Source organism: Nocardia huaxiensis, assembly GCF_013744875.1.
GTDB lineage: Bacteria > Actinomycetota > Actinomycetes > Mycobacteriales > Mycobacteriaceae > Nocardia > Nocardia huaxiensis.
Genome location: NZ_CP059399.1, coordinates 287,682 through 518,367 on the forward strand (window position 1 = coordinate 287,682; position 230,686 = coordinate 518,367).

The window sequence follows — 230,686 nt, forward strand, 5'->3', positions numbered from 1 at the left end:
CCTACCAGTAGGATGGGGGAGTAACTAGCGGCGATACCTCCCGGCGCGTTTCGCGACAGCTCGCGCGTGGGTCCGTAATTCTCGAGCAGACATGGCTCACATGTCCCCGAGGGCCCCACGTGTGCCGTCCGCGCTGTGCCCGGAGGATCAGCAAGTAAGGAGAGCTACCGACCAGTGGCTGCCATGGACTCCAACGCAGACGGCTCGACCCAGCCCAAGTCAGGCAACGGCTACGGTGCCGACTCCATCACCGTCCTCGAGGGCCTCGAAGCGGTCCGCAAACGTCCCGGTATGTACATCGGCTCCACCGGTGAGCGCGGTCTGCACCACCTCATCTGGGAGGTGGTCGACAACTCCGTCGACGAGGCGATGGCCGGTTACGCCAGCCGCGTCGACGTGAAGCTGCTCGCCGACGGCGGCGTCGAGGTGATCGACGACGGCCGCGGTATCCCCGTCGCCATGCACGCGCAGGGTGTGCCCACCATCGAGGTGGTCATGACCCAGCTGCACGCGGGTGGCAAGTTCGACTCCGACGCGTACGCCGTCTCCGGCGGTCTGCACGGCGTCGGCATCTCGGTGGTGAACGCGCTGTCCACGCGCCTCGAGGCCGAGGTGGACACCGACGGTTTCCACTGGACCCAGGAGTACAAGGACTCTCGTCCCGGCAAGCTCGTGCAGGGTGCGGCGACCAAGCGCACCGGCACCACCATCCGGTTCTGGCCGGACGCGGAGATCTTCGAGACGACCACCTTCAACTTCGAGACGGTCGCGCGGCGTCTGCAGGAGATGGCGTTCCTGAACAAAGGCCTCACCATCACCCTCACCGACGAGCGGGTCTCCGAGGGCGATGTCACCGACGAGGTGGTGTCCGAGACCGCCGAGGCGCCCAAGCACGCCGAAGAGGGTGTGGCGGCCCCGGCCGAGCCGAAGGTGAAGACCCGCACCTACCACTACCCGGGCGGGCTCGAGGACTACGTCAAGCACATCAACCGGACCAAGACGCCGATCCACAATTCGATCGTGTCGTTCACCGGCAAGGGCACCGGGCACGAGCTCGAGGTGGCCATGCAGTGGAACTCGGGTTACTCCGAGTCCGTGCACACCTTCGCCAACACCATCAACACGCACGAGGGCGGCACGCACGAAGAGGGCTTCCGCGCCGCGCTCACCACGGTGGTGAACAAGTACGCGAAGGACAAGAAGCTCCTCAAGGAGAAGGACGGTAACCTCACCGGTGACGACATCCGTGAGGGTCTCGCCGCCATTGTGAGCGTGAAGATCGCCGATCCGCAGTTCGAGGGCCAGACCAAGACCAAGCTCGGCAATACCGAGGTCAAGTCGTTCGTGCAGCGCACCTGCAACGAGCACCTGACGCACTGGTTCGAGGCCAACCCGGCCGACGCGAAGACGATTGTCACCAAGGCGGTTTCGTCCGCGCAGGCCCGTGTCGCCGCGCGTAAGGCGCGAGAACTGGTGCGGCGCAAGAGCGCGACCGATATCGGTGGACTCCCGGGCAAGCTGGCCGACTGCCGTTCCAAGGATCCGAGCAAGTCCGAGATCTACATCGTGGAGGGTGACTCCGCCGGTGGCTCGGCCAAGTCCGGGCGCGACTCGATGTACCAGGCGATCCTGCCGCTGCGCGGCAAGATCATCAATGTCGAGAAGTCGCGTATCGACAAGGTGCTCAAGAACAATGAGGTCCAGTCGATCATCACGGCCTTCGGCACCGGCATCCACGACGAGTTCGATATCGCCAAGCTGCGCTATCACAAGATCGTGCTGATGGCCGACGCCGATGTGGACGGCCAGCACATCTCGACCCTGCTGCTGACCCTGCTGTTCCGCTTCATGCGGCCGCTGGTCGAGCACGGGCACGTGTATCTGGCTCAGCCGCCGCTGTACAAGCTCAAGTGGCAGCGGTCCGAACCGGAGTTCGCCTACTCCGACCGGGAACGCGACGGGCTGCTGGAGCGCGGCCTGGCCGCCGGCAAGAAGATCAACAAGGACGACGGCGTGCAGCGCTACAAGGGTCTCGGCGAGATGAACCCGAAGGAGCTGTGGGAGACCACGATGGACCCGGCCGTCCGGGTTCTGCGTCTGGTCACCCTGGATGACGCCGCCGCGGCGGACGAGCTGTTCTCGGTCCTCATGGGCGAGGACGTGGAGGCCCGCCGCAGCTTCATCACCCGCAACGCCAAGGACGTGCGGTTCCTCGACGTGTAAGTGGCGCGGGGCAGAGGGATTCGAACCCTCGGCCCCTGCGTGCCACCGCCCGAGAACCCCAAATGACCTCTTACGGAGACTGATTCATGACAGAGACCGAGTTGCCCCCCTCCGGCGGCGACCGCATCGAGCCGGTCGACATCCAGCAGGAGATGCAGAACTCCTACATCGACTACGCCATGAGCGTGATCGTCGGCCGTGCGCTGCCGGAGGTCCGTGACGGCCTCAAGCCGGTGCACCGCCGGATCATGTACGCGATGTACGACAACGGGTATCGGCCCGATCGCGGTTATGTGAAGTCCGCGCGCCCGGTCGCCGACACCATGGGTAACTATCACCCGCACGGTGACACGGCCATCTACGACACCCTCGTGCGTATGGCGCAGCCGTGGTCGCTGCGGTATCCGCTGGTCGACGGCCAGGGCAACTTCGGTTCGCGCGGCAACGACGGCGCGGCCGCCATGCGTTACACCGAGTGCCGCCTGACGCCGCTGGCCATGGAGCTGCTGCGCGAAATCGACCACGAGACGGTCGATTTCATCCCCAACTACGACGGTAAGACGCAGGAGCCGGTCGTTCTCCCGGCCCGCGTCCCCGTGCTGTTGATGAACGGCTCCAACGGCATCGCCGTCGGTATGGCCACCAATATTCCGCCGCACAACCTGACGGAACTGGCCGAGGCCATCTACTGGGCGCTCGACAATCACGAGGCGGACGAGGAGTCCACCCTCGCGGCGTGCATGGAGCGCGTGAAGGGCCCGGACTTCCCGACCGCCGGCCTGATCGTCGGCACCCAGGGCATTCACGACGCGTACACGACCGGCCGCGGCTCCATCAAGATGCGCGGTGTGGTCGAGATCGAGGAAGACAATCGTGGCCGCACCACGATCGTCATCACCGAGCTGCCGTACCAGGTGAACACCGACAACTTCATCAACTCGATCGCCGAGCAGGTGAAGGACGCGAAGATCGCGGGCGTCTCCGACATCCACGACGAGTCCTCCGACCGTGTCGGCATGCGCATCGTGGTGACGGTCAAGCGTGACGCGGTCGCCAAGGTCGTGCTGAACAACCTGTACAAGCACACCCAGTTGCAGACCAGCTTCGGCGCGAACATGCTGTCGATCGTCGACGGGGTGCCGCGCACGCTGCGCCTGGATCAGATGATCCGGCTGTACGTGAACCACCAGTTGGACGTCATCATCCGGCGCACGAAGTACTTGCTGCGCAAGGCGGAGGAGCGCGCCCACATCCTGCGTGGTTTGGTGAAGGCGCTCGATCAGCTCGACGCTGTGATCGCCCTGATCCGCCGCTCGGCCGACACCGAGACCGCGCGCACCGGCTTGATGCAGTTGCTGGATATCGACGAGATCCAGGCCACCGCCATTCTCGATATGCAGCTGCGCCGCCTGTCCGCCCTGGAACGGCAGAAGATCCTCGACGAATTGGCCAAGATCGAGGCCGAGATCGCCGACCTCAAGGACATCCTGCTCAAGCCGGAGCGGCAGCGCGCCATCGTGCGCGACGAGCTGGCCGAGATCGTCGACAAGCACGGCGACGACCGCCGCACGAAGATCATCGCCTCGGACGGCGACGTCCAGGACGAGGATCTGATCGCCCGCGAGGACGTGGTCGTCACCATCACCGAGACCGGGTACGCCAAGCGCACCAAGACCGACCTCTACCGTTCGCAGAAGCGCGGCGGCAAGGGCGTGCAGGGCGCGGGTCTCAAGCAGGACGACATCGTCCGGCACTTCTTCATCACCTCCACGCACGACTGGCTGCTGTTCTTCACCAACCTCGGCCGCGTGTACCGGGCCAAGGCGTACGAGCTGCCGGAGGCCAACCGCACCGCGCGCGGCCAGCACGTGGCGAACCTGCTGGCCTTCCAGCCGGACGAGAAGATCGCCCAGGTCATTCAGATCAAGTCGTACGAGGATTCCCCGTACCTGGTGCTGGCGACCCGCAACGGTCTGGTGAAGAAGTCCAAGCTGACCGACTTCGATTCCAACCGCTCCGGCGGCATCGTGGCGGTCAATCTTCGCGATGGTGACGAATTGGTCGGTGCGGCACTGTGTTCCGCCGAGGACGACCTGCTGCTCGTCTCCGCGCACGGCCAGTCGATCCGCTTCTCCGCCAACGACGAGGTGCTGCGTCCCATGGGCCGCGCCACCTCCGGCGTGCAGGGCATGCGCTTCAACACCGACGATGAACTGTTGTCGCTCAATGTCGTTCACGAGGGCGACGAATCGAACTATCTGCTTGTCGCGACGGCGGGCGGGTACTCCAAGCGCACGGCCATCGACGAGTACACGGCGCAGGGCCGAGGCGGCAAGGGCGTCTTGACTATTCAGTACGACGAGAAACGTGGCAGTCTGGTCGGGGCGCTCATCGTCAATGACGACGACGAGCTGTACGCGATTACCTCCGGTGGCGGCGTTATTCGCACCGCGGCGAATCAGGTTCGCAAAGCCGGACGCCAAACCAAGGGCGTCCGGTTGATGAACCTGGGCGGGGACGATACGTTGCTGGCGATCGCTCGGAACGCGGATGAACCCGACCAGGTTGCCGAAGACGACACCAGCGGTTCGGCGAAGCAGTAGTTTCACCACAGCAGCGGCGGCAGAACGAATCGAAGGATTCACCATTGACCACGAATCAGCCGAATGACCAGCGGGGTCACGCCAATGGCGTGACCGAGCGGATCGCCCCGTCCCCGATTCCGCCGCGGCCCATTCCGCGGCCGGGTGCCTCGAACGAATCGGGCGTGCCGATTTCGCCCGAAACACCGGACAACTCCGGCGAATTCGTGGAGAACGCGCACGATTCGGCGGCCGCCGCGGAGCCGTCGGATCAGCAGTCCGCCGGTTCGCCCTTCCAGGAGGGCTGGTCTCAGCTGCCGCAGCGCGAGCCGCAGTCCAACCTGTACCGGCCCGGTCAGTCGCCCACCACGGGGCGGCCGGCCGGCGGTGTGGGTCTGAACGCCGGTGTCTCCAATGCGCGCACCACGGCCGACCTGGCGGCCAAGGCGGCCCGCAAGGAGGCGGCCATGGTGAAGTCCGTCGGCATCGACGGACCGACCCGCAGCATCGCCCGCCCCGAACTCGTGAAGGATCTGCCCGATCTGTCCGAGCTGCGGCACCCGCTGCCGCCGCCGGAGCCGATCGCGCCGACCGGCCCGGTCTCGCCGTCCGCCCCCGCGGCGGTCGCGCAGGCCGCGGCCACCGGTGAGCCGCTGCGCGCCACCGTGCAGCTGCGCCACATCGACCCGTGGTCCACGCTGAAGGTGTCGCTGGTGATCAGCGTCGCCATGTTCTTCGTGTGGATGCTCGCGGTCGGCCTGCTCTACCTCGTGCTCGAGGGCATGGGCGTGTGGGAGCGGCTCAACAGCACCTTCACCGAAATGGTGTCGGACAGTTCGTCTTCCGCGCTCGTGGACGCCGGCACCGTGTTCGGCTACGCGGGCGTCATCGGCCTCATCAACGTGGTCCTGCTGACCGCGCTGTCGACGGTCGGCGTGTTCGTCTACAACCAATGCTGCGACCTCGTCGGCGGCATCCAGGTGACCCTGGCGGACCCGGACTAGACCTTCCAGGTCTGAAAGGGGTGTGGGGACCAAGTCCCCACACCCCTTTTTTGTGGGATCGGGGTGGCGCGGCCCCGCCGTACGGGGGTTCGGGGGCGAAGCCCCCGAGGGGCCCGGGAGCGGGTTTGACCTGCCGTTTTGGAGGTCGGAGGTTCGGTACGGTAATCTTTGGCCTCGGTTCGAGAGACACTCTCGGAACCGAGATGAGGGCCTATAGCTCAGGCGGTTAGAGCGCTTCGCTGATAACGAAGAGGTCGGAGGTTCAAGTCCTCCTAGGCCCACTCCCGAGAATCACAGTAGGGTGGGATTCATGAAATTTCTCCTCACGATCGGCCTGGTGGCCGCGGTGATCTTCGGAATCAGCAAACTGCGTCAGCGCAATGATGCCGACCTCTGGCACGAGGTCACCACTCGCTGATCGAAAACCTCGGGGAGATTCTCCCCGTCCGGGGCCTTAGCTCAATTGGCAGAGCACTGCCTTTGCAAGGCAGGGGTTAGGGGTTCGATTCCCCTAGGCTCCACTTCTTCTTGCTCCTCCGCTGTGACATCTCACCGATGTCGTCTGACACGAGAACTCGCAGCGAATTCCCGCATCATCACCACGTAAGGTGGCGATCATGGCCTCCCCCGAGATCTCGAAACTCGTTCAATCCGTGGTGGAGCCGTATCTGCTGAACGGCGAGCGCAAATACAACCGGCGTGAGGTGGCGGCCAAGAGTGGCGCGCCGACGTCGCTGACCAGACGCTTGTGGATCGCCCTGGGTTTTCCCGCGCATCCCGATGACGACGCCATCGAATACTCCGACGCCGATATCGCGGCCGCCAAAAGCTTCGGCCGGCTGAAAGTGCTGGCGGGCGCGGACATTCACCGCCAGACCACGGCCGCCCGCACGCTGGGGCGGTCCATGGCCCGGCTGGCCGAGTGGCAGGTGGATCTGATCACCGAGGAGATCCTGTACCGCACCGAGGCGCGCATGAAGGCCGATCCGGCCGCGAATCAGGAGGATGTGGCGCGGGTCGTCACCGAAGAGGTGATGAACGAGATCGAGGCGCTCATGACCTACGCGTTCCGCCGGCACCTGGACGCGGCGCTGGCGCGCTCGCTGGACGAGGGCTCGGTCGCGGGGGACACCATGCGGGTGATGGCGGTCGGGTTCGCCGACATGGTCGGGTACACGCGTCTCACGCGGCACCTGGAACCGGACGAATTGTCTTCTCTCCTCGAGGCATTCGAGGCGGCGACGAGCAATGCGATCATCGCCAACGGCGGCTGGGTCATCAAGAACGTGGGCGACGAGGTCATGTTCGCGGCCAATACCGCCGAGGAGGGTGCGCGCATCGCGCTGGCCGTCCAGGAGGCCGCCACGGCCTCGCACGGCGTCACCCAGGAGTTGCGGGTGGGTCTGGCCTACGGCGAGGTGCTGCAGCGCTTCGGGGACCTCTACGGGTCGGTGGTGAACGTGGCCGCGCGCCTCACGGGTGTGGCGCGTCCGGGCACCGTGCTCGTGGACGATGGCGCGGCGGCGGCGATAGCGGGCAACCCGCAGTTCGAATTGACCCATCTGCGTGGTGTGCGAGTGCGCGGCATCAACCGGCTGCGCGGGCATGTGCTGCGCCGCAATGTGATTCGTCCCCTGGTGTAGCCGGGCGGGAAACCTGCTCCGGATATGGGAGCGGGCCTCGGCGAAGGGGGGGAGTTAGCCGAGGCCCGCGTAAGGTCGGCCCGGGGGGGAGGGGCCGACGGGAACGATCCTACGCGAGATATGGCGTTTGTGTGGCCATCGCGGGTCCGCGTTCCAAGATTTTTTGCGGAGAAGATGTCGTACCCGGGTGGGACCATCGGGTCGTGCCGCAAAAAGTGATGCCGGACGGGCGAATTCGAGTAGTGCGCTACTCGCGATTCGGGCATCTTCGCGGGCGGATCATCGAATCGGCCGCATCCCGTACCGGCACCCCCGAGCACCGCCGGACCCCCAACGGGATGCGGCCTTTCCCGTGTCACAGGTCTTTCACTTCCGGAATTTCGGATGACTTCCACGCCCGAAATGGGCAATACTGGCCCGTAGTGTCCGGTCTTGTTCGCAGCGTTTATGCAGATCAGAGCCAACACGGCTCGAAATCTACGAGACATCAGGAGAATCATGCCCGACGCAATAGTCGCCGAGGGGCTGGTGAAGCGGTACGGCAAGTTGACCGCCTTGGACGGCCTCGACCTGTCGGTACCGGAAGGGACGGTCACCGCACTGCTGGGCCCCAACGGCGCCGGTAAGACCACCACCGTCCGCGTCCTCACCACCCTGCTCATCCCCGACTCCGGCAGTGCGACCGTCGCCGGGGTCGATGTCCTGAAGGATCCGCAGCTGCTGCGCTCGCGCATCGGCGCGTCCGGCCAGTACGCCGCGGTCGACGAATACCTCACCGGCTTCGAGAACTTGGAGATGGTGGGCCGGCTGTACCACATGGGCGTGCAGCGCAGTAAGGAGCGCGCCCGGGAGCTGCTGGAGCGTTTCCGCCTCACCGATGCCGCCGACCGCCCGGTCAAGGGCTACTCCGGCGGTATGCGCCGCCGGCTCGACCTGGCCGGCGCGCTGGTCGCGAATCCGCCGGTGCTGTTCCTGGACGAACCGACCACCGGCCTGGATCCCCGTGCACGCCTGGATCTCTGGGATGTCATCGAGGAACTGGTCGCGGGCGGCACCACGCTGCTGCTCACCACGCAGTACATGGAGGAGGCCGACCGGCTGGCCGATTCGATCGCCGTCATCGACCACGGCAATGTGATCGCCGAGGGCACCGCCGACGAATTGAAGGCCCTGGTCGGCGGCGACCGCATCGAACTCGTCGTGGAGCACGCCGATCAGCTCGCGATCGCCCAGCAGGCCCTGGAAGGGCTGGCACAGGGCGAGATCCGGCTGGAGCCGAGCCTGCGCCGCATCGTCGTGCCGGTGAACGACGGGTCCCAGGCGCTGGTGGACGCCATCGGCCAGCTCACCAAACACGAAGTGCGGCTGCACGATGTGGGGCTGCGGCGGCCGTCGCTGGACGATGTGTTCCTCTCGCTCACCGGGCACGAGGCCGAGGAACTGGTCAACGGCGCGAAGGAAGCTCAGGAGACGGTGGGAGGTGGAGCCCGATGAGCGCGACCCTGGCCGTGGCCGAAAAGCCTTCGTCGGCAGAACGATTGACGATGCTGATCAATGACAGCATCACGATCACCAAGCGCAATGTCATCAAGATCAAGCGCGTACCCGATGTGCTGATCTTCTCGACGCTGTCGCCGATCATGTTCGTGCTGCTGTTCGCCTTCGTGTTCGGCAATGCCATCAAGGTGCCGGGCCTGGAGGGCGGTTACCGCGAGTTCCTGATCGCCGGCATCTTCGCCCAGACGGTCGTCTTCGGCGGCACCTTCACCGGTCTGAGCCTCGCCGAGGACATGCAGAAGGGCATCATCGACAGGTTCCGCTCGCTGCCCATGGCGCCGGCCGCGGTGCTCATCGGACGCACCGCCGCCGATGTGGTGATCAACGTGGTCAGCCTCGTGGTCATGTCGCTGACCGGCCTGGTGGTGGGCTGGCGGATTCGCGGATCGTTCTTCGACGCCGTGCTGGCCTACATCCTGCTGCTGCTGTTCGCCTACGCGGTGTCGTGGATCATGGCCGTGATCGGCCTGATCGTGCGCGCGCCCGAGGTGTTCAACAACGCGGTGTTCATGGTGATCTTCCCGCTCACCTTCCTGGCCAACACCTTCGTGCCGCTCAACGACCTACCCGGTGCCTTGAAGGTGTTCGCCGAATGGAACCCGGTGTCGGCGCTCACCGAGGCCACCCGCGTGCTGTTCGGCAATACCAGCGACGCCTTCCCGCCGCCGGACACCTGGTCCATGCGGCATCCGGTGGCGACCACGTTCATCTGGATCGCGGTGATCCTGGCGATCTTCGTGCCGCTGGCGGTGCGGCAGTACAAGCGGTCAGTGAGCCGCTGAGTAATCCGGCGAAGGCGCGGAGCCGTTGCGCGAGTAACCCAGGCGCGGCGGCTCCGCGGCCGGAGCGGCCGGCTGGGGGCGTTTGCTCAGAAAGAACGCGACGACTCCGCCTGCCGCTGCCAGTAGTGCCGCCAGAATGACTTTGTTCCGCAATGGCCCCATGCAAACCACTCTGGCACAGCACCGAATTTCATTCCACTGTCACGCTCTTGGCCAGGTTGCGGGGCTTGTCGATATCGCGGCCCAGTGCGGTGGCGGTGTAGTAGGCGAGCAGCTGCAGCGGGATCGTCAGGATGATGGGGTCCAGTTCCGGGCCGACCGCCGGAACGCGAATGACGGCGTCCGCCAAGCCTTCCGGGAGATCGGTATTGGTGACCGCGATGACCGGGCCGCCGCGCGCCTTGATCTGCTCGATGGTGGTGATGTTCTTGGCGAGGAGTTCGTCATTGGGGACGAGGACGACGCTCGGCATCTCCGAGTCGATGAGCGCCAGCGGGCCGTGCTTGAGTTCGGAGCCCTGATACGCCTCGGCGTGAATGTAGGAGATCTCCTTGAGCTTCTGCGCGCCCTCGCGCGCGACCGGCCAGGCGCGGACGCGGCCGATGAAGAACATGCTGCGCGCCTTGGCATATCGGGCCGCGATATCGGCGATGGCGGCCTCGGCGGCCAGCACCGACTCGATGGCCTCGGGTAGCGCGCGCAGGCCCGACACGACGCGTTCGCCGGCGGCGGTCGACAGGTCGCGGACGCGCCCCAGCAGCAGCGCCAGCATGGCGAAGGAGACGGTCATATTGGTGAGCGCCTTGGTGGAGGCCACCGATACCTCCGGACCGGCGTGCAGGAACACGCCCGCACCGCATTCGCGGGCGATGGCGCTGCCCACCACATTCACCGCACCGATGACCCGGCCGCCCTTGCGCTGCAATTCCTGAACGGCCGCAAGGGTATCCAGGGTTTCGCCGGACTGGCTGATCGCGACGTACAGAGCGTCCGGATCGACCACGGGATTGCGGTAGCGGAATTCCGAGGCCGGTTCGGCCGTGGCGGGAATCCGCGCCAGTTCCTCCACCAGCTGCGCGCCCAGCTGGCCCGCGTAATAGGCGGAGCCGCAACCCAGGAACACCACCTTGCTGATGCCGCGCAGTTCCCGGGCATCCATGTTCAGGCCACCCAGGATCGCGGTCGCGAAACGCTCGTCCAGGCGGCCGCGCAGGGCGCGGCGCACCGCGTCGGGCTGCTCCGACATCTCCTTGCGCATGAAGTCCGGGTAGCCGCCGAGCGCGTAGTCCTCGGCCGCCATATCGATGGTGGTGGGAATCTTGTCGGTGCGGCGCGCCTCGAGTCCCAGTGTGCTGGTGCGGAATTCGCGGGCGCGCACGGTGGCCAGCTCGCCGTCGTCGAGGAACACCACGCGCTGGGTGTGGTGCACGAGCGCGGACACATCGGAGGCCACGAACATCTCGCCGTCGCCGACGCCGAGCACGATCGGGCTGCCGTTGCGGGCCACCACCAGCTCGTCGGGGCGGCGCGAATCCAGCACCAGCAGACCGTAGGTGCCCTCCACCCGATGCAGGGCGGTGCGGACGGCGTCCTCCAGGGTTTCGCTGTCGTCCAGGGCGGCGGCGATGAGGTGCGCGATGGCCTCGGTGTCGGTCTCCGACAGGAACGTCACGCCTTCGGCGGTCAGCGCGGCGCGCAGTTCCTCGGCGTTCTCCACAATGCCGTTGTGCACCACCGCGATCCGGCCGCTGCCGTCGGTGTGCGGGTGCGCGTTCGCGTCACTGGGTTCGCCGTGCGTGGCCCAGCGGGTGTGCGCGATGCCGACCGTGCCGCGCAGTCGCGCCGCGTCACCGTCCACCTTGGTGCGCAGATCCTGCACGCGCCCCTGGGTTTTGGTGATCCGCAGCTTGCCGCGATGCGGCACCGCCAGACCGGCGGAGTCGTAGCCGCGGTACTCCAGCCGGTGCAAACCCTCCAGCAGGACCGGAACGGCTTCGCGGTGGCCGATGTATCCGACGATTCCACACATGCGCGACTGACTCCTCTACCCGTACACGATTCGGCGCAGCTGTCGTTCGGTGAATGCGGGGGCGGCGACCGGGCGCTGTGCGAGCTCTTCCGCGAGCCGCTGCCAGATCTCCGCATTGCGCACCTGCCGCCGCTGCAGTTCGGCATGCCGGCGCCGGATGAACTCCTCCGCGGTCTCGTCGAAATAGCCGACGACATCGGCGACCACGCGGGCCGCCACCGCGGGCGGCAGACCGGTGGATGACGCCACATGGCGCACCAGATCTGCCGGGGTCCCGTCATTCACCCGACTGAGCCTGCCCTGCCGCGCCCGTTTCGACAACTTCTGTGCCCGATTTCGGGCAGGAGATCACAGGTCTTGGGGGCTTCGCCCCCAAACTCCCAGAAGAGGGGAGAGCGGGGTAGGGCCCCTAACCCTCATTGGCGGGGTTGAAGCGTGTGGCGTGTGCCGTGCTCCGGCAGACGGGGTGCAGCACCTATCCTGGGCGGCGTGACCTCACCGAATCAGACTGCCGTAGCCACGGTGCATACCAACCTTGGCGATATCAAGATCTCGCTTTTCGGTAATCACGCTCCCCGGACAGTCCGGAACTTCATCGGCCTGGCTGACGGGTCCGCCGATTACACCACCAAGAACGCCAAGGGCGCCGACTCCGGGCCGTTCTACGACGGATCCACCTTCCATCGCGTCATGGAGGGCTTCATGATCCAGGGTGGCTGCCCGCTCGGCACCGGCCGCGGTGGTCCCGGCTACGAGTTCAAGGACGAGTTCCATCCCGAGCTGCGATTCGATCGCGCCTATCTGCTCGCCATGGCGAACTCCGGACCGAACTCGAACGGGTCGCAGTTCTTCATCACCCTGGGCCCGCAGCCGCATCTGAACCGCAAGCACACCATCTTCGGTGAGGTGCTGGATCCGGATTCGCGCAAGGTCGTGGAAACGATCGGCGGCACCCCCACCGACCGCAATGACCGGCCCAAGGACGAGGTCGTGATCACCGGGATCACCATCTCCTGAATCAGGCCGCAGCCGAAGGACTTTCGCATGAACCCGCACCAGCAGCCCGCCCCGACCTGTTTCCGGCATCCCGATCGCGTCACCGGGCTGGGCTGCACGCGGTGCGGGCGTCCGGCGTGTCCGGAATGTCTCACCCCGGCGGCGGTCGGGCAGCAGTGCGTGGAGTGCGTCCGGCAGGGCCGCAACGAGACTCGGCAGGTGCGCAATGTCGGCGGGGCGGTGGCGTCGAATCATCCACAGCCGTACGTCACCTACGGGCTCATCGCGCTCAACCTGATCGTCTTCGCGATCACCGCGGTGCAGGCGCGCACTGCCATGGACATGAACTCCCGGAATTCGGAGCTGTTCTACGACTGGGTGCTGGTGCCGGTCGCGGTCGGTGAGGGGGAGTGGTGGCGGGTCCTGGGGTCCGGCTTCCTGCACTACGGGCTGATTCACGTGGCGGTCAATATGTTCGCGCTGTACGTGCTCGGCCCCTATGCCGAGATCGCGCTGGGCCGTGGCCGATTCGTGGCGGTGTATTTCGCCTCGCTGCTGGGTGGTTCGGCGGCGATCACCGCGCTATCGGAACCGCTGTCGGCGTCGGCGGGTGCGTCGGGTGCCATATTCGGCCTGTTCGGCGCGGTCGCCGTGATCATGCTGCGGACCAAACAGAACATGACGCAGATCCTGGTGCTGCTGGTGATCAACCTGATCATCACGTTCTCGGTGCCTAACATCTCGATCTGGGCGCACCTGGGCGGACTGCTCGCCGGAACCGTCGCGACCGCCGGGATTCTCTATCTGCCGCGCTGGCTGCATGCCGGCACGCCCAAGGCGGCCGCGCTGATCGGCTGGGGTGCGGTGGCGGCGGTGGTGGTGATCGCACTGGCGGTCACGGTATTCGGCGCGCCATCGCTGCCGACCGTGGTGAACACGCTCTTCAACGTGTGAATCGGCCTGTGCACAACCGGTGGTGAATCAGAGGTGGGCGCGCAAGGTGTCCAGGACATCGTCGGGGCTCGCGCCCAGATCCCAGCGGCCGAAGATCAGCAGTTTCTCTTCCCCGCCGTTGTCCACATCGATTTCGAGCATGGGCATGCGCCGTCCGAGCCGGCGGTAGTTCACCACGCGGGCCCGGGTGATCTGCCGGGAGCTGTAGCGCTGCGGCCCGGTCAGTCCGCGCACGACGAGCTGGGCGGGGTCACCGGGTTCGATGGATAGTCGCGGCCGCTGCCGCAATCCCAGACCCGCCATGGCCAACAGCCCGGCTGCGGCCAGGCCGATGAGCAGACGAGCGGGCGCCTCGTTCGACAGCACCGCCGCCCCGGCCAGCACGAGACCGCCGATTGCGCAGGTCACAAGGGCGGCCGGGGGTGTGGACCAGGAGAGTCGGGATACCGAATCAGTCGTCATGTCCCCAGCCCTTCCTCGAGTTGTCCACAAGGTCATCCACAGGTGTGCATGAATAACATGTCTGTAAGGCGATGCGGGTCACAGACACGCTGTCGATAACCCTTTTCTTGGGGGTTCGGGGGCGAAGCCCCTGCGAGTCCCGAGAGTTGGTTACCTCCAGCGCATGGTCATGATCAGTCCCACGACCATCAGACCGAAGCCGATCAGGAAGTTCCAGGCATTGAGGTCGTTCATCCAGGAGATCTGGTCCCCGGCCAGGTAGTAGACCAGCAGCCACACCAGGCCGGCGAGCATGAAGCCCAGCATGATGGTGACGTACCAGACCGGGGACGGTCCCGCGGACTTCACCTTCACCGGGGTACGGCTGGCCGGGTTGATGCTGTAATCGGTCTTCTTCCGGACCTTCGACTTGGGCATGACGTCCTCAATTAGGGTGTGTGGTCTGTGTTCAAGGTTATCCCAGGTCACCTGTGGACACCGGGTTGCCTCTCGGGCGGAACGACGGTATTGCGTGCGACTCGAGCGGGCGCGCCCACTACTCTCGAATCATGCGTGTTCTGGTCGTCGACAACTACGACAGCTTCGTGTTCAACCTGGTCCAGTATCTCGGACAGTTGGGTGTGGACGCGACCGTCTGGCGCAACGACGACGAAAGACTGTCGGATGTGGACAAAGTCGTGCAGGAGTACGACGGCGTCCTGATCAGCCCCGGACCCGGAACGCCCGAACGCGCCGGCGCGTCCATCGACCTGGTGCACGCCTGCGCCCGGCACGAAACCCCGCTGCTCGGCGTGTGCCTCGGCCATCAGGCCATCGGCTCCGCGTTCGGCGCCACCGTCACTCGCGCCCCGGAGCTGCTACACGGCAAGACCAGCGAGGTCTTCCACATCGGTGCGGGTGTGCTCGCCGGGCTGCCGGATCCCTTCATCGCCACCCGCTACCACTCGCTGACCGTTCTCGAAGAGACCATGCCGCCCGAACTGGAAGTGCTGGGCCGCACCGAATCCGGACTGGTCATGGCCATGCGGCACCGCACCCTGCCGATCCACGGCGTGCAGTTCCATCCCGAATCGGTGCTCACTCAGGGCGGGCATCGCATGCTCGCCAACTGGCTGGGCGTGTGCGGCGAGCGCCCGGCCGAGGGGCTGGTGGCGCAGCTCGAGGCGGAGGTCGCGGCATTGGTATGAGCGGGCCGACGAGACCGCATGTGCTGCTGTCGGTTGCGGTGAGCATCGACGGCTACATCGACGACGCGGGCCCGGACCGGCTGCTGCTGTCCAATGCGGCCGACTTCGATCGCGTCGATGCGCTGCGGGCAGAGTCGGACGCCGTGCTCATCGGGGCGGAAACGCTGCGCCGTGACAATCCGCGTCTGCTGGTCAACAGCGAGGAACGGCGGCTGCACCGGATCGCCGCGGGCAAGCCGGACTACCCCGTGCGCGTGATCGTCACGGCGAGTGGCGAGCTCGATCCGCGCCTGAAGTTCTGGCGTTTCGGTGGTGAAAGACTCGTCTACACAACCGATTCCGGCCGGGATCGGATCGCTGGCAGTCTCGACGGCCTGGCCGAGGTCGTATCCCTGGGCGATGCGGTCGATTTCGAGGCCCTGCTCGACGACATGGGCAAACGCGGGATGGAACGGCTCATGGTGGAGGGCGGCGGGTCCATCCACACCGCGTTCCTCGCGGCCGGGCTGGTCGACGAAATCCGTATGGCGGTAGCGCCTCTCGTGGTCGGTGACCCCGCCGCGCCGCGGTTCCTCGGCCCTGCGGATTTCCCCGGCGGACCGCAGCACCGCATGCAGCTGGCCGAGGTCAGCCGCATCGGCGATATCGCCCTGCTCCGCTATCTGCCGAAGGAGGATTCCGATGTCGGATGAGGCCCGTTCCGATCGTGGCTGGATGCGTCACGCCATCGGGCTGGCGCGTTTGTGCCCGCCGAGCGAAACCGCCTTCTCGGTCGGCGCGGTCATTGTCGGAGAGGACGGTGTGGAGATCATCCACGGCTGGTCCCGGGAAACCGACGACAAGGTGCATGCCGAGGAATCGGCCCTGAACAAGCTCGAACCCGGCGACCCGCGGCTGCCGCACGCCACCATCTACAGCACCCTGGAACCCTGCTCGACCCGCGCGAGCCAGGACCGGACGCCGTGCACCGACCGCATTCTGGCGTCGGGCATCCGCCGCGTGGTCATCGCCTGGCGGGAACCGGGCACGTTCGTGGAGAACTGCGTCGGCGTCGAGCGACTCCGCCAGCACGGCATCGAAGTCGTCGAACTACCGGATCTGGCCGAGGAGGCCATGTCCATGAACCGGCATCTGAAACTCTAGGGCCGCACCGGAAAACACGATCGCCACGCTCCCGAGGGAACGTGGCGATCATTCGTTGCCTATTCGGGCCTCACGGCGGGCCGATGGCGATGACACCGGTCGTGATGGTCACCGTGCCGTCCTTGGCGATCGACGACCCCGCGGTCGGCTGCTGCGAGATGATCCGGCCGATGTCCCCGCTGTTGAGGGTGCTCACCGTGTTCTGGCTGATCTGCCCGTTCCAGCCGCGCTGCCGCAGCAGCGTGACGGCCTCGGCGGGGGTCTTGCCGCGCAGGTCGGGCATGGTGATCTCGTCACCGGCGGACACCTGGACGGTCACCGACGAACCCTTGTCGACCATGGTCCCGGCTTCGGGGTTGGTGGCGAGCACGGTGCCCTTGGGCTGTGCGCTCTGCACCTCCTGCTTCACGATCTGCAGGCCGGCGCTCTTGGTCAGGGTCTGTTCCGCCACGTCGATGGACTGGCCGACCACATACGGGACCGCGACCTGCTCGGGCCCCTTGCCGATGGTGATCTCGACGGTGCTGCCCGAATCGATCCGGCTGCCCTCGCGCGGATCGGACTTGATGACCTTGCCCTTCTCCGCGGCGCTGGACCAATCCTGCTGTACCTGCGGATCCAGTTGCAGCCCAGCATTGATGAGGTTCTTCTCGGCTTCGGCCTGGGTGAGGCCGATCAGCTTCGGCACCGCCACCTGCTCGGGGCCCTTCGACACCAGCATGGTGACGGTGCTGCCCTTGTCGATCCGGGAACCGCCCAGCGGCTGGGTGCGGATCACATTGCCGATCGCGACCTTGCTGTCGGGGGTGTCCTGAATGGCCACATGGAATCCGGCGTCCTCCAGCGCCTGCTGGGCCGACGCCTTCGACTGGCCGGTCAGATCGGGGACCGTCACCTGGGTGAGCCGGGCGCCGGGGCCGATCAGCACCCACAGCAGGGCGGCGACCACCGCGACGGCCGCCGCGGCCGAGGCCGCGATGAGCGCGGTCCGGCGTCCGCCACCGCCACCGGCGGGTTCGACGATCTCCTGTTCGGTGGTGTCGTCGCGGCGTTCGACCGTGCGGTACGAGCGCGGCGGCGGGAGTTCGTCGTCGAGGAAGCTGGTGCGGTCCTCGTCGGTCATGACCATGGGGGCCGTGGGCTTCTGGCCGCCGAGCACGCGGATCAGGTCGGCGCGCATCTCGGCGGCGGTCTGATACCGGTTGGCGGGGTTCTTGCTCATGGCCTTGAGCACGACCGAGTCGAGTTCGCGCGGGACGCCCGCGTACACGTGTGACGGGAGCCGCGGATCCTCCCGGACGTGCTGGTAGGCCACGGCCACGGGCGAGTCGCCGGTGAAAGGCGGTTCGCCGGTGAGGATTTCGTAGAGCACGCAGCCGACCGAGTACACGTCGGAGCGGGCGTCGACCTGCTCACCACGCGCCTGTTCGGGCGAAAGGTATTGGGCGGTACCGATGACGGCCGCCGTCTGGGTCATGGGGTTGGAGCTGTCGGCGATGGCGCGGGCGATGCCGAAGTCCATCACCTTCACCGCGCCCGCCCGGTTGATCATGATGTTGGCGGGCTTCATATCGCGGTGCACGATGCCGTTGCGGTGCGAGAAGTCCAGCGCCGCACACACATCCGCGATCACCTCCATGGCGCGCCGCGGCGGCAGCGGACCCTTGCCGCGCACGATGTCGCGCAGGGTGTCGCCGTCCACGTACTCCATGACGATGTAGGGCAGCGGGCCGCCGTCCACCTCGGCCTCGCCGGTGTCGTACACCGCGACGATGGCCGGATGGTTCAGTGCGGCCGCGTTCTGCGCCTCCCGCTTGAACCGCAGATAGAACGTGGGGTCGCGCGCGAGGTCCGCGCGCAGCACCTTGATCGCGACATCGCGGCCGAGCCGCAGATCCCGGGCCTTGTGCACCTCGGACATGCCGCCGAACCCGATGATCTCGCCCAGCTCATAGCGAGACGAGAGGTTCTTCGGGGTCGTCATGGTTGTCCTTGCTCGGAGAGGTCTGAGGTGTTGGCGCGGACACCTCCGCCAGCACCGGGGATCACTGGAAACGATGGTAGGTCCACACCCGGTTGCGGCTTCTTGGTGGTGGTCGGCGGCACCGTGCTGGGCTCTTCGTCCTTGGTGGTCGTCGGCGGGACGGTGGTGGTCTTCGGCACCGTCGTCGTCACCGGCGGCTTGGTCGTGGTGACCGGGGGTTGCGTGGTCGTCACCGGCGGTTCGTAGGTGGTGACGGGAGGTTCGTAGGTGGTGACCGGCGGTGGCACCGGTCTCTCCTTGGTGGTGGTCAGCGGCGCCGTGGTGGTCGGCGGCGCGGTCACCGGCGGTGCGACGACGGCACTGGTGCGGGTGGGCGGCGTCGGCTCCGGCGGCGATCCGGACAGTAGTACGAAAGCGGCTGCGGCGCCGAGGATCAGCGCGCCCACGCCGAGTCCGGCGAGCGCCTTCTGGCTGTTGGTGAACCTGCCGGTCGGTTCGTCGTCGGCCATGGCCGCGCCAGCGCCCGGGCGCGTCGTCGGCGGCTGCGGACCCGACAGCAGCGCGGTCGCACCCGTCATGGCGGCGGGCTGCTGCGGCGGCGTCGCGTACCGGGTGGTGGGCTGATCGGCCCGCTGCCCGGGAATGATCATGGTCGGTCCGGGCGGCAGCACCCGCGTCGCACCCGTGGGAATGTTCGGGGTGACCGGAATCCCGCCCGGCGGCGTGGGCCGGCGACCGGAACGCACCGCGGCCACCGCGTCGGCGAACTCGCCGCCGGTGGCATACCGCTGCTGCGGATCCTTGGCCATGGTGATCTCGATCAGCTCGCGCACGTTCGGCGGCAGATCGGCCGGCAGCGGCGGCGGGGTGTCCCGCACATGCTTCATGGCGACGGTCAGCGCGCCCTCGCCGGTGAACGGCCGCTGCCCGGCGAGCGCCTCGTACCCGACCACGCCGAGCGAGTACACGTCCGAGGCGGCGGTGGCATCCTCACCGGTGGCCTGCTCCGGCGCGATGTACTGGGCGGTGCCCATCACCATGCCGGTCTTGGTGACCGGCGACGCGTCTACGGCCTTGGCAATGCCGAAGTCGGTGATCTTCACCTGACCGGTCGGCGTCACAAGAATGTTGCCCGGCTTCACATCTCGATGCACCACGCCCGCCGAATGCGCCACCTGCAGTGCGCGGGCGGTCTGCTCCAGCATGTCCAGACCCTGCGCCACCGACAGCCGGCTCATCCGGTTGAGCACCGCGTTCAGCGGTTCGCCCTGCACGAATTCCATGACCAGATAGGCGATCTCGCCACCCGACGGGTCCATGGTCTCGCCGTAGTCGTAGATCCCGGCGATGCCCGGATGATTCAGCTGCGCGGTCGTGCGCGCCTCGGCGCGGAACCGGTGCCGGAAGGTGGGATCGGTGGAGAACTCCGCCTTGAGCACCTTCACCGCGACACGACGGTCCAGCCGCGTGTCGAGAGCTTCCCAGACCTGGCCCATACCGCCGGTGGCGATCAGGCGCTGCAGCCGGTAGCGGTCCGCGATCAACGCACCGTTGTTCAGCATTCCAGACCCCGTCTACCTCGCACCTTCATGTTGTCAGCCCCCCTGCAATCCGGCGTCGAGCACGGCCCGGGCGACCGGCGCGGCGACCGACCCGCCGGTGGCGGCCAGCGCCCGATCGCCACCGTTCTCGACGATCACCGCGATCGCGATCTTCGGGTTCTGCGCCGGCGCGAAGGCGATGTACCAGGCGTGCGGCGGCGTATTGCGAGGATCGTCGCCGTGTTCGGCGGTTCCGGTCTTGGAGGCGATCGTGTACGAGCGCGGCTGCGTCCCGCCCTGCGTGTTCTTCTCCGATTCGATCATCATGGCGGTGATCTGGGAGGCCACCTGTGCGCTGACCGCCTGACCGACCGACATGGCGTTGATGTTCTTGAGCGTGGTCAGGTCGGGGGCCTGCAGCTGGTCCACCAGATGCGGTTGCATGCGCACGCCGCCGTTGGCGATGGTCGCCGCGATGACCGCATTGTCCAGCGGGGTGATCGAGACGTCCCGCTGCCCGATGCTGGACTGGCCCAGAGCCGCCTTGTCCGGAATATCGCCGACCGTGCTCGTTCCCCATTCGAGCGGGATGCCGGAGTGATCGCCGATGCCGAACGCTGCCGCCTCGTCCTTGAGTTTGGCGGCCCCCACCTTGATACCGAGGTCCACGAAGGCCGTGTTACACGAGTACTTGAACGCCTCGGTCAGCGACGCGGTGGCGCCGTCACCGGGACCGCAGTGGCTGCCGTTGTAGTTCTCCAGCGTGGTGTTGGTGTCCGGCAACGTGATTCGCGACGCCGCCGTGAGCTGATCGCTCGGCGTGGCGAGCCCGTTGGCCAGCGCGGCCGCGGTCACCACCACCTTGAAGGTGGAACCCGGCGGGTAGATCATCGACACCGCGCGATTGATGAGCGGCTGGCCGTCGTCCTGCTGCAGTTCGGTCTTCTTCTCCGTCACCTGCGCGCCGTCGTGGACGGTCAGCTCGTTCGGGTCGTAGGACGGCGTCGACACCATGGTGAGGATGCGGCCCGTGCTCGGCTCGATGGCGACCACCGAACCGGTGTACCCCTTCGAGGTCAGCTGGTCGTAGGCGACCTTCTGCATGGCCGGATTCAGCGTGGTGATCACATTGCCGCCGCGCGGATCCCGACCGGAGATCATGTCCACCAGCCGGCGGCCGAACAGGTCGTTGTCGGAGCCGCTGAGGATCGAGTCCTCGGCGTTCTCCAGTCCGTCGCGGCCGTTCTGCATGGTGTAGTAGCCGGTGACGTGCGCGTACGCCCGCGGATCGGTCGGGTAGATGCGCAGGTACTTGTACCGGTCCTCGGTGGCCACCGAACTCGCCAGCACCACGCCCTGTGCGGAGATCTGCCCGCGCTGGCGGGCGTACTCGTCGAGCAGGACGCGGCGGTTGCGGGTGTCGGTGCGCAGGTCGTCGGCCTTCCACCACTGCACGTAGGTGGCATTGGCGAGCAGCGCGACGATCATGACCATGACCGCGAGCGAGACCCGGCGCAGGGGTGTGTTCACGCGGCACCCCCCTTCGGCCGGCGCACCAGTTCGGTGGGCGCGTCGGCGATCGGCTCGGGCGCCCGCTTGCGCGCCGGTGCGGGCGCGCGGGCCGCGTCGGACACCTTGATCAGCAGCGCCAGCAGCGCGTAGTTGGCCAGCAGCGACGAGCCGCCGTAGGAGACGAACGGTGTGGTCAGACCGGTCAGCGGGATCAGCTTGGTGACGCCGCCGACCACCACGAAGATCTGGATGGCGATGGTGAACGCCAGGCCCGCGGCCAGCAGCTTGCCGAAGCTGTCGCGTACGGCCAGCGCGGTGCGCAGACCGCGAATCACGAAGATGCAGAAGAGCATCAGCACCGCGGCCAGGCCGATGAGGCCCAGCTCCTCACCGATGGTGGTGATGATGAAGTCGGTCTTGGCGAACGGCACCTCGGTGGGCCGGCCGCTGCCCAGCCCGGTGCCGGCGAGCCCGCCGGTGGCGAGGCCGAACAGCGACTGCGAGATCTGGTAGCCGGTGTTGGAGTAGTCGTCGAAGGGGTGCAGCCAGGTGTTCACGCGCACCCGCACATGCCCGAAAGCGTTGTACGCGATGACGAATCCGACCGCCAGCAGGGCGCCGCCGATGACCAGCCAGCCCACGCGTTCGGTGGCGATGTAGAGCATCACCAGCACGGTGGCGAAGATGAGCAGCGAGGTGCCGAGGTCCTTCTCCAGCACCAGCACGCCGAGGCAGACCACCCAGACCACCAGGATCGGGCCGAGGTCGCGGGCGCGCGGCAGGTCCATGCCGAAGACGTGCTTGCCCGCGGCCATGAACAGGTCGCGCTTGGCCACCAGGACGCCCGCGAAAAAGATGATGAGCAGGATCTTCGCGAACTCGCCGGGCTGAACGCTGAAGCCGGGTAGGCGAATCCAGATCTTGGCGCCGTTCACCTCGGAGAAGCGGGAGGGCAGCAGCGCGGGGATCGCGAGCGCGACCAGTCCGGCCAGTCCGAGGGTGTAGGCGTAGCGGGCCAGCGTGCGGTAGTCGCGCAGCACGATCAACAGGCCCATGAACACCACCATCCCCAGCCCCGTCCACAGCACCTGCTGGTTGGCGTCGGGGGAGGGGATGGCCTTGGAAGCGAAGGTGGCGTCCTGTGCCTCGGCTAGATCGAGGCGATGGATCAGCACCAGCCCGAGTCCGTTGAGCAGCGCCACGATCGGTAGTAGGAGCGGGTCCGCGAAGGCCGCGAAGCGCCGCACCGCCAGGTGCGCGACTCCGAACAGCGCCAGGTAGGACGCCCCGAGTTTGGCGATGTCCCAGGTGATGGACTGCTCCTGGCTGGCTTCCACCAGGATCAGCGACACCGTCGTGATGACGGCGGCCAGCGCCAGGAGCATGAGTTCCACGTTCCGCCGCGTGGACGGCGGCGGCGCGGGAGCGAATCCGCCCGGCGGACTGGGAAAGGCCCCAGCGGACGGTGGTGCCGGAGCGGACATCAGTCCGCCACCCTGCAGTTCTGCTCCGATGCCTTCGGAGCCGTGGTGGTGGTGACCGGCGGTGTGGTCGTGGGTTGTTCGGAGCCCGGGGTGCGCGGTTCGAGCGTCTGCTCACCGGTGTTGGGCGGTGTGCTGGTGGCGGGCGCCCCGGTGGTGGTCGGCGCGGCTGCGGTGGTGGAGGCGCCGGGCTGGTTGGGGTCGCCGGGCGGCGGAGTGGTGACGGGCGGCGCGGCCGGCTTCTCGCACGGCGGCAGCAGGCCCTTGTCTCCGGAGAGGTTCTGCATCTGCTTGACGGCCTCGTCGCGGGAGACGCCGGGCAGTCCCTTCTGCACGGAATCCTGGACGGTCGACTTGAGATCGGGCAGGGTCAGCTCACGGCATCCGGGCGGGAAAGCCGAACCGGGATCGGCCAATTGGATCTCACCGTTGCGGGTGGCGCAGGCGATCTGGTCCACATCCCGGATGGTGAAACCGAGCACCGATCCGGGCAGGCCCCGCAGGATCACCACCTTCCCGCCCTCGGCTCCCACGTAATAGTTGCTGCGAACCATGTTGTAGCCGATGGTGAGTCCCGCGCCGACCGCCACGAGTAGCGCCGCCGACAGGGCGATCCAGCGCCACTTGTGGCCCTTCTTGGGCGGTTCCGGCTCCGGCATGGCGACCGCTCTGCGCGGTGTCGCGCGCGGTGGCCGCATGGCGGCGGCGCGACCGGCGGCGGTGTTCGGCGGGGGAGTGTCCTCGTCCTCGCCGGAGGCCGCGCCCGCCACGATGGGATGCGACTGGCCGTAATCCAGATCGATCACATCCGCGACGACAACCGTCACATTGTCGGGACCGCCACTGCGCAAAGCCAATTCGATGAGCCGGTCCGCCGACTCGTCGGTGCTGCCCTCGCGCAGGGTGTTGGCGATGGTCTCGTCGCTCACCACATCGGACAGGCCGTCCGAGCAGAGCAGATAGCGATCCCCGGCCCGCGCCTCGCGCACGACCAGGGTCGGCTCGATCTCGTTGCCGGTGAGCGCCCGCATGATCAGCGACCGCTGCGGATGGGTGTGCGCCTGCTCGGGCGTGATCCGCCCCTCGTCGACCAGCGACTGCACGAAGGTGTCGTCGCGGGTGATCTGAGTCAGCTCACCCCCGCGCAACATGTAGGCGCGAGAGTCACCGATATGCGCCAGGCCGAGTTTGGAGCCCGCGAACAGGATGGCGGTGAGCGTGGTGCCCATGCCGTCGAGTTCGGGTTCCTCCTCCACCTGATCGGCGATGGAAGCATTGCCTTCGCGCACCGCGCGATCCAGTTTGCCCAGCAGGTCGGGACCCGGCTCGTCGTCGTCCAGATGCGCCAGCGCGGCGATCATCAACTGCGAGGCGACTTCACCGGCGGCGTGCCCGCCCATGCCGTCCGCGAGCGCGAGCAGGCGCGCTCCTGCGTAGACGGAATCCTCGTTGTTGGCTCGGACGAGACCACGGTCGCTGCGCGCTGCGTAGCGGAGAACAAGTGTCACGATCGCAGCTCGATCACTGTCTTGCCGACACGGACAGGGGTGCCGAGCGGAACCCGCACCGGCGTGGTGACCTTCGAACGGTCGAGGTAGGTCCCATTCGTGGACCCGAGATCCTCGACGTACCAGTCCTCACCGCGTTGCGAAAGTCGCGCATGCCGGGTGGAGGCGTAGTCGTCGGTGAGGACCAGCGTGGAATCGTCCGCGCGCCCGATCAGCACCGGCTGTGAGCCGAGCGAGATGCGGGTGCCGGCGAGAGAACCCTGAGTCACCACGAGATATTTGGCGCCCTTCTGGCCCCGGCGAAAAGAGGGGAGCACCGCGGAACCGCCTGCGGCCCGCGGCGCGACCCGGAGGCCGGATGCCGCGTAGATATCGCTGCGCAAGGTCCGGAGCACCGCCCACACGAACAGCCACAGCAGCAGCAGGAACCCCGCGCGCGTCAATTGCAGGATCAATCCCTGCACGGTGCTCCACCTCCTGTTTCGACCGTGTCGTAGGTACGGATCGTCGACCCCCAACCGGTGTACTGGTCAGCGCGACCCCCGGCTGCTGCCGCATGAGTTGGCAGCATCATAGGGCCGTGGACCGGTTGCGAGCACGATACGACCGGAGAAATCCACGCCATATCGTGACCTGCACCGCGAGCTTACGGGATCAGACGATGCGGATCAGGATCTCGGAATGCCCGGCGCGGATGACATCCCCGTCGGCGAGCTGCCAGTCCTGTACGGGCGAGCCGTTGACCAGCGTGCCATTGGTCGAACCGAGGTCCGAGAGCATCGCGGTCTGACCGTCCCAGCGAACTTCGATGTGCCGCCGCGAGACTCCGGTGTCGGGCAGCCGGAAGTGTGCGTCCTGGCCGCGGCCGATGATGTTGGAACCCTCACGGAGCTGATAGGTGCGACCCGAGCCGTCGTCGAGTTGCAGCGTCGCCGAGTAGCTGGAACCGCCGCGTGCGGGCTGGTAGCCGCCGCCCTGGTCCGCGTAGCCCGGCTCGGCGTAACCGCCGCCCTGCTCGCCGTACTGGTCGTAGCCGCCCTGCTGCTGGCCGTAGCCCTGGTCGTAGCCGGGCTGGGCGTAACCCTGCTGCCCGTAGCCGCCGCCCTGCTGCTGGCCGTAGCCCTGGTCGTATCCGCCGCCCTGCTGGCCGCCGTAACCCTGGTCGTAGCCCTGCTGGCCGTAACCCTGGTCCGCGTAGCCCTGATCGGCGTACCCGCCCTGCTGCCCGTACCCGCCGCCCTGCTGGCCGGCGTAGCCCTGGTCGTAGCCGGGCTGCTGCCCGTACGCCTGGTCGCTGTAGCCGCCCTGCTGACCGTAGGCCTGGTCGTACCCCGCCGGCTGCTGGCCGTACCCGCCGCCCTGCTGCTGGTAGTCGTAGCCGTTCTGGTAGTCCCCGTAGCCCTGCTCGGACTGGCCGTAGGCCTGGTCCTGGCCGTAGCCCGGGTCGGCGTAGCCGCCCTGCTGGCCGTAGCCCTGCTGACCGCGGCCGGCAGGCGGGGGCGCGTACCCGCGGTTCCGCGGATCGGACTCCGCGGGCTCACGGCTGGGGTCGTAGCCTGAGTTCTGCGTCATGGGGCCAGCTCCTGGTTGCGGGTTGGGTCGTGGTGGGCGTTCAGGTCCCGGCGCCGGGCCCGCCCGGCGGACTGATCCGGGGCCGCCCGCATCCGGGTCGACCCGGCCGCGCGTCCTGAACTGTCCGGTGTGCAGCGTAGGGGATGCCTCGAATTCGACGTGCACTTCGCCGTAGGTCTGCCATCCTTGCTCGCGGATGTAGTCCTGGAGATGTTTGGCGAAAGCTCGCACCATGAGGTCGTGGTCCGCTTGTCCGTCACCCTGGATGAGCTGGTTCAGATCCGACTCGTTGATGGTGATGACATAGCTGTTGGAGGCCAGCAGATGGCCTCCGCCCAGGTCCTGCAGGCTGTCGCCGGCTTCGCGCTGCAGCGCCGCCTCGACCTCCTGCGGGACGACGCTGCCGCCGAACACGCGGGCGAAAACATCCCCGACAGCACCTTGGAGTCGGCGTTCGAAGCGGGAGACGATCCCCATAGCCCCCTCCTCTCGTGTCGTGGTGTTGACGCCGTGGCGCGTTCCTTTGGGCGGCACGCGTCAGGGCGTGTCTGCGTAGGGACACGGTGATTGCATGATATCCACGAACGTCCACACCTGTAACTCTTGACGAGGGGCCCGGGTTCCCGCGTCCCTCCACCCTGGATAACCAGGCGATTTCTTTTTGACGCATACCCCGTGATACGTTCTTTCACGTCGCTCAGGGCGAGTGGCGGAATGGCAGACGCGCTGGCTTCAGGTGCCAGTGTCCGTAAGGACGTGGGGGTTCAAGTCCCCCCTCGCCCACCAAGACCGAGGCCCCATCCGGATCCGGATGGGGCCTCGGTCGTTTTCGCGTTTTTCGACCGATTCGCTGGTCAGCCGCCGTTGTGACGAAGATCGCAGGGGCGGTTTCGAACCCCTCCGCCGGAGCGTTGCCGGGTGGCTACGGCGGGGTGTCGGGAGGTTGAAATTCGATTGCCGGGAGATGCCGGTTCGGGTATGCGCCCGATTTTTCTGGAGTTATGCCTGACCGGCGTTTGGTCAAACCCGAGTTAAACAATCTTTGGGTTTGTTTCGGAATGGGCGATCGCGCGGCTATGGCTGCGACCTGGGATGAAACGCCAGCTTAACGCGGGTTGAACCGGCGGTTCGGGGCGTCCGTGCGAGTTTTCGGCAAACCTGTCTCCGGGGGTTTCGTGGCACCGTGTGCGCCGGGTCGAAATACGGGTTGAAACGGTACCGCGTGGAAGGTTTCAAGAGCCTCCGCAGACCCTCGGCAAAGGGGGCGCTGGGAAATAGCGATCATCGCGGGTTGTGTTCCGGGAACGGACATTTCGCCTGGTCGGCTTATACGCTCGGGTGGCAAGTCGGAGGTTGCGTAGCCATAACGATTGTGTAGAGTCATCGGCAACGCTGGCCGCAGCTGAGCAGGACTCGCTGCGGCCAGCGGAAATCAAATCCCGGCGGTTGCCGACACCTTCGAAGTCGCCCCTCCCGCAACCGGTTCCGGATCCCTCCCCGTCGGATAGCCCGGCATGTGCTCGCCGCCCGGCAGCGCCTCGAGCGCCTGCTCCTCCAGCACCACCTGACGGCCGCGAACGAAAACGTAGATCAGGAAACCGAGTTCGACGAGCCCACCCAGGCCGACACGCACCGGGGTCGGCCAGCCGCTCGGGGTCACGAAACCTTCGAGCAGGCCCGCCACCAGCAGAGTCAGCGCCAGGCCGATGGCGATGACGGCGGTCGCGCGGCCCTGGCGGGCCAGCGCCTGCGGGCGGCTCTCGCGGCCCGGGTCGATGAGCGTCCAGCCCAGCTTGAGGCCCGCGCCGCCGGCCACGAAAATCGCGGTGAGCTCGATCATTCCGTGCGGGAGGATGTAGCCGAAGAAGGCGCCGAGCCGGTCGGCGTCGGCCATCAGGCCCGCGCTCACGCCGAGATTGAGGGCGTTCATGACCATGGCGAAGACGGCGGGCAGGATCAGGATGCCGGTGAACAGGGCGACGGCCGCCACACGCGCGTTGTTGGTCCAGACCTGGGCGGCGAACGCGTCGTGCGGGTGCTCGTAGTAGTAGGTCTCGAACTCGCCGCCCGGTCTGGTCAGCGCGTCGGTGTCGGTGTCGAGGCCCAGTTTCTTGCGCGCGGACTCGGATTCGGCGACCCAGGTGGCCAGAGCGGCCGAGGCGAGCAGGAAGAGTGCGGCCACCGACACCCACCACGGCCAGGCGCGATAGACGGCGGCCGGGAAACGGTGGGTGAAGAAGCGACTGATCTCGCTGACCGTATCGACCTGTGCGCCCAGGACTTTCCCGCGGGCACGGGTGAGGACCACGGACAGGCCCGCGATGAGTTCGGGGTCGGCGTCGCGCGCTTGCAGCCGCGCCAGCTGCTGGGAGGTGAGGCGGTACAGGCGCACCAGTTCGTCGGCCTCCACGCCGGAGAGGCGGCGGCCGGGTTTCGAGAGCTGATCGAGCCGATCCCAGGATCGTTTGTGCACGAAGGTGTACGCGTCCAGATCCATGTGAGCCCTCCCCATCGTGATTCATACGGAATGCTAGCCACCGGCACCGACTTCCGCCGGGACCACGACGTCTGCGGCGAAATCCAGGGGTGCGAGAGCGGCGTACCGGTTGCCTGCGCCGTGAATGCTCGGAAGAATCGGTACGACCATGGCTCTCTTCACCACGGGCGAGGCTGTCGCCGTAGAACTGCCGATCGCGCGGATCCCGACGCGGGCGGCGGGGTTCCTGGTCGATCTGCTGGTGCAGATCATCTGCGGGCTGGTTCTCGCCTTCTTCATGGCGCTGGTGCTCGATACGACGAATGCCGACGACGCGTGGGCCGAGGCGGCTTTCGTGGTGCTGATGGTCTCGACGTTCATCGGGTATCCGGTGTTGATGGAGACCTTCACGGGTGGGCGGTCGGTCGGGAAGATGGCGCTGGGGCTGCGCGTGGTGCGCGCGGACGGCGGGCCGATCGATTTCCGCCATGCCGCCACCCGTGGGCTGTCGGGGCTCGTCGACTTCTATTCGTCGGGGCTGGGGCTGGTGGCCGTGGTGACGTCGCTGTGCTCGCCCAATGCGCGGCGGGTCGGTGATGTGCTGGCGGGCACGGTCGTGGTCTACGACCGCAGCCGGCTGCCGTTCCCGTCGTTCGCGGTGCCGCCGCCGTGGCTCATGAACTGGTCGCGGCAGCTGGATCTGTCGGGGCTGCCCGATGATCTGGCACTCGCGGTGCGCCGCTACCTGATTCGGCTGCGCACGCTGACCCCGTCCGTCCAGGATCAGATGGGCCGTGAACTGCTCGCCGCCGTCTGCACCCGGCTGGCGGTGGCCGCGCCCACCGGCTATCCGCCGTACCACATCCTCGGCGCGATTCTGGCCGAGCGGCAGCGCCGGGCACTACCCGCGCTGACCCCGCAGCAGCCGGCCCAGGGTGTCGCGGCGGTCTTCCCCCGCGCGGTCGCCTGATCCGGCCGTTCGCGGCGGATTACAGTGCGCCCGTTTGCTTCAGCTCCAGGTATTCGTCGGCGAGTGCGCCGGGGAGCAGGTCGGGGGAGGTGGCGATGACGCGGACGCCCTTGCGACGCAGGGTTTCCCGGGCCACGGCGTGTTCGGCGATCACGTTCTCGGCGGCCGCCGCGCGGTAGAGGTTCTCGAGGCCGGTGCGGCGTGCGGCCGCGGCGGTCACCTCGGGGTCGGTGACCGAGACGACCAGGACACGGTGGCGTTCGGTGAGGACCGGGAGCACGGGGAGCAGGCCCTCCTGGAGGGTGGCCGCGTCCAGGTGCGTGAACCAGACGACCAGGCTGCGGCGGCGGGCGCGCTGCAGGGTGGCGCGGAGCATGCCCTGATAGTCGGTGTCGACCAGTTCGGGGGTAACGCCCGCGAGGGCGTGCATGAGCTTGACCTGCAGGCGTTTTCCGCCGATGCCGCGCACCTCGGTGCGCACCTTGCGGTCGTGGGCGATGAGATCCACCGAGTCGCCGCCGGACGCGGCCAGCCCGCCGAGTAGCAGGGCCGCTTCGATGGTGGCGTCGAGCCGGGTGCCGTCACCGGCGCGGCCGGCGCTGACCCGTCCGGTGTCGAGCAGCATGACGACGTGCCGGTTGCGTTCCGGCCGCCAGGTGCGGACGAGGACATCCTTGGCGCGTGCGGTGGCCCGCCAGTCGATGGTGCGCACGTCGTCGCCGGGCACGTATTCGTGGAAGGAGTCGAATTCGGTGCCCTGGCCGCGAATGGTGGTGGTGTTGCGCCCCTCGAGGTGTTGCAGCTGTTTGACTTTCGAGGCCAGCAGCTTCTCGCTGCGGAACGGCGGCAGGGCGCGCAGCCGGGCGGGCACGTCGCGGCGTTCCTGGCGTCCGGCCAGTCCGAGCGGTCCGACCGCGCGCACGGTGACCGGGCCGGCGAGGCGGTCGCCGCGGTAGGCCGGGGTGAGTTCGGTGTGCAGCCGGGTCTTGGTGTTGGCCGGGAGGTTCAGGGTGTGCGTGCGATGCCGGGCGTGCGCGCTGGGCGGCCAGTCGTCCCACAGGGTCGCGCGGACGGTGCGCGTGCCGGTGTTGAGCGCGGTGAGTTCCACGTCGATGCTGCGTCCGGTGCGCACGGTGGTGAGCGGTTCGCGCGAGAGTTCCAGGGCGGCGAGCGAACCGAGTAGGACGATGTCCAGGATCACCGCGGCCAGCGTCGTTCCGGTCATCAGTGCGACGCCGGTCCACGACGGCATCAGCAGCGCGACGAAGAGCGTGTCCAGTACCGCCAGGGCCGCGAGCCGGCCGGTGAAGACCACGGCCTAGACCGGGACGGGGACGGACATGAGCAGCGAGGTCATGACGCCCTCGGCGGTGACGCCCTCCACCTCGTGCTCGGGCCGCAGGTGCAGCCGGTGCCGGAGGACCGCCACCGCAACGGCTTTCACATCGTCGGGGGTCACGTAGCCGCGGCCGTTGAGCCACGCGAAGGCGCGGGAGGCGGCCATGAGCGCGGTCGCTCCACGGGTGGACGCGCCGTGCGCGACGGCGGGGGAGGTGCGCGTGGCGCGGCACAGGTCGACCGTGTACGCCAGCACTTCGGGGCTGATGGCGACCTGCGCGATGGCCTGGCGCGCCGCCGTGAGGTGCGCGGGCCCGGCGACCGGTCGCAGTCCGGCGGCGTTCAGGTCGCGCGGGTCGAATCCGGCGGCGTGCCGTTGCAGGATGCGGAATTCGTCGTCGCGGCCGGGCAATTGGATGTCGACCTTGAACAGGAACCGGTCCAGCTGCGCTTCCGGCAGCGGGTAGGTGCCTTCCTGTTCGATGGGGTTCTGGGTGGCGATGACGATGAACGGGTCCGGCAGGGCCTGCGGCACGCCGTCGACCGAAACCTGGCGCTCCTCCATGGATTCCAGCAGCGCGGACTGGGTTTTCGGTGGGGTGCGGTTGATTTCGTCGGCGAGCAGCAGGTTGGTGAAGACGGGCCCGCGGCGGAAGGTGAAGGCGGCCGAGTGCGGGTCGTAGATATTGGAGCCGGTGACGTCGCCGGGCATGAGGTCCGGGGTGAACTGGATACGCGCGTGTTCCAGGTCGAGGGCGGTGGCCAGCGCGCGCACGAGCAGCGTCTTGGCCACGCCGGGAACGCCTTCCAGCAGGACGTGCCCGCGGCAGAGCAGTCCGAGGACCAGGTACAGGACGGCCTGGTCGTTGCCGACGACGGCTTTGCCGATTTCGCCGCGCAGCGCGAGCAGGGCCTGCTGGGCCTGTTCGGCGGTCGGGGCGTCGTGGTTGGTGTCCACTGTGGTCACAAGACCTCCGATTCGATCCATTCGAGTTGTGCGGCCACGGTTTCCAGGGTGGCCTGGTCGGTGACCGGTTCGTACAGGGCGGCGTGCACCAGTGCGGGTGCGGCGCCGGTGCGGGTGGCGACGGCCATGGTGACCATGTCGGGCGAGGTGTCGGCGGTGACGTTCAGCGCGGGTCGCAGCCGGCGCAGGGCGGCGGCCCGGAGTTTGGCCGCGACGTGGTCGTGGTCGCGGGATTTGCGGTACAGCCCGGCCTGCCCGGCGAGCAGTTCGTTGGCGGGTGCTTCCACCGGGCGGGCCTCGCCGACGACGGCGCCGCGGCGGCGGCCGCGCCAGACCAGGACGACGCCCCAGGCGATGAGGAGCTGCAGTCCGCCGAAGGCGGCCCAGCTGCCTTTGCGGAAGATGGAGTCGCTGCCCTCGCCGTAGTCCGGTTCGTCCAGGTCTGGGCGTTCCGGCGCGTCCGGGGCGTCGGGCAGGTCGGTGGTGTCCGGCGGTGTGACGTCGGGCGGGGTGCCGATGTGGGTGAGAATGTAGATCAGCAGGAATGCGCCGAGGATCGCGCCGGCTCCGGCCCAGAATCGCCAATCGCTCAGGAACGGCGGCCATTCCATGCGTTCGCGGGTCCGCTTTTCCCGGGCCTTCTTGGGTGTCCTTGTCCGGCGGCGTTTTTCGGCGATCTCGGCGGGTGCGCGCTTGGGTGCGGGCGCCACCGAGAACCGGTCGGCCTGTTCCAGCCGTCGGTATTCGCCTTCGGTGGCGTGCCGTCCGCCGTACACGATCTCGTCGAAACTGTGTGCCGCCGAAGGCAGTTCGGCGGCCGCGGCGCCCTGTTCCTGTCCGCCGAGTGCGGTGGCGGCGGCCTGCGCGGTTTCCCGTGCGGTGCGCCCGCGCTGTTCTTCGAGTACGCCGTGCTGTTCCAGTCCACGCGTGACGGCGCGATACCGCTCGCGGAGCGCGGTCGCGAAGTCCTGTCGCTGCGCGGCGTATTCCGAGGCGGCGCGATGGTCGGCGGCGGGCCCGAGATCCGGTGTGGGCGGTACGGGCGGCTGGGTCATCGCTGGGCTCCGGTGGCGGGTGGGACGCGAATGTCCATGGCTTCCCGGCGGCAGCGCCGATCCACATAGGTGACGACCTGTGCCGCGGATTCCACCATTTCGGTGAACGCCACCATGAACAGCGCCACGGTGATGAGCAGGACGGTGACGGTCCACCGTCGCGTCCCGGAGAACGTGGTGATGAACATGGGCAGCGCCAGCACCGGCACGAGCAGCACCAGGATCAGCCCGCGCAGATACAGCCAGAGCCCCACGATCTGCCATTCGGTGCCCTGCATGAGCACCTTCGACCGGCCCGCGGCCTGCTTGTACCCGGCGTACTCGTCGAAAATGACGGGCATCGTGGTGAATCGCCGCGCCCGCAGCCAGGCCAACCACAGCACCGCGAACGGCAGCGTGATCATCAGCGGCGCTCCCAGCGCCAGCACCCCCACCCCGATGAGCGTGAACATGCCCGAATACCCCAGCAGCGCACCGGCTTGCGCGGACATCCGCCCGAACGCCGCACGCCAGCTGAGCGGCCGCCGATGAATGGCGGCCAGCCCCATGGGCACGGTCACCCCCCGCACCAGCAGCCGCAGCCCCCAAGCGCACGCGAGCGACCCGAGCACGGCGGCCCACCGAGTCCCGTCCTTGTCATCACCGGTGGCGATCGACCCCAGCACAGTGATCCCCACGGCAACCGCCGAGGCCACCACGACCCCCACCCCGAACACCGTGGCGAACGTCTTGATCCGCGTCTGGATCAGCGCGAACGGCAGATCGAGCAGTTCCCGGAACTGCAGGGGTCGAATCGGGACCGGCGACGGGTCGGTAAGCGGTGTTTCCCCCACCGAGCCGGTCGCCTTGCCGACATTGTCGGCGGCGGCTGGCAACACGCTCGCGAGTGTAGCCCCGACCAGGCCCAACCGCCGCGTACATGCCGCGAGTGATCTTGATGCAGGATGAAGCCGTGACCACTCCGCCCGTTCCGCAGCTGCCGATGATCGATGTCTACGACCTGTTGAACGGCGCGGTCGACATGCGGATGTACACGCGCCGGATTCTGGTGCTGAAGGTGCGATCGCTCGTCGGCGGTTACATCGGGAATCAGGCCAATATCGAGCGGCAACTGTTTCCGCCGATCATCGCTGTGGCAGATGCCGTCGAATGGCTCGAGAGTCAGGGGCAGGGGTGGCGGCTCGTCTCGATCACCGAGCGGCCCATCGAGGGGATTTCGTACTGGTTCGCGTTCCTGCGACGCGATCAGCCCTGATCATTCCCGAGCAGCCGGGCGACGACCTGGCGGTAGAGGGTGGGGTCGATGGGGGGTGCGCCGAGTAGGGCGCGCAGGTACACGCCGTCGCCGACGAGGCGGACGATCTCGGATTGGACCGGGTCGGGGATTTCGTTGTCGAGGGCGGTTTTCCAGGTTTCGAGCACTTCGTCGAGGGCGCGGGCGACTTCGTCGGCGTCGGTGTCCTGGGGGCCGTCGACGCTGCGCATGGCGGCGAGCATGGAGCGGTAGAGCGCGAGTTCCATCGCGTCGGCGGCATTGTCGGGGTGGGGGGTTTGGAGGTACCACTCGGCGACGGATTTGCCTTGGTCCACGGCGGTTTCCAGTTGCTGGTCGGCGCGGTTGCCGAGGCGGCGGACGAGTCCTGCGAGGAGGGCGTCCTTGCTCTTGAAGTGGTAGAGCAGGCCGCCTTTGGAGACGCCGGCGGTGGCGGCGACGTTTTCCAGGGTCACCTGGGACAGCCCTTTGTCGAGGAGGAGGGTTTCGAGGGCGTCGAGGATCCGGTCGCGGGTGCCGGCGGGGTCGCGGGTGGTCACACGGCTCACTGTACCGTCCGGACGGTTAGGCTGGTACTGTACCGTCTGGACGGTTCAACCCCCGGAAGAGAAAGACCATGACCAGCCACTCGATTACGACAACAGCCATCGGACCCAAGGCGCGCCCGCGCGACTGGGCCGGCCTGGGCGTCCTCGCACTGGCCCTGCTGCTGGTATCGGTGGACGCGACCGTGCTCGACCTGGCGGTCCCCTCGATCAGTGCTCATCTCGCGCCCACCACGCCGCAGCTGCTGTGGATCATCGACGTCTATTCGTTCGTGCTCGCCGGTCTGCTGGTGACCATGGGCACTCTCGGCGACCGCATCGGCCGTCGTCGGCTGCTGATCGTCGGCGCGGCCGGTTTCGGCATCGCCTCGGCCATCGCGGCCTGGTCGGTGAGCCCCGAAATGCTCATTGCCGCACGGGTTCTGCAGGGTGTCGCCGGTGCGACGCTCATGCCCGCCACCCTCGGCCTGATCCGCTCCATGTTCCAGAACGCGCGGGAGCGCACCCTCGCCATCTCGGTGTGGGGCGCCATGGCGGGTTCGGGTGCGGCGGTCGGCCCGCTGCTGGGCGGCTGGCTGCTGGAGCACTTCTGGTGGGGCTCCGTGTTTTTGGTGAACCTGCCGGTCATGGCCCTGCTGATCGTGCTCGCGCCGTTCGTGGTTCCGGAGTCGCGTGACCCGAACCCGGGTCGCTTCGACCTGTTCTCGGCCGCGCTGTCCATGCTGGCGCTGATCCCGATCGTCTACGCGGTCAAGGAATTCGCCGCGCACGGCCCGAGCATGACCCTGGTGATCGCCGCCGCGATCGGTGTCCTCGCCGGTGTCGTCTTCGTGCGCCGTCAGCGCACCCTGGCCGCGCCGCTGATCGACCTGGACCTGTTCCGCCTGCCCCCGTTCCGGGCCGCGGTGCTGGCCAACCTGCTGTCGGTGTTCGCTCTGGCCGGTGTGCTGTTCTTCGGTTCGCAGTATCTGCAGCTGGTGCTCGGCAAGGCCCCGCTGGCGGCCGGTCTGCTGCTGATCCCCGGCACCATCGGCTCGATGGCGGGCGCCCTGCTCGCGGCCTGGCTGGTGCGGCAGTGGCGTCCGGTGTCGGTCCTGTCCGGTGCCCTGGTGACCGCCGCGCTCGGCGCGCTGATGTTCTGGATGCTGGGTTCCGCCCCGTCGGCCCCGGTGCTCCCGTTCATCGTGGGCTTCCTGCTGATCGGCCTGGGTGTCGGTGTGGCCCTGACGGTTTCGTCCGACATGATCGTCAGCACCGCCCCCGCCGAACGCGCGGGCAATGCGGCGGCCATTTCGGAGACGGCCCTGGAAACCGGTGTGGCCCTGGGCGTCGCGACCCTCGGCAGCGCCGTGATGGCCACCTACCGCCACGGCCTGGACCCAGCGACCATCCCGTCGGCTCACCTGGACGCGGCCCGCGAGTCCCTGGGCGGCGCGGTCGAAACCGCCCGCGCCCTACCGGAACCCGCGGCCACCACCCTGCTGGACGCGGCGCACACGGCGTTCGTCTCGGGCGTCCACCTGGCGGCGACCGGTACGACGGCGATCCTGCTGATCACGGCGTTCGTGGTCTACCGCGCGGCCACTCGCCGCAAGCCGAACGGTGAAGCGCCCGTGACGGAACCGCATACTGCGACGCCCACGGCGGCCGATTCCTGATCGGAGCCCGCCCGAAACGCCTGTGGCCCGGTGGTTTCCGTGTTCTACGTGAAACAACCGGGCTACTTGCCTTCGTTCAGAGGCGGCAGGACGGGCGGGGCGAAGAGTTCTTCGAGCGGTGTGGCGCCGGTGTAGTTCTTGCACCCGCATCGCGCCCACACGGTGAGCCCCCACCCGGTCTTGCGGGGTGATTCGGCGTGGCACTCACCGGCTTTCCGGTCGTGCAGGGAGAGGTCGTGGCCGCAGCCGCAGACGGTGCTGGGTGGCTGTACCCGTGGGGTGCGACGGCTGTATCGGCCTGCTGCCCAGCCGATCACCACCAATCCGGCGCCCACCACGAGGCTGATCGGATCGAACATACCAACGACTATACGTACTCGTATACGTATAGCTCCAGGGATTCCTGGAACGGCTGCGGCCCGGGTGCTCCTCGCGGAAGCAGCCGGGCCACAGCGGTTGTCGTTCTACTCCGATGTCTTGCCCGGCGGCAGTTCGCGCGGCGCACGGTTTTCCAGCTGCGGGTTCTGCCGCCCGGTCAGTTCGTCCTGGGCGGGAGCGGACGGCAGACCGTACCCGTGGTCGACCACCGGACCCGGCGGCAGCGGCGGGTAGGGCTGCTGGCCCTGGGGGAGCGGCGGGTAGTACTGCGGCGCGTACCCCGGCTGTGCGTAGGGCTGATCCACCACGTGGGAGGCGACGCGCTGCGAGTACACGTGCTGCGGAACACCCTGCGGCAGCTGATAACCCAGCTGCGGCTGCCCGGCGTACACCTGCTGTTGCGGCTGGGCCTGCTGCTGGGCGGAATCCTCGGAGTCGACGGTCACCTTGCGGGTGCGGCGCAGCGTGAAGGTGATCTCCTCGGCCTCCTCGAAGGCCTGACGCACCGTGCGCAGCGGATGGGTCGCCGTATCAATGACATTCGCCACGAACGACGGCACCAGCGGCCGGATCCAGCGGGCGGCGGTGTCGGTGAACGGCACCGTGCCGATAATCGGGAGTTCCAGTCCGCCGCCCTTCTTGTCGGGTGCGGGCTGGGGGGCCGCCGCGGGCACGCCGGCCGGGGCCGGTACGAGGGCTCCGCCGGCGCTCACCGGGGTGGCGACCCCGGGCATGAGCTGGGCGGGCAGGTGCGGCGACTGTGTCACGATCCCCTCCTGAGACACGGAGCTGTCCTTTCCTCCGGCCGAGGCCCCGGCCGGTAGTTCATGCTGTGCGGCGCTGTCGAATTCGGCGACGGCGCGCTGTGCGGGCTCGGTGACGCCGATTTCGAAGTTGCCGATCGAGGCGATGATCCGCCGGCGCTGGCGTTCCCGGTCGATGGCGGTGTCGGCGTGCGCGGCCAGCCGGGCGGCGGTGAGCTCCTGGTCGGCGCGCAACGCCTCGGTTTCGACCCGCACCTCGGCCTGCTTGATGGCGATGGCCGTGGCGGCGGCGTGTTCGATGCGTCCGGCGGCGGTGCGGGTGGCGACCTCGCGGTCGAAGGAGGTTTCGCCGCGCCATCGGCGCAGCAGCAGCGGCAGCAGTGCGAGCACGATCATGAGCAGCGCGGTCGCGAAGCGCAGCACGAACGCGCCGGCATGGTCGGTGGTGTAACCGTTCATGGCGACCCAGCGCGCTCCGAGCCCGCGATCACCTTCGGTGTAGGCGGCGGCGCGAATATCGGTGAGGGCCTTGTCCTTGTCGGTGACGGCCTGGTCGAGTCCGCCGATCTTGGCCTGTTCGGCGCTCAATCGGGTGCGGGCGTCCTCGAGCATCTGGTTGGCGGTGCGTTCTTCGGGTCCGCGTCCGGGCACGCCGGTCATGCGCAGTGGCGAGCATTCTGGCGCCGCGCTGAATTCGCAGCGCGCGACGATCAGGGCCTGGTCGACGTCGTTCTGCGCCTTGGTGATCGCCTGATCCAGTGCGGTCCGATTGTTCTTCGCCTGGTCGAGCTCGGCCTGCGCGGTGACCACGCTGGGCGCGGATTCGATTCCGCGCTGGGCGGTTTCGTCGAGCTTGCGGTCGATGGTGCCGCCGAACAGTACGGTGCAGGCCAATTCGGCGGTGAGGACGCCCGCGGCGACCGCCACGGCGATGCGGCCCGCGAATTCGGCTCGCGCCCGCTGTGATTCGTCGCGTGCGGGTGTGGCGGCCGTCGCGAGTGCGCGAGAAACCGCTCCTACCAACAGTGTTGCGATCACTGCGGTGGCCACGACCGCGAGCAGCGGCCAGTCCGCGGCCCCGGTGGCGAGTGCGGTGACTCCGCCGGAGATGGCCGCGAACAGCGCCACAACGGCTCCGGTGACCGAATAACCGCCGCGTTCGTGCTGATCTACGAGGTGTGGATGGGCGCCGCCGAGCCACGGCAGCAGATCTGCGATTCCACGGGTGGGCATGGTGCTGGTTCCCCCTGCCGAAACCGTCGCTTATTCGTTGTCTCAGCGTGACAGGCGTCCGGCTGTTCCACCGCCTGCGAGCGCTGGTATGTGGCCAGCCTCACAGCGGCGTGTTTCGGGCGTGTGAAGTGCTGTTGATCACGTTGCGACCGGCCGGGATATCACCGAATCGAGTGACTTAACGCATACTCACAATTAGCTGCGTGTGTGCTCGAGTCTGCCACCAGGAAAGATTCCGTACGGTCGGCAGGTTGCTTCCGCGCACTGCCAGTACGCCCGTCCTGTGAGCTTCGCGGGTCCGGAAAGTTAGCCGTCTTTCGCCCGGTTTGCCGGAACCCCTTGCGGGGAAATCTGTTTCATTGCAGGTGAGAGGGCATGTCAGTGTTCGATCGAGGCGGCGTCGAATCGTGACCGTTCGACACGGCCGCAGTGGTGAACTCAACTGAAAAGGCCCCGCACCCCTGCTTTACACTGGAGAACGCGCAGGTAGTGGAGGACCGATGAAGAAGCCCAGCTAGACGCTGAAATTAGTGCAACCTAAGTTGGTTGGGCTCAGGTCCTGACTTATCGTTTGCTCTTAACACCGAACTCGACAAGTTCGGCATATCTCCCCATACGGTCAGAGGCCCACAGGCGCTCAGCCTAGCGGGCGAGAACGGCGCGGTAGGTAGCCAGAACGTAAGGACTGAGTTACCGCCGAGCACCCGACTACGTAACCAGAGCGGGTGGACAACTGGAGAGCGACTGCACGGGAGGACCATCAGCGCAGCTGGTCTCCGAAACGTCCGGGCGCAGTCTAGACGGAGGCGTTCGAGAAGGCCGCAATTCTTCGAAGGCCTGTTTTTTGTGAAGGCAGAGGCATGACGCAACTTCCTGGCCACAGGTCCCCTGGACCCCGCGGGCTGTACGACCCGGCGAATGAACACGACGCCTGTGGTGTCGCATTCGTCGTGGATATGCACGGCCGCCGCAGCCGCGACATCGTCGACAAGGCTATTACGGCGCTGCTCAACCTGGAGCACCGTGGCGCAGCCGGCGCCGAACCCAACTCGGGTGACGGCGCGGGCATTCTGATCCAGCTCCCGGACAAGTTCTTCCGGGCAGTCGTGGACTTCGAACTGCCGGCCGAAGGCTCCTACGCCACCGGTATCGCCTTCCTCCCGCAGGCCCGCCGCGAGGCGGCCCGTGCCGGGTACGGCGTCGAGAAGATCGTGCGCGAGGAGGGCCTCGAGGTCCTCGGCTGGCGTGAGGTCCCGATCGACAGCTCGTCGCTGGGAGCGCTGTCCCGCGACGCCATGCCGACCTTCCGGCAGATCTTCATCGCCTCGCCCAAGGATGGGGCCGAACAGCTTTCGGGCATGGACCTGGAGCGCCGGGCCTACGTCATCCGCAAGCGCATCGAGCACGAGCTCGGCAAGTCGGGCGCCGGTGAGGGTGCGGTCGGCAAGGAGTCGGTGTACTTCCCGAGCCTGTCCGGCGAAACCTTCGTCTACAAGGGCATGTTCACCACGCCGCAGCTGCGCGCGTTCTACCTGGACCTCCAGGACGACCGCGTCGAATCCGCGCTCGGCATCGTGCACTCGCGCTTCTCCACCAACACCTTCCCGTCGTGGCCGCTGGCGCACCCGTTCCGGCGCGTCGCCCACAACGGCGAGATCAACACCGTCTCCGGTAACGAGAACTGGATGCGGGCGCGTGAGGCGCTGCTGAACTCGAACGTGTTCGGCACCGACTCCGAGGGCAACAACCGCCTGGAGAAGATCTTCCCCGTCTGTACCCCCGGGGCCTCGGACACCGCTCGTTTCGACGAGGTGCTCGAGCTCCTGCACCTGGGTGGCCGCAGCCTGCCGCACGCGGTGCTCATGATGATTCCCGAGGCGTGGGAACGCAACGAGTCCATGACTCCGGAGCAGCGCGCCTTCTACCGCTACCACTCGTTCCTGATGGAGCCGTGGGACGGCCCGGCGTCGGTGTGCTTCACCGACGGCACCGTGGTCGGCGCGGTGCTGGACCGCAACGGTCTGCGCCCCGGCCGCATCTGGGTCACCGAGGACGGCCTGTGCGTGCTGGCCTCCGAGGTCGGCGTGCTCGACATCGATCCGGCCAAGGTCGTCTACAAGAAGCGCCTGCAGCCGGGCCACATGTTCCTGGTGGACACCTCGCAGGGCCGCATCATCAGCGACGAAGAGGTGAAACAGTCTCTCGCTGAACAGTTCCCGTACCAGCAGTGGCTGGACAACGGCCCGACCAAGCTGAGCGATCTGCCGGACCGCCCGCACGTGCACATGTCGCACGACCGCGTGCTCATCCGTCAGCAGATCTTCGGGTACACCACCGAGGAGCTGAACCTGCTGGTCTCGCCGATGGCGCAGACCGGTGGCGAGGCGCTCGGCTCGATGGGCACCGACACCCCGATCGCGGTGCTGTCCTCGCGTCCGCGGCTGCTGTTCGACTACTTCTCGCAGCTGTTCGCGCAGGTCACCAACCCGCCGCTGGACGCCATCCGCGAAGAGGTCGTCACCTCGCTGCGCAGCATGGTGGGCCCGGAGGCCGATCTGCTGAACCCGGGACCGGAGTCCTGCGGTCAGATCACCCTGACCCAGCCCATCCTGGACAATGACGAGCTGTCCAAGCTGGTCCACATCAACGACGACGGGTCGCGTCCCGACCTGCGTTCGGTCGTGGTCCACGGTCTGTACCCGGTCAAGAAGGGCGGCAAGGGACTTCGCAAGGCCATCGAGGCCGTGCAGAAGCAGGTGTCGGCGGCCATCGACGGTGGCGCGCGGATCATCATCCTGTCCGACCGCGAGTCCAACGAGAAGCTGGCGCCGATCCCGTCGCTGCTGCTCACCGCCGCCGTGCACCACCACCTGGTCCGGGAACGCACCCGCACCAAGGTCGGTCTGGTCGTGGAGGCCGGTGACGCCCGCGAGGTGCACCACATGGCGCTGCTCGTCGGTTTCGGCGCGGCCGCCATCAACCCGTACATGGCCTTCGAGTCCATCGAGGACATGCTGGAGCGCGGCGCGCTGAAGATGCCGGGCAGCACCGGCGATCTCGCGGCGGACTACAAGAAGGCCGTCTACAACTACAACAAGGCCGCCGGCAAGGGTGTGCTGAAGGTGATGTCCAAGATGGGCATCTCCACCATCGCCTCCTACCGTGGCGCGCAGCTGTTCCAGGTCATCGGCCTGGCGCAGGATCTGGTGGACGAGTACTTCACCGGTCTGCGCTCGCCGCTGGACGGCATCGGCCTGGACGACATCGCGGGCGAGGTCGCGCAGCGGCACAAGGTCGCGTTCCTGGAGAACCGCAACGAGCGCGCGCACCGCGAGCTCGAGGTCGGCGGCGAGTACCAGTGGCGTCGTGAGGGCGAGTACCACCTGTTCAACCCGGACACGGTGTTCAAGCTGCAGCACGCCACCCGCTCGGGCCAGTACTCGATCTTCAAGGAGTACACCAAGCTGGTCGACGATCAGTCCGAGCAGCTGGCTTCGCTGCGTGGCCTGTTCAAGTTCAAGTCCAAGGGCCGCAACCCGATTCCGATCGAGGAAGTGGAGCCCGCGAGCGAGATCGTGAAGCGGTTCTCGACCGGTGCGATGAGCTACGGCTCCATCTCGGCCGAGGCGCACGAGACCCTTGCCATCGCCATGAACCGCCTCGGCGGTCGCTCGAACTCGGGTGAGGGCGGCGAGAACATCGCCCGCTTCGAGGTCGAGGAGAACGGCGACTGGCGCCGGTCGGCGATCAAGCAGGTGGCGTCGGGTCGCTTCGGTGTGACCGCGCACTACCTGACCAACTGCACCGACATCCAGATCAAGATGGCGCAGGGCGCGAAGCCCGGTGAGGGCGGCCAGCTTCCGGCGCACAAGGTGTACCCGTGGGTCGCCGAGGTCCGGCACTCCACGCCCGGCGTGGGCCTGATCTCGCCGCCGCCGCACCACGACATCTACTCGATCGAGGATCTGGCGCAGCTGATCCACGACCTGAAGAACGCGAACCCGCAGGCGCGGATTCACGTGAAACTTGTCGCGGAGCCCGGCGTCGGCACCGTCGCCGCGGGTGTGTCGAAGGCGCACGCGGACGTCGTGCTCATCTCGGGCCACGACGGTGGCACCGGTGCGTCGCCGCTGACCTCGCTCAAGCACGCGGGTGGTCCGTGGGAGCTCGGCCTGGCCGAGACCCAGCAGACCCTGCTGCTGAACGGTCTGCGCGACCGCATCGTGGTGCAGGTGGACGGTCAGATGAAGACCGGCCGCGACGTCATGATCGCCGCGCTGCTGGGTGCCGAGGAGTACGGTTTCGCGACCGCTCCGCTGGTGGTTTCGGGCTGCATCATGATGCGCGTCTGCCACCTGGACACCTGCCCCGTCGGTGTCGCCACGCAGAATCCCGTTCTGCGCGAACGCTTCACGGGCAAGCCGGAGTTCGTCGAGAACTTCATGCTGTTCATCGCCGAAGAGGTGCGTGAGCTGCTGGCGTCGCTGGGTCTGCGCACGCTCGACGAGGCCATCGGCCGCGTCGATCTGCTGGACACCACCGCGGCCAAGGAGCATTGGAAGGCTGCCAAGCTGGATCTGTCGCCCATCCTCGACGATGTCGAGACGGCGTTCATGTTCCAGGACCGCCGCCAGACCAAGACCCAGGACCACGGTCTGGACAAGGCCCTCGACAACGAGCTCATCGCGCAGGCCGCGGACGCGCTCGAGCGGGGCAAGCCGGTCAAGATCGAAACCAAGGTCACCAACGTGAACCGCACGGTCGGCACCATGCTCGGCCACGAGGTCACCAAGCTGTACGGCGGCGTCGGCCTGCCCGACGACACCATCGACATCACGTTCACCGGTTCCGCCGGCAACTCGTTCGGTGCGTTCGTCCCGGCCGGTATCACGCTGCGTGTGATCGGCGACGCCAACGACTATGTGGGCAAGGGTCTTTCGGGTGGCCGCATCACGGTGCGCCCGTCCGGAGACGCCCCCGAGGGCTTCGTGGCGGAGCAGAACATCATCGCGGGCAACGTGATCCTGTTCGGCGCGACCAGCGGCCAGGTCTTCCTGCGCGGTGTGGTCGGCGAGCGCTTCGCCGTCCGCAACTCGGGTGCGACCGCGGTCGTCGAAGGCGTGGGCGACCACGGCTGCGAGTACATGACCGGTGGCCGCGTGGTCATCCTCGGCGAGACCGGCCGCAACTTCGGCGCGGGCATGTCGGGCGGTATCGCCTACATCTACAACCCGAACGGCACCTTCGAGTCCAACCTCAACCCCGAGCTGGTGGACCTGGAGAAGCTGTCCGACGAGGACACCGCGTGGCTGCAGAGCACCATCGCGCAGCACCGTGACGAGACGGGTTCGGCTGTGGCGGAACGTCTGCTGGGCGACTGGGCCAACGAGTCGGCCAAGTTCGTCAAGGTCATGCCGCGCGACTACAAGAAGGTCCTGCTGGCCATCACCGAGGCGGAGAAGAACGGCCGCGATGTGGCCGAGGCGATCATGGAGGCCGCTCGTGCCTAATCATGCTGCCGCTAAGACTGTTTGTTTTGGTCAGGAGATCGTAAATGGGTGACGCACAAGGCTTCCTGAAGCACACTTCCCGGGAACTGCCGAAGCGCCGTCCCGTTCCGCTGCGCCTGATGGACTGGAAAGAGGTGTACGAGGAGAACTTCTCCAAGGACACCCTCAAGACCCAGGCCAGCCGCTGCATGGACTGCGGAATCCCGTTCTGCCACAACGGCTGCCCGCTCGGGAACCTGATTCCCGAGTGGAACGACCTGGTGTACAAGGGCGCGTGGAAGGAAGGCTTCGACCGCCTGCACGCGACCAACAACTTCCCGGAGTTCACCGGCCGCCTGTGCCCGGCTCCGTGCGAGGCGTCCTGCGTCCTGGGCATCAACCAGGATCCGGTGACGATCAAGCAGGTCGAGGTCGAGATCATCGAGAACGGTTTCGACGAGGGCTGGGTGACCCCGGTCTACCCGACCCGCCTGACCGGCAAGCGCATCGCCGTCGTGGGCTCCGGCCCCGCCGGTCTGGCTGCCGCGCAGCAGCTGACCCGGGCCGGCCACACCGTGACCGTGTTCGAGCGTGACGACCGCATCGGCGGCCTGCTGCGCTACGGCATCCCGGAATTCAAGATGGAGAAGCGCTTCATCGACCGTCGGCTGGCGCAGATGGAGGCCGAGGGCACCATCTTCAAGACCGGCGTGAACGTGGGCGTGGACATCACCGCCGAGCAGCTGCGCGAGCAGTTCGACGCGATCGTCCTGGCCGGTGGCGCGACCATCGCGCGTGACCTGCCGGTGCCGGGCCGTGACCTGGACGGCATCCACCAGGCCATGGAGTTCCTGCCGCTGGCCAACCGCGTGCAGCTGGGCGACCAGATCACCGACGAGAACGGCCTGCCGCGCATCAACGCGCGCGGCAAGAAGGTCGTCATCATCGGTGGCGGTGACACCGGCGCGGACTGCCTGGGCACCTCGCACCGTCAGGGTGCGGAGTCGGTCCATCAGTTCGAGATCATGCCGCGGCCGCCGGAGGAGCGCGCGGGTTCCACCCCGTGGCCGACCTACCCGCTCATGTACCGCGTCTCCTCGGCGCACGAAGAGGGCGGCGAGCGCGTCTTCTCCGTGAACACCGAGCGTTTCGTGGGCGAGAACGGCAAGGTCACCGGCCTGCAGGCGCACGAGGTCAAGATGGTGAACGGCCGCTTCGAGAAGGTCGAGGGCACCGACTTCACCCTCGAGGCCGACCTGGTGCTGCTGGCCATGGGCTTCGTCGGACCGCAGAAGAACGGTCTGCTCGAGGGCCTGGGCGTGGGTTACGACCAGCGCGGAAACGTCAAGCGCGACAACGATTGGCAGACCACGGTCCCCGGCGTCTTCGTCGCCGGGGACATGGGCCGCGGCCAGTCGCTGATCGTGTGGGCCATCGCCGAGGGCCGCGCCGCGGCGTCGGCCGTGGACAAGTTCCTCGAGGGCGAGACCGCGCTCCCGTCCCCGATCACCCCCACGATGGTCGCCCAGCGATAGATCGCTGACAGCCGAACGAAGCGCCCACGGACTGCGGTCCGTGGGCGTTTTGTCTGTCCAAAGTTGCCAGCGGATTAACCGTCTGAGACAAATTCTTCCGAGCCGCTGACTTATGGCTATCGAGCAGCTATGTTGTGTGGGTCACCGCGTGATAACGGGGCGCACGAACTATAAAGATCGGAAATCGGACGTACTCCCGAACTCGCTTGGCGGCTTCGGAAAGGCCCCTTTATCCTTATCGGCGGTGTGTCGCCGATCTCGACGAAGTGATCCGATTCGCGCATCTCATAGTGGCTGGTTACGTCGGTTAACCATGCGTGCACCGAGTTGTCATACGGCGACAGCACCATGAGTCGGGTAATAACGGAGCAATCACAGCTCCGGGTAAGCGTGAACTGGAGCAGTATGCGGTTGAAGAGTGTTGTCGCGGCTGCGGGGGCAGCAGCGAGCGTGCTTATGTCGGGAATCGTCCTGGGTGGGGGAGCCGTTACGACGGCCCACGCGGATCCGAGTTGCCCGGCTCTCTACACGGTGGCCATCCCCGGAACCTGGGAGACCGGCCACGAGAAGGATCCCAAGCCGGGCATGCTCGCCGCGGTTACCGATGGGCTACCCGGCCGGGTGGACTACGTGACCTACGCGGCGACCGCCTTCCCCTGGGAGGGTGACGTCTACGGGGCCTCCAAGAAGGAAGCCGTGGACCACGCCCGGCAGTTCGTGAGCGCCATGGGCGCCGCCTGCCCCGGCACCAAGATCGCGATCACCGGCTACAGCCAGGGCGCGGACGCGGCCGGCGAACTCGCCGCCGAGATCGGCACCGGCCTGGGAGTCGTTCCGCCGGACCGGATCTCGGCCGTCGCGCTGATCTCCGACCCGCGCCGCTCGCCGAGCGACGTCCAGGTCGGCCCGATCGCGCCCGGCGCGGGTGCGGGCGGTGCACGCACCGGCGGCTTCGGTTTCGTCAGCGACCGGGTGCGCACCATCTGCGCCATCGGCGACCTGTACTGCTCCACCGAGGATTCCGACTTCGTCACCCGTTTCGCGGGCTTCCTGGCACAGGCGTCGGACCCGAACCCGGTCAACCTGTGGCGCTACCAGCTCGAGGTCGGCACCATCATCAATGATCTGATGGCGCAGGGCGGCATCCCGACACTGCAGGCGCAGCTGTCGGAGGGGGCCAACGAGCAGCGGGCCCGCCAGTTCGAGCAGTTCTTCCGCACCGGTACGCACACCAGCTACGGCAGCTACGGCGTCGGCGGCGGTCAGACCGCGCTGACCTGGATGCACAACTACATCGCGAACTCGATCTAGGGGTTCGACAGCCGAGGCCGCTTCCCGAGGGAGGCGGCCTTCGCCGTGTTCAGAGGTTGCGCGGCAGCAGATCCCAGACGTGCCCGTTCTCGTTGATGGTGGCCGCGGTGCGGCGGCCGGTGCGCGAGTACAGGATTCGGGTGATCGAGCAGTAGTCGATCGGGAAGGTGAGCGGCCGTTCCAGGCCGAGGACGTCCTGTAGGAGCACGTTGATCACACCGCCGTGCGCGAACACCACCACCGTGTCGGCGGGATCGGCGGCCGTCGTGATGGCCGTAATATCGTTCAGCACCCGGGCTTTGAAGGCGTCACCGTCGATCTGCTCGGGCAGGTACCCGGCCTTGATCCGGTCGTAGACGGCCTGGAAGTCCCGCTTGGCATCCTCGATGGGGATGTAGACCGGCAGATCCCGGTCGTACTCTGCGAGGCCGTCGAAGATCTCGATCTCGCGGCCGAGTTTGTCGGCGGTGGGCTTGGCGGTCTCGCGCGCCCGCAGCTGCGGACTGCTCACCACCCGCGCGATGCGGTGCGGCGCGAGCGCGGCCGGTACCCGCCCGGCCTGCTGCACGCCGATCTCGGTGAGCCGCGGATCGGCCGGGCCGGACGAACCGGCGACGCGTTGCGGCTGGGCATGGCGGACGAGGATCAACTGCACATGTCCACAATGCCGCACCGGCCGCCCACCCCGTCGGGCAGGCTCCGCGCTACTGGCTCTTCTTCTTCCGCATCATGTAGACGATGCCGAGGATCAGCACGATGATGCCGATACAGCACACCGCGGCGAAGATCCAGAAACCGCCGCCCTTGCTCTTGGACTTCTTCTTGGCGGCCAGGTCCATGGCCGTGTTCCAGGTGTCGGCGTCGGCCCACACGGTGTGATCGAGCAGGCTGGCCTGGGTGAGCATGTCTAGGTACATCGGAAACCCCAATCGAGAGTAAGCGGTGGCCCTCCTCCCGGGGCCCGGGAAAACAGATTAGCTGGACATTTCGTGCCGCACAGCGTGTTGCGACCGCGCGTGTAATGGCTATTCCCACAGCTCAGACTGTTAACACTGTCGCGCTCAGCGTGAATCTCCTTGCCCGGTGCGGGGTTTCACCAGCGGGAAGGGCAGGGTTTCGCGGATGCTGCGGCCGGTGATCAACATGACCACCCGGTCCACGCCGACGCCGAGGCCGCCGGTGGGCGGCATGGCGTGTTCGAGCGCCTGCAGGAAGTCCTCGTCGAGTTCCATGGCCTCCGGGTCGCCGCCGGCGGCGAGCATGGACTGTTCGGTGAGGCGTTTGCGCTGTTCGACCGGGTCGGTCAACTCGCTGTAGGCGGTGCCCAATTCGACGCCCCAGGCCACCAGGTCCCAGCGTTCGGTCACGCCCTGGATGTGCCGGTGGGCGCGGGTGAGCGGGGAGACGGAGGTGGGGAAGTCGATGTAGAAGGTGGGTTCCTCGGTCTTGGACTCCACCAGGTGCTCGTACATTTCCAGCACGATCTGCCCTGCGTCCCAGCCCAATTGGAACGGAATGCCCTCCTTGTCGCAGAGGATGCGCAGGCGTTCCACCTCGGTGTCGGGGGTGATGGTCTCGCCGATGGCCTGCGAGATCGCCCCGTGCACGGTCTTGACCGGCCATTCGCCGGAGATGTCGACCTCGTCGAGGCCGCCGTCCGAATTCGGCCGCAGCACAACCATCTTGCCGTTGGCCGCGACCGCCGCCTCCTGGATGAGCTGGCGGCAGGTGTGCATCATGCGTTCGTAATCACTGTGCGCCTCATAGGCTTCCAGCACGGTGAACTCGGGATTGTGGCTGAAGTCGACGCCTTCGTTGCGGAAGACCCGGCCGAGTTCGAACACCTTCTCCATGCCGCCCACGCATAGTCGCTTCAGGTACAGCTCGGGCGCGATGCGCAAATACAGGTCCAGGTCGTAGGCATTGATGTGGGTGGTGAACGGGGTGGCGTTGGCCCCGCCGTGCACCTGCTGCAGCACCGGGGTCTCGACCTCCTGGAATCCCCAGCCGTGCAGCGTGTCCCGCAGCGAGCGTACGACGGCGCTGCGCTTGGTCATCATCTCCCGGATGTCGGTGTTGATGGCCATGTCGACATACCGTTGCCGCACCCGGGCTTCCGGATCGGAGAGGCCCTTCCACTTGTCGGGCAGCGGGTGCAGGCATTTGCCGATCATCCGCCAGTCGGCGGCGAGCAGGGACAGTTCGCCGCGGCGGCTGCGCCCGATCTGCCCGCTCACCTCGATGAGGTCGCCGAGGTCGAAGTATTCGTCGAATTCGGCGCTGCGGTCGGCGCCGACGCGGCCGCGGTCGATCATCAGCTGGATGTCGCCGGACCAGTCGCGCAGCAGCGCGAAGGTGACGCCGCCGTAGTCGCGAATCCGCAGGAGCCGTCCGCACACTCGCACCGTGGTGCCCTGCGGGGTGCGTCGCGCCGCGGCGACCGTGTGCGTGGGCGGGTACGCGACCGGGTACGCCTCGACGCCGGATTCCTCGAGCTTGCGCAGTTTGTCCATGCGGACGCGCACCTGCTCGGGGCGGCGTGGCCCGTTGTCCTCCAGCTCTTCCGGCGTGAAGTCGGGCGGGCTGCCGTCGGCGTGCAGACCGGTCATGGTGTCGGGGACCGAGGCGCGCACACCGGTGTGGTGCGAGGTTTCGGGGTCCTTGCCGATGCGCGGCAGGAACCCTTCGGCCAGGGCGCTGGCCAGCGCGACGCGCGCCAGGTGCCGGCGATCCTCGAACATGGAGAAGCGCGGCACCCACTCCGGCTGGTATTTCACATTCGACCGGTAGAGCGCTTCGAGCTGATACCAGCGGGAGAAGAACATGAGGATGCTGCGCCACATGCGCAGCACCGGTCCGGCGCCGATGCGGCTGCCCTCCTCGAAGACCGCGCGGAAGACCGCGAAGTTCAACGAGATTCGGGTGATGCCGTACTGCTCGGAGTTCAGCGCCAGCTTGGAGATCATCAATTCCATGACGCCGTTGGGGCTCTGGCGGTCGCGGCGCATGAGGTCGAGGGAGACGCCGGTGCGGCCCCACGGGACCAGCGACAGCATGCCGAGCACGCGGTCGTTCGCGTCCACGGCTTCCACGAGCAGGCAGTCGCCGTCGAGCGGATCGCCGAGCCGGTCGAGGGCCATGGAGAAGCCGCGTTCGGTTTCGGTGTCGCGCCAGGCGTCGGCGCGGCGCATGACCTCCCGCATCTCCTCCGGGGGGACCTCCTTGTGCCGGCGTACCCGCACGGTGATGCCCTGTTTCGACAGCCGGTTCACGGCTTGGCGCACCTGTTTCATCTCCGCTCCGGCGAGGGAGAAGGTGCGGGTCTCGAGGATCGCTTCGTCGCCGAGCCGCAGCGCGGAGAGTCCGGCGCGTTTGTAGGCGGTGGCGCCTTCCTCGCTCGCACCCATGACCGCGGGCGCCCAGCCGTATTGGTCGCACAGTCGCAGCCAGGCTTCGATGGCGTGCGGCCAGGCTTCCTTCAGGCCGATGGGGTCGCCGGAGGCCAGGCACACCCCGAGTTCCACGCGATAGGTGACGGCCGCCTTGCCGCTGGCCGCGAAAACGACGGCCTTGTCGCGGCGGGTGGCGAAATACCCGAGCGAATCTTCCACATCGGAACGCTCGAGGAGTCCGCGCAGCGCCGATTCGTCCAGTCCGGTGAGCGCGTTGGAGGCGCGCTGCGAGCGGAACAGCACGGCCACCGCGGCCAGCAGGGCGACCGCGCCGAACAGGCCGAGCAGCAGGTTCACGAAATGCTTGGGGTGCCCGTCGAAGTCCTCGTTGCTGACCAGCACCGCGCCCGTGACCCGCGAGATCGCCCACAGTGGACGTTGCCAGCCGCCGACCAGGGTGCCGGGGAACAGTTCCACCAGCCCCCAGCCGACCAGGCAGCCGAGCGCGATGCCACTGGCCAGCCAGCCCAGCGCCCGCCACACCGCGCCGCGCTGCACGTGCGTGTAGAACTCGGGCCAGGCGGCGATCAGCACGCCGATGACGAGCAGGTGCACGATCAGCGCGGTGAGCGCGTTGAGATCGCGCTCGGTGACGAAGTCGAGAATGTTGGACAGCGCGTAGGCGGCCATGTAGCCGACCAGCAGCCACCAGGCGATGCGTTTGCGGGCGGCGGTCGCGCCCGCCAGCAGCCCGACCACGAGCGCCCACACGAGACTGGTGTCGGGGGCGTCGAAGTAGTAGGTGTCGATGAAATGCCGCAGGCCGGCGGTCAGATACCGCAGGCCCGGCGAGATGCTCCACAGCGCGCACAGTGCCGCGAACGTGCCGAGCGCGAGCCCGGCCACGTGCGGCACCTCGCCGAACCGCCCGTGTCCGCGATGCGGAACCTCGGATGACCGAACGTCCGGTCTGGTTTCGGTGTCGTGGTGGTGCCGGTCCCGCGTCGAAGTCACCGCACCAGTGTGAATGCTGCCCATACCCGTCCGCACTCAGAACCATGTCCGTGTCTAATACGGGTTTGCTACCCGCAGGTTGCGGGACCGGATTTTGGACTCCCGGGGGCACGCGCGTAAGGATGTACCCCATGTCGGATCCAGTCGATGTGCCGATCGATGACGAGATCATTCGACTCGGCCAGTTCCTGAAGCTGGCGAACCTCATCGATTCCGGTTCGGAAGCCAAAACGGTGATCGCCGCCGGCCTCGTCCGCGTCAACGACGAGGTCGAACTCCGCCGCGGCCGCCAACTACAGGCGGGCGACGTAGTCGCCCTCGCCGGACACAAAGCCCGCGTCGCCGCGCACTGAGAGCGGGGACGCGGGCTCGCGCTCAGCTCTCGGCGCGGACGACGACGCCGTCGTGGTCGCTGTAGAGCATGTCGCCCGGGACGAAGGTGACGCCGCCGAATTCGACGGGGACGTCCTTGTCGCCCGAGCCGGTCTGGGTGCTCTTGCGCGGGTTGGTGCCGAGCGCCTTCACGCCGATCTTCAGCGTGCGCAGGATCGCGGAGTCGCGCACCGCACCGTTGACGATGACACCGGCCCAGCCGTTGTCGACGCCGCGGCCCGCGATGATGTCGCCCACGAGTGCGGTGTGCACGCTCGCGCCGCCGTCGACGACCAGCACCCGGCCCTCGCCCGGTTCGCTGAGCGTCTGCTTGACCAGGAGATTGTCCTGGAAGCACTTGATCGTCACGATGCGCCCGGCGAACGCTTCGACGCCGCCGAACTGAATGAACTGGGTGTCGCAGCTGCGGATTTCCGGGCCGATCTCGTCGGCCAGGTCCGCGGTGGCGACCACGTTTGCTGATTCGGTCACCCGACTATCTTGTCAGGGTTCGTTTCCGCACGTAGCGGCCGGTCCCGGGGACGCGATATTCCGATGTGCGCATTCGCTCCCGGAGCGCATACTGGAATCGAATGGCTCGCCCGGAGGGAGGACCGGTAGCCATGGTGCATGCGGAGGGCACGAGTGTGGATCCATTGACGGATTCCGACACGGGCGGCGAGACCCGCTCGCTGCTGGCGGCCGTCGCCGCGCGTTTCACCTCGGCCTGGGAAGCTGCCGGTTCGCCGCCTGATATCTCCGAATTTCTGCCTGCCGCACCGGAATTGCGCCGCCTGTGCCTCATCGAGCTGATCAAGGTCGATCTGGAATACCGGTGGATCCGCTACGACTATCCGAAGCGCCTTGCCGAATATCGCACCGAATACGACGAATTACGTTCCGGCCCACTGCCTCCGGATCTCGCCTACGAGGAATTCCACGCCCTGCGCCGCTCCGGCCGCGGCCCCGACCACAGCGGCTACCCGACCGAGGCCGGTTCCACCGCCGCCGCCTGGATGACCCGCGACTACCGCAGCACCCTGATCGCCCGCCCGCAGGCGCGGCAGGCCCTCGACGGCATCGAGGTCGGCGACCGCGTGGACGACTTCGATCTGCTGGTGGAACTCGGCGCGGGCGCGTTCGCCCGCGTCTTCCTGGCCCGGCAGCGCTCCATGCAACGCCTTGTGGCCGTGAAGATCTCGCAGAACCACGGCACCGAATCCGAGACCCTCGCCCAGCTCGATCACGAGCACATCGTGCGCGTTTTCGACCAGCGCCTGCTGGCCGAGCGGGAACTCAAACTGCTGTACATGCAGTACGTTCCGGGCGGCACCCTGTCGAAGGTGCTGCGCCTGGTGCGCGAGCGCCCACCCGATCAGCGGGACGGCGGGCTGCTGCTGGAGGCCGTCGATTCATCCATGCGCGACAAGGGCGGTCTGGTGCCGGGGGAATCCGCCGCGCGGCTGGTCGTGCACGAGCGCACCTGGCCGGAAACCGTTGCGTGGCTGGGCAGTCGGCTGGCCCGCGCCCTCGACTACGCGGCCGCCAACGGCGTGCTGCATCGCGACATCAAGCCCGCGAACATCCTGCTCACCGCCGACGGCCTGCCCAAGCTCGCGGATTTCAACATCAGTTTCAGTTCACACGTGGCGGGCACCAGCCCGCTCGCGTACTTCGGCGGTTCGCTGGCCTACATGTCGCCCGAGCAGCTGGCCGCCTGCCATCCCCAATTACCGGATACGGCAGAGGATCTGGACGGCCGCAGCGATATCTACGCGCTCGGCGTGGTGCTGTGGGAACTGCTCACCGGCAAGCGTCCCTTCGACGACGAGACCCGGGCCGGGGACTCCGAGTCCTCCCTGGAGCGCATGCTGGAACTGCGTCAGCAGGAGGTGGATCCGCGGCATCTGGGCGAACTGCCGCCGGACTGCCCGCCCACCCTGCGCCGGGTGCTGTTGAAATGCCTTGCCCCGCACCGCGAGGACCGCTGGCCGACCGGCGCCGCCCTGGCCCAGCAGCTGGACCTGTGCCTCGATCACCGCGCCCGCGATCTGGTCGATCCCCCGGCGGGGAGCTGGCGGGCCCGGGTGGGCCCGTGGTCGCTGATCCTGCTGATCACCCTGGCCAGCGCGGTCGGCGATTTCGCCGGCACGCTGTACAGCAATCTGCACAACGGCCCGCTGTGGGATCTGTGGTTCACCGAGGCCGAACAGCACACATTGCGCGTGATCGGCACGGCCATGGCGATTTTCAGCACGCCCGCCGCGGTCGGTCTCACGAACTATCTGTGCCGGCGCGGCTTCTTCGTCTGGCGCGGGCTACGCCGAGGCCGCAAATATGATCCGGTGACGCTGGCGCGCGGCAGGCTCGACACCCTGTGGGACGGTGACCGGGTCGCCATCGTGGCCTTCGGCTGGTGGGTGGTGTCGGCGGTGGTGGCCTCGATCGCCATGGTGGCCTTCACCGACCTGGCGCCCGGCCGGCTGGTGAATCTGGCTGCCACCCTGCTGGTTTCGGGTGCGATCGCGGTCGCGTACCCGTTCTTCGTGGTGACGTTCTTCGTGGTGCGCTGCTTCTATCCGCGCCTGCTCTCGCACGGCGAGACGGCCAGCGATCATCACGCGCTGCGCGCGCTGGCCCGTCGCTGCACCATGTATCTGGTTGTGGCGGCGGCGCTTCCGCTGATCGGCGTGGTGATCAGCCTGATCTTCCTGACCCCGCACGAGGTGTCGCTGGTGATCGAGCCGATCAAGTGGCTGTGCCTGGTCGCGGTGCTGGGTTTCGTGCTCGACTACTGGCTGTTCCGGCAGCTGGAGGCGGACCTGCGGGCGTTCGAGCGCGCCTTTTCTGCGCCGCTCACCCTGGGCACGGCGACCCGGATCGGTCCGGGAACACCGGTCCGGCTATCGCCGTCCGCTTAGCGCCGACGGCTCCGGTGCGCTTCAGGCGCGGCCGTGCCGCTGTTCGTAGGCGTCGCGTTCGGCGGCTTCGCGGGCGCGGCGGTCGGCGTCGGCCAGGGCCGGATCGAGGCCGTGCTTGATGAGCCGGTTGCGCCGGAACACGTAGGTGAGGGCGACGGTGAAGTAGATGAGCGGCAGGTACAGCAGCGCCATCATGGCCAGGCCCATCCAGAGTGGGCCGGGGATGAGCAGGAAGAGGCTGAGCACCGGGATCATCGGGATCAGCATGCGCAGCAGGTAGCGGCGGGTGGCCCCGGGGCCGGTCACATCGTTCAGCACCCACTCTCGCATGGAGGGCGGCAGGGTGCGCCCGCAGACGTAGCCGATCCGTTGCGGCAGGGAGGGGGTGGTGCGCTCGGACATGTGCTCAGGATTCCTGGTGCGCGCGGGTGGGACAACTCCGGGGGTCGGCGGCGTTGACGACCCGGCGTCGGTCAGGCGTTGCTGCGGGCGGCGTGGAATTCGGCGACCTGGGTGACCAGGTTGTGGGTGGAGGACTTCACGGCGAGTTTCACGAACGGCTCGATGGTCTTGCCGAGCAGCTTGCCCGCGATGCCGCCGGGCACCCGGTAGTCGACGATGGCGTCGATGGTGGAGGCGTTCTCGCCCTTGGCGTGGAACAGGAAGGTGGATTCGATCTCGAAGCCCTTGATGGATTTCACGGCGATGGCGTAGCCGGGCTCGTGCCGCACGATCTTGATGGTGGAGTGCAGGGTGACCGGGCCCAGGCCGATGGTGCCGTCGAACGTGGCGTCCACGCCTTCGGTCTGCTCGGTGATGGGTTCGAACGCGCTGATCTCATTGATGAAGCGCGGCAGATGGCGGTAGTCGTTGACGTAGGCGAAGGCGGATTCGGCCGGTGCGGCGCATTCCGCGACGATCTTGACTGCTGTCATGCCAAAACAGTAACGGGTTCTAGTTTCTGGCGCTGTTCATGAGGTGGAGCTCACGTTATGCGGAGCTGGAATGGAACACGCTGTGTTCACAAGGCATTACGCCGTGACGGCCAACGTGGCGGCCAGACCGAACACTACCGCCATCACCAGCACTTCGAAAATCGCGCGGCGCAAAGAGGACTCGGCGTCCATTCGGTGATCCGCCGCCACCGGCACCCAGCGGGTGCGCCACCACCAGCCCAGCGCCAGCAGTCCCGCCAGCAGCACCGTCTTCGCCAGCAGGATGCGCCCGTAACCGGTGGTCGCCAATTCCACCACCCCGCCGACCCGCACCAGACCGTTCACGATTCCGGTGAGCGTCACCGTCGCGGCCAGCACCAGCGCCCACCGCGAATACCGGGGGAGCAGCACCGCCCATTCACCACGCGTGCGCACCGTGAGCGCCAGTGCGAGAAGCACTCCGAACCACGCCGACGCGGCCAGCGCGTGCACCGCACCCAGCAGCGAACCGAACGCCTGCTGCGACATGTGCCCGGTGATCGGCCGCAGCGCCAAGGTCACCGCCGTGAACACCAGCACCAGATCCGCCGTCGCCCGATCGGGCCGGCGGAATCCGAAGGCGCTGTAGCCCGCCACCGCCCCCGACCCGATGAGGATGGCGATCCCGATCTGCCCGCCGCTCACCTCGGACAGATAGTCCCCGAACTGGGAGCCGCCCAGCTCACGCGCCGAGGTTCCCACCACCTCGGACGCCTCGAACACCAGCATGGCGAATTCCATTGCCGCCCACAGCCCTGCGACCACCGCGAGCAGCCGCCACGACGGCGACAGCCGCTCGGACAGTCGCGGCAGCGCGGCCAGCCCGAGCACCGTCGCGCCCGCGCAGTCCGCGAGCACCCGGGTCGGCGCTTCCGGCTGCACCGGATCGTTCCCGGCCAGCGCCCAGGCGATTCCCGCGCCGCACAGTCCGATCGGGACGACCAGCAGCAGCCATTTCAGTGAGCTGCTGCCGCCGGTCGCCCCGCGCTCCCGGCGACGATCGGTGCGGTCGAACCGATTCACTTGCGCTGCTTGTTCTTTCCACCCAGCAGGGCGAAGGCCAGGCCGCCGCCGAACAACACCACCGCACCCGCGATGAACACCCACAGCGGGACGCCGCCGTCGTCCGAACCACCGGACGCGGCATTGGCATTCGCCTTCGCGCCCGGAGTTCCATTGCCCGCCTTGGTGAGGGTGAAGCTGCGGGTGCCGCTCACCGGATGACCGTCGGCCGAGGTGACCCGGTACGCGATCTTGTATTCACCGGCCGGTCCGAGTTCGCCGACCTCGATGCTCGCCGTCGCGCCCTCGATGAGCGGCTGGCCCTTGGACCACAGATTGCCGTCGGGGCCGGTGACCGTCATGGACGGGAAGTTCGGCTGCAGGTCCTCGTTGAAGGTGACGCTCACCCGCGCGGGCGAGGCGTCGATCTGCGCGCCGTCCGCCGGTGAGGAGCCGATGGCAGCCGAATGCGCGCCGGCGGTTCCGGCGCCCAGCAGGGCGAAACCGGTCACCAGCAGGCCGGTGAGCACACCGGCGAACAGTTTGCGGGTCATGCGACGGTCCTTCATGCGCGGCGGCTCCGGATCAGGCTGCCCAGGCCGAGGGCGGTGCCCAGCGCGCCCAGCGCCAGGCCGACGCCGCCGAGCCAGCGGGCGGTGTCGTCGGTGTCGTGCGCGGCTGCGGTCTCGCCGCCGTCCACCTTGTGCTCGTCGCCGGAACCATTGGCGGACGCCAGTTTCAGTGACGGCGCGGGGTGCTCCGGTTCGGTGCCGTCCGCGTTCTCCTGCTGATCCCAGGCCACGACCTTGCCGTCGCTGTAGGTCTGGGTGGCGTTGAAGCTGACGGTGTCCTGCTTGGGCAGCGGGCCCAGCGAGAGCACGAAGCGCTGGAACTGGCCCTGCCCGATACCCGCATTGCCCGGATCGGCGGTCCAGGTGACGGCGGTGGCCTCACCCTTCTCGTTCCGGTCGATCTTCGCGGTCCAGCCCGGCAGCGGCTCGGTGCGGACGCTCTTCAGATTCGGCACGGCCACAGTGAGTTTCGTGGTCGACGCGGTGTCCGACTCGTTGGGCACCTTGAAGGTGAGGACGGTGTACTTGCCCTGGGCCGCGCCGGGTGCGTCCACGGTGACGTGCGCGGACGCCACGCCCGCCCCCAGCAGGGTGAGGCTCGCGGCCACGGCGGCCGTGCCGAGCGCACGCGAAAGAGAGATGTGCATGGGTGAGAGACCTTCTCTGGAAAGGTTTACGGGTGAACGGAACTCACACCGTCACCGGTGGCGCGCGTGGTCCCGCCGCCCACGCCCCGAGCAGGCTCTTCGCCCTACCCGCGGCCCGTACCCAGCGAGTGCCGCCCACCCGCACCGGCAACCCCACCGGCCGCGTCGACACCACCCGAATCGCCTGCGAGACAACCCCGTAGAGCCGCTCCGCGACGAGAATCAAGAATGCGAACGCGACGGCCGCGGCGGCATGCGCACCCGCCATCGCCCCGTCCATCGCGAAATCAGCGGTGCCGGAATGCCCTTGATGCGCCAGCCCGCTCAACGCGACATGGCCCACCGGCTGTCCGGCCGCCATGAGCGCGAGCAATGCCGCCGGAGAGCGCGACGCCGACACACCCACCCCGATCGCCGCCGCGGCGAGCAACAGCAAGGTCGAGCCGGTCGAATCCGGATACCCGCCACCCGCCTGCCCGTGTGCCGCCACCGCGAGTGCGGCCATGGCGGTGCCCGCCAGCATTCCGCGCACCGTGTTCGCCCCGATACCTCCGTCATTCCCTCCGTCATTCCCGCGTGCTTTTGGCGGGAATCCATGGAACCCGTTGGTGCGCAGCGTGTGTGGATCCCGGCCAAAAGCACGCCGGGATGACGAGGGGGAGCCGCCGGCCAGTGCCGACGAGGGGGAGCCGCCGGCCAGTGCCGACGAGGGGGAGCCGCCGACCAGTGCCGATACGCCGGGGAACGGTCCCTGGCGGTCGTCTCTTCGTCGGCGGTGCATGGTTGGGGCTCAGTTCACGCCGAGGCGTGCGAGCACGTCGGCTTCGATGCCGGACAGCTCGTTGGAGATCGAGGCGTGCACGGCGCGGCGGCGCTGCGCCGGCATCTGATCGGAGGTGCGGACCGCCGCGGTGAGGCTGTCGAGCCGGTCGCGGGTGGCGGCCACGAACTTCTTGGTGTCGGTGTCGCCGCTCTTGCCCTCGATCTCCTGCAGCGTCGCTTCGATATTCGCGATCCGGGCCTGCAAACGCGCTCCGGGACCGGAGAATTCGCCGAGCTGGTTCACGCCGATGCCGAGCTGCTGCGCGCGCCGCGCGTCCAGCTGCCCGCGCACGAACGTCGCACCCCGGTAGGCGAGCGGCGCCAGCACCGGAACCAGAATCCGCGCCACGCTCAGGTACTTGCGCACCTGCGCGGCACTGAACGGATCCCGCTCCGCCTTGGCGGCCAGCTTCAGCGCGGCCTTCTCCTCGGCCTGCAACTTCGCGACCTCGGCCTTGGCGACCTTCTGCTGCGTCTTGTTCTCGGCCCGGTTCCGTTTGCGCTCGTTGCGCGCCCCGAGCTTGGCCTCCATCGCGGCCTTGTGCTTGAGGGCTTTCGCCTCGGCTCGGCGGCTGACCCGCTTCTTGCGCTTGGTGAACAACCCCATAAATGGCCTCCGTCATGCTGGTTCGCCATGGCAGCACAGGGCCGGGGGATGCCTGTCCGCCCATGTCACACAGTTTGAGCCTCACCCTATCCGGTGGGGAACCTCGCTTGCGAGCACTATGCCCGTTGTACGACCCGCGTCAGCGGGTCCGGGGGCGGGCGGGTCCGGGTGTCGGGGGTTGCCGCCATACTGGCAGGCGTGTATTCGGGCATCGGCGACCATGGCGAGCGGGCTGCGTTTCTGGACGCGCGTGCGCTGATCGGGTGCCGGCACCGGCTGCTTCTGGATGCCACCCACCCGGGCGTGCTGACCGGAGTGGCCGAGGACGCCGGCGTGCAGCAGCGGCGGGAAGCGGCGGCCGCGCACAGAGCGCAGGTGCGCGACACGCTGATCTCCGCGAGTCCGGACAGCTGGGTGGTCATCGAGTCCGGGGTGCCCGCGTCGCAGCGCGCCGAGGCGACCATGCGGGCCATGGAGAACGGGGCCGAACGGATCTGGGGCGGGCTGCTGCCGCAGGAGTCCGACACCGGCCGGCGCGGCGGCTGCGAGATCCTGTGGCGGGATGCGGATCGCGGCGGATACATCCCGGTGATCGTGGTGAACCACAAGATCACCGATCCCCGGCAGCCGGACCCGGCCGACTACCACCCCACCACCAGCGACATGTACGAGTGGATTCCCAAGCCGGACAAGCATGTCCGCACCCGGCCGCAACCACGCGACCAGCAGCGCCTGGCGCACCTGTACCGGATGCTGCAGCGGCACGGCTACGCGAGCCCGGCCCTGGTGGGCGGCGCGATCGGCTACCACTTCGACCGGATTCTGGTGCACGACCTCGGCCCGATCCTCGACGATTACGACCGCCGCTACGCCGACCGCATCGCCGTCGTGCGCGGCGAACTCCCCACGGTCCCGTCCAAGGTGCCCGAGTGCCGGCAGTGCCCGTGGTGGAGCCGCGCCCCCGAGGAGGGCAAGCCCAGCTGTGAACGCTGGCTGTCCGAGCATCGCGATGTGAGCCTGGTGGCCCCCGGCTCGCGCGCCGAGGTGCTGCGCCGGCACGGCGTGGAGACCATCGACGATCTGGCCGCCTGGTCCGGCGACGACCCGGACGACTGGCAGTACGAGCCGTTCACCGAAACCATTGTCACCGCACGGGCTTGGGCCACCGGCGCCCCGCTGGTCCGCCGCGTCGAGCAGGTGCGGGTGCAGCGCGCCGACGTCGAAGTGGATGTGGACCTGGAGAGCTTCCAGGAGCACGGCGCCTACCTCTGGGGCACCCTGCTCGACGGCGTCTACCGCCCGTTCGTCACCTGGGATCCGCTGCCCACCGAGGACGAGGGCCGCTCCTTCGCCGAATTCTGGACCTGGCTCATGCGGATCCGCGCCGACGCCAAGGCGGAGGGCAAAACCTTTGCCGCCTACTGCTATTCGCGCACCGCCGAGGACAAGTGGCTCTACGAGTCGGCCCGCCGCTTCGCCGGCATGCCCGGCATCCCCACCGAACGCGAGGTGCAGCGTTTCGTCGACAGCCCCGACTGGGTCGACATGTTCCAGGCCGTGTCCGAGCAGTTCATCTGCCCGAACGGCAAGGGCCTCAAGAAGATCGCCCCTGTCGCCGGTTTCGCCTGGCGCGATCCGGAGGCCGGGGGAGAGGCGTCCATGAGCTGGTACCGCCTGGCCGTCGGCTACGACGGCGGCGAACCGGACATGTCGCAGCGCACCCGCATTCTCGAATACAACGAGGACGATGTGCTGGCCACGAAGACGTTGCGGGACTGGATGTCCGAGCGCGCGGATGCCGAGGTTCCCTCGATCGCCGATTTCTCCCGTCGTAGTATCGCGTCGTGACCGAACACGTCGAACACCTGGAGTTTCAGGCCGAAACCCATCAGCTGCTGGAGCTGATGATCCACTCGGTCTACTCGAACAAGGACACCTTTCTCCGTGAACTGATCTCCAACGCCTCCGATGCGCTGGACAAGCTGAAGATGGAGGTCTATCGCGACAAGGATCTCGAGGCCGACACCTCGGATCTGCACATCGAGCTGGAAGTGGACCACGACGCCCGCGTACTCACCGTGCGCGACAACGGCATCGGCATGTCCCGCGCCGAAGTGGTGGATCTGATCGGCACGCTCGCCAAATCCGGTACCGCGCAACTGCGCAAGCAATTGCTCGAAGTGAAGTCCGACGCCGCCGCCGAGGAACTCATCGGCCAGTTCGGCATCGGCTTCTATTCGACGTTCATGGTGGCGGACAAGGTCACGCTCACCACCCGCAAGGCGGGCGAAACCGGCGGCACCCGTTGGGAATCCGCCGCGGGCTCGTCCACCTACAGCATCGAGGACCTCGACGAGGCCCCGCAGGGCACCACCGTGTCGCTGCACCTGAAGCCGGCCGACGAGGACGATCACCTCTTCGACTACACGATGGAGTGGAAGCTCCGCGAAATCGTCAAGAAGTACTCGGATTTCATCGCCTGGCCGATCCGCATGACGGTGGAGCGCACCGTCATGGACGGTGAGGGTGAGGACAAGACCGAGAAGACCATCCTCGAAACCCAGACCCTGAACTCCCAGAAGGCCCTGTGGACCCGCCCCAAGAGCGAGGTCACCGAGGAGGAGTACAAGGAGTTCTACCGGCACGTCTCGCACGCCTGGGACGATCCGCTCGAGACCATCGCCATGAAGGCGGAGGGCACCTTCGAGTATCAGGCGCTGCTGTTCCTGCCCTCGCACGCGCCGTTCGACCTGTTCACGCGGGAGCACAAGCGCGGCGTGCAGCTGTATGTGCGGCGGGTGTTCATCATGGACAACTGCGAAGAGCTGATGCCGGAGTATCTGCGCTTCGTCAAGGGCGTGGTGGATGCACAGGACCTGTCGCTCAACGTCTCTCGCGAGATCCTGCAGCAGGACCGGCAGATCCGGGCCATTCGCAAGCGCCTGGTGAAGAAGGTGCTGTCCACGGTCAAGGACCTGCGCGGGGCCGAGGATCAGGAGAAGTACCAGACCTTCTGGAAGGAATTCGGGCGGGTGCTCAAGGAGGGCTTGCTCTCCGACACCGACAACCGCGAAACCATCCTGCAGGTCTCGTCTTTCGCGTCCACGCATTCGGAATCCGAGCTCACCTCGCTCGCGGAGTACGTGGAGCGGATGCCCGACGGCCAGTCCGCGATCTACTACATGACCGGCGAATCCCGCCAGCAGATCGAGAACTCCCCGCACATGGAAGCCTTCCAGGCCAAGGGGCTCGAGGTGCTGGTGCTGACCGATCCGGTCGACGAGATGTGGGTCGGTTCGGTGCCGGAGTTCGACGGCAAGCCGTTCCAGTCCATCGCCAAGGGCGAGGTGGATCTGGAGACCGAGGACGAGAAGAAGGAATCCGAGGCGCTGCGCGAGCAGCAGGAGAAGGATTTCGCCGAGCTGCTCACCTGGATGCAGGAAACCCTGGCCGCCAGCGTGAAGGAGGTGCGCCTCACCGCGCGCCTGACCACCTCGCCCGCCTGCATCGTGGGTGATGTGTTCGACTTCACGCCCATGCTGGAGCGCATGTACCGGGCTTCGGGTCAGGTGCTGCCGGAGACCAAGCGGATTCTCGAGCTGAACCCGACGCATCCGCTGGTCACGGGCTTGCGCGACGAGTTCGCCAAGCAGCGGGACGCCGAGGACAAGGGCGCGCTCGCCGAGACCGCCGAGCTGTTGTACGGCACGGCCGTCCTCGCCGAGGGCGGCGAACTGAAGGATCCGGCGCACTTCGCCCGCATCCTGGCCGACCGTCTCACCCGGACGCTCTGATTTTTCGGGGCCGGACCCCCGGTGGCGCCGTCCACCGGGGGTCTTTCGCTCCGCGACCGCTGTCGCACATGCGCCGCAGCGATTCATAGCGAGCGGGAATCGGTCATACCCGATCTGTCCCAAATGTGACGCTCATCGTGCCTTGCCGATTTCGGGAACTCGCTGGAACCGCGTACGTTGTACGTCTTGGTCGTAAGTTTTTCGTGTTCGTGTTCAACATGCTCGCGCGGAACATTGTGCGGGCGTCGCTTCACCTTGCAGGGCAAGTTGTAAGCCGCCTTCTGATTCGACCTGGTCATCGAAACCTTGGTGACCGTGCAACAAAAATCTCGTCAGGAGAAGGTAATGGTTCAGGGCACCGTCAAGTGGTTCAACGCGGAGAAGGGCTACGGCTTCATCGCCCGCGAGGACGGCCCCGATGTGTTCGTTCACTACTCGGAGATCGAAGGCAACGGCTACCGCCAGCTCGAAGAGGGCCAGGCTGTGAGCTTCGAGATCACCGAGGGCAAGAAGGGTCCGCAGGCTGCGGCCGTCCGCCCCAACTAGTTCGCGGCGGAGGCTGAGAGCGCTAGGGACCCCAACCCGAAACAACAGGCGCTGAGCCTCACAAGCTTCGAAACGCCAAGGCCCGCACCGGAATCCGGTGCGGGCTCTGTTTTTCCCAGGGGCTCTGCCCCCGGTCCCCCGGTATCGGGGGCGCTGCCCCCGGCCCCCGTTACGGTGCGGGGGTTTTCGAGGGCGGGGGCTTGCCGGGCGCAGCCCTATGGGGGGTCCGGGGGCTTAGCCCCCGCCTCCCCTTTTCGGGCGTTTGGGGGCGAAGCCCCCAAGACCAAGCGTCAGCGCGGTGCCATGCGGAGGGCGCCGTCCATGCGGAAGGTCTCGCCGTTCAGGTAGTCGTGCTCGGTGATGTACTGCGCGAGCTGCGCGTACTCGTCCGGGCGGCCCAGGCGGGACGGGAAGGGCACGCCCGCCTCGAGGCCCTTGCGGTATTCCTCGGTGACGCCGGCGAGCATCGGGGTGTCGATGATGCCGGGGGCGATGGTGTTCACACGAATGCCGAACTGCGCCAGGTCACGAGCCGCCGGGATGGTCATGCCGGCGACGCCGCCCTTGGAGGCGGAGTAGGCGATCTGGCCGATCTGGCCCTCGAACGCGGCGACGGACGCGGTGTTGATGATCACGCCGCGCTGGCCGTACTCGTCGACCGGGTCGGTCTTGGCGATGGCCTCGGCGGCCAGGCGCATGACATTGAAGGAACCGAGCAGGTTCACGGTGATGACGGTGCGGAACAGCTCCAGGTCGTGCGGGCCGTTCTTGGACAGGATGCGTCCCGCCCAGCCCACACCGGCACAGTTGACGACGATGCGCAGCGGCACACCGGATTCCACGACCTTGGCGACCGCGGCGGCCACCTCGTCACCGCTGGTGACGTCGGTCGGGATGAGGGTGACGCCGTCCGGCACGCTGTCGCCGGCGCGCTCGATCGACTGCGCCAGGTCCAGGCCGAAGACGGTGGCGCCCGCGTCGGCGAAGCGCTTTGCGGTGGCCGCGCCCAGCCCGGACGCACCTCCGGTGATGATGGCGGCGGAGCCCGAAATCTCCACGGTGATCTGGTCCTCTCGACAGTGGACGGCCCTCTCGCTGGCCCTCCGTCAATAAGCACCATAACGGGAATGAAGATCAGCACTGCGAGGGGGATCACGCTGCGGGCCAAGAGGACCGAACAGTTTGCGAACATTGCTGTTCGTCTAGTGGTACCTTCCCAGTATGAACGCCAGTTCGGCCCGCCGACTCCGCCGCGGCCTGTTCCGCCCGGCCCTCAGGGTGGCCGGAAAACGCATCCTGATCACCGGCGCGGCCCGCGGCATCGGCGCCCAGCTCGCCCGCCAACTGCATGCGCACGGCGCCCGCGTCGCCCTGCTGGGCATCGAAGCCGAACTGCTGGCCGAGGTCGCCGCCGAATGCGGCGACGCCCCCTGGCGCTACTGCGATATCGGCGACCCGGAGCAGGTCGAACGCGTGGTGGACTCGCTCACCCACGAACTCGGCGGCCTGGACGCCGTGGTGGCGAATGCCGGTATTGCCAAACAGCTTTCGCTGATCGGCGGCGACCCGCGCGTGCTGGAGGAAACCCTCGCGGTGAACGTCCTCGGCGTCTACTACACGCTGCGCGCCGCCGGCCCGCACATCGCGCACCCGAACGGCTACGCCCTCATCGTCACCTCGCTCGCCGCCGCCGTGCACCTACCCCTGGCCGGGGCCTACAGCGCCTCCAAGGCCGCCGTCGAAGCCCTCGGCCAGACCCTGCGCATAGAACTGCGCCACACCGGCGCCAAGGTCGGCCTCGCCTACTTCGCCGAACTCGACACCGACATGACCAGCCGCGGCTTCGACACCGAGGCCGCCCGCAGCATCCTCGGCCACGGCAAGGGCGGCGGCACCTCCACCATCTCCGGCATCGCCCCGCTCGGCCCCGCCATCGACGGCATGGAACGCGCCCTGGCCCGCCGTTCCCGCCGCACCGTCTCGCCCTACTGGGTGGGTTTGGTGCTGTGGTGTCGACCGATCGCGCAACGTGTGATCGACTATTCGCTACGCCACGGTGTGGAGCCGGGACTGGAGATCGCCCGCACCGAACGGGCGGGCTTCACGACCGACCAGCCCGCCCGCGAACGCAGAATGAGAAAGCTCGCCTAACCGCCCACGGAGTCCACCGCATGACCGAATCGGCTGTCACCGCCCGCCAGCTGCCCCGCGGCCGGCATGGCCTGCCGCGTGAAACGGTCGTCGCCGCGCAGCGCGACCGCATCCTGCTCGCCATGGCCGAGGCCATGGCCGAAAAGGGCTATGTCGGAACACCGGTGGCCGCGGTCATCAAACGCGCGGGTGTTTCGCGTGAAACCTTCTACGAGCAGTTCCGTTCCAAGGAGGACTGTTTCGAGGCGGCCTTCGAACGCGCCGTGGAACTCATGCTCGCGGGCATCCTCACCGTCACGGGCGCGGAGTTCGACGGCGAAACCCAGGTCGAGCGCATCGAACGCGTCCTCGGCGCCTATCTCGACGCCCTGGCCTCCGAACCGGCTTACGCCCGAGTCTTTCTCGTCGAGGTGTACGCGGTCGGCCCCGAGGCCATCACCCGCCGCACCCAGCTGCAGGAAACCTTCGTGGCCATGGTCGCCGACATTCTCGGCGCCGACACCGAGGAGCAGCGTTTCGCCTGCCAGACCCTGGTCGCCGCGGTCGGCGCGATGGTGACGGCCCGCATTGCCGCGAACGACACCGAGGGTCTGCGCGGCCTGCGTGAACCGCTACTGGGCCTGGTCCGCCGCAGCGGCGAATTGTTCGGCAGCGCGCCCCTTTCGAGCTGACAGCCCGAGCAGCACCAGTCCGGCGCAGGCGGGCGCGATCGCGGCCAGCGCGATGGCGGCGACCGTGCTCAACCCGGAGGCGAGCGTCCCCAAAAGCGTTGCCGCACCGAAGTACAGGAACAGCAGCCCCGAGCAGATCGCGATGAGCCGTTCCGGCACATGCTTTCCCACGGTCACGCCGATGAGAATGGCCAGCCCGCCCGCGGCCACCATGCCTGCGACCGACCCGATCCAGACCGCGATCCAGCCGTTGTTGGTGGCGAGCGCCATGGCGGCGAACATGGTCCGGTCGCCGAGTTCGGCAAGCAGGAACGCGGACAGCACCACGAAGAACGCGGACCGGGAATGTGCTTGCGGCGCAGGCGCTTCGGCGTCGTCGTCCGACCCGGTGAGCACCTCCCGCAAGGTCCACAGCCCGACACCGATCAGCACGGCCGCCGCGAACAGTGAGATCACCTCGGTCGGCAGCGCCGCCCCGAGAAAATGCCCGACCCCCACCGCGATCAGGTTTACCGCGATGCTCGCGACCGTGATGGCGCTGAGCACGACCCACCACCTGTAGCGCAGCGCGAACGTCAGGGTCATGAGTTGCGATTTGTCGCCGAGTTCGGCGAGGAACAGCGCCCCGAAACTCAGCAATATCGTGGTGATCATGTCGTTCAGCTCCCAGGTCTCCGGCCTGTCGGCTGAAGGTGCGGCGACGCTTCAGCCGACACCGCACCGGTAAAACGGTTTGGTTCGTATCGGCCGAAGGTCTCGCCCACCGGTGTTCCGGTTCACGCAGCCGGATCCGCGACGGGACCAGTATGTCGACTGCGCGATTGGGGGCTACTCCCCTTCGCTGCCCGCCACCCTACCCCGGCAAACCGGACGCACGCAAACTCGTGTAGCCGAAATCGCAATGCGCGCAATAAGTTTGGGGACACTGCCCGAAAGTTTCGGGAACCCTCACGCGGCCAGCAGCATGGCCAGAACCGCGGTGTCGGGATCACTGATGGGATCGACGCCCACCCGCGAAACCATGGAGGTGACGGTGCCGTCCACATCGGTTTCCACCCAGGCGGCCCGATGTTCGAGGCCCAGATGCGGCAGTCCCGGCAGCAGCAGGCAGCCGGATGCGGCACCGGAACATTCGGGCAGTGAAGGCCGGGTCTCACGCGGCGGATGCAGCATGATCAGCGCCGGTGGCACATGCTGAGCAAACCTCCCGGGCTGCAAGGCTTCCTCCCCGAGCACCGTTCCCTCGGCCATCACCAGCCCGACCATCCCCGGCTGCGGATCCTCCGGCAGTTCCTCCCGCGCCCCGAACACCGTCGTCGTGGGCAGCAGTCCCGGCAGGCTCGCGACCCGCACGGCGATCACCAGCAGTTGCGCCCATTCCTTGGTGGAATCCGGCCAGCGCCCGGAGATGAGGAATCCGCGCAGGGATCCACTGGAGTGGAACGGCGTGACGCCGATCTGTTCGTGAGCGCCCATTGTTGCCTCCCGAAGTAGAGATCCGGGGCGGCTCTGCCCGTCCTGCGGTTGGAACACCAGGTTCTACCGGAACGAACTGGCACACAAGTACCAAAGAGTGCTAACACACGGGCCCGCCGGCGAACATCGCGCCGGTCAGGCCCTGGAAACGACAAAGGACCCGCAAGCCGTCACCGGCTCGCGGGTCCGAACGCCCGGGCGCGTCGCACCCTCCTCGGGTTATCAGCCGAAGATCAGGCCCTTGCCCTGGTTGACGGCGCGGGTGAAGCGGTCCTGCACCTCGGCCCAGTTCACGACGTTCCAGAAGGCCTTCACGTAGTCGGCCTTGACGTTCTTGTACTGCAGGTAGAAGGCGTGCTCCCACATGTCCAGGCCGAGCAGCGGGATGATGCCGAGCGGCACGTTGCCCTGCTGGTCGGTGAGCTGGAAGGTGAGCAGCTTGCCGGCCAGGGTGTCGTAACCCAGCCAGGCCCAGCCGGAGCCCTGCAGGCCGTTCGCGGCGGCGGAGAACTGCGCGTTGAACTTGTCGAACGAACCGAACTGGTCGTCAATGGCGGCGGCCAGGTCGCCGACCGGCTTGTCGCCGCCGTCCTTGGACAGGCTCTTCCACCAGATGGAGTGGTTGACGTGGCCGCCCAGGTGGAAGGCCAGGTTCTTCTCGTTCAGGAAGATGGCCGCGTGGTCGCCCTTCTCGCGGGCCTCTTCCAGCTTCTCCAGCGCGGCGTTCGCGCCCGCGACGTAGGCGGCGTGATGCTTCGAGTGATGAAGCTCGTTGATCTGCCCGGAGATGAACGGCTCCAGCGCGTCGTAGTCGTAATCCAGTTCCGGCAGCGTGTAAACAGCCACGATGTCCCTTCCTCAGTGTCGGGGCCGTGTGTCCTCGCACGGTGTGTGTCGAGGCGCACCCAACCATCATTCGTACACCCGCTCGTGTCCAACCGGGGTCGTACCCCCCTGATTCCCGCAGGTTGGACATTAATTCACGGCAAACGAAACATTGCCGGTCAACGGGGTGCGCCGAGGAAAGGCGATCGGACTCCCAGGGGTTCGGGGGCGAAGCCCCTGAGAGCCCGGGCGAGTTCTACAGCGGCGGAACGATATTCGGGAGCATGGTGCGCGGGTCGCCCTTGTCGTGCGCCTGCCACCAGCGCACGCCGCCGCCGATGAAGTCCTCGACGGCCATCGGGTTGCCGTCGCAGTCGGTGACCTCCACGCTGTCGAACCAGACCCGCACATCGAGTTCGCGCGGGTCGATGCCCTCCTCCTGGGAGAACTCGAGCATGTGCGCGGCCGGGCCGTCGCTGAGGGTGGCGTCGAAGCTGAGCAGTTTGCGCCACTTCTCCCAGGACTTGTCGTTGAGGTCGAAGAATTCCCAGCCGTGCAGGGCGCCGCCGCCGAAGGAGAGCACGGCTTCGCGCAGGCTGTCGGCGGTGAGCGGCAGGACGACGGGTTCCAGATCGTCCCAGCGCTGCCGGCGTAGGGAGGCGGCGACGCGGGTGACGCCGGTGAGGGTGAGGAAGATCTTGCAGTTCGGCGGCGGTGGGCCGTCGACCGGGAGGGTCAGGACGTCGAGTTCCAGCCGAATGCGCGCGGCCGCCGCGTCGACGTCTATTCCGAGGCAGGTGGCCTCGGAGAGTGCGGTGTTGAGTCCAGCGATGTCGAGGCCGTCGAGTGTCCCCCTGCTCACAGTCATAGCGCCAGGCTACCGATACGTGCTGGCCGGACCCAGGATTTCCGTTTTTCAGTAGTGTTGTCGTTTTTTTCGGATTCGAACGGAACCGATGTCGCGGGCGGCCCGTCCAAGTAAGTGGGACCGGGTTCGGACTCGGTCCCGCGGCGGATCGTTCCGGGCCGTGGAGGGGACTATCCGGAGCGATTCGCCGGGGGGATTTTCCCGACATACCGCACAACCCTGAAGCTGTGGATCAGGTTGTGGATTATGTGGATAACTTTCGAGCCGGATGCACAACCACCCGGCACTCCGCCGCCCGTGGCAGGATCGAAACCGTGACCATGCCCCATGTCCCCTCGGTGCCGATCGACGCCGTGCCAGCGGAATTCGACACCGCCGAGCCGTGGGCGGGCGCGGAACCGGTGCCCGCCATGCTCATCGACGTCCGCGACGCCGACGAATGGCAGCAGGGCCACGCCCCAGGGGCCATGCACATCCCGCTCGTCGATGTACCCGCCCGCCTGGACGAACTGGATTACGACGCCGAGATCTACGTGATCTGCCGCCAGGGCGGCCGCTCGGTCACCGCGGTGCAGTACCTGGAAACCGTCGGCATCGAAGCCCTCTGCGTCACCGGCGGCATGGTGGCCTGGCAACAGGCCGGCCGCCCGCTCATCGGCGACGGCGACCAGCAAGCGAAGATCTACTAGACGGACCCGCATGGAGCCGAGGAACGGGGGACACGTGGCCGACTCGCGATCGCCGGTGGTGCAGCCGTGCGCCCGCTGCGGTGCGCGCTGGGCCGTGCAGGGCAAACCCCTGCACTGGTGCCCCCGCTGCCACGGCGTACTGCTCTCGCCCGCACCCGTGGACGCACCGCCCGCGCGCCGCAACTACCGGTGGGTGGCCCGGCCGCCCGGCCGCAGGGGCCATCCGGCGCCGGCGGCCCGCCGCAGGCAGCCCACGGAAACGCCTCGCTACCTTCGCATTCCGCGCTGGGGCCTACAGGACCGGCCGCCGCAGCGGACGATCGCGCCGCCCACCCGTTTCCAGCGGCTGGTCGAACGCATCCCCGAACTGCTCATGACCACCGCCGGGCTGTTCGTGCTCGCGGCCCTCGCCGAATTCGGGCGCTACGGGGTGCTGCTGCGCAATCGCACCCGGCTCATTCCGCCGTGGCTGCTGTACCTGTCCGACGGCGCCGTCTACGTATTCGGTATCACCGCACTGCTATTCGCGCTGGTGACGGCGGTCGCCATGGTGGGCTGGCTGGCCCGGACCCGGCGTGCCGCCTTCGCGGCGGCGCAGCGGGAGGACCCGCGTTCCCTGCGCGCACTGATCCTCGGGTGTGTGGTGCCGGGCGTGAACCTGGTCTGGCCCGGCGTCTTCCTCACCGACGCGGTGCGGGCCCGCGCCGCCGGCACCATGTTGCCCGGCGGTGATCCGCGCCTGCTTCGCACCGTCCGGATCTGGTGGGCCGCATGGGTTCTCAACGGCATCCTGGTGGTGGTGGCGCAGCTGTACCGGTTCGCGGACACGCTGCAGGCGCAGGCCGACGGCGTGCTCGTCGCCGCCTGGACCGACCTCGCGGCGGCCGCGGTGGCGGTGCTGACGCTGTGGATGGTGCGCACCTTCGACGGGCGTGACCTGCGCGGACGCGAGGTCGGCCGAACCCGCTGGCTGGTGGCGACCGCGCCCGCGGAACCCGTCATCGAACCCGTGCACCCCGGCGCCGAATCCGCCCGTGCGCGTGCCGAATCCGAGCCCGACGAGTCCGCCGCGCGCGAATCCGGTTCTGCCGGGCGCGCGCCCGCCGACGCCGTCGGGAATGATGAGGCCGTGGCATCGAATCCCGAGGAGGTATTGGCGAAGTGAGCCGGGCCAGTCGCGCGCCGTTCGTTGTCGCGCACCGGGGGGCGTCGGCGGCGCGACCCGAACATACGCTTGCCGCCTACGAACTCGCGCTGCAGGAAGGCGCCGACGGCGTCGAATGCGATATCCGCCTGACCAAGGATGGGCACCTGGTCTGCGTGCACGACCGCACCGTGGACCGCACCTCCAACGGCACCGGCGCGGTCAGCGAAATGACCCTGGACGAACTGAAGTCGCTGGACTTCAGCATGAACGGCACCGAACCGGCCGAGGTGCTCACGCTGTCCGAACTCATCGAGCTGGTGCTGGACTGGAAGAGCCGTCCCACCAAGCTCTTCATCGAGACCAAGCATCCGGTCCGCTACGGCGCGCTGGTGGAAACCACACTGCTGAACGAACTGCAGCGCTACGGCATCGCCACCCCCGCCTCCGCCGACCATTCGCGCGCGGTCGTCATGTCTTTCGCGGCGACGGCCGTCTGGCGCATCCGCCGCGCCGCGCCGCTGCTACCCACGGTGTTGCTCGGCGAGTCCTCTCTCTACCTCTCCGGCGGCGCGGCGACCACGGTGGGCGCCACCGCGGTCGGCCCCTCGGTCCGCACCCTGCGCGAACATCCGGATCTCGTCGACAAGGCCGCCGCCGCGGGCCGCGCCACGTACGTCTGGACCGTCGACGACCACGAGGACGTGAAGCTCTGCGCCGAACTCGGCGTCGACTGGGTCGCCACCAATCACCCGGGCCGCACCAAGAACTCGCTCGACGCCTGAAAACGCGCGCGGCGCAGCCGAATGGCAGGGTTCGGGGGCGAAGCCCCTGAGAGTCTGCGCGAGCCCTGCGGGTAGTTTTCAGGGCTATGGGTAAGAGCAAGCGCAACACTCCCAAGCAGGGGAGCAATCGGGCCGAGAAGCTGGCCGCGCGTCGCGCCGCGCACGAGCAGGCCGCGCAGACCGTCACGCGCCCGTTCGAGGGCCTGGCCGCGGAATGCGATCTGGTCGCGCTACGGGAGTTCGTGCCGTCCGCGACCGCGACGCTGAAGCTGTCGCCGAATGTCGCCGCCGAGCGCCCCGTCACCCTCGCCACGGTGCTGCCGGGTGCGGTGGCCGCGCTGGTGCGCGCCGGTGACGAGCCGGTCGGTTTCGTCGGCACGCAGGTGCAGTTCCAGTCCGCCGATCCGTCGGCCGACCTCGCCGCCGCCATCCTGTGGACGCAGGGCGCGGAGCCGGGCGATTCGCTGCAGACCGCGAATGTGGAAGGCGCGCCGCGGCTTTCGGAGGTGCTGGACCCAGGCGCTGCCCTGGACCTGACCGTGCACCAGGACTTCAACTGGTGGGTGCCCGCGGGCGTCACCCCGGACCCGCAGGTGGCGGCCACCATCGAGCAGGCCAATCAGGCGATCATGCCGTCGGCGCGCCTGGAGCTGGGTGCGGACGCGGTCGGCGCGGCCTGGTGGGTGGACGCCGGCGAGAAGGCGCACCTGCGCTGGGTGCGGCCCGAGGACGAGGACGCCCTCATGCTGGCGCTGGCGCGGTTGCACGCCGCCGGCAACCTGAATTTGGGTGAGGGTTCGCGGTTCGCGGGCTCGTTCCGCACGCACGGCCTGCTGGTCCCGGTATTCGATCTTGATCCGGAAAAGCACGCCACCGAATGGGAGGCTCCGGCCCGCGAATTCGGCGCCCGTTTGGCCGAGGCACTGAAGGTCGACGCCCCGCTGACTTCCGACGAGCGCCGCTCCCGTGATGGGCTGCGCTCCCGTCAGGTCACCCTGCGCTGACGCTCTGACCAGCGTTTTTCCGGCTGTTCGCGGTGGTCTCCGGACCTGCCGCGGGCAGCCGGAATTTTTTGCGGAGAATTTTTTGAAAAAGGATCATTTCTATCGCGGAACTCGGTTAGGTTCTCATCACCCCACAGATCCACGGGGAAGGTGCTCCGGCACCGAGCTACACCGATGAGGAGAAAACCATGGAAGCCATTCTCACGCTGATCAAGTCCCTGTTCAGCTCGATCTCCGCGAAGTGAACCAGCTTCGGCAGAGATAAACGAAGAGCCCGGTCGAGCGCAAGCGACCGGGCTCTTCGTATCGGCTCATCCACCGAAGCGAATTACAACGAACCGCCCGCGGCGTGCGGCGAACCGGAAGCGTCCTTCGGGGAACTCATTTCGCGGGAGACGTAATTCTCCAGGTCGAACAGATTCGCGCTCGCGCGCTCGGCGACGGCCAGCAGGGTGCGCATGGTCGCGACTTCCTCGACCTGCTCCTTCAGGAACCACTGCATGAACTGTTCGCCCTGGTAGTCGCCCTCTTCCCGGGCGGTCTTGGCGAGCTGCACGATCTGGTCGGTGACCGCTTCCTCCTGCGCGAGCGCGAGGGCGATCGGCTCCTTGGCATTCGCGAATTGCGACTTGCCGGCGTCGGTCGGCGCCACTTCGACATTGAAGTCCTGATCGAGCAGGTACTGCGCGATCATCATGGCGTGATTACGCTCTTCGACGGCCTGCTTGTAGAAATACTTCGCGAGCACCGGCAGGTCGGCGTGATCGAACCACATGGCGATGGCGATGTACTGATGCTCCGCATTGAATTCATTGCGGATCTGATCCTGGAGCAAGGCGTGGAACTTGCTCTTCTTGGTTTGGGTACGCGTGGCCATGGCGACGACATTAGCCCTGCTCACACGGCGTGTCATCCAAGTGCAGCCTTATTGAGCACAGCCTTATTGAGGCAAGTATTGCCTAATTTGCACTAATTGCCGACCGTCGTCACCAGGTCCGACGGGACCTGTTCGTCGTTCGCCAGCGCCTCGAAGAACCTGCTCGCTTTCGCCTTGTCCCACAGCACCACATTGCCGCTGCCGTCCACATCCTCGAACCCGCCGATCGGCACCGTCGTGGCAATCGGATCACCGCCCAGCGCCCGGCCCAGCGAGGCCAGATTCCACACGTGGCAGCCGTCGTCGACCTTCAGCGCCTTCGTCAAGCCCTGTATCAGCGGCCAGGACCGGAACGGATTGATGAGCGTGCCCGGACTGGACGCCTTCTTCAGCAGCGCGCTCAGGAACTTGCGCTGATTCAGCATGCGATCCAGATCCGCGCGCGGCGTGGCGCGGGTGCGCACGAAACCGAGCGCCTCGGCGCCGTTCAGTTTCTGGCAGCCGGCCTGCAGATCGATGCCCGCCAAGGGGTCGTTGATCGCCTCGTCCAGGCACATGTCGATGCCGCCGACCGCGTCGACGATATCGGCGAAACCGCCGAAGCCGATCTGCGCGTAATGGTCGATGCGCAGGCCCGTCGCACCCTCCACGGTCTGCACCAGCAGTTGCGGGCCGCCGATCGCGAAGGAGGCGTTGAGCTTGTCCCTGCCATTGCCCGGAATGCTCACGTACGAGTCGCGCGGCAGGCTGACCAGCGTCGGCGTTCCCGACTCCGGAACGTGCACGAGGATGATCGTGTCGGTGCGCTCGGAGCCCACCTCGCCACCGGTGGACAGCTCCTGTTCCTGCTCCTCGCTCAGCCCGGAACGACTGTCCGAACCCACCAGAAGCCAATTCGTCCCGGGCGTGTCGCCGGGCCGTCCGGAGTAGCTCGTCAGTGCGTCGATGCGCACCAGATGCGTGTCCACGTAGACGGCCGCCGCGATCGGGAGCGCCAGCAACAACACCAGAACGATGAGAATCAGCCGCCCCCACCGCAATCTGAACTTGCGTCTGGACCCACGCGGCCGATCCCCGCCGCCCCCACCACGTCTCGGCGGCCGCGAGGGCGGTGGCGGAGGCGGGGGAGTGTCCTCGCGATACGGGACGGGCTGCTGGGTCGGCGCGTGCAACAGCGGAGCGCCTTCCCGATCCCGCTCCGAGTACTTCCGCGTCGCCGCCGGATTCCCCTGGGCGGCGGCCTGATCGCGGCGCGCATCGGCGGGTCCGCGCTGCCCTGCTCGGTCGCGTGGCGGATTGTTCGAATTGCGCTGTGGCGGAGCCTGTTCGCGCCGGGGTGGCGGCTGATTGCGCGGGTTCTTCACCGTCGGCACCTGCGAATATGCCTGTGGCCGACGGGGTTCCTCACGATCGAGCTTGCGGGTGGGATCGAAGCCGGGGCGGTCGCGCCCGGGTTGTGGGCCGCGTGCGCCCTGGTCCGGGCGCTGTGGCCGACCGCCTTGACCGGCGGGCGGTGCCGCCGGATTCGGGCGCATCGGTCGCGCGGGCTGTGCGCGCGGAGGTTGCGGCTGGTTCGCTGCGGGGCGCTGCGGACGGGCCGGGGGCTCGCCTGCGCGACCAGGCGGCGGCTCCCGGCGCATCCGTGCGTAGTGCTGGGGGTCGTCGCCGTTCATCACCAGAAACTCTACTGATGGAACCGTTCGCGCGGTTCATCTCGATGTCATTACGGTTGCATCATGGCAGCCAGGAGACGTGTCCGCGCAGGAATGCGTAACCGAGATACGCCACCGTGTCGATGAGCGCGTGCGCCAGCAGCAGCGGCCACAACCGGTTGGTTCGCTGCCAGTAGCGGCCGAAGATCACCCCCATCACCAGGTTGCCCACCCCGGCGCCAAGCCCCTGATACAGGTGATAGCTGCCGCGCAGCAGCGCCGACGCCAGCAGCGACCGGTTCTCCGACCACCCCAGCTGTCGCAAGCGGGTGATCAGCCACGCCACCACCAGCACTTCCTCGGCCGCCGAATTCGCCCACGCGGACAGCACCAGCACGGGCAGCCGCCACCAGTGTTCGAGCGACCCCGGCACGATGGTGACGCTCGCCCCCAGCGTGTGCGCCGCCAGATACAACCCCAGCCCCGGAATCCCGATGACCGCCGCCAGCGCCGACCCCGGCAGCACATCCGCCCGCCACCGCAGCCGCCGCGCCAGCCCGATCGCCTTCGGTCCGATCCCGCTGCGCCACAACAGATACAGCCCCAGCGCCGCCCATCCGAGCAGTCGCGCCACACCCAGCAGCTGGAACATCAGATCGATGGCCGATTGCGCCGCCCGCGACGGATTCAACGCGACCGTCTGCCCGCCCACCCCGCCCGGCGACAGCGCACTCTCCAGCAGCGACAGCGCCGCATTCGCCCCGCTCAACCCGAACGTGACGACCAGCACCACCGCGATCTCGATCCGGATCGCCCGCTTCTCCCCGTCGGATGAGGCGGGCGCGGGCCACCCGGCCCGGGATTCAGCTGCCGAAACCATGGCAGCCAATCTATGTGCTCAGCTGTGCCGCAGTCCGTTGCGGAACGGGCAGCCGGCCAGGATGCGGACCGCGCGGCTGAGGGCTTCGACGTCGTCGGCGGGGGCGGAGAACGAGAGCCGGACGTCGTGGTCGCGGTCGGCGCCCTCCACGCGCAGGGTGATGCCGTAGCGGTCGAGGGCGAGCGGGTGGACGAGCGCCCCGCGCCGCAGGTGTCCGGGCAGGTTGCGGGCCAGCCGGTCGATGATGTCGCCGTGGTCGGCCTGCAGGTGCTGCAGCCAGGCGGCTTCCATCTCGCAGAACGGGTCCGCGTGCGCCTGCCGGATCTGTTCGCGCCCAACCGAATCCGCGCCGGTGCTGTCGGCCACCACCGCGGAGTCGATGACCAGCCGCAGCAGCGTGGTGGTGTGCCCGATGTCGAGCAGCGCCGGATTCGGGTGATCCTCGGCCACCGCGGCGGCCAGTGCCCGCTGGGCGTGTGTGGGCACGGTGTGCACCCAGCCGCGCAGCCACACCAGTGCCCGCACGGGTTCGCGCACGGTCACCGGCGCGTGATCGGTCAGTTCCAGCACTCCCGGTGATCCCGTGCTTCCGGCTCCGCTGACGAGCATGGCCGCGGTCGAGGTCATGGGCACCGCGATGACGGCGTCACCGCACTGCCGCAGCCGGTGCACGGAGGTCGGTATGGGATCGAGGCCGGGGAGCGCCAGCATCGCCTGTTCGGCCAGCGAGCAGGAGCTGTGCACGCGTTCGGCGGTAGTGGGCGCGGCGACCGGGGCCAGGTTGGGCATACATACCTCCGACGGGAATTAGGTAATCCTAAGCTAAGTGACGCACGTCGCTCGCGCAAGCTCTGTTTCCCCCAGGGGCGGTGCTTTTCCCAGGGGCTCCGCCCCCGGACCCCCGGAATCGGGGGCGCTGCCCCCGGGCTCTGTTTCTCCCAGGGGCTCCGCCCCCGGACCCCGGGTATCGGGGGCGCTGCCCCCGGCCCCCGTTACGGCGCGGGTGCGACTGTGCGCGATCACGCCTCACCGGGACTCGGCAGCCGCGTACTGGTCGCAGTACGTCGGGGCCGGTTGCCATCCGGTGGGATGGTCGTGTGGGACACGGGCTGGCGTGATCGGATGGGGGCGGTCGGCCGGTCCATGGTGGCTATGGTGCGCCTGGACTCGACCCGGGGCGAGCGGTGCCGAATCGCGTGGCTACCGTCGATGTGTGCCGCACGATTCATCCCCTTCCGCCGACCCGGTGCCGTTGACGCTGTCGCTTCCTCCGCGCCCGGCGCGCGGCCTCACCGACGATCTGGTGCGGCCGATTTCCGGAGCTTTGGAGGCGGAGGTGCTCGATCTGGCAGTGCCGGATATCGAGGTGGCCAAGTTCCTGGTGCGAATTGCGCACGGGGACAGCGGGTTCGTGGCGCGGACGGATTCCGGGGAGCGGGCGGTGGCCATTGTCGCGGCGACGACGGCCGCGCTCATGGGCGATGACATCCCGGCCGCGCTGGCGAACCCGGACGTGGCGTTCCTGCGCGGGTTGAAGCCGGAGGCCGTGGAGGCCCTGCGCGGAGTGCTGCTGGCCGTCGAGACCTCGGAGCCCGGGGCCGTGAACGACGCCTTGCGGGTGCTGCGCGGCTGAGCCGGTTTCACGCCGGCGGGATTCTGGCCGCTGGCGGGTGGGACTCGGCCAAAGGGGAGGGGTAGTCCTCCCACGCAAGTAATCTCGTAGCCGTGCCGCGTATCGCCTACTTCGGGCCGTCGGGAACCTTCACCGAGATGGCCCTCGCCAAGCTGGAGTCCACCGGAATCTTCGGGGGGCCGGTCGAGCGTGTGCCCGCAGCCAGTCAGGGGGCCACGATCGAGTTGGTCCGGGCCGGGGAGGTCGAGGGTGCGGTCGTTCCCATCGAGAGCTCGGTGGAAGGGTCGATCGCGCCGACTTTGGATGCGCTGGCGGTCGGGCCGCGGTTGCAGATCATCGCCGAGACCGAACTCGATGTCGCCTTCACGATCGTCGGGCGACCGGGTGTGACGCTGGACGAGGTGCGCAGGATCGCGGCGTATCCGGTGGCGGCCGCGCAGGTGCGGATCTGGCTGGCGCATCGGATGCCGCAGGCGGAGCTGTACACGTCCGGGTCGAATGCCGCTGCCGCCGAGGATGTCGCGGCCGGGCACGCGGACGCGGCGGTGTCGACCGCCTTGGCCGGGGAGCGGCTCGGGTTGGCGACGCTGGCGTCCGGGGTGGCCGATCACGAGCAGGCGGTGACCCGGTTCGTACTGGTGGGTCCGCCGCAGCCGGCGCCGCCGCGCACCGGAGCGGATCGCACCTCGCTGGTGATGGAGCTGGCCAACGAGCCCGGCTCGCTCATGCGGGCGTTCGCCGAATTCGCTACGCGCGGAATCGATCTCACTCGTATCGAGTCGCGGCCCACCCGCACCGGAATGGGCACGTACCGCTTCTATCTGGACTGTGTGGGGCATATCGACGATGCGGCGGTGGCGGAGGCGCTCAAGGCGCTGCATCGCACGGTGCCGATGATCCGGTACCTGGGGTCCTGGCCGGCGAGTTCGGCCAATGGCGCCCCGCCGCCGTCGGACGAACCGGCGGCGGCCTGGCTGATCGATCTGAGGAAGGGGGTGGCGGACCTGTGACCGGCAAGCTGATCCTGGTTCGGCACGGGGAAACCGAAGGGAATGTCGGCAAGATTCTCGACACCCGGCTACCGGGGTTGCCGCTCACCGAACGCGGTGCGGGACAGGCGAAGACCTTCGGTGCGGGCTTGAGTGTGCCGCCGCGCAAACTGTTCTCCTCGGCCGCGCTGCGGGCGCGCCAGACCGGCGGATACATCGAGGCCGCCACGGGCGTGCCGCTCGAAGTGCTGGACGATCTGCAGGAGGTGCAGCTCGGCGACCTGGAGGGCCGCAACAGCAAGGAGGCGCACGACGCCTTCCAGCAGATCTACCGCGCCTGGCATTTCGGCGATCTGAGTGTTCGCGTGCCCGGCGGCGAAAGTGGTCAGGACGTGCTGGATCGCTACATTCCCGCCCTGGAACGCCTGCGCGACGACTACCTCTCCGATCGCGACGCCGGCGACATCATCCTGGTCAGCCACGGCGCCGCCATGCGCCTGGTCTCCCGCGAACTCACCGGCGTACCAAGACTTTTCGCCGCCAACAACCATCTCGACAACACCGAGACCATCGAACTCCTCCCGTTCGAGGACGGTCTCTGGGAATGCACCCGCTGGGGCCGTTACCCGGCCCCCTTCGCCGACGCGATAGAGCCCACCGGCGACGACCCCATGGGGTAACCCCGCTCGCGGGGCTGTGCCCCGGAGCCCCCTAGGGCTGCGTCCAGCGAAACTCCTTGCGGAGGTGCGTTACTCGGGCTGCTGAGGGGTGGGGAATTCCTCGCGCAGGGGGAGGGCCGTGATCAGGTCCTGGAGCGCCGTGCGGAGGCGAGCCGGGGTGCCGGTGGCGAAGCTCGTCCACTTGGTGCCGTCGTCGGCGCGACTGGAGGTGGCGAGGAAGCGGCCGTGGCGGGTGTTGTAGACGGCGATGTGGCCGTCGGCCACGTCGCGGCTGCCGTCGCCGTACAGCACACCGACTATCTCGGCGTGCGAGTCCACTTGGACCAGGGCCGAGGCGAGGGTTTTCGCGTCGGCGGCCGGGTTGCAGACGGCTGCCAGGCGGTTCGCCGTGGTGGTGGCGTCGCCGGCGTCGTCGAAGATGGGGACGAGGTCCTCGGTGGGCGCGCGCATGCCTTCCAGCTCGAGGGGGTCGGCGGGGCCCAGGGCCGCGATGACCGTGCCGGCCAGGTCGTGGCCGGCCTCGTCGAGGACGTAGGAGTCGGGGCCGCGCAGGGCGACCACTTCGACGTCGTCGCCCTTGGCGATGCAGAAGCGGTTGACGTGGCCGTCCACGTACCAGCGCAGGGCCAGCACCCAGTGCGGGCGGTAGAGCACCCGCAGCCGATCGGCCAGCTCCGGGTGCACTTGTTCACCGTCGAGCAGGTTGCGTTCGGTCAGGGTGGCCGCGGCGGCCGCCATGGCGACGCCGTGGTCGGTGACATTGTCGTAGCGGCCCATGGCGTCGAGCACCACGGGCAGCTCGTCGATCTCCAAAGCCTCTTGGAGATACTGCATTTCGTCGAGCGACAAAGTCACCGACTTCAGCAGGGACGGCCCCCGGCCACCACCGAGGACCGTCACCGGCGGTCCGCCGGATCGCCGCCGATGACCGCGGGCGCGATGAGCCCGCCGTGCGCGAAGTGATCGGTGGAACGCCCGAAGTCGTTGCCGTCGTGGGTTTCTTCCTCGTCGTCACCGTGGTTGCCGCCGCCCAGCACCGGGCTGGTGCCCGAGCGCACGGGCGCGGCGCCGCTGCCGGATGCGCTCTGCGCCACCGTCATCGGCTCGGCCACCGTCGCGACGGCCGCGCCGCCCGCACCGGCGCCGGCACCCCAGCCCTGCGGCAATTGCAGTGTGCCGCCGCCGTTTCCGATGCTGACGGTGCTGCCGCCCGCGTAGGCCACGGCCGTGGTGGCCAGCGCGGCCGCGCCGACCCCGGCGGTGGTGACGCCCGCATTGCTGATGCCCGGCGAGTATCCGCCGCCGGTGCCGGCCGCGCTGGTGAGCGAGCTGATGGCATTGCCCGCCGCGCTGGTGACGGTGGACGCGCCCGTGGTGACCACGCTGCCCGCCACCTGTGCGACCTGCGAAATACCGCTCAGCACAGTCGGATTGGAGGCCAGCGAGGTGACCGTGGCGATGGCCGAGGTGACCGGGTCGGAGCTGTCGCTGAAGGTGGACGACGCGGCATTGGCCGAGCCCGCGCCGGACGCGATGGGCGGCGGCATGAGGAAGGTGCCGGGCGTGGCGACGATGGCGGTGGTGGCGGCCTCGTAGGTCTCCATGACCAGTGCGGCGCGAATGTCCATGGCCAGCTTGGCGGCCTCGGCCAGTTCGGCGGTGCCGTTGAGCGCGCCACCGGTGGAATGTGCTGCCACGCGGGCGGTTTCGACGGCCGCGATCTCCGGCAGGCTCGGCATGGCGATGGACGCCACGGTGTAGGCGGTGGCATTGGCGGCGGTCTTGGCGGCCAGCGCGGTGGCCATCACGACCTGCTGTTCGGCCCACACGGTGAAGCCGGTGAGCCGCGCGAGCACATTGAGCCCGTTGAGCCCCTCGAGTCCGACGCCGACCTCGGCCATGACCCGCGCCACGGTGGCGGTGGCGTCGACCCAGGCGCCGGTGAGCGTGGTCCACGAGGTGGAGGCGGCCGAGATCGGAATGGCGTGCGCGCCCGCGTTCAGCGAGATCGAGTTGATCTCGGCCATGCGTGGCAGCCAGAAAACCCCGGTGATTCCGAGCGTCATGCGTGCTTCCCCCTCTTACGCCTGGATGGTGGCCGTGGTGGCGGCGATGCCCGCCGCCCGGACCGTGTCCTGTGCCATGTACTGCGCGAGCTGAGTCCGTAGCGTCGCGGCGGCGTGGTGCAGTTCGAGAATGCCCTGGGCGACGGCGCTGTCGTGGGTGGCGGCGGCCTGGTTGAAGTGGGTGGCGGCCAGCAGCGACACCTCTTCGGTGCCGGACGGCAGGACGTGGGTCGTCGGTCCGGCGGCCGTGGCCACCGCCGCCAGCCGCTCGGCCAGCAGATCCAGCTCCAGCGCGGCCGCCAGAATGAGCTCAGGCTGTACCGAAACAAGGCCAACCATGATCGGACTCCCTTCCACAGAGTTCTTCCCCCGATATGAAGATTGGACGCGGGAGCAACGCGATCGGTTCCCCCGGCATCGTCGCAATCTTGATCAGCCCCATCCCAGCTGATGAAGGCGGTCGTCGTCAATCCCGAAATAGTGCGCGATCTCGTGAATCACCGTGATTGCCACCTCTTCGACCACTTCTTCCTCGGTGTGACACATGTCGAGGATGGCGTCGCGGTAGATGGTGATGGTGTCCGGTAATGCGCCCCCGTAGTGGCTGAAGTCCCGTTCGGTGAGCGCGATGCCGTGGTAGAGCCCGAGCAGTTCGGGCTCCTCGTCATTGCGTGCCTCTATGAGAACCACCACGTTGTCGATGGCGTCGCTCAGTTCCGGCGGAATCAGGTCGAGCGCGTCGCCGACCAGCTCTTCGAAGCGGTCGTCGGTCATGGTCACCGGCACGGCTGTCTCTCCTGCGGTCCGGTCAGCGCGGAGTCGGAATGACCGGCGGCACCGCGCCCGGCAGCGGCTGCGGGGTGGAGCGGCCGTTGTTGGGCGGCGGCACGGGGGCCTGTCCGTCGATGAGGATCTCGCCGCGCGCGGACCCGCTGATGGGTGCGAAGCCCTCCTGCGCGCCCTTGCCGATCATGCAGTTGAGGCTGCGGCTGCCGGCCAGCCAGCTACGCGTGTCGAGGTAGTCCCAGAAGAGGGTGAGCGTCTTGTTGCGCAGCGCGTCCCCGGAGCCGAGGTAGTCGGTGGAGGCTTGCGCGCACTGCTCCTCCATCCACTTGTCCTGCTCGTCCTTGGACGGCGGGCCGCCGGTGAAGTGGGTGCCGAGGTCGGCGGTGGACACGATCTCGAAGGCGTGCGGCTGGGCGCAGTCGACCGGGTCGGTGGGCAGGTTGCGGCTGATGCCGATGCACATGCCGGTGTCGAAGACCTTGGACTGGTTGACCTCGCGCACGCTGCCGGAGACCTGCTGGGTGGCGGTGCCGCCGCTGCCGGTGACCTGCAGGCCGCAGCGCAGCGTGCGCTCACCCGCCTTCCAGCCGGCTTCGCCCGGGTTGATCAGGCCGACCACGAACTTGCCGCGCGGATCGAACTTGCCGCCGAGGTAGGACTGGGCGGCGCTGACGCAGTGTTCGTCGCGCAGTTCGGAGAAGCGCAGCGAGTCGGGAAAGCGTGAGCCGGAAGCGAATTCGCGGCCCGGGTATTTGCTGAGGTCGATGTCCTCGGTGACCTCGAACAGGTGCTTGCCGGAGCAGTCGACCTTGGTGAGGTCGCTGGCGTTGGCCTTGCTCCAGTTGAGGCAGTCGCCCTGTTTGGCGGTGCCGAACGCCTCACCCGCCACCGCTCCGGTGGGCTGCGGGGCGCCGGGATTGTGGGCGGTCACCTTGCCGGTGTCGAAGCCGCCGGTGACCAGCATGATCACCGCGGCGATGGTGGTGCCCACGGCGAAGGCCAGCAGTCCCCAGCGCACCATCTGCGCGGAAACCGGGTCGCCGTGTTCGATTTTGTCGCGCAGCTTGCCGAAGGGACCCGAGCGCTCGGGTTTCTGCCGAGGCGCGGAAGGCATGCCGGGACGCTGGTCGGAGGGAGGCAGCTGCGTGGACATCGCTGCCCATCATGTCAGCGCTGTCTCGCCCCCGCCACGTCCTGGACCCTTTTGGATGGCGGCTGTCTCAGGAAGTCAGCAGATCGGCGGCTTTCTCTCCGATCAGAACCGCGGGGGCGTGGGTGTGGCCGCGGGTGATGATCGGCATGACGGAGGTGTCGGCGACGCGCAGGCCGTCGACGCCGCGGACGCGCAGTTCGGGGTCGACGACGCCGGTGTCGTCGGCGCTCATGCGGCAGGTGCCGACCGGGTGGTAGAGGGTGTGCGAGTGGTCGTCGAGGCAGCGGCGCAGCACTTCTTCGAGGGGTGTGCCGGTGGGGACGGCGGGTTGCATGAGTTCGCCGATGTGTTCCTTGAGCGCGGGTTGGGCGGCGATGTTCACGCACATGCGCAGGCCCGCGAGCAGGGCGGTGCGGTCTTCGGGTTCGGCGCAGTAGCGCGGGTTGATGCGCGGCGCGGTGAACGGGTCGGCGCTGGTCAGGCTGATGCGGCCGACCGAGTACGGCTTGAGCAGGATCGCGGCGAAGGTGAGCGCGTGCCCGTCCGGGTCGCCGAGGCCCTCCGCGATGTAGGGGGCGGGGCCGAAGATGAGTTCGAGGTCGGGCAGCGGGAGTTCGTCTCGGCTGCGGACGAATCCGTACGCCTCGCCCACGTTGGAGGTGAGCTGCCCGCGCCGCCGGATCAGGTAGGCGGCGAGTTCGCGGATGCTCTTGTCCGCGCCGTACAGGCTGCCCGCGGTGGTGCGGTAGACGATGGGCGCGGCGAGATGATCGCGCAGGTTCCGGCCGACCTCCGGAAGATGGTGCCGCACTTCGACTCCCAGATCCCGCAGGTGGTCGGCGTCGCCGATGCCGGAGAGCAGGAGCAGCTGCGGGGTGTTGATCGCGCCGCCGGACAGGATCACTTCGCCGCGCGCGTGTAGTCGCCGGACCTCGCCGTCCTGCCGGTATTCGACGCCGACCGCGCGCTTGCCCTCGAACAGCACGCGGGTGACGTGCGCGCCGGTGAGCACGGTCAGGTCGCGGTGCCGCTGCAGCGCCGGGCGCAGGTAGGCGTCCGCGGTGCTCCAGCGTGCGCCGCGTTTCTGGGTCACGAGTGTCTCGGTGAACCCTTGCGGCTGATCGAGATTGGCGCGTTCCACCGGGTATCCGGCTTGCGATGCCGCCTGCAGGTAGTCCCGTGTCACCGGCCGTGGACTGCGTTGCGCCGCGATGTGCAGCGGCCCGCCCTGGCCGATGGTGGTGGTGACCGCGTCGGACATCTCCATCCGCTCGAAGTACGGCTGTACCCGCTGCCATGACCATCCGGGCCCGGCGTGGGTGGCCCATTCGTCGTAGTCGGCGGCGAATCCGCGCACCCACATCATGGCGTTCATGGAGGAGGATCCGCCGAGCATCTTCCCGCGCGGCCAGTAGACCTGCCGGTTCGCCAGTTCCGGCTGTGGTTCGGTGCGGTAGTTCCAGTCGAACGGGCCTTGGAACAGTTTCGAGAATCCGGCCGGAATGTGGACGAATTTGTCCTTGTCCTCGCCACCGGCCTCCAGCACGGCGACGCTGGTGCCGTGCCGGTCGCTGAGCCGGGCGGCGACCACCGCCCCTGCCGAGCCTGCGCCGACGACGATGTAATCGACTGTGTCCGGGGTGAATTGGGGCATGAGGACTCCTCGGGGCTACCGCACATCGGCGGACGCCGCTGTGCCGCCCGCCGCGCTCACGCCTCCACTATGGGTGGACCGACCGGTGTGCGGCGGGGAATGAACGGATCAGGGCACGGAAAATCCGCTGGAAGCCGCCCATTAGGCTGGACCGCATGATCGACCTTCGATTCCTGCGGGAGAATCCGGACGTCGTGCGCGCCTCGCAGCGGGCTCGCGGCGAGGATCCGGCCCTGGTGGACGTCCTGCTCGAGGCGGATGCGGCACGTCGCGCGGCGGTGCTGAACGCGGACAATCTGCGCGCCGAACAGAAGGCGCTGGGCAAGAAGGTCGGCAAGGCGTCCCCGGACGAGCGGCCCGCGCTGCTGGCGCAGGGGCAGGAGCTGTCGGCGAAGGTGAAGGAGGCCGAAGCGGCCGAGAACGCCGCCGACGCCGATCTCGATGCCGCGCAGCGTGCCATCTCGAATGTGGTGCAGGAGGGCGCGCCCGCGGGCGGCGAGGACGACTACATCGTGCTCGAAACCGTCGGCACCCCGCGCGAATTCGATTTCAAGCCGAGGGACCACCTGGAACTCGGTGAGTCGCTGGGCATCATCGACATGGAGCGCGGCGCGAAGGTCTCGGGTTCGCGCTTCTACTTCCTCACCGGTTACGGCGCGCTGTTGCAGATGGGCATGCTGCAGCTGGCCGCGCAGCGGGCGGTGAAGAACGGTTTCACCATGATGATCCCGCCGGTGCTGGTGCGCCCGGAGATCATGGCGGGCACCGGCTTCCTGGGCCAGCATGCCGCCGAGGTCTACCACCTGGAGGAGGACGACCTGTATCTGGTCGGCACCTCGGAGGTGCCCCTGGCCGGCTACCACTCGAACGAGATCCTGGATCTGAACGAGGGCCCGAAGCGCTATGCCGGCTGGTCGTCGTGCTTCCGTCGCGAGGCCGGCAGCTACGGCAAGGACACGCGCGGCATCATTCGCGTGCACCAGTTCGACAAGGTCGAGATGTTCGTCTACGCCAAGCCGGAGGACGCGGATGCCGAGCATCAGCGACTGCTGGCGTGGGAGCGCGAGATGCTGGCGGCGGTCGAGGTGCCGTATCGCGTGATCGATGTGGCCGCGGGTGATCTCGGTTCGTCGGCGGCGCGCAAGTTCGACTGTGAGGCGTGGGTGCCGACTCAGCAGACCTACCGCGAACTCACTTCGACATCGAACTGCACCACGTTCCAGGGCCGCCGCCTGAACGTCCGCTACCGCGACGAGAACAACAAGCCGCAGACCGCCGCGACCCTGAACGGCACTCTTGCCACCACGCGGTGGATTGTGGCGATCTTGGAAAACCATCAGCAAGCCGACGGTTCGGTACGAGTGCCTGCCGCGCTCGTCCCCTTCGTCGGAACCGAAGTCCTGGAACCGCGCTGACCCCCGGAACCCGTGCGGTAACCAGTGATTCGCGCTCGGCGCACCCATTTCCTCCGGTTGTGTCTACCGCTGGCGATTGTTATGTCTAGGCTGGGCACCGTGCGAGGAATCGGGTCTCGCGGCGATACCCGAACCCGGGTGCGGGCGGCATCGGCGCTGGCAACGGCAATGGTCATGGCTCGGACCACCGGGGCGTTCTACGTCATGGGTGGTGTGCTGGGACTGATCCTGACCGCTGTGGCGCCGGGTGATGAGGGCAATCGACCGCTGGTGGGTACGGCGGCGTTCGTGGCGCTGCTGTTGGGTCTCAGTCTGCTCATCTGGGGTCCGCGAATGCCGCACGGCGTACACCACGTGTACGTCGGCATCGCGACCGTGCTGGTGACCGTCGCCGTGCACTGGTTCCCGAATACGGTGGGCGCCATCAGTCTCGCGGCGTTCTATGTGTTCGTCGCCTGTGATGCCGCCATCTTCTTCGCGTGGCGCTGGCTGGGCATCCATCTCGCGTTCGCCATCGCCTGCTGCCTGTGGGTGGTGCCCTCGCGCGGGCTGCCGTGGTGGTCGGGTCTGATCCCGGCGGGCATCACCTTCGGCATCGGCATCGTGGTCGGCATTCTGACGCGCATGGCGTCCGACGCCGATATCGACGTGCTGACAGGTCTGCTCAATCGCCGGGGCTTCGACCGGGCGCTGAACAATGCCATCGGGCACGCCACCCGCACCGGCCAGGGGCTCGCGCTGGTGCTGGTCGACCTCGACCGCTTCCAGAAGATCAACGATCACCTCGGCCATCGCGCCGGCGACGCCGTGCTGCAGCGGGTGGCCGACACCTGGGCGAAGCTGCTCGCCCCCGATCAGCGGCTGGCCCGCTACGGCGGCGACGCGTTCGCGCTGCTGCTGCCCAACACCACCGAGCAGGCCGCCATCCTGCTCACCGAACAGCTGCGGGCCGCGGTCACGACCGGCTGCTCGGCGGGTGTGACCTCCTGGCAGCCGGGCGAATCCGGTTCGCTGCTGGTCTCGCGCGCCGATGTGGGTCTGTACCGGGCCAAGCAGGCGGGCCGCAATCGCACGGTGCTGGAATCCTCGCGGCAGCTGCCCCTCGCGGTGGAGCTGCGCGAGGCCATCGACCGCGGCACCCTCGACGTGCAGTACCAGCCCATCGTCAGCCTCTCCGACGGCGACACCCGTGCGGTCGGCGTGGAAGCCCTGCTGCGCTGGTCTTCCCACGCGCAACCGGATGTCACCACCGAGGGGCTCATTCGCGTCGCCGAGGAATACGACCTCATCTCCGATCTGGACGAGCTCGTGCTGCGCCGCGCCTGCGCCGACGCCGCCCGGCTCCAGGAGACGTTCGCGCAACTCGACCTGACCTTGAACGTGAATGTCAGCGGCCTGGAACTGGCCGAAACCGACTACGCCGACCGGGTTTCCGGCATTCTCGCCGACACCGGCTGGCCCAGCGATCAGCTGGTCCTGGAGGTCACCGAGAGCGAACTGGCCGCCGAATCCGAAACCGCCATCGCCAACCTGCACAAGCTGCGTGAGCGCGGCGTGCGGATCGCCATCGACGATTTCGGCACCGGCTATTCGTCGCTGAGCCGCCTGGCCACCATCCCCAGCGACATCCTGAAGGTCGACCAGTCCTTCGTGGCCGCCATCCGCTCCGATTCGCCCGCGCCGCCACTGCTGGGAGTCATTGCGGCGCTGAGCAAGTCGCTGGACCTGCAGGTCATCGCGGAGGGCGTGGAAACCGAATACCAGGCGGCCGTGCTGACCGAGCTCGGTTTCGCGCTCGCGCAGGGCTACCACTACAGCGATTCGCATCCGGTGTCCGAGCTCATCAACGACCTGAACGAGCATCACGGACTGGTAGGGGCGGGCCTGGATCGAGAGCCGTCCACCAATGGCTGGATCCCGATGGATAATCCGCTTGACGGTGGTCTCGGCGGCGCACAAGACTGACGCCATGCGTCTTCTCGTCTACGCCTATTGATTCGTCAGCACCCTCCGCGGCGGTAATCGCGGAGTCGCCTCCGATCCGGTTCGCGGACTGGGTTTCCGGGCGGTCCTGTTCGCGCTGACGGCGGATCTGATTCCCCTGTACGCGCTGTACGCACTGCTGTTCGCCGACCACGGCCTGAGCATCGCGCAGATCTCCTCGCTCCTGGCCATCTGGTCGACGACCTCCTTCGTGCTGGAAGTCCCGTCTGGGGCATGGGCCGACACGGTCTCGCGGCGGGGCTTGCTCGTGTTGTCAGGTGTGCTGTTGTTCGCGGGTTTCACCGCGTGGACAGTGTTTCCGTCGTACGCGGGCTTCGCTCTCGGATTCGTGCTCTGGGGTACCTCCGGAGCCTTGCGCTCGGGCACCTTCGAGGCGCTGATCTACGACGAGCTGGCCGCGCACCGGGCGACCGGCTCCTACGTCCGCATCATGGGCCGCGCGCGAGCCGCCGCCGAAATCGCCGCTCTCCTGGGTATTCTCGCCGCCGCGCCGCTGTTCGCCTGGGGTGGTTACGCCCTCGTCGGCTGGGCCAGTGTGGTCGTCGCGCTGGTGCACACGCTGACGGCGCTCACCTTGCCGAGCGCACCGAAGGCCGTCTCCGCCGCGGATGTCGACGACCTCGACGATGCTGACCTCGAGGAGCTGCCCCCTCGTCATTCCGGCGCGCTTTTGGCCGGAATCCACAGCGACGGGTCAAGCGCTGATTGTGTGGATCCCGGCCAGAAGCATGCAGGGATGACGGGGTGGCGATATGTGCACATGCTGCGGTCGGGTCTTCGGGAAGCCTTGCGGGTGCGGCTCATTCGACGCGGGTTGATCCTGGCCGCCCTGTTGAACGGCATCACCGCCTACGACGAGTATTTCGCGCTGCTGGCCGGGGACGCCGGTGTCTCGCCGTGGGTGGCGGCGATTCTGGTCGGCGTCACGGTGGCGGGTGCGGCGGCCGGGGCTCTGCTGGCCGACCGCACCGATGGAATGCGCCCGCGCACAATGGCTCTCGCGCTGGCGGTGGGTGGGTTCCTCTTCATCGGCGGTGCGCTGCTGTCGGGTCTGGCGGCCCAGCACCCGCACGCGGTGTACGTGCTGACGGCGGTCGGCTTCACCGCGATCGGTATCGCCTACGGCATCGACTACAACGCGGAGACGATTGCCGGTGCCCGCCTGCAGGACGCCATCGAGGGACCGGCCCGCGCCACCGTCACCTCGGTGTCCGGTCTGCTCACCGAGGTGATCGCGTTCGCCGTGTTCGGGTTCGTCGCCCTTGCGTCCCTGTGGATTTCGATCCCGGTGATGGTGGCCCTGCTGGGTGTGCCGTTCTTGCTGACGGCGGCCCTGTTCCCGGCGTGGTTGCCGGCGCGGAAGGAGGAGGCGCCTACACCACTGACGGCCGGGTGAGGCTCGACCACAGCGGATGCCCCTGTTCGGTGAACCGCCGCGCCAGTTCGCGCCGGGCGTTGTCGTCGCCCATCGAATTGTCCACGCAGAAGCGGCCTTCCGCGGCGGTCAGCAGTTTCACGTTCAGCAATCGAATGGGCGACAGTGGCCCCTGCACCGACGCGGGCAGCTCGGCGGCGGTCAGCCCGAGCATGACCACCGCGGCTCCGTCCTCGAGGTAGGTGTCCGCGGCCTCGGCGGGCAGGTCGGCTTCGGCCAGTTCGATGGTGATGACGCCGTGCCGGTCCACCATGTCCGGCACTTCGAACCCGTACTGCGCCACCAGGTTCGACACTGTCATGACGGTCTGTCCGAACCAGGAGTGCGCGATGCTCATGGCATCGCTGTCCAGCGGCAGGTCCGGCGTGATCCCGTACACCTCGAGCTCGTAGCCGTTGGTCGGCGCCGCGTCGTCCCACGCGGTCGGATCGGCCAGCCCGCTGCTGGCGACCAGCAGTGCGTTCTCCCGCCGTGCGATGGTGTGCGCCTGCCGCAGTGCGGGCCAGCGCGGCCCGCCCAGAAACGCCGGATTGATCAGATGGGCGATGACGTCGATATCGCGCCGCCCCCAGGAATCCCACGCGGCATCCAATACCGCATAGGTCGCGTCATCATGGATGCCGCCGATTACGCCTTCACTCACCGGATAACCGTACCGGCCGCCCATACTCCCGCGAAATGTGATGCACCCCAAAGGCATACGCATGCCTTCGGGGTGCAGTCGTCGAAATTCGTTCCGGCGTCAGGGATTTGTGGGGTTACCGGGTTCTTCCGGATATCCGGGCCGACCGGGATATGCCTGCCCGCCGGGTTGTCCGGGGTAGGTCTGCGGGTAGCCGGGATCGCCCGGGTACATCTGGGCTCCCGAGGGCCCGCCGGTGTAGCCCGGCCCGCCGGTACGGCCCTTGGGATCCGGGCCGTACTGGTTGGGTCCGGGCGTGCCGTCGAGCACCGCGAAGACGAACAGCACGATCGATCCGACGCAGGGGATCAGGTGCAGCAGCAACCACCAGGCAGTCCGGTCGATGTCGTGCAGACGTCGCGCCCCGACCGCCAGGGTCGGCAGCAGCAGCGCGATCCACACGATCGCCTGGAACAGCCCGCCGCGTGCGCCGTCATCGCCCCATCGGGTGCCGAGTACGGCGTCGAGCATGCTCGCCACCAGTCCGACCAGGAACGAGAAGAGCACGAACCACCAGTATTCGCTGCGCCGCGCCCGGCCGCTGAAGGTGGCGTACTGCGTGAGCACGCTCCGGACAGCGTCACCGAAATTCATGTGAACCTCCTGGAATGAGCGGATCGGCTCAGTCTGGTCTGGTTGCTAATGAATAGCTGAACGCAACGCCGCGCGGCGGCGAATCGTGTGGCTGCTCTCAGTACTGCGGCGGATACTGCTGCCCCGGGTAGGGCTGCTGCGGCGGGTACTGCTGCTGCGGCGGGTAGGGCTGCTGCTGCTGCGGAGCGAATGCCTGCTGCTGCGCGTACTGCTGCTGGGGCGCGTACTGCTGCTGCGGCGGGTACGGCTGGTACTGGTTCGGCTGCATCGGGTAGCCGGGTCCACCCTGGAAGCCGCCCTTCGGATCGGGTCCGTACTGGTTGGGTCCCGGGTTTCCCTCCATGCATTCGAAGACCAGCAGCACGATTCCGCCGAACGGGATCACCCCGAGCAGCAGGAACCAGCCGCTCTTTCCGGTGTCGTGCAGGCGGCGGACGGCCACGGCCAGGCTGGGGATGAACCCGCCCAGGATCAGGATCAGCAAGAGCAGCCCGCCGATGATGGCGAGCGATTCGTGAATGAGCGACAACAGGATGTTCAACAGGAACACGCTGAAGACCGCCAGCATGTTGGCCAGGGTCCAGTACCAGTATTCGCTGCGGCGCGCACGCCCCTCGAAATTCGCGTACTGCGACAGCACGCTCTTGACGGCTTCATTGAAGCCCATGAGAAAACCTCCCCGAAAAACAGTGGAACCCGCGTAATTCTGCACATTCGCTGTCCGGTTGCAACTCGGCAATACGTGCGAATGGAACAATCGGGCGGTGGTGTTACGGCGTGTCGGACTGGTGCTCGGGGGCTGCATCGGCGCGGCCGTGGCGGTGCAGGCCCGCATCAACGGCGCGCTGGGGGAGCGGCTCGGCGATGGAATCGCCGCGGCGGTGATCAGTTTCGGCACGGGCCTGCTGATGCTGGCCATCGCCTTCGCGGTGAGCGGACGACTCCGTGCCGGAGTGGGCGGAGTCCGCACGGCGCTGTCGGCGGGAAAGCTGCGCTGGTGGCAGTTGCTCGGCGGATTGTGCGGGGCGTTCTTCGTTGCCTGCCAGGGGCTTACGGTGGCGGCGATCGGCGTCACGGTCTTCACGGTGGCCGTGGTGGCGGGGCAGTTGGTGAGCAGCCTGGTGGTGGATCGGCTGGGCGTGGGGCCGAGCGGCCGGACACCGGTGACCGGATTGCGTGCCGCGGGAGCGGGTTTGGCGCTGGTGGCGGTTCTGCTGGCGGTGACCGGACGGTCCGGCGGCTCCGGCGGCCTGTCCGTGCCGGAGTCGTTCCGGGGTGGCCCGCAGGTGTTGCTGATCGTCTTGCCGTTGCTGGCGGGACTCGGTGTGGCCTGGCAGCAGGCGGTGAACGGCAGGGTCGGGGCCGTGGGCGGACCGGCCTCGGCCACACTGGCGAATTTCACGACGGGAACGATCGGCCTGCTGCTGGTGGAGGCGGTGCTACTGGCCGGAAACGGCTGGCCCGCACGGTTTCCGGACCAACCGTGGCTGTATCTCGGCGGCGTCATCGGCGTCGCGTTCATTGCGCTGGCCGTGGTGGTGGTGCGCTGGATCGGGGTGCTGCTGCTCGGCCTGACCTCGGTGGCGGGCCAGCTGCTGATGGCGCTGCTGCTGGATGCGGTGGCGCCCAGCGGGTCCGGTGTCACCGCGACCGCGGTCGCGGGATGCGTGCTCACATTCGTCGCCGTCGGCCTCGCCGCGCGGACCGGCGCGGGCGAGGCGTAGCCGCGCTCGCGGGGCGGTCGCGTCGAATATTGTTCTGCTGATTCATGTTTCGTTGCCAGGGCGGTTGTGTCATGGTGCGGTCATGCTGATCGACTACATGGTGTGGGCGGCGCGGCTGGCGCTGAGCGCGGTTTTCGGATTGTCGGCGTGGGCGAAGTTCATCGATCTGCCGGGCACGCGGAAGGCGGTGGGGGAGTTCGGGATCGCGCTGCGTTGGGTGCCGTGGGTGGCGTGGGTCCTGCCGACCGGTGAAGCGGTGGTGGCGGTCGCGGTGTTGCCGCCGTGGACGGCGGTCGGTGGCGCGGCGCTGGCCATCACGCTGCTGGGCGTGTTCACCGCGTCGATGGTGCGCCTGCTGCGTGCCGGGAAGCGGCCGGCCTGTTCGTGTTTCGGGTCCGTGAGTGCGACGCCGATCGGGTGGGACACCGTGGCGCGCAATGGCGGGCTCGGGCTGCTCGCACTGCTCGTGCTGGTGGGGACGGCGGCGCGGCCGCACGTCCCGGGTGTGCTGCCGGTGGATCATGCCGTGGGCATGGCGGTGGGGGCCGTGCTGGTGGCGGTCCTGATGTGGCTGGGCGGTCTGGTGTTCGAGTTGCGCCGCAGGCTGGATCAGCAGGTGTTGTCGACGTTGGGTGCGGAGGGTCTGCCGGCGGGTGCGGTGGCTCCCGAGTTCGAGTTGGCGCGCACCGATGGCGGCCGCACGGATCTGGCGGAGCTGCTGGCCGGGGGCCGTCAGCTGCTGCTGGTGTTCGTGCATCCGGCGTGCGAGATGTGTGCCGCGCTGGCCCGGGAGCTGCCGCGCTGGCATGCCCGCACCGCCGGGGTGCTGACCATCGCGGTGGTGGGCAATGGCGAGGTGGCGGAGTACACCGAATGGAAGTCGCGGCAGCAGTTGGGCGGGATTCCGGTTCTGGTGCAGCAGGGAAACGAGGCGTCGCTGCGGTATCGCGTGCGCGGCACCCCTTCCGCGGTTCTGATCGGTGCGGACGGCAGGGTAGCGGCCCCGGTGGCGCGCGGTGCGATGGCGATACGCGACCTGATTGTGCAGTCGAAACGGACTGTGCCCCGGTCGAATCCGGAAAGAAACGGGTCGGTTCTCTAAACCTGTTGGTACGCAATCGAATTCGTCACGAATGCCTTATTCGTGAGGCTTACCATCGAAAGGCAAGGTTCCACCCGTCCACCCGACCGCATAAGCGAGGGAATCATCATGGCGGACTTCGCATTCACCGATTACTCCGGCAAGGAATTCGTCATCCGGCTGGAGAACGAACAGCGCATCGCCGAGGCGAGGCGCATCCTCTCCGGTGAGGAAACCATGTCGACCCACGTCATGGGCCGGATCCGGAAGACCCGGGCCGAATACAACCCGGGCTGGAATTTCCATCTGGATCCGGAAACCATCACGTTCTTCACCGTCGCCATCGAGGTGTGCGACTCCAGCATCACCTATGTCGAGGACCATCTCGACGAGGTGTGCGGCGCATTCCTGCCCGGCTGCTTCTGGTGTCCGTGGTCGTCGCGACTGACCCGCGAAATCAGCTGACGGGTCTAGGAAAACTCCGGTCGGCGCCCCTCGCCGGCCGGAGTCGTGTGTCTCAGAGTTTGCGCGACCGCAGTTCGTGGCCCTTGGAGGTCTTGCAGCGGCCCGATTCCAGATCCCACTGCCAGCCGTGCAGGTTGCAGGTCAGCGTATTGCCTTCTACCACACCGAATTTCGACAGATCGGCCTTGAGGTGCGGGCAGCGGCGCTGCACTTCCCAGCCGTCGAGTTCGGTGGAGGCGGAATCGTCGTGGGCCTCGGAGAACCAGCCGTCGGCGTAGGCGATGCGCTCATCGGTGAGGCATTTGAAGAAGGTGTAGAGGAATTCGTTGTATCCGCCGATGCGCCAGGTGGTGAAGCGCGTCGACAGGAAGATGGTGTTCACCCAGTCGGGTTCGTTGTCGCGCAGCACGGTGCGCACCAGCTGCTTGTCGATGCGGAATCCGTAGCGGTGCTTGCCTTCTCCCTCGACGGGCTCGCGCACCACACGCTTGGGGAAGTCGAGCACCACGGTCTCGTCGCCCATGACCAGGCTGACCGGGTAGCCGATGCCGTCGCAGATGAGGTCGCTCTGCGCCATGATCGGCTCGAACAGTTCCTTCAGCTGCGGCAGCAGCGGGGTGCCGTCTTCGACTGCCCACGTGGCCTTTTCGGCCGCGAGCACCGGGGCCATGCGCTGGGCCATGTCCTCGATGTAGGCGGCCTTGTCGCGGTAGACGGTGTCCGGGTCGGTCAGGTGGGTGACCGAGATCAGTTCCTTGCCACGCAGATCCGCGGTCGAGCCGGGGATCATGAGCAGCCCGCCCTCGTTGCCGTGGATCTTCATCTGTTCGAGGAAGACGATCTGGTCGGGGAAGATATTGCCCTCGTCGCCGCGGTCGTCGTTCAGATACCGCAGCTCGTCGTCGAGGAACACCGGCGGGCCGGCGGACGGCACCACCCAGGTGGCGCCGACCTGCTCGATGTAGGAGCGGGCGCGGTCCATGCCGCGCTGCCGCTTCTGCTTGCCGAAGTTGGACTTGGTCTTGGCCGGAATGTCGTAGACCATCGGGTACCAGATGGCGCCGGAGTACTGCAGCAGGTGGATGTCCACGTGCCCGAACGCGTCGTGCAGCACATCCATGTCAACCGGCCGCGCGTCGTTCATGTTGAAGCACACGGTCTCACCGTCGGAGACGACGAGCCCGGAGTCGCCGATGGGCCCGTCGGCCGGCGCGCGTAGCGCGATGATCATGACGTCCAGGTCGCCGCCCGGACCGGTGATCGTGTGCTTGACCGAATCCTCGGTCTCCACGAACTTGTGGAAGCCGAGCTTCTCCAGTTCCCGCTTCAGATCCGGCACCGGGTAGTCGGGCAGCAGGACGGTGGTGTCCTTGTTCACCTTGTCCGCGAGGAGCTGGGCGTCCCAGTGATCGCGGTGCAGGTGTGAGACGTAGAGGAAATCGCAGTTGCCGAGCTCGTCCCAGTCCAGCTGCGTGTTGTCGGGGAACGGGAACCACGATCCGAAATACGCCGGGTTGACCCATGGATCGCAGAGGATCGTCCCGGCCTTGGTACGGATGTGGAATCCGGCGTGTCCGACGCTGGTGATCTGCACGAGCTATCTTCCTCCCTGACCGTTACCAGCCACCCAGCCTAACGGCTAGCCGGATACGTCGCCGATGCAGTAGCCGTCGACGCCCGACTTCAGGGTGAATGTCTGCTTCGTTCGGACGCCGGTACGGGTGGTGACCGGCACCGATACCGTGATGTACCCGTTCCGCGGCCACTCGGACTTGATGTCCTCGTCCACGAATCCCTTGATGCCGACCGGTGTCCGCGCACCCGACGCCATGGGCGGTATACCCGGTTTACCGGTGGTCTTCGGATCCCAGCCGGAATCGGCCGGGCAGAGCAGCGGATACGCGGTCTCGGTATCGGCCGCGTTCAGGGGGCTTCCCACCGCGCGCGACAGATAACGCCGCACGGTGTGCCGCGCTTCGGCGGCGTCGAAGGCGATCTCCTCGCCGCTGCCGAAGACATAAGGACACGCGTACCCGGTCGCGATATCCCGATCCCGGGCCGCCACCGTGACCGCGGCCGTCCGCCACACCACCATGCCGCCCTCGCGCGCACCGGGTGCCACGATCGCCTCGAAAATCGGTGCGGGCTCGGCATACATGGTGCGGACATGGTGCGGCGCCATGGTCCAGCACCGGTCCGCCATCCCGTCGATCCCGTGTTCGCGCAGGTCCGCGGCCCAGCGGCCGACCGCGGCGGTCCCGGGCGCGGGTTCCGGCATTCTCGACACCGTGGGCGCGGCGACCGTCCGAGGTCCGTCGCCCGGGATCCCCACCACCGAATCGCAGCCCGCCACCACGGCTGCCGCGATGACGGTCAGTGCGAGATTCCGCGCCGGCCCTCTTCCGAGCAGTCCCCTGCGGACGTTTCCACGCAGTGCTGTTCGGCCGTATTCCACGCGTGCGAACCCTTTCCGTCGATGTAACGTCGATCACTGGTCACCCGTACCGCAGCGGCTACGCTAACGAACTTGTGGAACCCGTCTACTTCCCGATCATCGGGCTCGCTCGTACCGTGTTCGCACTGCAGGGGCTGAAGTTCACCGTCACCGGTGACGAAAACATTCCCGCGCAGGGTGGCGCGGTCATCGCGATCAATCACACCGGCTACATGGACTTCACCTACGCCGGCCTCCCCGCACGCACGTCCAAGCGGTACATCCGGTTCATGGCGAAGAAGGAAGTCTTCGACAATTCGATCTCCGGACCGATCATGCGGGCGCTCAAGCATATTCCGGTGGATCGGGCGGCCGGCGCGGACTCCTACCACGAGGCGGTGAACCGGCTGAAAGCCGGCGAATTGGTCGGCGTCTACCCCGAGGCGACCATCAGCCGCAGCTTCGAGTTGAAGGAATTCAAGTCGGGCGCGGCGCGCATGGCCATCGAGGCGAACGTGCCGATCATCCCCATCGTCATCTGGGGCGCGCAGCGGGTCTGGACCAAGGGCCACCCGAAACGCCTGGGCCGCACCAACACCCCCATCTCCATCGAGGTCGGCGCGCCCATCGCCCCCTTCGAACCGGCCTCGGAACTCACCGAGAAGCTGCACAGCACAATGGAAGCCATGCTCCTGAACGTGCAGCGGGACTACGTGCACGAGCCCGGCGCCTACTGGGTCCCCGCCCGCCTCGGCGGCAGCGCGCCCACGCTGGAGGAGGCCAACGAGCTCGATCGTGCCGAAGCGGCCGAGAAGGCGGCGCGCCGCAGCGGTCAGTAGACCGCACCGCGCGGCTGCCGTCGAGTGTTCTTCGGCGGCAGCCGAATTCGTTCAGAGCCCGTTCCTCGCGTGTCTGTAGGTGTTCACCTGCGGGTATAGCGTGGAGGAATGACGTGAAATACCGGTCGGTTGCATGCCGGTAGCTCAGGGGGATCTCTGGATGAATACGCGCACTCTCGGACTGGCGGTATCCAGCGCCGCCGTCGGCATCGGCCTGGTTGTCGTGGGATGTGCCCGCACCATCGATGGCACGCCGGTGGTCAACGAAACCGACCGGCTCGCTCACTTTTCCTCGGTGGCGAGTTCATCGTCCGCCGCGTCCAGTTCCGCAGCGGCCGCCAGCACCTCCCGCGCCGCCACCATGAAGACCGACGCCTGCGCGGCCTTCACCGCCGGCGTCCTGGACGTCACCCAGAAATGGGAAGTGATCACCGGCATCCTGGACAGCGGCGGAGACTGGCGGGCCCTGCAGGGCCCCTCCCGCGACTGGGCGACCGCGCTCAGCACCGCGGCCGGCAATATTCAGGCCGTCCTGCGCACCGACGCCTCCATCACCGCCCCCTGGCGCGCCCCCCTCACCGAATACGTCGATGCCGCAAACGGATTCGCCGCCATCATCAGCAGCATGCTGCTGGGCGGCGCGAGCGACGCCTTCACCCCCGCGGCCACCCGCTACGACGACGCCACCTCGGCCGCGGCGATCGCCTGCCAGTGACGCACCGCTGCCAGTGACGTGACCGCTGCCGTCGACAGTGCGCCCGCCGCCTCAGCTCGGATCGGACCCGCGAATCGCCGCCAGCCACACCGCCGTTGCCGCGGCGACCACCGTGGCCCCCACGAAAGCCGCCGTCCCGCCCCCGTCCACGTACACCCACAGCAGCCCCGCCACCGGCGCCGCCACCGCCGACTGCGCATCCAGCAGCAGCCGCCGCCCGACCCGGTTCGCCCGCGCCGCAAGCACACCCGCCTCCGGATCCACCCGCCCCGGATTGTCGATCAACCGCCCCTGCGGTTCGATATCCCGCGCCCGCCCCGCCGGATACACCCGAAGATCCCCGACCCGCACGGCCCGCGAAGACAATTCGGCCGTCCCCTGCGTGAGCGACACCAACCCCGGATCGAAATACACCGGCAACCACCGAGTCCGCCCACCGAGGGTGAACTCCAGCCAAGACCGGCTCACCAGCCGATACTGCTGCCGCACCCGCCGCACCCCCACCTCCCGCCCCGGCAACCCGTTCGGCACCCACCCGACCGCCATCCCGATCCGAAACACGCTGTACCCCACAATGACCAACGCCACCGTGCCCAGCATGGCCACCTGGTCCGGATCGGCGAACGGCGCCCAGATGAGACAACTCACCAGGGCGCCGATCGTCACGACAACCGGATAGGCCAGCGGATGACCCATCCGGGAACTCACTTCAGGAAGCCCACCTTCGTGTAGTCGACGCTGGCCATGCCGAACGCGCCCCAGTTGGCAAGGCTTTCGCGGCAGGCTGTATTGCCGGCCGACTGCGCCCACGGCAGCGAGTGCACCTCTTCGAAGATCATGGTGTCGGCCTGGTTGGCCAGCTCGATAGCCTTGGCCGGGTCGAGTTCCGCCAGCGCGGCGTCGATGACCTTGTTGAGTTCCGGCGATCCGATGCGGGCCTTGTTGCCCACCCAGTTCGCCGGATCGTAGTAGTAGAACTGCCGCAGCCCCTCCAGCGGCTGGACGCTGCCGCCGTAGCTGTACTGGGCCAGGTCGTAGTTGCCCGGGTCGATCACGTCGGTGAACAGGCCCTGCCCGGGTACGGTCTGGATCTCCACCTTCACGCCGATCTTCTGCAGATTGTCCTGCACGATCTTGGCGGCATCGATCCACGAATCCTGCTGGTACATGACGTCCTTCAGGATCAGCTTGCGGCCGTCCTTCTCCCGCACGTCACCGCCGGGCGGGATGATCCAGCCGAGCGCCTCCAGTTCCTTGGCCGCGGCCTCCGGGTTGTAGGCCACTGAGGCCGAGTTGTCCTGGTAGCCCTTCTGTCCTGCCATGTAGACATGGTTGTTGAGCACCTTCGGCTCGGTGACGATGCCGTTCTGCAGGTTGTTCACGATCGCCTGCCGGTCGATGGCTTTCGCCACCGCGCGACGCACATTCACATCCGACAGCAGCGAACCGGGCGCGCCATTGAACGTGAGATGCGACCAGTACAGCTTCGATGTGCGGCGCACCTGGATACCCGGCGTATTGCGGGCCGCCACGATGTCGGACAGGCTGCCCATGTCGGTGGCGTCGATCTCGTTGTTCTGGATCGCGCCGATGCGCGCGCTGCTGTCCAGCACGCTGAAAGTGATGGTGTCCAGAACCGGTGTGTCACCCCACCATTTGGGGTTGCGGCCCAGCGTGATCCGATTCTGTGTGCGGTCGACAGCAGTGATGATGAACGGCCCGGCACTGACCGGCAGGTTGCTGCGCGCCCAGTCGTTGAAGGTCTGTGGGGACTCCATCATTGCCTTCGGGTACAGCAATCCGTACTGCCCCTGCCATTCGCCGTGCGGCTCCCGGAAGGTGACGATCGCCTGCCGGTCGTCCACACCGCGCTCCACCGAGGCGACCTTGTTGAAGCCGAGCTGGGCGGAGATCAGGTACTCGGGGTTCTCACCGCTGAGTGCTTTCCATTGTGCGCGCATGTCCTCCCAGGTGATGGGAGTGCCGTCGGACCAGACCGCCTTCGGGTTGATCGTGTAGATCACCTTCTGCGGATTGGTCTCGGCCAGTTGAATATCGGTGAAGTAGTCGTGGTTGATCGTCAGATTGCCTGCGGCGTCCGAGTTGTAGGCGGTCGGCAGCAGCGGGAGGACGACATCGCTGGTGTCGCCGGTGTTCCCGTCCACGTGCAGGTAGTTGAACGACTCCGGCAGGGCGCTGAGATCCAGGCGCAGGTTTCCGCCCTGCTTCAGGTCCTCGACCGGATGTGCGTTGATGTCGTTGGTGGTGCCGATATCCGAGGTGCCGGTCGGGCCGGTATTGCTGCTACATCCGGTCAGGACCAGCCCGAGGGCGACCATGGGGATCGCGAGTCGGGTCACTGTCGAACGTATCCGCATGGATCGCTCCTTTCCGGTCCTTATTTCAGGAATCCGATCGTGGTGTAGTCGTAGCTCGCGAGTCCGGGTGCACCGAAATTCGCGACCTCTGGCCGGACGCCGTAGAGGCCCATCTCCTGCACCAGGGGCAGAGAATGCCCTTCCTCGAAGACTTTCCGGTCCACCTGGTTGGACAGTTCGATCGTCTTGTCCGGATCGAGTTCCGACACTGTACGTTCGATCAACGCGTTCAGCTCGTCGGATCCGATGCGGCCGTAGTTCCCTTGCAGGTCGTCCGGGTGGTAAGCGTAGATCTGCGAGATGCTTCCGAGCGGGAACGGATCGCCCTGATAGATGAACTGGGCCGCGTCGAAGTCGCCCGGTTGGATCACATCGGTGAAGAAGCCTTGACCGCCACGGGTGTCTATTTCCAGGCCGACGCCGATCTTCGCCAGGTTTTGCTGGACGATCGTGGCCACCTGCACCCACAGTGGGTTGTTGTACATGACATCGCGGATGACCAGCCGCCGACCGTCTTTCGCGCGGATGCCGTCACTCTGCCGAACCCAGCCGAGCGCGTCGAGTTCGCGCCCAGCGGCCTCTGGATCGAAGCCGAGACTGTTGTCCTGGTACCCCTTCTGCCCCATCAGGAAGAGGTGGTTGTTCAGTGTTTTCGGATCGTCGATCAGACCGTAGTAGAGGCTGTCGGCGATCTGCTGCCGGTCGATGGCCTTCGAAACAGCCACTCGCACACCCTGATCCGCGAGGATCGACCCGGGCGCACCATTGAAGGTGATGTGCCGCCACCGATTGTCGGGCGCCTGCCGGATCGCCAGACCGGGTGAATTGCGGATGGTCGTCACCTCGTCCAGGCCGGACAGTCGCGCCGCATCCAGTTCGTTGTTCTGCAATGCAGCTGCCCAGGCCGTGCGATCCAGCACGCTGAAGGTGATGGTGTCCAACTTGGGAGTATCACCCCACCATTTCGGATTGCGTTCCAGCACGATCCGGCCCTGGGTGCGGTCGGTGGACCTGACCTGGAACGGGCCTGCTGTCAGCGAGATCCCGTTCACCAGTGAGTCGTTGAACGATTCGGGTGTCGCCGTCACGGACTTCGGATACAGCATGGAATTCCCGGCGAACTGCCCCCGCCAATCCGCGTAGTGCCGGGCGAAGGTGATGACGGCCTGCCGATCGTCGGCGCCACGCTCCACCTTCTCGACCCGATCGAAACCATTGTTGATGGCGATCAGGAAGCGTTTGTCCTTGCCGCTCAGCGCATTCGCCTGGGAGGCGATGTCCTCCCAGGTGATCGGCGTGCCATCGGACCACACCGCCTTCGGGTTGATCGTGTAGACAACCTGCTGCGGCTCGGTGCTCGTGAGCTGGATATCGGTGAAGTAATTGTGGTCGAGGCTGGTTTCGCCTGCGGCGTCGATGCGGTAGGAGCGCGGCATCATCGGCCGCACCACCTCGGCGATCTCGCCCTCGTTTCCGTCGTTGGACACGGTGTTCCAGTTGGCCGGGAACGAGGTGATGGCCAACCGCAGGTTGCCACCGTCGCGCAGGTTGTCGCGTGCCTGCGGGTTGATGTCGCTACTGCTGCCGAGGGTGGTCTCGCCGACCGGATCCTGTCCGGTAGAACAGCTGGTGAGCGCCGCCACCGCGAGCCCGGCCGCGAACAGCAGAGCCGTGCCGCGCCGGGCCGAGCGGCCACGTCGATGCCGAATAGGCGTGCAGTGTGCGCGAATCCGCATCGTCGTTTCTCCTAACGGGTCGCCACCGGTTGCGGGATCGCATCGATCAGCGCGCGGGTGTACTCGTGCTCAGGGTTCGCGAAAATCTGTTCGGCCGGCCCGGATTCGACGATCTTGCCCCGATACATGACGGCGATGTCGTGCGCCAGGTTACGCACCACCGAAAGGTCGTGGGAGACGAACAGATACGACAGGCCACGCTCGGTTTGCAGGTTGCGCAGCAGGTTCAGAACTCCGGCCTGAATGGAAACATCCAGCGAGGACACCGGTTCGTCGAGCACCAGCAGTTCCGGATTCAGCGCCAGAGCCCGCGCGATATTGATGCGCTGCTTCTGCCCGCCCGAGAAGTCGGCCGGGTACCGGTCGGCATGCTCTCGCCGCAGCCCCACCAATTCGAGCAGTTCCGGTATCCGCCGGTTGATCTCGTCCCGCGAACGCCCATCGATCCGAAGCGGTTCGGCCAGCGCGTCCGAGATGGGCAGTCGTGGATCCAGCGATGCCGAGGGATCCTGGAACACGATCTGCATCTTGCGGCGGATCTCGCGCCGCTGCTGCTTGGTCAGCGTCGCCACGTCATATCCGAGGATCTCGATCGAACCCGACTCCGGCGGCACCAGATCCAGAATCTGGGTCAACGTGGTCGTCTTCCCCGAACCGGATTCGCCCACCAACGCCAGCGTGCGACCCGCACGTGCTTCGAAACTGATCCCGTCAACCGCCTTCACCTCACCGGTGCGGCGACGCAGAATGACGCCCTTCGTCAGCGGAAAGGTCTTGCGCAGTTCTTGAACTCGCAGCACGACCTGCGACGCATCGGTGTCGGCCACTTCGTCCGGTCGGGTTATTTCCTCCCGGTACGCGGTGAACAGATCGCCGGTGCCGACCTCGCTGGTTCGGATGCATGCCGCCCGATGCCCGGGTGCGGTGTCCTCCAGCGGCGGTTCCGCCGCGCGACAGTCGTCGACGGCGATCGGGCAGCGCGGCGCGAACGAACAACCCGGTGGCAGATCATGCATGGCCGGGGGCGCGCCGACAATGGGGATCAGCGGTGACCGCGGCGGACTGTCCATGCGCGGAATGGAACCGAGCAGGCCCACCGTGTACGGCATCCGGGGGGTAGTGAAAAGCTCCTGCGCCGAAGCGGTTTCGACGACCTTCCCGGCATACATGACGGCCACTCGGTCGGCCAGCGTGGCGGCGATACCCATGTCGTGGGTGATCATGATGACCCCTGCGCCGGTGATATCGCGCGCCTTGCGCAGCAGACCCAGAATCTGCTTCTGCACCGTCACATCAAGCGCTGTGGTCGGCTCGTCGCAGATGATCAACTCCGGATCGTTCGCAATGGCCATGGCGATGACCACACGCTGCCGCATACCGCCGGAGAACTCGTGTGGAAAAGCCTTGGCGCGCACCGCCGGATCCGGGATGCCGACCAAATCGAGTAGTTCGACGGCCTTCGCTTCCGCCTCCGCCTTGCTCATTTTCTTGTGCGCGAGCAGTGCTTCCGCGATCTGATCCCCGATCCGGTACACCGGGGTGAGCGCCGAGAGCGGGTCCTGGAACACCATGGATACCCGGCTGCCACGCAGCGTCGACATGTGCTTGTCGCCCAGGCCGAGCAGTTCCCGCCCGCGCAACCGTATCGAACCTCGCACCCGCGCCTGCTCCGGCAGCAGCCCTATGATCGCCAGCGACGACACCGACTTGCCGGAACCGGACTCGCCGACGATCGCCAGCACCTCGCCGTCATTGACGGTGAAATCGACCCCGCGCACCGCCTCGACGCGGCCTTCTTCGCTCGGGAACGAGACTCGCAGATCGGAGACCTCCAGCAGCGGTGCGGTGGTGGTCTTCAACGGGTCCTTCGACATCTCGATCATGACTTCCCCGCCTTCTTCTCACGCAGGGACTTTCGTGATCGCGCCCGCTTCGCGCTGGGGTCGAACGCATCCCGCAGTCCGTCACCCACCAGGTTCGCGCACAGCACGATCAAAACCAGCACGCCGCTCGCGAACATGAACGTCCACGGGAAGGTGAACGCCTGCGCGCTGTACCTGCCGATCAGCGAACCCAGCGACACATCCGGCCACTGCACGCCGAAGCCCAGGAAGCTCAAACCGGTTTCGGCCATGACCGCCGAACCGATGGCCAGCGTGGTGTCGATGATCAGGATCGAGGCGATGTTGGGGACGATGTGCGTGACGATCACCGACCACGTCGACGCGCCCATATAGCGTGCGGCGCGGACGAATTCGCGTTCCCGCATGCTCATGGTCAGACCACGCACGATCCGGGCGCTGATCATCCATGCGAACAACCCGATCAACACCATGAGCAGCAGCGTCGAATCATTGCCCTTCGTGCGCGGCGCGAACAGCGCGATCATGATGAAGCTGGGCACCACCAGCAGCAGATCCACCACCCACATGACTGTCCGGTCCACCCAGCCACCCAACAGCCCGGCCAGCGCTCCTGCCAGCGTGGCCAGGACGGCCGAGATGATTGCCGCACCGAAGCCGATGATCAGCGACTTCTGCATGCCGCGCAGGGTCTGCGCCAGCACATCCTCGCCATTGTTCGTCGTACCGAACCAGTGTTTGCCACTCGGCGGCTGCAGGATCGCCGTCTTGTCCTGATCGGTGTAGGTGTAGGGCAGGAAGTGCGGCAGCACGAACGCGGCCACGAACAGGGCCACGAGGATCAGCAACGCGATCACCGAGGTCTTGTTGCGAAGAAAGCGCCGGAGCACCAGCTTCCGGCGTCCGGTCGGCTGCTGTGGAGCGCCCTGGACGATGATTTCCACATCGGTCATGACACACGCACCCTCGGGTCGAGCAGGGCGTACGCGACATCCGACAGCAGGCCGGACACCAGCACCACCACGCCTGCGAACAAGGTGGACGCCAGCACGATATTCAGATCCTGGTCGTTCAAGCCGTTGACCAGCCATTCGCCGACACCGTGCCAGCCGAAGATCTTCTCGGTGAAGGTCGCACCGGTGATGAGGCCGCCCAGGCTGTAGGCGAACAGCGTCGCCATGGGAATGAGCGCGGTGCGCAGACCGTGCTTGTAGAGGGCGCGGGTGCGGGTCAGACCCTTGGCACGGGCGGTACGGATGAAATCGCTGCCGAGCACGTCCAGCATCGCGTTGCGTTGATACCGGCTGTAACCGGCCATCGCACCCAGCGCCAAGCCGAGAGTCGGGATCGCCAAGTGCTGGATACGGTCCACCAGTTGATTCCACAGCCCGTTGACCGCCGTCGCCGACGTTTCACCCGTGTACAAGAAGATCTGCTCACCGGTCAGCTGATTCACCTGTAGCGCACCGTATTTCAACAATGTGGCCAGAACGAAAACCGGAGTGGACAGCAGCACCAGGGAGACGACGGTGCTGAAGTAGTCGCTGAACTTGTACTGCCGGATCGCGTTCGCCGCCCCGATCAGAACACCCAGAACGGTGCCGACGAGGGAACCGATCAGCAGCAGTCGCAGGCTCACTCCCACACGGCGTGGCAGCTCCTCCGAAACCGGCTGCCCGGCCTTCGTCTTACCGAAATCGCCCTGCACCACACCGCCTGCCCAGGACAGGTAGCGCTGCGGGATCGGCTCGTCCAGATGCAATTCCGCGCGCTTGGCGTCGATCACCGATTGCGGGGGGCGTGGACTGCGCTCTTCCAGATAATCCAGCGGACGGAACGTCAGAGAACTGATCGTGAATACGAGGAACGACGCCAGCACAAGCAGCACGACATAGTTCGCCGCGCGTCGCAGCAGAAATCCGGCCATCAGTCCCTCTCGGGTCGAGTCTAGATACCGTGGCGGCGCCGGGGGCTGGTCCGGTGCCGTCGGGCATTAGCCCCAGATCATAAGGACAGGTCGGGTGAACCGCGTGGTGCGCGGGGGCAATATCCGGCAATCCGTATTTCATTTGGTGTACACCGGAGACCAGAGCGGACACCCGAGCCCGTCATTTCAGGCAGGATGGACTGGGTGACACTCTTTCACCTGCCGAAACCCAAAATGGTCGCCACGGATGTGGATGGGACGCTCATCGACCGTCATGAGCAGGTGAGCGCGCGCACGAAAGCCGCGGTCGACGCCCTGATCGCGGACGGTGTGCCGTTCGTGCTCGCCACCGGGAGGCCGCCGCGCTGGATCGATCCGGTGGTGGACGGGCTCGGGTACGCGCCGCTGTGCGTGTGCGGGAACGGGGCGGTCATCTACGACAGTGCGGCCGACAGCATTCTCGCGGCCTACACGCTGGATGTGGACACGCTCGAATGGGCGGCGGAGATGGCGGAGAGCCTGCTACCCGGGTGCGGGCTGGCCACCGAACGGGTCGGGCGCAGTGCGCACGATGCCGCCACCCCGCAGTTCGTGAGCTCCCCGGAGTACGAGCACGCCTGGCTGAATCCGGACGATACGAGAGTGTCGCGCGCCGAGGTCATTTCGGCGCCCGCGATCAAGATGCTCATCCGCCTGCCGGGCACCAGCAGCGGCGACATGCGCACGATCCTGGAGCCCCGGCTGGCCGGCCGCGCCGATGTCACCTATTCCACCGACGACGGCCTGATCGAACTGTCGGCCCCGGGCGTCACCAAGGCGACCGGCCTGGCCATGGTGGCGCAGCGCCTCGGCGTCCAGCACGCCACCATGATCGCCTTCGGCGACATGCCCAACGATGTCCCGATGTTGCGCCTGGCCGGCCACGGCGTCGCCATGGGCAATGCCCACCACGAGGCCAAGGCCGCCGCCGACGAGGTCGCCGCCACCAATGACGACCACGGCGTGGCGCAGATCCTCGAACGCTGGTGGCAGGTGTAGGCCGCTGCGGCGATGTCGTCAGCACCAGCACGGGGTGAGGTGCCGACTCGGGTGCGGTCAGTTGGTGGGTGCAGCCTCCGGAATCGGTGCGGCAGCGGGCACTTCGCCCATGACCTCGGGGATCGTCACGGCGCCGGGAACGGTCGCAGCGCCCGGAGCACCCGCGCCGGGGCTTGTGCCCGGCCCGCCAGGGGTCACGCCCGCGCCCGGAGTTGTTGCCGCGCCGGGGTTCACACGCGCGTTGGGAGCCGTGCCCGCACCTGTGCCCGCGCCGGTGCCGAAGTTCTTCAGCACGGTGGTGACGATGCCGGTGACGGTGTTGTAGATGAGCGATCCGTTCTGGAAGTCGGAGCGGATGCCGTCCTGGATGCGGTACTCGTTGCTCTGCGGCAGGCCGAGAACACCTGTGCCCGCGCCCAATTGGAGGAAGCGCTCCAGGATCTTGCCGACCACCGCGTAGACCTGGCCGGTGGGGGAGGCGTAGACGTAGCCGTTGACGAAGCCCGCGGTCTGGCCGCCGTCGGCGGTGGGCTGCGGTTCCGATTTCACCTGTCCGAGTGGGCCGTTCGGGCCGCCCTGCTCGCTGTAGTAGCGGGCCACGGCGCTCTTGTCGAGCAGGCCGAGCAGCCGGGTGGTGAGTTCGGCGAGGGTGGCCAATTCGGCGTCGGCGGTGCCGGTGGTGTCGGTGTCCGGGGTGGTCGCGCCCGGGTTCTGGTGGTTCACCTGCACGTCGGGCCGGGTGCGCGGTGACGAGGTGGCCGGGCTCGGGCCCGCCACGCCCTCGGCGATCTCGCGTATCCGGTCCATGAGCGAGTAGGCGGCGTCACCAGGGCAGGTGGTGTTGCCGACGTCGCGGTGCGCGAACACATTCGGCAGTTTCACGGCCTGGCCCATGGCGTAGCGGGTGTACTCGCTGCCTTCGGAGTACATGGTGGTCGAGCCCTCGGGGTCGATGCCCGCGGTGCGGGCCCGCCAGCCGATGAACTGTCCCATCGACTGCACCGCCACATCGGTCGGCGCCTCTTCCTCGTGATTGCCCATGAACGCCACACCGGCGGTGTTGATATTGAATCCGCCCGCGTGCGCGCCCTCGACCGGGCGGTCCAGCCCGCCGTAGCGGCCTTCGAAGATCTGCCCGTACTTGTCGACCAGCGCGTTGTAGCCGATGTCGCACCAGCCCAGGGTTTTCGCGTGGTAGGCGTAGATGGCGCGGACGATGCCCGCCGATTCGGCCTTGCTGTAGTCGTTGCGGCCGGCCGTGTGGTGCACGGTGATGGCGGAGACGCCGTCGTCGTAGGTGGGTTCCTCGCAGCGCAGCGATTCGTCGGCGCCCCACTGGGCGCGCGTGATCACCTTGGGTCCGCCGCCGGGCAGCGACGACGCCACCTGCGAGAGGTTCTCGTCGATGGCGCCGCGGCCCGGATCGATCAGGACCGCGGCCAGTTTCTCCAGGTTGATCTGCGCCGGATCGGTCGAATCCGGGGTCAGCGGACCGGGTTCCGCGGGCACCCCGTCGGTGGGCGCGGCGGCCTGCTGCTTGGTGACCAGCACCTGCACGGATTTCGTATTGCCGACGTAGACGGGTTCGGTGCCGGTCTTGCCCTTGACCTGGGCGCGGCCGTCGGCCTGCTCGGCCGGGTACCACGGCCCCCAGGAGCCGTCGGGGCGCTGTGCCCGGATCATGGCCGAGCGGCCCGCGAGGCTGTCGGCGGTGAGCGCGACCATGCTGAACGGGGTGTCGCGGGTGAGTTCCTTGACCTGCGCGCCGACTTTGTCGATCATGTCGCGCGGTACGGCGCCGGGGGACAGGGCGGGGGTGCTGGGATCGCCGGTGAGTTCCGGGAGGGTGGGGGTTCCGGCGGCCGGATCGGTGGCCGGGACATTCGGATCGGCCGGGGTGGCGCCGGGATCCGCGGGGGAGACGCCGGGATCGGCTGGGGCCGGGAGATTTTCGTCACCGGGCTGACGTCGGGCGATGAATCCCGGTGCCGCGGTGAAGGGTCCGGCGGAATCGAACGAGGCGGGAGCGGTGGTGGTGCCTTGCAGGTTGGGCAGCGGGATCTCGGCGGGTAGTTGCACCCCGGGTGGTAGGGGTAGGCCCTGCGGCACCCGCACGGATTTGGGTAGCGGGATCATCCGTAGGTCGGATAGTCGTAGGTCGGGCAGATTCAGCCCGGTGAGCTCGCGGAGCGGCAGCACGATATCGGGGGACGAGGCCAGTACGACCTCGGTCATTTTCGCAGGTATAGCTGCAAGATTGCTCTCGTCGGTGTTGCGAATATCCGGGGAATCACTCAGTGCCAGCACGCCCAATGGTGCGGTGATGGCCAGCGCGGTGACTACCGGGAGGACATAGGCGGGTTTCCTTCTTTGGTACGGCACAAGCTTCTCCCATTCCAGGTAATTCCGTCGAAAATCGCCCGAAACGCGGGGTTGCTTCCTGGCGCATCAACGATCACACTAGTCCCAACTGTCACAGAACCTGAACGTATGGTTGAGGCTTAGCTTTGGATAACTCGAATGTAGCTTCGCGTATCGAGAGAATGGGTATGACATGCCGAACGGGTACCTACGCAGGCGCCGGAGACGGCGCCGCCTGATCGCCCTATCGCTCGCTGCCGCCACCCTCGCCACCGCCACCGCCGGCCTGCTCTGGGCCTGGCCCAAGGGCTCCATCCGCCCGCTCGCCGGGCCCGGCCACGGCCGCGGCCTCAGCCAGACCGGCGCTTTCAACCAGGCCGTCGACGGCAGCACCGCGGAACAGATCCTCGCGCACTACTACCCCGGCGCCGACCTCGGTGAGATCGCTCCCGTCCCGGTCCGCGTCCGCATCGCCCAGCAGGACGACAGCACCCTCGACGTCATCTCCGAATCGGGCCTGTTCGTCGCCGGCCGCCGCGTCATCCCCGGCCAGGCCGCCCACCTCACCCCCACCGCGTCCGGCGCGGACGTCACCATCACCACCGGCTGCGACGGCGAAATCCTGTGGGAGGGAACGACGGACGACCCGTGGGTCTACCCCATGGTCGACGGCACCGACCGACCCGCCGAGGAACACCTGGAACTCTGCGGCGGCTATTCCTACCGCGGCGTGCTCGGCGTGACCCTCGAGAACGGCGAGCCGCGCACCGTCAACGAGGTGAACATCGAGGACTACCTGCTCGGTGTGGTGCCCGCCGAAATGGTCCCGAACTGGGCCGATCAAGGCGGCACGGAGGCTCTGAAGGCGCAGGCCATCGCCGCCCGCTCCTACGCCCTGGCGGAAAGCCGCTACCCCTACGCGGAAACCTGCGACACCACCGACTGCCAGATGTACCCGGGCACCGAGAAGGAAGACGACCGCACCAGCGCCGCCGTGCGCGCCACCGCCGGTCGAGTCCTGTTGCGCGACAGCCACATTCTGCGCTCGGAATACTCGGCCGCCCCCGACGGCGGCAGCCCCATGAACATCGAGAATCTCGAAGTGGGCCCGGCCGTCAGCGAATTCCCCTCCGCGCCAATCCCTTCGGTCGAGATCCCCCCGGATGTCTCACTGTCCGACCTGATTCCGGAACTCCTGCCCTCCGACCAGATCGCCGACCCGGCCACCCCGGACGGCACGGTCAAACCCGTCGTGCCCTCCGGAACGGCCGCACCCAGCACCGCGATCACCCCGACCCCGCCGGTCAACCCGGTTCCGCTGCACACCACTCCACGACTGACCACGGCCTTCCCGAAGCCCCAATAACGCATGCACCCAGTAACGGGGGCCGGGGGCGGAGCCCCCGATTCCGGGGGTCCGGGGGCGGAGCCCCTGGGAAACTAGCTGAGCGCCGTGTCGCCCAGTGATTCGGCCAGCTTGCGCAGCAGGCCGGCCAGGTCGTCGCGGTCGCCGCCGCTGAGTCCGGCGAGGATGCGCTGCTCATTGGCCACGTGCAGGGGCAGCAGCTTGTTCACCAGTTCCCGCCCGGTGTCGGTGAGCTGCACCCGGACCGAGCGGCGGTCCGTCGCGTCGGGCACGCGTTCGACGAATCCCTTGCCCGCCAGCTTGTCGATGCGGTTGGTGATGGCCCCCGAGGTCCGCATGGCGGCCTTGTTCAAATCGCCTGCGGTGAGTCCGGTTTCGGATCCGGAGCGCAGCAGGGTGGCGAGGACGTCGAACTCCCAGAACTCGAGTCCGTGTGCGCCGAAGAAGTCCCGGAACTCGCGGTCCAGCACATTGGACAGCCGGGTGATGCGGGCGCACACGGCCATGGGGGAGACATCCACGTCGGGCCGGGCTGTGTTCCAGGCGGTGGTGATGAGGTCGACGGCGTCGGGCACGGCTACTCCTCTCGACGGAAATATTCTCAACATCAAGATACTTGACATCGAGGCATCCAGGATGGTGATATTTCAACATTGATATTATCAACAAGGAGCTATCGATGACCACCGCACGCACCGGCGCCGCCTCCTACGCCGGGACCCTGGCCCTCGCCGGACTCGCACCCCTCGTCTGGGGTTCCACCTACGCCGTCACCACCGAATTCCTGCCGCCGGACCGGCCGCTGTTCACCGCCCTCATGCGTGCGCTCCCCGCCGGACTGCTGCTGCTGGCCATCACCCGCAGCCTCCCGCGGGGCCGGTGGATCGGCCGCGCGGCCGTGCTCGGCATGCTGAACATCGGCGCGTTCTTCCCGCTGCTCTTCCTGGCCGCCTACCGCCTGCCCGGCGGCGTCGCCGCGGTACTCGGCGCGGCCGCCCCGCTCATCGCGCTCGGCTTCGCGGCCCTGGCCCTGAACGAAAAGCTCACGCTGCGAAAGGTTCTCGCGGGCATCATCGGACTGTTCGGCGTCGCGCTGGTGGTCCTGCGCGCCACCGCCGCCCTCGACACCATCGGTGTGATCGCCGGTCTGGCAGGCGCCGCGTCCATGGCCGCCGGCACCGTCATGACCAAGCGCTGGGGCCGCCCCGAAGGCGTCGGACCGCTCGCGATGACCGGCTGGCAGCTCACCGCGGGCGGCCTGTTCCTGCTGCCCCTGGCCCTGCTCGTCGAGGGCGCCCCGCCCGCCCTGGACCTGAAGGCCGTCGGCGGCTACCTGTACCTGGGCCTGATCGGCACCGCCGTCGCCTACGCCCTGTGGTTCCGCGGCATCGCCCGCACCAACGCCACCTCGATCGCCTTCCTCGGCCTGCTGAGCCCGGTGTCGGCCGCCGTCATCGGCTGGGTCGCGCTCGGTCAGTCGCTGGCCCCGCTGCAGCTGGCCGGCATGCTCATCGCCCTCGGCGCCACCCTGCTCGGCCAGCTGGCCACCGCACCCCGTGCCGCCAAGCCCGAAAACGCTTCGGAGCAGCGCGAAGCCGCGCGCACCGCGGCCTGACACCCCACTCGAACGCAATCGAAGGAAGCGAAAGACCATGAAGATCACAGTGTTCGGCGCAGCGGGCGAGGTCGGCGGCCGTGTGCTGGCCGAGGCCCTGAGCCGCGGACACGAGGTGCGCGCGGTGTCGCGATCGGCGGATCGCCTGCGCGGACTGCCGCGCGAGGTGGAGGTGTTCGCGGGCGATGCGGCGAACCCCGCGGACGTCGCGGCGGCGAGCGCGGGCAGCGATCTGGTCATCAGTGCCACGCGACCGGTGCCCGGCGCCGAGCACGAGCTCGCCGTGGTCGCCGCCGCCCTGCTGAAAGGCTTGGCGGGCACCGGGATTCGCCTGCTCGTGGTGGGCGGCGCGGGCAGCCTGACGGTCCCGGGCACCGGCCTGACGCTCGCCGAACAGCCGGACTTCCCCGCCGAACTGGGCCCCATCGCCGCCGGCTGCGGCGCGCAGCTGGCCGTGTTCCTCGCGGAAGGCGATGGGGGAGAGGTGGACTGGGCCTATCTGAGCCCCGCCGCACTCCTGGAGCCCGGCGAGCGGACCGGCCGGTACCGGCTCGGAGCCCATGACCTCATCGCCGATGACGAAGGGAACTCGTCGATTTCGATGGAGGATCTCGCGGTGGTCCTGCTCGACGAGGCCGAGCGCCCCAAGCATCACCGCACCCGCTTCACCGCCGGATACTGATCCCATCGTCATCCCGGCACGTTTTTGGCCGGGATCCACACCCGCTGCGCACCAGCGAGTTTCGTGGATCCCGGCCAAAAGCACGCCGGGATGACGAGTGGACTCGCATGCCGGAGTGACGGAGTTCGGGTACGTCAGAAGGCGCGGAACCCCGCGCCCGGCCCGCCGGTGCGGTCGATGGACGCCAGCACGGAGCCGATATTGGTGGCGATCTCCGGCGTGTGCAGCAGGTCGCCCTGACCCTTGCACGGCTGCAGGTCGATGGTGACCGGGCCGAGCTCCAGATCCTGTCCGGCAACGATCATTCCGACCAAACGGTCACCCACCAGCACGGGCCCGCCCGAGTCGCCGTAGTTGGCGCACACCTGGCTGCGGAAGAACGTGGACTTGGTCTCCCACACCAGCCCGCAGGTGTATCCGGTGGTGCGGCCGTTCTTGCAGGCGATGTCGCCGACGCGGGGCCCGGTGCCGACGCTGTTGATGACCGACTGCGCCACCTGGCGGGTGGGCAGCACACGGTCCGGGTCCAGGGTGATGACGGCCCAGTCCATGTTCTCGTCCTTGTTGGAGATGACGCCGATGCCGCCGCTGCGGGTGTATTCGGCGGCAATGCGCGCCCCGACCTCTCCGCAGTGTCCGGCGGTCAGGGCCACCAGACGGTTGTCGCGGTCGTAGCCGATGGCGGTGAGGGTGCAGTCGGCGATCTCGTTGCTGCCGAGCTGCTCGACGAAGACGCCCGAGCCGCCGCCCAAGGTCACCACCGGCGCAGCGTCAGCGACGCCGCCGGTGAGGAGGGTGGTGCTCAGGACAGCGCCGATGGTGGCCGCCCAGCGCAGAACTCGGGCGCGGCCCATTGTGAACATGTTTTTCCTGTTCCCCCGGATTGAATAGAAGGCGTTTAATAATAGGGCTTGACCTTGACGTTACGTCAACTTGCATTCTGGAATCCGTCGAGGAGAACGAGGGAGAAAGGACGCAGCAGTGGCCACCGAATGGTCCATCCAAGACTTGGCCAAGTCGGCCGGAACCACCAGTCGCACCCTGCGGCACTACGGTGAGCTCGGCCTGCTGCCGCCCAGCCGGATCGGATCCAACGGATACCGCTATTACGACCAGGAATCCCTCGTGCGACTGCAGCGCATCCTGCTGCTGCGGGAACTGGGCCTGAGCCTACCGGTCATCGGTGAAGTTCTCGCGGGAGAAAAAGACACCGCTGCCGCACTGCACACGCACCTGGAATTGCTGCATCAGCAGCAGGACCGGCTCGCGCGGCAGATCGCCTCGGTGCGAACAACATTGCGCAAAACGGAAGCAGGTGAGCCACTCATGGCAGACGAAGTGTTCGACGGATTCGACCACACCCAGTACAAGGACGAGGTCATCGAGCGGTGGGGCAAGGATGCCTACGACCGCAGCAACAACTGGTGGAACAGCATGAGCGACGCCGACAAGAAGGCGTTCATGCAGACCCACCTCGATATCGCCGCCGACTACGGCCGCGCGCACGCCGCGGGGCTGCCACTCGACAGCGACGAGGTGCAGGCCATCGTGCAGCGGCATTACGACTGGATCGCACTCGCCTGGGGTGGAAGGCGCCCCGAGAAGGTCGCTTTCGTCAACCTCGGCGAAATGTATGTGGCCGATCCGCGATTCGCGATCAACTACGACAAGCACGGCGAAGGCACCGCCGAATATGTCCGTGACGCGATGAAGGTCTATGCCGAAGCACAGCTCTAATGCTGGGCAAATGTGACGAATTCCCGATCGCCCCTGTCGGTTACGCGCGGTAAGGTTCCGCGCGTACCGAGAGGGGGGATCCCAATGAGTTACCCGTACGGCCAGCCCGGTCAACCCGGCTATCAGAGCCAACCCGGATATCCGCAGCAGCCACAGCCCGGATATCCGGGTGCTCAGCCCGCGTATCCCGACGCTCAGCTCTACCCCGGTAGTCAGCCGCCCGGCTACCCGCAGCCCGCGTACCCGCAGCAGGGGTACTCGCCCTACGGATACCAGCAGCCCGCGCCCAGCGGTGGTACGGCAATCGCGGCCGGTGCGATCGCCGCGTTCGGCGGCGTTATCGCCACCCTCGGCGGTCTCGCTTTGGCCATCGGTGGTGCCGCAGTCGGTGCGGCCGACGAAACCGGCGACATCGGCGACGGCCTGGGCACGCTCTTCGCCATCCTGGGCGGCGTCCTCGCGATCGTCGGCATCCTGTGGCTGGTCGGTGCGGTCCTGATGTTCATGGCACGGCCGGCCGGCCGCGTCATCCTGATCGTCATGTCCGGCATCGGCGTGACGCTCAACATCGTCGGGTTCGCGATCTCCGCTGCCAACGATGCGAGCTCCGGCTCGGGTGTTCTAGGTCTGCTCTTCGGCGGCCTCATCCTCGGCCTCTCGCTGGCCCCGAGCACGGGCCGCTGGATCGAGTACAAGAAGCAGCTGCGCAATCAGCCGGTCGGCGGCGGCTACGCGCCGTATCCGTACCAGTAGTAAGGGGGTGTGGGGGCTTGGCCCCCACACCCCCTTACTGTTTGGGGCGAAGCCTCTGGATCATGCGGCACACATGGATTGCATGACGCCCTTGAGGATCGGCGCACCGTAGGTGGTGGGCGCGAAGGCCAGGGTCTGCGCGATCGACAGTGGGGTGAGCACTGCCGACGCCACGCCGGTCCAGCCGGCGATCGTATTGCCGAGGGTCAGCAGCAGGCTGGTGGTGTCGAGCGCCAGGGTCACCAGGTCGAAGGCGTTCTCGACGGAGACATCCGCCAGTGCAACGGTATTGAGCGCCTTGCCCTCGTAGATGTCGAATCCGAGGTTGGCCAGGAAGGTCATCGGACCCCAGTCCATGGCGTTGACCAGCGGCCCGAGCTGTTCGGTGCGCCGCAGCGTCACGAGGTCGGCGACCCGGTTGTCGCGCAGGAACGCTTGCAGCGCAGCCGCATTGCCTTCGACTACGCCCGGGTCGATGCCGAGTCCCTGCGTGGTGGTGAGGAAGGTGCGCGCCCGCTCCACCAGGTCGGAGGTCTTCAGCTCCGCCAGCGGCGTGCAGCTGCCGTCGGCGAGCACCAGCTGATTGGCCAGGTCGACCAGCGGCTGTGGCACCGACACCTGCTCGTCGGGGGTCTCCAGCTGCAACTTGCCGTAGACACCGGTGGTGTTGCAGCCGAGTTCGAGCTGGTTCTGTACCGCCCGCGCCAGCGACTTCACGCCGTTGAAGATGGCGCCCACGATCGGCTTGAGAATGAACCCCGCGGTCGGCACCAGGCTCGCGCCCAGTTGCGCCGGGATCTTCACGATGCGGGTGGCGAGGATGAACACCTCGATCACGTCGTTGACGCTCAGCGACGACACCGGCACGGTCTGGTTGATGCGCCCGGTGCGGATCGCGTCCAGGCTGTTCACCAGATTGCTGACGATCGGGTCGTCGAGGAATTCGGTGCGGTCGTTGGGCGCGCCGACGGGCAGCATGTCGCGGTGCACGCGTACGGTCGCGATGGATCGCCGGAAGTCGTCGACCTGCCGGTCGTATTCGGACAATTGCCCGCCCGGTACGACCGTGCGAATGGCGGTGGCGGCGGTCGCCACAATGTCGTCGAAGGTGGCAGAACCCTTCCCGCAAACATCGGACGCGTCGGTCACGGTCGTGGCGGCGAGCGTTTCACCTTCGGCGCGGGCGGGCGCGGCGGCGGGTAGCAGGGCGGCCGTGCTCAGCACGGCGGTCAGGGCGAGGGTGCCCGTGAGCGGGGCAAGACGGCGGAACCGCATCTGTGTCAAGATCTTTCAGGTCGAGCGTGGGCACGGCCGCACAGGTGCATACGGCAACAAACTGGACGTCCGTTCAGTTCGAGTGCCTATGTAATACAGGTCTCATGACCCGGCTGTCAGCACTTTGGTGAACTTTGAGCAAAATCATCGAGTCGCATCCCACTCAGCGGGATGACCACAGCAGGTCCGGCGCGTACCCTGCGCGGGCTCGGCAACCTTGCTCACAGATGGCAACGCACGCCCATATGTTGTGCCGGTAGTCTGGGCAGCCGTGACGGTTGCATCCCCCTTCGATCTCATCGTCGTCGGCTCCGGGTTCTTCGGGCTGACCATTGCCGAACGCACCGCCAACCTGCTGGGAAAGCGGGTCCTGGTGGTCGACCGCCGCTACCACCTCGGCGGAAATGCTTATTCGGAGGCGGAACCCGAAACGGGCATCGAAGTACACAAATACGGCGCGCACCTCTTCCACACCTCCAACAAGCGGGTGTGGGATTACGTGAATCAGTTCACCGAATTCACCGGATACCAGCATCGCGTGTTCGCCATGCACAAGGGCCAGGCATATCAATTCCCTATGGGTCTGGGCCTGATCTCGCAGTTCTTCGGGCGCTACTTCACCCCCGACGAAGCCAAGGCGCTCATTGCCGAGCAGTCCGCCGAGATCGACACCAAGGACGCGGCCAATCTCGAGGAGAAGGCCGTCTCGCTGATCGGCCGCCCGCTCTACGAAGCCTTCGTGCGCGACTACACCGCCAAGCAGTGGCAGACCGACCCGAAGGAACTGCCGTCGGGGATCATCGCCCGCCTGCCGGTCCGCTACAACTTCGACAACCGCTACTTCAACGACACCTACGAGGGTCTGCCGAAGAACGGGTACACCGCCTGGCTGTCCAAGATGGCCGAGCACGAGAACATCGAGGTGCGGCTGAACACCGACTGGTTCGAGGTGCGCGAGGAGATCCGCGCCCAGAACCCGGACGCCCCGGTCGTCTACACCGGCCCGCTGGACCGCTACTTCGACTACTCCGAGGGCGAACTCGGCTGGCGCACCATCGATTTCGAGACCGAGGTGCTGAACACCGGTGACTTCCAGGGCACCTCGGTCATGAACTACAACGATGCGGACGTCCCGTACACCCGCATCATCGAATCGCGCCACTTCCACCCCGAGCGCGACTACTACCCCAAGGACAAGACGGTCATCCAGCGCGAGTTCTCCCGCTTCGCGCAGACCGGCGACGAGCCGTACTACCCGATCAACACCCCCGAGGACCGCGCCCGGGTGCTCGCCTACCGCGAGCGCGCCAAGGCCGAAACCGCCTCCGCCAAGGTGCTTTTCGGTGGCCGCCTGGGCACCTACCAGTACCTGGACATGCACATGGCCATCGGCGCCGCGCTCAGCATGTTCGACAATGTGCTGCGCCCGCACCTGGAGTCCGGCGCGGAGCTGGTGGACAACGCCTGATGACCGCCCAACTCGAGCTGGAAGAGATGACCACCGACTCCCGCGCCAAGTCCCTGCTGCAGCGCGTCATCCTGCCGCGGCCGGGCGAACCCCTCGACGTGCGCAAGCTCTACCTCGAGGAATCCGACACCAATGCCCGTCGCGCGCATGCCATCACGCGCACCGCGCTGGCCATCGGCGCGGAGTCGGAGGTGTCGTTCTGCACCTACTTCAACGCGGTGCCGGCCAGCTACTGGCGGCGCTGGTCGGTGCTGAAGTCGGTGGTGCTGCGGCTGGAACTGTCCGGCCACGGCCGCGTCGACGTCTACCGCTCCAAGGCCGACGGTTCACGAATCCACGTGCAGGGCAACGAGTTCACCACGCCGGGCGACGGCGCGGCGGCCGCGGCCTTCGTGGAGTTCGAGGTGGATCTGGGCCCGTTCGAGGACGGCGGCTGGATCTGGTTCGACATCACCACCGACAGCCAGGTCACCATGCGCTCCGGCGGCTGGTACGCGCCCGTCGAGGCGCCGGGCGAGGGCAGCATCGCGGTCGGCATGCCGACCTTCAACCGCCCCACCGATGCGGTGAAAACCATTGCGGCCCTTGGCTCCGACCCGCTGGTGCTGGAGAAGATCAAGGCCGTCATCATCCCGGACCAGGGCACCCGCAAAGTGGTGGACGAGCCCGGATTCGCCGAAGCCGCAAAGCCTCTGGGCGACCGGCTGGCCTTCCACAACCAGCCGAACCTGGGTGGTTCCGGTGGCTACAGCCGCGTCATGTACGAGGCGCTCAAGACCACCGACGCCGAATACATCGTCTACATGGACGACGACATCGAGATCGAGCCGGACTGCATTCTGCGCGCGCTCGCCTTCTCGCGTTTCGCCAAGTCGCCCATCCTGACCGGCGGCCAGATGCTCAACCTGCAGGAGCGCTCGCACCTGCACGTCATGGGTGAGGTCGTCGATCGCTCCATCTTCATGTGGACCGCGGCCCCCAACGTCGAGTACGACCACGACTTCGCCAAGAACCCGCTGCGCGACCGCGACAACTCCAAGCTGCTGCACCGGCGCATCGACGTGGACTTCAACGGCTGGTGGACCTGCGTCATCCCGCGCAGCGTCGCGGAGGAGATCGGGCAGCCGCTGCCGCTGTTCCTCAAGTGGGACGACGCCGAATACGGTTTGCGCGCAAGGGAACACGGCTATCCGACCGTCACCCTGCCGGGTGCCGCGGTGTGGCACATGGCGTGGAGCGACAAGGACGACGCCATCGACTGGCAGGCGTACTTCCACCTGCGCAACCGCCTGGTGGTCGCGTCGCTGCACCTGCCCAACGACGGTCGTCCCATGGTGGTCAACACCATCAAGGCCACGCTGAAACACCTGCTGTGCCTGGAGTATTCGACGGTCGCCATCCAGAACGAGGCCATCCGCGACTACCTCGCCGGCCCGGACAAGCTGTTCGAGCTGCTGCCCACCGCGCTGGGCAAGGTGCACGCCATGCGCAAGGAGTACCCGGACGCCGTCGTGCTGCCGTCGTCCACTGAACTGCCCATGGCCTCGCGTGCCGAGGTCGGCGCGGTCGGTGAACCGGCCAACCCGCTGGCCAAGGTCGCGCGCCTCGGCAAGGGGGTACTGCACAACTTCCGCAAGGCCAACCCGGCCCACCATGAGACCCCCCAGCTGAACGTCCCCACCCTGGACGCCCGCTGGTTCCTGCTGTCGCAGGTGGACGGCGTCACCGTCACCACCGCCGACGGCCGCGGCGTGGTCTACCGCAAGCGTGATCCGCGCAAGGCCATGGAGCTGTTCAAGGAGGCCATGCGCCTGCGCAAGGAGCTGGCCGAGCGGTTCCCCGAAGTGCGCGAGCAGTATCGTGCGGCGCACGCGCATCTCACCAGCAAGGCCGCGTGGGAGAACGTCTTCGGCATCGATTCAGGAGAACCCAAGTGACCGCATCCGCTCCCGGCGCATTCGGAGCCGACCGCGACGAACTGCCCCTCATCACCGAGGTTTCCGACGAGGCCGAGGGTTGCTGCGGTGGCGGCTGCTGTGGCGCGGACGCCGAGGTGCCGCCGCTCGAGGTGCAGGCGCTCAATATCGTGCAGGGCACGATCGGCCAGTACCCGGCGGTCATCAAGGCCGCGCGCGGCATGTCGCATTTCGGTGAGCACGCGCTGGGCTGGATGGCCATCGGCGCGGCCGGCGCGGTGCTCGACAAGAAGCGCCGCCGCCAGTGGGCCGGGGTCGCGGTCGGCGCGTTCGGTTCGCACGCGGCGTCTGTGGTGATCAAGCGGATCGTCCGCCGCCCGCGCCCGAACGACCCGTCCGTGCAGGTCAACGTGTCGACGCCGAGCAAGTTGAGCTTCCCGTCCTCGCACGCGACATCCACTACGGCGGCGGCTGTGTTGCTCGGCAGGCTCACCGGGCTACCCTTGCCTGCGGTGCTCGTCCCGCCGATGCTGCTCTCCCGGATGGTTCTCGGGGTGCACTACCCGTCCGACGTTCTCGCCGGCTCCGCGCTGGGCGCAGCATCCGCCGCCGCTGTGCTTGCCGCCGAAAAGAGACTCGCCAAGTGACCACCGCCAAGGAAAGAGCCGCAGAGGATATGAGCGAAGAGCCGACCGGCACCGACCTAGCCGAGGCGGTGATCAAGGGCCCGCCGAAGACGCTGGGCGGCGGCCTGATCAAGGCGATGCGCCCGCGTCAGTGGGTCAAGAACGTCCTGGTGCTGGCGGCGCCGATGGTGGCGGGCAAGACCGCGGCCGGCGACATCATCATCACCGACGGTTCGGTGATCCTGAATGTGGCGATCGCCTTCGCGGTGTTCTGTCTCGCGGCGTCGGGCATCTACCTGATCAACGATGCCCTCGATGTCGAGGCCGACCGCGCACATCCGACCAAGCGGTTCCGTCCGATCGCGGCCGGCGTGGTGCCGGTGAATCTGGCCTACGGGCTCGCGGTGGTGTTGCTGACGGGCTCGATCGTCGGTTCGCTGCTTGCCAATTGGCATCTGGCCGTGGTCATGGCGGTGTACATCGCGATCCAGCTGGCCTACTGCTTCGGCCTGAAGCACCAGGCGGTGCTGGACATCGCCATCGTGTCCTCGGGCTTCCTGCTGCGCGCGGTGGCCGGTGGCGCCGCCGCCGATATCAAGCTGTCCAAGTGGTTCCTGCTCATCATGGCGTTCGGCTCGCTGTTCATGGCGGCCGGAAAGCGCTACGCGGAGTTGAAGATCGCGCTCGACACCGGTGCCAAGATCCGCAAGTCGCTGGAGTACTACACCCCGACCTACCTGCGGTTCGTCTGGACGCTGGCGGCTACCACCGTGGTGGTCTGCTACGGCCTGTGGGCCTTCGAGCCCGATCACGCCAACAATGTGTGGTTCGCCATCTCCATGATTCCGTTCACCATCGCGATCCTGCGCTACGCGGTGGACGTCGACGGCGGCGAAGCCGGTGAGCCCGAAGAGATCGCCCTGGGGGACCGGATCCTCCAGTTCCTCGCAATCGCCTGGATCGGAGCGGTAGGTGTCGCTGTCTATCTCACCTGACGTGGTAGAGGGAGAAGAGCGAGACGGTGCGGTGACGGCTGAATTGCCGATCGGTCGCGCCCGGAGGCGTGCGGACAGTTCCGCACGCCGGTTCTCGCGACTATCCCGCACTACTTTCGTCGGTGGGATCGCGCTCACCGCGGCGCTGTTCGCGGTGGGCGGCTGGGAGCGGCGCTGGATCGCCGACGACGGCCTCATCGTGCTGCGCACGGTGCGCAACCTGCTGGCGGGCAACGGCCCGGTGTTCAATGCGGGCGAGCGCGTCGAGGCCAACACCAGTACGGCGTGGACCTATCTCGTGTGGTTCTTCAGCTGGCTGACGCAGGCCCGGCTGGAGTACGTGGTGCTGGGCATCGCGCTGACGCTGTCGGTGGCGGCCATTGTTTTCGCCATGCTGGGCACGGCCCGGCTGTGGGGCGGCACGGCCGCCCAGTTGCTGCTGCCCGCGGGCGCTCTCGTCTATATCGCGGTGCCTCCGGCGCGCGATTACGCCACGTCCGGGCTGGAGTCGAGCCTGGTCATCTTCTGGCTGGCTGTGCTGTGGTGGGGGATGATCCGCTGGAGTCAGGCCGAGAAGGTGCGCCTGACAAGCTTTTTCGCGCTGACGTTCTGCGCGGGCCTGGCCCCGCTGATCCGGCCGGAGATGACCCTGGTCGGTGCGCTGGCGCTGCTCATGATCTTCTGCGCGCCGCTGCCGGAGACCCGGTTGCGGCCGTGGGTGTTCCGCGCGGTGATCGTGGCGGTGGCCGGTGTGGTGCCGGTGCTGTACCAGATCTGGCGGATGGGTTACTACGGTCTGCCGTACCCGAATACGGCGGTGGCCAAGGATGCCGGTGGCGCCAAGTGGGGTCAGGGCATCGTCTACCTGTGGAATCTGGTGGGCCCGTACTGGCTGTGGCTGCCGCTGCTGGTGCTGGCGGTCGCCGGGCTGCTGGTGATGCGGTCCCGCCGCGATGGCGAACAGACCGGTCGCCACTCCATCGTCCACCCGAGCGCGAAACAGACTCCGCGCGAACGCATCCACTCGTTCAGCACGTGGCTGCGCACCCCGTCCGCGGTGGTGGCCCTCATGCTGGGCAGCGGTTTCCTGCTGACCGTCTACGAGATCCGCGTCGGCGGCGACTTCATGCACGGCCGCATGCTGCTGCCGCAGCTGTTCTGCCTGCTGCTGCCGGTCATGGTGCTGCCGCTGAAACTGCCGGGCGCGCTGACCGGCGGTGAAATGGGTTCGCGCCGCACGGATTACGTCTTCCTCATCGTGCTGGCGGCCTGCCTCGGCACGGCCGGTTGGGCATTGTTCGCGGCCAACACCACGGCCATCAAGACCGGCACCAAGATCAGCTCGTCCGGCATCGTCGACGAGCGCGTCTACTACGTCCTCAATACCGGCCACGATCATCCGATCCGCGCCGAGGACTACCTGGACTACCCGCGCATGCGCGCCATGGTCCGCGATATCGCGAACAACCCCAACGGCGGCCTGCTCATCAATTCGCCGTCGTTCATGAACTGGTACATCGCCCCGCCCCCGGAGCCGATTCCGGACGGCGGCGCCGGCCACACCGTGTTCTTCCTGAATCTCGGCATGACCAGCATGAACGTCCCCCTGGACGTCCGCGTCATCGACCAGATGGGCCTGGCGTATCCGCTTGCCGCCCATACCGATCGGCTGACCGACGGCCGCATCGGCCACGACAAGAACCTCTACCCGGACTGGGTCATCGTGGACGCCGGCATGGTCGACAAGAAGCCGTGGATGCCGTGGTTCCTGGACGAGCGCTGGGTGACCCAGGCCCGAGTGGCCCTGAGCTGCCCCGAAACTCAGGACCTGCTGGCCTCCACCCGGTCCCCGCTGACCTTCGACCGCTTCCGCCACAACATCCAGCAGTCCCTCGGCTTCGCCAAGTACCGCATCGATCGCGTGCCCAAGTACGAGATCCAGCGCTGCAACCTGGTCGATCCCACGGACCCGAACGCGCCGAAGTAACGCGAGTACCACAGCGCCACAGTCGATATGACTGTTTTGCAACGCTTTACATGTCATATATTTCGGTTTGATAACGCCACGCCGCTGGTTCCGCGATAGGCTCCTCGAGTACGCCTGTCGCGGTCCATCTTCGTATGTGCCGCAATGGCTGTCGCAATACGGATGAAGGAACGGCGAGGGCGAGCTATGCGAGTCGAGACTGTGGGTGGGGCGCAGCCGGAGCGGGCGCTGGGACGACGAACACTGCTGAAAGGGGCCGCGATCGGTGCGGCGGCGGCCCTGTTGCCGGCGGGGGTCACGGCACTGGCCGGGCGCGCGAGCGCGGCCTTCAATCCGGAGGGTTTCGACTTCTGGGTCGACTCCTCGATGGGGCCCATCAAGAACCGCATCTTCCGTGCGGCGGACGGCAATACGCACCGCGTGGTCTACGCGCTGGACGGTCAGCGCGCCCGGGACGATCTCAACGGCTGGGAGATCGACACCAATGTGGCCGCCGAACTCATGAAGGCCAATATCAATGTGGTCATGCCGGTCGGCGGCCAGTCCAGCTGGTACGCCGACTGGGATTCCCCCAGCACCTTCCTCGGCCTGCCCGCCGGTTCGGTAGCCGGCAGCTCGGGTTCCGGTGGCTCCCAGGTGCTTTCGGGCGGCCCCGGCAAGAGCTACACCTACAAGTGGGAAACGTATCTGACCACCAATCTCCGGGACGCGATCCGGGATCGGCTGGGCTTCAGCGTGACTCGCAACGGCATCTTCGGCCTGTCCATGAGCGGTGGTTCCGCGCTCATGCTGGCGGCCTTCTATCCGGGCCAATTCTGTTACGCCGGTTCGTTCTCCGGCGCGCTGAACCTGTCGCTGCCCTTCATGAAGGAGGCCGTGCGCGCCTCCATGATCGACGCCGGCGGCTACAACATCGACGCGCTGGCCTCGTCCAAGAGCACCAAGTGGCAGCACCTGGACCCGTACATGTTCGCGCCCAAGCTCAAGGCCAACAACACCCGTCTGTGGATCTCCTCCGGCAGCGCGCTACCCAGCAGCACCGACGGCATGAGCGTCACGACCATCCAGGGCATGGGCATCGAGGCTGTCTCTCTGGTCGGCACCCGGTCCTTCCAGGCCCGCTTCGCCAGCCTCGGCGGCACCAACGTCACCTACGACTTCCCGGGCGTGGGCATCCACAACTGGAAGAACTGGGAGGCCCAGCTCTACAAGATGCTCCCCGATCTCTCGGCGAACATCGGCTAGTCCCTGGTTGGCGCGTGCATTTGCGCAGCTTGTACCACATTTTGTGTAAACAGTGGCACGCGTCACTTTTGTCACGAACTGATAACGCCCTTCAGGTGTACCCACGATAGGCTCCCCGAGACCTCCGCCGTGGTCACCCCTACACGGTGGACTGGAACGACTGGAAAGGCCGGACAGAATATGCGAGGCGAGAGACGCCAGAGATCCCGCGGCGGTTGGCTCAAGAAATCGGTACTGGGCCTGGCCCTGGCAACATTGGCACCGCTCGGGATCTCGGTAGCAGCAGCTCCCGCCGCCCACGCGGCCTTCGACCCCTCGGGCTTCGACTTCTGGGTCGACTCCGCCGAGATGGGCCCGATCAAGACCCGCATCTTCCGTGCGGCCGACGGCAACACCAGCCGCGTCGTCTACGCCCTCGACGGCATGCGCGCCACCCAGATCCTCAACGGCTGGGAGAACGACACCAATGTCGTGGGCGCGCTGACCGCGGCCAATATCAACGTGGTCATGCCGGTCGGCGGCGAGTCCTCCTTCTACGCCGACTGGGCCGAGCCGAGCACCATCCTCGGCATCACCGGTTCGGGTGGCTCCTCCGGCTCCGCGTCCGGTTCGTCCTCGGGTTCCGGCGGCCTGAACATGTTCTCCGGCGGCCCCGGCAAGAGCTACCGCTACACCTGGGAGACCTTCCTGACCCAGGACCTGCGCAATGCCCTGCGCGACCGCCTCGGCTTCAGCTCGACCCGCAATGGCGTGTTCGGCCTGTCCATGGGTGGCTCCGCCGCCCTGACCTTGGCCGCGTACCACCCGGATCAGTTCTCCTTCGCCGGTTCCTACTCCGGCTACCTGAACATTTCCGCGCCCGGCATGCGTGAGGCCATCCGCCTGGCCATGATCGACGCCGGCGGTTACAACGTGGATTCCATGGCCCCGCCGTGGGGTTCGCAGTGGCTGCGCATGGACCCGTTCGTGTTCGCGCCGCGCCTGATCGCCAACAACACCCGTCTGTGGATCTCGGCCGCCAGCGCCATCCCGAGCGCCGGTGACGTCACCGGTGTCATGTCGGTCATCCAGGGCATGCCGCTGGAGGCGCTCGCGCTGGTGAACACCCGTGCCTTCCAGGTCCGCATGGCGACCCTGGGCGCGCAGAACGTGACCTACGACTTCCCCGCGACCGGTGTGCACAACTGGCGCAACTGGGAGGCCGAGGTCTACCGCATGATCCCCGACCTGTCGGCCAATATCGGCTGATAACGCAGAGCGGCACCACGCCGCGTCTCCGGCAGTTTCCACGGCCCCGCCGCCGCTGTTGACCAGCGACGGCGGGGCCGAGTCGTATCTCCGGCGGCCCGAACAGGATTGGCTGAGCGCTTGCTCGGGAAGATCACTATCAAGACTCGCCGCGCCCGGATATAGCAACACGCCCGGTCGGACGTCCGATACTCATGTCGTAGCGAAGATTGAGGTCGGGATTCATCTGCTCGGAAGAATTGCTCGAAGTCACTGGTCGGACGGAGGACTGAGGTCGATGCGCGGTGCCAGGTTGAAACGATCGCTTCTGGGGATAGCGGCAGCGTTGCTAATGCCATTGGGCCTCGCGGCCCCCATGACCGCTCCCGCGCACGCGGCGTTCGACCCGGCGGCCTTCGACTTCTGGGTGGACTCCCCGGTCATGGGACCCATCAAGACCCGCGTGCTGCGCGCGGCCGACGGCAATACCAATCGCGTGGTCTACGCACTGGACGGCCAGCGCGCCACCGAGATCATCAGCGGCTGGGAGAACGACACCAATGTGCCCGCCGTGCTTGCCAGTTGGAACATCAATGTCGTGATGCCCGTCGGCGGGCAGTCCAGTTTCTACGCCGACTGGGATCAGCCCAGTTCCTGGTTCGGCGTCCCGCCGGGCGCGGGCTCGTCGGCCGCCAACACCGGTTCGGGCGCGACCGAGGCGCTGGGCGCGGGTCCGGGCAAGAGCTACCGGTACGCGTGGGAATCCTTCCTGACCAACGAGCTGCGCTGGGCGTTGCGAGATCGCCTGGGCTTCAACCCCAATCGCAACGGCGTGTTCGGCCTGTCCATGGGTGGCAGCGCGGCGCTGGTGCTGGCCAACTACCACCCGGACCAGTTCTCCTTCGCCGGTTCGTTCTCCGGCTACCTGAACATCTCCGCGCCCGGCATGCGTGAGGCCATCCGCCTGGCCATGATCGACGCGGGCGGCTACAACGTCGACTGCATGGCCGTGCCGTGGGGCCCGAACTGGTTGCGCATGGACCCGTTCGTCTTCGCGCCGACGCTGATCGCCAACAACACCCGGCTCTGGATCGCCGCCGGCAGCGGCCTGCCCATGCAGCAGGATCTGGAGATCCCGTTCGGCGCGGCCGCGGACCGGCTGGTCCGGGGTGGGCCGCTGGAGGCGTTGGCGCTGGCGAACACTCGCGCTTTCCAAGCCCGCATGCTGTCCCTGGGCGCGACGAACGCGGTGTATTCGTTCCCGAACGCCGGTCTGCACGCGTGGACCAACTGGCAGGACGAGGCCTACCGCATGATTCCGGACCTGTCCGCGAATATCGGCTGACCGCCTGGTCATCCCGGCATGCTTTTGGCCGGGATCCACACAGTCGAAAGACGCCGTCAAATGTGTGGATCCCGGCCAAAAACGCGCCGGGATGACGGCGGCTGCATCACGATTTGGCCTACTGGGGCGTTTACCGCGGTATCCGCTCCGAATTACCGCCTATAAGAACCCTGAGCGCCAAAGTGCACTGGGTTGCGCGCGGGTCAACGGTGATCGGCGAGAGGCGGAACGATGCGGTCTGCTCTGAGGCGTGTGTTCGTGGCCGTGGCGTGCGCGCTGGCGCTGCCGATGACGCTGGGTGCGGGGGGTGTCGCACCGGTGGCCTCGGCGTCCTTCGACCCCGCCGGGCACGACTTCTGGGTCGATTCGAGTATGGGCCCGATCAAAACGCGCATTTTCCGCGCACTGGACGGCAATACGCAACGTGTGGTGTACGCCCTCGACGGGCTGCGCGCGCGAAACGACTTGTCCGGCTGGGAGATCGACACCGAGATCTCGCGCGTGCTCACCGCGTGGAACATCAATGTGGTGATGCCGGTCGGCGGGCAATCCAGCTTCTATTCCGATTGGGTGGCGCCCAGCAATACCAATGGCCAGACCTTCACCTATGCCTGGGAGACCTTCCTGACCCGGGATCTGCGCAATGCGATGGCGGCGCGGCTGGGATTCAACCCGCACGGCAACGGTGTGCTGGGCCTGTCCATGGGCGGCAGCGCGGCCCTGGTGCTCGCCGCCTATCACCCGGATCAGTTCCGTTATGCCGCATCATATTCCGGTTATTTGAATATCTCCGCGCCCGGTATGCGCGAAGCCCTGCGCGCCGCGCTGCTGGATGCGGGCGGCTACAACATCGACTCCATGTGGGGCCCGCCGTGGAGTGAATTGTGGTTGCGCAACGATCCTTTCGTCTTCGCGGAACGCCTGCGCGCCAATGGGACTCGGTTGTGGATCTCCAGCGGTAACGGCGTGCCGGGCACCCGGGACGCGGTGCGCAGCCCACTCGATGCGTACAACCTCACGAATGCGGCCGGGCTGGAGAGCGTCGCATTGGCCAATACCCGGGCATTCCAGGCACGGATGGAGTCGTACGGGCCGTGCAATGCGGTGTTCGACTACACGCCCGATGGCGTTCACTCCTGGTCCTACTGGCAGGACCAGGTCTTCAAGATGCTGCCCGACATGAGCGCGAACCTCGGTTGACGCCAATAATTCTCCGTAGGTAGCGACATCACGGTGGATTCGCGATAAAGTCACGGCACCATTACGCTCGCATCCGAAGTGTCGGGATTCGTTGTGAGTGCGCTGATCGCTTATGCCACATGGCTATTGCCGTGTCCATAGGCGGCACAATTGAAAACTACAGCAGTAGCAGAAGGAGCAGTATCCATGCGTTTCGGCAGGTCCGCCGTGGCGGGAGGAGCCCCGTCCGGCCGTAGTGCTCACCGCCGTTGGAGCGCACGACTATTGGCCGCGGGCGCCGCCGCCCTGGCCATCCCGACCGCCGCGGCTGTGGCCGCCCCGTCCATCGCGCTCGCTGCCCCGGCGCACGGCCCGGTGCATCGCAGTCCCGCCGGCGGTTTCGAAGAGCTGATGGTTCCGTCCAGCATGGGCCCGGTCAAGGTCCAGGTGCAGTGGGCGAAGAACGGCGGCAGCAAGGCGCTCTACCTGCTCGACGGTCTGCGCGCCCGGGACGATCGCAATGCCTGGTCCTTCGAGACCAATGCCATGCAGCAGTTCGAGAACGACGACATCACCCTGGTGATGCCGGTCGGCGGGCAGTCCAGCTGGTACGCGGACTGGACCTCGGCGTCCAACACCAACGGTCAGAAGTACACCTACAAGTGGGAGACCTTCCTGACCAAGGAACTCCCCGATTTCCTTGCCGGATACGGTGTTTCGAAGACCAACAACGCGATCGTCGGTCTGTCGATGTCGGGTCCGGCCGCGCTGCGCCTGGCCGCCTACAACCGTGGCATGTTCAAGCACGCGTCGTCCTTCTCGGGCCCGCTGAACTGGAACGCCCCGGGTATGCGTGAGGCCATCCGCGTCATGATGCTGGATGCCGGTCGCTTCAATGTGGACTCCATGGCAGCCCCGTGGAGCCCGGCGTGGCTGCGCATGGACCCGGCCGTGTTCGCCCCGCAGCTGAAGGGTCTGCCGATGTACATCTCGGCCGCCTCCGGTCTGCCGGGTTCGCACGACGCACCGAATTCCGCTGTGGGCGTGTTCAATACGGCCAACGCCATGGGCATCGAGGCCATCTCGATGGTCACCACCCGCCTGTTCCAGCAGCGCCTGAACTCGCTGGGCATCAACTCGGCGGTGTACGACTTCCCGGCCAGCGGCACGCACTCCTGGAAGTACTGGGAGGACGAGCTCTGGAAGGCCCGCCCGCACATCCTGGGCGCGCTGAACGGCTGATCGTCCTCGCGGTTCGGGCGGCGCGGCCCTGAGGGCTCCGCCGCCCGCCTCCTGGAGGGTTCGGGGCGAAGCCCCTGAGAGCTTCGAGAGTTGCTCTCCCACAATGAAATACCCGATACCGGTCGCCTCTCACCAGAGGTGGCCGGTATTTTTGTCTTCTGCTGAAGTGGCGGTAGAACTCTACTGTGACAGGGGTGGCGAGAGTTAGCAGACGCAGATCCGGGCGCGGGGGGCTGGCCGCGCTCGCCATGGCAGCCACGGTGGCGGTTACGGCAGGTCCCGCGATGGCGGAACCCGCTGCGGCGGTGGCGAGCCCGTCGATCCGAAATGTGGTGTGGCTGACCGATCGTCGCGTCGCGCTGTGGGTGGACTCGCCCGCGATGGGCACCCAGATCCAGGTCCAGCTGCTGTTGGCCAGAGACTGGAACCGAACACCGGAGGCGCGTTTCCCGACGCTGCTCATGCTGGACGGGTTGCGCGCCACCGACGATCAGAGCGGCTGGACGAAAGAGGCTGGGGCGGAAGCCTTCTACGCGGACAAGAACATCACTGTCGTATTGCCGGTGGGCGGCATGTCGAGTTTCTACACCGACTGGCGAAGACCGGACAATGGTAAGACCTACCGCTGGGAAACGTTCCTCACCAAGGAATTACCGCCCCTGCTGGACAAGCAGTGGCGCACCTCGAATGTGCGCGGCATAGTCGGCCTGTCGATGGGCGGCACCGCGGCCATGGCACTCGCCGCCCGCAATCCCGGCTTCGCCCGCTACGTGGCGTCCTTCTCCGGCCTGCTCACCCTCACCACGCTCGGCATGCCGCAGGCGATCGGTTACGCCATGCGTGATGCGGGCGGCTACGACGCCGAGGCCATGTGGGGCACGCCCACCGATGCCGAATGGGCCGCGCACGATCCGTATGCGCTGGCGGAAAAGCTCAAGGGCACAAGTATTTACGTGTCCAGCGGCAGTGGTCTGGCGGGTCCGAACGACATTCCCTCCGGCATTCCGGGCGTGAGCACCAACTGGACGGGCATGGCGCTGGAGGTCCTGTCGCGGCTGTCCTCGTTGCAGTTCGTGGCGAAGCTGAACAAGCTGAGCATTCCGGTGCAGATCAACTACCGTCCCTCCGGTACGCATTCCTGGCCGTACTGGGATTTCGAGATGCGCCAGTCCTGGCCGCAGGCGGCGGCCGCGCTCGGGGTGGAGGCGGCCAAGCCGGACTGCGCCGCGGGCGGCGAGATTCTCGTTGCGGCGCTGGGCAAGTCGTGGCTGGGGGACTGTCTCACCGGTGAGTTCCCGGTGGCGGGCGGCGCGGTGCAGGATTTCCGGGGTGGCCGGGTGCTGTGGTCGGCGGCGACGGGGGCGCACGCGGTGGGCGGCATGATCGCCGGGGCCTATCAGGGCGCGGCGGGACCCGGTGGGGCGCTCGGTTTTCCAACAACTGACGAATCGCCCATACCGGGCGGTGGTGTGCGGCAGGACTTTCAGCGCGGCTACATCTCCTTCCGCGAGGGCAAGGCCGAGATACACGCCAGCTGAATCGGATTCCGCCCGGTTCCCGGTGGCCGCGTATAAACTGCCACCGCCCGGGCGTTCGATTCCCGAACCTGCGCTTCTACCGGGCGAAAGCGAATTCTCCACGTTCGATGTCGTTTGTCCCCTGCGGTTCAGGAGCTCATGTTCATGGCAGCACAGGGCGTTACGTCATGCCCAGACCTCGGTTCGAATCGAAAGGCCATCCGGCGCACCCGCGTACGACGCGGGTGGCGGCGACGGCTGCTCACGGTCGCCGCGGCGGTGATCGCGCTGCCGGGTCTCGCCGGACCGGCGCTGGCCCTGCCCGCGCACACTCCGGTCCACCGGACGCCGCAGGGCGGGTTCGAGGAGCTCATGGTCCCCTCCAGCATGGGACCGGTGAAGGTGCAGGTGCAGTGGGCCCGCCACGGTGGTGACGCGGCGCTGTACCTGCTCGACGGTCTGCGCGCCCGCGACGACTTCAATGCGTGGAGCTTCGAAACCAATGCGCTGCAACTGTTCGCCGAGGACGACGTCACCCTGGTGATGCCGGTCGGCGGGCAGTCCAGCTTCTATACGGACTGGCGGATGCCGTCGAGCACCAACGGGCAGAAGTTCACCTACCGCTGGGAGACCTTCCTGACCGAGGAGCTGCCGGCCTTCCTGGAGCAGTACGGCGTCTCCCGCACCCGCAACGCCGTGGCCGGTCTGTCCATGGGCGGTTCGGCCGCGCTGGCGCTGGCCGCGTATCACCGCGACCAGTTCAAGCACGCGTCCTCGTTCTCCGGATACCTCAATATCTCCGCGCCCGGCATGCGCGAGGCCATCCGCATCGCCATGCTCGACGCGGGCCGCTTCAATGTGGATTCCATGGCGTGGCCGTGGAGCCCGGCGTGGCTGCGCATGGACCCGTTCGTCTTCGCGCCGCAGCTGCGCGGGCTGCCCATGTACATCTCCTCGGCGTGGGGCATTCCGGGCCCGTACGACAATCCGGAGGGTCCGGTCGGCTACTTCAATACCGTGAATGCCGTTGCGCTGGAGGCGCTGTCGATGGTGAACACGCTGTCGTTCATGACCCGGCTGAACAATCTGGACATCGGCGCGCGCTACGCCCTCCAGACGCGCGGCACGCATTCCTGGGGCTACTGGCAGGAACAGCTGGGTGCGGCGCGGCCGGATATTTTGGCCTCGCTGGGTTTGTAGGCGGCCCGGTTTGTCTACCCCGGTGGAAAACTGATCGTTTGCCGGAGTGTCGGATCTCCGCGCGTCCTACCGGGTGATGCGGCCGATCAGGGGTACAAAAGTTGTGTGGCTGGAGTTGTTCGTGAGACCAAGCGGGCGCGCAGACGCTGCGCGGCATGCGCCGTAGCCGTCGTATTGCCCCTGGCTGCGGGCACTTTCGCGGGTGCGCTGCCCGCGCAGGCCGCACCCGAGCAGGGTGTGCCCGCGACCGTGCAGAAGGTCGAGTGGCTGGGTGATCGCCGGGTGGCGCTGTGGGTGAACTCGCCATCCATGGCCACCCCCATCCAGGTGCAGCTGCTGCTGCCCCGGGACTGGCGCGCCAAACCCGACGCCAGGTATCCGGTGCTCTTCATGCTCGACGGCCTGCGCGCCACCGATCAGGAGAGCGGCTGGACCAAGGACGCCGGCGCGGCCGGCTTCTTCGCCGACAAGGATGTGCTCACGGTGCTGCCGGTGGGCGGCCAGTCCAGCTTCTACACCGACTGGCTGCAGCCCGACAACGGCCACACCTACAAGTGGGAAACCTTCCTCACCAAGGAGCTTCCGCCGCTGCTGGAAAGCCAGTGGCGGGCCACGAATGTGCGTGGCGTGGCGGGCCTTTCCATGGGCGGCACGGCCGCCATGATGCTGGCCGCGCGCAATCCGGAGTGGGTGCGCCATGCCGCCTCCTACTCGGGTTTCCTCACCCTCACCACGCTCGGCATGCCGCAGATGGTCAATTTCGCCATGCGGGACGCGGGCGGCTTCAACTCCACCGCCATGTTCGGCCCGCCGGACAGCCCGGAGTGGAAGGCGCACGACCCGTACGAGCTGGCCGACAAGCTCAAGGGCAAGAGCCTCTACATCTCCAGCGGTTCGGGCACGGCCGGTGCGACCGACGCGCCCGCCGACCTCCCCATCCCCGGCATCACCACGAACTACGCGGGCATGGGCCTGGAAGTGCTGTCGCGCTTGAGTTCCCAGAACTTCGTGGCCAAACTCGAGGATCTGAGCATTCCGGTGCAGGTGAACTACCGTCCCTCGGGCACGCACACCTGGCCGTACTGGGATTTCGAGATGCGTCAGTCGTGGCCGCAGACGGCCGCCGCGCTGGGCGTCGACAACACCGCCGCGACCTGTTCGCTCGCGGGCGCGATCGGCGCTGCGGCACAGGCGAACAACTGGCTCGGCGACTGCCTGACCGGTGAATACCAGTCGAACAACGGTGTGGCGCAGGACTTCCGCAACGGCCAGGTGTTCTACACGCCGGCCGCGGGCGCGTACCCGGTGGGCGGCGCGATCTCCGGCAGCTATGCGGGCCTGGGCGGCCCGGACAGCGGACTGGGTTTCCCGACCGGCGCCGAACGCCAATTGCCGGACGGCCGTGGACGATTCCAGCCGTTCCAGTCCGGCAATATCTATTGGACGCCGCAGACCGGCGCGCACATGGTGCGCGGCGCCATCCTCGACGAGTGGGGCAGGCAGGGCTTCGAACGCGGCCCCGCCGGCTACCCGAACGGGTCGGAGATCCGGACACCCAACAAGGACGGCGTCGTCCAGGGCTTCGAGAACGGGCCCATGTACTTCAGCCCCAAGACCGGCGCGCACATGGTGCAGGGCCTGATCCTGGGCAAGTACGCGCAGCTCGGTTTCGAGAACAGCCCCTACGGCTTCCCGGTCGCCGAGGAAGCGGCGCTGAAGGATCTGGGCCGCTACACGAGTTTCGAGGGCGGCAACATCTATTGGAGCCCGCTGTCCGGCGCGGCCGGGGTGCGCAAGGGCCTGATCATGGACGCCTGGGGCGCACAGGGTTTCGAGAACGGCTTCCTCGGCTTCCCCATCGCCGACGAGGGCGCGGTCGCCGGCGGCGGCACCCAGCAGACCTTCCAGGGCGGCTCGATCCTGCTGAAGGACGGCAAGGCGCAGGTGTTCGGCCACGACGGCAAGCCCATCGGCCCGCCGGTGAGCGCCGCCCCGGCCGCCAAACCCGCCCCGCAGCCCGCGCAGGCGACCCAGCCGAATCCGGCTCCGGCGCAGCCCCAGAACCAGATTCCGGCGACGCAGCAGGACACGGCACCGGCACCACAGAATCCGGTGCAGGCAACTCAGCCGAATGCCGACCAAGCTGTGCCGACCGCTCCCGCGCCGGCCGCGGCGACCACGTCGGATCCGGTACCCGCGCTACCGCCGATCACGCTCCCGAGCATGCCTGCGGCGCCGCTATCCAATCCCGAGTGAATCCTGCGTCATCCCGGCGCGCTTTTGGCCGGGATCCACACCGTCGAAGGAGTGCGTCAACTGCATGGATCCCGGCCAAAAGCATGCCGGGATGACGGAGTGATTCCGTCTGAGAAGTGTGTGAGGACCCATCGAGTGGGGGGTGCATCCCGCTAGCTTGCGGCTAGCCTAGGGGCGTCCTCTGCCCGCAGCACAGATCAAGGAACAGATTCGATGCAACGGACCCGTGGAAAGGTTCTCGGCGTGGTGGCTGCTGTCGCCGCGACCGCCGGCCTGCTCGCCGCCTGCGGTGACAATGATTCGACCGCGACGAGCACGCCGACGCTGGCCCCGACCACGACCAAGCCCGCGGCCTCCAGCACTCCGGGCGGGGAGTCGCCCGCCGATCCGTCGACGTCGGAGCAGCCGCAGGCCGCCGCCCCGACCACGACGGTCGCGGTGGAGCGACCGCAGCCGGTGCCGTCGCAGTTCGTCACCACCCCCAGCGATTCGCCCGCACTGTCCGACCGGGACAAGGCGTTCATCGAGGCGCTGAAGGCGAAGGGCATCACCCCGGCTACCTCGGATATCGCCATCACCGCCGGAAACCTGGTGTGCCAGGGCAAGTCCCAGAACGCCCCGGAGGATCAGATCATCACCTACGTGACCGCCATCGCCGGTTCGGATCCGTCCTTCGACGAGTCGAAGATGTCGGTGGAGCAGGCGGGCAAGATCTACTACGACGTCGCGACGAGTAGTTACTGCCAGTGACGACCCGACGCCGCAACGGGAAACGCCGGACCCCCCTGCCGGTGAAGCTGCTGCTGACCCTGCTGATCATCGGGGCGATCATCATCGCGATCCTGCTGATCTGGTCGCTGGCGGCGGGCCTGCTGCGCCCGCCGAAGCCCACCCCGCCGGGTAAGGAGGAGCCGACCTCGCAGCCGGCCGACTGTCCGGACGTTTTCCTGTTGTCGGTGCCGGGCACCTGGGAGTCGAACAGCAACGACGACCCCTACAACCCGTCCGCCAATCCGGTGTCGCTCATGCTCAACATCTCCAACCCGATTCGGGAGCGGTTCCCGAACGAGCGGCTGGAGGTCTACACGGTCCCGTACGTCGCGCAGTTCTCGAATCCGATCGCGGTGCCCCCGGACGGTCAGGCGTCCTACAACGTCAGCCGCACCGAGGGCACCGGCCGGGCGACCGCGCGGCTCAAAGAGGTGTACGACCACTGTCCGCTCACCACTTACGTTTTCGCCGGCTTCTCACAGGGCGCGGTGATCGCCGGTGATATCGCCGAGTCGGTCGGCGCGGGCAAGGGCCCGGTGCCGGCGAACAAGGTGCTGGGCGTGATGCTCATCGCCGACGGCCGCCGCGATGTGGGCCAGCCGGGTCAGGCCACCGAGATCGGCCAGTCGCCCGGCGGCGTCGGCGCCGAGGTCGCCCTGAAGGGCTTCAATATGCTCGGCATCACAATGACCGGTCCCCGTTCGGGTTTCGGCGATCTGACCGACCGCACCTACACCATCTGCGCCCCGGGCGACCTGATCTGCGACGCCCCGAAGAACGCCCTGGCTCCGGTGAACGTCCTCGGCAGCATCGGCACCCTGGTCAAAGCGGTCGGCAACCCGGTCCACAGCCTCTACAACGGCTTCGTCGTGGACGACAACGGCACCACCGCGACCCAGTGGACGGTCGGCTGGGCGACCGGCCTGATCGAGAACGCCCCCCACCCCGCGCACTCCTGATTCGAGAGGCATTCGACACAGCGCCCCTAGTTCCGGGGTCAGCCGGTAGAGTGCTCCGGGTTGCCGCACCCGGCGAAAGCTGCGTGCGGCAACTCACATCCATGTCCCGAACCATGGGTGACACCCACCCAAATGGAGGCATTCGCACCGGTGATCCCGTTGAAGCGATAGGAGTGAGCTGGGATATGTTTGGCCGCTCCGGAGCATGGCCGGGTAGTGCCTCTGTAACATGTCCCTGGTTTGAGTACATCTAGCCAATAGATCGGTCACCGCGCAGACCGCAACACAAATCTGCAGGTTGGCTCTCGCGAAGAGCCCCCCGCGGGCGAAGAGAGTCGGGGCCTCACCAGGTAACAGCGGCGTTGTCGCCGTTCGCCGTGTGTGCCTCGGAGGAGAAGAAGGAATGGACGAGACTTTCGACGATTACCTCGACGAAACGGGGAACATCACGATTCCCGAGGGGCGCACCCTCGTCGACTACGTCGAGAAGCACACCCACGGTAACGACGCAGATGATCTGGCGTACCGCTACATCGACTACTCACGCGAGCGCGACGGTGAGTATCAGGATCTGACCTGGAGCCAGTTCGGCACGCGGCTGCGCGCGGTGGCCGCCCGACTGCAGCAGGTGACCAAACGGGGTGATCGGGTCGCGATCCTCGCTCCGCAGGGTCTGGATTACGTCATCTCCTTCTTCGCCGCCATTTACGCGGGCACCATCTCGGTGCCGCTGTTCGATCCGGACGAGCCGGGTCACACCGATCGACTGCATGCCGTGCTGGGTGACTGCACCCCCGCGGCCATTCTGACGGCGAGCTCCTCCGCCGCCGGTGTGCGCCAGTTCTTCCGCGCCCTGCCTGCGGCGCAGCGTCCCCGCATCATCGCCGTCGACGCCATCCCGGACTCGGTCGGTGAGTCCTGGGTGCGCCCCGATATCGCGGTCGACGATATCGCCTACCTGCAGTACACCTCGGGTTCGACACGCGTGCCCGCCGGTGTCGAGATCACTCATCGCGGTGTCGGCACCAATGTGCTGCAGATGGTCAATGCCCTGGAGCTGACCGAGAATTCGCGCGGCGTCACCTGGCTGCCGCTGTACCACGACATGGGCCTGCTGACGGTGATCCTGCCCGCCGTGGGCGGCAAGTACATCACCATCATGTCGCCGTCGGCGTTCGTGCGCCGTCCGTCGCGCTGGATCCAGGAGCTGGCGGCCGTGTCCGACGGCGCCGGAACCTTCGCCGCCGCACCGAACTTCGCGTTCGAGCACGCCGCCGCGCGGGCGCTGCCGAAGCAGGGCGAGACCCTGGACCTGTCGAACGTGATCGGCCTGATCAACGGCTCCGAGCCGGTGACGACCTCCTCGATGAAGAAGTTCAACGAGGCGTTCGCGCCGTACGGTCTGCCCAAGACCGCCATCAAGCCCTGCTACGGCATGGCCGAGGCCACCCTGTTCGTCTCGGCCACCCGGCACGAGGACGAGGCCAAGTACATCTACGTCGACCGCAACGAGCTCAATGCCGGTCGCGTGGTAAAGGTGGATCAGAGCGCGCCGAACGCCATTGCCCAGGTGAGCTGTGGTTATGTGGCGCTGTCGCAGTGGGCCGCCATTGTGGACGGCGATTCCATCGACAGCCCCGAGGGCGCGCGTGAGCTGCCCGAGGGCCGGGTCGGTGAGATCTGGCTGCACGGCAACAACATCGGCATCGGCTACTGGGGCCGCGCCGAGGAGACCCAGAAGACCTTCCGCAACCGCCTGGTGCACCGCGTCGAGACGGGTTCGCACGCCGAAGGCGTTCCGGCCGACGGCAATTGGCTGCGCACCGGCGACTACGGCGTCTACATCGACGGCGAGCTCTACATCACCGGCCGCGTCAAGGACCTGGTCATCGTGGACGGCCGCAACCACTACCCGCAGGATCTGGAGTACTCCGCGCAGGAGGCGTCCAAGGCGCTGCGTCCCGGTTTCGTCGCCGCCTTCGCGGTGCCGGCCAACCAGCTGCCGGCGGAAGTCTTTGCGCAGGACAGCCATTCGGGCCTGAAGTTCGACGCCGACGACGCGTCCGAGCAGCTGGTCATCGTCGCCGAGCGCGGCCCGGGTGCGGGTAAGGCCGACCCGGGGCCGATCGCCGACGCGGTACGCGCCGCCGTCTCGTCCCGGCATGGTGTGACCGCACGCGATATTCTGCTCGTCCCAGCGGGTTCCATTCCCCGCACCTCGTCGGGCAAGATCGCGCGCCGCGCCTGCAAGGCGGCGTATCTGGAGGGCACGCTGCGTGGTGGTTACACGCAGCAGGCTTTCCCTGATGCACCAGACGAGGAGTGAGACGACCGTCTCGCAATGAATGGCGTGAGCTGATTCGCTTCGGTTCGCGCCATTCACGTTTGTCACCGGTCCGCGCACAGCAGACCGGTGAGAATCTCAATACTGCCGCGCACCGAACGCAGACAGGTAACTTGAGGAACTGATGGCTGAGAACGAGGGCATGGTCCCCAACCAGACGACCGATGATGCTCCGGTGCCGGACGCCGCGTCGAAACCGGCTGCCGCCGGGGCCGATATGACGGTGGCCGAGATGCGGGAGTGGCTGCGCAAGTGGGTCGCCGACGCGACCGGGCAGCCGCTCGACGCGATCACGGTGGACCGGCCCATGGAGGAATTCGGTCTGGGTTCGCGGGACGGGCTCGCGCTCGGCGGCGATATCGAGGAGCTGACCGGCGTCGTGCTCCCGGTGACCGTCGTCTTCCAGCATCCGACTATCGCGTCGCTGTCGGAGCGAATCATCAACGGGGAACCGGAAGTTCCGGACGAAGCGAACGACGAGTCGTTCTACACCCAGGGCTACCAGCCGGGTGAGGCGCACGATGTGGCCATTATCGGCCTCTCCACCCGGTTGCCGGGTGCGGGCGATACGCCCGAATCCACCTGGGATTTCATCATCAATCGCGGTGACGCCATCCGCGACCTACCCGAGGGCCGCTGGGACGAGTTCAAGGGCGACCCGCGCGCGGCCGCGGCCATCGCCGAGGCCAACACCAAGGGCGGCTACCTCGATCAGGAGGTGGTGAAGAGCTTCGACGCGGAGTTCTTCGCCATGTCGCCCATGGAGGTCGAGCGCGTCGATCCGCAGCAGCGCCTGGCCATGGAGCTCACCTGGGAAGCCTTGGAGCACGCCAGGATTCCGGCCAACACCCTCAAGGGCCAGCCGGTCGGTGTGTACATCGGTTCCTCCGGCAACGACTTCCAGCTGCTCGCCGCCATGGGCCTCAACAAGGAACGCGACGAGAACACCCCGGTGTCGGTCGAGGCCTACGCCATCATGGGCAGCGTTTCGGCCATCATCCCGAACCGCGTCTCCTACTTCTTCGACTTCCACGGCCCGTCCGTGCACGTCGACACCGCGTGCGCCACGACCATGACGGCCGTGCACGAGGCCGTTCGCGCGCTGCGCAACGGCGACACCCACCTGGCCATCGCCGGTGGCGTGAACATGCTGCTCGCCCCGCTGGGCAGCCTCGGCATGCAGGCCAACGGCGCGTTCGCCAAGGACGGCCGCATCAAGGCGTTCTCCTCCGACGCCGACGGCATGATCCGCTCAGAGGGCGGCGGCCTGGTGGTGCTCAAGCGCCTCGCCGACGCCGAACGCGACGGCGACAAGATCTACGCCGTGATCAAGGGTTCCGCCGTCAACAGCGACGGCCGCTCCAACGCCCTGTTCGCGCCGAACCCGGTCGCGCAGGCCGAGGTGCTGCGCCTGGCCTACCGCGACGCCGGAATCGCCCCGAGCACCGTCGATTACATCGAGGCGCACGGCACCGGCACCCCCATCGGCGACCCCATCGAGGCGGAGGCGCTGGCCAAGGTGGTCGGTCGCGGCCGCGAAGCCGGCAAGCCGGCGCTGCTCGGTTCGGCCAAGACCAACTTCGGTCACCTGGAGTCGGCCGCGGGTGCGGCCAGCCTCGCCAAGGCGATCATGGCGTTCCAGCACAATGTGATTCCGCCGAACATCAACTTCGAGGGCCCGAGCCCGTTCATTCCGTGGGATCAGGCGAACCTCGAGGTCGTCACCGAGCCCACCGAGTTCCCGCGCTACAGCGGCAAGGCCACCATCGGCATCTCCGGGTTCGGCTTCGGTGGCGCGAACGCGCATGTGATTCTGCAGGAGTACGTGCCGTCGCAGCCTGCCGCGCCCGCCGAGGTGGATCCGATCGCCGAGGCCGTGGGCCTCGACACCGAGTCGACCGGTGTGCTCACCGAGGCCGAGAAGATCCTGGAAGCCGCTGCGCCCGAACCGGAGTGGGTCAATCGGGAGGAGCCGCTGCCGCTGATTCTCCCGGTGTCGGCCTACCTGCCGTCGCGTCGCCGCCGTGCCGCCAAGGATCTGGCCGACTGGCTGGAGAGCGACAAGGGCAAGAACACTCCGCTCGAGGATGTCGCCCGCGCGCTGGCCAAGCGCAACCACGGCCGTTCGCGCGGTGTGGTTTTGGCCAAGACGCATGAGGAAGCCGTCGCGGGCCTGCGCGCCATCGCCGAGGGCAAGCCGGGCAACGGCGTCTTCACCGCTGATGCCCCCGTCGCCGAGGCCCCGCTGTGGGTCATGGGCGGTTTCGGTGCCGCGCACCGCAAGATGGGCAAGCAGCTCTACAACGAGAACTCGATCTTCCGCAAGGCTCTCGACGAGGTCGACGAGCTGGTGCAGGACGAGGCCGGCTACTCGGTCACCGAGATGATCCTCGACGACGCCCAGGACTGGGATGTGGGCACCGGCCAGGTCGGCACCTTCGCCATCCAGGTCGGTCTGGCCGCGGTGCTGCGCGCGCACGGCGCGGAGCCGGGCGGCGTGGTCGGCCACTCCATGGGTGAGGTTGCGGGAGCGTACATTTCGGGCGGTCTGGCCCTGGAGGACGCCGTCCGCGTCATCTGCTCGCGCTCGCGCCTCATGGGTGAGGGCGAGGCCATGCTCACCGACGATCAGGTGCGGTTCATGGCCATCGTCGAGCACTCCGCCGAAGAGGTCGCCGAACTCCAGAAGGAGTTCCCCGATATCGAGGTGTCGGTGTACGCCGCGCCCACCAATACCGTCATCGGCGGTCCGCCGGCGTCGGTCGAGGCCATCGTGAAGCGGGTCGAGGAGGCGGGCAAGTTCGCGCGCATCCTGCCGACGCGCGGCGCGGGCCACACCTCGCAGATGGACATGCTGCTCGGCGAATTGGCCGCGGAGCTGGCCGGTTTGGAGCCGACCAAGCTGAAGGGCGCGCTGTACTCGACCGTGCACCAGGACACCGTGTACCCGGCGGGCCACGCCCCCGTGCACGACGTCGACTACTGGGTCATGAACATGCGCGGCTCCGTGTACTTCACGAACGCCATCAAGCAGGCCGTGAACGCGGGCATCACCACCTACATCGAGCTGGCCCCGCATTCGGTGGCGTTGATGCAGGTGCTGGGCACCACCTTCGCCATGGGTGTGCACAATGCCGCGCTGATCCCGACGCTCAAGCGCAAGGAAGACGAATCCGCCGCCGTCATCTCGGCTTTGGCGCAGCTGTACGTGCAGGGTCATTCGGTGGACCTGTTCTCGCTGCTGACTCCCGGTGACTACGCGGACATCCCGCGCACCGCGTTCATTCGCAAGGAGTACTGGCCCAAGGTCGGCGTCACCTCCGGTTCCGCGGGCAACGGCTTCATTCCGGGCGCGCACGTGGCGCTGCCGGACGGCCGGCACGTGTGGGAGGTGCAGGCGGGCATCGTCAGCGACCTCGGTGCACTGGTGACTGCCGCTGCGGCGCAGGTGCTTTCGGATGTCACCCTCGGCGCGTCGGTGACGCACGGCGAGATGCCGTCCACCGGCACGCTGACCACCACGCTGACCCCGCACCTGGGCGGTGCTTCGGTCTCCGTGCACGCCAAGGAAGGCAATGTCTTCCGCCCGCTGTTCGACGCCGTCGTCACCTCGGGTGACCCGCTGCCGGAATCCGTTGCGGTGCAGCAGGTCTCCAAGCCCGCAGTGGCTCCGGCCGCCGAGGTCGAGGTCGCCGAAACCCCCGGCGAGCGCTGGGATCCCAACGGCAAGCAGACCATCGAACAGCGCCTGGCGATCATCGTCGCGGAGTCCATGGGCTACGCGGTCGAGGACCTGCCGATGGAGATCCCGCTCATGGAGCTGGGCCTCGACTCGCTGATGGCCATGCGCATCAAGAACCGTGTCGAATACGAATTCGACATCCCGCAGCTGCAGCTGCAGGCGGTCCGCGACGCCAGCCTGCTCGAGGTCGGCAAGGTGCTGCGCTACGCCATCGAGCACCGCGACCAGCTGGAGGAGATCGCCGCCCGGCAGGCCGCCGGTGAGGACATCACCGTCGACGCCGACTTCGTCTCCGCTGCGCGTGCCGCCCTGGCCGCCGGCGGCGACCCGGCCGCCCTGCTGCCGAAGGTGGAGACCACCGACCCGGTCGCCGAGGCCGAGGAGATCGTCGAAGCGGCTGCGGCAGAACCGGTTACGGCCGATTACGAGGCGTCCGCGCCGATCGCCGAGACCGACGCCGACAATGTGCCGCCGCGCAATGCCCCCGAGCGGCTCGCCTTCGCCACCTGGGCGCTGGTGACCGGTAAGACGGCGGGCGGCATCTTCAACCCGCTGCCCGAACTGGACGACGCCACCTTCGAGAAGCTGGTGGCCCGCCTGTCCGAGCGGGTGCAGGCCGAGATCCCGGCCGCGGATGTGCGCGCCTGCAAGACCATCGAGCGGCTCGCCGAACTGGTGGCCTCCTACCAGGAGCACGGCAATGACGTCGAAGGCTTCGTGCGCACCCTGCGTGCGCCGCAAGCCGGTTCGACTTCGGTGCCGGTGTTCGTGTTCCACGCGTCGGGCGGCAATACCCTCGCCTATGACGCACTGGTGAAGCGGCTTCCGGCCGACACCCCCGTATTCGGTTTCGAGCGGGTCGACGGTTCCATCGAAGAGCGTGCGCGCCAGTACATTCCGGAGATCCTGAAGCGGAATCCGGAGGGCCCGTACGTGCTCTACGGCTGGTCGCTGGGTGGCGTGTTCGCGCTGAAGGTGGCCGAGCTCATGCGCGCCGACGGCCACGATGTGCGCGTGGTGGGTCTGATCGATGTGGCGCTGCCGTCGCAGCCGCACGTCGACACTCCGGAGGAGCGGGTCAACCGCATCCGGCGTTTCCAGAGTTTCGCGCAGAAGACCTACGGCTTCTCCGGTGAGCTGGACGACGAGCAGCTCGAGGAGCTGGCCGCGGCGTCGGACGAGGAGCAGATCGAAATCGTCCTGCAGCTGGTCAAATTCGCGGGCGTCGACATTCCGGGCGGCGTGCTGGAGCACCAGCGCACCTCGTTCATCGACGGCGGTGAGCTCTACCGGTTGTCGCCCATGCGTTACGAAGGTCACGTGGTTCTTTACCTGGCCGACCGCTACCACGACGGAATCATCGAACTGGAACCGCGTTTCGGTGAGCGTCTGCCCAATGGTGGCTGGGATGATCACATCTCGGATCTGGAGATCATCCACATCCCGGGTGATCACCTGCAGATCATCGACGAGCCGCGCATCGCTACCATCGGCGCCGACCTCACGAAGAAATTGGAAGAGATCAACACCGAGTCGAAATAGCTCCACCGCGAAACAGGTTCTGCGAAAGTAGGTTTTACGCCGAAAGGAGCCCCGTGAGCACTACCGCCGAGAAACTCGCCGATCTGCGACAGAAGCTGGAGGTCGCGAGAGAACCGGCGGGAGCTGCGGGAGTGGCCAAACGCGAGCGGAAGGGCATTCCTTCCGCTCGCGACCGGATCAATATGCTGCTCGATCCGGGAACTTTCGTGGAAATCGGTGCGCTGGTGCGCAATCCGGGCGACAAGAACGCCCTGTACGGCGATGGTGTGGTGGTCGGCCACGGTCTGGTCGAGGGCCGCCCCGTCGCCGTCTTCTCGCACGACCAGACCGTCTACGGCGGTTCGGTCGGCGAGATGTTCGGCCGCAAGGTCGCCTACATCATGGAATTCGCGGCCAAGGTGGGCTGTCCGGTGGTCGGCATCAATGATTCCGGTGGCGCGCGCGTGCAGGAGGCGGTCACATCGCTGGCCTGGTATGCGGAGCTGGGCCGCCGCCAGGAGCCGCTTTCCGGTCTGGTGCCGCAGATTTCGATGATTCTGGGCAGCTGCGCGGGCGGTGCGGTGTACGCGCCGATCAATACCGATGTGGTGGTGGCGACCGAGCAGGCGTACATGTTCGTCACCGGCCCCAAGGTGATTCGCGAGGTCACCGGCGAGGATGTGAGCCTCGAAGAGCTGGGCGGCGCGAACAGCCAAGCCCAGTACGGCAATATCCACCACGTCGCGAAAGATGAAGCGGCAGCGTTCCAATGGGTGCGGGATTACCTGAGCTTCCTGCCGTCCAGCTGTCAGGAACTGCCGCCGATCGTGAATCCCGGTCTGGAGCCGGAACTCACGGACACGGACCTGGAATTGAACGGCATCGTCCCGGATGCCGACAATGCCGGCTACGACATGCACGAGATCCTCATCCGCATCTTCGACGACGGCGACTTCCACGAGTTCGGTGAGTCCGCGGGCAAGAACGTCATCTGCGGTTTCGCCCGCGTGGACGGCCGCAGCGTGGGCGTGGTCGCCAATCAGCCCATGGTCTACGCGGGTGCCCTGGATGCCCGCGCCTCCGACAAGGCCGCGCATTTCGTCCGCATCTGCGACGCCTTCGAAATCCCCCTGGTCTTCGTGGTCGACACCCCCGGCTTCCTACCCGGTGTGGAGCAGGAGAAGATCGGCGTCATCAAGCGTGGCGGCCGTTTCATCTTCTCCTTCGTGGAGGCCACGGTCCCCAAGGTCACGGTGGTGATCCGCAAGTCCTACGGCGGCGGCTACGCGGTGATGGGTTCCAAACAGCTGGGCGCGGACGTCAACCTGGCTTGGCCGACGGCCCGCATCGCCGTCATGGGCGCGGAGAGCGCCGTAAGCCTCATCGGCGCAAAGTCTTTGGAGGCCGCCCCGGAGGATCAGCGCGCCGCCATGCGCCAGCAGATGATCGACTTCTACAACGCGACGGTGGCAACCCCCTGGGTGGCGGCCGAGCGCGGCTACATCGACGCGGTCATCGAACCGGCCACCACCCGCCTGGAGATCCGCCGCGCCCTCCATCTCCTGCGCGACAAGAAGCAAGCCCGCAATCCTCGCAAACACCACCTGCTACCCCTGTAATCGACGCGCCGATTGGCTGGAATCAGGTGGGCGTGCACCCCGGATATGAGAGCCTTCAGCTATGAGTAGCTCACCGAAGGCTTTGCTCGAAGGTGGACCGGATGGTCTGCCCACCCGTATCGTCCCCATCACGCCACCCGGCATCGAACTGCGGGTGGCGCACAACGGCGGCTACGAGCGCTTCAAGGTGACGCCGCGCTGGCAGGAAACCCCCGAGGGCAGCCTCCCCGTCTACGAGTGGGTAGCCCACATCGACTGAATAACCGTCCTACGCCCGCCGGATCGGCTGCCGCGTAGGAACCGGATCATTCAGCAGGAAGTCGGCGATCAGCGGATAAACCCGCTCCGGCTTCTCCATGACCAACAGATGTGAGGTCCCGGGGACAACGGCCAACTCCGAATCCGGAATCCCGCGATAAAGCTCCAGCGTGTGCTCCAGCGCAATCGCGTCATCGTCCCCGGAAACCACCAGCGTGCGCGCCCGCACCCCGGCCAGATCCGCGCTGGTGAGTGTCGGCTGCGTCCGCCCCATCTCGATAATCTTCGCGACCACCACCGGATAGTGGTCCTCCCCATCGGGTGACACCTCCCCGTACCGGCTCCCCAGAAATTCAATGGTCTCCGGACTGTCGAACCCGTCGAGCACCCCCGGCAGCATCCCCTCATGGTGGAAGTTCCCGCTGATCAACACCAGCTTCCGCACCAGATCAGGCCGCTTCAACGCCACCATCAGCGCCACATTCGCCCCATCACTGTGCCCAACAAGATGCGCAGCCTCCCCAACCACCTTCTCGAGGAACGCGATCATGTCATCAGCCATGCCGTCATAAGTCATAGGCCCATCGACATCCGGCGTATGCCCATGCCCCCGCCGATCCACCCGATATGCGTGAAACCGATCCACCAACATCGGCAGCGCCGGCTGGAACATCCGAGAATCCACAAACCCCCCGTGCAACAGCACCAGCGGCTCCCCATCCCCGTGGACGTTGTACCAAGTCGCCACATCACCGAGTTGCACGTTCACCATGAGCTTCAGTGTGGCGCGTGCCCTACGTCACCCTCACATCGGGCGGCGCGATCCGGTGAGCCGAGGCTGTCAGCCTTCGTATCCGAGAAGATCCTTCAAGTGGCGGGCGCGCTCCAGTTCTCCGAAGTCACGTAGCGCGCAGATGAATTTGAACCCGAGATCGTCACCGTCCGGGTCGTCGAGGCAGTTGTAGATCCAGTTCAGCGTGAACTGGACGACCCCGGCATCATCGACTGCGCGCACATCATCCAGACGCATTCCCTCACCATCGATGACGCAACGGACACCAGGGCAAGTTCGGGCCAATAGTTCAGCCAGGTAAACCGAGTACCCCAGCAGTTTGACCGCGCGCAGGGAAGGCGCTTCTTCGGTGTCTTCGGCCATCGATTCGACGACCCCCTGAACAAACAGGACACTCAGATCGGACCCATCGAGGCGTGCACCTTCCGCCCTGGCCCAATCAAGGAATCGATGCGCTTCAGCCAGAAGTTGATCACTCACGCCGGCATCGTATGCGCCGCGTCCGACGAACCCGTTCGTAGTGAGCGACAGTTGTTGCAACTCAGTAGATTTCGGCACATACAGCCGTTGACTCTAGGCATGATTCATGTGATAGCGTTCCGGCGGCAGCGGGGTCCACCCGCTCGGGGAGGAATTCAGAGCGCGCGACCGACAGTTCCAGCGATTCACCCATTCTGTCGGCAGCTTCCACATGCCATGCGGGTCATGGCTATTCACAAATACGGCGGCCGCCGCACCGGCTCACGGAACGGCGGTTCCGCTCTGGTCCACTCGGAACATCGAATACAGCAAAGGGCAAATGCAGTGAAGCTCAACCGACTTGCCGTCACAGCATTGATCGCGGCGGCGAGCACGGCGATCGTGGCAGGTGTTGCCAATGGCGCACCGGCGGAACCGACGCACGGAACCGACTCCGGAGTCGACTACGTGGTGTCGAGCCCCGCAGCGGGAGAGTCCTCGATCCGAGTGGCGGTAACCGGCGGGCACTTCGCCATGAATGGTGACTCCCTGGATATCAGCAACAATTCTGGTCAGCTGATCGGCCAGGTCCCGTTGACTTTCCGCATGGCCGATCGGGTCGTCTCGTTCACGGCGCAGCTCACGGATTCGGATCAAGCTGTCACGATTGCCTCAGCCGGGTCAACCGAAACAGCCGCTGACATCGCGCAGGAGCCCCTGACCTCCGAACAGCGAATGTACTGCTGGAACGCCACTCTCGGCACCACGGTCGGCGTGATAATCGGAATACTGATCGGCGCTCCGTTCCTGGTGCTCCCTGGAATGCTGGCCGGAATCATCATCGGAGGCCTCGTAGGCATGGGTATCGCGATGAGCGCCCCCATGCCCGGAATGCCGTCCGACGCAGATCTGATCTCCAAGTACTTCCGGTGCCAACAGGGGATGAGCCCCTTCGGCGGATAAACCACACACCCCGAGTTGGGTTGTGTGGTGGGGTTGTTGGGGTGGAGACCCGAGATGTCACATAGCGCGGCTGTGCCCGAATGAATGCGAGGAAGGCGTTATGGATCGCGAGACTTTTTTGACCCGAATCTCCATGGGGATCCTCGCGATCGTGCTGGGTGTGCTGGGCATCGTTGTCGCTGTCTTCTGGGGATTGTCGATCCAAGGCAAGACCATGTGCGGGTTCGACGAGATGCGATCGGGCGACAAATGCATCGTTACCCGAGGCGGCGAATCGGAGACCCGGAGCTATGACGAACAGAAGGCGACAGGACCTGCGGAGCCGGTCTTGATCGGGGCCATAGCCGGATTCGTGGTCTTCGGCGGAGCAATCTGGATCCTGACGACCATACGAGGGAAGAACCCCCAGCCCAGCGCCGCGAACGTGACGCCAACCCCTTTGGACTACTACAACATGCAACGGTATGGCATAGCTCTGCCACACCAGCCGGCTCCGCCTGCAGAAACACCGCCGCCCGGTCAGTGGCGTGCCGAGCAGCGGTGAACGGGTCGAACAGCGACGACTCCACTCGGGCCAGTTCGGTTCGCGCGGGCGTAGGTGATCATGTAGTTGCGAAGTTCGGGTCCAATGACCTGGCGCAGACATGAGCCGGCAGGTGGGGAAGGCTGGATTGGCGCAAGTGGTTCACGCCTTGACCGATCCCCGGTTCGGTGTCTGTTTCGACAACGTGGAATGGATGGAGCTCGCCAAACCTGTTGTGGCGCTGGGAGGTGACTGGCCTGCCGCGCTCGCGTTGGCCGCTATGACGTCGATCCGGCGCCCGAGTGTGGATCAAGCTGTGCGGCACCTGCGGGTGCAGTCCGGACAGGATATGGGCGCACTGCCGGCTCCGGGATTCTGGGATGCAGTCTGCGGGTTGGTCGGACGTTCGTGGCGGCTCGGGATTCTCGACGAGTTCACCGCAACGGTGCGGCTGGACCGCGTGTGGTGGCACATCCGCGATCATGAACCTCAGGATCGAGCTGAGGAGCTGATCTGGGAAGGCATGGCCTGTTTCGAACTCGACCACTTCGTCGACATGGACATGACAAATCGGGCGCTGGCTCTACTGGTTGAGGCAGACCAGCTAATCCCCGACAACGCAGTCGACACCGCCTTCTGCGAAACCGTTCTGGAGACCTTCCTTTAGGGCACACGCTCGAAATCGAGTACCGGATGGTGCCCTTTCGCCAGTAGACCCGCCGAGACTCCCTCCAAGCCCCCGCGTTGCGGCAGTGCAGGATGCTCGCAGGAGGGGTGGAGGGGGTGGGATCGAGCGTCTACTCCGCTCCCTGAGGCGTACCAGAGGGACCGTCCAGCCACCCCCCTTTGCCCCAGGCCGCCCAAGGCAGACACTGCGGGCCGGAACCCGAGCGGGCGCCGCCTACCCTAACCCGCCCGCCGACAAGGCTGCGGTGCACCTTCTCGATCCGTTGCAGCGGCTGGAAGATCAAATACAGTCGGCCCCAGCGATCTTCGACGCCGATCGTATGGCTGCATCGCTCAGCGCGGGAAGCGGCATGACAGTGTGCAGTCCGGACGCCCAACCGCAAACGTCAGGGCAGCGGCGCACCCGTCCGATGAACATAGATCTTCGCTTCGGCGGTCGCGGCCAGTTTGAGCAGACGATCGAGCTTGTCTACCCCGATGAAGCCCAGGGTGAACCCGTCCCCGTCGACATAGACGCCGACGACAGCGACACCGAGCGTTAGACAGCGGTCGGCCAAGGGCCACAGGAACTTCCGGAGATCGTCGGGATCCCAACGGCCCTGGTCATTCCAGTCGTACCACTCCCACGTCAGTTCTGGCGGGCAGAGCGGCAACCGCTCCAGATAGCTCCGGATCTCCGGCGGATCCGACTTCCAATCGCAGTAGGTCAAGCAGTATCCACGCAGGGAGTCGACGAGCACGCCCTCCGGACCTTGATCATCGTCGTCGTCCAGCACAGCCGCCAAGTCCGAACGCGATTCATCTACAAACGGGGACCACAGTTCGACGATCTCGAACAGGGCCGCCCGTTGCAGTTCTCCAATAGCCATGACCGGAATCTATCGATATGTACCGACACATAACCATGCCTCCATCGTGGCCATGGTTTGTTCAGCAGCCCGTCGCCTCAGCCGTCCGGCCGTGCCGAACGCACTCAACTCGGCAGAATAGTATGTTCCGAGATCTACGCGGGGAGGTCGACGAACGGGAAGATATCTCGGAACTGGTGCAGGACATCGGGTCTGCGGCGCAGGGTTTCGAGGGCCGAGCCTCGGCTGACCGGTGGGTCGTAGACCTTGAGGCCGCGGTGGAAGGCTATGCCGTAGAGCGCAGCATCTTCCTGCGGTGAGAGTTCATACGGCGGTCTGAATCCGAGGGGACACCGGATACCTTCGAGATGTCGTCGACGCTGGCCAGGTCGAAGATGTATTGCGGGATGTCTTCCATCGCATTGGTAATGATGACGTGCTCACACCATGTCCGCAGTTCGGCCATGTCGATTACCTGATCGAACAGACAGCTGAGAACGAAACCGATTGTTCCGCAGTCCTCGTGCGTCAGGCCGGTCACTGTTGTAGCCACGAATCACCTGTCTCATTGATCCAGCAAGATCACCTTACGAGGTAGCGCCTGTAGCTGGAACTCGGTAGTAGCCGCCGCCGCGGTTCCGACGACTGGGCGCGGATGTTTCGCCGGATGTCGTACCGGCCTGTTGACGTCCGGCGGCGTCGAGATCCCGGGCGTCGGTGCGTTGGTCTACGACAGCAGACGATTGCTATGTCGAAATCGCAACCGAGGAGGTGGTTTTCGACCATATCGAACTTGGTGGCGAGCCAGCCATCATGGTGGAACGAGTGCTCGGGTGGTGACGGGTATGTGTGCGAGGGCCATTTCACCGACGTGGCGGCCTTCGACGACGATCGGCTCGCCGGTGTCTGTATGTCCGCAGACACGTGCCGTGAACTGCGTGGAGGAGTTGCCCTTCTCCTCACCATCTCTGTCGCAGCGGTAGCACGCGGCCGGGGGGCCGCCGATCGGCTGGAAACTCGATCACTTCCGCTGTCTCGGATGGTGCATCCGGTCCGGGTAATGGGAATATTCAACCATTCTGGTGGCGGATTTCGAGGAGATAGGTTCGGCGGCTGCAGGATTCGGCGGTGTCGCCGTTGCCCGCGACGCAGTTGCGGTGGCTCCACAGCATGCTGCGGATGGTTCCGGCGTACTCCATCGCCTGATGGAACTGGCCGCGTTCGTGTTTCAACACCGAGCGTTCGTAGGTCATCGCTGGTCACGCTGCCCGGTGTTGGCCTCGGTGCCACCGGCCTGCTCCGCCGGAGGCGGGGACTTCGAGGTATCGCGAGCCGTCGAGGTAGGCGAGTCGGAGAAATCGGGCGTTGCTCGCCCGATCACCTCCGAGGAACCCCCAGACGGCCACTGTTGCGCACAATACGGTGAGCGCCACGAGCACCCAAGTCTCCCAAGACATTTCGCACTCCTCGCAATGCATGCTCGATAGCTGTATTTCGATGCACATCCAGGATGATGTGAGAAAGACGTCCCTGGCGGACAACACGTCAAATACGATGGATGTCCTATGCGGACATGTCCGCAGCAATCGTCGCCCGGATAGCGAGGCTAACGAAATGGCCGGTTTGACGGTCTCTCGCATGGATTTTGGCAATTTCATGAAAGGGCTGCGCGAGAAAGCGCCGCACCCTGCACAGGGCGCGGCGGCGCTGCATCTGGAGATCTCCAGGCAGGTGATAATTCGACTGGAGGAGGGGACACCCACGAAGCTCGGCACGATCCACATCAGGAGCCTGCTGGACTTCTACGAGGCCACGCCGGACGAACGGACCGCCGCGCTTGCGCTTTGGCAAGAGGTGCGAGATCAGGATAAAACCGCTAAGGCGCAAGGGAATTCGAAAGGTTTCTGGAAGGCGTACTCGGACCAGGTCGCCCCGAACTTCCCGAAGTTCCTTCGGCTGGAGGGTGCGGCCGACAGGATATTTTCACATCAGTTGGTGATCGTTCCGGGCATGCTTCAAACTCCGGATTACCGCCGCGCAATCATACGAATGACCGAGCCGGGATTGTCGGCGGTCGATGTCGAACGCCGCGTCGAACTCACCGCGCGTCGCCAAACACGTTTGGATGAACGCGATTTCAGCCTGAATGTCGTTCTATCCGAGGCGGTGCTGCGTCATCAGCCCGGCGTTCCGTCGGTGATGGCGGCACAACTTCGATCGATGATCGAGGTCGGCGAGCGCGACAATGTCAGCATCCGTGTCGTTCCGTATTCGGTGGGCCCGCATGCGGGTTTGGCGATTCTCGCGTTCACCCTGCTCGGGTTTCCGAAGGGAGCCAGTGGGCTGTCGCTTCCGCCGGTTGTCTTTGTCGAGGGGGCGATCGGCAGCATGTTTCATGAGCATGCCGACGAGGTGGGCCAATATCAGCAGGCCATCGATGGCCTGCGGGCTGTAGCGTTGACAGAGCAGGGTACGAGAGAGCTCCTGCTTCAAGTTGCGAAGGAGTACGCGGCGTGAAGAAGTCTGTCCGGGGCGAGTGGTACAAATCGAGCAGGTCGGAGGGGGCCAAACAATGCGTGGAGGTCTACCACGCTGACGATGCGGTCGGAGTCCGCGACTCGAAGAACCCCGGAGGCCCAGAGCTTTTCTTCACCGGCGAGCAGTGGGACCGGTTCATCGCCGGACGGATCTGGGAACACTGACCCGAACAGCACAACGCCCCCGAGTGGAGCTCGGGGGCGTTGTTTGTTCTTCGGTCAGAAGACTCGCCTCTTGTCCGGTGACCACCACACTTCTCAGAGTCCCGCGTGTGCACGGATGAGGGAGGCGAGCCGGGCGGTGGAAGCCTTGCCTGTAAGGGCTTCACGCCAGCGGCCCTGGTCGAGGTTTTGGACCAGTAGGCGCAAGGCCACGATGGTCTCACCGCGGGTGCTCCGGGCGGTGGGCTCGAGTTTCCAGGTACGCAGTGCAGGGCGGTGCTGGTGGGTGATCTCGAACAAGGTGGCCAGGTCTGCGACGTCTTTGCCTTCCATGCGGGACTTCCAGGTCAACGCCTTGAGAATGACGGCTGCCTCGACATCAGGTATCGGTACCCGAAACTGGATCTGCTCAGTCGATTTCAGATCGACAGTGGCGTTGATCAGCAGCGCATCCGCTTCGATGGCGAGGTGCAGGCCGGGGGCCGAGTCCATGGTCCTGTTTCCGATCTCGACACTGCGATCGGTCATGGTGCGACCAGGTCGGCCGTAGGCGACAAGGATGTCCACATCGAGCTGTCCGGTGCCGCTGGCGCGGCTGTAGCGGTTACCCGATTGCAGCGTGTATCCCAGCCGCAGGAGATGTTCATCGAGGTGCGCCTGAGTGGCAACCAGAGTTTGATTGTCGATTCCGGCGTCGGCATCGGCGGTGCCTCGTAACTGCCAGTCCTGCAAGGGATATGCGTGCTGGAGCATTTGGACCATGTGACCGCCGATGATCCGGTAGGTACTGGCATCCAGGTGTGCGGTCGCGGAGTGGAGATCGGCTAGGGCGAGGAATCCTCGATCGGAGGCGTTGCTGGTGGATCGGATATGGATATCGACGTTGCGCAGGTCAGGCACCAAAGGCTCCGGTTGCGATTTCGGTCTTCAGCCGGTCGGCAGCTTCGCGGGCGGTGGTGGATCGACTGGTGTGTAACAGGTCCCACCAGGTGATGGCCGCGTCCGCCAGGTGATGGCGGTCGGTGCGGGGATTCGCGGAAAGCATTGCAGCGGTGTGCATCACGGTGGGATCTTCGGGTACAGCGACTGACATTGTGGCGTTTTCGGGGTCTGCGGGGGAGAACCCGATTGGTGTGAAGTCGATGATTTCGGGCACGTACAGCCGGACACTGGTCGGCAATTGCCACGGTGCGTAGGTGTCCGCCGCGATGTCCCCGGAGACCACCGAGGGAAGTTCGAGCTCGTCGAGCAGCTGGTGTGCTTTGGTCACCTGTGTCGAGGGGTCGTCGAGCCCGTACCAATGGCTGACGGTCCCGCCAGGTCCAGGGTAGTCGTGGCCCCACATGTCGAGCGCGCCGTCAGCGGCGAGCGTGCCGTTCCGCGTCTGGGTGACGCCTGGCATTTTGCGTAGTGCGTGCGACACGGCTTGTTGACTGATGCCGATGATGGTCGACAGCTCGTTTTGCCGTAGCGGGCGGGTGGAGAGGGCCAGGACTCGCAGAATCGCCCACTGCCCCCACGCTGGGCGTCTGTCCGAGGACCACGACTGAGGTTCAGGTGCTTCAGTGAGCACCTGGCCTGCGATGACGACGCGCGGCGGATCTGTAGTGACCAGATCGAACGCACCGGCTGCGGCTGCCGCAACCGATTCGTCGCTCGCGGAACTTGCGATGTAGAGCAGGCGAACCTGAGAAGGATGCGACTGCTGGGCAGCCATTGCAGGCGCTATCGTGGCCAAGGTCAAGCGCCGCTGAGTTGCTTTGATCTGGACTGCGACAACGCGGTCGTCAGGTGTTTTGAGCAAGAGTTCTTCGTGAGTTCCCGCAGCGACGTGGACGCCGGCATGCCGCAGCAGGGACAGTAGATCACTGCGCACATCGACCACGGATGAACCCCTAGCTCAGATCCATAAAGGTGTCAAACAAGCCTATCAGCCAAAAGGGCCTTGGCGTTTGTTTGACCATTCCATCTTAGCAAGGTATAAGCCTATCCCGGCAAGCGCGAAAACGCCCCCGAGTTGGACTCGGGGGCGTTGTTCGTTCTCCGGTCAGAAGACTCGCATCTTGCCGGGGGACCACCAGCCGGAGCGGGTTTCAGTGCTGGTTTGGAGTTCGGCGGGTTTCGCGTCGGAGTAGTACTGGGTGTACTTCTCCAAAGAGCCCCAGTCCCTCGCCCAGTCGTCCTTCAGGTAGGTGGGGATGGTTTGGGAGGAGGCCAGCATCTCCGAGAAGCCCAGGGGGCCACCGAATTCCTCGGCCTGCCAGGTGTTGGTGGAGGTGATGGCGAGGGGGCGGTCGGGGAGGATGCGGTAGTTGGGGACGGTGGCCACGCCGTTGAGGTGGTTGAACGGTTGCTGGCAGGGGAATTGGAGGCCGACTGCCCAGTCCAGGAGGACGGGTTGGTCGTGGCCGATCACGCTGTCGAGGGTTTGCATCTTCGGCATGCGGGGCGGGGTGAAGGCGAGCCACTGGTCGCCGATGAGGATGGGGTCGCGGGCGAAGATGCGGACCACGTCGGCGTTGGCGGGGATTTGGTCCATGGGGACGCGGGCGTTATGCGGGGCGGGGTGAAGGCGAGCCACTGGTCGCCGATGAGGATGGGGTCGCGGGCGAAGATGCGGACCACGTCGGCGTTGGCGGGGATTTGGTCCATGGGGACGCGGGCGTTGCGCCAGGAGGGGGCGGGGCCTACGTCGAGGGGACGGTATTTGCCGAGGTAGTCGACGGTGCCGTCCGGGTTGCGCCTGCCGTATTCGAGGAAGAGTTCCTGACCGTAGGTCATATTGCCGACCTGGTCGAAGGACATGACTCGACCCGCGATGGAGAAGACGATCAAAGGCTTGTCGGCTGCGCGGGCGGGCAACTCGTACCAGCTGGAGGTGAGGACCGCGGGCTGCTGCACGCCGTCCTGCCAGGAGCCCATGACGGGAGTGGTCGCCGGGTCGAGGCCGAAGGGGAGTTTCACGGTGGAGCCGTTGACGCCTTCGGCGCCCTTGCCGCCGCCGGTGCCGGCGTTCTGGCCCTCTTCGAAGGCGGGGCCGACGGTTTGCGTGGCGGTGTTGCCGGTGCCGGGCTTCACTTCGACATTGTCGGCGTCGAGTTTCTCGGGAACTCCGTTGGGGGAGAAGCCGACCGGGCTCACGCCGGCGAGCGGATCGCCGTCCTTGGGCGGGTTGGCGGGGTCGATGATCGGGGTCAGGTTGTAGCCGTTGACATCCGATTCCACGAGCACGTCATTGGCGAGACCGCAGGCTTTGCCGCCGAGGGCGTCGAAGTTGCTGCGGGCCAGCGAGTACGCGGGGTACTGGGATATCGCGCCCTTCGCCATGGACAGCACCTCGATGGCCACCATGAGGGCGGCGATCACGGTCAGCGGCACAGCGGCGAGGGCAGTGAGGCCCTTGCCGTTGTTGCGCAACAGGATCCACACGACCACCGAGGCGATGGCGCCGAGTGCGACCAGGATGAGCGCCTTCTTCGACGAACCGTCGTTCATCACCGTCCGCAGGGCGAGCGCTGAAGCTGCGAGCACGGGCAGCACGATGGCCGCCCAGCCGAGGATCAACCGGCTCGTCGCCATCCACTTCGGTGTCGGCCCGTCCTTCACATACCCTTCGCGCAGCGCATGCCAGGCGACCAGCGCCAAGGCCAGCCCGAACAGGATGAGCATGATCGTATTCGACTGGTGCCCTTGAAAACTGATGCGCTTGTCGTACCACGGCACGCCGTAGCTGGACACGTACCAGTAGCCGTTGATGCCCGAGAACGCCAGCGCCAGCGTGAACAGCAGCCCGGCGAGGAACACCGACCGGTTCTTGGGTGACCGCAGCGCAGTGGTCGACACCGCGACCGCCGTCACCGCCGCCAGCGAACCCGCGATGCCCGCGTACGCGCCGAAGTGGTGCGTCCACTTGGTCGGGTTGAACATCATGAAGAAGATGGTTCCGAAGACCACGCCCATGAGCCGCCACGTCGGCGCGCTCGCGACGCCCGCCACCTGCCGCCGGCGCAGCAGCACCAGCATGGTGGTGACCAGGCACAGGATCATGACCAGGAAGGCGAAGCGGCGCGCCAGCGACCCGTCGACGGTCTCGACGAACAGGTAGTAGTAGCGCAGATAGTCCTTGTACCACTCCAGGTTCGGGCCGGTGGCCTGGCGAACCCGGTTGGCCTCCATGATCCCGGAGAAGGTCTGGTCACCGAAGACGACCACCAGCACCAGGACTCCGGCGGCACCGATCGGTGCGAGCAGAGCGGTGGTGCCGAACTGCCGATGCCGTTTCACCACGATGCGCACGAGCGGCCGGATTCCGGCGAGCAAGGCCGCCACACACATCAGACCGGTCGGTGCGGCAGCCAGCGTGAACGCCGCGATCAAAACGGCCACAGCGGCGGGCAGCAAACGCGAAGTGGCAATGGCCCGTTCGATGGAAACCCAGGTCAGCAGCGCACCCAGCGCCACGATCGGCTCCGAGCGCAGCCCGTTGTCGTAGGGCAGCCAGAAGGCCAGGAACACCAGCCCACCCGTCCACAGCGCCACCTTGGAGCGAGCGACCGCGTTCCCCAGCCGCGGCACCACCTCGCGGCTGATCACCAGCCAGCACAGAATTCCGCAGAGCAGCGCGGGAATTCGCACCCACGGGCTGGCCGTGGAGATCTCGGCGAACGCCTGAATGACGTAGTAGTACCAGCCGAACGGCGCTTCCGGCACACCGAACCAGCGGAAGTAGTTGGCCATGTATCCGGCGTCCGGCGCCACCCGGACCATGGTCAGGATGTAGCCGTCGTCAGAGGTGTTCGCGCCGATGAAATGCCACAGCAGCAGTGTGCCGATGACACCGCCGTCCGCCCAGGTGGGCTTCAGCCAGTGCGCCGGCAGAATGCGCCGATGCCCGCGCCCGTCACTGGTGTCGAGCACGCCGAGCGCGCCCATGGCCAGCAGCGTCAGCAGCACCGCCGCGATAATGGCGACCAGTTTGATCACGGTCGGCGTCGAGGAGAATCGCGAATCCACCGTCATGTGGAACGAAAGCCCCTGCGGCACATCGCCCTTCATATCGGTGAACACGCCGACCACCTGCGGCCGTAGATCCCCGAGCAGCTGACCGCCCAGCGGTTCGGTGACCAGTTCGCGCCCGCCGTCCGCGGTGGGCCGCTCGACGGTGCGGGTCAGCCCCTCGAACGTCGCGGCGGTCCGCGTGCTGTCCGAGGCGATGACGATCTGCGAGCACCCGGCCATATCGGCGCGCGGCGCGGTCGCCACCACCGCATTGCGATCGAGGACGTCCACGCTCTCGCCCGACACGCGCACGAACATGGCCTCGAGGTCCGCGCCCTTGCCCTGCGGCGGCGCGGTTGCCAGCAGAATGCCGCCGCGCGGATCGAGTTGCTCGACCGCGGAACAGGGGATGGTGACGCTCAGGTCGAGCGGCACCTGCGACATGAGCGGCGCCTGCACATTGCCGAGCGTCCCGTGCTGCGGCCAGTCGAGCACCGCGGTGGTCTGCTTCACCGGCAGGAACGGGGTCGCTAGTGCGAACAGCGCACCCAATAGACCAGCGACGATGGCGATCGTCTTCGCGACGCGGAAGTCGCGCTGGGTCACTCGGGGCTCGGCCGGGATATCCGGCTTCGTCAGAACAGCAGAGGCGTCGGGCACGGTTGCTGATGGTATCTGTCGGAGCTTCCAGTGGCGCGGTTCACTCTCGCGGCGCGACAGGCATTGTTTTGCACCTCACCTTCGGCGCAAGTCCCTTCGTCATCCCGGCGCGTTTTTGGCCGGGATCCACACGGGGGACGGAGATCGTCGAAGGTGTGGATCCCGGCCAAAAGCATGCCGGGATGACGGGCTGGGGTCCCGGGATGACGGGGTGGGGGCCGTCCCTCTACCGCGCCTTGATCGGGGCGTCCTTGGCGAGCCCGGAGACGGTTTCGACGGTCACCTTCAGCTCCGGACGAGGGCTGGCGTCGGGTACGTACGGCGTGAACTTCTCCAGCGAACCCCAGTCCCTATGCCAGTCGTCATCGAGGTACGACGGAATGGTCTGGGCCTTCAGCAGCAGGCCGGTCCAGCCGAGCGGTCCGCCGCCGATATCGTCCTGCCAGGCATTGGAGGCGTCCGAACCCACCCGGTCGGGCAGAATGCGCCATTCCGGCACCTCGGCCACCCCGTCGTGATGGTCGAACGGCCGCTGGCAGGGGAACGCCAGGCCGACATGCCAGTCCTCCAGCACCGGAGCCGTCTCGCCCACAACGGAATTCAGGGTGGCGAGCTTGGGCAGCCGCGGCGGCGTGATCGCCACCCACTGGCGCGGGGTGATGTCCCGGTCGTCCACGATCACGCGAACGGCATTGGCCTGCACCGGAATCTGATCGATGGGCACGCGCAGGTTCCGCCAGGACGGGTTCGGCCCGATGTCGATGGGCCGCAGTTTGGCGAGCTCGGTGAAGTTCCCGGCGTCGTCGCGATTGCCGAACTGCACCCACAGATCCTGTCCGTAGGTTTCGACCCCGTCCTTGTCGATGGACTTGATGCGTCCGGCGGCGGTCACCACCAGCACCCTGTAGGCCGGATCATCCCGCATGCTCTGGCTCAGATCGAGCCGGTACCACTGCGTGGTGAGGTGCGAAACCTGCTGCTCGTCTTCGCTGTAACTGCCGAGCACCGGCGTGCGGTCGGCCTGCAACCCGAACGGCAGGGAGACCGTGCTGCCATTGATCCCGGCCTGCTCGCTGGTCCCGCCGCCGGTCCCGGCCCCGGTGGTGTTGGTGGTCTTGTTGTCGGAGTCCTTGCCGACCGAGTTGGCCCCACCCATGACGGTTTCCTCGGCGTCGGCGGTGAGGTCGCTCGCCACGCCGTCGGGCGTGAATCCGGTGTTCTCCGCGGCCAATCCGTCGGCGGCCGCACCGGTCCACGGCTGCAGCAGCGAGTCCGCGGTATTCGTCTCCACCAGCACGTCGTCGGCGAGCGCGCACCGATTCCCGGTCAGCGCTTCGATATTGCCCTTGGCCACCGAGTACGCCGGGTACTGCGTGACCGCGCCCTTGGCCATGGACGCCACCTCGAACAGCACCAGCACGGCCGCCGCGATGGTGAGCGGCATGCTCGCGAACTTGTCGAACCCGCGCACCGGCTTCGGCTGCGTGTACGGCTCCCGATAGTGCTGGTAGGCGGCGATGAGCAGGCACAGCACCGCCAATCCCAGGAAGCCCGTGGAGAATCCCTTGCCGGCGATGACCGGCGCCTTGTCGAACCACGGCACCCCGTAGCTGGACACGTACCACCAGCCGTTCGGCCCGGTGAACGTGATGGCCAGCAGGAAGAACACCGCCGCCGCGAACAGCGTCCGATTGCGCGGCGACCGAATCCCGTTGACCCCCACCGCGACCGCGGCCAGCGCCGCCACCGATCCCGCGAGCCCCGCGTACACGCCGAAGTGGTGCGTCCACTTGGTGGGCGTGAACATCATGAGGAACAGCGACATGAAGATGATGCCCAGAATCCGCGTCGACGGCCCGCGCGAAGTCCCCGGAATCCGCCCGTTCTTGCGCAGCATGACGGCCACGCACACGATCAGGCACAGCAGCATGGCCAGAATCCCGAACCGGCGTGCGAGGGACCCGTCGGGGGAGAGCATGAGCAGCGAATCCCAGCGCGTGCGCTCGTCGAACCAGGCCACATTCGGCCCGACCAGGGTGCGCACCCGGGTGGCCTCCATGACCGTCGCAATGGTCTGATCCGCGAAAACGACGACCAGCACCAGGGTTCCGGCCGCCACGCCCGGCGCGAACAGCGCCCCGAACCGCAGCAGCGCCGACCCCTGTCCCTGGGCGCGCTTGATGATCACCTGCAGCACCGGCCGCGACCCCGCGACCAGCGCCGCGATGCAGATGAGCCCGGTCGGCCCGGCCGCCAGCGAGAACGCCGCGATCAGCACCGCCAGCGCGGCGGGCAGCAGACGTCCGGTGGCAATGGCCCGTTCGATGGAGCACCAGGTGAGCAGCGCGCCCGCCGCGATCAGCGGTTCCGGCCGCAGGCCGTTGTCGTAGGGCAGCCACGCGGCCAGGAACACCAGCCCGGCCGTCCAGACCGCCACATTGTCGCGCCGCACGCGAGAACCCAGCCGCGGCAGCACTTCCCGGCTGATCACCAGCCAGCAGGTGATGCCGGCCAGCAGTGCGGGCAACCGCATCCACGGGCTGGCGTCACTGATCCGCGTCATCCACGCGAGCACCTCGTACGGCCACCCGAACGGCGCTTCGGCGACGCCGAACCACCGGTAGTAGTTGGCCATGTACCCCGAATCCTTCGAGGCCCGAGCCATATTCAGGATGTAGCCGTCATCGGAGGTGTTCGCGCCGATGACATGCCAGACCAGCAGCGTGCCCACCACCACGACGTCGGCGAGCCGGATGCGCCACCAGTGCGCGGGCAGGAATCGGCGCGGCTTGCGACCGTCGGAGGTGTCGAGCATGTGCAGGGCCAGCAGCGCGATCACCGTGAACAGCACCGCGCCGATAATGGCGAGCCGCTTGATCAGGCTGGGGCTGGAGCTGAATCGGGCGTCGATGTGAACTTCGGCGTGCGCGGTGCGAATCTGCTCGGTGGACAGGTCGGTGAACATCCCGACCACCTGCGGCCGACTGTCCCCGTCGACGCCGCCCTTGATCGCATCGGCTTCCCCGGCGGCCCCGACGACCTCGACCCGCGTCGCGGTCGCATCGGAGTGGATGAGGATCGTCGAGAAATCGACCAGCTTCGATTCCGGGACCGACACCAGCGGGATGTTGCGCACCAGCACCTCGACCAGACGGCCCTGCTCGGGGTCGTCCGCCAGCCGCACCACCAGGCCCTTGTCCACGGCCTTGCCGGACGCGGCCGGCACAGTGGAGAACACCGTCGTCCCGCTCGGCAGGCCCGCGCCGAACCACATGCTGCTCGGCAACTGCACCGACATGTCCAGCGGCACATAGGAAACCAGCGGCGCCTCCACGCTGGCGGTGGTGCCCTGCGGCCACACCAGTGTCGGCCGATCCTGTTTCACGGGCAGGATCGGCGTGATCACCGCCAGCAGAAATCCGAGTAACCCGGAGATCAGGGCGATGAGGCGGATGCGGTGGAACGCTCGGGTGTCTGCGCGCACGGTCCCCGACTCTATTCCGCCGCCACGCGAGTTTTGCGCGCGGCCGAGTGCGACACCGATTCCGGCCGAACCCGGTGCGTCACCCGGATCTCGCGAGATCGCTGTTCCGAGAGTTGGCCGGATTCACGGATCTACGTCAGGATGGTGTCATCCGAACTGGGCGAGGGGCCGGGCCGGAGGAACACGAGGATCCAATGAGCGAATTGCGGCCGGGCGAGGTGATCGCCGGGTATGTGATCGCGCGTCGAATCGGTGCCGGCGGCGCGGGCGTGGTGTACGCGGCCCGCCATCCCCGCCTGCCGAGAGTGACCGCCTTCAAGGTCTTGAAGCGCGACGACTACACGGTCGACGACGACGCCTGGCGGCGCTTCGAACGCGAAGCCGATATCGCCGCACACTTCGACCACCCGAATATCGTGCAGGTGTACGACCGCGGCCTGGACGCGGACCGCCTGTGGATCTCCATGCAGTACATCGACGGCACGGACGCCTCCGAGCTGAAAGGTCTTGCCCCCGAACGCGCCCTGCGCATCGGCGCGGAGATCGCCGCCGCCCTCGACTACGCACACGGCAAGGGCGTCCTGCACCGCGATGTGAAACCCTCCAACATCCTGCTGGCCGCCCCCGACAACGGCCGCCCGGAACGCGCCCTGCTCACCGACTTCGGCATCGCCCGCCTGCACGACGAGACCACCGCCCTCACCCGCACCGGAAACATCTCCGCCACTTTCGCTTTCGCGTCCCCGGAGCAGGTCTCGGATCAGCCCCTCGGCCCGCAATCCGACCAATACTCGTTGGCCTGCACCCTTTTCGTGCTCCTCACCGACCAGCGCCCCTTCAGTGCGAACAACCCCCTCGGCTGGGTGCACGCCCACACCATGAAGCCGCCCCTGCGCATTTCCCACGTGCGCCCCGACCTTCCGGCCGCGCTCGACCCGATCCTGGATCGAGCCCTGGCCAAGGAACCACAGCACCGCTACGCCACCTGCGTGGAGTTCCTGCAGGCGGCCGTGAACGCCTACTACGGCGACTCCGCCGTCACACCCACTGCACAGTCCGTGATCCCGGCCGATTGGCAGGCGACTACACAGGTGACTGCGCCCCTAGGGGTTTCGCGGCAATCCGACCCCTCACAGCCATCCACGCCCGCGGTGTCGTGGCCGGGGAACTCGATATCCGGGGCGACGCCTCCTGCGAGCGGGCCGACGACCTCGATGCCCGGTTCGCCGATACCGGCCGCCGCCGGGCCCCCTCCGGTGCATCCCGATGGTGGTCGGCGAAATCCCGCACAGCCCAGCCGCTTCCGCACGCGCGTCCTGGTCCTCGTGGCGGTCGCCGCGTTGGCCGTCGCCGGGGGTGTGGGGGCCGCATTCCTGTTGCGCGACAAGGGGTCAGCCGCCCCGCAGGCCGTGCCGGACAAGTTCCTCGGCACCTGGCTGGCCACCGAAGGCAAGACGAGTTATCGGCTGGTGGTGCAGCAGGGCAAGCCCGGCGACACCGTGCTGGCCAGCACCGTTGACGGGGTGCTGGGCAATGGGGCCGGTTTCCACTGTGAGTTCTCCGCGCCGTTCACCGAGGCTCCCGCCGGGGGTGAACGCCTGCTGGTCGGCCAGTCGGAGATCATCACCAGCACGCCCTCGAACGCGTGCAAGGCGAATGCGCCCACCACGCTGAACCTGCTCGAAGACGGCCGCCTCAGCCGCAAAACCGATGTGAGCGGGCTGATCACGTACAGCCGGGCCGCAGACCTGGCGCAGTCGTGGGGCGAGCATTCCGCCATCGCGCAGGCGTTCCCGAGCCTGGTGGGCAAGCTCGCCGCGTCCGGCCGCTCGGTGGGCTGGCAGGGGGCGTCCTGCCTGAAACGGGATCCGAGCCCTACCGATGCCGCGACCGCGCAGGGTGCGCGCCGCATTCTCTGCAATCCGAGCGACGATTCCGGCCAGGTGCGGTTCGACTTCTTCGATTTCGGCGCACGGCCGGCCCAATCCGCCGCAGCCATGTTCTTCGACGGCACGGCGAGCACCACGACCGTCACCCACCCCGATGTGGCCGGTGAGCTCACCATCCTCACCGAGCCCGGCGTGAATCGGGCGACGCAGGCCGACAGCGACGCGAACCGCATCCTGATCGCAATCACCTTCCCCGACAGTGATTTCCGATCACGATTCGTCCTCGTCGTGCGCTGGCCGGGTCACACCGTCGACGACGTATTGAACACCTGGCTGGCGGGTGCGCCGCTGAAATAGGTTCCGGCCCTGCGGTTTCGGCGGCGTTCAGCCCCGGTAGCGCATGAGCACCACCCCGGACCGGAAGGCCCGCGCCTCGGCGAGCCGCAGCCGCGGCAGCATCACCCCGTCCGGAAACAGCCGCGCCCCCTGCCCGAGCACCACCGGATGCTGGAACAGCCGGAACTCGTCCACCAGTCCGGCCGCCACCAGCGAATGCACCAGCGTGATGCTGCCCGTGCACACGATGTCCTCGCCCGGCATGGATTTCAGCAGCCGGATCTCGTCGACCAGCGGCCCGCGCAGCACGGTGGTGTTCTCCCACTGCGGATCCCCCATGGTGTGCGAGGTGACGTACTTGTCCACCTTGTTCAGATAGTCGGCCACCCCGGTGGTGTCCCCGGTCTGCACGGGCCAGTACCCCCGCATCTCCTCGAAGGTGACCCGCCCGAACAGCACGGCGTCGGCCGCTTCGAACTGTTCCCGCACGGCCTCCACCTGGTCGCTCTCGTCGGGCCCCTCGGCGACGGCGAACCAGCCGCCGGTCGCGTCGATGACCCCGTCGAGGGTGATGTTCTCGGTGACGATCAGATCTCGCATGGTTCGAGCCTCCGAATCACATAGTCGGTCATGGACTAGGACGGGGCCCGCGATCCGAACTCATCGTTCGCGCCGAAGGAATTCTGTTGTGCCAGTTCAGGCGAGTCCGCGGACGTCCCACAGCCACACGCCGTCGACATACCGCGCGGGGATGCCGAGCAGTTCGTCCACGGTTCGCCGCAGTACGTCGGCATGGTCGGTGGGCGGCAGCACCACCACATCGGCCCGCCAGAACCGCAGATCGTCCAGCGCCTGCCGCTGTTCGGCCGCGGTGATCACCGGCACCTGATCCGCCTGCTGCGCCTTGGTGAGCAATGCGGCGGTGGGCCGCGCGTCCGGCCCGTAACTGCCCTTCTTGTCGTTTCCGGTCGGCCCCACGAAATAGCCTCCGGCGAGCGGGAATTCGAAACCGGAATCGACCTGCCAGCGCAGCGCGCGAGCATCCGGCGGCGAGGGTGGCGGCGCGATCACCACCGAGCCACCCGAAACATACTGCCGCACAGTCCCATCGGTGAAGAACGCCGGTGTCGGCGCACGCTGCACCACCGGCAGGATGGTCGGCGTGAGCGGCAGCAGCGCCAGGAACAGCGCCGCGAACCAGCCCAGCGGCCGCCAATCCGTCGCGGATTCCCGCCAGTAATCCACGGCCCGCTGGGTGGCGACCGCGAGTATCAGCGCGATGGCCGGTATGGCCGCCATGGTGAGCCGCGACTCCAGCACCGTATTCAGCAGCGGCACATGCTCCATCCACGACCACGGCAGCGTGATCCCGGTGTCGTCCTTGCCGATCACCAGCGTCGATCCCAGCGAGAGCAGCGTGAACACCGCGATCACGGCTGCCGCGGCCCGCACGATGCGCTCCCGCCACAGAAAGGCCACGGTCACCGCGACGAGCAGCAGCAGCGGCCACCCGAAATACGAGTTCTCCTCGGTCGGATTGATGGCCACGTTCTGGCCGTGCAGGAGCAGGCCGCCCAGTGATTCCGAAGGGAACTGGAACAGCGCTTTGAGATCGTTGCCCATCGGCCCGTGATCGATGGAGCGATACGACTGCGGGCCGAAGAACTGCCACCACAGCGCAATCGCGGTGCACGCCAGCGTGATCAGTCCCGCCCACAGCACAGTCGGCGTGACAGCTCGCACGGCCCGCATTCCCGTGCGCGGCGAATGCAGGTAATACACAACCGTGAACAGCCCGAAGGCCAGCGCGAAGATCAGCAGTGGTTCTTCCCCGAGCGCGATCTGCACCGCCACAAGCAGACCGAGCACGACAGCATTCCGCACCCGCCGCGCTTTCCGCTCCGTGCCCGTCCGTTTCACCATCCGGATGAGCTGCAATGCGATCACCGGAAGCAGCGCCAGCACAACGAAATTCGGATGAGCGTTGGCGTGCGAGATCATGGCCGGCGCGAACCCGCAGACCAAACCTCCCACGGCCGCAGCGAATTTCGACGACACGACCTCGCTGGAGAACAGTCGGTACCAGGCGAACGCCGATCCGAACAGCCCGAGCGTGAGCACGAGCACGAAAGTGACAGTGGGACCGAACAACAGCGTTACCGGCGTGAGCGGCACACTGACCCCGAACATGGCCGTATTGGCCATCATGTTCACGCCGTCCGGAAAGTTCTGCAGATTCGTCCCCAGCGGATTCTCCAGATGCGCCACGCTGTGCGCGGTGACCGCGAAGAACCACTCCCACATGGTCTGGTCCTGACCGCTCTTGATCAGGTAGCCACTGCCCGGATGCCGCCACTGTCCCGACAGCACGAGTATCGCGAGCGTGAGGTAGACGGCGGCGACGGCGACATCGGCTCGCGCATATCGCAGCCGTCCGGTGAATCGCTGTAGCCGAGTGGATTCAGCGGGTGTGATGGTCCGATTGGACCGATCGAGTACTTCAACCATCGCCCGGCCACGCTAGTGCGTGTGGCTGAGCGTCCCCTGGCAAGTCGCTGAGTTATCCACAGAAACGGGCCTCAATCCACAGATTCAGACCCGTTTCTGTGTATAAGTGACCCTTGTCTCGTTGTCTGATATAGACATTCGTGACCTGAGTCACAGCTTCGTTAGCGTCGCACCACGAGCGTGAACGGCCCGATATCGGTCACCTGGAAGCGCGCATCCTCGAACAGCGCCTTCGGGAACGCCACCGTGAACCGCTTCACGTTCGGATCGTTCGGATACACGTCCTCCGACAACCGCAGCGTGTACTGATCCCCGGCATTCCGGAACAGGAAGGCGTCCGGCGCCCGCCACGGGCACCGCTGCAACGCCTGGATCAACTCCTCCGGCGTCTTCAACCCCGCCCACCGCTTGATCTCCGCGGTACGCCCGGGGAAGTCCGCGAGGGGATTCGCGTAATGCGAAGTGAGCGCCTGGAATCCGTAGTACGGGTAGATCGCCAGGAAGCTGGTGTCCGCGGTCAGCACCACACTCGCGTCCCGTGGCCGCCCGGTCTGATCCCGCAGCGCCGCATCGATTTTCGCGTAGTGCGACACAGCGGAAGGCGGCCGCTTGTCCGCCCGCACCCCATTCCCATCGGTATCGGTGTATGCCGTCGTGATTTCCGCATCCAGCACATGCGGAATCTCCTGACTGAACGCCACCGCCCCCAGCACCGCCACCGCGGCCACCACCGGCCGCATCCTCTCCGGCTCGTTCAGCACCTGATAGACGGCCCGCGCCCCCTCCACGAACCCGAATGCCCCGGCAGCCGCCAGCAGCGAATACAGGATCGGCTCCAACCGGAACGACAGCAGCGTGGTCCCCGCCGCCGTCGCCGTCATCGACAGCAGGCTCCAGAGATAAACCGCCACAACCCCGATCGCCAGCGCCTGCGCCCGCCGCGAACTCCCCACCCGCAACACCAGCCAGATGGTCCCGATCAAACAGAACGCCCCCACCAGACTGAACTGGAACATCGGCAGCGCCAGCTCCGACCCGGTCTCCGGCAGGTAGTGGAACGCCGACCCACCCGCGAACGACGCCTCCCCGCGCAGGAACTTCACCAGGAACGGCATCCACACCGTCAACGCCAGTACGCCCGCGACGGCCCCGATCGTGATGAGCCGGACCAGGATCGGCCACAACTCCGCCCACGCGCCCGGCACCACCGCACTCGGCGTCGCCGCATCTCCGGTCTGCCCGCCCGCCGTGCTCCTGGCCGCCGCGTCCCGATGCCGCTGTGTCCGCAATGCCCGCCGCCGCTCCCGCAGCATGAGCGCGGCCGCGATCAACGCCATCAGGCACACCGAGAACACGGCCACCACGAAGTACAGCGTGTAGAACGCCGCGGACAGCCCGAGGAAGAGCCCGACGCCGATGACGGCCCCCCAGCCGCCCGCCGTCCGTGTCTCGGAATCCTCGTGGGTCTCACCGGCTCCCGCGAGTACCGTGCGTGCCGTCAGCGCTGCGGGCCGATGCAGCGCGCCCCACGCCAGCACCAGCGCGGGCGCGAACAGGAGCACCAGCACCGCGCCATAGGCTTCGGGCGCGCCGTAGGCCAGGGTCACCGCGGTGGTCGCGGCCGCCACCGCGACCGCCCAGTCGGCGCGAATCAGGTTGGACCACAACACGTATGCCACAACCGCCGCCACCGCCAGCGCAATGATCGCGTACGGCTTGAACGCCTCCCACCCGGCCATCCCGGTCAGGTTCGCGAACCGCCCCCCGAACCAGAACCACCCGGCCGGATAGAACGGCGGCAAATCGATGTAGTTCATATCGTGCAGCGCCGCACTGTCGGTCAGCCGCGTCAAATACTGAGTCCGGAACTCCTGATCCACGGACATCCCGAACAGATACAGCTTGGTGGCCGCCAACGGCATCCCCAGCGTCACCGTCACAAACCCTGAAAGCCCGCCCCAAGCCAGCACTTTCGCCACCCAGGGCCACTTCTTCACCCGAATCAGCCAGATGGCCGCGACCAGCATCCCCAACGCGACAACCTGCCCCACAGTCGTCAACGCTCGCAACACATTCGACGCATTGAACGCAGGCCACTCGACAGTCGAGAACGCCACCAGCCCCACCCCGGCCACAACAGCAGCGACAACCGCCCCGAGCACAGCCTCCCCAGCCGCACTCCCCGCCTGCCGCAGCAACGGCGTCATCCGGCTGCCACCCTGTCCACTCATTCGCACTCCGCCTCCGGGTTCGTGACCAAGGACCGCCGGTCAGCCTAGTCAGTCCGCCGATCCCCGCATCACCACCCGCGCCGCCGGGCCGCGGACGTATCTTGGCCATGCCGCACGCCAACCGCCGACGTCAGGATGACAGGAATGTCCGAGCACCAGGTTGATCGCGAAATGTGGGAGCAGTCGAAGGCTGTCGACGCCATGCTCGGGATCACCGAGGAGTGGATGTACAACGAGATTTGCTTGCGCGACGCGATTCGTGCGGAGTTCGCACTGAAGGGCCGTATCGACGATACGATCACGGGTAGTATTCACCCATGAGGACCACGGAAAAACTCACGGTCACCGTGGCAAAACCGGTGGCTGGGGCCGCACGGGCCGAAGCCGAGCGAAGCGGTGAAACCTTGTCCGCGTTGACGAATGCCGCACTGCGTGAATATCTGATTCGGCGCGCCGTCGCCGACGAGCCCGAGACCGATCGCGAGTGGCTAGAGGCCGCCGCCAGGACGATTGTTGAGGACGAGGCTGCCCGGTGAGGCGCGGGCAGGTTTGGCGCGTGCTCATACTCGGCCGTGTCGAACGCATCGTTCTGGTGGTCGGACACGACACTGTCTCTGAATCACGCAATGACGTCCTCTGCGTTCAAGTACAGCAAGCCGCAGGAAAGGAATCGCTGCTCGCGGTGCACGTGAGCAGTCCGGTCGAGGGATTCGCGCGCGCGGTGACAGTGGCCCCGATACCGAAGACGAGTTTTGTCGAGCAGCTCGGCCAGCTCGATGCGATGGTCATGGAGCAGGTCGACACTGCCCTGCGCGCGACACTAGATCTTTGACGTGATCGATCAGCGCGGTTCATACGTCATACCGCGGCGGTAGTCATCTACGCGAAGAAGGGTGGCCGGATGGGCCACCCTTCTTGTCGATTGCGTTGTTCCTAGACCGGCAGGCGGCGGAAGATCACGCGGGGGATGTGGCGCAGGATCGCCATCACGATGCGGATCTGGCCGGGGGCCCAGACGATTTCCTTGCCCTTGGCGGAAGCCGAGACGGCAAGGGCCGCAACGTCTTCCTTATTGATGGTGAGGCCGTTCTCCTTGGCGTGCGCGGAGAGCTTGGTGCGCACCATGCCGGGGCGGATGACCGTCACGCGGGGGCCGAAGGGGGCGAGGGCTTCGCCGAGGCCGAGGTAGAAGCCGTCCAGGCCGGCCTTGGTGGAGCCGTAGACGAAGTTGAAGCGGCGCACGCGCTCACCGGCCACCGAGGACATGGCCAGGATGCGGCCGAAGCCCTGCGCCTTCATCTTCTCGCCGAGCAGCACACCGACGGAAACCGCTGCGGTGTAGTTGATCTCGGCCATCATGACGGCCTTGCGCTGGTCCTGCCAGAAGATCTCGCCGTCGCCGTCGATGCCGAAGGCCACGATGGCGATGTCCACGTCGCCGTGCGCGAACGCGGCGTCGATCACCTTGGGGTGGCTGTCGGTGTCGAGCGCGTCGAAGTCGATGACCTCGACCTCGGAAGCGCCGGCGGCCTTGGCGGTGGCCACGGCCTCGTCGCGCAGCGGGTCACCCGGGAGGGCGGCCAGCACGACGCGCGCCGGGCCCTTCTTCAGGTACTCGGCCACGATCGCCAGGCCGATCTCCGAGGTGCCGCCCAGCAGCAGAATGGATTGCGGGTTTCCTACCGCATTGATCACTGGAGCTCCAGCCTTCTCGCCATATCGGACATGAAAACGCCTGTGGGATCGACATTCCGGCGGATCTTGATCCACTCGTCGATCCGGGGGTACATCTTGTGGAAGGTCGCCGCGTCGGTGCGCGAGTCCTTCGCGGTGTACAGCCGCCCACCGAATTCCAGTACCCGCCGATCCAGGTCCCGAACCAATTCGTTCAGGCCGGGGCGGACCGGGAAGTCGACGCAGATGTTCCAGCCCTCCATGGGGAAGCTCAGCGGCGCCTGGTTTCCGGGGCCGAAGAATTTCAGCACATTGAGCGCGGAGTAGTGCCCGGACTTCTGGATATCGATGATGATCTTGGTGAATTCGTCCAGCGCCTCGGGCGGCAGCACGAACTGGTACTGCACGAAACCCGCAGGTCCGTACGCCCGATTCCACTCCGACACCACATCCAGCATGTGGTAGAACTGCGTCAGGTTCATGACCTTGCCGGTGTAATTGCCACCGAGCGCGTAGTACGCCTCCCCGACCATGCCGAGGGTGTACTTGTTCGCCGAGATGCTCGGGAAGATCGGCGGCACCGTCAGCAGATTCGGGGCGTCGAACTTGAGCGGGTTCTTGCGCAGCTTCTTCGGCAGCTCGTCCAGCTTCGCCAGCCGGCCGCGAGACACATTGGCGCGCCCCAGCTTCGGCGGACCGGAGATCACGTCGAACCAGGTCGAGGAGTACGTGTAGTTCTCCTCCGAGCCGTCCTTGTGCACGGCGATGGTCTCGTCCAGCGTGCGCGTCTTGATGCCGTCGGAGATGAAGTACGCCGTCTCGGTGGGCGTCATCTCGATGGTGGCGCGCAGGATGATGCCGGTCAGGCCATTGCCGCCGACCGTCGCCCAGAACAGCTTGGCGTTCTTCTTCGGCGTGATGTGCTGCACCTGGCCGTCGGCGGTGAGCAGGTCGATGGACCGCACGTGATTGCCGAACGACCCCGCGCTGTGGTGGTTCTTGCCGTGGATGTCGGAGCCGATGGCCCCGCCCACGGTCACCTGCCGGGTGCCCGGCAGCACCGGCACCCACAGCCCGAACGGTAGCGCCGCCTTCATCAGCTGGTCGAGGCTCACGCCCGCGTCCACGTCGACCAGGCGGGAGTCGCGGTCGATGCGGTGGATGCGGTTCAGCGGCGTCATGTCGACGACCAGGCCGCCGGCGTTCTGCGCGTGGTCGCCGTAGGAGCGGCCGAGGCCGCGCGCGATCACACCGCGCCGCAGGTGCGCGGGCTTCGAGTCATTGTCCTCGGCGACCATGGCGACCGCCTTGGCGATCAGCTCGGGGTCACTGGTGGAGAGAACTTCGGAAGTGGTGGCTGCGGTACGACCCCATCCGGTGAGGCGGCGGGTCTGCGTCGGCAGCTCGTACGAGCCGCTCGACGCTGTGTCCGCGCCCTCGCCCGCCGGTTTCTGCTCGGCGGCGGCCGTGGTGGTGGTCTGAGCTTTCGTGGACATCGGGATAGAGGCTACAGGCATAACCGGCTCGCGGCTTGTGTCCTCAGTCCCTGGCACCACGCCACACCGGTGTGGCATTACTCTCGTGCGTTGTGACCGCAGCGGAACCCCATCTGCCCCTCCCGCCCGAGCTGCCCCTGGTCGACGAGCCGGGCGGCACGGATGTGGACCTCAAGACGCAGATGATCCGCTTCATCCTCACCGGTGGGTTCTCCGCGATTGTGGACCTGGGGCTCTACACCCTGCTGTTCAAGGTGTTCGGGGTGCCGCTGCCGGTGGCCAAGTCGATCAGCTTCATCGCGGGGACGACCACGGCGTATCTGATCAACCGGCGCTGGACCTTCAAGGCCGAGCCGAGCCGCAAGCGGTTCATCGCGGTTATCGCGCTGTACGCGGTCACCTTCGCGCTGCAGGTCGGCATCAACCAGATCTGCTACTACGCCATCCCGTCGAGCTGGGCGGAGTCGGTGCGTCTGGTGTTCGCCTTCTGCGTGGCCCAGGGCACCGCCACCGTGATCAACTTCATCGTGCAGCGCGCGGTGATCTTCAAGATCCACTGACTCCTGCGCTGAGTCCGGTACTCACTCAGTACTCGACGAGGGCGCGGGCCTCTTCCTTCGCACGGAAGTAGTCGCCGCCCTTGGCGCGGACATTGTCCGTACCCCACTGGCGGGCTTCGCGGACCGCGGGGACCAGGTGCGGAATGTGCTTGCGGCAGTGGATGTAGGCCTCTTCGATGTCGACCACCACCCAGCGTTCCGGCTGGCGGCCGCGTTCGTGCTGGGTGGGTAGATCGGGGACGCAGCGGCGCATGAGGGTGTCGTCGACGATGCGGGCGGTGCCGTTGATGTGCAGGCCGATGAGATCACGCACGAAATCGATCATGAGAATGCCGATGTGCGGGTTCTCCAGCATGTTTCCGAGACTGGCCATGACGCCGTTGCCGCGGTACTCGGGATAGGCGACGGTGCGGTCGTCCACCACGTGCAGGAATCCGGGGGTGCCGGCGCGGAAGCTGGAATCGCATTCTCCGTGTTTGTCGGAGGTTGCAATGAAGGCCATATCCATCCGGCGAATGAAATCGATCATGTGCTCGTTGAGTCGATTCCGGACTTGATCCTCGTAGAAGCGGTCCGCCCGTTCTTCGGTGCCGTACCGCTGCTGGAGTTCCCGTTCGCCGTCGCTGCCGTTTCTGATACCGGGCATCGTGCGCCCCCTTTGGTAGCTGAATACCGGATGGAAGAGGCTCGGCCACGAACATCGGCCATCCGAAATCCTATACGGTTTAACTATTTTGGTGTGGCGAATGCGTGAACCGGCCTAATTGCCCTGGTAGGGCGATGTCGACTGGTGCCGGACAAACCTTCCCGACGGAGGATCCTCCCGGATGAAATCTTCCACAAGGGACTTTCGTCGTTTAGCTAGGGAAATGCTGATCTTGATTAGGGTTGCTAACGGGGGAGAAGTGGGCGAGTTCCCTAGTGGGAGTGCTGTTTTCGCACTCCTGAAAAGTCCCTTTTGCATAGTTTGACCGGGTTGTTGCCGGCCGTCATCCCCCTAGCGGCAACCGATCATGAGGCCGCCCGCGGCTATCGCGCGCGCCGCTCCAGCCGTGCGCGATCCAGCACCGTCACCGATCCGCGGCTCAACCGGACCACACCCTGCTCCTCCAGTTCGCGCAGCACCTTGTTGGCGGTGGCGCGGGTGGTGCCCGCCATGGACGCCAAATCCTCCTGGGTGAGCCGGATTTGGGCGGGTCGCCCGTTCTCGTCCCCGTACACCCGCGCCAGATGCGACAGCCGCCGCAGCACCCGCGTCTCCACCGGCAGGTACAGCGCCTCCAGCACCGAGGCCGACAGCCGCCGCACCTGCGCCGCGAGCGAATTGGTCAGAAACCGTTCCACCTGAGGATGTTCCGCGCGCAACCGTTCCAACTGCACGCGATTGAGGGTGAGCGTGGCGGCGTCGGTGACCGCCACGATGGTCGCGGTCCGGCGCGCGTCCGGGCTCAGAAGTGCCTGCTCGCCGAACATTTCGCCGGGACCGAGGATGGTCAGGGTGGCGGTGTGCCCGAGGGGCGTGGTCACCCGCACAATCAACCGACCGGTCGTGATGAGATGCAGGCAGTCGCCGGGATCGCCCTCATGACAGACGATATCGCGCCGCCGGAACCGGCGCGGCGTGCACGCGGCGATGAACTCCCGCTGTTCGTTCGGCGAAAGCGCGTCCAGCAGTTCGAATTGCGTCACCCGGGAACCTCTCCGACTCATGCCTCAGCGCAACGCGACCAGTCGGTACACCGTCACCGGAAGGCTCTTGCCCTTGATATCGAAATCCCCCAGGCATTCCGTATCCGCCCGCGCCCCCAGCCGCTCCCGCGTCACCGGACCCACCACCACCGTCCCCGGCTCCGCCAAACCCTCCAGCCGCGCAGCCAGATTCGTCGTATCCCCGATGGCCGTGAAATTCCGCATCTCCCGCGCCCCCACATTCCCCACGATCGCGGGCCCGGTATTCACCCCCACCCGGAACATCGGCCACTCCACCCCGTGCGCCCCCGCCCGCTCCCGCACCGCCGCCGTGGCCCGCTGCAACGCCAGCCCCGCCCGCGCCGCCCGCACCGCGTGATCCCGTTGCCGCACAGGCGCATTGAAGATCGCCATCACCGCATCACCCACGAACTGCACCACGGTCCCGCCCTCCGCCAGAATCTCCGGCACGATCGCCCCGTAGTACGTGTTCAACATCCGCATCACCTGCACCGGCCCCGCCTTCTCCGCGAACGGCGTATACCCCCGCAGATCCGCCATGAGCACACTCACCTCGTGCACCTCCCCACCCAACCCCGCCTGCGACGGATCGGCCAGCAGCGCGGTAGCCACCGCGGGCGACATGTACGACCGGAACAACCCGTCCAATTGCTGGCAGAGCCGGGCGTTCTCGAGCACCACCGAGGTCTGCGCCGCGAACGACCGCGCCACCGCCTGCTCGGCCGGCCCGAGCCCGGCAGCGCCATACTCGTGATAGACAGCCAACACCGACGCACCGCCCTCCGGCCCCGCGGGTGGACGCTCGGTGTGGAAGCCGCTCCCACCCTCCTCCGCGGAAGTGGCGGGCCGCCACCCGAATCCACGTCGCGCCCGCCCGCCCCCGGGACCGGGCACGGGGCGCGCGGTTCCGAGACCAGGCGAGTTCCCGGGACCGGGCGCGACTCCGGGAGCGGGCACCGTGCGCGCGGGTGCGGTCGGCAGCGCCGGACCTTCGCGCGGTCCGTCCACGCCGAGCGAACGATGCGCCGCTGTAACCGGTCCCGGTGGGTTGGCGCTGCCGGCCGGTGGGTGCGGCACCGCGGTGGCGCCCACCGAAGTCGTGGTTCCGGTAGTGCCGCTCCCAGCCGTGCCGCTCCCGTTCGCACGGGTCAATTCCAGCACGCCGGTGTGAATTCCCTTGACTGTCAAGGGGAATGCGAAGGCTGCCGGGTTGGGGTGGCCGCCATCTTCGAAGATCAGTCGTCCGCCGGACAGCATGCCGATGCGGACGGTGTCATGTTCGAAGGCGTACCCCGCGAGGCGCTGGATCTCGGTGACGAGCTGGCGTTCACCGCGAATCACGCTGGCGCGCTCGCCGACTGCGACCAGCGCGCCGAGGCGGCGGACCTGTTCGCGCTCGTTGCCGAGTGCGCGAGCGCTCTGCTGGAGCACCGCCAGCTGCCGTTCGGTGAGACCGAAGCGGCGCGAAAGACGCTGGCCCACCGCGCCGAGCGGTTCGTCGGCGGGGACGCCACCGGCGGCGCGCTGGGAGAGGGCGGTCATCATCTCCTCGAGAGCGCTGGCGTAGTCCCGTTCCATGGCGGCGACGGTGCTGCGCAGGGTGACGCTGTCGAAGAGGCCGCGCACCGAGCCCTCCTTACGGAAGGTGCGGTGCGCGCTGACCGCGATGAGCGCGAAGGCCAGACCCAGCAGCACATGCCACTCCCACCAGCTGACCCGCCAGCTGCGGCCGAAGCCGACTGCGAACAGGGCCTCGGCGAGCAGCAGGAACGCGGTCAGCACGCTCAGCACGACCGTGCCGCGATTACGCAGGTACAGGTAGGCGTAGCGGATCGCGGCGGCGACGTAGCAGGCCGCCCCGAGGAAGGCCGCCGCCTCCAGCGGGCCCTGCACCTCCGACGGGTCCGGGACCGCGTCGAACGGCGGCACCCGGGTCAAGGACAGCAGCGCCCACGCCGACATGACCGTGATCGGCAGGGCGGCAAGCACTCCCGTGTACTTGTGGATGCGCGCGGTGGGACCGTACTCGACCGCCGAAGCCAGCGCCGCGAAGCCGCCCAGCACCATGCCCACCGGGACGGCCGTCGTGAACCCCACATTGGCCGAGGGCAGGATGACGCCGGGCGTCGCCAGCGCGTGCAGCGCCAGGAAGCCGGCGTTCAGCTGGAAAACCAGTGACACCAGGATCAATCGCATATCCCGGTGTGTGCGGGCGGCCCGCAGCAGCAGCACTCCCAGTGCGAGCGAGAGCAGCGCCGCGCCGAGGATCAGCCAGAAATGCACGCCCTGGTGCATGTATTCGTGGTCCAGGTGCGGATTCGCGACCAGCACCCACAGCCCGATCGCGGGCAGCGCGACATGCACCGCCCACACCAGTATTCGAATAGCCGACATACCTTCACCAGGTTCAAGCGGGCGTGAGCGTGACGGGCACACCGTTGAACACGGCATTGCCCGAAGGCGCGTCCACGAGCGAATCATCGGTCAGCACATTGGCGTTCACGCCCGCGTGCTCGCGCGCCACCGCCTGCGCACTGTCGGAGTGCCCCCAGCCGTGCGGCAGGCTCACCACGCCCGGCATGATGTCCTCGGTCGCCTCCACCGGCACGGTCAGCGTCCCGGCGGCGGACTTCACCACCACCTGCCCGTCGATGCCGAACCGCGCCACATCATCCGGATGCATGTGCAGCGTGCAGCGGTTCGATCCGCCCACCAGCGGCGCCACATTGTGCAGCCAGCTGTTGTTGGATCGCAGCTGCCGCCGCCCCACCAGCACCATCTCCGGCGCGGCAGCGCGCAACCGAGCCCGCAGCCGCGCGACATCATCCAGCAGTTGGCGGGGTGCGAGCTCGACCTTCCTGCCAGCGGTCCGCAATACCCCGGGCAGCCGCGGCTGCAATGGCCCCAGATCGATACCGTGCGGATTGTCCAGCAGCACTTGCAGATTCAGCGTGCCACCAGCCCACTCACCGTAGGGGCCGAGCTTCAGCATCATGTCGATGCGCTGTTCGGTGGTGTTCTCGCCGAGCAGCTCCGTGCGGCGATCCGCCATCCCGGCCTTGTGCAGCGTTCCCGCGATGACGATCTCATCGACGACGGTCAGCGGGTCCAGGCCGGGCGTGGGTTCCTGGCCGCTCACCGCGAGCGCGAGCCGTGCGATGACCTCCGCCTCGGAGAGGTTGTCACCCAGCGGCACCAGCGGTCGCGAGTAGCGGGCGTAGTTGTGCACCGCGAACTGGAGCAGCGCGAAATCGTAGTGCGGCGCCTGCACGATGCGCGGCGGCGGCAGGATCACGTCGGCGTGGCGGGTGGTCTCGTTGAGATAGCGATCGACGCTGACCATGAACTCCAGATCGGCGAACGCGGCATCGAGGCGCGAGCTGCCGGGTGCGGACAGCACCGGGTTCCCGGCGACGGTCACCATGGCGCGGATCTGGCCGTCACCGGGCGTGCTGATCTCGTCGGCGAGCGTCGCGACCGGGAATTCGCCCATGGCCTCGGGCAATCCGCGCACCCGGCTGGCCCAGCGGCCGGTGCGGAAGGGCCGGCTGCGCACGATCCCCAGCGCCGCGCCGGTGGGGAACATGGCTCCGCCGGGCGAGTCGAGATTGCCGGTGAGCACATTGATCACATCCACCAGCCACTGCGTGAGCGTGCCGAATTCGGCTGTGCACGTGCCGATTCGCGCGTAGACCGCGGCGGTGGGCGCGGCCGCGAGTTCGCGGGCCAGCCGCATCACGGTCTCCGCCGGGACCCCCGTCCGCGCGGCCACCGTCTCGGGCGTGAATTCGGCTGCGGCGGCGCGCACTTCGTCGAGACCCTCGACCTCGACGCGCACATCGGTGAGGTTCTCCGCGAACAGCGTGTGCACGATCCCGAACAGCAGGTACGCGTCGCTGCCCGGCCGGACGAACAGATGCTCGTCCGCGAGCTTCGCCGTGCGCGTGCGCCGCGGATCCACCACCACGAACCGCCCGCCGCGCTGCTTCAACGCCTTCAACCGTCCCGGGAAATCCGGTGCGGTGCACAGCGATCCATTGGATTCGAGCGGGTTCGCGCCCAGCATGAGCAGGTAGTCGGTGCGATCCAGATCCGGCACCGCCACGGTGAGCGGATCGCCGAACATGAGCCCGCTCGACACCTGCTTGGGCATCTGATCCGCCGTGCTCGCCGAATACAGGTTCCGCGTGGCCAGCGCGCGGATCAGCAGCGGCACATACAGCGCCCCGGCCACCGTGTGCGCGTTCGGATTTCCCAGATACAACCCCACGGCCTGATTCCCGTGCGCGCGGGTGATCTCCGGCAGCCGCTCCCGAATGATCCCGAACGCCTCGTCCCAGCTCACGGCCCGCCAGGAATCGGTGGCCCGATCCCGCACCATGGGCGCGGTCAGCCGGTCCGGATCCTCGTCGAGATGCCCGAGCGTCGCCCCCTTCGGGCAGAGGAATCCGCGACTGAACGGATCGGCCTGATCACCACGTATGGCGGTGATGTGATCGGCACTGTCCAGGGTGACTTCGAGTCCGCAGACCGCCTCGCAGAGCGGGCAGGTGCGCAGCAGGGTCCGGCTGCTATCCGTGACGGGGGTCATACCCCATAATCGCCCGCCGCCTCGAAAGGCGAAACAGGAAGCCATCATCGGCCCGTCACGTGCCGCGTTAACCGTCTGTGTCGGCAAGCCGACACACCCCGCGTTCCCGTGCGGACAGACCTCGAACCGATTCCCGAGCAGGCTTGCGACATGCGGTTTCTGGATCGAACACAAGCCCTCGACGCACTGCGCGAAGCCTGGGAGGACGTAGCCGCCGGCACCGGCTCGGTGGTCGCCCTGACCATCGCCGGCGAACCCGGCCTGTTCGTCCGCGTCGCCGACACACCCCCACCGGCTCCGGTCGCCAACCCCCACCACCTCACCACCCGCCAACAGGACGTCCTGGATCTGGTCTGCGCCGGCCTCACCAACGCGGAAATAGCGGATTACCTGGTGGTTTCGGTCCGCACAGTGGACCACCACGTCTCCGCCATCCTCCGCAAACTCGGGGTAGCCAATCGTCGCGCCGCCCGCGCTCTCATCCTCGACACCCACCCGATCCCACTCCGCCCCTCCGGCAATCCCACCCGCCCCAGAGTCCCCGCCACACACCACAATTCACGCCCCCTCCGAGTCCTCCGCAACACCGAGGAACTCTCCCGCCGCATAGCTGCCCTCACCGAGCGCAACGGCGCAGCCTGACAGCAAAAAACTGAGCGGCGGGACGAAATACGTCCCGCCGCTCAGGCGCGTCCAGGCAGTGTGAGCCCGCCCTCCGCGGCGCTCGGCGGCAGAGCCTCCGAGGCTCGGGGAATGAGGCGCCCGCCCCGACATCACCCGCCTGTGGACAATCGTCGCCGTCGGCGGTCGCGCGCTTGCTCGGGGGTTCGGGGGCGGAGCCCCTGAGGGCGTCGGGGAGTGAGGTCGCGCGTTTGATCGGGGGTTCGGGGGCGGAGCCCCTGAGGGTCTCGGGAGTGAGTCTCCCTCTGCCCCTGGGGGTTCGGGGGCGAAGCCCCTGAGGATTCCTGGAGTGGGCTGGCGTTATGTCCAGTGCCGATTATTTTGCAACGTTTTCACCCAGATACGGCGAAACCGCGGGTGCCGGGGAAGCACCCGCGGTTTCGCGGTCTCAGGACTCGAGCAGTCAGGAAGCCATGCGCGCCTTCACCGGCACGCCCTTGGCGGCGGCGCGGACAGCGGCGGAGATCGCCACCACCGGCGGCACCCAGCGGGCTTCGTGCGGCGCGACGGCCCAGGAGGCGTGACCCTCGGGCCCGGTGGCGACGCGGCTCGGCGGCAGCGGGATGCCGGCGCCGTCGGCGTGCACGATCACGCCGGAGGCGCGCAGCGCCTCGATCGCCATGGCGGCCTTGCGGACGCCGGTGACCAGGTGGATCTCGCGGCGCTCGGCGCCCGGGATCTCGATGACGGGCCCGGTGAGGTCGTTGGCCCGCAGGAAGCGGCGCACGAAGGCGGCGGTGTCGCCGGTGACCTCGATGCCCGCGATGTCCCCATCGGTGATCAGGCAGATCCCGTTGGCCGTTTCGGCGACCGTCCATCCGCGCTGCATGTACTCCTGCGCAGCCGCGCTGACGGAAGACGAAAACGTCGTACGCACTGGTTTCTCCATTCCCCGGTAGATCTAGATCCTGCTCTGTGCGGGGTATCGGAACCTGACGTCCGATCCGTTACAGGTTCTTTTTCCCGTGTCAGCTGTTTGTGCCCACAAAAGAGACCGTTCGTCGTTGTAGCTGACCCAGCAGTGCCGGCGGCGCATCTGTGACACTCGCGCGCCGGCCGTTCTGCCTGCGACGACGCCGTCAAGCTGGGTATCGCGCGGGATGCGGTGGTTCGTAACGCGTCAGCGGGGAAGTGTTCTAGAACACACCCCGGTCCCCTGTGCCCACGGGTGCGGCACCGGTGACACTTCGCATGCCGAAAAGGTCTGCGGGGAGAGGAGATCGTCGCCATGTCCGATCAATCGGGCAGCAGTGCACCCGAACTCGAGGAGTTCGAGGAGCTCGAGACCGAAGGCCGCTGGGCCGCTTTCAAAGACGCCGCCACGCGGCGCATGTCGAGACGGGTTGCCGAGGAGGCTGCGGAACCCGAGCCACCGGTCGAACCCTTCGCCAGCCCAAGCGCTTTCGGCTCCTGGGCGGCCGACGCGGCCCGTGCGCTGCTGGATGTGCAGTTCCAGCGCGCCGCCACCCGCACGCTGCTGCCGCTGACCTACATCCTGGGCCTGGTAGCCGCTTTCGCGGTGCCGATCTCGGCGACGGTGCTGCTGTGGCGGATTTCGGGCGTGCTGGCGGTGCTGTTCGCCGTACTGCTGGCCGTTCCACTGGGTTTGACGATCGCGGCCACGGTGCGCCTGCTGCTGGAGTTCGTGCTCAACGCGTCCCGGCTGGCCACCCGTGTGGAACATATTTCGGAAATGGGTGACGACCTTTTCCAGGCCCTCTCGGATGTGGCCGAACCGGTGAGCCAGCTCTCGGAAGATGTTCGCTCCGTGCAGTTCTGGCGCTATCGCAGGCGTCCGGCACGGAAATAAGGGCCGGCAAAGGAAAGATCATATCCGGCGCACCCCGACGCGTGTCCATGGAATCACGAGACCGCCTGTGCAACAATGCGATCGCACACACAAGGGGGATTGAATGGCTTTACCGCAGGGGATTACCGGTTCCACCATGCCGCGCCGACAACTCGGCCGTCACCTGCGCGATCTGCGTAATCGCGCCCGGATGACGACCCGGGTGGCCGCACAACGGCTGGAATGGTCCGAGGCCAAGATCTGGCGCATCGAGACCGGCCAGACCTCGCTGCGCAGCCTGGATGTCGAAGCCATGTGCCGGATCTACGGGGCTCCCGAGGACGCCATCGAACCGCTCACCGCCCTGGCCCGGGAAACCAAGGCGCGCGGCTGGTGGACCGAGTACAGCGACGTCATCGACGAGGGCTACGAGGTCTATATCGGCCTGGAGGAGGCCGCGGCCAAGCTCACCAGTTACGAGAACGAGCTGATACCAGGGCTTTTGCAGACCGAGGCGTACATGCGCGCGGTGCTCGCGGTCGCCTACCCGGGCATCTCGCCGGAGCAGATGGACCGCCGGGTGCGCGTCCGCACGGCCCGGCAGGAGCTGATCACGCGCGCCGAGAACCCGCTGCAATTGGATCTGGTGATCTCCGAAGCCGTGCTGTGGCATCGCATCGGCGGCGAGGAGGTGACGGCCGGCCAGCTGGACCGGTTGCGCAAACTCGCGGAACTGCCGAATGTGCGGCTGCGCGTGGTGCCCGCCGAGTGCGGCTACCACCACGCCATGGATGCCGGGCGCTTCGTGCTGCTCGAATTCCCGTCCGCGGCAGGCGATCCGACCGAGCCTCCGGTCGTGTACGTGGAATCCCTCACCGGCGCGGCCTATCTCGACAAGGAGCACGACGTGGAGCGCTACCGGGAGGCGTTCGCGGCCACGGCCAAGCTCGCGGTGGACGCGCTGCCCACCATCGAGACCATCCGCGACTCGATCTGAGCGTTGAAATCACTGTGCCCCGGTGCGAACAGCGCTGGGGCACAGGTCGTTTCAGCCGAGTGACTGCTCCAGCACCGCGCGGTGCGTCGGCGCGGCCTGCTCGTACACTTCGCGCCCCTTGTCGGTGAGGCAGACGAAGATCGCGCGCCGGTCCTCGGTGCAGAGTGTCCGGCTGACCAGTCCGTCGCGTTCCAGTCTGGCGACCGCGCGGGAGAGCGCGCTCTGACTGAGGTAGATGTCGTTGGCCAGATCGCTCATCTTGTAGCTCTCGCAGCCCGCGTCGATGAGGCGGTCGAGAGTTTCGAATTCGCTGAGCCCGATGTGGTGGCGGCCTTGCAGTTCCTTCTCGAGGGCGCAGGAGGTCGTCGCGTGCCGGGCCAGCAGATCGCGCCATTCGGCGACCAGTCCGGGGGCTCCCGTGCGGGGATCCGTCGGCTGCTCGACAGACGTTGTCGGCTTCGGCATGACCAGATCCTAGTCGGTGCCGTCAAACTATGCAAACGCATTTAATGCTTGTGCATTTGATGCGTGTGCATGTACTGTCCGATCTCGTGACTTCCACCGAGACCCTCCGCTCCTCACTGGGTTCCGCCGCGGCTGATTCCTCGCAGTGGCCGATCCGGTTGTGGGGCATGCTCATCACGCTCTGCATCGTGCTCTTCCTCGACGGCCTCGACGTCTCGATGATCGGCGTGGCGCTGCCGTCCATCGGTTCCGAACTCAACCTGGAGACCTCCACCCTGCAGTGGCTGGTCAGCGGATACGTCCTCGGCTACGGCGGCCTGCTGCTGCTGGGCGGACGCACCGCCGACCTGCTCGGACGCCGCAAGGTCTTCCTCATCGCCCTCGCGGTCTTCGCCCTCGCCTCGCTGGCGGGCGCGCTGGTCAGCTCCGGGCCGCTGCTCATCCTGACCCGCTTCATCAAGGGCCTGGCCGCCGCCTTCACCGCGCCGACCGGCCTGTCCATCATCACCACCAACTTCGCCGAGGGACCGGCGCGCAACAAGGCGCTGTCCATCTACACCGTGTTCGGCGCCGGTGGTTACTCCATGGGCCTGCTCTTCGGCGGCCTCATGACCGGTCTCGGCTGGCGCTGGACCTTCCTGCTCCCGGTCCCGATCGCGCTGGCCGCCCTGGTCGCCGCCTTCTACCTGGTGCCCAAGGACAAGCCGGCCGAGGAGGGCGGCCACGACCTGTTCGGCGCGCTGCTGTCCACCGCGGGCATGCTGCTGCTGGTCTACACCGTGGTCACCGCACCCGAGGTGGGCTGGACCTCGGCCCGCACCCTGGGTTCGTTCGTGGCGGTCGTCGCCCTGTTCGCGGCCTTCGTCGCGGTCGAGAAGCGCGTGCGCTACCCGCTCATCCGGCTCGGAATCCTGAAGAAGGGCACGCTGGTTCGCGCCAGCCTGGCCATCATCGCGGTCGGCGGCTCGTACTTCAGCTGGCAGTTCATCACCACGCTGTACCTGCAGGACACCCTGGGTTGGTCGCCGCTGAAGCTGGCCCTGGCCCTGCTGCCGGTGGGTCTGCTGGTGGTCGCCTCCGCCTTCGTCTCCGACAAGCTGGTCGACCGCTTCGGCACCGGGCCGATCATCGCGATCACCATGGTGATCATGGGCATCGGCTACCTGCTGTACCTGCGCATCGACACCGCACCGGACTACCTGACCGTGCTGCTGCCCGCCGTGCTGCTGGTCGGCATCGGCTGGGTCGGCTTCCCGGCCATCAATATTCAGGCCACCAGCGGTATCGACGACGACGAGCAGGGTCTGGCGGCCGGCGTGCTGCAGACCGCCATGCAGGTCGGCGCGGCCATCGTGCTCGCGGTGACCACCGCCATCGTCACCTCCGGCGTGCACACCGACGCGAGCCCGCAGGCCATGCTGGACACCTACCGTCCGGGCCTGGAGTTCGCTGCCGGAGTCGCCATCGTCGGCGCGCTGGTCGCCCTGAGTGTGTTCCTGCCCAAGCGCACCCGTCGCGCCGCGGCCGAGAAGCGTGAGCTGGAGGTCGAACTGGTCGGTTAGCACCACGACCGTCCGCGCCGGGCCTGCTCCCTCATCCTGGCCCGGCGCGACGGTTTCTCCGAAAAGCCCTGGGGCGCACCGAGTCGGTCGGTGCGCCCCAGGGCTTTGTCATAACCTGACGTAGATCGAATCGCTCGAATCGGCCAGTGCCGGCACGGCCGGACCCATTCCGAACAGGACGAACACCGCTGGTTCGGTGGCTTCGGGCAGTGCCCCGTCGTAGTGCGGAGTTCCGGCGCGGCGCACCGAGAACTCGCCCGCCCGCATCGGAATGGTCTGTGCGAGATCGATTTCCGCGCCCGCGCCGACCGTCCACACGCCGGACGACACCACCGCGAATCGATCCACCTCGTAGGTGTGCGGCGCACTCATCCAGCCCGGATACCAGCGCGCGTAGCAGGCGTAGAACTCCGGCCGCAGGTACGAGCCGATCAGCGGAGCCATCTCGAACGACCGCTCCGGCGCGCCGGGCGCGGGCCGCCACTCCGCCTCGTCCGGTCCGACGACGGTGGTGCCCAGCCCGGGAATCCGGCCGGTGATGTCGATGCCGAGCGCATCCGGTGGGCGAACTCGTTTGGCCATACAGCCAGTATGCGAGCCGCGCCCCCGCGGGCCGGAGAAGCTAGAGGTCGGCCAAGCGCGGCGCGGCGGCGTCCTTGGCGGACCGGATGAAGGTGAGCGGTTCGCCGTTGCGGCCCACCGTCGGCCATTCGATGCCCAGTTCCGGGTCGAAAGCGTCCAGATCCCGGTCGAATTCGGGGGAGTACTCGAGCGAGCACAGGTAGTTGACGGTGGAGTTGTCCTCCAGCGACAGCAGCGCGTGCCCGAGCCCCTCGGACAGGAACACCGAGCGGCGCTCCACATCGTCGATGACCACGGCGTCCCACCGCCCGAAGGTGGGGGAGTCCCGGCGCAGGTCCACGACCACGTCGAGGAAGGCGCCGCGCACGCAGGTCACGTATTTGGCTTGGCCGGGCGGGGTTTCGGTGTAGTGGATGCCGCGCAGCACACCCGCCGCCGAGGTGGAGATGTTCACCTGGAGCAGGTCGAAGGGGCGGCCCACGGCCTTCTCGAATTCCGAGGCCTTGAAGGACTCGAAGAAGATGCCGCGGTCGTCGCCGTGCAGGCGCGGGGTGAATTCCCAGGCCCCGGGTACGGCCAGTTCACGAATCTGCATGCGTCTACTCCCAGGTTCGCCCGTGCTCGAGCAAACCGAGCAGGTAGGTGCCGTAGCCCGAGCGGACCAGCGGTTCGGCCAGTTCGCGCAGCTGGTCGTCGTCGATGAAACCCATCCGCCAGGCCACCTCCTCGGGTACCCCGATCTTGAGGCCCTGACGCTGTTCGATGGTGCGCACGTAGTTGGCGGCGTCCAGCAGCGAGTCGAAGGTGCCGGTGTCCAGCCAGGCGGTGCCGCGGGCCAGCACCTCGACGCTCAACCGGTTCTGTTCCAGGTAGGCGCGATTGATGTCGGTGATCTCGTATTCGCCGCGCGCGGAGGGCTTCAGCTCGCGGGCGATCTCGACGACGTCGTTGTCGTAGAAGTACAGCCCCGGGATGGCGTAGTTGGAGCGCGGGGCCTTCGGCTTCTCCTCGATGGAAATGGCCTTGCCGTCGGCGAATTCGACCACGCCGTACGCGGTGGGGTCGGAGACCCGGTAGGCGAAGACCGCGCCGCCGTCCAGGTTCTCGTAGCGGTGCAGGTTCTGGCCCAGGCCGGGGCCGTGGAAGATGTTGTCGCCCAGCACGAGTGCCGCGCTGTCGGTGCCGATGTGGTCCGCGCCGAGCACGAACGCGCGCGCCAGGCCGTCGGGTTCGGGCTGCACGATGTAGCTCAGGTTCAGGCCGAGCCGGGAGCCGTCGCCGAGCAGTCGCCGGAACGCGTCGGAATCCTCGGGCGTGGTGATGACCAGGATGTCGCGGATGCCCGCCAGCATGAGGGTGGACAGCGGGTAGTACACCATCGGCTTGTCGTAGACCGGGACCAGCTGTTTGCTCACCCCGCGCGTGATCGGGTGCAGACGCGACCCGGTGCCCCCGGCCAGGATGATTCCACGCATGTCACAGCAGTCTGCCAGTTCGGTCGCGCACGGGCGCGGCCAGGTGCCGACTCGACGGCGAATCGATTACGGCTGTTTCACTATCGGAGCCACGGGGCAGAAAGTGTTGCGTAGGTCACGTTCTCATGGTGTTCTGAAACGACACTATGTGAGATGTCAGCGCCGACTCTCGCGCGCCGGGTAGCGAGCCAGCTCGTCCCGGACGAACGGCTCGGTGCGCCAACAACGAAGTAGGTGCGCGATGGTGGTCCACGGCAACGGAATTCCGGTCAGCTCCAGGGTGGTTCAGGCCGCCGGCAGCGCCTCACCCAGCGCGTACGCCCTCGCGGCGCGCATCCCCGACGACCACCCGGTCGAGAACCCCCAGGGCATCAGCGCCTACGCCCGCGCGCTGGCCATGGCCTGCCGCACCATGATTCGGCCCATGGGCGAACTCGTCCCCGTCAACGCCATCTCCATGGCCATCGCCGGACCCGTCATCAACAACCTGGCCAAACTGCGGCCCGCGCCCAGCGGGGTGGAACGGGAACAGGTGCAGCTCAACGGCTTCCGCATGGAGATCGTGCGCCCCGCCGGAGCCCGCAGCTCGCTGAACGACGGCGCGGTCATGTACATGCACGGCGGCGGCTTCTTCCTCTGCGGGCTGGACACGCACCGGCCGGTGGTGGCCGCCATCGCCCGGCGCACCGGACTGCCGGTGGTCAGCGTCGAATACCGGCAGCTGCCGCAGACCGATATCGCCGGCGGCGTGGACGACTGCCTCACCGCCTATCGCTGGCTGCTACAGCACGGCGTACCCGCCTCCCGCATCGTCTTCGCGGGCGATTCCGCCGGCGGCTACATGACTTTCGCGACCGCCCTGCGCGCCCGCGACGCCGGACTGCCGGTGCCCGCCGGACTGGTCGGCCTGTGCCCGGCACTGGATCTGGACTGCACCGAGAAGCGCGCCCACCCGAACTACCACCGCGACGCGCTGATCCCCCTGTCCGCCTTGGAATCGGTGGTGAAGCTCGGCGCCGCGCGCAATGGTCGGCTGGAGCCGGAGATGTCGCCGGTGAACGCCGCCCTGGCCGGGCTGCCGCCGACGCTGCTCATCATCGCCGAGGACGAGGTGCTGCGCCGCGACAGCGAGATCATGGCGCAGCGGCTGGCCGCCTCGGGAGTGCCTGCGACGCTGGAGATCTGGCGCGGTCAGGTGCACGCGTTCATGGCCATCTTCCCGGGCATGCCGGAGAGCCGGGCCGCGCTCGCGCACGTGGCGCAGTTCGTGCGGGGCTGTATGGATATCGCGCAGGAGGCGCGCACCGCGTAAAGCCCTGTGCCGAAACGGCAGAACCCCCGCCCGGGTGGTCCGGGCGGGGGTTCTGCGTGCTTTCGCGGCCGGAATTACTTCTTGCCGGGGGTCATACCGGAGTTGACCGTGGTGAAGTACTGCACGGCGGCCAGGATGGCGACCGGAGCGGTGATGAACAGCTGACCGGCCAGGGTGCCCAGGAAGCCGACCGCGCCCATGCCGGCGATGCAGCCGACGACCGCGGCGGGAACGAAGGGGCCGAACAGGCCGACGATGGTGGCCGAGGCGATGGTGGCGCCGGCGATGCCGCCGAGCACGCAACCCAGGGCCGCGCCGCCGATGCCGCCGACCAGGGTGCCGATGGTGGCGCCCATGCCGATGGTGTCCTTCAGGCGGTTGAAGGCGGCCTGCTCACGCTCGTAGTCGTTCTTCCAGGGGGCCTGGTCCTCGTAGGGCAGCGCGACCGGCTTGTAGACCGCGTGCTCGACGTTGAACTCGGGGGTCAGCGTGGCGGTGTTGCCCGCAATGTCCGCGGCGATCGGGAATTCGAAGTCGTCCACGCGGAACTTGAGCTCCGTGCCAGCGACCGTGGTGCCATTGGCAGCCTTGATCTTGAAGACGCCGTCCTCGACGACCATGGAACCGGCATCGGTGCGGATGACGGTGTTGGTCTCGGTGGTGGTGGCGGAGTAGTTGATCGCGTCGTTGGCGGCGGGCTCGGCAGCCGGGGCCGCGTTGACGGTGCCGGCGGTGATGCCCATGGCAGCGATCACGAGCGCCGAGGTGGCGGCGAATTTCCTCATCAGCATTTGGTGAAACCTCATCGAAGAGCTCGGGGGGACACGAGGAATCGAAATCGAGGACAGCTAACGAGCGGTGAACCCGTTGTGACCGTTCGTTCAAATTCTGTTCACCGTCGTGATCACGCGGTTCGGAGGCTTTCGGAAATGCACTGCGTAAGTGGGGTTTTCAACGGTGCGATGGAACGCCTGCCGCGTCACCAAGTGGCCGCTTTGTGATGAAGGTCACAACAAGAACGTGATAATTCGCAACGAATCCGGCCCGAAAGTCTCGGAGCGACGGCGAAATTGCGACATTCGGAAAGAAGCCGGTCATTCCAGGGACGAATTATTGTTTCCACGCCGTGTCCGAATCCGCGCACTCGCGCCCGGCGCACGGTGTAATGCGCGTAACCCGCGAGCCCGTGCGCACGCCCATCCGCCCCGCGACGTAGTGTTTCCGATGTGCGACTGCTCGTAACCGGCGGCGCCGGCTTCATCGGCGCGAACTTCGTCCACCAGACCGTGACCCGGCGTTCCGGCGTGCATGTCACCGTGCTGGACAAACTGACCTATGCCGGAAACCGGGCCTCCCTGGCTCCCATCGCCGGGCAGATCGAGTTCGTGCACGGCGACATCGCCGACAGCGCGCTGGTGGACCGGCTGGTGGGCGGTGTGGACGCGGTGGTGCATTTCGCCGCCGAATCGCACAACGACAATTCCCTCGCCGACCCGTGGCCGTTCATCCAGACCAATATCGTCGGCACCTATTCGCTGCTCCAGGCGGTGCGCAAGCATCAGGTGCGGTATCACCACATCTCCACCGACGAGGTGTACGGCGATCTGGAACTCGACGACCCCGCGGCGTTTTCCGAGAACACGCCCTACAACCCGTCCAGTCCCTATTCCGCCAGCAAGGCGTCCAGCGACATGCTGGTGCGGGCGTGGGTGCGGTCCTTCGGCGTGCAGGCCACGATCTCCAACTGCAGCAACAACTATGGCCCGTATCAGCATGTGGAGAAATTCATTCCGCGCCAGATCACCAATCTCATCGACGGTGTGCGCCCGCGGCTCTACGGCGCCGGGCACCAGGTCCGGGACTGGATTCACGTGGACGACCACAACAGCGCGGTCTGGGAAATCCTGCAGCGCGGGCGAATCGGGCAGACCTATCTCATCGGCGCCGACGGCGAACGCGACAACAAGTCCGTGGTGCAGCTGATCCTGGAAGCCTTCGGCCGCGACCCGCACGACTTCGACCACGTCACCGACCGTCCCGGCCACGATCTGCGCTACGCCATCGATTCCTCGCTGCTGCGCACCGAACTCGGCTGGGAACCGGAATACCGGGACTTCCGCAAGGGCCTCGACGCCACCGTCGACTGGTATCGCGAGAACGAATCCTGGTGGCGGCCACAGAAAGCCGCCACCGAAACCGCGTACGCCGCCGCCGGCGAAAAGGTGCTCTAGCTCCAATCCCGGCGGAAGTCCGCCCAATCCTGCGGTGTGGCCGCGAAATCCACATACAGTGCGACGCCGAATGTTTGCCGCTGTGGATCGGTGCGGCCCAATCCCAATCGTATTCCGCGCAGTGCGGCCGACACCGTTTCGGCCGCACCGTGATGGCCTGCGTCATCGGCCCAGAACGCGGGCGCGCCCATGAGCAGATCCACCGAATCCGGCGTGACCTCCAAGGCCAGCCGGGTTTGCTGCGCCACGTATCCGCCGTACAGGGCCTTCGTCGGCATAGCCGTGTCGTAGGACATCACCGCGACTTGATCCGACCGGCGCGCCACCTCCGCGAAATAGCTTTGCGACCACCATTTTCCGTGATCGACCAGGGCCAGGCCGACCGAATGCAGACCGGGCAGCGGGTCGATGACCGGTGCGGACACCGACAGCAGTCGGCCCTGAGACCGCGTGAGTTCGCGGGTGCGCTCGAGCAAAGTCAGAAATCCGGCCGGATCCGAGCGCACCGGTTCCACATCGAAATGGATTCCATCGAAACCGAGTTCGAGCACCTTCGCGGCGGATGCGACTACGCGATCCCGAGTCGCCGCATCCTCCACATCCAGTCCGGGATCGAATTCCGGTGCCAGCACCTGCCCGAGCCAGGACTGCACGCGAATTCCGGGCAATGTCCTGTGCACGGCCTCCACGAACCAGCGCGCATTCGGATACAGCGATTCGCGCAGCGACCCGTCGAACTCCAGCGGCCCGGTGTGCACATACAGATCCTTGATCCCCGTGCCGGACAGCAGAACTCCCAGCTGGGCGATATCGGCGTCGGACTTCCGGCCGTCCACCCACGCGTGCCCCAGCCAGATGGCGTCCCGCCCGCGCGTGCGCGCATCCGCCGCCGGCTCACCGGCATTCAGTCGCAACAGATAGATCGCGGCCACACCCACCGGTGTCAGCAGCACGCAGACAACAACCAGCAAAACGATTGCGGCGCGCCACCATCGAGAAAGGCCACGCCATTTGGACCGAACGGTCGAAAGTCTCCCCACGCCGCATGGTAACCCTTCGTCATCCCGCGCCGGGCTGACGAAGGGTCGTCAGCCCCAGACGATGGTGGCGTACTTGATGACCGCCGCCAGCAGTGCGATCGACGTCGCTGCGATGACCGTCAGCGCCGGGCCGCGCGAGGGCGTGCGGCCGCGGGCGTCGGTGAGCCGCAAGGGCATCCAGCGCAGGATCACCGTCAGCGCCAGCAGCGCCAGCGGCACGAAGTACCGGCCCTGCACCCCGTCGATGATGTAGTAGCCGACCGGTGTGAAGGACATGTACAGCGTCACGTAGATCATGGCCACGCTGGCCGCGATGGTCAGCGCCACCAGTGCCGTGCGGACATTCGTCGCGCCGCGCGCACCGGTCAGCCGGTCCGCGATGCCGAGGCTCACCGCGAAGGCCAGCAGGCTCGCCAGGATCGTGATGGCCGGGACGTCCACGTACGCGAAGCCGAGCTCCCCGAAGAACTGGGTGAACCAGCGCTGATCCCGGCGCGCGATGCTGTCGCCGAACGTGCTCAGGAACTGGATCGGATCCGACAGGATCTCCTTCAGTTGCTCGCCGGGTTTGACCGTGCCCCACTGCTTCTGCGGCCGCATCAGGCTCATGCCGTCACCGGTCGGGGCGGCGATGCGCATCCACAGCGCGAAGGACACGCCGCCGATCACCGCGCACAGCCACGGCAGCGCCCGCTGCCAGGCCGCCGGTCGCTCCGCATTGCCGAAGCCGAAGCGCCGCGCCGGAATCAGCACGGTGAGCATGGCCAGCAGCACATAGGTCGGCTTGCACACCGGCAGCAGAATCGTGGCCGCAAGCGCCGCAACGGTTTCCGGTTTGGACAGCCGGTCACCGAGGAACAGCGCCTTCACGATGACCGCCGAAACCAGCAGCGCCAGTGCGTTGGTCACGGTATCCGCGGTCACGGTCCCGGCCTGGAACACCGCGATCGGCAGCACCGCGACGGTCAGCGCCAGCCACTGGATCCGATGCCCGCGCAGCATCCGCACCGCGAACCCGACAATGGCCAGGTAGGCGAGCAGTCCGGCCCAGCGGGTGGCGAGCACCGTGCCGCCGACACTCAGGTCGAGGGCCTCGGCGATCCGGATGCCCGCGGCCTGCGGCAGATACGGGACGGGGGAGTAGGCGGCGGTATTGGTGAACCAGACCTTCTTCTCCGGACCGCCCACCGCGGCGGCGCCGAGCCGGTCGTAGGCGCCGCGATCGGCCACCATCGGATCGGGTTCGTCGGTGTTGTTGTTGTAGTCCTCGAACGCGTGCGTCATGAGCGCGTCGATGCTGGCGGGCAGGTAGCCGCCCCACGCCGGTCCGCGATCGTCCGGAATCTTCTCCGGCGTGAAGCCGCCGTGCGCGACCTGGTAGGCCCGCCCGAACTGAGTGATCTCGTCGTGGCCCCAGAACGGCGGCGTCACCACCGAGAAGATCGCGCCGAACACGCCGGCGAGCAGCACGAAAACCAGCGCCGCCGACCCGAATCGGCGCTCCAGCCGGATCACCGCGCCGCGCAGTCCGCCGGGCTCGGCCTTGGTGTCCGGTTGTGCGGCCGCGATCTTCTTCGGCTGCGCGACAGTCGTCTCGACCGAACCGTTCGCGGTGGCGGCCGCGTCCGGCTGCGTTTCGGTGCTGTCGTTCTCGCTCGCTTCGGTGACCACGATGTCCGATTCTGCTGGACGCTCGCTCCGAACCGTCATCGACGCGACCCGTTCGCCGCTTCGTGTGCGGATTCCTCCGCGCCGACGGCGGAGTAGCGCAGGTAGATCAGTCGCGCGGCCTCGTGCCGGGAGCGGCGGATGCCGTCCAGGATGAGCCCGGCGGTCCAGGCGAGGCTGCCCAGCAGCATGAGCGTGAACCCGAGGAATAACGTCGGGAAGCGCGGCACCTCGTGAATTCGGTAGAACTCGACCACGATCGGCGTGATGAGGATGATCGAGATCAGCCACAGCAGCGTGCCGAACAGCCCGTAGAAGGCGACCGGCCGCTCGTGCCGGGCCAGTCCGACGATCAGGTTCAGGATCTTGAAGCCGTCGTGATAGGTGCGCAGCTTGGATTCGCTGCCCTCCGGCCGATCCCGGAAACCGACCGGCACGGCCGTCTGCGGCACCCGCAGATGCTGCGAATGCACGGTCAGCTCGGTCTCGATCTCGAATTCGCGTGACACCGCCGGGAAGCTCTTCACGAACCGGCGCGAGAACACCCGGTAGCCGGACAGCATGTCCTCGACGTTCTCGCCGAACACCTTGCCCACCACGCCGTTCAGCACCTTGTTGCCGGTCTCGTGCCCGGCCCGGTACGCGGATTCGCCCTCGATCTCGCGGCGCACGCCCAGCACGTGGTCGTACGGGCCCGCGAGCAGCGTGTCGATCATCTGCGGCGCGGCCGACGCGTCGTAGGTGTCGTCGCCGTCGATCATCAGATAGATATCGGCCTCGATATCGGCGAACGCGCGCCGCACCACATTGCCCTTGCCCTTGCGGTATTCGGTGCGCACGATCGCCCCGGCTGCCCGCGCTCGCTCGGCGGTGGCGTCGGTGCTCCGGTTGTCGTAGACGTATACGACGATTCCGGGTACGGCGGCCTTGAGGTCGGTGACAACCTTCGCCACCGCGGCCTCTTCGTTGTGGCACGGCACAATGGCGGCAATGCGAAGCTCGGTGGAGTCCACCCGGTCAATCCTCTGATCGGAAGGCGAATACGAACACGGGGAGGGTACCCGTTCCCCGGCCGTTGTCGCTCACGGACTCCGGTACCGTCGGGCGAGTGTCTGCGAGTGAGTCCGCTGTGACCGAGCCGGGAACATCCCTGATCGACAAGGTCCGCGCCCTGTTGCGCAAGGGTGGCGCGTTCCTCGTGGTGGGGCTCGTCGGGCTGGCCGTCGACATGGGCGCCTACAACGCGCTGGTGTTCTGGGGCGGTCACGGACCGCTCGGCGACCACCCGGTTCCGGCCAAGGCCATTTCCATCGCGGCCGCCACCGTGGTCACCTATTTCGGCAACAAGTGGTGGACCTACAACGATCATGAGGACTCCGGCGACGGCCGCGGAATTCTGGTCTACGCGGTGATCAATCTGATGGCCATCGGCCTGCAATTGAGCTGTCTCGGATTCTCCCGCTACGTGCTCGGACTCGACAGTCCGTTGGCGGACAACATCTCCGGCGTGTTCGTGGGCCAAGCGGTCGCAATGGTGTTCCGATTCTGGGCCTATGGCAAATTCGTGTTCACCGGCACGCGCGAACAACAGGGGTAGTCCGGGTTAACTCTGCCGCGAACCGAGCAGATTGATATCCTCGCCCCGGCCGAGCGAGAGTGTGGGTGTGCGTCCACATCGGGTGTGCCGGTATCTGTTCTTGTATCGAAGGATGTCGAGGGATTCATGGATGCGTCGGCTGGACAAGCCGTGACCGAAATCAATGACCGGCAGTCCGCCGGAGCCCCCGCGACGCTGCGCGCGGACCACGCCGCGCCCGAGCGGCTGGTGCTGGCCCGCGGAGTGTTCACCGGTCCCGCACCGCGGATCAGCCCGGAGCTGTACGCGGTGGTCAAGGGCAAGTCCCACCGGGAACGCATGTCGCTGCGGCTGGAGAAGGGCTCCTCCGCGCACACCAACACCTACTTCGGGCGGTTCGCGGCCAGCTACTGGCAGCGCTGGACCCATGTCACCGAGGTCGAGGTCGCCATGACCCTGGAGACCACGGGCAAGGTGAAGGTGCGCCTGGCGGCCTCCGACATCGCCGGGCACCGGCGGGTTTCCGATACCGCCCAGGTCCGCGAGACCGGGCGCGTGGTGCTCAAGGCCAAGCTCGACATGTTCATCGACGGCGGCGCGCTGTGGCTCGAATTCGACGCCGTCGGTGGCGATGTCACCATCAGCGACCTGGAATGGTCGGCCGCCGCACCCGATCACGTGCGACCGGTGGCCATTGCCATCTGCACGTTCAACCGGGCCGAGGACTGCGCGAACACGGTGGCGGCGCTGGCCTCCGATCCGACCGTGCTCGGGCTCATCGACGCCGTGTACGTGGTCGACCAGGGCACCGACCTGGTGCAGGACCGGCCGCTGTTCACCGAGACCGCGCCGAAGTTCGGTGACAAGCTGCGCTACATCCGGCAGCCGAATCTCGGTGGCGCGGGCGGCTTCACGCGCGGCCTGTACGAGGTGTCGGCCGCCAACGAGCACGCCGACGTCATCCTCATGGACGACGACATCCTGTGCGAGCCGGAGACCGTGCTGCGGTTGAACGCCTTCGCGAACCTCACCGTCGAACCGACGCTGGTCGGTGCGCAGATGCTGTTCCTTTTCAACCCCGACTATCTGAATGTCGGTGCGGAGGAAACGGATCTGGCCAAACTGCGGCACGGCCAGAAGGTGCCGAAGGCGCTGCGCAACACCAGCATGCTGAAGAAGAACCAGGAACGGCGCGTCGACGCCGGTTACAACGCCTGGTGGACCTGCCTCATCCCCGCCGAAGTGGTGAAGAAGATCGGGCTGCCGGTGCCCATCTTCTTCCAGTGGGACGATGTCGAATACGGGCTGCGTGCTCGCGAAAACGGTTTCGTCACAGTCACTCTGCCGAATGCGGCGGTGTGGCACGCGGACTTCTACTGGAAGGATTTCGACGACTGGGCGCGCTACTTCTCCTCGCGCAACTCGCTCATCGTCTCCTCCCTGCACGCCGATCTCGATCCGAAAGCCATTACCCGCCAGCTCTTCCGGGAAATCGCGGAATACCTCGTGGGCATGCAGTACGGTCTCGCGCACACCACCCTGCAGGGCATCGAGGACTACCTGCGCGGCCCGGAAGCCCTGCGCGACGGCGGTATCGAAGCGCTCGCCAAGGCCCGCACCTCGCGCTCGGACTACCCGGAGACCGTCAAGCATCCGGCGGCCACCGCCCCGGTCGTGAACGCGCACGTGCATCTGCGTCGCGCCGGCGGTGAACCCAGCCGCCCGCTGCTCATCCTGCTCAAGCGCGCCCTCACCCAGTGGACCGGCCGCACCATTCCGGGCGTCGTCGGCATCACCCGCGAGGACGCGCACTGGTGGCACATCGCGCTGTTCGACCACGTCGTGGTGACCGATGCCTCCCAGTCCGGCGTGCGAATCCGCAAGCGGGACAAGGAAACCGCCCGCCGCCTGCTCCGCCGCGCCTACAAGGTGCTCAAGCAGCTCCGCAAGGAACTGCCCACTCTGCAACAGCGCTGGCGCGCCGCCGCCCCCGAACTCACCAGCCGCGAGAACTGGGAACGCCTCTACGGCATCGACCCCCGCGACTGACGCCGGTCTCTCCGAATACCGCTGCGCACCCGTCCCTCGTCATCCCGGCATGCTTTTGGCCGGGATCCACACTGGAATATGCGCGCCCCGCTGTGTGGATCCCGGCCAAGAAGCGCGCCGGGATGACCGGGGACTTGTTTTCGATCGATGCTCACGGCGCTAGTGGGGATGCCAGCAGGGCGCGTGTGGCGGCAACCAGGTCCGCGTCCAGCCATTCGGGGAGCTCCCCGGTGTGGGCGTGGCGGCGCAGCGTCGCATAGGGCAGATCCACGACGGCGCGGGCGACCGCCTCCATCTCCCGTGCGCCGGCGCTGCCGTACGCCGCCCGCGCCACCCGCTGCACCTGTTCGATCAGCGGCGCGTTCATGTGGTTGAGGCGTTCCCGGAACTCGGTGTCGGGTCCGCCGTCGAGCAGATCGTTGGGGCGCAGGTTCAGCAGGAGTTTCGCGTCGTCCGGGAAGTCCCGGCCGAAGGTGAGCGAGGCCGCGCTCATGCCCACGGCCGCCTCGATCGGGTCCTCCGTCTCCGCCGCGCTCAGGACCAGGGCTTGGAATCGTTCCAGTGCGCGTACCCATGCCGCCGACAGCACGCCGTTGCGGTTGCCGAAGCGGTGGTAAAGCGTGCCCACGGGTGCCCCGCTGGCCGCGGCGATGGCGGCGACGCTGGCCGCCCTGGGGCCTTCGGTGAGGACCAGGGTCCGCGCTGCGTCGAGGATCACGTCGGTGTCGTGCTTCCGGGGAGGTGCCATGAACTAGTACAGTCCTTCTATATGGAGCGTTTGCCCTATATCGATCAGCATTCCAGATTAGTAGCCGCCGACCGTGCGCACACATGGACCGCCCTGCTGCGCACAACCTGCAAGAACCCGGATGATCTCAACACACTCCCGCACGGATTCAGTCTCGACGAGGCCGACCCGCCGAAACGACTGGCCGCCGAGGGGCAGCACCGGTTCTCCCGGTACGCCCTCACCTTCACCCTCGAGGAAGTCGACTCCGGGCACACCCGCTTGGTCGCCGACAGCTATGGAGCCTTCCCCGGACTCGGTGGCCGCATCTACCGCGCCCTGGTGGTCGGCAGCGGTGGCCACGCCCTCATCGTCCGGGACATGGTGCGCCGCATAGGCGTTGCCGCCGAGAAGCTCGCCCGAACGGAGCGGCGCTCATGATTCCCGGACAGGTCTGGGGCGCTCGCCCCGACGAACTGCTCGCCGAACTGCCCTGCGACAGTGAGCTTTCCGGCAGTGTCCTGGTCTGCGACCGGGCGATCTCGGTCGATGCCCCGGCGGAAACCGTCTTCGACTGGTGCTGTCAGCTGCGGGTGGCTTCCTACAGTTACGAACTGCTCGACGTGACCTGGCTGCTCGGTGCACCCCTGCGCCGTAGGCCCCGTACCCGTAGCCCCGAGCTGACCGATCTCGCTGTGGGACAACGTTTCATGGGCGTGTTCGACCTGGTGAACTTCACGCCCGGCGTACAGATCACGCTGCGCGCGGACACGGTCGCGGTCACCTACTCGGTGCGTCCGTATGTCGTCGGCCCAGGTTCCCGGCTGCATGTCCGCGTGTGTTTCTCGGGTCCTGGCCTGATTGCCGCGCCACTGGCCTTCGGTGACTTCTTCATGATGCGCAAGCAGTTGCTCACCCTGAAGGAACTCGCTGAGCGCGAAGCGCTTTCGGTGCGCTGACGGAACTTCCACCCGGCGGCGGTATCCGTCACGGGCCGCCGAGATTGCTCTCGACGCGCGCGAGCAGTCTTGCCAGCTCACGTCTTTCCCGCTCGGACAGTCCCGCCACGGTGCGCTTCTCGAGCCGCCCCCACATGTCACCAACCTTGTCCCGCAGCGCGTTTCCCGCATCCGAGGACTCCACCAGCACCGCGCGCCGATCCTCCGGATGCGGCCGCCGCGTGACGAAGCCGGCTTGTTCCAGCCGCTGCACCATGCGGGTGACGGTGGACGGATCCAGCCCGAGCAGCTGGATCAGCTCGGTCTGCCGCTGCGGCCCGGCCTCCCACAGCCGCATGAGCAGCAACTCCTGCCCGGGGTAGAGCCCCATCTCCCGCAGCAGCTGCCCGGCCGTCCCGCGATGCAGCCGCGCGACGCGTGAGATGGCATGGCTGAGTTCGCCTTCGGCCTGTGGATCGGTGGTCACGGCGTCCTCTCTCGATGTGATCGATGCCATTTTGTTGGCTAGCCAAATAATGTCCTATGGTGGCTGCAGACCATTACTTGGCCAGCCAACTATAGCTCGGAGGCGATCATGACCACCGCATTCGACCCCATCACCGTGGGCGGCACCACGCTCGCCAGCCGCATCGCCATGGCCCCGATGACCCGCAGCCGCGCCTACGGCGGCCTGGTCTCGGACCTGACCGCGGAATACTACGCACAGCGCGCGACGGCCGGACTCATCGTCACCGAGGGCATCCAGCCCGCACCGGTCGGCCAGGGCTATCCCTTCACACCCGGCCTGCACAGCCTCGAACAGGTCGCCGCCTGGCGGAAGGTCACCGACGCCGTGCACGAGCGCGGCGGCCGAATCTTCGCCCAGCTCATGCACACCGGCCGCGTCGGCCACCCGGTGCTGCTGCCCGCGGGCCTGCGCCCCGTCGCACCGTCCCCGGTCGCCGCGCAGGGCCAGGTCTTCACCCCGGAGGGCATGCAGGAGTTCGTCGTTCCCGACGAGCTGACCGCCGACCAAATCCGCGGCACCATCCAGGATTTCGCGACAGCGGCGCGCAATGCCGTCGACGCCGGCTTCGACGGCGTGGAGCTGCACGGCGCCAACGGCTACCTCATCCACCAGTTCCTGGCCCCGAATTCCAATCAGCGCCAGGACGAATGGGGCGGCGACAGCACCGGCCGCATCCGCTTCGCCACCGCGGTGGTCTCGGCCGTCGCCGCCGAAATCGGCGCGGCCCGAACCGGATTGCGCATCTCGCCCGGAGCCCCGCTCAACGACATCAGCGAGCCCGCCCCGCGGGCGACCTACGAGGCGCTGGTCGATGCCATCAGCCCGCTCGGCCTGGCCTACCTGCACCTCATGGAGGCCGGCGACCGGCAGTTGACCGTCGACCTGCGCCACCGCTTCGGCGGCGTCTTCATCCTCAACCCCGCCACCGGCGACCGCCCGACCGGCCCGCAAGACCTGGCCCTGATCGAGGACGGCACCGCCGACCTGATCGCCTTCGGCCAACTCTTCCTGGCGAATCCGGATCTGCCCGCCCGGCTGCGCGCGGGTGGCCCGTTCAACACCGCCGACCGGGCCACCTTCTACGGCGGCGACGCCACGGGCTACACCGACTATCCGGCCCTGCCCGCCTGACTCACAGGAACAGGTCGGTGGTGAGCGGGCCGTCACCCGGGGTGACCCGGTACCGATCGAGATCGGTGATGCCGTGCGCCGCGAGGACTTCGTCGTCGATGAAGAAATTGCCGGAGTTGTCCTTGGCCGGGGAGGTCAGCACCAGGTACGCGGCATCGGCGTAGATGTCGGGGGTGCGCGAGGTGGAGATCATCTCCTTGCCGCCGAGCAGGTTCTCCACCGCCGCGGTGGCGATGGTGGTGCGCGGCCACAGCGAGTTCACGCCGATGCCGTACTTGCGCAGTTCCTCCGCCAAACCCAGTGTGGTGAGCGACATTCCGTACTTGGCGATGGTGTAGCCCAGTGACGCGCCCGCCCATTTCGGGTCCAGGTTCAACGGCGGCGAGAGCGTGAGGATGTGCGGATTGCGCCCCGCCTCCGCCGACTCCTTCAGGGCCGGAATGCTCAGCTTCGACAGCAGGAAACTGCCGCGGCAGTTGATGTCCTGCATGAGGTCGTACTTCTTCATCGGCAGCAGTTCGGTGGGGGACAGGTCGATGGCCGACGCATTGTTGACCACCATGTCGATGCCGCCGAACCGCTCCACCGTCTGGCGCACCGCGTCCGCCACGGCCTCGTCGTCGCGAATATCGCCGACGATCTTGAGGACCGAGCCGCCGGCCTGCTCAAGTTCCGCCGCGGCGGTGTGGATGGTGCCGGGCAATTTCGGATGCGGCAGATCGGTTTTCGCGATCAGGGTGATGTTCGCGCCGTCGGCCGCCGCGCGCCGGGCGATCTCCAGCCCGATTCCGCGACTGCCACCCGACATGATCATGGTCCGCCCGGCCAGTGGCTTCAGTGCTTCCGTCATCGGTTCAGCTCCTGTTCTGCTGCTTCCACCCTGATTCCGATCATCCGCGCGGATGCGGATGTGTGGGGTGAAACCCGCTCAACCGGACATTAGGCCCGTGGCGTTCTATATGCAACTAGTTTCATAGAAAGTCACAGAGGTAGTGCAGGCACTACCTCCGACGTCGGTCGGCCACCACCCCGGATTCGGGTGCGCGCGGCATAGGCGGGAAGCCCGCGCGTTCCTAGGCTCGAAAGCGCCGGAAAACCCGGCCTGAACAGGAGGAACGCTCGCACATGACCGCATTCCGACGCCACCGTGGCCGTACCGTGCTGGCCGCCCTCGGCGTGGCGGCAGCCACCCTTGCCGCAGCGGCCTGCACCGCAGACGACTCCGAGACCGCCGCGCCGACCACCCTCACCCGAACCATGGACGAGGCCGTGCGCGCCGGATTCCCGGGCATCCAGGTGGTGATCGACGGCCCCAAGGGCCACCGCACCCTGAGCGCGGGCGTCGGCGACCTCGGCACCGGCGCACCCATCCCCGAGCACTCCCAGGTCCGAATCGGCAGCAATACCAAGACCTTCGTCGCCACCGTCCTCATGCAGCTGGTCGCCGAAGGCAAGGTGCAGTTGGACGCACCCGTCGAGACATACCTGCCGGGCGTGATCACCGGCAATGGCAACGACGGCAACCGCATCACCGTGCGGCAGCTGCTCCAGCACACCAGCGGCCTGCCCGAATACCTGATCGTCGGCGATCCCGGCTACGCTCCCGACCCGAATTCACCACGCGTGGAACCGGGTTCGGAGCAGGCCCGGCTCGTGCACTACACGCCGGCCGAGCTGGTGCGCTCCGCGCTGACCCTGCCCCCGCAGTTCGAGCCCGGCGCGAAGAGCGTCTACACCAACACCAACTACATCCTGCTCGGCATGCTCATCGAACGCGTCACCGGCCGGACCTACATCGACGAGATCCAGACCCGCATTCTCACCCCGCTCGGCCTGCGCGACACCTACAGCCCCGGCTCCCGGGAAACCGGCATCCGCGGCCCGCACCCGCGCGGCTATCACGAAATCGACGGCAAGCGAGTCGATTACACCGAGATGGACGTCTCCTGGGCCGATGCCGCCGGCGACATGATCGCCACCCCCGCCGACCTCAACACGTTCTTCAAAGCCCTGCTCGACGGCAAACTCGTGCCCGCCGCCCAGCTCGCCGAGATGAAGAAGACCGTCCCCTTCGACCGCATGCCCGGCGACGACTACGGTCTGGCCCTCATCCGCCACACCACCTCGTGCGGCACAGAGGTCTGGGGCCACGGCGGCAGCATCATGGGCTTCGGAACCCGCAACAGCGTCGCCCCCGACGGCACCGCGGTCGTGGTGACCGTCAACCAGCTCCAGGGCACCGAGGAGAGCAGCAAGATCGTGCAGCAGGTCCTCGACGCCGCACTGTGTGAGTGAGCGGCTGCCGTGCCCGACGAACCCGCAGTGAACGATCGGCCCGTCGGCGACGACCGGGCCGCACCCGATGACCATGCTCCACGAACGAGAGGAACAGCTGTGCGCAGCGGAAAAGCGCTGACACTGGGCATGATTGCCGTGACCGCCGCTGGACTGGCCGCCGCGACCCTGGCCGCGACGGCCGACGCCGACCGCTCCGCCGGTGACCCGGGCCTGGACCGCTACTACTCCCAGCAGCTCGACTGGAAGTCCTGCGAGGACCCGAAACTCGACGAGGCGGGCGCGCGGTGCGCCGAAGTCACCGTCCCGCTGGACTATTCCGATCCCGGTGGCCGCACCATGACCGTGGCCATCTCCCGCTTCGCGTCCCCGGACCCGGCGCAGCGGCGCGGCATCATGCTGTCGAACCCGGGCGGGCCGGGCGGCGCGGGCCTGGACTTCCCGATCGATTTCGGGGCCGCCATGACACCGGACGTGCGCGCGCAATACGACCTCATCGGCATGGACCCGCGCGGCGTCGGCCGCTCGACACCGGTGAACTGCCACTGGCCGGGCGGATTCGGCCTGCAATCCGCCGGCGTGGATGCCGCGAGCTACGCCGAATCCGTGGCCTACCAGGCGGATCTGGCCGCCCGCTGCGCCACCGCCGAGGGAGATCGGCTGCGGCACATCACGACTCGCAATACCGCCCGCGACCTGGATGTCATCCGCGGTGCGCTGGGTGAGAACCGCACCAGCTTCTTCGGCACCTCCTACGGCACCTATCTGGGCGCGGTCTACACGCAGATGTTCCCGGAGCGCAGCGACCGCATCGTGCTGGACAGTTCGGTCGACCCGGCTCGTTACGGCGCGGTCGACATGGTGCGCGACATGGGCCCGGCGAACGAGGCCGTCTTCGAAACCTGGGCGGAGTGGACCGCCGCGCACGACGCCGAGTACCGCTTCGGCAGCACCCGCGACCAGGTGCGCACCAGCATCCTCGAGCTCATTCGCAAGGCCGCCGTGCAGCCCATCCGGATCGAGGGCATGGAGGTCGACGACCACTGGCTACCCATGATCATGTTCACCGGGCTCGATGACCCGCGCAATTACGCGACCGTGGCCGGCAACATGCGCCAGCTCGCCGACGCCGCCGAAGGCAAAGCGGTGCAGGTGGATCCGAAGCTGCTCGCGGAGCTGAAGTTCGTGCTGCGGGCCGACCCCGAGGACAACTCGTCGCAGATGGCCATCATGTGCGGTGACAAGGCGGTGGAGCGCGACCCCACCTGGTACTGGCGCAATATCGAGGCCGCGCGTGCGACCGAACCGGTCTTCGGGGCCTTCGCCAACAACATCACGCCCTGCGCCTTCTGGGCTCCGCCCATCGAAGCCACCACGGTGGTGAACAATGCGGTGCCGGCCCTGATCGTGCAGTCCACCGGCGACACCCGCACCACCTACTCGAACGCGGTCGGAATGCACAAGGCGCTCACCGCATCCCGCATGGTGACCCTCGAAAACGTGGCCATCCACTACATTTTCGGCCGCTACCCGAACACCTGCACCTACGCCGCCGTGAACTCCTACCTGCGCGACGGCGCCCTCCCGGCCACCGACCTCACCTGCCAGGCCGACTGATCAGGCATTGAGATAGGCCAGCACGGCCAGCACCCGCCGATGCCCCGCATCGTCCGCGTGCAGTCCCAGCTTGGCGAAAATGCTCCGAATGTGTTTCAGCACAGCGCCTTCGGACACCACGAGGCGCTCGGCGATGGTCGCATTGCCGAGCCCTTCGGCCATGAGCGCCAGCACCTCCCGCTCCCGCGCGGTCAGCCCGCTGAGCGGATCATCGGCCTTCCGCCGCACCAGCAACTGCGAGATCACCTCGGGATCCATGGCCGTCCCGCCCGCCGCGACCCGCCGCAGCGAATCCAGGAACCGATCCACCTTCCCGACCCGCTCCTTCAGCAGATACCCCACCCCGCCCGCCCCGTCCCCGAGCAGCTCCGCCGCATACCGATCCTCCACCCACGACGACAGGATGAGCACCGGCAGGCCCGGATGAATCTCCCTGGCGCGCACCGCGGCCCGCAATCCGTCATCGGTATTGGTCGGCGGCATCCGCACATCCATCACCACCGCATCGGGCCGCTCACCCGTCACCACCCGCAGAAAATCATCGGCATTGTCGACCGCCGCCACCACCTCGATCCCCGAGGTTTGCAACAACAGCACCAGCCCCTCCCGCAAAAGGGCATCATCCTCGGCAATCACGACCCGCACGGCAACTCCACCCGCACCACAGTAGGACCACCTTCCGGACTGCTGAGCATCATCCGCCCGTCCAACGCCTCGGCCCGCCTGCGAATCCCCGCGAGCCCACCGCCCTCGACCTCCCGTGCCGCACCGGTACCGTCATCGCGCACCTCCACCGTCAACAGCTCGGCCGCTCCGCTGATGGCAACCGAAAGGTTCGCCGCCCCAGAGTGTTTGGTGGCATTGGTGATTGCCTCGGCGATCACGAAATACGCCGCCGCCTCCACCGCAGCGGGCCGCCGCCTGAGCCCAGCCACCATTGGATCGTAAGGTCCGTGTGATCCCGCCCCCGTCATCCCGGCATGCCTTTGGCCGGGATCCACCGTTGAGGTCATGCGCTGCCCGTGTGGATCCCGGCCAAGAAGCGCGCCGGGATGACGAGGGTGTGCGTTCATATCCCGCCGGGAGTCCCCAGCGATCTCGCACCCGTCGATTTCGAGTACGCAGGGGATCGGGGACCGCGCTGCGAGCGCCGAAACCGCACTTGCCAGACCGAGGTCCGCGAGCACCGGGGGATAGACGCTGCGGACCAGGTCGCGCAGTTCGGCCAGTGCGGTCGTGGCGGTGTCCTGGGCCTTGCGAATCAGATTGTCGGCCGCCTCCGGATCCTGTTGGCGCAGTTGCTCGGCCAGCCCGAGCTGCATGATGACCGCGGCGATGCGGGCCTGCGCGCCGTCGTGCAGATCCCGTTCGATGCGCCGCAGTTCCGCGCCGTGCGCGTCCAATGCCGCCGCCCGGGTCGCGGTCAGTTCGGCCACGCGGACCTTCAGCGCTTCCTCGGAGGGGCCGAGAACCGTCTTCGCGGTGTGGGCCTGCCAGCGTGCGACCACCGGCAGCTGCAGGGTCAGCATGGCGAGTGGAATGCTGATCAGCGCGCTGAGCCGGGCCGTGGCCCACGAGTCGACCGCGAAGCCGTAGTTGTCGATGGTGCCCGATGGCAGCAGCTTCCAGTAGAGCGGAACCAGCAGCTGGACGAGCGTGCTGACCGGCAGCGCCACCGCGAAGAGTGCGAGCACCATGCCGAGCAGCCCGTGCACATAGATCCAGCCGACGTCCCGCACATTCGCGGGATCCCCGAACGCGGTCGCCAGTCGCTGCCGCAGCCCGCCGGTGAACGGCTGGTACACCGTGTCGATCGGCTCGCCGAGCCGGGCCGCGGCGCGCTTGCGCTCCAGGCGCGGAACGAACCGCGTCAGCCGGATCGCCTCGGGAATCGCAGGGATGCCCACCAAACCCAGGCTGGCCGCCCCCACGAACGTCAGCACGACAGCCGCCACCAGCGCCAGCACCCCGGTCAACCCGCCGACCACCAGATACGCGATGGCCCCGGGCAGCTCCCGCAGCCGGCCTCCGGCCCACCGCAGCACACTCATGCGGACGATCCACTCTCGGCATCGACCTGCCGAACACTGAACGTCCCCTCGAGGAGCATGGCCACCGAGGGGAACAGCGCTGGTAGTCCGGTCGCCGGGCCCACCGCCAGACAGGCGATGGACCTGGGCAAGCTCCGCAGCCGCCCTCCGATCCAGCTCGGTCGGTCAGCCTCGTGCGCTGACCGGTCGGCCTTGCCGATCACAGTGCCCTCGAGGTCCGACGGCGACAGATCCCGGTCCGGCGAGTCACGCTCGCCGGACCGGGACCTGGTCAGCGGTTCAGCCGGTTGCACCACACCGACAGTAGTGGCCCGTCGATTCCGGCCGCCGGGCTCATGTCCACGGGTGCGAACACTCGGGCCATGACCGTGGACAGCAGGGTGCGGGGGCTCACCCACACCGGTGCCGAGGCGGTCCGTGCGGGTGCCGTGGCGAGGTTCATCGATTCCGTGCTCATCGCCGCTTCCCTCCTCGTTCCCGGTAGATCTGCCGCTGGAACTTGGTGATGTCCTTGCGTGCCTTCTCCCGCTCCGCGCGCACGCGGTTGTCGGTGCGCGAGGCCATCCACTCGTTCTCGCGGTGCAGCTTGCGGTAGCTGTCGAACCGGCGTTGCGGCAGCGCCCCCGACTCGATGGCCTCCCGCACCGCGCAGCCCGGTTCGGTCTCGTGCGCACAGTCGCCGAAACGGCAGTGCGCGGCAATGGATTCGATATCGCTGAAGGTGCGTTCGATGCCCTCGGACGCATCCCACAGCCCCACCGATCGCAGCCCCGGAGTGTCGATGAGCGTGCCGCCGCCCGGCAGCGGGCGCAGTTCCCGGTGCACGGTGGTGTGCCGCCCGCGCTTGTCGCCCACGCGAACCGCATTGGTGGCGAACACTTCCGAGCCGAGCAGTGCGTTGGCGAGCGTGGATTTGCCCGCACCGGACGGCCCGATCAGTGCGACGGTGCCGTCCAGCAGCGCTTCCAGCACCTCCATGCCGTATCCGCTGGACGCGCTCACCGCCACGACGGCCGCCCCCGGCGCGACCGCCCGCACGGTGTCGAGCGAAAGATCCGGCGCCAGATCGGCTTTGGTCAACACCACCACCGGCTGGGCCCCGGATTCCCAGGCGAGGGCGAGCAGCCGCTCGATCCGCCCGAGATCCACATCCCCGTCGCCGGCCGTGCACACCAGCACGACATCGACATTCGTCGCCAGAACTTGATTGGCGGACTTGGCCTTCGAATCCGAATGCCCCGACACGGCGGCCCGCACGATCGCGGTCCGGCGCGGGAAGAGCTGCACCACAGTGCGATTGGCGTCGATGGCCACCCAGTCACCCGTGCACAGGCCGCTGATCTCGGAGTCCGAGCGCGGGCATTTGGCGCGGATCACCGCCGCCGACAGCCGACTCTGATAGTCGGCTGTCGGCAGTGGTGCGGCGACATCGCATTCGCTGCGATCCATCCGGATCACGCGAGCAGGAATATGCGAATCACCGAGCAGGGGAAGGTATTCGGCCGCTACGGCGGAGTTCCAGCCGTAGGGAGCGAGCAGGTCGAAATCGACCAGAGACATGATGGAAGAGTCCTTTGTCGGGCCGAGCCCGTCTCAGGGACTCAGCGCAGGAAGTTCGAGGTGGATGGACGCGGCGCGAAAACTCGCGCGGACACGACAATCCGCAGGTTCTTCAACACGTCTCCACCTCCTCATCTCTCCCGGGACCGCCCGAGGGCCGTCGCTCCGAACAACAACGGCACCACCTTCTCAGGGAGGGCGGTGCCGTCGCAACCTATTTAATTCGGCCTACTTCTTGGCGGCGTTCGCGTCCGGCTTGCGGAACTGTTCGCGCCGGCCCAGGCGCTGCAGCCGCAGCCATTCGATGAAGCCGGCCGGGTCCTTCTGCTGTAGTAGGAAGAACCAGCCGAAGCGAGCCAGCTCCTGCGGCAACAGCTTCCGCATACCGGGCTGCGCCATCAGATAGCCGCGATTGCGGTAGGTGAAGTACCGCTTCACCGGATCGTCCGGGTACTGGGTGTGCATGCGCCCGCCGAGGATCGGCTTGAACTCCTCCGACCCGTTCGGGTGCAGGTACGCGGTCTGCAGGCAGGTGCCGAACGGCAGGCCCGAACGCACCAGGCGGCGGTGTACTTCCACCTCGTCGCCGCGCACGAACAGCCGCAGGTCCGGCACGCCGATCACGTCGACGGCCTCCGCGGACACCAGTGCGCCATTGAACAGCGAGGCGATGCCGGGCAGGAAGTCCTCGTCGCCGAGTTCCGACCGCAGCCGCCGCCACACCACGCCGCGGCGCAGCGGGAAGGCCAGCCGGTCCGGATCGTCGATGTCGGCGACCACCGGCGACACCTCGACCAGCTGATGCCGTTTGGCGCAATCGAACAGCGTGGCAAGCACTTCCGGGCCGTCGGGCCGGCCGTCGTCGTCGGCCAGCCACACCCAGTCCGCGCCCATGGTGAGCGCGTGCAGCATGCCGAGCGCGAAACCGCCCGCGCCGCCGAGATTGTGCTCGGAGCCGAGATAGGTGGTTTCCATGGGCTGCTGCTTGACCAGCTCGCCCACCTCCGGCTCATTGCCGTTGTCCACCACGATGAGATGGTCGATGGGCCGCGTCTGCGAAGCCAGCACCTTCAGCGATTCGGCCAGCAGTTCACGGCGTTTATGGGTGACGACGATCGCGACAATGCGCGCGTCGTCGCCGTAGTGCGGAGTGCTCTCGGTCATGCGGGGTTCCGTTCCGGTTCCTTCTCACGTTCCAGATCCCGCAGCACCTGCGCCACGTGATCACCCGCCTCCGGGCCCTCGTAGGCTCGCACGACCTCCTCGATGCCGCCGTGCATGCGCACCCGGCCGTGGTCGATCCACAGGGCCGAATCGCACAGCTGCGCGAGGAATTCGTTGGAATGGCTGGCGAACACCAGAATGCCCGATCGAGACACCAATTCCTGCAAACGAATCCGTGCCTTTTTCATGAATTCCGCGTCGACCGCGCCGATGCCCTCGTCCAGCAGCAGGATCTCGGGGTCGATGGAGGTGACCACACCCATGGCCAGGCGCACCCGCATACCGGTCGAGTAGGTGCGCAGCGGCATCGCCAAATATTCACCCAGCTCGGTGAATTCGGCGATCTCGTCGATTTTGGCGAGCATCTGCTTGCGGGTCTGTCCGAGGAACAGTCCGCGAATGATGATGTTGTCGTAGCCGGAGATCTCCGGGTCCATGCCGACGCCGAGATCGAACACCGGTGCGACGCGCCCGCGAATGCGCGTGCTGCCGCGCGTGGGTTCGTAGATTCCCGAAAGCAGCCGCAGCAGCGTGGATTTGCCCGCGCCATTGTGGCCGACGAGTCCGATCCGGTCGCCTTCCTGCAGCGACAGGTTGATCTCGCGCAGCGCCTCCACGACCACCACATCGGACTGATTGCGTCCGATGGCGCCGCCCGCCTTGCCGAGAAACGCCTTCTTCAACGATCGCGATTTCGCGTCGAAGATCGGGAATTCCACCCAAGCGTCCTGGGCTTCGATACTCACATGCTCGGTCATATCGCCTCTACACCCAGTATGGGACGCGGGAACGGAACTGCTTCATGGCCAGGATCGCGACCGCCCAGCCGACCACGGTGATGGCCAGCACGATCACCCAGCTGCGCAGCGCGATGGGATCGCCGAGCAGGGGTGCGCGCACGATCTCCAGGTAGTGGAAGGTCGGCACCAGCTCGACCAGCTTCGCCCGCTCGCTCACCGCGCCGCCCTGATCGTGCAGTGCCTTGGTGCTCCACATGACCGGGGTGAGCACGAACAGCATGAGCGTGGTGCTGGACAGGATCGGCGCGAGATCCCGGTACCGGGTGCTGAAGATGCCGAACGCGATCGACACCCACATGGCGTTGGCGAACAGCAGCAGAATGCCCGGAATCGCCAGCAGCACCGTGAAACTCAGGTGTTTCCACACCCCGAACGCCGCCAGCATGACGACGTAGATCGCCATGTTGTGCAGGAAGAACAGGAACTGCCGCCACACCAGGCGGTACACGTGCACGCTCAATGCCGACGGCAGCTGTTTGATCAGGCCCTCGTTGGCGATGAACACATCCGAGCCCTCGAGGATGCTGGCCGAGATGACGCCCCACACGATCAGGCCGACCGTCACGTACGGGAGGTAGTCGGTCAGCGGCTGATCGAGCAGCGTCGCGTAGAGGACGCCCATCGCCGCCGCCTGCAATCCGGTGGCGATGGTGATCCAGAACGGCCCGAGCACGGACCGCCGATACCGCTGCTTGATGTCCTGCCACCCGAGCGATAGCCACAGCTCACGCTGGCTGAACCCGTCGCGGAAGTCCTTCCACGCACGACGGAAAGTCTGGGAGTCCGACACTAGTGGCACCGGAGCGTCATCCGGTCGCACTTCGGCCGTGGCCGAGTCGGGAGGGGCAGCAGCAGGCACGGACCCGACCCTATCTAATAGCCGAGCCGTTGCGGCAGGAACCTGCCGCCAACCCGGGCGTAAGCGCGCCGGGATGACGGAGGTGTGGCGACTTCAGAGGTATTGACCGCTGCCGGACGACCCGCCCGGCTGGCGCGGATCGATATGGCTCGCGCCCGGCGGGAGGGCCTGGCGCATCTGCTCGAGTTGGGCGCGCGCCGCCATCTGCTGCGCGAACAGGGCGGTCTGGATGCCGTGGAAGAGGCCCTCCAGCCAGCCGACGAGCTGGGCCTGGGCGATGCGCAGTTCCGCGTCGGAGGGAATGGTCTCCTCGCTGAAGGGGAGCGCGAGGCGTTCCAACTCTTCACGAAGTTCGGGTGCGAGTCCCTGTTCGAGCTCACGAATGGAGGTGCGGTGTATTTCCCGCAATCGTGTACGGCTGGCGTCGTCGAGCGGTGCGTGCCGGACCTCTTCGAGCAGCTGTTTGATCATGGTGCCGATACGCATGACCTTCGCGGGCTGCTCCACCATATCGGCGAGCGATTCTTCCTTTTCGCCTGATTCACCCGAATTTTCCTCGCCGACAACCTGTCCGGTGAGTGCGATCGGCTCATCGGCGCCACCCGCCTGTGCCCCAGCGGGAATGATCAGCGGCTTACCTTCGGGTCCGATCACGACAATGGATTCCGGTGCCCCATCCGATTGCGTCATGTACACCATCATGTCTCACAGCCAGCGTTACGCGCGCTCGGCCGCTGCCTTAGAGTGGCCCACATGACTTACGACGTCGCAAGGGTGCGGGGCCTCATACCGTCCCTGGGCGACGGCTGGATCCATCTCGACCCGCAAGCGGGCATGCTGGTCCCGGATTCGGTATCACGGGCCGTTTCAACAGGTTTCCGTACTTCCGCCTTCTCGCACACCAATCGGCACGGCGCCGCCAAGCGCTCGGCCGCGATCCTGGAGGCCGCTCGCGAGGCGGTCGCCGATCTGGTCGGTGGCGATCCGGCGGGCGTGGTACTGGGCCCGGACCGAGCGGTACTGCTGGCCTGGCTGGCCGAATCGCTGAGTTCCCGGTTGGGGCTGGGCACCGGGATCGTGCTGTCGCGCCTGGATGACGAAGCCAATGTCGCGCCGTGGCTACGGATCGCGAATCGCTATGGCGCACACGTGCGCTGGGCGGAAGTGGAGATCGAGACCTGCGAAATGCCGGCCTGGCAGTTCGAGGAACTCATCGGTCCCACCGCCCGGCTGGTCGCCTTGACCGCCGCGTCCCCGATCGTCGGCTCCGCGCCGGCGGTGCGAGTCGCCGCGGACCGGGTGCACGAGGTCGGCGGTTTACTGGTCGCCGACTGCTTCGGCGCCGCGCCGTACGCGCTCATCGACATCGACGAACTCAATGCCGATGTGATCGCGCTGAGCGCACCCGCCTGGGGCGGGCCGCAGATCGGCGCGCTGGTCTTCCGCGATCCCGCGTTCCTGGACCGGATCCCGTCCATGTCGCTGAACCCCTACGCCAAGGGGGCGGAACGCCTGGAGGTCGGCGGCCACCAGTACGCGCTGCTGGCCGGGCTCACCACCTCGATCGACTACCTGGCCGGACTCGACGAACGCGCCACCGGCACCCGCCGCGAACGCCTCGAGGTCTCGATCACCTCGTTGCAGGACTACCACGATCAGCTCTTCGAGCACCTCATGTCGGTCCTCGACACCATCCCCAACCTGACCGTCATCGGCCGCGCCTCCACCCGCATCCCGACCGTCAGCTTCACCATCTCCGGAATGCAGGCCGAGAAGGTCTCGGCCAAACTGGCCGACGCCCGCATCGGCACGCTGAGCGGATCGCACGGCGGCAGCCGCCTGCTCGACGCGCTCGGCGTGAACGACGAGGGCGGCGCGGTCACCATCGGACTCGCGCCCTACACAACCAAATTCGAGATCGACCAGCTGGGCCGGGCGCTCGCCGCGCTCGACTCCTAGTCGATCCGCAGCACCACCTTGCCGACCGTCTCGGGGGCGTCGAGCAGTTCGTGCGCCTTCGAGACGTCGGTGATCGGCAGATCCGCCGAGATCACCGGCTGCACCGTGCCATCGGAGATGAGCGGCCACACGTGCCGCCGCAGCTCGGTGATGATCGCGGCCTTCGACCCCGGCCCGTGCTCCGGACGCCGGCGCAGGTTGGTGGCGTGGATGGACCCCCGCTTGGCAAGCAGCGCAGCCAGATTCAGCTCCGCCTTCACCCCGCCCTGCATGCCGATGATCACCAGGTGCCCGTCCTCGGCGAGCGCCTCCACATTCCGCTCCAGGTACTTCGCGCCCATATTGTCGAGAATGATGTCCACACCCGGATATTCGCTGTGCAGCGTGGTGACGAAATCGTGCTCCCGGTAATTGATCAGCACGGTCGCGCCCAATTCATGGCATCGGTCCAGTTTGTACTGGGAACCGGCGGTCACCGCGACCCGCGCACCCAGCACCCGCGCGATCTGAATGGCATGTGTCCCGATGCCGCTGCCGCCGCCGTGAATCAACAGCAACTGCCCGCTGTGCAACCCCGCCGTCATCACCAGATTCGACCAGACCGTGGCCGCCACCTCCGGCAACCCCGCAGCCTGCACCTCGCTGATCCCCTCCGGAATCGGCAGCACCTGCGACTCCGGCACCACCACCCGCTCCGCGTAACCGCCACCGGACAGCAGCGCGCACACTCGGTCGCCCGGCCGCCAATCCCGCACTCCGGCACCGACTTCCGCCACCACACCCGCGCATTCGAGCCCGAGCGTCGTGCTCGCCCCCGGCGGCGGAGGATAGAACCCCAGCCGTTGCAGCAGGTCCGCGCGGTTCACCCCGGCCGCCGCCACCTCGATCACCACTTCACCCGGTCCGGGCGCGGGCAGGTCCGCGACCTGCTCCCACCGCATGACCTCGGGCCCGCCGAAACCGTCGAGTGTCACCGCATACATGAAAACGAGCGTACGTCCGCACCACACCGATTACTGTTGCCGACGGGGTGGACCATGCGTTTTGCCCACGGGCTCCCAAGGGTGAATAACAGCCAGGGCACAGCATCCTGTCAGCTTTCCCGGCAATGGTGGAGGGCGGACACGAGAAAGGACTTTCCGATGATCGGTATCGTGATCACTCTGGCCGCCCTGAGCATCATGACAGTCATGGCCGTTTCCGGTTCGGTGGCCGCCCACTCTCCGCGCACGCTGGTGCGGGTTCGCGCCACGGATTCGCGTCGCCGCTGAATCTCCCGGCGCGGCGATTCGGTCGCTGGAGATTTTCCGGATAATTCGACGGCAGAAAGAAATCCGTCTCCCTCCGCGCCCGCGTCGCAGCCATTAGCGTCAGAGGGATGAGCAGTTTCGCCGACTTCCAGAACGAGATCTATCTCAGCGGGCTCGCGGGCGCCGTGCCCTCGCTGCCGATGACGGCGGCGGGACTGGAAGCTCGGGCGCGGGAAGTGCTGGAACCGGCGGCCTACGCGTATGTGGCGGGCAGCGCGTCGGCGGAGCGGACCGCCACCGCCAATGTCACCGCTTTCGAGAAGTATCGGCTGCTGCCGCGCGTGCTGCGCGGCACGAGTGCGCCGGGCGCACGGGATCTTTCGGTCGAAATCCTCGGAACGCGGTTCGCGGCGCCGATTCTCACCGCGCCGGTCGGCGTGCTCGGGCTGCTGCACGAACGCGGCGAAACGGTCATCGCGGAGGTGACGCGGGAACTCGGCATCGGGATGGTGCTGTCCACCGCCGCCTCCTCCACCATCGAGGAGGTCGGTGCGGCGGCGGGGGACTGGTGGTATCAGCTGTACTGGCCCAGCGACACCGAACTCGCGCGCTCGTTCGTGGAGCGCGCCGAAAAGTCCGGGGCCAAGGCCATTGTCGTCACCGCCGACACCCCGAGCCTGGGTTGGCGGCCCCGCGATCTGCAACTCGGGCATCTGCCGTTCCTCCAGGGCAAGGGCATCGCCAACTACCTGTCCGATCCGGTGTTCCGCGCCAAACTCCCCTCCCCGCCCGAGGAGAGCGAGGACGCCATGCGCATGGCCGTCCTCACCTGGATCGGGCTGTTCGGCAATCACGACCTGCGGCCCGCAGACATTGCGCGCCTGCGGGATTGGACCGATCTGCCCATCGCGGTGAAGGGCGTGCTGCATCCCGACGACGCCCGCCAGGTGGTCGACGCGGGCGCGGACGCGGTGATCGTGAGCAATCACGGCGGCCGCCAGGTCGACGGCTCCGTCGCCGCCCTCGACGCCCTGCCCACCATCGTGGCCACCGTCGGCGACCGCGCCGAAGTCCTCTTCGACTCCGGCGTCCGCACCGGCTCCGACGTCATGATCGCCCTGTCCCTCGGCGCGAAAGCCGTCCTCTACGGCCGCCCCTGGGTATACGGCCTCGGCCTCGCCGGCCGCGACGGCGCCCGCCACGCCCTGCGCACCCTGCTCGCGGATTTCGATGCCTCCATGGGGCTTTCGGGTTGCAGCGGGGTAGCCGACCTGGCCCGCACCATGCTCTCCTCCTTCCGCTGAAGCGAAGGAAGCGGTTTCGCTGCTCGCCCGGGTCCGGCGCGCCGGTTTGGTTAGAATGCGAATTGTGGCTGCCGACCCTGGGCACCGCATCGCGGCAGAACCGAGGTGGCTCACCCCGGAACAGCAACGCGCCTGGCGGGCATATATGGACGGTTCGCAACGCCTCATGGCCGACCTCAACCGGCAACTGCAGCGCGACGCCGACCTCACCTTCGCCGACTACCGCATCCTCGTGAAACTGTCCGAGGCGCCGGGCCGTTCGCTGCGCATGAGCGACCTCGCCGACGGCGTGCTCTCCTCCCGCAGCCGCCTCACCCACCAGATCCGCCGCATGGAAGCCCAGCACATGGTGCGCCGCACCGCCTGCGAGGACGACGGCCGCGGCGTCATCGCGCAACTCACCGAGGAGGGCATGCGCCGACTACGCGCCGCCGCCCCCGGGCATGTCGCCGCCGTGCGCCGCTTCTTCGTGGACCTGCTCACCCCGGCCCAGCTCGCCGCCGTCGCCGCCGCCCTGGAACTGGTGAATCAGGCGGGGGACTACCGCTCCGAGTAAACCCGTGCACGGCATCGGTTAACATCGGATTCCTGGAAGCGTGGCAGAGCGGCCGAATGCACCCGCCTTGAAAGCGGGCGTCGTGAGAGCGACCGGGGGTTCAAATCCCTCCGCTTCCGCAAATTCCGAGCGATGAGGGTGTGTCGGTGCGTAGCTGGATCGGGATGGGACTGGCTGTCCTGGCACTGCACATCCTCGGCTGGGGCACCCTGCTGTTCCTCGTCGTCCCCGGGCACTACGAGGTGCAGGGCGCGGTCTTCGGCGTCGGCCTCGGCGTCACCGCCTACACCCTCGGCATGCGGCACGCCTTCGACGCCGACCACATCGCCGCCATCGACAACACCACGCGAAAACTGGTGGCCGAGAACGGAAGAGCGAAAACGCACACCGTCGGCTTCTGGTTCGCGCTCGGGCACTCCACCATCGTGTTCGTCATGGTCGGCCTGCTCGCACTCGGTGTGCGGGCGCTGGCGGGGCCCCTCGAAGACGAGGGCTCGGCGCTGCACACCTGGACCGGACTGTGGGGCACCAGCGTCTCCGGCACCTTCCTGATCGCCATCGGACTGCTGAATCTCGTTTCCCTGATCGGGATCTGGCGTGTGTTCAAACGCATGCGCGGCGGCGACCTCGACGAGGAACGACTGGAACGCGAGCTCAATGACCGCGGCCTGCTCAATCGCATCCTCGGTCCCGTGGTGCGGCTGGTGCGCAAACCCTGGCAGATGTACCCGGTCGGCGTGCTGTTCGGGCTCGGCTTCGACACCGTCACCGAGGTCGGTCTGCTGGTGATCGCGGGCGGCGCGGCCGCCACCGGACTGCCCTGGTACTCGATTCTCGTTCTGCCCGTGCTGTTCTCGGCCGGCATGGCGCTGTTCGACTCGCTCGACGGATCGTTCATGAGCTACGCCTACGACTGGGCGTTCGCGCGACCGGTGCGCAAGATCTACTACAACCTGGTGGTCACCGGGCTGTCGGTGACCGTCGCCCTGCTCATCGGCGTGCAGGAGATCGTTTCCATCTTCGTCGAAAAGCTCGGCATCACTTCGGGATTCGTCGGCTGGGTGGGCAGCCTGGATCTCGGCGACCTCGGCTTCATCATCGTCGGGCTGTTCATCCTCACCTGGGCGGTGGCCGTCGCTGTGTGGCGGCTCACAGATATGGAGGCGCGCTGGGAAAAGGATCTCGCCGCCGACTGACCGTCTGGCACCATGGCGGTCATGGTTCGCCGCCGTCGTACACGGCGTCGCCTGGCCGGCGCCCTGGCAAGTGCCGCACTGCTCCTCACGGGTGCGGCGATGATCGACCCGACCACCTCCCGCGCAGACCCGCCCATCGACTCCGGATCCAACGAGGAACCACCGCCCGAAGCGGACTCCGTCAAACCCACTCGGGCCGCCATCGCCCGCGTGCACACCCTCAGCGACCGGTTGCTGAACGTCTCCGTGCGTTCACCCGCCATGGAACGCACCGTCGACGTGCGCGTCCTGCTGCCCGAACGCCGCGACGGTCCCAGACCCACCGTCTACATGCTCGACGGCCGCGCCGCGCCACCCGACTCCAACGACTGGATCGACAAGGGCGACGCCCTCGCCTTCTTCGCCGACAAACCCGTGAACGTGGTCTTCCCCGTCGGCGGCCGGGCCGCCTACTACACGGACTGGCAGCGACCCGACCCCAAGCTCGGCACCAACCGCTGGGAAACCTTCCTCACTGAGGAACTCCCGCCACTGCTCGACGCCCGCTTCGCCGGAAACGGCGCCAACGCCCTCACCGGCGTCTCCATGGGCGCCGAGGCGGCCATGATGCTCGCCGCCCGCAAACCGGGCCTGTATCGCGCCGTGGGGGCGCACAGCGGCTGCTACGCAATGGGTTCCGACTTCGGTGAAGCGCAGGCGCGCGCCGTGGTCGGCAGCTACGGCGGCGACCCGGACAATATGTTCGGCCCCGAGAACGACCCCGAATGGACCGCCCACGACGTCCTCGCCAATGCGGAAGCCCTGCGCGGCACCGCGATCTACCTCTCCACCGGCAGCGGCCTCCCCGGCGAATACGACACCCCCGCCAACCCGGACTGGCAGGAAACCATCGCCGCCGGCGGGCCCATCGAAGCGGGCGCGAACCTCTGCACCCGCGACCTCGCGGTCCGCCTGGCGGAACTCGGCATCCCCGCGGCCGTCGAATTCCGGCCCACCGGAACGCATTCCTGGCCCTACTGGGCCGCCGAGCTACCGCGCTCCTGGCCGACGCTGGCATCGGCCCTGGGCGTCAGCTAGCCCACGAAGCGGGCGACCGTGGCGGGATCCGTGGCGAAGGCCAGGAACAGGTCGTTCTCGTGCGGGTCCCCGGCGGTGATCCGCACACCGTCGGTTCCGTAGGGCCGCACCAGGACTCCGGCCTCGGCGCTCGCCGCACCGAACGCCGCGCTCTGCTCGCCCAGCGGCAGCCAGACGAAGTTGGCGTGGCTGTCGGTCACCCGGTAACCGGCGGCGCGCAGCGCGGCCGCCATGCGGTCGCGTTCGGCCACAACGGCATTCGTGCGCTCCAGCAGTTCGTGCCGGGCCTCCAGCGAGGCGATGGCCGCCGCCTGCGCGACCTTGTTCACGCTGAACGGGATATGCACCTTCATGAGCGCGGTGATCACCTCGGGCGCGCCCACGGCGTAGCCGACGCGCAGCCCGGCCAGCCCGTACGCCTTCGAGAACGTGCGCAGCACAAGCACATTCGGCCGATTGCGGCCGAGCTCCACACCGTTGGGCGCATCGTCGGCGGGCATCCGCAGGTACTCGAAGTACGCCTCGTCCAGCACCACGAGCACATTCGCCGGCACCGCGTCCAGGAATCGGGTGATGGCCGCGGCCCCGTGCGCCGTCCCGGTCGGGTTGTTCGGATTGCAGACGAACACGACTCGCGTATTCGGCGTGACCGCCGCCGCCAAAGCGTCCAGATCGTGGGCGAATTCACCGTCGAGCGGCACCTGCACGGCCTTGGCCCCCGCGACCTGCGTCACGATCGGGTACGCCTCGAACGAGCGCCACGCGAACAGCACCTCGTCGGTCGGCGCGAGGCAGGTGATCTGCACCAGCTCCTGGCACAGCGCCACGCTGCCGCATCCGGCCGCCACATTCTCGACCGCGACGCCGTGGAATTCCGCGATGGCGGTACGCAATTCGAGCGCGGCGTTGTCCGGATACCGGTTGACCGTCTCGGCCGCCTCGGCGATGGCCTTGGCCACCGACGGCAGCGGCGGGAAGGTGGTCTCGTTGCTGGCCAGCTTCACCACGCCGGGTTGGCTGCGGCCGGCCACGTAGGCCGGGATGGCATCGAGGTCCGGGCGGATGTGCGCGCTCACCCCACCACCCTAATTCCCGGCGCAAACCCGATTGCCCGCCGGTGTCCGATGGCCGAATTCCGCTGCCCGATGCCGGAAGATCTACGGACTAACCGGTCCTTCGGAAAGATTTATCCCGACTTTACCTAGCGCAACTACTCTGGCCGTATGTCGGGCATTTATCGAGAACTGGCCCCTGTGCACGACACGACCACAGTCCCGCTCGTCGTGATCGAACCCGAAGGGCACACCCGCGGCGGCATCGTGGTGTTGCACGAATCACGTGAATTCACCGAGCCATTGCTGGATCTCATGCGATCCCTCGCCGAGGACGGCTGGACCGTCCTCGCCCCCGATCTCTTCCATCGTGCCAACGGGGTCGCGCCCGACAAGGTTTTCGGCGCCGACCTCTACGCCGATTTCGACGCCTGCTTCGACTGGCTCACCGGCCGCGGCGTCTTCGGCGACTGCATCGGCGTCCTCGGCTTCGACTCCGCGGGCACCGCGGCGGCGCTGGTGGCAACCAACCGGCGAGTCGGCGCGGCGGTCAGCGTCGCCGCCCAGGGCATCGAATCCGCGCTCACCCCACAGGCACTCGCGCTGGCCGTCGCCGCACCCCAGCTGAAAGCACCCTGGCTGGCCCTGTTCGGCGCCGACGACCCGCACACCCCACCCGAGCAGGTCGACCGCCTCCGCGACGCCGCCGCGCACGCCGACGTCGCCACCCTCGTCGTCACCTACCCGGGTCTGCACCACCGCCCCGACCATCCCGGCTTCGATCCGGCCGCCCTCGACGACATCCACGTGGTCGACGCTCAGACGAGGATCTTCGATTGGTTCGACAGTCACCTGCGCTGACCAGCCGTTTTGCCTATTGGACACACGCTGTGTAATCTTCTGTCCCGGCGGTTCGAAAGGACCGGCGCCCTCGAAAGAAGGCAACCAGGAGGCGTGCCAGAGCGGCCGAATGGGACTCACTGCTAATGAGTTGTCCCTTCACGGGGACCGGAGGTTCAAATCCTCTCGCCTCCGCCACTACCCGGCTCGCCGGGCAGTAAAAACTGAATGACCCTGCGCCCGTAGCTCAACGGATAGAGCATCTGACTACGGATCAGAAGGTTGGGAGTTCGAGTCTCTCCGGGCGCGCAAGAATCAGCCCCGCACCATCGGTGCGGGGCTGATTTGTTGTCGGGACATCGCTTGTCCGGCGAACCGTGCCCCGGCGGTGGTCGCCCCGCCCAGGGCTACTTCCAGGCGGTCAGGTCCGGAAGGTCGCCGGTCAGATCGTTGCCGGGGGAGCGGCCGATGAGCCAGGCGGCCAGCGACGCCGCAGGGCCGGTGATGGTGGTGACCGGGGTGCCCGCCGTTGCGGTGAACCCGGTGTCCGTGGCCGCCACCGTGAAACCCGGACCGGTGAGCGTGGCGCGATCGGAAACAGCCTCGGCCAGAAGACGTTCGGTGAACTCCGCCGGCCATTGCGCGGGGGCGTAACCGGTATCCAGGTCGGTGTGGTGGATTTCCACCTCGAGCAGACGCATCCACGGGATGCGGGTCGCGGGGATCTCCAGGCCCTTTCGATTGCGGACGCTCGTTTCCCAGCGCTCCTCCGGCATCACCCGGGCCAGCGCCAGCCAGCGCTCCGAGGCCGCGGTGAGATCCTCCAGCTGCTCCCGATGCGGGCGCGGCGCACCGGCCTCGATATCGGCCTCCCGCAGGAATTGGCTTGCGTACTGCGGGGTTTCGATCCCGGTGCGAGCCCACAGCAGCAGGTTGACCAGGCTGTCGGCATTGCGGGACAGATGGGCCAGGACGTGGCCGCGTGTCCAGCCGGGCAGGAGGGACGGTTCGACGAGGTCCTCGTCGCGCAGCTCGGCGACCGTGTCGAGGAGGCGTGTGGTCGCCGCGGCGACAATGTCGAGCTGCGTGTGGATCCCGGTGGATGCGTCGCTGGTCACGAATGCGACATTACCGAGCCGAAACGTCAGACGTCGGATGATGTGGCTCGGGCCGAATGTCGTTCGGCCACAAAGATTTGCACCGCCAGCGCGAGCAGCCACAGCGACATGGCCCCGACCTGGATGCGCTGCGCGATCCCCAGACCGTAATTGCCGGGCAGATTGTCGGCGATCAGCATCCAGGCCGTCACCAGCGAACCGATGATCAGAATCCACAATCCGGAATGCCGCAGGATCGGCCAGCGCCGGTACTTGAACGCCGCCACCGTGAACGCCACCATCGCGATGAAGATCGAGAACACCGCCAGCGTGCTGGTCAGCGCGTGCACCTGATGCAGCTGCGGAAAAAGCCCGGAGTTCTGCGCGGGCGCGTTCGGATCGGCCTCCTTCAACGGCCAGTTCGCATCCGCGATGGTCGCCGCCCCGAAGCAGGCCAGCGCCGTCCACGCGATGGTCGAATACCGCCGCCGCGAGAACAGCAGCAGCCCGCCGATCCCCGCCACGAACAGCAGTGCGCCGCACAGTGTGTCGCCGGTGACGAACACCCGGCGATACGGTGCGCCGGTCTCGGCGAGCTGGCTGAGGAAGGTGTCCGTGGGATCACTGTCGATGGGCAGCACGAACTCCAGCACCCACGAGGAGTAGACGATCCCGGCCACCGCGATCAGCAGGGCGACCCCGAGCCGAAGCCGGTGCCGCGTCCGCGACACCGCAGGTTGATCCAGCACTGCCGCCGTACCCCGCTCGGACGCCGCCATCCTGTGCTCGCTTTCGCCGGCCTCGCTCACTCCTATGACCTGCCCGGACCCCAAGGATCGGACTGGTCGGACGTCCGAGCCCCACCCATTGTCGCGCATCGGGCGAACCGGACGCCGCAGCCGGCCTGCGCGCGCCGATCAGTCGCGGCGCGGCAATGCTCTCAGGACGGTCTCCGCGGCCGCCTCGGCCTTTTCGTGCTCCCACACGCGCACCACCGTCCACCCGGCCGCCACCAACCGCGCATCGGTATCGCGGTCACGTGCCACATTCCCGGCCAGCTTGGCCGCCCACCACTCGGCGTTGTTCTTCGGATGCGTGGCGTGCTCCGGGCAGCTGTGCCAGAAGCACCCGTCCACATACACCGCAACCTTCTTGCGCGGGAACACGATGTCGGCCCGCCGCCGCAACCCCGCCAGCGGAGCCCGATCCACGAAGAACCGCGCTCCACGCCGATGCAGTTCGCTGCGCAACGCGATCTCCGGCTTGGTGCCCACCCGCCGCTGCCGCGCCATCCGCGCACTCGTCGCGGCGTCCGTGCTCGGGCGTCGGGAACTCATCGCGGCCGTCCAGTGCGATCCATGCCGGCTCCTGTCGGGTGCTGCGCGGAGCGGTCAGGCCGCCTCGCGCGGGAATCCTCCCATTCGATCCAGGTGCGTTTCCACATCGTCGAGGAAACCCTCCGGGAAACGGAGGGAGCCCATGCGGGTGCGGCGCAGGAAGCCGGCGGTGGCGCGGGCGGAGAGCAGACGGGAGTCGTCGAGGAACCAGCGCAGATCCTCGTAGGGCGCGTGAACGGGCCAGGTGGACACCGGGACTCGGTGCACCACGCCGTCGCGACCCCAGGCGGCGGTGGGCCAGCTGCGGCGCGTGTGCGATTCGCCTTCGGGGAAGTCGGCGTCGGTGGGGTCGGCGAGACGGGAACCGGCCCAGGCCGCCATGCGCACGCTCACCGCGTTGCCGACCAGCTTCCAGCGGTGGCCGGGGCGGATGCCGGGGACGGCGAGCGCCGGTGCGGTCCAATCGCGGTCGAAGCCCTGCAGGCGTTCGGCGTCGGTGATGCCGGGGGTGACGATCTCGCCGGAGGGCAGGCGCACCGCGGGCGGGCTCGCAATGCCAAGGCCCGAACCGCCTTTCAGCGTCGGGACGGCGTTCACGGCCCAGCCGAGGCCGCGGGTGCCCTCGGTCCAGTAGAAGCCGCACGGGTCCTGCGCGGGATCGCCGACCGTGCGCTCCCCGGCGTCCGCGCCGAACAGCACCGGGCGCGGGTCCTCGGTGCGCGAGGCCAGCATGAGCACCCGCTCGCGCCGCTGCGGCAGCCCGAACGCGCGCGCGTCCACCACCCGGTACGCCCAGAGATAGCCGAGCTCCTCCAGCGCGGCGGTGATGTGCCGCATGGCCGCCCCGCCGCCCAGCTGCAGCATGAACGGCACATTCTCGATCAACAGCCAGCGCGGGCCGCGTTTGCGCCGGACGAGGCGGAACACCTCGTCCACCAATCCCGAACGCGCCCCGGTGATTCCGGCGGTGCGCCCGGCCTGCGACAGGTCCTGGCAGGGGAATCCGGCGGCCACCAGTTCGGTCCCGGCGGGCAGCGACCGCAGTCGCGTCACATCCGAATGCAGCTCGACCCCGGGGAAATGCGCACCCAGCACGGCCTGCGCCCCCGTGTCGATCTCGCACAGCAGTTCACTGCGCCACCCGTGCGCGGCCAGCCCGAGCTCCAGTCCGCCGATGCCGGCGAACAGGCCGACCATCCGCGCGCCCGTCACAGCTGTCCTTTCACCGAATCCCCAACCGCCTCGGAGGAGGTTACTCGAGTCCGCGCGAGGAGATCGGGATCCACACCGCCCGCCACGCCCGCCGTGATCGCGCGCCTGGCGTGTCTCCGCAGGTCAGCGACGCGACCAGGTTATCGAATCAGCCTGCCCGAGAGCCGAATTCCACACGGTCGGCCACCACTTCCGACCGACTGGTCGGGCCGCCGCCGTCGAATTCTCCGCCCGCGCGCGCCGCCTGTGCGGTCCGGATCCCGGCCTGAGTGCACACTTTCGCGGCGGTTTCCGCCATCCGGCAGATTTTCGTTCGTTTGTGTGCACTGCGGCCGGGGGCCCACCACCCCCGCCCACGTGAGATCGCCGACCCCATTCGCCGCGCATTCGCGAGCCGCGCAGTTCCTGCACGTACGGTATTAGGCGTGACGGAGAGCGGGAGCGAGGACGTGAAGCCGGTCGCGCCGAAATGGCCGGCGATACTGACCTGGCGCGCGCACAATGCGTCCCGCATGGAGTCGGCGCGAGTCGTGCTCGGCGGGAACCGGATTCGCGCCGCCGGTCGCATCGTCGCCGGCGCCTGCGAGGACCACCCCGCCTTCAGCGCCTCCTACGACCTGGTCACCGACGAGAACGGCGTCACCCGCCGCCTGTCCCTGCGCAGCACCGTCGCCGGCGGCGAACGCCACGCCTCCATCGCCCGCGACGAGGAGAACTACTGGCTCATCGACGCGGGCGGCACGCACGTCCGCTCCACCTTCGGCGGGGCGCTGGACGTCGACGTGGTGCTGAGCCCGTTCTTCAACACCCTGCCCATCCGCCGCTACGGTCTGGCGCACGCCAACGAGGACGTGCAGGTGCCGGTGGTCTACGTGCGGCTGCCCGACCTCCTGGTGCAGGAGGCCAGCATCATCTACAGCAGCGGAGCCGACGGCATCCACGTGCTCTCGCCGGTCTCCAGCGCCACCGTCACCGTCGACGACGACGGCTTCGTCCTCGACTATCCCGGTCTCGCGGAACGCATCTGACGGTCGCGGCGTCAGTCCAGGGACTTCACGACTCCGCCGCGTCGCCCGGCCTCGGCCAGCTGCGCCAGCCAATCATGGTCGCCGGGGCGGATTCCCGTGATGGCCCACCGCTGGTTGTCGTCGTAGTCGACCCGCGCGGCGTGCCCGGCTTCGACCAGATCGGCAATGGTCCCGTTCGCCCGCAGCGAGTCGCGTGCCTCGCCGAGCACCCGCAGCGTGTCCTCCAGCACCTCGAGCAGCGCGGCCGCGTTCGGTTCGCAGATGGCGCGCACGAGATCCGGCGCGGTCGCGGCCACCCTGGTTCCGTCCCGGAACGACCCGGCCGCCAGCCCCAGCGCGAGATTCCCGCCCGCCGCCCCTTCGACGGCCAGCGCCTCGGCCAGTACATGCGGCAGGTGCGAGATTCGCGCGACCGCCCGATCGTGCTCGGCGTTCAGCACCGGAACCACGACTGCCCCGCAGTCCAGGGCCAGCCGCGCGACCCGCGTCCACGGCTCGGCTCGCACCCCCTCGTCCACGCTCAATGCCCAGGCCGCGCCGCTGAACAGGTCGGGTGTGGATGCGGCCCAGCCGGATTCGCTGGTCCCCGCCATCGGATGCCCGCCCACGAAATGCTTGCCCAGCTCGTGCCGGTGCACGAGTTCGGCCACCGGCGCCTTCACGCTCACCACATCGGTGAGCTGGCAGTCCGGCGCGAAGGACCGGATATCGGACAGGATCGTCCCCAGCGCCGGCATGGGCACGCCGATCACGATCAGCGCATCCCGTTCCGCGGCCCGCCGCAGGACCTCTTCGCTATCGCTGATCACGTCGTAGCCGTCGGCGCGCGCGGCCTTCGCACCGATCTCCGACCGGTTGTATCCCCACGCCCGATACCCCGCCCCAGCTGCGGCGCGTAGCACCGAGCCGCCGATCAATCCGGTACCGAGGACACACACAGCTGGTTTCGGATGGCCCGTCATTCGACCAGATTCGCATACGAGTTCAACATTTCCCCCGAAGCGGACTACCGTTGCGCCCATGGCAGCACAACGCTCGAGCACGAACAGGGCGGCGTCGGACGAATACGACGACGTGGAAGGGTTCGCCGTGGCGGTTGTCCGCGAAGAAGCCAACTGGAAAGTGACGCCGCTGACGTCGGCGGCACTGCACAGTCTGTCCGCGGCAGAGAACGAGTTGCGCGCTCTGCGAAGTTCCGGCGCGACCTTCGGTCTGCTCGACGTCGACGACGAATTCTTCATCATCCTGCGCCCCGGCCCCACCGGCAGCCGCATCCTGCTGTCGGACGCCACCGCCGCCATCGACTACGACATCGCCGCGGACGTCCTCGAGGAACTGAACATCGAGATCCCCGACATCGACCCGGACGAACTCGACGAGGTCGACCCGTGGGAGGAGGGCGATCTCGGCGTCCTCGCCGACCTCGGCCTCCCCGAACCGGTCCTGGCCGTCATCCTCGCCGAAACCGACCTCTACCCCGACGAACAGCTCGGCATGATCGCCCAGCGCCTCGGCTTCGCCAACGAATTCTCCGCCACCCTGGACAAACTCCCCCGCTGAGTGACCATCCACGGCCGCACCACCGCCCGCATCACCCACCCGGTGTTGCGGGCGGCGTCCGTTCCCCCGCCCCCGCCCGAAAGCGCCTCCCCATGAGCCTCGGCGAATCCGCCCTGCACGCCGACGAGGAGATGATCCGCGCGGCCATCGCAGCCGCATCCCTCGCCGACCCCCGCGATGTCCCCGTAGGCGCAGTGGTTTTCGACCGCGAAGGCCGCGAACTGGCCCGAGCCGCCAACGCCCGCGAAGCCCTCGGCGACCCCACGGCTCACGCCGAAGTCCTGGCCCTCCGCCAAGCCGCCCACGTCCACGGCGACGGCTGGCGCCTGGAAGGCGCAACCCTGGCGGTAACCCTCGAGCCGTGCACCATGTGCGCCGGCGCCATAGTCCTGTCCCGAGTAGACAAAATCATCTTCGGCGCCTGGGAGCCGAAAACCGGTGCGGTCGGTTCCCTCTGGGACGTGGTCCGTGACCGACGTCTCAACCACCGCCCCCAAGTCCGAGCCGGCGTCCTCGAATCCGAATGTGCCGCACTCCTGGACGTTTTCTTCAAATCCCAACGCTCCTGAGCCCCTCTCCAGGCGATTTCGGTTTCCTCGGTCCCGTCCGGTAAAGTCACCACCGGTGGCGTGTCCGAGCGGCCTAAGGAGCACGCCTCGAAAGCGTGTGAGGGGTAACCCCCCTCCGAGGGTTCAAATCCCTCCGCCACCGCTGCAAAGCCCCTCATCTGTTCCCACAGATGAGGGGCTTTTTTCTGTGCCCGATCTCAGCGGTGCAGCCTCGGATCGAACTTCTCCGGGAACCGGAACAGGATCGGAATCCCCGGCCCGATGGTGATCGCGGCGCTGCTTTCCGAGTCGGACAGATAGGCGACCTTCGTTTCCCGGAGCCGAAGTGCCTCCCGCACCGCCCGCATCACGTCCAATGCCCCCTGGACGGTGGTGTTTATGACCCGAGCGTCGTAGACGATCTGCGCACCCACTGACCCGTCAGAGTTTGCTGTCATACAAAGATTGTGCGCTATCAGACAATTTGCGGGTTGTTGAATTTCGGTGTTCCGAGGCGAGCGTGGATCACGCCGGCAGCCCGTCGAGGAATTGCCGCAGCAGCGGATCGGTCAGTTCCGGTGCCGTGAGCGTCGGTGTGTGGAAAGCCCTTGGCGCGTCGGTGGTTTCAACCCGCGCGGGCCCACCGAAGCGCGTCGCGAGCGCCTCCTGGTGCGCGCGGTCGTACACGGGATCGTGAATCCCGTGCATGACCAGCACCGGCGCGGTGATATCCGCGAGTTGGTCCTCGATGCCCTTGCGGTCTATCAGTGCCCGCCCGGCGAGTCCGGGGTGACGTCGGCCAGAGGTTCCGGCGGTCAGCCATTATCGAGCCAGTACCGGCGGGGTTCCGGATCAGGGCGGATCGTCGAGGAGGCAATCGGCACCGCGACATGTTCGAGAGGGTTGTCACCCTGAATCCAGCCGTCCATGATGACCGCTTCGTAGCCGATCCGATCATAGGAGTCGTAGGGGTCGGCGCGGGAGCCGACGATCACGAGTCCCCGCACTCGAGAGGGTTGCTGCAGTGCCATGCGCATCGCCGTCCACCCGCCGGAGAAGTGCCCGGCGATCGCGATTCGATCCAGCCCGAGATGGTCGATGACGGCCCACGCATCGTCGGCGAGCCTCCAGTAGTCGAACGGCGTCCCCGGATCTCCGTGTGCCCGTGCCCACGCGAGTCGAGGCGATGACCCGATGCTCCGGCGCCAGCGACTCGTGCTGCAACCCCCACATCTCCGAGTCCATGGTCGCGCCTCGCGCATCTCCGAGGTATGAGTCGAACCATAACGGGAACATGTTCTAGTTTATTGGGACGCTGCTGAATAGGGCTGGCCCCCAACCTATTCGAACTCGATCTGCTCAATGTACGATCCGATTGGATTCGATGTGTAAGTACCGCAACGCATTTGGGGGATTTGTGGCTAAGTCTACGCGAGAACAAGCGGCTGGACCGGAGCTCGGCTTTCAACGCCTCGATCGGTACACCGCCGCATTCGACTGGGTCGTGGAATCCGTCGAAACCGGTCACTACCTCGAAGCGGTCGCGGTCTTGGATTCCTTGCTCGGCGATCGTTTGACCAGCCGCTACAGCTACGTCCGACGTGAGGACTCCTCCGAACTGCCTGCGGTGGGGCAGCTGTGCGATCGACTTCTCAATGGGTACAAGACGAAGGAAAACCCTCACCTCGAGAATGACCCGCGGTTCCGAGCGATCATCGAAGAAATTCAGAAGTGGTCTGCGACCCGCAACCAGGCGATGCATCAGACCGCGAAGATCCTCGCCAACAGTTCCGCGCATGTCAGGTTCATCGAGATCCTCGAGGAGCATCGTCAGACCGCATTGGATGGGGTCTCGTTGCTACGTCGGCTCGATGAGCTGGATACCCAGGTCCGGTTCGAAGCCGGAAAGCGGCCGGGCACATGGCCGGACGCATTCTTTCCGGAGAGGAGTTCCACCCGGCGATCTGATATCGCATGGCTGAACCGGATGCCTGCGGCGAGCACCACTTCGCAGGTCTGACGGCCCGGCTGACGACTCGCTGTGCTAGAAGAGGAATCAGATTGTGAATCCTGTTGTACAGCAGCTACTTACCCTTGCTGCTGTGATCCTGGGTGCCGGGTCGACGTTTGTTGCGACCATGATGACCGAGCGCGCGAAATGGCGGCGCAGCCACGACACCCGTTGGGACGAAAAGCGTTTGGCTGCATACAGCGAGTACGCGAACGCGTTGAAGCAGTGCATGGATCTATCGTTTCGTCTGGCAGCTGCGCGCGGATACCCTGCCGTCGCCCTCCCGATCGACATCGACGCGGGGTTGCGAGCTCTGGCTGAAGCCGAAACCGAGAAGACCGTCAAATGGGAGGCTCTTCTTCTGCTCGGCTCCCCGCAGGCCGTCGCATCCGCTCGCGAGTGGAACCGGGCCGCTTGGGAGCTCGGCTGGGCAGCCAAAGGCCACACCATGGAGCATTCGGAATACACGCGTCTGTATGCGGAGACGGGTCGGCGTCGAAATGCCTTTTATGAGGCTGCCCGTGCGGACCTGGGTGTCACGAGCGGCGAGCTGCCGCCCGGTGATCGGCCCTGGCAGCTACCGGGAACGAGTGCATCTCCCGCTGAATAAGCTCGGCCCCCACACGAATCGAGTGGGGGCCGAGCCTATTCGGTTGTCCTGCCTGGGTTTCGGGGGTCAGCCCACCGAGACCGGTTCCTTGGTGAGTTCGACTGCGGGCTTTTGCTGGAGCTCGCGGAGTTTCGCGCCTTCCACGTCGATGTCGGGGAGGATGCGGTCGAGCCACTTCGGCATCCACCAGGCCCACTTGCCCATGAGGACGAGGAGGGAGGGGATGAGGACCATGCGGACGATGAAGGCGTCGAAGAGGACGCCTGCTGCCAGGGCGAAGCCGAAGGACTTGGCGGTGGCGTCGGATTCCAGGATGAAGGAGCCGAAGACGGAGATCATGATGATCGCGGCGGAGGTCACGACGCGGGCGCCGTGGTGGTAGCCGGTGATCATGGCTTCCTTGGGGGACTTGCCGTGCACGAATTCTTCGCGCATGCGGGTCACCAGGA

206 protein-coding genes, 7 tRNA genes and 4 pseudogenes (1 of these 217 running past the window's edge) are annotated in these 230,686 nt (G+C 67.1%); 107 read left to right on the forward strand and 110 right to left on the reverse strand.

Going from position 1 to position 230,686, the window contains the following annotated elements:
• The first annotated feature begins 183 nt into the window (after window positions 1–183).
• From gyrB to H0264_RS01335, 9 genes are all read left to right on the forward strand, one after another.
• Entirely contained in the window at window positions 184–2,223 is a 2,040-nt protein-coding gene (gene gyrB, locus H0264_RS01300; protein ID WP_181582264.1) for a DNA topoisomerase (ATP-hydrolyzing) subunit B, read from the forward strand.
• An 86-nt stretch (window positions 2,224–2,309) separates the two neighbouring features.
• Window positions 2,310–4,826: a DNA gyrase subunit A gene (gene gyrA / locus H0264_RS01305; RefSeq protein WP_181582265.1), complete on the forward strand. Its 2,517-nt coding sequence runs from the start codon at window positions 2,310–2,312 to the stop codon at window positions 4,824–4,826.
• 44 nt (window positions 4,827–4,870) lie between these two features.
• Window positions 4,871–5,809, forward strand: a complete 939-nt coding sequence (locus tag H0264_RS01310) for a DUF3566 domain-containing protein (RefSeq protein ID WP_231083792.1) — start codon at window positions 4,871–4,873, stop codon at window positions 5,807–5,809.
• Window positions 5,810–6,016: 207 nt separating this feature from the next.
• Window positions 6,017–6,090: transfer RNA gene (locus H0264_RS01315), tRNA-Ile, on the forward strand.
• A gap of 29 nt (window positions 6,091–6,119) precedes the next feature.
• Entirely contained in the window at window positions 6,120–6,227 is a 108-nt protein-coding gene (locus H0264_RS38230) for a DLW-39 family protein (RefSeq protein ID WP_218007277.1), read from the forward strand.
• 30 nt (window positions 6,228–6,257) lie between these two features.
• Window positions 6,258–6,330 (forward strand) — tRNA-Ala (locus H0264_RS01320).
• 93 nt (window positions 6,331–6,423) lie between these two features.
• Window positions 6,424–7,452: an adenylate/guanylate cyclase domain-containing protein gene (locus tag H0264_RS01325; RefSeq protein ID WP_181585207.1), complete on the forward strand. Its 1,029-nt coding sequence runs from the start codon at window positions 6,424–6,426 to the stop codon at window positions 7,450–7,452.
• 498 nt (window positions 7,453–7,950) lie between these two features.
• The gene (locus H0264_RS01330; protein WP_181582266.1) at window positions 7,951–8,946 is read left to right on the forward strand and encodes an ATP-binding cassette domain-containing protein; all 996 of its coding nucleotides are present in this window, start codon (window positions 7,951–7,953) and stop codon (window positions 8,944–8,946) included.
• A complete protein-coding gene (locus H0264_RS01335; RefSeq protein ID WP_181582267.1) occupies window positions 8,943–9,791 on the forward strand; it encodes an ABC transporter permease in 849 nt (282 codons plus the stop codon). Before H0264_RS01330 ends, H0264_RS01335 begins: the two co-directional genes overlap by 4 nt.
• A gap of 190 nt (window positions 9,792–9,981) precedes the next feature.
• Here H0264_RS01335 and glmS read toward each other — a convergent pair whose 3' ends face one another.
• Together glmS and H0264_RS01345 are read right to left on the reverse strand one after the other, a co-directional pair.
• On the reverse strand, window positions 9,982–11,820 hold the full coding sequence (gene glmS / locus H0264_RS01340; protein ID WP_181582268.1) for a glutamine--fructose-6-phosphate transaminase (isomerizing): 1,839 nt from the start codon (window positions 11,818–11,820) through the stop codon (window positions 9,982–9,984).
• 15 nt (window positions 11,821–11,835) lie between these two features.
• Window positions 11,836–12,105 carry a hypothetical protein gene (locus tag H0264_RS01345; protein ID WP_181582269.1) on the reverse strand — a complete coding sequence of 90 codons (270 nt, stop codon included), beginning with the start codon at window positions 12,103–12,105 and terminating at the stop codon, window positions 11,836–11,838.
• Between the two features lie 204 nt (window positions 12,106–12,309).
• Between H0264_RS01345 and H0264_RS01350 the strand changes: the two genes are divergently transcribed.
• A complete protein-coding gene (locus tag H0264_RS01350) occupies window positions 12,310–12,837 on the forward strand; it encodes a peptidylprolyl isomerase (protein WP_181582270.1) in 528 nt (175 codons plus the stop codon).
• A gap of 27 nt (window positions 12,838–12,864) precedes the next feature.
• Window positions 12,865–13,770 carry a rhomboid family intramembrane serine protease gene (locus tag H0264_RS01355; RefSeq protein ID WP_181582271.1) on the forward strand — a complete coding sequence of 302 codons (906 nt, stop codon included), beginning with the start codon at window positions 12,865–12,867 and terminating at the stop codon, window positions 13,768–13,770.
• A 27-nt stretch (window positions 13,771–13,797) separates the two neighbouring features.
• Here H0264_RS01355 and H0264_RS01360 read toward each other — a convergent pair whose 3' ends face one another.
• A complete protein-coding gene (locus tag H0264_RS01360; protein WP_181582272.1) occupies window positions 13,798–14,232 on the reverse strand; it encodes a PH domain-containing protein in 435 nt (144 codons plus the stop codon).
• A 150-nt stretch (window positions 14,233–14,382) separates the two neighbouring features.
• Window positions 14,383–14,649 carry a cell division protein CrgA gene (gene crgA, locus H0264_RS01365; protein ID WP_181582273.1) on the reverse strand — a complete coding sequence of 89 codons (267 nt, stop codon included), beginning with the start codon at window positions 14,647–14,649 and terminating at the stop codon, window positions 14,383–14,385.
• A 131-nt stretch (window positions 14,650–14,780) separates the two neighbouring features.
• On the opposite strand from crgA, the gene H0264_RS01370 reads away from it, so the two are divergent.
• The 3 genes from H0264_RS01370 to H0264_RS01380 are packed head-to-tail and all read left to right on the forward strand — an operon-like array spanning window position 14,781 to window position 16,562.
• Window positions 14,781–15,419, forward strand: coding sequence for an aminodeoxychorismate/anthranilate synthase component II (locus H0264_RS01370; RefSeq protein ID WP_181582274.1), 639 nt, complete (start codon window positions 14,781–14,783; stop codon window positions 15,417–15,419).
• Window positions 15,416–16,111 carry a RibD family protein gene (locus tag H0264_RS01375; RefSeq protein WP_181582275.1) on the forward strand — a complete coding sequence of 232 codons (696 nt, stop codon included), beginning with the start codon at window positions 15,416–15,418 and terminating at the stop codon, window positions 16,109–16,111. Before H0264_RS01370 ends, H0264_RS01375 begins: the two co-directional genes overlap by 4 nt.
• Window positions 16,101–16,562: a dCMP deaminase gene (locus tag H0264_RS01380; protein ID WP_181582276.1), complete on the forward strand. Its 462-nt coding sequence runs from the start codon at window positions 16,101–16,103 to the stop codon at window positions 16,560–16,562. Before H0264_RS01375 ends, H0264_RS01380 begins: the two co-directional genes overlap by 11 nt.
• Window positions 16,563–16,632: 70 nt before the next feature.
• On the opposite strand, the gene pknB is transcribed toward H0264_RS01380, so the two are convergent.
• The 7 genes from pknB to H0264_RS01415 form a co-directional block, all read right to left on the reverse strand.
• Window positions 16,633–18,546: a Stk1 family PASTA domain-containing Ser/Thr kinase gene (pknB, locus tag H0264_RS01385; RefSeq protein WP_181582277.1), complete on the reverse strand. Its 1,914-nt coding sequence runs from the start codon at window positions 18,544–18,546 to the stop codon at window positions 16,633–16,635.
• Window positions 18,543–20,108 carry a serine/threonine-protein kinase gene (locus H0264_RS01390; protein WP_181582278.1) on the reverse strand — a complete coding sequence of 522 codons (1,566 nt, stop codon included), beginning with the start codon at window positions 20,106–20,108 and terminating at the stop codon, window positions 18,543–18,545. Before H0264_RS01390 ends, pknB begins: the two co-directional genes overlap by 4 nt.
• 33 nt (window positions 20,109–20,141) lie before the next feature.
• The gene (locus H0264_RS01395; protein WP_181582279.1) at window positions 20,142–21,617 is read right to left on the reverse strand and encodes a peptidoglycan D,D-transpeptidase FtsI family protein; all 1,476 of its coding nucleotides are present in this window, start codon (window positions 21,615–21,617) and stop codon (window positions 20,142–20,144) included.
• Complete coding sequence (locus H0264_RS01400) at window positions 21,614–23,083, reverse strand: FtsW/RodA/SpoVE family cell cycle protein (RefSeq protein WP_181582280.1); 1,470 nt, start codon at window positions 23,081–23,083, stop codon at window positions 21,614–21,616. The genes H0264_RS01395 and H0264_RS01400 overlap by 4 nt, the downstream gene beginning before the upstream one ends.
• Window positions 23,083–24,588, reverse strand: coding sequence for a PP2C family protein-serine/threonine phosphatase (locus H0264_RS01405; protein ID WP_181582281.1), 1,506 nt, complete (start codon window positions 24,586–24,588; stop codon window positions 23,083–23,085). The genes H0264_RS01400 and H0264_RS01405 overlap by 1 nt, the downstream gene beginning before the upstream one ends.
• Window positions 24,585–25,052 (reverse strand): FHA domain-containing protein FhaB/FipA, encoded by a 468-nt coding sequence (locus H0264_RS01410; RefSeq protein ID WP_181582282.1) that lies wholly within the window; start codon window positions 25,050–25,052, stop codon window positions 24,585–24,587. The genes H0264_RS01405 and H0264_RS01410 overlap by 4 nt, the downstream gene beginning before the upstream one ends.
• A 190-nt stretch (window positions 25,053–25,242) precedes the next feature.
• Entirely contained in the window at window positions 25,243–26,637 is a 1,395-nt protein-coding gene (locus H0264_RS01415) for a DUF3662 and FHA domain-containing protein (RefSeq protein WP_181582283.1), read from the reverse strand.
• Between the two features lie 223 nt (window positions 26,638–26,860).
• Here H0264_RS01415 and H0264_RS01420 point away from each other — a divergent pair.
• Window positions 26,861–26,946 (forward strand) — tRNA-Leu (locus tag H0264_RS01420).
• A 646-nt stretch (window positions 26,947–27,592) separates the two neighbouring features.
• Here H0264_RS01420 and H0264_RS01425 read toward each other — a convergent pair.
• Window positions 27,593–28,657, reverse strand: coding sequence for a stage II sporulation protein M (locus H0264_RS01425; protein ID WP_181582284.1), 1,065 nt, complete (start codon window positions 28,655–28,657; stop codon window positions 27,593–27,595).
• Between the two features lie 148 nt (window positions 28,658–28,805).
• On the opposite strand from H0264_RS01425, the gene H0264_RS01430 reads away from it, so the two are divergent.
• Window positions 28,806–29,606 (forward strand): RDD family protein, encoded by an 801-nt coding sequence (locus H0264_RS01430; protein WP_181582285.1) that lies wholly within the window; start codon window positions 28,806–28,808, stop codon window positions 29,604–29,606.
• 19 nt (window positions 29,607–29,625) lie between these two features.
• Here the strand turns inward: H0264_RS01430 and H0264_RS01435 are convergent, their stop codons facing one another.
• Genes H0264_RS01435 through H0264_RS01450 form a run of 4 tightly spaced genes read right to left on the reverse strand, consistent with a single transcriptional unit; the run spans window position 29,626 to window position 33,844 of the window.
• Complete coding sequence (locus H0264_RS01435; protein ID WP_181582286.1) at window positions 29,626–30,921, reverse strand: DUF58 domain-containing protein; 1,296 nt, start codon at window positions 30,919–30,921, stop codon at window positions 29,626–29,628.
• Window positions 30,922–30,924: 3 nt separating this feature from the next.
• Window positions 30,925–31,932, reverse strand: coding sequence for an AAA family ATPase (locus H0264_RS01440; RefSeq protein ID WP_181582287.1), 1,008 nt, complete (start codon window positions 31,930–31,932; stop codon window positions 30,925–30,927).
• Window positions 31,908–32,966: a DUF4129 domain-containing protein gene (locus H0264_RS01445; protein ID WP_181582288.1), complete on the reverse strand. Its 1,059-nt coding sequence runs from the start codon at window positions 32,964–32,966 to the stop codon at window positions 31,908–31,910. The genes H0264_RS01440 and H0264_RS01445 overlap by 25 nt, the downstream gene beginning before the upstream one ends.
• A complete protein-coding gene (locus H0264_RS01450) occupies window positions 32,963–33,844 on the reverse strand; it encodes a hypothetical protein (RefSeq protein WP_231083797.1) in 882 nt (293 codons plus the stop codon). Before H0264_RS01450 ends, H0264_RS01445 begins: the two co-directional genes overlap by 4 nt.
• A 74-nt stretch (window positions 33,845–33,918) precedes the next feature.
• On the opposite strand from H0264_RS01450, the gene H0264_RS01455 reads away from it, so the two are divergent.
• Entirely contained in the window at window positions 33,919–34,221 is a 303-nt protein-coding gene (locus tag H0264_RS01455; RefSeq protein WP_181582289.1) for a hypothetical protein, read from the forward strand.
• On the opposite strand, the gene H0264_RS01460 is transcribed toward H0264_RS01455, so the two are convergent.
• The gene (locus H0264_RS01460) at window positions 34,212–34,778 is read right to left on the reverse strand and encodes a TetR/AcrR family transcriptional regulator (protein ID WP_181582290.1); all 567 of its coding nucleotides are present in this window, start codon (window positions 34,776–34,778) and stop codon (window positions 34,212–34,214) included. The two genes, H0264_RS01455 and H0264_RS01460, sit on opposite strands and share 10 nt — an antisense overlap.
• A gap of 77 nt (window positions 34,779–34,855) precedes the next feature.
• Between H0264_RS01460 and H0264_RS01465 the strand changes: the two genes are divergently transcribed.
• A complete protein-coding gene (locus H0264_RS01465; protein ID WP_181582291.1) occupies window positions 34,856–36,442 on the forward strand; it encodes an MFS transporter in 1,587 nt (528 codons plus the stop codon).
• A 62-nt stretch (window positions 36,443–36,504) separates the two neighbouring features.
• On the opposite strand, the gene H0264_RS01470 is transcribed toward H0264_RS01465, so the two are convergent.
• Both H0264_RS01470 and H0264_RS01475 read right to left on the reverse strand, forming a co-directional pair.
• The gene (locus H0264_RS01470; RefSeq protein ID WP_181582292.1) at window positions 36,505–36,801 is read right to left on the reverse strand and encodes a hypothetical protein; all 297 of its coding nucleotides are present in this window, start codon (window positions 36,799–36,801) and stop codon (window positions 36,505–36,507) included.
• A 105-nt stretch (window positions 36,802–36,906) separates the two neighbouring features.
• Window positions 36,907–38,817 (reverse strand): DUF4407 domain-containing protein, encoded by a 1,911-nt coding sequence (locus H0264_RS01475; RefSeq protein WP_181582293.1) that lies wholly within the window; start codon window positions 38,815–38,817, stop codon window positions 36,907–36,909.
• 860 nt (window positions 38,818–39,677) lie between these two features.
• Between H0264_RS01475 and gltB the strand changes: the two genes are divergently transcribed.
• From gltB to H0264_RS01490, 3 genes are all read left to right on the forward strand, one after another.
• Complete coding sequence (gene gltB / locus H0264_RS01480; protein WP_181582294.1) at window positions 39,678–44,327, forward strand: glutamate synthase large subunit; 4,650 nt, start codon at window positions 39,678–39,680, stop codon at window positions 44,325–44,327.
• Between the two features lie 44 nt (window positions 44,328–44,371).
• Complete coding sequence (locus H0264_RS01485) at window positions 44,372–45,841, forward strand: glutamate synthase subunit beta (RefSeq protein ID WP_181582295.1); 1,470 nt, start codon at window positions 44,372–44,374, stop codon at window positions 45,839–45,841.
• Window positions 45,842–46,297: 456 nt separating this feature from the next.
• On the forward strand, window positions 46,298–47,152 hold the full coding sequence (locus H0264_RS01490; RefSeq protein WP_231083799.1) for a cutinase family protein: 855 nt from the start codon (window positions 46,298–46,300) through the stop codon (window positions 47,150–47,152).
• Between the two features lie 49 nt (window positions 47,153–47,201).
• Here the strand turns inward: H0264_RS01490 and H0264_RS01495 are convergent, their stop codons facing one another.
• From H0264_RS01495 to lysX, 3 genes are all read right to left on the reverse strand, one after another.
• Window positions 47,202–47,807 carry a histidine phosphatase family protein gene (locus H0264_RS01495; RefSeq protein ID WP_181582297.1) on the reverse strand — a complete coding sequence of 202 codons (606 nt, stop codon included), beginning with the start codon at window positions 47,805–47,807 and terminating at the stop codon, window positions 47,202–47,204.
• A gap of 49 nt (window positions 47,808–47,856) precedes the next feature.
• On the reverse strand, window positions 47,857–48,069 hold the full coding sequence (locus H0264_RS01500; protein ID WP_181582298.1) for a hypothetical protein: 213 nt from the start codon (window positions 48,067–48,069) through the stop codon (window positions 47,857–47,859).
• A gap of 144 nt (window positions 48,070–48,213) precedes the next feature.
• Complete coding sequence (lysX, locus tag H0264_RS01505) at window positions 48,214–51,582, reverse strand: bifunctional lysylphosphatidylglycerol synthetase/lysine--tRNA ligase LysX (protein WP_181582299.1); 3,369 nt, start codon at window positions 51,580–51,582, stop codon at window positions 48,214–48,216.
• A 107-nt stretch (window positions 51,583–51,689) separates the two neighbouring features.
• On the opposite strand from lysX, the gene H0264_RS01510 reads away from it, so the two are divergent.
• Window positions 51,690–51,911 carry an RNA-binding S4 domain-containing protein gene (locus H0264_RS01510; RefSeq protein WP_181582300.1) on the forward strand — a complete coding sequence of 74 codons (222 nt, stop codon included), beginning with the start codon at window positions 51,690–51,692 and terminating at the stop codon, window positions 51,909–51,911.
• A 22-nt stretch (window positions 51,912–51,933) separates the two neighbouring features.
• Here H0264_RS01510 and rraA read toward each other — a convergent pair whose 3' ends face one another.
• Entirely contained in the window at window positions 51,934–52,422 is a 489-nt protein-coding gene (gene rraA / locus H0264_RS01515; protein WP_181582301.1) for a ribonuclease E activity regulator RraA, read from the reverse strand.
• 131 nt (window positions 52,423–52,553) lie between these two features.
• Between rraA and H0264_RS01520 the strand changes: the two genes are divergently transcribed.
• Entirely contained in the window at window positions 52,554–54,851 is a 2,298-nt protein-coding gene (locus tag H0264_RS01520) for a serine/threonine-protein kinase (RefSeq protein ID WP_181582302.1), read from the forward strand.
• 21 nt (window positions 54,852–54,872) lie between these two features.
• Here H0264_RS01520 and H0264_RS01525 read toward each other — a convergent pair whose 3' ends face one another.
• The 7 genes from H0264_RS01525 to H0264_RS01555 all read right to left on the reverse strand — a co-directional run bounded on the left by H0264_RS01525 (window position 54,873) and on the right by H0264_RS01555 (window position 59,475).
• Complete coding sequence (locus tag H0264_RS01525) at window positions 54,873–55,253, reverse strand: DUF5313 family protein (protein ID WP_181582303.1); 381 nt, start codon at window positions 55,251–55,253, stop codon at window positions 54,873–54,875.
• Between the two features lie 71 nt (window positions 55,254–55,324).
• Window positions 55,325–55,786, reverse strand: a complete 462-nt coding sequence (locus H0264_RS01530; RefSeq protein ID WP_181582304.1) for an SRPBCC family protein — start codon at window positions 55,784–55,786, stop codon at window positions 55,325–55,327.
• A gap of 96 nt (window positions 55,787–55,882) precedes the next feature.
• Window positions 55,883–56,848 (reverse strand): copper resistance D family protein, encoded by a 966-nt coding sequence (locus tag H0264_RS01535; RefSeq protein ID WP_244976081.1) that lies wholly within the window; start codon window positions 56,846–56,848, stop codon window positions 55,883–55,885.
• Window positions 56,845–57,381, reverse strand: coding sequence for a copper resistance CopC family protein (locus H0264_RS01540; RefSeq protein WP_181582305.1), 537 nt, complete (start codon window positions 57,379–57,381; stop codon window positions 56,845–56,847). Before H0264_RS01540 ends, H0264_RS01535 begins: the two co-directional genes overlap by 4 nt.
• Window positions 57,382–57,392: 11 nt before the next feature.
• The gene (locus H0264_RS01545; RefSeq protein WP_181582306.1) at window positions 57,393–58,046 is read right to left on the reverse strand and encodes a YcnI family copper-binding membrane protein; all 654 of its coding nucleotides are present in this window, start codon (window positions 58,044–58,046) and stop codon (window positions 57,393–57,395) included.
• A gap of 43 nt (window positions 58,047–58,089) precedes the next feature.
• The gene (locus H0264_RS01550; RefSeq protein WP_181582307.1) at window positions 58,090–58,569 is read right to left on the reverse strand and encodes a hypothetical protein; all 480 of its coding nucleotides are present in this window, start codon (window positions 58,567–58,569) and stop codon (window positions 58,090–58,092) included.
• A gap of 267 nt (window positions 58,570–58,836) precedes the next feature.
• A complete protein-coding gene (locus H0264_RS01555; protein ID WP_181582308.1) occupies window positions 58,837–59,475 on the reverse strand; it encodes a DUF6474 family protein in 639 nt (212 codons plus the stop codon).
• A 198-nt stretch (window positions 59,476–59,673) separates the two neighbouring features.
• Between H0264_RS01555 and H0264_RS01560 the strand changes: the two genes are divergently transcribed.
• From H0264_RS01560 to H0264_RS01570, 3 genes are all read left to right on the forward strand, one after another.
• On the forward strand, window positions 59,674–61,323 hold the full coding sequence (locus H0264_RS01560) for a TM0106 family RecB-like putative nuclease (protein WP_244976082.1): 1,650 nt from the start codon (window positions 59,674–59,676) through the stop codon (window positions 61,321–61,323).
• Window positions 61,320–63,269 (forward strand): molecular chaperone HtpG, encoded by a 1,950-nt coding sequence (gene htpG / locus H0264_RS01565; RefSeq protein WP_181582309.1) that lies wholly within the window; start codon window positions 61,320–61,322, stop codon window positions 63,267–63,269. The genes H0264_RS01560 and htpG overlap by 4 nt, the downstream gene beginning before the upstream one ends.
• A gap of 345 nt (window positions 63,270–63,614) precedes the next feature.
• The gene (locus tag H0264_RS01570; RefSeq protein ID WP_154786505.1) at window positions 63,615–63,815 is read left to right on the forward strand and encodes a cold-shock protein; all 201 of its coding nucleotides are present in this window, start codon (window positions 63,615–63,617) and stop codon (window positions 63,813–63,815) included.
• Window positions 63,816–64,105: 290 nt separating this feature from the next.
• On the opposite strand, the gene H0264_RS01575 is transcribed toward H0264_RS01570, so the two are convergent.
• Entirely contained in the window at window positions 64,106–64,873 is a 768-nt protein-coding gene (locus tag H0264_RS01575; protein ID WP_181582310.1) for an SDR family NAD(P)-dependent oxidoreductase, read from the reverse strand.
• Window positions 64,874–65,036: 163 nt separating this feature from the next.
• Between H0264_RS01575 and H0264_RS01580 the strand changes: the two genes are divergently transcribed.
• Window positions 65,037–65,966 (forward strand): SDR family NAD(P)-dependent oxidoreductase, encoded by a 930-nt coding sequence (locus H0264_RS01580; RefSeq protein ID WP_181582311.1) that lies wholly within the window; start codon window positions 65,037–65,039, stop codon window positions 65,964–65,966.
• 20 nt (window positions 65,967–65,986) lie between these two features.
• Window positions 65,987–66,637 (forward strand): TetR/AcrR family transcriptional regulator, encoded by a 651-nt coding sequence (locus H0264_RS01585; protein ID WP_181582312.1) that lies wholly within the window; start codon window positions 65,987–65,989, stop codon window positions 66,635–66,637.
• On the opposite strand, the gene H0264_RS01590 is transcribed toward H0264_RS01585, so the two are convergent.
• The 4 genes from H0264_RS01590 to H0264_RS01605 all read right to left on the reverse strand — a co-directional run bounded on the left by H0264_RS01590 (window position 66,578) and on the right by H0264_RS01605 (window position 69,806).
• Window positions 66,578–67,291 (reverse strand): TMEM165/GDT1 family protein, encoded by a 714-nt coding sequence (locus H0264_RS01590; RefSeq protein WP_181582313.1) that lies wholly within the window; start codon window positions 67,289–67,291, stop codon window positions 66,578–66,580. The two genes, H0264_RS01585 and H0264_RS01590, sit on opposite strands and share 60 nt — an antisense overlap.
• 294 nt (window positions 67,292–67,585) lie before the next feature.
• Window positions 67,586–68,113 (reverse strand): peptidase, encoded by a 528-nt coding sequence (locus H0264_RS01595; protein ID WP_181582314.1) that lies wholly within the window; start codon window positions 68,111–68,113, stop codon window positions 67,586–67,588.
• Window positions 68,114–68,335: 222 nt separating this feature from the next.
• Window positions 68,336–68,959 carry a superoxide dismutase gene (locus H0264_RS01600; protein WP_181582315.1) on the reverse strand — a complete coding sequence of 208 codons (624 nt, stop codon included), beginning with the start codon at window positions 68,957–68,959 and terminating at the stop codon, window positions 68,336–68,338.
• Between the two features lie 235 nt (window positions 68,960–69,194).
• Complete coding sequence (locus H0264_RS01605) at window positions 69,195–69,806, reverse strand: hypothetical protein (protein WP_181582316.1); 612 nt, start codon at window positions 69,804–69,806, stop codon at window positions 69,195–69,197.
• Between the two features lie 314 nt (window positions 69,807–70,120).
• On the opposite strand from H0264_RS01605, the gene H0264_RS01610 reads away from it, so the two are divergent.
• From H0264_RS01610 to H0264_RS01625, 4 genes are all read left to right on the forward strand, one after another.
• The gene (locus H0264_RS01610; protein ID WP_244976083.1) at window positions 70,121–70,495 is read left to right on the forward strand and encodes a rhodanese-like domain-containing protein; all 375 of its coding nucleotides are present in this window, start codon (window positions 70,121–70,123) and stop codon (window positions 70,493–70,495) included.
• A gap of 34 nt (window positions 70,496–70,529) precedes the next feature.
• Window positions 70,530–71,660, forward strand: a complete 1,131-nt coding sequence (locus H0264_RS01615) for a DUF4328 domain-containing protein (protein WP_244976084.1) — start codon at window positions 70,530–70,532, stop codon at window positions 71,658–71,660.
• Complete coding sequence (locus H0264_RS01620; RefSeq protein WP_181582318.1) at window positions 71,657–72,424, forward strand: glycerophosphodiester phosphodiesterase; 768 nt, start codon at window positions 71,657–71,659, stop codon at window positions 72,422–72,424. Before H0264_RS01615 ends, H0264_RS01620 begins: the two co-directional genes overlap by 4 nt.
• 86 nt (window positions 72,425–72,510) lie before the next feature.
• A complete protein-coding gene (locus H0264_RS01625; RefSeq protein WP_181582319.1) occupies window positions 72,511–73,428 on the forward strand; it encodes a DUF5926 family protein in 918 nt (305 codons plus the stop codon).
• 328 nt (window positions 73,429–73,756) lie between these two features.
• Here H0264_RS01625 and H0264_RS01630 read toward each other — a convergent pair whose 3' ends face one another.
• The 4 genes from H0264_RS01630 to H0264_RS01645 all read right to left on the reverse strand — a co-directional run bounded on the left by H0264_RS01630 (window position 73,757) and on the right by H0264_RS01645 (window position 77,626).
• A complete protein-coding gene (locus tag H0264_RS01630) occupies window positions 73,757–74,305 on the reverse strand; it encodes a ferritin (protein WP_181582320.1) in 549 nt (182 codons plus the stop codon).
• A 92-nt stretch (window positions 74,306–74,397) separates the two neighbouring features.
• Window positions 74,398–75,669, reverse strand: a complete 1,272-nt coding sequence (locus H0264_RS01635) for an LCP family protein (RefSeq protein ID WP_420832027.1) — start codon at window positions 75,667–75,669, stop codon at window positions 74,398–74,400.
• A 370-nt stretch (window positions 75,670–76,039) separates the two neighbouring features.
• Window positions 76,040–76,837: a CPBP family intramembrane glutamic endopeptidase gene (locus H0264_RS01640; protein WP_181582322.1), complete on the reverse strand. Its 798-nt coding sequence runs from the start codon at window positions 76,835–76,837 to the stop codon at window positions 76,040–76,042.
• Between the two features lie 18 nt (window positions 76,838–76,855).
• Complete coding sequence (locus H0264_RS01645; RefSeq protein WP_181582323.1) at window positions 76,856–77,626, reverse strand: DUF2470 domain-containing protein; 771 nt, start codon at window positions 77,624–77,626, stop codon at window positions 76,856–76,858.
• A gap of 424 nt (window positions 77,627–78,050) precedes the next feature.
• Here H0264_RS01645 and H0264_RS01650 point away from each other — a divergent pair, with 424 nt between their 5' ends.
• The 3 genes from H0264_RS01650 (at window position 78,051) to H0264_RS01660 (ending at window position 80,139) form a co-directional block, all read left to right on the forward strand.
• Window positions 78,051–78,470, forward strand: a complete 420-nt coding sequence (locus H0264_RS01650; RefSeq protein ID WP_181582324.1) for a hypothetical protein — start codon at window positions 78,051–78,053, stop codon at window positions 78,468–78,470.
• 92 nt (window positions 78,471–78,562) lie between these two features.
• On the forward strand, window positions 78,563–79,480 hold the full coding sequence (pheA, locus tag H0264_RS01655; RefSeq protein WP_181582325.1) for a prephenate dehydratase: 918 nt from the start codon (window positions 78,563–78,565) through the stop codon (window positions 79,478–79,480).
• Window positions 79,477–80,139, forward strand: a complete 663-nt coding sequence (locus tag H0264_RS01660) for a histidine phosphatase family protein (RefSeq protein ID WP_181582326.1) — start codon at window positions 79,477–79,479, stop codon at window positions 80,137–80,139. Before pheA ends, H0264_RS01660 begins: the two co-directional genes overlap by 4 nt.
• A 69-nt stretch (window positions 80,140–80,208) precedes the next feature.
• Here the strand turns inward: H0264_RS01660 and H0264_RS01665 are convergent, their stop codons facing one another.
• The 6 genes from H0264_RS01665 to H0264_RS01690 all read right to left on the reverse strand — a co-directional run bounded on the left by H0264_RS01665 (window position 80,209) and on the right by H0264_RS01690 (window position 85,798).
• Window positions 80,209–81,039, reverse strand: coding sequence for an ESX secretion-associated protein EspG (locus H0264_RS01665; RefSeq protein ID WP_181582327.1), 831 nt, complete (start codon window positions 81,037–81,039; stop codon window positions 80,209–80,211).
• Window positions 81,036–82,205 carry a PPE domain-containing protein gene (locus tag H0264_RS01670; RefSeq protein ID WP_181582328.1) on the reverse strand — a complete coding sequence of 390 codons (1,170 nt, stop codon included), beginning with the start codon at window positions 82,203–82,205 and terminating at the stop codon, window positions 81,036–81,038. Before H0264_RS01670 ends, H0264_RS01665 begins: the two co-directional genes overlap by 4 nt.
• 15 nt (window positions 82,206–82,220) lie before the next feature.
• Window positions 82,221–82,544: a PE family protein gene (locus tag H0264_RS01675; protein WP_181582329.1), complete on the reverse strand. Its 324-nt coding sequence runs from the start codon at window positions 82,542–82,544 to the stop codon at window positions 82,221–82,223.
• A gap of 93 nt (window positions 82,545–82,637) precedes the next feature.
• The gene (locus tag H0264_RS01680; protein ID WP_181582330.1) at window positions 82,638–82,991 is read right to left on the reverse strand and encodes a metallopeptidase family protein; all 354 of its coding nucleotides are present in this window, start codon (window positions 82,989–82,991) and stop codon (window positions 82,638–82,640) included.
• A 22-nt stretch (window positions 82,992–83,013) separates the two neighbouring features.
• On the reverse strand, window positions 83,014–84,144 hold the full coding sequence (locus H0264_RS01685) for a septum formation family protein (RefSeq protein ID WP_338040123.1): 1,131 nt from the start codon (window positions 84,142–84,144) through the stop codon (window positions 83,014–83,016).
• 67 nt (window positions 84,145–84,211) lie between these two features.
• Window positions 84,212–85,798 carry a GMC family oxidoreductase gene (locus H0264_RS01690; RefSeq protein ID WP_181582332.1) on the reverse strand — a complete coding sequence of 529 codons (1,587 nt, stop codon included), beginning with the start codon at window positions 85,796–85,798 and terminating at the stop codon, window positions 84,212–84,214.
• A 155-nt stretch (window positions 85,799–85,953) separates the two neighbouring features.
• Here H0264_RS01690 and serS point away from each other — a divergent pair, with 155 nt between their 5' ends.
• The 3 genes from serS to H0264_RS01705 all read left to right on the forward strand — a co-directional run bounded on the left by serS (window position 85,954) and on the right by H0264_RS01705 (window position 90,613).
• On the forward strand, window positions 85,954–87,213 hold the full coding sequence (serS, locus tag H0264_RS01695) for a serine--tRNA ligase (RefSeq protein ID WP_181582333.1): 1,260 nt from the start codon (window positions 85,954–85,956) through the stop codon (window positions 87,211–87,213).
• A gap of 99 nt (window positions 87,214–87,312) precedes the next feature.
• Window positions 87,313–89,178, forward strand: a complete 1,866-nt coding sequence (locus H0264_RS01700; RefSeq protein WP_231083815.1) for a putative bifunctional diguanylate cyclase/phosphodiesterase — start codon at window positions 87,313–87,315, stop codon at window positions 89,176–89,178.
• Between the two features lie 130 nt (window positions 89,179–89,308).
• Window positions 89,309–90,613 carry an MFS transporter gene (locus tag H0264_RS01705; protein ID WP_420832075.1) on the forward strand — a complete coding sequence of 435 codons (1,305 nt, stop codon included), beginning with the start codon at window positions 89,309–89,311 and terminating at the stop codon, window positions 90,611–90,613.
• On the opposite strand, the gene H0264_RS01710 is transcribed toward H0264_RS01705, so the two are convergent.
• The 3 genes from H0264_RS01710 to H0264_RS01720 all read right to left on the reverse strand — a co-directional run bounded on the left by H0264_RS01710 (window position 90,591) and on the right by H0264_RS01720 (window position 92,595).
• On the reverse strand, window positions 90,591–91,295 hold the full coding sequence (locus tag H0264_RS01710; RefSeq protein ID WP_181582334.1) for a hypothetical protein: 705 nt from the start codon (window positions 91,293–91,295) through the stop codon (window positions 90,591–90,593). The two genes, H0264_RS01705 and H0264_RS01710, sit on opposite strands and share 23 nt — an antisense overlap.
• A gap of 99 nt (window positions 91,296–91,394) precedes the next feature.
• Entirely contained in the window at window positions 91,395–91,928 is a 534-nt protein-coding gene (locus H0264_RS01715; RefSeq protein ID WP_220139933.1) for a DUF805 domain-containing protein, read from the reverse strand.
• Between the two features lie 97 nt (window positions 91,929–92,025).
• Window positions 92,026–92,595 (reverse strand): DUF805 domain-containing protein, encoded by a 570-nt coding sequence (locus tag H0264_RS01720; RefSeq protein WP_181582335.1) that lies wholly within the window; start codon window positions 92,593–92,595, stop codon window positions 92,026–92,028.
• Window positions 92,596–92,692: 97 nt separating this feature from the next.
• Here H0264_RS01720 and H0264_RS01725 point away from each other — a divergent pair, with 97 nt between their 5' ends.
• From H0264_RS01725 to H0264_RS01735, 3 genes are all read left to right on the forward strand, one after another.
• Window positions 92,693–93,652: a DMT family transporter gene (locus H0264_RS01725; protein ID WP_181582336.1), complete on the forward strand. Its 960-nt coding sequence runs from the start codon at window positions 92,693–92,695 to the stop codon at window positions 93,650–93,652.
• An 82-nt stretch (window positions 93,653–93,734) separates the two neighbouring features.
• Window positions 93,735–94,754 (forward strand): MauE/DoxX family redox-associated membrane protein, encoded by a 1,020-nt coding sequence (locus H0264_RS01730; protein WP_181582337.1) that lies wholly within the window; start codon window positions 93,735–93,737, stop codon window positions 94,752–94,754.
• A gap of 108 nt (window positions 94,755–94,862) precedes the next feature.
• Window positions 94,863–95,198, forward strand: coding sequence for a BP74-related protein (locus tag H0264_RS01735; RefSeq protein ID WP_181582338.1), 336 nt, complete (start codon window positions 94,863–94,865; stop codon window positions 95,196–95,198).
• Between the two features lie 52 nt (window positions 95,199–95,250).
• Here H0264_RS01735 and H0264_RS01740 read toward each other — a convergent pair whose 3' ends face one another.
• Both H0264_RS01740 and H0264_RS01745 read right to left on the reverse strand, forming a co-directional pair.
• Window positions 95,251–96,792 (reverse strand): Rieske 2Fe-2S domain-containing protein, encoded by a 1,542-nt coding sequence (locus H0264_RS01740; protein WP_181582339.1) that lies wholly within the window; start codon window positions 96,790–96,792, stop codon window positions 95,251–95,253.
• A 45-nt stretch (window positions 96,793–96,837) separates the two neighbouring features.
• Window positions 96,838–97,653, reverse strand: coding sequence for a hypothetical protein (locus tag H0264_RS01745; protein WP_181582340.1), 816 nt, complete (start codon window positions 97,651–97,653; stop codon window positions 96,838–96,840).
• 74 nt (window positions 97,654–97,727) lie between these two features.
• Here H0264_RS01745 and H0264_RS01750 point away from each other — a divergent pair, with 74 nt between their 5' ends.
• Window positions 97,728–98,471: a lysophospholipid acyltransferase family protein gene (locus tag H0264_RS01750; RefSeq protein WP_181582341.1), complete on the forward strand. Its 744-nt coding sequence runs from the start codon at window positions 97,728–97,730 to the stop codon at window positions 98,469–98,471.
• Between the two features lie 160 nt (window positions 98,472–98,631).
• Window positions 98,632–99,186, forward strand: a complete 555-nt coding sequence (locus H0264_RS38935; RefSeq protein WP_181582342.1) for a hypothetical protein — start codon at window positions 98,632–98,634, stop codon at window positions 99,184–99,186.
• 51 nt (window positions 99,187–99,237) lie between these two features.
• Here the strand turns inward: H0264_RS38935 and H0264_RS01760 are convergent, their stop codons facing one another.
• Genes H0264_RS01760 through H0264_RS01785 form a run of 6 tightly spaced genes read right to left on the reverse strand, consistent with a single transcriptional unit; the run spans window position 99,238 to window position 107,089 of the window.
• On the reverse strand, window positions 99,238–99,894 hold the full coding sequence (locus H0264_RS01760) for a hypothetical protein (protein WP_244976085.1): 657 nt from the start codon (window positions 99,892–99,894) through the stop codon (window positions 99,238–99,240).
• The gene (locus H0264_RS01765) at window positions 99,891–101,564 is read right to left on the reverse strand and encodes an ABC transporter family substrate-binding protein (protein WP_181582343.1); all 1,674 of its coding nucleotides are present in this window, start codon (window positions 101,562–101,564) and stop codon (window positions 99,891–99,893) included. Before H0264_RS01765 ends, H0264_RS01760 begins: the two co-directional genes overlap by 4 nt.
• Before the next feature lie 20 nt (window positions 101,565–101,584).
• Window positions 101,585–103,300, reverse strand: a complete 1,716-nt coding sequence (locus H0264_RS01770; protein WP_181582344.1) for an ABC transporter family substrate-binding protein — start codon at window positions 103,298–103,300, stop codon at window positions 101,585–101,587.
• Between the two features lie 11 nt (window positions 103,301–103,311).
• The gene (locus tag H0264_RS01775; RefSeq protein ID WP_231083821.1) at window positions 103,312–105,183 is read right to left on the reverse strand and encodes an ABC transporter ATP-binding protein; all 1,872 of its coding nucleotides are present in this window, start codon (window positions 105,181–105,183) and stop codon (window positions 103,312–103,314) included.
• Window positions 105,180–106,115 carry an ABC transporter permease gene (locus H0264_RS01780; RefSeq protein ID WP_181582345.1) on the reverse strand — a complete coding sequence of 312 codons (936 nt, stop codon included), beginning with the start codon at window positions 106,113–106,115 and terminating at the stop codon, window positions 105,180–105,182. The genes H0264_RS01775 and H0264_RS01780 overlap by 4 nt, the downstream gene beginning before the upstream one ends.
• Window positions 106,112–107,089, reverse strand: a complete 978-nt coding sequence (locus H0264_RS01785; RefSeq protein ID WP_181582346.1) for an ABC transporter permease — start codon at window positions 107,087–107,089, stop codon at window positions 106,112–106,114. Before H0264_RS01785 ends, H0264_RS01780 begins: the two co-directional genes overlap by 4 nt.
• A 195-nt stretch (window positions 107,090–107,284) precedes the next feature.
• On the opposite strand from H0264_RS01785, the gene H0264_RS01790 reads away from it, so the two are divergent.
• Window positions 107,285–108,127, forward strand: coding sequence for an HAD family hydrolase (locus H0264_RS01790; protein WP_181582347.1), 843 nt, complete (start codon window positions 107,285–107,287; stop codon window positions 108,125–108,127).
• A gap of 57 nt (window positions 108,128–108,184) precedes the next feature.
• On the opposite strand, the gene H0264_RS01795 is transcribed toward H0264_RS01790, so the two are convergent.
• Window positions 108,185–110,509 carry an N-acetylmuramoyl-L-alanine amidase gene (locus H0264_RS01795; protein ID WP_181582348.1) on the reverse strand — a complete coding sequence of 775 codons (2,325 nt, stop codon included), beginning with the start codon at window positions 110,507–110,509 and terminating at the stop codon, window positions 108,185–108,187.
• Between the two features lie 172 nt (window positions 110,510–110,681).
• On the opposite strand from H0264_RS01795, the gene H0264_RS01800 reads away from it, so the two are divergent.
• Window positions 110,682–111,854 (forward strand): SpoIID/LytB domain-containing protein, encoded by a 1,173-nt coding sequence (locus H0264_RS01800; protein WP_181582349.1) that lies wholly within the window; start codon window positions 110,682–110,684, stop codon window positions 111,852–111,854.
• A 74-nt stretch (window positions 111,855–111,928) separates the two neighbouring features.
• Here H0264_RS01800 and H0264_RS01805 read toward each other — a convergent pair whose 3' ends face one another.
• Entirely contained in the window at window positions 111,929–112,429 is a 501-nt protein-coding gene (locus H0264_RS01805; protein ID WP_244976086.1) for a MarR family winged helix-turn-helix transcriptional regulator, read from the reverse strand.
• Window positions 112,430–112,533: 104 nt separating this feature from the next.
• Here H0264_RS01805 and H0264_RS01810 point away from each other — a divergent pair, with 104 nt between their 5' ends.
• On the forward strand, window positions 112,534–113,469 hold the full coding sequence (locus tag H0264_RS01810; protein WP_181582351.1) for an EamA family transporter: 936 nt from the start codon (window positions 112,534–112,536) through the stop codon (window positions 113,467–113,469).
• 37 nt (window positions 113,470–113,506) lie between these two features.
• Entirely contained in the window at window positions 113,507–114,151 is a 645-nt protein-coding gene (locus tag H0264_RS01815) for an NAD(P)-dependent oxidoreductase (protein ID WP_181582352.1), read from the forward strand.
• A 134-nt stretch (window positions 114,152–114,285) separates the two neighbouring features.
• On the opposite strand, the gene H0264_RS01820 is transcribed toward H0264_RS01815, so the two are convergent.
• Entirely contained in the window at window positions 114,286–115,014 is a 729-nt protein-coding gene (locus tag H0264_RS01820; RefSeq protein WP_231083824.1) for a S1 family peptidase, read from the reverse strand.
• 118 nt (window positions 115,015–115,132) lie between these two features.
• Here H0264_RS01820 and H0264_RS01825 point away from each other — a divergent pair, with 118 nt between their 5' ends.
• Entirely contained in the window at window positions 115,133–115,888 is a 756-nt protein-coding gene (locus H0264_RS01825) for a MerR family transcriptional regulator (protein WP_181582353.1), read from the forward strand.
• Window positions 115,889–115,972: 84 nt separating this feature from the next.
• Complete coding sequence (locus tag H0264_RS01830; protein ID WP_181582354.1) at window positions 115,973–116,641, forward strand: hypothetical protein; 669 nt, start codon at window positions 115,973–115,975, stop codon at window positions 116,639–116,641.
• A 60-nt stretch (window positions 116,642–116,701) separates the two neighbouring features.
• Here H0264_RS01830 and H0264_RS01835 read toward each other — a convergent pair whose 3' ends face one another.
• Entirely contained in the window at window positions 116,702–117,916 is a 1,215-nt protein-coding gene (locus H0264_RS01835) for a hypothetical protein (protein WP_181582355.1), read from the reverse strand.
• A gap of 271 nt (window positions 117,917–118,187) precedes the next feature.
• On the opposite strand from H0264_RS01835, the gene glf reads away from it, so the two are divergent.
• From glf to H0264_RS01930, 19 genes and pseudogenes are all read left to right on the forward strand, one after another.
• Window positions 118,188–119,384, forward strand: coding sequence for a UDP-galactopyranose mutase (glf, locus tag H0264_RS01840; protein WP_181582356.1), 1,197 nt, complete (start codon window positions 118,188–118,190; stop codon window positions 119,382–119,384).
• Window positions 119,384–121,321, forward strand: a complete 1,938-nt coding sequence (locus tag H0264_RS01845) for a glycosyltransferase (RefSeq protein ID WP_181582357.1) — start codon at window positions 119,384–119,386, stop codon at window positions 121,319–121,321. Before glf ends, H0264_RS01845 begins: the two co-directional genes overlap by 1 nt.
• Window positions 121,322–121,437: 116 nt before the next feature.
• The gene (locus H0264_RS01850) at window positions 121,438–121,947 is read left to right on the forward strand and encodes a phosphatase PAP2 family protein (protein WP_231087200.1); all 510 of its coding nucleotides are present in this window, start codon (window positions 121,438–121,440) and stop codon (window positions 121,945–121,947) included.
• Window positions 121,948–121,976: 29 nt separating this feature from the next.
• Window positions 121,977–122,921, forward strand: coding sequence for a decaprenyl-phosphate phosphoribosyltransferase (locus H0264_RS01855; RefSeq protein ID WP_181585218.1), 945 nt, complete (start codon window positions 121,977–121,979; stop codon window positions 122,919–122,921).
• A 31-nt stretch (window positions 122,922–122,952) separates the two neighbouring features.
• Window positions 122,953–124,908 carry an arabinofuranosyltransferase AftB family protein gene (locus H0264_RS01860; protein WP_181582358.1) on the forward strand — a complete coding sequence of 652 codons (1,956 nt, stop codon included), beginning with the start codon at window positions 122,953–122,955 and terminating at the stop codon, window positions 124,906–124,908.
• A gap of 186 nt (window positions 124,909–125,094) precedes the next feature.
• On the forward strand, window positions 125,095–126,153 hold the full coding sequence (locus tag H0264_RS01865; protein ID WP_181582359.1) for an alpha/beta hydrolase: 1,059 nt from the start codon (window positions 125,095–125,097) through the stop codon (window positions 126,151–126,153).
• 180 nt (window positions 126,154–126,333) lie between these two features.
• Entirely contained in the window at window positions 126,334–127,401 is a 1,068-nt protein-coding gene (locus tag H0264_RS01870) for an alpha/beta hydrolase (protein WP_181582360.1), read from the forward strand.
• 277 nt (window positions 127,402–127,678) lie between these two features.
• Window positions 127,679–128,725 (forward strand): alpha/beta hydrolase, encoded by a 1,047-nt coding sequence (locus tag H0264_RS01875; RefSeq protein ID WP_420832028.1) that lies wholly within the window; start codon window positions 127,679–127,681, stop codon window positions 128,723–128,725.
• A gap of 231 nt (window positions 128,726–128,956) precedes the next feature.
• The gene (locus H0264_RS01880) at window positions 128,957–129,925 is read left to right on the forward strand and encodes an alpha/beta hydrolase (RefSeq protein ID WP_181582362.1); all 969 of its coding nucleotides are present in this window, start codon (window positions 128,957–128,959) and stop codon (window positions 129,923–129,925) included.
• Window positions 129,926–130,111: 186 nt separating this feature from the next.
• Window positions 130,112–131,146, forward strand: coding sequence for an alpha/beta hydrolase (locus H0264_RS01885; RefSeq protein ID WP_181582363.1), 1,035 nt, complete (start codon window positions 130,112–130,114; stop codon window positions 131,144–131,146).
• Between the two features lie 248 nt (window positions 131,147–131,394).
• A pseudogene (locus H0264_RS01890) lies at window positions 131,395–132,645 on the forward strand (alpha/beta hydrolase-fold protein); the annotation flags it as partial.
• A gap of 183 nt (window positions 132,646–132,828) precedes the next feature.
• Window positions 132,829–133,863: an alpha/beta hydrolase gene (locus H0264_RS01895; protein WP_181582364.1), complete on the forward strand. Its 1,035-nt coding sequence runs from the start codon at window positions 132,829–132,831 to the stop codon at window positions 133,861–133,863.
• A 105-nt stretch (window positions 133,864–133,968) separates the two neighbouring features.
• A pseudogene (locus H0264_RS01900) lies at window positions 133,969–135,810 on the forward strand (alpha/beta hydrolase-fold protein); the annotation flags it as partial.
• Window positions 135,811–136,332: 522 nt separating this feature from the next.
• Window positions 136,333–136,869: a DUF732 domain-containing protein gene (locus tag H0264_RS01905; protein ID WP_181582365.1), complete on the forward strand. Its 537-nt coding sequence runs from the start codon at window positions 136,333–136,335 to the stop codon at window positions 136,867–136,869.
• Entirely contained in the window at window positions 136,860–137,849 is a 990-nt protein-coding gene (locus tag H0264_RS01910) for a cutinase family protein (RefSeq protein ID WP_420832076.1), read from the forward strand. The genes H0264_RS01905 and H0264_RS01910 overlap by 10 nt, the downstream gene beginning before the upstream one ends.
• A gap of 403 nt (window positions 137,850–138,252) precedes the next feature.
• The gene (gene fadD32, locus H0264_RS01915) at window positions 138,253–140,175 is read left to right on the forward strand and encodes a long-chain-fatty-acid--AMP ligase FadD32 (RefSeq protein ID WP_181582367.1); all 1,923 of its coding nucleotides are present in this window, start codon (window positions 138,253–138,255) and stop codon (window positions 140,173–140,175) included.
• 142 nt (window positions 140,176–140,317) lie between these two features.
• Window positions 140,318–145,477 carry a polyketide synthase Pks13 gene (gene pks13, locus H0264_RS01920; RefSeq protein ID WP_181582368.1) on the forward strand — a complete coding sequence of 1,720 codons (5,160 nt, stop codon included), beginning with the start codon at window positions 140,318–140,320 and terminating at the stop codon, window positions 145,475–145,477.
• A gap of 53 nt (window positions 145,478–145,530) precedes the next feature.
• Entirely contained in the window at window positions 145,531–147,075 is a 1,545-nt protein-coding gene (locus tag H0264_RS01925; RefSeq protein WP_181582369.1) for an acyl-CoA carboxylase subunit beta, read from the forward strand.
• 61 nt (window positions 147,076–147,136) lie between these two features.
• Window positions 147,137–147,334 (forward strand): DUF5988 family protein, encoded by a 198-nt coding sequence (locus H0264_RS01930; protein ID WP_181582370.1) that lies wholly within the window; start codon window positions 147,137–147,139, stop codon window positions 147,332–147,334.
• Between the two features lie 9 nt (window positions 147,335–147,343).
• Here H0264_RS01930 and H0264_RS01935 read toward each other — a convergent pair whose 3' ends face one another.
• Together H0264_RS01935 and H0264_RS01940 are read right to left on the reverse strand one after the other, a co-directional pair.
• Window positions 147,344–148,105 (reverse strand): alpha/beta fold hydrolase, encoded by a 762-nt coding sequence (locus H0264_RS01935; protein ID WP_181582371.1) that lies wholly within the window; start codon window positions 148,103–148,105, stop codon window positions 147,344–147,346.
• A 69-nt stretch (window positions 148,106–148,174) separates the two neighbouring features.
• Window positions 148,175–148,606 carry a hypothetical protein gene (locus H0264_RS01940; protein ID WP_181582372.1) on the reverse strand — a complete coding sequence of 144 codons (432 nt, stop codon included), beginning with the start codon at window positions 148,604–148,606 and terminating at the stop codon, window positions 148,175–148,177.
• A 225-nt stretch (window positions 148,607–148,831) separates the two neighbouring features.
• On the opposite strand from H0264_RS01940, the gene H0264_RS01945 reads away from it, so the two are divergent.
• The 3 genes from H0264_RS01945 to H0264_RS01955 all read left to right on the forward strand — a co-directional run bounded on the left by H0264_RS01945 (window position 148,832) and on the right by H0264_RS01955 (window position 150,738).
• Window positions 148,832–149,548, forward strand: coding sequence for a DUF8020 domain-containing protein (locus H0264_RS01945; protein ID WP_181582373.1), 717 nt, complete (start codon window positions 148,832–148,834; stop codon window positions 149,546–149,548).
• A 100-nt stretch (window positions 149,549–149,648) separates the two neighbouring features.
• Entirely contained in the window at window positions 149,649–150,092 is a 444-nt protein-coding gene (locus H0264_RS01950) for a hypothetical protein (RefSeq protein ID WP_181582374.1), read from the forward strand.
• Between the two features lie 100 nt (window positions 150,093–150,192).
• Complete coding sequence (locus H0264_RS01955; RefSeq protein ID WP_181582375.1) at window positions 150,193–150,738, forward strand: hypothetical protein; 546 nt, start codon at window positions 150,193–150,195, stop codon at window positions 150,736–150,738.
• 406 nt (window positions 150,739–151,144) lie between these two features.
• On the opposite strand, the gene H0264_RS01960 is transcribed toward H0264_RS01955, so the two are convergent.
• The 3 genes from H0264_RS01960 to H0264_RS01970 all read right to left on the reverse strand — a co-directional run bounded on the left by H0264_RS01960 (window position 151,145) and on the right by H0264_RS01970 (window position 152,859).
• Window positions 151,145–151,627 carry a DUF6630 family protein gene (locus tag H0264_RS01960; RefSeq protein ID WP_181582376.1) on the reverse strand — a complete coding sequence of 161 codons (483 nt, stop codon included), beginning with the start codon at window positions 151,625–151,627 and terminating at the stop codon, window positions 151,145–151,147.
• A gap of 265 nt (window positions 151,628–151,892) precedes the next feature.
• Window positions 151,893–152,159 carry a hypothetical protein gene (locus tag H0264_RS01965; RefSeq protein ID WP_181582377.1) on the reverse strand — a complete coding sequence of 89 codons (267 nt, stop codon included), beginning with the start codon at window positions 152,157–152,159 and terminating at the stop codon, window positions 151,893–151,895.
• Window positions 152,160–152,676: 517 nt separating this feature from the next.
• Window positions 152,677–152,859 (reverse strand): hypothetical protein, encoded by a 183-nt coding sequence (locus tag H0264_RS01970; protein ID WP_181582378.1) that lies wholly within the window; start codon window positions 152,857–152,859, stop codon window positions 152,677–152,679.
• A 385-nt stretch (window positions 152,860–153,244) separates the two neighbouring features.
• Between H0264_RS01970 and H0264_RS01975 the strand changes: the two genes are divergently transcribed.
• Both H0264_RS01975 and H0264_RS01980 read left to right on the forward strand, forming a co-directional pair.
• The gene (locus tag H0264_RS01975) at window positions 153,245–154,123 is read left to right on the forward strand and encodes a DUF5753 domain-containing protein (protein WP_181582379.1); all 879 of its coding nucleotides are present in this window, start codon (window positions 153,245–153,247) and stop codon (window positions 154,121–154,123) included.
• Complete coding sequence (locus tag H0264_RS01980; RefSeq protein ID WP_181582380.1) at window positions 154,120–154,308, forward strand: DUF397 domain-containing protein; 189 nt, start codon at window positions 154,120–154,122, stop codon at window positions 154,306–154,308. The genes H0264_RS01975 and H0264_RS01980 overlap by 4 nt, the downstream gene beginning before the upstream one ends.
• Window positions 154,309–154,401: 93 nt before the next feature.
• Here H0264_RS01980 and H0264_RS01985 read toward each other — a convergent pair whose 3' ends face one another.
• The 5 genes and pseudogenes from H0264_RS01985 to H0264_RS02010 all read right to left on the reverse strand — a co-directional run bounded on the left by H0264_RS01985 (window position 154,402) and on the right by H0264_RS02010 (window position 163,447).
• On the reverse strand, window positions 154,402–155,205 hold the full coding sequence (locus H0264_RS01985; protein WP_181582381.1) for a hypothetical protein: 804 nt from the start codon (window positions 155,203–155,205) through the stop codon (window positions 154,402–154,404).
• Window positions 155,198–156,190 carry a helix-turn-helix domain-containing protein gene (locus H0264_RS01990; RefSeq protein WP_181582382.1) on the reverse strand — a complete coding sequence of 331 codons (993 nt, stop codon included), beginning with the start codon at window positions 156,188–156,190 and terminating at the stop codon, window positions 155,198–155,200. The genes H0264_RS01985 and H0264_RS01990 overlap by 8 nt, the downstream gene beginning before the upstream one ends.
• Window positions 156,191–156,352: 162 nt before the next feature.
• Window positions 156,353–156,745: pseudogene (locus H0264_RS01995) on the reverse strand (arabinosyltransferase C-terminal domain-containing protein); the annotation flags it as partial.
• 113 nt (window positions 156,746–156,858) lie between these two features.
• Window positions 156,859–159,963, reverse strand: a pseudogene (locus tag H0264_RS02005) (arabinosyltransferase domain-containing protein); the annotation flags it as partial.
• Window positions 159,964–160,189: 226 nt separating this feature from the next.
• Window positions 160,190–163,447: an arabinosyltransferase domain-containing protein gene (locus tag H0264_RS02010; RefSeq protein ID WP_181582383.1), complete on the reverse strand. Its 3,258-nt coding sequence runs from the start codon at window positions 163,445–163,447 to the stop codon at window positions 160,190–160,192.
• A gap of 194 nt (window positions 163,448–163,641) precedes the next feature.
• Between H0264_RS02010 and H0264_RS02015 the strand changes: the two genes are divergently transcribed.
• The gene (locus H0264_RS02015; RefSeq protein WP_181582384.1) at window positions 163,642–165,693 is read left to right on the forward strand and encodes a serine/threonine-protein kinase; all 2,052 of its coding nucleotides are present in this window, start codon (window positions 163,642–163,644) and stop codon (window positions 165,691–165,693) included.
• A 27-nt stretch (window positions 165,694–165,720) separates the two neighbouring features.
• On the opposite strand, the gene H0264_RS02020 is transcribed toward H0264_RS02015, so the two are convergent.
• The 3 genes from H0264_RS02020 to H0264_RS02030 all read right to left on the reverse strand — a co-directional run bounded on the left by H0264_RS02020 (window position 165,721) and on the right by H0264_RS02030 (window position 170,387).
• The gene (locus tag H0264_RS02020) at window positions 165,721–166,272 is read right to left on the reverse strand and encodes a dihydrofolate reductase family protein (protein ID WP_181582385.1); all 552 of its coding nucleotides are present in this window, start codon (window positions 166,270–166,272) and stop codon (window positions 165,721–165,723) included.
• A 96-nt stretch (window positions 166,273–166,368) separates the two neighbouring features.
• Window positions 166,369–168,180: a DUF6541 family protein gene (locus tag H0264_RS02025; protein ID WP_181582386.1), complete on the reverse strand. Its 1,812-nt coding sequence runs from the start codon at window positions 168,178–168,180 to the stop codon at window positions 166,369–166,371.
• 161 nt (window positions 168,181–168,341) lie between these two features.
• Complete coding sequence (locus tag H0264_RS02030) at window positions 168,342–170,387, reverse strand: galactan 5-O-arabinofuranosyltransferase (protein WP_181585222.1); 2,046 nt, start codon at window positions 170,385–170,387, stop codon at window positions 168,342–168,344.
• A 168-nt stretch (window positions 170,388–170,555) separates the two neighbouring features.
• Here H0264_RS02030 and H0264_RS02035 point away from each other — a divergent pair, with 168 nt between their 5' ends.
• The 3 genes from H0264_RS02035 to H0264_RS02045 are packed head-to-tail and all read left to right on the forward strand — an operon-like array spanning window position 170,556 to window position 171,243.
• Window positions 170,556–170,732 carry a hypothetical protein gene (locus H0264_RS02035; RefSeq protein WP_181582387.1) on the forward strand — a complete coding sequence of 59 codons (177 nt, stop codon included), beginning with the start codon at window positions 170,556–170,558 and terminating at the stop codon, window positions 170,730–170,732.
• Complete coding sequence (locus H0264_RS02040; protein WP_181582388.1) at window positions 170,729–170,947, forward strand: hypothetical protein; 219 nt, start codon at window positions 170,729–170,731, stop codon at window positions 170,945–170,947. Before H0264_RS02035 ends, H0264_RS02040 begins: the two co-directional genes overlap by 4 nt.
• Window positions 170,944–171,243, forward strand: a complete 300-nt coding sequence (locus H0264_RS02045) for a type II toxin-antitoxin system PemK/MazF family toxin (protein ID WP_338040124.1) — start codon at window positions 170,944–170,946, stop codon at window positions 171,241–171,243. The genes H0264_RS02040 and H0264_RS02045 overlap by 4 nt, the downstream gene beginning before the upstream one ends.
• A 101-nt stretch (window positions 171,244–171,344) precedes the next feature.
• Here H0264_RS02045 and H0264_RS02050 read toward each other — a convergent pair whose 3' ends face one another.
• Window positions 171,345–172,106: a decaprenylphospho-beta-D-erythro-pentofuranosid-2-ulose 2-reductase gene (locus tag H0264_RS02050; RefSeq protein ID WP_181582390.1), complete on the reverse strand. Its 762-nt coding sequence runs from the start codon at window positions 172,104–172,106 to the stop codon at window positions 171,345–171,347.
• Entirely contained in the window at window positions 172,103–173,581 is a 1,479-nt protein-coding gene (locus H0264_RS02055; RefSeq protein ID WP_181582391.1) for a decaprenylphosphoryl-beta-D-ribose oxidase, read from the reverse strand. Before H0264_RS02055 ends, H0264_RS02050 begins: the two co-directional genes overlap by 4 nt.
• A 92-nt stretch (window positions 173,582–173,673) precedes the next feature.
• On the opposite strand from H0264_RS02055, the gene H0264_RS02060 reads away from it, so the two are divergent.
• Window positions 173,674–174,141 carry a GtrA family protein gene (locus H0264_RS02060; protein WP_231083834.1) on the forward strand — a complete coding sequence of 156 codons (468 nt, stop codon included), beginning with the start codon at window positions 173,674–173,676 and terminating at the stop codon, window positions 174,139–174,141.
• Between the two features lie 25 nt (window positions 174,142–174,166).
• Here the strand turns inward: H0264_RS02060 and H0264_RS02065 are convergent, their stop codons facing one another.
• The 4 genes from H0264_RS02065 to H0264_RS02080 form a co-directional block, all read right to left on the reverse strand.
• Complete coding sequence (locus H0264_RS02065; protein ID WP_181582392.1) at window positions 174,167–174,787, reverse strand: pyridoxamine 5'-phosphate oxidase family protein; 621 nt, start codon at window positions 174,785–174,787, stop codon at window positions 174,167–174,169.
• A 383-nt stretch (window positions 174,788–175,170) separates the two neighbouring features.
• A complete protein-coding gene (locus H0264_RS02070) occupies window positions 175,171–175,830 on the reverse strand; it encodes a Crp/Fnr family transcriptional regulator (RefSeq protein WP_231083835.1) in 660 nt (219 codons plus the stop codon).
• Window positions 175,831–175,854: 24 nt separating this feature from the next.
• Window positions 175,855–178,245 carry an adenylate/guanylate cyclase domain-containing protein gene (locus H0264_RS38940; protein WP_181582394.1) on the reverse strand — a complete coding sequence of 797 codons (2,391 nt, stop codon included), beginning with the start codon at window positions 178,243–178,245 and terminating at the stop codon, window positions 175,855–175,857.
• Window positions 178,246–178,258: 13 nt separating this feature from the next.
• Complete coding sequence (locus H0264_RS02080; protein ID WP_181582395.1) at window positions 178,259–180,442, reverse strand: molybdopterin-dependent oxidoreductase; 2,184 nt, start codon at window positions 180,440–180,442, stop codon at window positions 178,259–178,261.
• A gap of 150 nt (window positions 180,443–180,592) precedes the next feature.
• Between H0264_RS02080 and H0264_RS02085 the strand changes: the two genes are divergently transcribed.
• Window positions 180,593–181,084 carry a response regulator transcription factor gene (locus tag H0264_RS02085; protein ID WP_181582396.1) on the forward strand — a complete coding sequence of 164 codons (492 nt, stop codon included), beginning with the start codon at window positions 180,593–180,595 and terminating at the stop codon, window positions 181,082–181,084.
• 442 nt (window positions 181,085–181,526) lie between these two features.
• On the opposite strand, the gene H0264_RS02090 is transcribed toward H0264_RS02085, so the two are convergent.
• A complete protein-coding gene (locus tag H0264_RS02090) occupies window positions 181,527–182,012 on the reverse strand; it encodes a hypothetical protein (RefSeq protein WP_181582397.1) in 486 nt (161 codons plus the stop codon).
• 339 nt (window positions 182,013–182,351) lie between these two features.
• Between H0264_RS02090 and H0264_RS02095 the strand changes: the two genes are divergently transcribed.
• Both H0264_RS02095 and H0264_RS02100 read left to right on the forward strand, forming a co-directional pair.
• Window positions 182,352–182,933, forward strand: coding sequence for a DUF4282 domain-containing protein (locus H0264_RS02095; protein ID WP_181582398.1), 582 nt, complete (start codon window positions 182,352–182,354; stop codon window positions 182,931–182,933).
• Between the two features lie 103 nt (window positions 182,934–183,036).
• On the forward strand, window positions 183,037–183,909 hold the full coding sequence (locus tag H0264_RS02100) for a helix-turn-helix domain-containing protein (protein ID WP_181582399.1): 873 nt from the start codon (window positions 183,037–183,039) through the stop codon (window positions 183,907–183,909).
• Window positions 183,910–183,960: 51 nt separating this feature from the next.
• Here the strand turns inward: H0264_RS02100 and H0264_RS02105 are convergent, their stop codons facing one another.
• Entirely contained in the window at window positions 183,961–184,374 is a 414-nt protein-coding gene (locus H0264_RS02105; RefSeq protein WP_181582400.1) for a MarR family transcriptional regulator, read from the reverse strand.
• 59 nt (window positions 184,375–184,433) lie between these two features.
• Between H0264_RS02105 and H0264_RS02110 the strand changes: the two genes are divergently transcribed.
• Window positions 184,434–185,936 (forward strand): MFS transporter, encoded by a 1,503-nt coding sequence (locus H0264_RS02110; RefSeq protein WP_420832030.1) that lies wholly within the window; start codon window positions 184,434–184,436, stop codon window positions 185,934–185,936.
• 108 nt (window positions 185,937–186,044) lie between these two features.
• On the opposite strand, the gene H0264_RS02115 is transcribed toward H0264_RS02110, so the two are convergent.
• From H0264_RS02115 to rfbA, 3 genes are read right to left on the reverse strand one after another with little or no spacing between them, the layout of a single operon-like run.
• Window positions 186,045–186,518 (reverse strand): cupin domain-containing protein, encoded by a 474-nt coding sequence (locus tag H0264_RS02115; RefSeq protein ID WP_181582401.1) that lies wholly within the window; start codon window positions 186,516–186,518, stop codon window positions 186,045–186,047.
• Window positions 186,519–186,558: 40 nt separating this feature from the next.
• Entirely contained in the window at window positions 186,559–187,113 is a 555-nt protein-coding gene (locus H0264_RS02120) for a dTDP-4-dehydrorhamnose 3,5-epimerase family protein (RefSeq protein WP_181582402.1), read from the reverse strand.
• A 4-nt stretch (window positions 187,114–187,117) separates the two neighbouring features.
• The gene (gene rfbA, locus H0264_RS02125; RefSeq protein ID WP_181582403.1) at window positions 187,118–187,993 is read right to left on the reverse strand and encodes a glucose-1-phosphate thymidylyltransferase RfbA; all 876 of its coding nucleotides are present in this window, start codon (window positions 187,991–187,993) and stop codon (window positions 187,118–187,120) included.
• 241 nt (window positions 187,994–188,234) lie between these two features.
• On the opposite strand from rfbA, the gene H0264_RS02130 reads away from it, so the two are divergent.
• Window positions 188,235–189,305, forward strand: a complete 1,071-nt coding sequence (locus tag H0264_RS02130; RefSeq protein WP_181582404.1) for an alpha/beta hydrolase — start codon at window positions 188,235–188,237, stop codon at window positions 189,303–189,305.
• Window positions 189,306–189,379: 74 nt separating this feature from the next.
• Here the strand turns inward: H0264_RS02130 and H0264_RS02135 are convergent, their stop codons facing one another.
• Window positions 189,380–190,096, reverse strand: coding sequence for a DUF8020 domain-containing protein (locus tag H0264_RS02135; protein ID WP_181582405.1), 717 nt, complete (start codon window positions 190,094–190,096; stop codon window positions 189,380–189,382).
• A gap of 435 nt (window positions 190,097–190,531) precedes the next feature.
• Between H0264_RS02135 and rfbB the strand changes: the two genes are divergently transcribed.
• A complete protein-coding gene (gene rfbB, locus H0264_RS02140; protein ID WP_181582406.1) occupies window positions 190,532–191,536 on the forward strand; it encodes a dTDP-glucose 4,6-dehydratase in 1,005 nt (334 codons plus the stop codon).
• On the opposite strand, the gene H0264_RS02145 is transcribed toward rfbB, so the two are convergent.
• From H0264_RS02145 to H0264_RS02155, 3 genes are all read right to left on the reverse strand, one after another.
• Entirely contained in the window at window positions 191,533–192,489 is a 957-nt protein-coding gene (locus tag H0264_RS02145; protein WP_231083840.1) for a glycoside hydrolase family 18 protein, read from the reverse strand. The two genes, rfbB and H0264_RS02145, sit on opposite strands and share 4 nt — an antisense overlap.
• 135 nt (window positions 192,490–192,624) lie before the next feature.
• Window positions 192,625–194,247 carry a DUF2142 domain-containing protein gene (locus H0264_RS02150; protein WP_231083841.1) on the reverse strand — a complete coding sequence of 541 codons (1,623 nt, stop codon included), beginning with the start codon at window positions 194,245–194,247 and terminating at the stop codon, window positions 192,625–192,627.
• Between the two features lie 35 nt (window positions 194,248–194,282).
• Entirely contained in the window at window positions 194,283–195,257 is a 975-nt protein-coding gene (locus tag H0264_RS02155) for a glycosyltransferase (protein WP_181582408.1), read from the reverse strand.
• A 95-nt stretch (window positions 195,258–195,352) separates the two neighbouring features.
• On the opposite strand from H0264_RS02155, the gene H0264_RS02160 reads away from it, so the two are divergent.
• Both H0264_RS02160 and H0264_RS02165 read left to right on the forward strand, forming a co-directional pair.
• On the forward strand, window positions 195,353–195,841 hold the full coding sequence (locus H0264_RS02160; RefSeq protein WP_231083842.1) for a GtrA family protein: 489 nt from the start codon (window positions 195,353–195,355) through the stop codon (window positions 195,839–195,841).
• Between the two features lie 126 nt (window positions 195,842–195,967).
• Window positions 195,968–197,869 carry a glycosyltransferase gene (locus tag H0264_RS02165; RefSeq protein ID WP_181582409.1) on the forward strand — a complete coding sequence of 634 codons (1,902 nt, stop codon included), beginning with the start codon at window positions 195,968–195,970 and terminating at the stop codon, window positions 197,867–197,869.
• Window positions 197,870–198,020: 151 nt separating this feature from the next.
• On the opposite strand, the gene H0264_RS02170 is transcribed toward H0264_RS02165, so the two are convergent.
• On the reverse strand, window positions 198,021–198,617 hold the full coding sequence (locus H0264_RS02170; protein WP_181582410.1) for a TetR/AcrR family transcriptional regulator: 597 nt from the start codon (window positions 198,615–198,617) through the stop codon (window positions 198,021–198,023).
• 21 nt (window positions 198,618–198,638) lie between these two features.
• On the opposite strand from H0264_RS02170, the gene H0264_RS02175 reads away from it, so the two are divergent.
• Window positions 198,639–199,037, forward strand: coding sequence for a hypothetical protein (locus tag H0264_RS02175; protein WP_181582411.1), 399 nt, complete (start codon window positions 198,639–198,641; stop codon window positions 199,035–199,037).
• Window positions 199,034–199,555, forward strand: coding sequence for a hypothetical protein (locus H0264_RS02180; RefSeq protein WP_181582412.1), 522 nt, complete (start codon window positions 199,034–199,036; stop codon window positions 199,553–199,555). Before H0264_RS02175 ends, H0264_RS02180 begins: the two co-directional genes overlap by 4 nt.
• Window positions 199,556–199,583: 28 nt before the next feature.
• On the opposite strand, the gene H0264_RS02185 is transcribed toward H0264_RS02180, so the two are convergent.
• The gene (locus tag H0264_RS02185) at window positions 199,584–200,021 is read right to left on the reverse strand and encodes a MarR family winged helix-turn-helix transcriptional regulator (RefSeq protein WP_220139934.1); all 438 of its coding nucleotides are present in this window, start codon (window positions 200,019–200,021) and stop codon (window positions 199,584–199,586) included.
• A 108-nt stretch (window positions 200,022–200,129) separates the two neighbouring features.
• On the opposite strand from H0264_RS02185, the gene H0264_RS02190 reads away from it, so the two are divergent.
• On the forward strand, window positions 200,130–201,194 hold the full coding sequence (locus H0264_RS02190) for an alkene reductase (RefSeq protein WP_181582414.1): 1,065 nt from the start codon (window positions 200,130–200,132) through the stop codon (window positions 201,192–201,194).
• Window position 201,195: 1 nt separating this feature from the next.
• Here H0264_RS02190 and H0264_RS02195 read toward each other — a convergent pair whose 3' ends face one another.
• Window positions 201,196–202,044, reverse strand: a complete 849-nt coding sequence (locus H0264_RS02195; RefSeq protein WP_181582415.1) for an SDR family oxidoreductase — start codon at window positions 202,042–202,044, stop codon at window positions 201,196–201,198.
• A 275-nt stretch (window positions 202,045–202,319) separates the two neighbouring features.
• On the opposite strand from H0264_RS02195, the gene H0264_RS02200 reads away from it, so the two are divergent.
• Window positions 202,320–203,489 carry a serine hydrolase domain-containing protein gene (locus H0264_RS02200; RefSeq protein ID WP_181582416.1) on the forward strand — a complete coding sequence of 390 codons (1,170 nt, stop codon included), beginning with the start codon at window positions 202,320–202,322 and terminating at the stop codon, window positions 203,487–203,489.
• Between the two features lie 99 nt (window positions 203,490–203,588).
• Window positions 203,589–205,106, forward strand: a complete 1,518-nt coding sequence (locus H0264_RS02205; RefSeq protein WP_244976089.1) for an alpha/beta fold hydrolase — start codon at window positions 203,589–203,591, stop codon at window positions 205,104–205,106.
• On the opposite strand, the gene H0264_RS02210 is transcribed toward H0264_RS02205, so the two are convergent.
• The 8 genes from H0264_RS02210 to H0264_RS02250 all read right to left on the reverse strand — a co-directional run bounded on the left by H0264_RS02210 (window position 205,107) and on the right by H0264_RS02250 (window position 212,290).
• Complete coding sequence (locus H0264_RS02210; protein ID WP_181582417.1) at window positions 205,107–205,751, reverse strand: response regulator; 645 nt, start codon at window positions 205,749–205,751, stop codon at window positions 205,107–205,109.
• The gene (locus tag H0264_RS02220; RefSeq protein ID WP_231083848.1) at window positions 205,739–207,157 is read right to left on the reverse strand and encodes a sensor histidine kinase; all 1,419 of its coding nucleotides are present in this window, start codon (window positions 207,155–207,157) and stop codon (window positions 205,739–205,741) included. The genes H0264_RS02210 and H0264_RS02220 overlap by 13 nt, the downstream gene beginning before the upstream one ends.
• A gap of 271 nt (window positions 207,158–207,428) precedes the next feature.
• Complete coding sequence (locus tag H0264_RS02225; RefSeq protein WP_181582418.1) at window positions 207,429–207,614, reverse strand: hypothetical protein; 186 nt, start codon at window positions 207,612–207,614, stop codon at window positions 207,429–207,431.
• The gene (rsgA, locus tag H0264_RS02230) at window positions 207,611–208,717 is read right to left on the reverse strand and encodes a ribosome small subunit-dependent GTPase A (protein ID WP_181582419.1); all 1,107 of its coding nucleotides are present in this window, start codon (window positions 208,715–208,717) and stop codon (window positions 207,611–207,613) included. Before rsgA ends, H0264_RS02225 begins: the two co-directional genes overlap by 4 nt.
• 228 nt (window positions 208,718–208,945) lie before the next feature.
• Window positions 208,946–209,881: a galactofuranosyltransferase GlfT1 gene (gene glfT1, locus H0264_RS02235; RefSeq protein ID WP_181582420.1), complete on the reverse strand. Its 936-nt coding sequence runs from the start codon at window positions 209,879–209,881 to the stop codon at window positions 208,946–208,948.
• Window positions 209,878–210,699, reverse strand: coding sequence for a galactan export ABC transporter ATP-binding subunit Wzt/RfbE (gene wzt, locus H0264_RS02240; protein WP_181582421.1), 822 nt, complete (start codon window positions 210,697–210,699; stop codon window positions 209,878–209,880). The genes glfT1 and wzt overlap by 4 nt, the downstream gene beginning before the upstream one ends.
• Before the next feature lie 7 nt (window positions 210,700–210,706).
• Window positions 210,707–211,540 carry a galactan export ABC transporter permease subunit Wzm/RfbD gene (gene wzm / locus H0264_RS02245; RefSeq protein ID WP_231083849.1) on the reverse strand — a complete coding sequence of 278 codons (834 nt, stop codon included), beginning with the start codon at window positions 211,538–211,540 and terminating at the stop codon, window positions 210,707–210,709.
• Window positions 211,541–211,693: 153 nt separating this feature from the next.
• Window positions 211,694–212,290, reverse strand: coding sequence for a bacterial proteasome activator family protein (locus tag H0264_RS02250; protein ID WP_181582422.1), 597 nt, complete (start codon window positions 212,288–212,290; stop codon window positions 211,694–211,696).
• Window positions 212,291–212,353: 63 nt separating this feature from the next.
• Here H0264_RS02250 and H0264_RS02255 point away from each other — a divergent pair, with 63 nt between their 5' ends.
• Window positions 212,354–213,559: a cysteine desulfurase-like protein gene (locus H0264_RS02255; RefSeq protein WP_181582423.1), complete on the forward strand. Its 1,206-nt coding sequence runs from the start codon at window positions 212,354–212,356 to the stop codon at window positions 213,557–213,559.
• On the opposite strand, the gene H0264_RS02260 is transcribed toward H0264_RS02255, so the two are convergent.
• The gene (locus H0264_RS02260; RefSeq protein ID WP_181582424.1) at window positions 213,556–214,542 is read right to left on the reverse strand and encodes an NAD(P)H-quinone oxidoreductase; all 987 of its coding nucleotides are present in this window, start codon (window positions 214,540–214,542) and stop codon (window positions 213,556–213,558) included. The two genes, H0264_RS02255 and H0264_RS02260, sit on opposite strands and share 4 nt — an antisense overlap.
• A 159-nt stretch (window positions 214,543–214,701) precedes the next feature.
• Between H0264_RS02260 and H0264_RS38945 the strand changes: the two genes are divergently transcribed.
• From H0264_RS38945 to H0264_RS02285, 6 genes are all read left to right on the forward strand, one after another.
• Complete coding sequence (locus H0264_RS38945) at window positions 214,702–214,830, forward strand: hypothetical protein (RefSeq protein WP_276313959.1); 129 nt, start codon at window positions 214,702–214,704, stop codon at window positions 214,828–214,830.
• Between the two features lie 107 nt (window positions 214,831–214,937).
• Entirely contained in the window at window positions 214,938–216,113 is a 1,176-nt protein-coding gene (locus tag H0264_RS02265) for a lactate 2-monooxygenase (RefSeq protein WP_181582425.1), read from the forward strand.
• Window positions 216,114–216,168: 55 nt separating this feature from the next.
• Window positions 216,169–216,669 carry a MarR family winged helix-turn-helix transcriptional regulator gene (locus tag H0264_RS02270; protein WP_420832031.1) on the forward strand — a complete coding sequence of 167 codons (501 nt, stop codon included), beginning with the start codon at window positions 216,169–216,171 and terminating at the stop codon, window positions 216,667–216,669.
• 34 nt (window positions 216,670–216,703) lie between these two features.
• Window positions 216,704–216,788 (forward strand) — tRNA-Ser (locus H0264_RS02275).
• A gap of 45 nt (window positions 216,789–216,833) precedes the next feature.
• The gene (gene nicT, locus H0264_RS02280) at window positions 216,834–217,865 is read left to right on the forward strand and encodes a Nickel transporter NicT (RefSeq protein ID WP_181585230.1); all 1,032 of its coding nucleotides are present in this window, start codon (window positions 216,834–216,836) and stop codon (window positions 217,863–217,865) included.
• Window positions 217,866–217,877: 12 nt separating this feature from the next.
• A complete protein-coding gene (locus tag H0264_RS02285) occupies window positions 217,878–218,942 on the forward strand; it encodes an alpha/beta hydrolase (protein WP_231083853.1) in 1,065 nt (354 codons plus the stop codon).
• On the opposite strand, the gene hisC is transcribed toward H0264_RS02285, so the two are convergent.
• Complete coding sequence (gene hisC / locus H0264_RS02290; protein WP_181582426.1) at window positions 218,939–220,018, reverse strand: histidinol-phosphate transaminase; 1,080 nt, start codon at window positions 220,016–220,018, stop codon at window positions 218,939–218,941. The two genes, H0264_RS02285 and hisC, sit on opposite strands and share 4 nt — an antisense overlap.
• Window positions 220,019–220,165: 147 nt before the next feature.
• On the opposite strand from hisC, the gene H0264_RS02295 reads away from it, so the two are divergent.
• The 3 genes from H0264_RS02295 (at window position 220,166) to H0264_RS02305 (ending at window position 221,143) form a co-directional block, all read left to right on the forward strand.
• On the forward strand, window positions 220,166–220,855 hold the full coding sequence (locus tag H0264_RS02295) for a dienelactone hydrolase family protein (protein ID WP_181582427.1): 690 nt from the start codon (window positions 220,166–220,168) through the stop codon (window positions 220,853–220,855).
• An 87-nt stretch (window positions 220,856–220,942) separates the two neighbouring features.
• Window positions 220,943–221,032: transfer RNA gene (locus H0264_RS02300), tRNA-Ser, on the forward strand.
• A gap of 38 nt (window positions 221,033–221,070) precedes the next feature.
• Window positions 221,071–221,143, forward strand: a tRNA-Arg gene (locus H0264_RS02305).
• A 98-nt stretch (window positions 221,144–221,241) separates the two neighbouring features.
• Here H0264_RS02305 and H0264_RS02310 read toward each other — a convergent pair.
• The 4 genes from H0264_RS02310 to H0264_RS02325 form a co-directional block, all read right to left on the reverse strand.
• Window positions 221,242–221,952: a maleylpyruvate isomerase family mycothiol-dependent enzyme gene (locus H0264_RS02310; protein WP_231083854.1), complete on the reverse strand. Its 711-nt coding sequence runs from the start codon at window positions 221,950–221,952 to the stop codon at window positions 221,242–221,244.
• 26 nt (window positions 221,953–221,978) lie between these two features.
• Window positions 221,979–222,710 carry a DUF998 domain-containing protein gene (locus H0264_RS02315; protein ID WP_181582428.1) on the reverse strand — a complete coding sequence of 244 codons (732 nt, stop codon included), beginning with the start codon at window positions 222,708–222,710 and terminating at the stop codon, window positions 221,979–221,981.
• Window positions 222,711–222,848: 138 nt separating this feature from the next.
• Complete coding sequence (locus H0264_RS02320) at window positions 222,849–223,268, reverse strand: very short patch repair endonuclease (RefSeq protein ID WP_181582429.1); 420 nt, start codon at window positions 223,266–223,268, stop codon at window positions 222,849–222,851.
• A 54-nt stretch (window positions 223,269–223,322) separates the two neighbouring features.
• A complete protein-coding gene (locus H0264_RS02325; RefSeq protein WP_181585233.1) occupies window positions 223,323–224,465 on the reverse strand; it encodes a DNA cytosine methyltransferase in 1,143 nt (380 codons plus the stop codon).
• 440 nt (window positions 224,466–224,905) lie between these two features.
• Here H0264_RS02325 and H0264_RS02330 point away from each other — a divergent pair, with 440 nt between their 5' ends.
• Window positions 224,906–225,508 carry a putative glycolipid-binding domain-containing protein gene (locus H0264_RS02330; protein WP_276514528.1) on the forward strand — a complete coding sequence of 201 codons (603 nt, stop codon included), beginning with the start codon at window positions 224,906–224,908 and terminating at the stop codon, window positions 225,506–225,508.
• Between the two features lie 11 nt (window positions 225,509–225,519).
• Here the strand turns inward: H0264_RS02330 and H0264_RS02335 are convergent, their stop codons facing one another.
• Entirely contained in the window at window positions 225,520–226,470 is a 951-nt protein-coding gene (locus H0264_RS02335) for a prephenate dehydrogenase (RefSeq protein ID WP_181582430.1), read from the reverse strand.
• A gap of 58 nt (window positions 226,471–226,528) precedes the next feature.
• Here H0264_RS02335 and H0264_RS02340 point away from each other — a divergent pair, with 58 nt between their 5' ends.
• The 3 genes from H0264_RS02340 (at window position 226,529) to H0264_RS02350 (ending at window position 227,779) form a co-directional block, all read left to right on the forward strand.
• Window positions 226,529–227,068 carry a tRNA adenosine deaminase-associated protein gene (locus H0264_RS02340; protein ID WP_181582431.1) on the forward strand — a complete coding sequence of 180 codons (540 nt, stop codon included), beginning with the start codon at window positions 226,529–226,531 and terminating at the stop codon, window positions 227,066–227,068.
• Window positions 227,069–227,160: 92 nt separating this feature from the next.
• Window positions 227,161–227,637 (forward strand): nucleoside deaminase, encoded by a 477-nt coding sequence (locus H0264_RS02345; RefSeq protein ID WP_231083856.1) that lies wholly within the window; start codon window positions 227,161–227,163, stop codon window positions 227,635–227,637.
• Window positions 227,638–227,691: 54 nt separating this feature from the next.
• A tRNA-Ser gene (locus H0264_RS02350) sits at window positions 227,692–227,779 on the forward strand.
• Between the two features lie 55 nt (window positions 227,780–227,834).
• On the opposite strand, the gene H0264_RS02355 is transcribed toward H0264_RS02350, so the two are convergent.
• From H0264_RS02355 to H0264_RS02365, 3 genes are all read right to left on the reverse strand, one after another.
• Window positions 227,835–228,074 (reverse strand): hypothetical protein, encoded by a 240-nt coding sequence (locus H0264_RS02355; RefSeq protein WP_181582432.1) that lies wholly within the window; start codon window positions 228,072–228,074, stop codon window positions 227,835–227,837.
• Between the two features lie 67 nt (window positions 228,075–228,141).
• On the reverse strand, window positions 228,142–228,333 hold the full coding sequence (locus H0264_RS02360) for an alpha/beta fold hydrolase (RefSeq protein WP_181582433.1): 192 nt from the start codon (window positions 228,331–228,333) through the stop codon (window positions 228,142–228,144).
• 98 nt (window positions 228,334–228,431) lie between these two features.
• Window positions 228,432–228,878: an alpha/beta fold hydrolase gene (locus H0264_RS02365; RefSeq protein WP_181582434.1), complete on the reverse strand. Its 447-nt coding sequence runs from the start codon at window positions 228,876–228,878 to the stop codon at window positions 228,432–228,434.
• Window positions 228,879–229,120: 242 nt separating this feature from the next.
• Between H0264_RS02365 and H0264_RS02370 the strand changes: the two genes are divergently transcribed.
• Together H0264_RS02370 and H0264_RS02375 are read left to right on the forward strand one after the other, a co-directional pair.
• The gene (locus H0264_RS02370) at window positions 229,121–229,636 is read left to right on the forward strand and encodes a hypothetical protein (RefSeq protein ID WP_181582435.1); all 516 of its coding nucleotides are present in this window, start codon (window positions 229,121–229,123) and stop codon (window positions 229,634–229,636) included.
• An 82-nt stretch (window positions 229,637–229,718) separates the two neighbouring features.
• Window positions 229,719–230,237 carry a hypothetical protein gene (locus H0264_RS02375; protein ID WP_231083858.1) on the forward strand — a complete coding sequence of 173 codons (519 nt, stop codon included), beginning with the start codon at window positions 229,719–229,721 and terminating at the stop codon, window positions 230,235–230,237.
• 66 nt (window positions 230,238–230,303) lie between these two features.
• Here H0264_RS02375 and H0264_RS02380 read toward each other — a convergent pair whose 3' ends face one another.
• Window positions 230,304–230,686, reverse strand: partial view of an MMPL family transporter gene (locus H0264_RS02380; protein WP_181582436.1) — the 3' end only. The gene runs 1,921 nt beyond the window's last position; only the last 383 of its 2,304 coding nucleotides appear in the window; its start codon lies beyond the right edge, outside the window — the gene reads right to left on this strand; it ends in the stop codon at window positions 230,304–230,306.

Bases quoted from the DNA above. Each gene is read 5' to 3' on its own strand.
- H0264_RS02030 (WP_181585222.1), bottom strand. From the start codon at position 170,387: ATGACGCCGTTGCTGCGGCAGGCGGGGAGTGCGGCTGGGGAGGCTGTG.
- H0264_RS01520 (WP_181582302.1), top strand. From the start codon at position 52,554: ATGGTGCATGCGGAGGGCACGAGTGTGGATCCATTGACGGATTCCGAC.
- H0264_RS01490 (WP_231083799.1), top strand. From the start codon at position 46,298: ATGTCGGGAATCGTCCTGGGTGGGGGAGCCGTTACGACGGCCCACGCG.
- H0264_RS01905 (WP_181582365.1), top strand. From the start codon at position 136,333: ATGCAACGGACCCGTGGAAAGGTTCTCGGCGTGGTGGCTGCTGTCGCC.
- H0264_RS02255 (WP_181582423.1), top strand. From the start codon at position 212,354: ATGACTTACGACGTCGCAAGGGTGCGGGGCCTCATACCGTCCCTGGGC.
- H0264_RS01955 (WP_181582375.1), top strand. From the start codon at position 150,193: ATGAGCCGGCAGGTGGGGAAGGCTGGATTGGCGCAAGTGGTTCACGCC.
- lysX (WP_181582299.1), bottom strand. From the start codon at position 51,582: ATGGGCAGCATTCACACTGGTGCGGTGACTTCGACGCGGGACCGGCAC.
- H0264_RS01570 (WP_154786505.1), top strand. From the start codon at position 63,615: ATGGTTCAGGGCACCGTCAAGTGGTTCAACGCGGAGAAGGGCTACGGC.
- H0264_RS01835 (WP_181582355.1), bottom strand. From the start codon at position 117,916: ATGCGGTTCCGCCGTCTTGCCCCGCTCACGGGCACCCTCGCCCTGACC.
- H0264_RS02130 (WP_181582404.1), top strand. From the start codon at position 188,235: ATGGTGGTCCACGGCAACGGAATTCCGGTCAGCTCCAGGGTGGTTCAG.
- H0264_RS01855 (WP_181585218.1), top strand. From the start codon at position 121,977: ATGAGCGAAGAGCCGACCGGCACCGACCTAGCCGAGGCGGTGATCAAG.
- H0264_RS01670 (WP_181582328.1), bottom strand. From the start codon at position 82,205: ATGACGCTCGGAATCACCGGGGTTTTCTGGCTGCCACGCATGGCCGAG.
- H0264_RS38945 (WP_276313959.1), top strand. From the start codon at position 214,702: ATGATCGGTATCGTGATCACTCTGGCCGCCCTGAGCATCATGACAGTC.
- H0264_RS02250 (WP_181582422.1), bottom strand. From the start codon at position 212,290: ATGACGCAATCGGATGGGGCACCGGAATCCATTGTCGTGATCGGACCC.
- H0264_RS01550 (WP_181582307.1), bottom strand. From the start codon at position 58,569: ATGCTGGCGGGCACCGCCATGGCCGCACTCGCGGTGGCGGCACACGGG.
- H0264_RS02355 (WP_181582432.1), bottom strand. From the start codon at position 228,074: ATGACAGCAAACTCTGACGGGTCAGTGGGTGCGCAGATCGTCTACGAC.
- H0264_RS38935 (WP_181582342.1), top strand. From the start codon at position 98,632: ATGAATACGCGCACTCTCGGACTGGCGGTATCCAGCGCCGCCGTCGGC.
- fadD32 (WP_181582367.1), top strand. From the start codon at position 138,253: ATGGACGAGACTTTCGACGATTACCTCGACGAAACGGGGAACATCACG.
- H0264_RS01380 (WP_181582276.1), top strand. From the start codon at position 16,101: ATGTCGGATGAGGCCCGTTCCGATCGTGGCTGGATGCGTCACGCCATC.
- H0264_RS01645 (WP_181582323.1), bottom strand. From the start codon at position 77,626: ATGCCCAACCTGGCCCCGGTCGCCGCGCCCACTACCGCCGAACGCGTG.
- H0264_RS02170 (WP_181582410.1), bottom strand. From the start codon at position 198,617: ATGGCACCTCCCCGGAAGCACGACACCGACGTGATCCTCGACGCAGCG.
- H0264_RS02270 (WP_420832031.1), top strand. From the start codon at position 216,169: ATGCGAATTGTGGCTGCCGACCCTGGGCACCGCATCGCGGCAGAACCG.
- H0264_RS01675 (WP_181582329.1), bottom strand. From the start codon at position 82,544: ATGGTTGGCCTTGTTTCGGTACAGCCTGAGCTCATTCTGGCGGCCGCG.
- H0264_RS01720 (WP_181582335.1), bottom strand. From the start codon at position 92,595: ATGGGCTTCAATGAAGCCGTCAAGAGCGTGCTGTCGCAGTACGCGAAT.
- H0264_RS02315 (WP_181582428.1), bottom strand. From the start codon at position 222,710: ATGGCGGCGTCCGAGCGGGGTACGGCGGCAGTGCTGGATCAACCTGCG.
- gyrB (WP_181582264.1), top strand. From the start codon at position 184: ATGGACTCCAACGCAGACGGCTCGACCCAGCCCAAGTCAGGCAACGGC.
- H0264_RS01775 (WP_231083821.1), bottom strand. From the start codon at position 105,183: ATGATCGAGATGTCGAAGGACCCGTTGAAGACCACCACCGCACCGCTG.
- H0264_RS01585 (WP_181582312.1), top strand. From the start codon at position 65,987: ATGACCGAATCGGCTGTCACCGCCCGCCAGCTGCCCCGCGGCCGGCAT.
- H0264_RS01510 (WP_181582300.1), top strand. From the start codon at position 51,690: ATGTCGGATCCAGTCGATGTGCCGATCGATGACGAGATCATTCGACTC.
- H0264_RS02015 (WP_181582384.1), top strand. From the start codon at position 163,642: ATGAGCGAATTGCGGCCGGGCGAGGTGATCGCCGGGTATGTGATCGCG.
- H0264_RS01440 (WP_181582287.1), bottom strand. From the start codon at position 31,932: ATGGATCGAATCGGAGGTCTTGTGACCACAGTGGACACCAACCACGAC.
- H0264_RS01885 (WP_181582363.1), top strand. From the start codon at position 130,112: ATGCGTTTCGGCAGGTCCGCCGTGGCGGGAGGAGCCCCGTCCGGCCGT.
- H0264_RS01605 (WP_181582316.1), bottom strand. From the start codon at position 69,806: ATGACTGTGAGCAGGGGGACACTCGACGGCCTCGACATCGCTGGACTC.
- H0264_RS01580 (WP_181582311.1), top strand. From the start codon at position 65,037: ATGAACGCCAGTTCGGCCCGCCGACTCCGCCGCGGCCTGTTCCGCCCG.
- H0264_RS01960 (WP_181582376.1), bottom strand. From the start codon at position 151,627: ATGGCTATTGGAGAACTGCAACGGGCGGCCCTGTTCGAGATCGTCGAA.
- rfbA (WP_181582403.1), bottom strand. From the start codon at position 187,993: ATGCGTGGAATCATCCTGGCCGGGGGCACCGGGTCGCGTCTGCACCCG.
- glfT1 (WP_181582420.1), bottom strand. From the start codon at position 209,881: ATGACCGAGAGCACTCCGCACTACGGCGACGACGCGCGCATTGTCGCG.
- H0264_RS02195 (WP_181582415.1), bottom strand. From the start codon at position 202,044: ATGACGGAAGCACTGAAGCCACTGGCCGGGCGGACCATGATCATGTCG.
- H0264_RS02055 (WP_181582391.1), bottom strand. From the start codon at position 173,581: ATGTCCACGAAAGCTCAGACCACCACCACGGCCGCCGCCGAGCAGAAA.
- H0264_RS01630 (WP_181582320.1), bottom strand. From the start codon at position 74,305: ATGGCCACGCGTACCCAAACCAAGAAGAGCAAGTTCCACGCCTTGCTC.
- H0264_RS01595 (WP_181582314.1), bottom strand. From the start codon at position 68,113: ATGGGCGCTCACGAACAGATCGGCGTCACGCCGTTCCACTCCAGTGGA.
- H0264_RS01475 (WP_181582293.1), bottom strand. From the start codon at position 38,817: ATGCCCACCCGTGGAATCGCAGATCTGCTGCCGTGGCTCGGCGGCGCC.
- H0264_RS01935 (WP_181582371.1), bottom strand. From the start codon at position 148,105: ATGGTGAACGTGCAACTCGGTGATGTGGCGACTTGGTACAACGTCCAC.
- H0264_RS01865 (WP_181582359.1), top strand. From the start codon at position 125,095: ATGCGAGTCGAGACTGTGGGTGGGGCGCAGCCGGAGCGGGCGCTGGGA.
- H0264_RS01685 (WP_338040123.1), bottom strand. From the start codon at position 84,144: ATGTCCACGCAGCTGCCTCCCTCCGACCAGCGTCCCGGCATGCCTTCC.
- pks13 (WP_181582368.1), top strand. From the start codon at position 140,318: ATGGCTGAGAACGAGGGCATGGTCCCCAACCAGACGACCGATGATGCT.
- H0264_RS02020 (WP_181582385.1), bottom strand. From the start codon at position 166,272: ATGCGAGATCTGATCGTCACCGAGAACATCACCCTCGACGGGGTCATC.
- H0264_RS02095 (WP_181582398.1), top strand. From the start codon at position 182,352: ATGTCCGATCAATCGGGCAGCAGTGCACCCGAACTCGAGGAGTTCGAG.
- H0264_RS02165 (WP_181582409.1), top strand. From the start codon at position 195,968: ATGGATGCGTCGGCTGGACAAGCCGTGACCGAAATCAATGACCGGCAG.
- H0264_RS01590 (WP_181582313.1), bottom strand. From the start codon at position 67,291: ATGATCACCACGATATTGCTGAGTTTCGGGGCGCTGTTCCTCGCCGAA.
- H0264_RS01950 (WP_181582374.1), top strand. From the start codon at position 149,649: ATGGATCGCGAGACTTTTTTGACCCGAATCTCCATGGGGATCCTCGCG.
- H0264_RS02120 (WP_181582402.1), bottom strand. From the start codon at position 187,113: ATGCAGATTCGTGAACTGGCCGTACCCGGGGCCTGGGAATTCACCCCG.
- H0264_RS02320 (WP_181582429.1), bottom strand. From the start codon at position 223,268: ATGAGTTCCCGACGCCCGAGCACGGACGCCGCGACGAGTGCGCGGATG.
- H0264_RS01810 (WP_181582351.1), top strand. From the start codon at position 112,534: ATGACCACCGCACGCACCGGCGCCGCCTCCTACGCCGGGACCCTGGCC.
- H0264_RS01690 (WP_181582332.1), bottom strand. From the start codon at position 85,798: ATGCCCCAATTCACCCCGGACACAGTCGATTACATCGTCGTCGGCGCA.
- H0264_RS01780 (WP_181582345.1), bottom strand. From the start codon at position 106,115: ATGACCGATGTGGAAATCATCGTCCAGGGCGCTCCACAGCAGCCGACC.
- H0264_RS01375 (WP_181582275.1), top strand. From the start codon at position 15,416: ATGAGCGGGCCGACGAGACCGCATGTGCTGCTGTCGGTTGCGGTGAGC.
- H0264_RS02265 (WP_181582425.1), top strand. From the start codon at position 214,938: ATGAGCAGTTTCGCCGACTTCCAGAACGAGATCTATCTCAGCGGGCTC.
- H0264_RS02285 (WP_231083853.1), top strand. From the start codon at position 217,878: ATGGCGGTCATGGTTCGCCGCCGTCGTACACGGCGTCGCCTGGCCGGC.
- H0264_RS01430 (WP_181582285.1), top strand. From the start codon at position 28,806: ATGGCTCTCTTCACCACGGGCGAGGCTGTCGCCGTAGAACTGCCGATC.
- H0264_RS01790 (WP_181582347.1), top strand. From the start codon at position 107,285: ATGGACTGGGTGACACTCTTTCACCTGCCGAAACCCAAAATGGTCGCC.
- H0264_RS02340 (WP_181582431.1), top strand. From the start codon at position 226,529: ATGGCAGCACAACGCTCGAGCACGAACAGGGCGGCGTCGGACGAATAC.
- H0264_RS02115 (WP_181582401.1), bottom strand. From the start codon at position 186,518: ATGGCCAAACGAGTTCGCCCACCGGATGCGCTCGGCATCGACATCACC.
- H0264_RS01360 (WP_181582272.1), bottom strand. From the start codon at position 14,232: ATGACGACTGATTCGGTATCCCGACTCTCCTGGTCCACACCCCCGGCC.
- H0264_RS01370 (WP_181582274.1), top strand. From the start codon at position 14,781: ATGCGTGTTCTGGTCGTCGACAACTACGACAGCTTCGTGTTCAACCTG.
- H0264_RS01930 (WP_181582370.1), top strand. From the start codon at position 147,137: ATGAGTAGCTCACCGAAGGCTTTGCTCGAAGGTGGACCGGATGGTCTG.
- H0264_RS01785 (WP_181582346.1), bottom strand. From the start codon at position 107,089: ATGGCCGGATTTCTGCTGCGACGCGCGGCGAACTATGTCGTGCTGCTT.
- H0264_RS02180 (WP_181582412.1), top strand. From the start codon at position 199,034: ATGATTCCCGGACAGGTCTGGGGCGCTCGCCCCGACGAACTGCTCGCC.
- pknB (WP_181582277.1), bottom strand. From the start codon at position 18,546: ATGACGACCCCGAAGAACCTCTCGTCTCGCTATGAGCTGGGCGAGATC.
- H0264_RS01625 (WP_181582319.1), top strand. From the start codon at position 72,511: ATGGGTAAGAGCAAGCGCAACACTCCCAAGCAGGGGAGCAATCGGGCC.
- H0264_RS02105 (WP_181582400.1), bottom strand. From the start codon at position 184,374: ATGCCGAAGCCGACAACGTCTGTCGAGCAGCCGACGGATCCCCGCACG.
- H0264_RS01530 (WP_181582304.1), bottom strand. From the start codon at position 55,786: ATGACAGCAGTCAAGATCGTCGCGGAATGCGCCGCACCGGCCGAATCC.
- H0264_RS01445 (WP_181582288.1), bottom strand. From the start codon at position 32,966: ATGACCCAGCCGCCCGTACCGCCCACACCGGATCTCGGGCCCGCCGCC.
- gyrA (WP_181582265.1), top strand. From the start codon at position 2,310: ATGACAGAGACCGAGTTGCCCCCCTCCGGCGGCGACCGCATCGAGCCG.
- H0264_RS01715 (WP_220139933.1), bottom strand. From the start codon at position 91,928: ATGAATTTCGGTGACGCTGTCCGGAGCGTGCTCACGCAGTACGCCACC.
- H0264_RS01415 (WP_181582283.1), bottom strand. From the start codon at position 26,637: ATGGGGATCGTCTCCCGCTTCGAACGCCGACTCCAAGGTGCTGTCGGG.
- H0264_RS02065 (WP_181582392.1), bottom strand. From the start codon at position 174,787: ATGCCCGGTATCAGAAACGGCAGCGACGGCGAACGGGAACTCCAGCAG.
- H0264_RS02365 (WP_181582434.1), bottom strand. From the start codon at position 228,878: ATGCGCGAGGCGCGACCATGGACTCGGAGATGTGGGGGTTGCAGCACG.
- H0264_RS02200 (WP_181582416.1), top strand. From the start codon at position 202,320: ATGACCGCATTCCGACGCCACCGTGGCCGTACCGTGCTGGCCGCCCTC.
- nicT (WP_181585230.1), top strand. From the start codon at position 216,834: ATGGGACTGGCTGTCCTGGCACTGCACATCCTCGGCTGGGGCACCCTG.
- H0264_RS01390 (WP_181582278.1), bottom strand. From the start codon at position 20,108: ATGCTGAACAACGGTGCGTTGATCGCGGACCGCTACCGGCTGCAGCGC.
- H0264_RS01400 (WP_181582280.1), bottom strand. From the start codon at position 23,083: ATGTCCGCTCCGGCACCACCGTCCGCTGGGGCCTTTCCCAGTCCGCCG.
- H0264_RS01470 (WP_181582292.1), bottom strand. From the start codon at position 36,801: ATGTTCGATCCGATCAGCCTCGTGGTGGGCGCCGGATTGGTGGTGATC.
- H0264_RS02225 (WP_181582418.1), bottom strand. From the start codon at position 207,614: ATGAGCACGGAATCGATGAACCTCGCCACGGCACCCGCACGGACCGCC.
- H0264_RS02345 (WP_231083856.1), top strand. From the start codon at position 227,161: ATGAGCCTCGGCGAATCCGCCCTGCACGCCGACGAGGAGATGATCCGC.
- H0264_RS01465 (WP_181582291.1), top strand. From the start codon at position 34,856: ATGACCAGCCACTCGATTACGACAACAGCCATCGGACCCAAGGCGCGC.
- H0264_RS01335 (WP_181582267.1), top strand. From the start codon at position 8,943: ATGAGCGCGACCCTGGCCGTGGCCGAAAAGCCTTCGTCGGCAGAACGA.
- H0264_RS01970 (WP_181582378.1), bottom strand. From the start codon at position 152,859: ATGACCTACGAACGCTCGGTGTTGAAACACGAACGCGGCCAGTTCCAT.
- H0264_RS01845 (WP_181582357.1), top strand. From the start codon at position 119,384: ATGACCGCCCAACTCGAGCTGGAAGAGATGACCACCGACTCCCGCGCC.
- H0264_RS38940 (WP_181582394.1), bottom strand. From the start codon at position 178,245: ATGTCGGCTATTCGAATACTGGTGTGGGCGGTGCATGTCGCGCTGCCC.
- H0264_RS01485 (WP_181582295.1), top strand. From the start codon at position 44,372: ATGGGTGACGCACAAGGCTTCCTGAAGCACACTTCCCGGGAACTGCCG.
- H0264_RS01525 (WP_181582303.1), bottom strand. From the start codon at position 55,253: ATGTCCGAGCGCACCACCCCCTCCCTGCCGCAACGGATCGGCTACGTC.
- H0264_RS01880 (WP_181582362.1), top strand. From the start codon at position 128,957: ATGCGGTCTGCTCTGAGGCGTGTGTTCGTGGCCGTGGCGTGCGCGCTG.
- H0264_RS01330 (WP_181582266.1), top strand. From the start codon at position 7,951: ATGCCCGACGCAATAGTCGCCGAGGGGCTGGTGAAGCGGTACGGCAAG.
- H0264_RS01540 (WP_181582305.1), bottom strand. From the start codon at position 57,381: ATGACCCGCAAACTGTTCGCCGGTGTGCTCACCGGCCTGCTGGTGACC.
- H0264_RS01425 (WP_181582284.1), bottom strand. From the start codon at position 28,657: ATGGATCTGGACGCGTACACCTTCGTGCACAAACGATCCTGGGATCGG.
- H0264_RS02175 (WP_181582411.1), top strand. From the start codon at position 198,639: ATGGAGCGTTTGCCCTATATCGATCAGCATTCCAGATTAGTAGCCGCC.
- H0264_RS02260 (WP_181582424.1), bottom strand. From the start codon at position 214,542: ATGTATGCGGTGACACTCGACGGTTTCGGCGGGCCCGAGGTCATGCGG.
- H0264_RS01830 (WP_181582354.1), top strand. From the start codon at position 115,973: ATGAGTTACCCGTACGGCCAGCCCGGTCAACCCGGCTATCAGAGCCAA.
- glmS (WP_181582268.1), bottom strand. From the start codon at position 11,820: ATGTGTGGAATCGTCGGATACATCGGCCACCGCGAAGCCGTTCCGGTC.
- H0264_RS01875 (WP_420832028.1), top strand. From the start codon at position 127,679: ATGCGCGGTGCCAGGTTGAAACGATCGCTTCTGGGGATAGCGGCAGCG.
- H0264_RS01640 (WP_181582322.1), bottom strand. From the start codon at position 76,837: ATGGTTTCGGCAGCTGAATCCCGGGCCGGGTGGCCCGCGCCCGCCTCA.
- H0264_RS01765 (WP_181582343.1), bottom strand. From the start codon at position 101,564: ATGCGGATACGTTCGACAGTGACCCGACTCGCGATCCCCATGGTCGCC.
- H0264_RS01820 (WP_231083824.1), bottom strand. From the start codon at position 115,014: ATGTTCACAATGGGCCGCGCCCGAGTTCTGCGCTGGGCGGCCACCATC.
- H0264_RS02295 (WP_181582427.1), top strand. From the start codon at position 220,166: ATGTCGGGCATTTATCGAGAACTGGCCCCTGTGCACGACACGACCACA.
- H0264_RS02220 (WP_231083848.1), bottom strand. From the start codon at position 207,157: ATGAGTGTGCTGCGGTGGGCCGGAGGCCGGCTGCGGGAGCTGCCCGGG.
- rsgA (WP_181582419.1), bottom strand. From the start codon at position 208,717: ATGTCTCTGGTCGATTTCGACCTGCTCGCTCCCTACGGCTGGAACTCC.
- H0264_RS01545 (WP_181582306.1), bottom strand. From the start codon at position 58,046: ATGCACATCTCTCTTTCGCGTGCGCTCGGCACGGCCGCCGTGGCCGCG.
- H0264_RS01895 (WP_181582364.1), top strand. From the start codon at position 132,829: ATGGCAGCACAGGGCGTTACGTCATGCCCAGACCTCGGTTCGAATCGA.
- H0264_RS02335 (WP_181582430.1), bottom strand. From the start codon at position 226,470: ATGACGGGCCATCCGAAACCAGCTGTGTGTGTCCTCGGTACCGGATTG.
- crgA (WP_181582273.1), bottom strand. From the start codon at position 14,649: ATGCCCAAGTCGAAGGTCCGGAAGAAGACCGATTACAGCATCAACCCG.
- gltB (WP_181582294.1), top strand. From the start codon at position 39,678: ATGACGCAACTTCCTGGCCACAGGTCCCCTGGACCCCGCGGGCTGTAC.
- serS (WP_181582333.1), top strand. From the start codon at position 85,954: ATGATCGACCTTCGATTCCTGCGGGAGAATCCGGACGTCGTGCGCGCC.
- H0264_RS01815 (WP_181582352.1), top strand. From the start codon at position 113,507: ATGAAGATCACAGTGTTCGGCGCAGCGGGCGAGGTCGGCGGCCGTGTG.
- H0264_RS01945 (WP_181582373.1), top strand. From the start codon at position 148,832: ATGGCTATTCACAAATACGGCGGCCGCCGCACCGGCTCACGGAACGGC.
- H0264_RS01770 (WP_181582344.1), bottom strand. From the start codon at position 103,300: ATGCGGATTCGCGCACACTGCACGCCTATTCGGCATCGACGTGGCCGC.
- H0264_RS01870 (WP_181582360.1), top strand. From the start codon at position 126,334: ATGCGAGGCGAGAGACGCCAGAGATCCCGCGGCGGTTGGCTCAAGAAA.
- H0264_RS01730 (WP_181582337.1), top strand. From the start codon at position 93,735: ATGCTGATCGACTACATGGTGTGGGCGGCGCGGCTGGCGCTGAGCGCG.
- H0264_RS02085 (WP_181582396.1), top strand. From the start codon at position 180,593: ATGCGGTTTCTGGATCGAACACAAGCCCTCGACGCACTGCGCGAAGCC.
- H0264_RS01500 (WP_181582298.1), bottom strand. From the start codon at position 48,069: ATGTACCTAGACATGCTCACCCAGGCCAGCCTGCTCGATCACACCGTG.
- H0264_RS02100 (WP_181582399.1), top strand. From the start codon at position 183,037: ATGGCTTTACCGCAGGGGATTACCGGTTCCACCATGCCGCGCCGACAA.
- H0264_RS02190 (WP_181582414.1), top strand. From the start codon at position 200,130: ATGACCACCGCATTCGACCCCATCACCGTGGGCGGCACCACGCTCGCC.
- H0264_RS02325 (WP_181585233.1), bottom strand. From the start codon at position 224,465: ATGGTCGGCCTGTTCGCCGGCATCGGCGGACTGGAGCTCGGGCTGGCC.
- H0264_RS01975 (WP_181582379.1), top strand. From the start codon at position 153,245: ATGGATTTTGGCAATTTCATGAAAGGGCTGCGCGAGAAAGCGCCGCAC.
- H0264_RS01735 (WP_181582338.1), top strand. From the start codon at position 94,863: ATGGCGGACTTCGCATTCACCGATTACTCCGGCAAGGAATTCGTCATC.
- H0264_RS01555 (WP_181582308.1), bottom strand. From the start codon at position 59,475: ATGGGGTTGTTCACCAAGCGCAAGAAGCGGGTCAGCCGCCGAGCCGAG.
- wzt (WP_181582421.1), bottom strand. From the start codon at position 210,699: ATGACCGAGCATGTGAGTATCGAAGCCCAGGACGCTTGGGTGGAATTC.
- H0264_RS38230 (WP_218007277.1), top strand. From the start codon at position 6,120: ATGAAATTTCTCCTCACGATCGGCCTGGTGGCCGCGGTGATCTTCGGA.
- H0264_RS02035 (WP_181582387.1), top strand. From the start codon at position 170,556: ATGTCCGAGCACCAGGTTGATCGCGAAATGTGGGAGCAGTCGAAGGCT.
- H0264_RS02110 (WP_420832030.1), top strand. From the start codon at position 184,434: ATGCGTGTGCATGTACTGTCCGATCTCGTGACTTCCACCGAGACCCTC.
- H0264_RS02090 (WP_181582397.1), bottom strand. From the start codon at position 182,012: ATGGAGAAACCAGTGCGTACGACGTTTTCGTCTTCCGTCAGCGCGGCT.
- H0264_RS01800 (WP_181582349.1), top strand. From the start codon at position 110,682: ATGCCGAACGGGTACCTACGCAGGCGCCGGAGACGGCGCCGCCTGATC.
- H0264_RS02040 (WP_181582388.1), top strand. From the start codon at position 170,729: ATGAGGACCACGGAAAAACTCACGGTCACCGTGGCAAAACCGGTGGCT.
- H0264_RS01355 (WP_181582271.1), top strand. From the start codon at position 12,865: ATGAACCCGCACCAGCAGCCCGCCCCGACCTGTTTCCGGCATCCCGAT.
- H0264_RS02025 (WP_181582386.1), bottom strand. From the start codon at position 168,180: ATGGTTGAAGTACTCGATCGGTCCAATCGGACCATCACACCCGCTGAA.
- H0264_RS02080 (WP_181582395.1), bottom strand. From the start codon at position 180,442: ATGACCCCCGTCACGGATAGCAGCCGGACCCTGCTGCGCACCTGCCCG.
- H0264_RS02135 (WP_181582405.1), bottom strand. From the start codon at position 190,096: ATGCTGATGAGGAAATTCGCCGCCACCTCGGCGCTCGTGATCGCTGCC.